Source organism: Lysinibacillus fusiformis (assembly GCF_003049525.1).
GTDB lineage: Bacteria > Bacillota > Bacilli > Bacillales_A > Planococcaceae > Lysinibacillus > Lysinibacillus fusiformis.
Window position 1 is genome coordinate 115344 of the sequence record NZ_PYWL01000001.1, and the last position, 230686, is coordinate 346029.

General features: G+C 38.2%; 217 protein-coding genes, 1 pseudogene and 1 riboswitch (2 of these 219 only partly in view). Of the genes and pseudogenes, 17 read left to right on the forward strand and 201 right to left on the reverse strand.

What is annotated here, in order from left to right; all coding sequences use genetic code 11:
* From glnA to C9J29_RS00640, 3 genes are all read right to left on the reverse strand, one after another.
* Nucleotides 1-214, reverse strand: the start of a protein-coding gene (glnA, locus tag C9J29_RS00630) for a type I glutamate--ammonia ligase (RefSeq protein WP_008174724.1). 1121 nt of this gene lie to the left of the window's left edge; 214 of the gene's 1335 nt are visible here — the first part of the coding sequence; it begins with the start codon at nt 212-214; its stop codon lies beyond the left edge, outside the window.
* A gap of 54 nt (nt 215-268) precedes the next feature.
* Nucleotides 269-646 (reverse strand): MerR family transcriptional regulator, encoded by a 378-nt coding sequence (locus tag C9J29_RS00635; RefSeq protein WP_008174727.1) that lies wholly within the window; start codon nt 644-646, stop codon nt 269-271.
* A gap of 157 nt (nt 647-803) precedes the next feature.
* Nucleotides 804-2054 carry a methionine gamma-lyase family protein gene (locus tag C9J29_RS00640; RefSeq protein WP_107921496.1) on the reverse strand — a complete coding sequence of 417 codons (1251 nt, stop codon included), beginning with the start codon at nt 2052-2054 and terminating at the stop codon, nt 804-806.
* 339 nt (nt 2055-2393) lie between these two features.
* Here C9J29_RS00640 and C9J29_RS00645 point away from each other — a divergent pair, with 339 nt between their 5' ends.
* The gene (locus C9J29_RS00645; protein ID WP_043989801.1) at nt 2394-2999 is read left to right on the forward strand and encodes a trimeric intracellular cation channel family protein; all 606 of its coding nucleotides are present in this window, start codon (nt 2394-2396) and stop codon (nt 2997-2999) included.
* 67 nt (nt 3000-3066) lie between these two features.
* On the opposite strand, the gene cobT is transcribed toward C9J29_RS00645, so the two are convergent.
* On the reverse strand, nt 3067-4122 hold the full coding sequence (cobT, locus tag C9J29_RS00650) for a nicotinate-nucleotide--dimethylbenzimidazole phosphoribosyltransferase (RefSeq protein ID WP_043989802.1): 1056 nt from the start codon (nt 4120-4122) through the stop codon (nt 3067-3069).
* Between the two features lie 94 nt (nt 4123-4216).
* Nucleotides 4217-4393, reverse strand: a riboswitch (cobalamin riboswitch).
* A gap of 185 nt (nt 4394-4578) precedes the next feature.
* Entirely contained in the window at nt 4579-5307 is a 729-nt protein-coding gene (locus C9J29_RS00655; protein ID WP_237068722.1) for a DMT family transporter, read from the reverse strand.
* Between the two features lie 270 nt (nt 5308-5577).
* Here C9J29_RS00655 and C9J29_RS00660 point away from each other — a divergent pair, with 270 nt between their 5' ends.
* Entirely contained in the window at nt 5578-5973 is a 396-nt protein-coding gene (locus C9J29_RS00660; RefSeq protein ID WP_089985387.1) for a hypothetical protein, read from the forward strand.
* 49 nt (nt 5974-6022) lie between these two features.
* On the opposite strand, the gene C9J29_RS00665 is transcribed toward C9J29_RS00660, so the two are convergent.
* The 54 genes from C9J29_RS00665 to C9J29_RS00930 form a co-directional block, all read right to left on the reverse strand.
* Nucleotides 6023-6325 carry a rhodanese-like domain-containing protein gene (locus tag C9J29_RS00665; protein WP_025114024.1) on the reverse strand — a complete coding sequence of 101 codons (303 nt, stop codon included), beginning with the start codon at nt 6323-6325 and terminating at the stop codon, nt 6023-6025.
* A 97-nt stretch (nt 6326-6422) separates the two neighbouring features.
* Complete coding sequence (gene hfq / locus C9J29_RS00670) at nt 6423-6653, reverse strand: RNA chaperone Hfq (RefSeq protein WP_025114023.1); 231 nt, start codon at nt 6651-6653, stop codon at nt 6423-6425.
* A gap of 97 nt (nt 6654-6750) precedes the next feature.
* Complete coding sequence (gene miaA, locus C9J29_RS00675) at nt 6751-7653, reverse strand: tRNA (adenosine(37)-N6)-dimethylallyltransferase MiaA (RefSeq protein WP_107921497.1); 903 nt, start codon at nt 7651-7653, stop codon at nt 6751-6753.
* Nucleotides 7640-8557 carry an alpha/beta fold hydrolase gene (locus C9J29_RS00680; protein WP_107921498.1) on the reverse strand — a complete coding sequence of 306 codons (918 nt, stop codon included), beginning with the start codon at nt 8555-8557 and terminating at the stop codon, nt 7640-7642. Before C9J29_RS00680 ends, miaA begins: the two co-directional genes overlap by 14 nt.
* Nucleotides 8558-8560: 3 nt before the next feature.
* Nucleotides 8561-10207 carry a glycerol-3-phosphate dehydrogenase/oxidase gene (locus C9J29_RS00685; RefSeq protein WP_043990821.1) on the reverse strand — a complete coding sequence of 549 codons (1647 nt, stop codon included), beginning with the start codon at nt 10205-10207 and terminating at the stop codon, nt 8561-8563.
* Nucleotides 10208-10225: 18 nt separating this feature from the next.
* Complete coding sequence (gene glpK / locus C9J29_RS00690) at nt 10226-11719, reverse strand: glycerol kinase GlpK (RefSeq protein ID WP_107921499.1); 1494 nt, start codon at nt 11717-11719, stop codon at nt 10226-10228.
* Nucleotides 11720-11736: 17 nt separating this feature from the next.
* The gene (gene mutL, locus C9J29_RS00695) at nt 11737-13599 is read right to left on the reverse strand and encodes a DNA mismatch repair endonuclease MutL (RefSeq protein WP_107921500.1); all 1863 of its coding nucleotides are present in this window, start codon (nt 13597-13599) and stop codon (nt 11737-11739) included.
* A gap of 15 nt (nt 13600-13614) precedes the next feature.
* Nucleotides 13615-16197, reverse strand: coding sequence for a DNA mismatch repair protein MutS (mutS, locus tag C9J29_RS00700; protein ID WP_107921501.1), 2583 nt, complete (start codon nt 16195-16197; stop codon nt 13615-13617).
* A 127-nt stretch (nt 16198-16324) separates the two neighbouring features.
* Nucleotides 16325-16981, reverse strand: coding sequence for an outer spore coat protein CotE (cotE, locus tag C9J29_RS00705; RefSeq protein WP_225316246.1), 657 nt, complete (start codon nt 16979-16981; stop codon nt 16325-16327).
* A 132-nt stretch (nt 16982-17113) separates the two neighbouring features.
* Nucleotides 17114-17551 (reverse strand): YlbF/YmcA family competence regulator, encoded by a 438-nt coding sequence (locus C9J29_RS00710; protein ID WP_008178888.1) that lies wholly within the window; start codon nt 17549-17551, stop codon nt 17114-17116.
* A complete protein-coding gene (miaB, locus tag C9J29_RS00715) occupies nt 17552-19096 on the reverse strand; it encodes a tRNA (N6-isopentenyl adenosine(37)-C2)-methylthiotransferase MiaB (protein ID WP_008178889.1) in 1545 nt (514 codons plus the stop codon).
* Between the two features lie 182 nt (nt 19097-19278).
* Nucleotides 19279-20583: a carboxylate--amine ligase gene (locus C9J29_RS00720; protein WP_107921731.1), complete on the reverse strand. Its 1305-nt coding sequence runs from the start codon at nt 20581-20583 to the stop codon at nt 19279-19281.
* A gap of 78 nt (nt 20584-20661) precedes the next feature.
* Nucleotides 20662-21672: a histidinol phosphate phosphatase domain-containing protein gene (locus C9J29_RS00725; RefSeq protein WP_089985377.1), complete on the reverse strand. Its 1011-nt coding sequence runs from the start codon at nt 21670-21672 to the stop codon at nt 20662-20664.
* Nucleotides 21672-22454, reverse strand: a complete 783-nt coding sequence (locus C9J29_RS00730) for a DeoR/GlpR family DNA-binding transcription regulator (protein WP_008178893.1) — start codon at nt 22452-22454, stop codon at nt 21672-21674. The genes C9J29_RS00725 and C9J29_RS00730 overlap by 1 nt, the downstream gene beginning before the upstream one ends.
* Nucleotides 22451-23452 (reverse strand): ABC transporter ATP-binding protein, encoded by a 1002-nt coding sequence (locus C9J29_RS00735; RefSeq protein ID WP_008178894.1) that lies wholly within the window; start codon nt 23450-23452, stop codon nt 22451-22453. The genes C9J29_RS00730 and C9J29_RS00735 overlap by 4 nt, the downstream gene beginning before the upstream one ends.
* Entirely contained in the window at nt 23449-24234 is a 786-nt protein-coding gene (locus C9J29_RS00740) for an ABC transporter permease (protein WP_043990538.1), read from the reverse strand. Before C9J29_RS00740 ends, C9J29_RS00735 begins: the two co-directional genes overlap by 4 nt.
* A complete protein-coding gene (locus C9J29_RS00745; protein WP_008178897.1) occupies nt 24231-25076 on the reverse strand; it encodes an ABC transporter permease in 846 nt (281 codons plus the stop codon). The genes C9J29_RS00740 and C9J29_RS00745 overlap by 4 nt, the downstream gene beginning before the upstream one ends.
* 74 nt (nt 25077-25150) lie before the next feature.
* On the reverse strand, nt 25151-25987 hold the full coding sequence (locus C9J29_RS00750) for an alkaline phosphatase family protein (RefSeq protein WP_008178898.1): 837 nt from the start codon (nt 25985-25987) through the stop codon (nt 25151-25153).
* Entirely contained in the window at nt 25977-27065 is a 1089-nt protein-coding gene (locus C9J29_RS00755; protein ID WP_107921502.1) for an ABC transporter substrate-binding protein, read from the reverse strand. Before C9J29_RS00755 ends, C9J29_RS00750 begins: the two co-directional genes overlap by 11 nt.
* 231 nt (nt 27066-27296) lie before the next feature.
* Nucleotides 27297-27674 carry a hypothetical protein gene (locus C9J29_RS00760; protein WP_008178900.1) on the reverse strand — a complete coding sequence of 126 codons (378 nt, stop codon included), beginning with the start codon at nt 27672-27674 and terminating at the stop codon, nt 27297-27299.
* A gap of 206 nt (nt 27675-27880) precedes the next feature.
* Entirely contained in the window at nt 27881-28747 is an 867-nt protein-coding gene (locus C9J29_RS00765; RefSeq protein ID WP_008178901.1) for a 2-oxoacid:ferredoxin oxidoreductase subunit beta, read from the reverse strand.
* Nucleotides 28747-30486: a 2-oxoacid:acceptor oxidoreductase subunit alpha gene (locus C9J29_RS00770; protein WP_008178902.1), complete on the reverse strand. Its 1740-nt coding sequence runs from the start codon at nt 30484-30486 to the stop codon at nt 28747-28749. The genes C9J29_RS00765 and C9J29_RS00770 overlap by 1 nt, the downstream gene beginning before the upstream one ends.
* Nucleotides 30487-30748: 262 nt before the next feature.
* On the reverse strand, nt 30749-31015 hold the full coding sequence (locus tag C9J29_RS00775; protein WP_008178903.1) for a stage V sporulation protein S: 267 nt from the start codon (nt 31013-31015) through the stop codon (nt 30749-30751).
* 178 nt (nt 31016-31193) lie between these two features.
* Nucleotides 31194-31991: a TIGR00282 family metallophosphoesterase gene (locus C9J29_RS00780; RefSeq protein WP_008178904.1), complete on the reverse strand. Its 798-nt coding sequence runs from the start codon at nt 31989-31991 to the stop codon at nt 31194-31196.
* Between the two features lie 126 nt (nt 31992-32117).
* The gene (locus tag C9J29_RS00785) at nt 32118-33107 is read right to left on the reverse strand and encodes a glycosyltransferase family 2 protein (RefSeq protein WP_008178905.1); all 990 of its coding nucleotides are present in this window, start codon (nt 33105-33107) and stop codon (nt 32118-32120) included.
* The gene (locus C9J29_RS00790; protein WP_107921503.1) at nt 33098-34618 is read right to left on the reverse strand and encodes an oligosaccharide flippase family protein; all 1521 of its coding nucleotides are present in this window, start codon (nt 34616-34618) and stop codon (nt 33098-33100) included. Before C9J29_RS00790 ends, C9J29_RS00785 begins: the two co-directional genes overlap by 10 nt.
* A 15-nt stretch (nt 34619-34633) precedes the next feature.
* Nucleotides 34634-35791 carry a glycosyltransferase gene (locus C9J29_RS00795; RefSeq protein ID WP_307723773.1) on the reverse strand — a complete coding sequence of 386 codons (1158 nt, stop codon included), beginning with the start codon at nt 35789-35791 and terminating at the stop codon, nt 34634-34636.
* A 7-nt stretch (nt 35792-35798) separates the two neighbouring features.
* Nucleotides 35799-36884 carry a glycosyltransferase gene (locus tag C9J29_RS00800; protein ID WP_008178908.1) on the reverse strand — a complete coding sequence of 362 codons (1086 nt, stop codon included), beginning with the start codon at nt 36882-36884 and terminating at the stop codon, nt 35799-35801.
* 8 nt (nt 36885-36892) lie between these two features.
* Nucleotides 36893-37591, reverse strand: a complete 699-nt coding sequence (locus tag C9J29_RS00805; protein ID WP_008178910.1) for a CpsD/CapB family tyrosine-protein kinase — start codon at nt 37589-37591, stop codon at nt 36893-36895.
* The gene (locus tag C9J29_RS00810) at nt 37591-38307 is read right to left on the reverse strand and encodes a YveK family protein (RefSeq protein ID WP_008178912.1); all 717 of its coding nucleotides are present in this window, start codon (nt 38305-38307) and stop codon (nt 37591-37593) included. Before C9J29_RS00810 ends, C9J29_RS00805 begins: the two co-directional genes overlap by 1 nt.
* A 69-nt stretch (nt 38308-38376) precedes the next feature.
* Nucleotides 38377-39534, reverse strand: a complete 1158-nt coding sequence (locus tag C9J29_RS00815; RefSeq protein ID WP_090001039.1) for an O-antigen ligase family protein — start codon at nt 39532-39534, stop codon at nt 38377-38379.
* A 31-nt stretch (nt 39535-39565) separates the two neighbouring features.
* Nucleotides 39566-40330, reverse strand: coding sequence for a tyrosine-protein phosphatase (locus tag C9J29_RS00820; protein WP_008178916.1), 765 nt, complete (start codon nt 40328-40330; stop codon nt 39566-39568).
* Between the two features lie 146 nt (nt 40331-40476).
* Nucleotides 40477-42036, reverse strand: coding sequence for a ribonuclease Y (gene rny, locus C9J29_RS00825; protein WP_008178918.1), 1560 nt, complete (start codon nt 42034-42036; stop codon nt 40477-40479).
* A gap of 523 nt (nt 42037-42559) precedes the next feature.
* The gene (gene recA / locus C9J29_RS00830) at nt 42560-43621 is read right to left on the reverse strand and encodes a recombinase RecA (protein WP_008178923.1); all 1062 of its coding nucleotides are present in this window, start codon (nt 43619-43621) and stop codon (nt 42560-42562) included.
* A gap of 161 nt (nt 43622-43782) precedes the next feature.
* Complete coding sequence (locus tag C9J29_RS00835) at nt 43783-45042, reverse strand: competence/damage-inducible protein A (RefSeq protein ID WP_008178924.1); 1260 nt, start codon at nt 45040-45042, stop codon at nt 43783-43785.
* Nucleotides 45043-45059: 17 nt separating this feature from the next.
* Nucleotides 45060-45638 (reverse strand): CDP-diacylglycerol--glycerol-3-phosphate 3-phosphatidyltransferase, encoded by a 579-nt coding sequence (gene pgsA / locus C9J29_RS00840; RefSeq protein WP_008178927.1) that lies wholly within the window; start codon nt 45636-45638, stop codon nt 45060-45062.
* 47 nt (nt 45639-45685) lie between these two features.
* Nucleotides 45686-46615 carry a helix-turn-helix domain-containing protein gene (locus C9J29_RS00845; RefSeq protein WP_008178929.1) on the reverse strand — a complete coding sequence of 310 codons (930 nt, stop codon included), beginning with the start codon at nt 46613-46615 and terminating at the stop codon, nt 45686-45688.
* Nucleotides 46616-46631: 16 nt separating this feature from the next.
* Nucleotides 46632-47417 (reverse strand): DUF3388 domain-containing protein, encoded by a 786-nt coding sequence (locus C9J29_RS00850; RefSeq protein ID WP_008178931.1) that lies wholly within the window; start codon nt 47415-47417, stop codon nt 46632-46634.
* A 226-nt stretch (nt 47418-47643) separates the two neighbouring features.
* Entirely contained in the window at nt 47644-47901 is a 258-nt protein-coding gene (locus C9J29_RS00855; protein ID WP_008178933.1) for a DUF3243 domain-containing protein, read from the reverse strand.
* A 44-nt stretch (nt 47902-47945) separates the two neighbouring features.
* Nucleotides 47946-48674 carry an elongation factor P 5-aminopentanone reductase gene (gene ymfI, locus C9J29_RS00860; protein WP_107921504.1) on the reverse strand — a complete coding sequence of 243 codons (729 nt, stop codon included), beginning with the start codon at nt 48672-48674 and terminating at the stop codon, nt 47946-47948.
* Nucleotides 48674-49972, reverse strand: a complete 1299-nt coding sequence (gene yfmH, locus C9J29_RS00865) for an EF-P 5-aminopentanol modification-associated protein YfmH (protein ID WP_008178936.1) — start codon at nt 49970-49972, stop codon at nt 48674-48676. Before yfmH ends, ymfI begins: the two co-directional genes overlap by 1 nt.
* Complete coding sequence (gene yfmF / locus C9J29_RS00870) at nt 49969-51240, reverse strand: EF-P 5-aminopentanol modification-associated protein YfmF (RefSeq protein ID WP_008178938.1); 1272 nt, start codon at nt 51238-51240, stop codon at nt 49969-49971. Before yfmF ends, yfmH begins: the two co-directional genes overlap by 4 nt.
* 176 nt (nt 51241-51416) lie before the next feature.
* Complete coding sequence (locus tag C9J29_RS00875) at nt 51417-52376, reverse strand: ABC transporter permease (protein ID WP_008178940.1); 960 nt, start codon at nt 52374-52376, stop codon at nt 51417-51419.
* A 1-nt stretch (nt 52377) separates the two neighbouring features.
* Entirely contained in the window at nt 52378-53424 is a 1047-nt protein-coding gene (locus C9J29_RS00880) for an ABC transporter permease (protein ID WP_008178943.1), read from the reverse strand.
* Complete coding sequence (locus C9J29_RS00885) at nt 53424-54971, reverse strand: ABC transporter ATP-binding protein (RefSeq protein WP_043990541.1); 1548 nt, start codon at nt 54969-54971, stop codon at nt 53424-53426. The genes C9J29_RS00880 and C9J29_RS00885 overlap by 1 nt, the downstream gene beginning before the upstream one ends.
* 441 nt (nt 54972-55412) lie before the next feature.
* Nucleotides 55413-56495: a BMP family lipoprotein gene (locus C9J29_RS00890; protein ID WP_008178948.1), complete on the reverse strand. Its 1083-nt coding sequence runs from the start codon at nt 56493-56495 to the stop codon at nt 55413-55415.
* Nucleotides 56496-56549: 54 nt separating this feature from the next.
* Nucleotides 56550-57278, reverse strand: a complete 729-nt coding sequence (locus C9J29_RS00895) for a GntR family transcriptional regulator (RefSeq protein ID WP_008178950.1) — start codon at nt 57276-57278, stop codon at nt 56550-56552.
* Between the two features lie 188 nt (nt 57279-57466).
* A complete protein-coding gene (locus C9J29_RS00900) occupies nt 57467-59761 on the reverse strand; it encodes an FtsK/SpoIIIE family DNA translocase (protein WP_090001035.1) in 2295 nt (764 codons plus the stop codon).
* A 153-nt stretch (nt 59762-59914) separates the two neighbouring features.
* Entirely contained in the window at nt 59915-61582 is a 1668-nt protein-coding gene (locus C9J29_RS00905) for a ribonuclease J (protein WP_012293318.1), read from the reverse strand.
* Nucleotides 61583-62477: 895 nt separating this feature from the next.
* A complete protein-coding gene (dapA, locus tag C9J29_RS00910; RefSeq protein WP_008178954.1) occupies nt 62478-63377 on the reverse strand; it encodes a 4-hydroxy-tetrahydrodipicolinate synthase in 900 nt (299 codons plus the stop codon).
* Nucleotides 63378-63390: 13 nt separating this feature from the next.
* Complete coding sequence (locus C9J29_RS00915; protein WP_036124081.1) at nt 63391-64428, reverse strand: aspartate-semialdehyde dehydrogenase; 1038 nt, start codon at nt 64426-64428, stop codon at nt 63391-63393.
* Between the two features lie 82 nt (nt 64429-64510).
* Nucleotides 64511-65101 carry a dipicolinate synthase subunit B gene (locus tag C9J29_RS00920; RefSeq protein ID WP_008178956.1) on the reverse strand — a complete coding sequence of 197 codons (591 nt, stop codon included), beginning with the start codon at nt 65099-65101 and terminating at the stop codon, nt 64511-64513.
* Complete coding sequence (locus tag C9J29_RS00925) at nt 65095-65874, reverse strand: NAD(P)-dependent oxidoreductase (RefSeq protein ID WP_008178957.1); 780 nt, start codon at nt 65872-65874, stop codon at nt 65095-65097. Before C9J29_RS00925 ends, C9J29_RS00920 begins: the two co-directional genes overlap by 7 nt.
* 9 nt (nt 65875-65883) lie before the next feature.
* Nucleotides 65884-66147, reverse strand: coding sequence for a YlmC/YmxH family sporulation protein (locus tag C9J29_RS00930; RefSeq protein ID WP_004224966.1), 264 nt, complete (start codon nt 66145-66147; stop codon nt 65884-65886).
* A gap of 141 nt (nt 66148-66288) precedes the next feature.
* Between C9J29_RS00930 and C9J29_RS00935 the strand changes: the two genes are divergently transcribed.
* Genes C9J29_RS00935 through C9J29_RS00950 form a run of 4 tightly spaced genes read left to right on the forward strand, consistent with a single transcriptional unit; the run spans nt 66289 to nt 68764 of the window.
* Nucleotides 66289-66666, forward strand: a complete 378-nt coding sequence (locus C9J29_RS00935; protein WP_008178959.1) for a GntR family transcriptional regulator — start codon at nt 66289-66291, stop codon at nt 66664-66666.
* 1 nt (nt 66667) lies between these two features.
* Nucleotides 66668-67510: an ABC transporter ATP-binding protein gene (locus tag C9J29_RS00940; protein ID WP_107921505.1), complete on the forward strand. Its 843-nt coding sequence runs from the start codon at nt 66668-66670 to the stop codon at nt 67508-67510.
* Nucleotides 67511-67512: 2 nt separating this feature from the next.
* Nucleotides 67513-68139, forward strand: a complete 627-nt coding sequence (locus tag C9J29_RS00945) for an ABC-2 transporter permease (protein WP_090001031.1) — start codon at nt 67513-67515, stop codon at nt 68137-68139.
* Nucleotides 68140-68149: 10 nt separating this feature from the next.
* Complete coding sequence (locus C9J29_RS00950; RefSeq protein ID WP_090001029.1) at nt 68150-68764, forward strand: ABC-2 transporter permease; 615 nt, start codon at nt 68150-68152, stop codon at nt 68762-68764.
* A 32-nt stretch (nt 68765-68796) separates the two neighbouring features.
* Here the strand turns inward: C9J29_RS00950 and C9J29_RS00955 are convergent, their stop codons facing one another.
* From C9J29_RS00955 to C9J29_RS01485, 107 genes and pseudogenes are all read right to left on the reverse strand, one after another.
* Nucleotides 68797-69291, reverse strand: coding sequence for a pyridoxamine 5'-phosphate oxidase family protein (locus C9J29_RS00955; protein WP_107921506.1), 495 nt, complete (start codon nt 69289-69291; stop codon nt 68797-68799).
* An 11-nt stretch (nt 69292-69302) separates the two neighbouring features.
* On the reverse strand, nt 69303-70085 hold the full coding sequence (locus C9J29_RS00960) for an ABC transporter ATP-binding protein (protein WP_089985355.1): 783 nt from the start codon (nt 70083-70085) through the stop codon (nt 69303-69305).
* Nucleotides 70085-71077, reverse strand: a complete 993-nt coding sequence (locus C9J29_RS00965) for a FecCD family ABC transporter permease (protein ID WP_008178967.1) — start codon at nt 71075-71077, stop codon at nt 70085-70087. The genes C9J29_RS00960 and C9J29_RS00965 overlap by 1 nt, the downstream gene beginning before the upstream one ends.
* A gap of 17 nt (nt 71078-71094) precedes the next feature.
* A complete protein-coding gene (locus tag C9J29_RS00970) occupies nt 71095-72093 on the reverse strand; it encodes an ABC transporter substrate-binding protein (RefSeq protein ID WP_090001024.1) in 999 nt (332 codons plus the stop codon).
* Between the two features lie 159 nt (nt 72094-72252).
* Entirely contained in the window at nt 72253-73476 is a 1224-nt protein-coding gene (locus C9J29_RS00975) for a M16 family metallopeptidase (protein WP_090001022.1), read from the reverse strand.
* A gap of 82 nt (nt 73477-73558) precedes the next feature.
* Nucleotides 73559-75673 (reverse strand): polyribonucleotide nucleotidyltransferase, encoded by a 2115-nt coding sequence (gene pnp, locus C9J29_RS00980; RefSeq protein WP_008178973.1) that lies wholly within the window; start codon nt 75671-75673, stop codon nt 73559-73561.
* Nucleotides 75674-76122: 449 nt separating this feature from the next.
* Nucleotides 76123-76647 (reverse strand): DoxX family protein, encoded by a 525-nt coding sequence (locus C9J29_RS00985; RefSeq protein ID WP_008178975.1) that lies wholly within the window; start codon nt 76645-76647, stop codon nt 76123-76125.
* A 373-nt stretch (nt 76648-77020) separates the two neighbouring features.
* Nucleotides 77021-77290, reverse strand: coding sequence for a 30S ribosomal protein S15 (gene rpsO / locus C9J29_RS00990; RefSeq protein WP_008178982.1), 270 nt, complete (start codon nt 77288-77290; stop codon nt 77021-77023).
* 153 nt (nt 77291-77443) lie between these two features.
* Nucleotides 77444-78394, reverse strand: coding sequence for a riboflavin biosynthesis protein RibF (gene ribF / locus C9J29_RS00995; RefSeq protein ID WP_008178983.1), 951 nt, complete (start codon nt 78392-78394; stop codon nt 77444-77446).
* A 12-nt stretch (nt 78395-78406) separates the two neighbouring features.
* Nucleotides 78407-79318 (reverse strand): tRNA pseudouridine(55) synthase TruB, encoded by a 912-nt coding sequence (truB, locus tag C9J29_RS01000; RefSeq protein WP_043990545.1) that lies wholly within the window; start codon nt 79316-79318, stop codon nt 78407-78409.
* Nucleotides 79319-79440: 122 nt separating this feature from the next.
* A complete protein-coding gene (rbfA, locus tag C9J29_RS01005; protein WP_008178985.1) occupies nt 79441-79782 on the reverse strand; it encodes a 30S ribosome-binding factor RbfA in 342 nt (113 codons plus the stop codon).
* Between the two features lie 77 nt (nt 79783-79859).
* A complete protein-coding gene (locus tag C9J29_RS01010; protein ID WP_008178987.1) occupies nt 79860-80138 on the reverse strand; it encodes a DUF503 domain-containing protein in 279 nt (92 codons plus the stop codon).
* Nucleotides 80138-82420 carry a translation initiation factor IF-2 gene (infB, locus tag C9J29_RS01015; RefSeq protein ID WP_008178989.1) on the reverse strand — a complete coding sequence of 761 codons (2283 nt, stop codon included), beginning with the start codon at nt 82418-82420 and terminating at the stop codon, nt 80138-80140. The genes C9J29_RS01010 and infB overlap by 1 nt, the downstream gene beginning before the upstream one ends.
* Before the next feature lie 14 nt (nt 82421-82434).
* A complete protein-coding gene (locus C9J29_RS01020) occupies nt 82435-82743 on the reverse strand; it encodes a YlxQ family RNA-binding protein (RefSeq protein WP_008178997.1) in 309 nt (102 codons plus the stop codon).
* Entirely contained in the window at nt 82740-83018 is a 279-nt protein-coding gene (gene rnpM / locus C9J29_RS01025; protein WP_025113966.1) for an RNase P modulator RnpM, read from the reverse strand. Before rnpM ends, C9J29_RS01020 begins: the two co-directional genes overlap by 4 nt.
* A 136-nt stretch (nt 83019-83154) precedes the next feature.
* Nucleotides 83155-84294 carry a transcription termination factor NusA gene (gene nusA / locus C9J29_RS01030; RefSeq protein ID WP_008179001.1) on the reverse strand — a complete coding sequence of 380 codons (1140 nt, stop codon included), beginning with the start codon at nt 84292-84294 and terminating at the stop codon, nt 83155-83157.
* Nucleotides 84295-84324: 30 nt separating this feature from the next.
* Complete coding sequence (gene rimP, locus C9J29_RS01035; protein WP_025113965.1) at nt 84325-84795, reverse strand: ribosome maturation factor RimP; 471 nt, start codon at nt 84793-84795, stop codon at nt 84325-84327.
* Nucleotides 84796-85135: 340 nt separating this feature from the next.
* Nucleotides 85136-89467 (reverse strand): PolC-type DNA polymerase III, encoded by a 4332-nt coding sequence (locus C9J29_RS01040; protein WP_008181390.1) that lies wholly within the window; start codon nt 89465-89467, stop codon nt 85136-85138.
* Between the two features lie 272 nt (nt 89468-89739).
* The gene (locus tag C9J29_RS01045) at nt 89740-91446 is read right to left on the reverse strand and encodes a proline--tRNA ligase (protein WP_089985346.1); all 1707 of its coding nucleotides are present in this window, start codon (nt 91444-91446) and stop codon (nt 89740-89742) included.
* Nucleotides 91447-91594: 148 nt separating this feature from the next.
* A complete protein-coding gene (rseP, locus tag C9J29_RS01050; protein WP_008181395.1) occupies nt 91595-92857 on the reverse strand; it encodes an RIP metalloprotease RseP in 1263 nt (420 codons plus the stop codon).
* 46 nt (nt 92858-92903) lie between these two features.
* Nucleotides 92904-94049: a 1-deoxy-D-xylulose-5-phosphate reductoisomerase gene (gene dxr / locus C9J29_RS01055; protein ID WP_089985343.1), complete on the reverse strand. Its 1146-nt coding sequence runs from the start codon at nt 94047-94049 to the stop codon at nt 92904-92906.
* A 62-nt stretch (nt 94050-94111) separates the two neighbouring features.
* Nucleotides 94112-94912 (reverse strand): phosphatidate cytidylyltransferase, encoded by an 801-nt coding sequence (locus tag C9J29_RS01060; RefSeq protein ID WP_089985341.1) that lies wholly within the window; start codon nt 94910-94912, stop codon nt 94112-94114.
* On the reverse strand, nt 94909-95703 hold the full coding sequence (locus C9J29_RS01065; protein WP_008181400.1) for an isoprenyl transferase: 795 nt from the start codon (nt 95701-95703) through the stop codon (nt 94909-94911). Before C9J29_RS01065 ends, C9J29_RS01060 begins: the two co-directional genes overlap by 4 nt.
* Before the next feature lie 315 nt (nt 95704-96018).
* Nucleotides 96019-96576, reverse strand: coding sequence for a ribosome recycling factor (gene frr, locus C9J29_RS01070; RefSeq protein ID WP_089985339.1), 558 nt, complete (start codon nt 96574-96576; stop codon nt 96019-96021).
* Nucleotides 96576-97301 (reverse strand): UMP kinase, encoded by a 726-nt coding sequence (gene pyrH, locus C9J29_RS01075; RefSeq protein ID WP_107921507.1) that lies wholly within the window; start codon nt 97299-97301, stop codon nt 96576-96578. Before pyrH ends, frr begins: the two co-directional genes overlap by 1 nt.
* A gap of 214 nt (nt 97302-97515) precedes the next feature.
* On the reverse strand, nt 97516-98403 hold the full coding sequence (tsf, locus tag C9J29_RS01080; RefSeq protein WP_008181406.1) for a translation elongation factor Ts: 888 nt from the start codon (nt 98401-98403) through the stop codon (nt 97516-97518).
* Between the two features lie 102 nt (nt 98404-98505).
* Nucleotides 98506-99225, reverse strand: a complete 720-nt coding sequence (rpsB, locus tag C9J29_RS01085; protein ID WP_004269262.1) for a 30S ribosomal protein S2 — start codon at nt 99223-99225, stop codon at nt 98506-98508.
* A gap of 156 nt (nt 99226-99381) precedes the next feature.
* Nucleotides 99382-99957 (reverse strand): hypothetical protein, encoded by a 576-nt coding sequence (locus tag C9J29_RS01090; protein ID WP_008180716.1) that lies wholly within the window; start codon nt 99955-99957, stop codon nt 99382-99384.
* A gap of 9 nt (nt 99958-99966) precedes the next feature.
* Nucleotides 99967-100275: a hypothetical protein gene (locus tag C9J29_RS01095; protein ID WP_008180718.1), complete on the reverse strand. Its 309-nt coding sequence runs from the start codon at nt 100273-100275 to the stop codon at nt 99967-99969.
* Nucleotides 100276-100298: 23 nt separating this feature from the next.
* Nucleotides 100299-101069, reverse strand: a complete 771-nt coding sequence (locus C9J29_RS01100; RefSeq protein ID WP_008180720.1) for a FliA/WhiG family RNA polymerase sigma factor — start codon at nt 101067-101069, stop codon at nt 100299-100301.
* 581 nt (nt 101070-101650) lie between these two features.
* Nucleotides 101651-102871, reverse strand: a complete 1221-nt coding sequence (locus C9J29_RS01105) for an amidohydrolase (RefSeq protein WP_043990756.1) — start codon at nt 102869-102871, stop codon at nt 101651-101653.
* A gap of 28 nt (nt 102872-102899) precedes the next feature.
* Nucleotides 102900-104123: an amidohydrolase gene (locus tag C9J29_RS01110; protein WP_107921508.1), complete on the reverse strand. Its 1224-nt coding sequence runs from the start codon at nt 104121-104123 to the stop codon at nt 102900-102902.
* A 14-nt stretch (nt 104124-104137) separates the two neighbouring features.
* Nucleotides 104138-104536, reverse strand: a complete 399-nt coding sequence (locus C9J29_RS01115; protein WP_089985336.1) for a nucleoside deaminase — start codon at nt 104534-104536, stop codon at nt 104138-104140.
* Nucleotides 104537-104966: 430 nt separating this feature from the next.
* Nucleotides 104967-105338 (reverse strand): hypothetical protein, encoded by a 372-nt coding sequence (locus tag C9J29_RS01120; protein ID WP_089985334.1) that lies wholly within the window; start codon nt 105336-105338, stop codon nt 104967-104969.
* Nucleotides 105338-105844: a chemotaxis protein CheD gene (locus C9J29_RS01125; RefSeq protein WP_008180730.1), complete on the reverse strand. Its 507-nt coding sequence runs from the start codon at nt 105842-105844 to the stop codon at nt 105338-105340. The genes C9J29_RS01120 and C9J29_RS01125 overlap by 1 nt, the downstream gene beginning before the upstream one ends.
* On the reverse strand, nt 105844-106476 hold the full coding sequence (locus C9J29_RS01130) for a chemotaxis protein CheC (RefSeq protein WP_008180732.1): 633 nt from the start codon (nt 106474-106476) through the stop codon (nt 105844-105846). Before C9J29_RS01130 ends, C9J29_RS01125 begins: the two co-directional genes overlap by 1 nt.
* A 9-nt stretch (nt 106477-106485) precedes the next feature.
* On the reverse strand, nt 106486-106932 hold the full coding sequence (locus C9J29_RS01135; RefSeq protein ID WP_008180734.1) for a chemotaxis protein CheW: 447 nt from the start codon (nt 106930-106932) through the stop codon (nt 106486-106488).
* A gap of 27 nt (nt 106933-106959) precedes the next feature.
* Complete coding sequence (locus C9J29_RS01140; RefSeq protein WP_008180736.1) at nt 106960-109032, reverse strand: chemotaxis protein CheA; 2073 nt, start codon at nt 109030-109032, stop codon at nt 106960-106962.
* Nucleotides 109033-109047: 15 nt separating this feature from the next.
* On the reverse strand, nt 109048-110202 hold the full coding sequence (locus C9J29_RS01145) for a protein-glutamate methylesterase/protein-glutamine glutaminase (RefSeq protein WP_008180738.1): 1155 nt from the start codon (nt 110200-110202) through the stop codon (nt 109048-109050).
* Nucleotides 110203-111078, reverse strand: a complete 876-nt coding sequence (locus C9J29_RS01150) for a MinD/ParA family protein (RefSeq protein ID WP_008180739.1) — start codon at nt 111076-111078, stop codon at nt 110203-110205.
* Nucleotides 111075-112272: pseudogene (gene flhF, locus C9J29_RS01155) on the reverse strand (flagellar biosynthesis protein FlhF). Before flhF ends, C9J29_RS01150 begins: the two are co-directional and overlap by 4 nt.
* Nucleotides 112272-114302 (reverse strand): flagellar biosynthesis protein FlhA, encoded by a 2031-nt coding sequence (gene flhA, locus C9J29_RS01160; protein WP_008180742.1) that lies wholly within the window; start codon nt 114300-114302, stop codon nt 112272-112274. Before flhA ends, flhF begins: the two are co-directional and overlap by 1 nt.
* A gap of 24 nt (nt 114303-114326) precedes the next feature.
* Entirely contained in the window at nt 114327-115415 is a 1089-nt protein-coding gene (flhB, locus tag C9J29_RS01165) for a flagellar biosynthesis protein FlhB (RefSeq protein ID WP_036123995.1), read from the reverse strand.
* A gap of 1 nt (nt 115416) precedes the next feature.
* Nucleotides 115417-116190 carry a flagellar biosynthetic protein FliR gene (gene fliR, locus C9J29_RS01170; protein WP_008180748.1) on the reverse strand — a complete coding sequence of 258 codons (774 nt, stop codon included), beginning with the start codon at nt 116188-116190 and terminating at the stop codon, nt 115417-115419.
* 4 nt (nt 116191-116194) lie between these two features.
* Entirely contained in the window at nt 116195-116464 is a 270-nt protein-coding gene (fliQ, locus tag C9J29_RS01175) for a flagellar biosynthesis protein FliQ (protein WP_008180750.1), read from the reverse strand.
* A gap of 13 nt (nt 116465-116477) precedes the next feature.
* Complete coding sequence (gene fliP / locus C9J29_RS01180; protein WP_008180752.1) at nt 116478-117143, reverse strand: flagellar type III secretion system pore protein FliP; 666 nt, start codon at nt 117141-117143, stop codon at nt 116478-116480.
* The gene (locus tag C9J29_RS01185; RefSeq protein ID WP_237068723.1) at nt 117140-117814 is read right to left on the reverse strand and encodes a flagellar biosynthetic protein FliO; all 675 of its coding nucleotides are present in this window, start codon (nt 117812-117814) and stop codon (nt 117140-117142) included. The genes fliP and C9J29_RS01185 overlap by 4 nt, the downstream gene beginning before the upstream one ends.
* 10 nt (nt 117815-117824) lie before the next feature.
* On the reverse strand, nt 117825-118187 hold the full coding sequence (locus C9J29_RS01190) for a response regulator (protein WP_008180756.1): 363 nt from the start codon (nt 118185-118187) through the stop codon (nt 117825-117827).
* A gap of 21 nt (nt 118188-118208) precedes the next feature.
* Nucleotides 118209-119432 carry a flagellar motor switch phosphatase FliY gene (fliY, locus tag C9J29_RS01195; protein ID WP_107921509.1) on the reverse strand — a complete coding sequence of 408 codons (1224 nt, stop codon included), beginning with the start codon at nt 119430-119432 and terminating at the stop codon, nt 118209-118211.
* A complete protein-coding gene (gene fliM / locus C9J29_RS01200) occupies nt 119425-120420 on the reverse strand; it encodes a flagellar motor switch protein FliM (RefSeq protein ID WP_008180759.1) in 996 nt (331 codons plus the stop codon). Before fliM ends, fliY begins: the two co-directional genes overlap by 8 nt.
* 31 nt (nt 120421-120451) lie before the next feature.
* Nucleotides 120452-120880 carry a flagellar basal body-associated protein FliL gene (gene fliL / locus C9J29_RS01205; protein WP_008180761.1) on the reverse strand — a complete coding sequence of 143 codons (429 nt, stop codon included), beginning with the start codon at nt 120878-120880 and terminating at the stop codon, nt 120452-120454.
* Nucleotides 120870-121091, reverse strand: a complete 222-nt coding sequence (locus C9J29_RS01210) for a flagellar FlbD family protein (protein WP_008180764.1) — start codon at nt 121089-121091, stop codon at nt 120870-120872. Before C9J29_RS01210 ends, fliL begins: the two co-directional genes overlap by 11 nt.
* 101 nt (nt 121092-121192) lie before the next feature.
* Complete coding sequence (gene flgG, locus C9J29_RS01215) at nt 121193-122161, reverse strand: flagellar basal body rod protein FlgG (RefSeq protein WP_043990752.1); 969 nt, start codon at nt 122159-122161, stop codon at nt 121193-121195.
* Between the two features lie 86 nt (nt 122162-122247).
* On the reverse strand, nt 122248-122616 hold the full coding sequence (locus C9J29_RS01220) for a TIGR02530 family flagellar biosynthesis protein (RefSeq protein WP_008180768.1): 369 nt from the start codon (nt 122614-122616) through the stop codon (nt 122248-122250).
* A 15-nt stretch (nt 122617-122631) separates the two neighbouring features.
* Nucleotides 122632-123318, reverse strand: a complete 687-nt coding sequence (gene flgD, locus C9J29_RS01225) for a flagellar hook assembly protein FlgD (RefSeq protein WP_043990753.1) — start codon at nt 123316-123318, stop codon at nt 122632-122634.
* 3 nt (nt 123319-123321) lie between these two features.
* Entirely contained in the window at nt 123322-124584 is a 1263-nt protein-coding gene (locus C9J29_RS01230) for a flagellar hook-length control protein FliK (protein WP_089985329.1), read from the reverse strand.
* A 24-nt stretch (nt 124585-124608) separates the two neighbouring features.
* Nucleotides 124609-125217 carry a MotE family protein gene (locus C9J29_RS01235; RefSeq protein ID WP_008180774.1) on the reverse strand — a complete coding sequence of 203 codons (609 nt, stop codon included), beginning with the start codon at nt 125215-125217 and terminating at the stop codon, nt 124609-124611.
* 4 nt (nt 125218-125221) lie between these two features.
* Nucleotides 125222-125671, reverse strand: coding sequence for a flagellar export protein FliJ (gene fliJ / locus C9J29_RS01240; protein WP_089985328.1), 450 nt, complete (start codon nt 125669-125671; stop codon nt 125222-125224).
* On the reverse strand, nt 125672-126997 hold the full coding sequence (gene fliI, locus C9J29_RS01245; RefSeq protein WP_008180778.1) for a flagellar protein export ATPase FliI: 1326 nt from the start codon (nt 126995-126997) through the stop codon (nt 125672-125674).
* A gap of 5 nt (nt 126998-127002) precedes the next feature.
* Entirely contained in the window at nt 127003-127794 is a 792-nt protein-coding gene (gene fliH / locus C9J29_RS01250) for a flagellar assembly protein FliH (RefSeq protein ID WP_043990755.1), read from the reverse strand.
* The gene (gene fliG, locus C9J29_RS01255; protein WP_008180783.1) at nt 127787-128800 is read right to left on the reverse strand and encodes a flagellar motor switch protein FliG; all 1014 of its coding nucleotides are present in this window, start codon (nt 128798-128800) and stop codon (nt 127787-127789) included. Before fliG ends, fliH begins: the two co-directional genes overlap by 8 nt.
* Nucleotides 128801-128815: 15 nt before the next feature.
* The gene (gene fliF / locus C9J29_RS01260; protein ID WP_036123974.1) at nt 128816-130411 is read right to left on the reverse strand and encodes a flagellar basal-body MS-ring/collar protein FliF; all 1596 of its coding nucleotides are present in this window, start codon (nt 130409-130411) and stop codon (nt 128816-128818) included.
* A 119-nt stretch (nt 130412-130530) separates the two neighbouring features.
* Nucleotides 130531-130836, reverse strand: a complete 306-nt coding sequence (gene fliE, locus C9J29_RS01265) for a flagellar hook-basal body complex protein FliE (protein WP_025113930.1) — start codon at nt 130834-130836, stop codon at nt 130531-130533.
* A gap of 23 nt (nt 130837-130859) precedes the next feature.
* Nucleotides 130860-131321: a flagellar basal body rod protein FlgC gene (flgC, locus tag C9J29_RS01270; protein ID WP_008180788.1), complete on the reverse strand. Its 462-nt coding sequence runs from the start codon at nt 131319-131321 to the stop codon at nt 130860-130862.
* A gap of 3 nt (nt 131322-131324) precedes the next feature.
* Nucleotides 131325-131717 carry a flagellar basal body rod protein FlgB gene (gene flgB, locus C9J29_RS01275; RefSeq protein ID WP_008180790.1) on the reverse strand — a complete coding sequence of 131 codons (393 nt, stop codon included), beginning with the start codon at nt 131715-131717 and terminating at the stop codon, nt 131325-131327.
* A 580-nt stretch (nt 131718-132297) separates the two neighbouring features.
* Nucleotides 132298-133077 carry a GTP-sensing pleiotropic transcriptional regulator CodY gene (gene codY, locus C9J29_RS01280; RefSeq protein WP_025113928.1) on the reverse strand — a complete coding sequence of 260 codons (780 nt, stop codon included), beginning with the start codon at nt 133075-133077 and terminating at the stop codon, nt 132298-132300.
* An 87-nt stretch (nt 133078-133164) separates the two neighbouring features.
* On the reverse strand, nt 133165-134565 hold the full coding sequence (gene hslU, locus C9J29_RS01285; protein WP_008181269.1) for an ATP-dependent protease ATPase subunit HslU: 1401 nt from the start codon (nt 134563-134565) through the stop codon (nt 133165-133167).
* A complete protein-coding gene (hslV, locus tag C9J29_RS01290; RefSeq protein ID WP_008181271.1) occupies nt 134565-135110 on the reverse strand; it encodes an ATP-dependent protease subunit HslV in 546 nt (181 codons plus the stop codon). Before hslV ends, hslU begins: the two co-directional genes overlap by 1 nt.
* A gap of 21 nt (nt 135111-135131) precedes the next feature.
* Nucleotides 135132-136031: a tyrosine recombinase XerC gene (gene xerC, locus C9J29_RS01295; protein WP_008181273.1), complete on the reverse strand. Its 900-nt coding sequence runs from the start codon at nt 136029-136031 to the stop codon at nt 135132-135134.
* Nucleotides 136032-136316: 285 nt separating this feature from the next.
* Nucleotides 136317-137630 (reverse strand): FADH(2)-oxidizing methylenetetrahydrofolate--tRNA-(uracil(54)-C(5))-methyltransferase TrmFO, encoded by a 1314-nt coding sequence (gene trmFO, locus C9J29_RS01300; protein WP_008181275.1) that lies wholly within the window; start codon nt 137628-137630, stop codon nt 136317-136319.
* Between the two features lie 18 nt (nt 137631-137648).
* On the reverse strand, nt 137649-139727 hold the full coding sequence (gene topA, locus C9J29_RS01305) for a type I DNA topoisomerase (RefSeq protein ID WP_008181277.1): 2079 nt from the start codon (nt 139725-139727) through the stop codon (nt 137649-137651).
* A 91-nt stretch (nt 139728-139818) separates the two neighbouring features.
* Nucleotides 139819-140715 carry a DNA-processing protein DprA gene (gene dprA / locus C9J29_RS01310; RefSeq protein WP_089985325.1) on the reverse strand — a complete coding sequence of 299 codons (897 nt, stop codon included), beginning with the start codon at nt 140713-140715 and terminating at the stop codon, nt 139819-139821.
* A gap of 169 nt (nt 140716-140884) precedes the next feature.
* Nucleotides 140885-141787 (reverse strand): succinate--CoA ligase subunit alpha, encoded by a 903-nt coding sequence (sucD, locus tag C9J29_RS01315; RefSeq protein WP_008181281.1) that lies wholly within the window; start codon nt 141785-141787, stop codon nt 140885-140887.
* A gap of 17 nt (nt 141788-141804) precedes the next feature.
* Entirely contained in the window at nt 141805-142965 is a 1161-nt protein-coding gene (gene sucC, locus C9J29_RS01320; RefSeq protein ID WP_008181283.1) for an ADP-forming succinate--CoA ligase subunit beta, read from the reverse strand.
* A gap of 162 nt (nt 142966-143127) precedes the next feature.
* A complete protein-coding gene (locus C9J29_RS01325) occupies nt 143128-143430 on the reverse strand; it encodes an EscU/YscU/HrcU family type III secretion system export apparatus switch protein (protein ID WP_008181284.1) in 303 nt (100 codons plus the stop codon).
* Nucleotides 143427-145316, reverse strand: a complete 1890-nt coding sequence (locus C9J29_RS01330) for a hypothetical protein (protein WP_089985322.1) — start codon at nt 145314-145316, stop codon at nt 143427-143429. Before C9J29_RS01330 ends, C9J29_RS01325 begins: the two co-directional genes overlap by 4 nt.
* Nucleotides 145317-145365: 49 nt before the next feature.
* Nucleotides 145366-146127: a ribonuclease HII gene (locus C9J29_RS01335; protein ID WP_008181288.1), complete on the reverse strand. Its 762-nt coding sequence runs from the start codon at nt 146125-146127 to the stop codon at nt 145366-145368.
* A gap of 156 nt (nt 146128-146283) precedes the next feature.
* On the reverse strand, nt 146284-147156 hold the full coding sequence (gene ylqF, locus C9J29_RS01340) for a ribosome biogenesis GTPase YlqF (protein WP_025113918.1): 873 nt from the start codon (nt 147154-147156) through the stop codon (nt 146284-146286).
* A gap of 57 nt (nt 147157-147213) precedes the next feature.
* The gene (lepB, locus tag C9J29_RS01345) at nt 147214-147777 is read right to left on the reverse strand and encodes a signal peptidase I (RefSeq protein ID WP_008181292.1); all 564 of its coding nucleotides are present in this window, start codon (nt 147775-147777) and stop codon (nt 147214-147216) included.
* A gap of 105 nt (nt 147778-147882) precedes the next feature.
* A complete protein-coding gene (gene rplS, locus C9J29_RS01350) occupies nt 147883-148227 on the reverse strand; it encodes a 50S ribosomal protein L19 (RefSeq protein WP_008181294.1) in 345 nt (114 codons plus the stop codon).
* 116 nt (nt 148228-148343) lie between these two features.
* On the reverse strand, nt 148344-149081 hold the full coding sequence (trmD, locus tag C9J29_RS01355; protein WP_089985545.1) for a tRNA (guanosine(37)-N1)-methyltransferase TrmD: 738 nt from the start codon (nt 149079-149081) through the stop codon (nt 148344-148346).
* Nucleotides 149081-149596, reverse strand: coding sequence for a ribosome maturation factor RimM (gene rimM, locus C9J29_RS01360; RefSeq protein WP_089985320.1), 516 nt, complete (start codon nt 149594-149596; stop codon nt 149081-149083). The genes trmD and rimM overlap by 1 nt, the downstream gene beginning before the upstream one ends.
* Nucleotides 149597-149942: 346 nt before the next feature.
* Nucleotides 149943-150176: a KH domain-containing protein gene (locus tag C9J29_RS01365; protein WP_004269410.1), complete on the reverse strand. Its 234-nt coding sequence runs from the start codon at nt 150174-150176 to the stop codon at nt 149943-149945.
* 15 nt (nt 150177-150191) lie between these two features.
* Nucleotides 150192-150464 carry a 30S ribosomal protein S16 gene (rpsP, locus tag C9J29_RS01370; protein WP_004269411.1) on the reverse strand — a complete coding sequence of 91 codons (273 nt, stop codon included), beginning with the start codon at nt 150462-150464 and terminating at the stop codon, nt 150192-150194.
* A gap of 94 nt (nt 150465-150558) precedes the next feature.
* Nucleotides 150559-151917, reverse strand: a complete 1359-nt coding sequence (ffh, locus tag C9J29_RS01375; protein ID WP_089985319.1) for a signal recognition particle protein — start codon at nt 151915-151917, stop codon at nt 150559-150561.
* 12 nt (nt 151918-151929) lie between these two features.
* On the reverse strand, nt 151930-152265 hold the full coding sequence (locus C9J29_RS01380) for a putative DNA-binding protein (RefSeq protein WP_012293242.1): 336 nt from the start codon (nt 152263-152265) through the stop codon (nt 151930-151932).
* A gap of 341 nt (nt 152266-152606) precedes the next feature.
* Complete coding sequence (gene ftsY, locus C9J29_RS01385; protein WP_089985317.1) at nt 152607-153881, reverse strand: signal recognition particle-docking protein FtsY; 1275 nt, start codon at nt 153879-153881, stop codon at nt 152607-152609.
* Nucleotides 153882-153883: 2 nt separating this feature from the next.
* A complete protein-coding gene (gene smc / locus C9J29_RS01390; RefSeq protein WP_107921510.1) occupies nt 153884-157459 on the reverse strand; it encodes a chromosome segregation protein SMC in 3576 nt (1191 codons plus the stop codon).
* A 3-nt stretch (nt 157460-157462) separates the two neighbouring features.
* Nucleotides 157463-158227 carry a ribonuclease III gene (gene rnc, locus C9J29_RS01395; RefSeq protein ID WP_008181680.1) on the reverse strand — a complete coding sequence of 255 codons (765 nt, stop codon included), beginning with the start codon at nt 158225-158227 and terminating at the stop codon, nt 157463-157465.
* A 395-nt stretch (nt 158228-158622) separates the two neighbouring features.
* Nucleotides 158623-158859 carry an acyl carrier protein gene (gene acpP / locus C9J29_RS01400; protein WP_008181678.1) on the reverse strand — a complete coding sequence of 79 codons (237 nt, stop codon included), beginning with the start codon at nt 158857-158859 and terminating at the stop codon, nt 158623-158625.
* A gap of 58 nt (nt 158860-158917) precedes the next feature.
* A complete protein-coding gene (fabG, locus tag C9J29_RS01405) occupies nt 158918-159664 on the reverse strand; it encodes a 3-oxoacyl-[acyl-carrier-protein] reductase (RefSeq protein WP_008181677.1) in 747 nt (248 codons plus the stop codon).
* The gene (gene fabD / locus C9J29_RS01410) at nt 159657-160610 is read right to left on the reverse strand and encodes an ACP S-malonyltransferase (RefSeq protein WP_107921511.1); all 954 of its coding nucleotides are present in this window, start codon (nt 160608-160610) and stop codon (nt 159657-159659) included. Before fabD ends, fabG begins: the two co-directional genes overlap by 8 nt.
* A gap of 18 nt (nt 160611-160628) precedes the next feature.
* The gene (gene plsX, locus C9J29_RS01415) at nt 160629-161621 is read right to left on the reverse strand and encodes a phosphate acyltransferase PlsX (protein ID WP_089985313.1); all 993 of its coding nucleotides are present in this window, start codon (nt 161619-161621) and stop codon (nt 160629-160631) included.
* A 2-nt stretch (nt 161622-161623) separates the two neighbouring features.
* Nucleotides 161624-162196 (reverse strand): transcription factor FapR, encoded by a 573-nt coding sequence (gene fapR, locus C9J29_RS01420; protein ID WP_025113910.1) that lies wholly within the window; start codon nt 162194-162196, stop codon nt 161624-161626.
* Between the two features lie 130 nt (nt 162197-162326).
* Complete coding sequence (recG, locus tag C9J29_RS01425; protein ID WP_107921732.1) at nt 162327-164393, reverse strand: ATP-dependent DNA helicase RecG; 2067 nt, start codon at nt 164391-164393, stop codon at nt 162327-162329.
* Nucleotides 164394-164504: 111 nt separating this feature from the next.
* Nucleotides 164505-165608 carry a mandelate racemase/muconate lactonizing enzyme family protein gene (locus C9J29_RS01430; RefSeq protein ID WP_008173727.1) on the reverse strand — a complete coding sequence of 368 codons (1104 nt, stop codon included), beginning with the start codon at nt 165606-165608 and terminating at the stop codon, nt 164505-164507.
* Between the two features lie 33 nt (nt 165609-165641).
* Nucleotides 165642-166793 carry a M20 metallopeptidase family protein gene (locus C9J29_RS01435; protein WP_089985311.1) on the reverse strand — a complete coding sequence of 384 codons (1152 nt, stop codon included), beginning with the start codon at nt 166791-166793 and terminating at the stop codon, nt 165642-165644.
* 12 nt (nt 166794-166805) lie between these two features.
* Entirely contained in the window at nt 166806-168209 is a 1404-nt protein-coding gene (locus C9J29_RS01440; RefSeq protein ID WP_107921512.1) for a YfcC family protein, read from the reverse strand.
* Nucleotides 168210-168495: 286 nt separating this feature from the next.
* Nucleotides 168496-169356 (reverse strand): LysR family transcriptional regulator, encoded by an 861-nt coding sequence (locus C9J29_RS01445; RefSeq protein ID WP_089985308.1) that lies wholly within the window; start codon nt 169354-169356, stop codon nt 168496-168498.
* 160 nt (nt 169357-169516) lie between these two features.
* A complete protein-coding gene (gene sdaAA, locus C9J29_RS01450) occupies nt 169517-170425 on the reverse strand; it encodes an L-serine ammonia-lyase, iron-sulfur-dependent, subunit alpha (protein WP_008173736.1) in 909 nt (302 codons plus the stop codon).
* 14 nt (nt 170426-170439) lie between these two features.
* Complete coding sequence (gene sdaAB, locus C9J29_RS01455) at nt 170440-171102, reverse strand: L-serine ammonia-lyase, iron-sulfur-dependent subunit beta (RefSeq protein ID WP_008173738.1); 663 nt, start codon at nt 171100-171102, stop codon at nt 170440-170442.
* A gap of 353 nt (nt 171103-171455) precedes the next feature.
* Nucleotides 171456-173105 carry a DAK2 domain-containing protein gene (locus C9J29_RS01460; protein ID WP_107921513.1) on the reverse strand — a complete coding sequence of 550 codons (1650 nt, stop codon included), beginning with the start codon at nt 173103-173105 and terminating at the stop codon, nt 171456-171458.
* Nucleotides 173106-173123: 18 nt separating this feature from the next.
* Entirely contained in the window at nt 173124-173483 is a 360-nt protein-coding gene (locus C9J29_RS01465; protein WP_008173742.1) for an Asp23/Gls24 family envelope stress response protein, read from the reverse strand.
* Nucleotides 173484-173833: 350 nt separating this feature from the next.
* A complete protein-coding gene (locus C9J29_RS01470) occupies nt 173834-175438 on the reverse strand; it encodes a M20/M25/M40 family metallo-hydrolase (RefSeq protein WP_107921514.1) in 1605 nt (534 codons plus the stop codon).
* Nucleotides 175439-175474: 36 nt separating this feature from the next.
* Complete coding sequence (locus C9J29_RS01475; protein WP_008173745.1) at nt 175475-176902, reverse strand: amino acid permease; 1428 nt, start codon at nt 176900-176902, stop codon at nt 175475-175477.
* Between the two features lie 111 nt (nt 176903-177013).
* Nucleotides 177014-177775 carry a dimethylarginine dimethylaminohydrolase family protein gene (locus tag C9J29_RS01480; protein ID WP_008173746.1) on the reverse strand — a complete coding sequence of 254 codons (762 nt, stop codon included), beginning with the start codon at nt 177773-177775 and terminating at the stop codon, nt 177014-177016.
* Between the two features lie 15 nt (nt 177776-177790).
* The gene (locus C9J29_RS01485) at nt 177791-178663 is read right to left on the reverse strand and encodes a dimethylarginine dimethylaminohydrolase family protein (protein WP_089985303.1); all 873 of its coding nucleotides are present in this window, start codon (nt 178661-178663) and stop codon (nt 177791-177793) included.
* Between the two features lie 284 nt (nt 178664-178947).
* Here C9J29_RS01485 and C9J29_RS01490 point away from each other — a divergent pair, with 284 nt between their 5' ends.
* Together C9J29_RS01490 and rpmB are read left to right on the forward strand one after the other, a co-directional pair.
* Nucleotides 178948-179691: an IclR family transcriptional regulator gene (locus tag C9J29_RS01490; RefSeq protein ID WP_043989654.1), complete on the forward strand. Its 744-nt coding sequence runs from the start codon at nt 178948-178950 to the stop codon at nt 179689-179691.
* 187 nt (nt 179692-179878) lie between these two features.
* Nucleotides 179879-180067 (forward strand): 50S ribosomal protein L28, encoded by a 189-nt coding sequence (gene rpmB, locus C9J29_RS01495; RefSeq protein WP_004227417.1) that lies wholly within the window; start codon nt 179879-179881, stop codon nt 180065-180067.
* Nucleotides 180068-180186: 119 nt separating this feature from the next.
* Here the strand turns inward: rpmB and spoVM are convergent, their stop codons facing one another.
* From spoVM to C9J29_RS01570, 15 genes are all read right to left on the reverse strand, one after another.
* Nucleotides 180187-180288: a stage V sporulation protein SpoVM gene (gene spoVM, locus C9J29_RS25105; protein ID WP_099805045.1), complete on the reverse strand. Its 102-nt coding sequence runs from the start codon at nt 180286-180288 to the stop codon at nt 180187-180189.
* Nucleotides 180289-180306: 18 nt separating this feature from the next.
* Complete coding sequence (locus C9J29_RS01505; RefSeq protein ID WP_008173760.1) at nt 180307-180960, reverse strand: thiamine diphosphokinase; 654 nt, start codon at nt 180958-180960, stop codon at nt 180307-180309.
* A complete protein-coding gene (gene rpe, locus C9J29_RS01510) occupies nt 180957-181625 on the reverse strand; it encodes a ribulose-phosphate 3-epimerase (protein WP_043989656.1) in 669 nt (222 codons plus the stop codon). Before rpe ends, C9J29_RS01505 begins: the two co-directional genes overlap by 4 nt.
* Before the next feature lie 2 nt (nt 181626-181627).
* Complete coding sequence (gene rsgA / locus C9J29_RS01515; protein WP_008173764.1) at nt 181628-182512, reverse strand: ribosome small subunit-dependent GTPase A; 885 nt, start codon at nt 182510-182512, stop codon at nt 181628-181630.
* A gap of 11 nt (nt 182513-182523) precedes the next feature.
* Nucleotides 182524-184512, reverse strand: a complete 1989-nt coding sequence (gene pknB / locus C9J29_RS01520) for a Stk1 family PASTA domain-containing Ser/Thr kinase (protein WP_008173766.1) — start codon at nt 184510-184512, stop codon at nt 182524-182526.
* 2 nt (nt 184513-184514) lie between these two features.
* A complete protein-coding gene (locus C9J29_RS01525; RefSeq protein ID WP_008173768.1) occupies nt 184515-185264 on the reverse strand; it encodes a Stp1/IreP family PP2C-type Ser/Thr phosphatase in 750 nt (249 codons plus the stop codon).
* Between the two features lie 6 nt (nt 185265-185270).
* Complete coding sequence (gene rlmN, locus C9J29_RS01530; protein ID WP_008173770.1) at nt 185271-186413, reverse strand: dual-specificity RNA methyltransferase RlmN; 1143 nt, start codon at nt 186411-186413, stop codon at nt 185271-185273.
* Nucleotides 186413-187774, reverse strand: a complete 1362-nt coding sequence (rsmB, locus tag C9J29_RS01535; RefSeq protein WP_008173773.1) for a 16S rRNA (cytosine(967)-C(5))-methyltransferase RsmB — start codon at nt 187772-187774, stop codon at nt 186413-186415. Before rsmB ends, rlmN begins: the two co-directional genes overlap by 1 nt.
* On the reverse strand, nt 187771-188712 hold the full coding sequence (gene fmt / locus C9J29_RS01540) for a methionyl-tRNA formyltransferase (protein ID WP_089985301.1): 942 nt from the start codon (nt 188710-188712) through the stop codon (nt 187771-187773). Before fmt ends, rsmB begins: the two co-directional genes overlap by 4 nt.
* 1 nt (nt 188713) lies before the next feature.
* Nucleotides 188714-189208, reverse strand: a complete 495-nt coding sequence (gene def, locus C9J29_RS01545; RefSeq protein WP_043989715.1) for a peptide deformylase — start codon at nt 189206-189208, stop codon at nt 188714-188716.
* Nucleotides 189209-189298: 90 nt separating this feature from the next.
* The gene (gene priA, locus C9J29_RS01550) at nt 189299-191710 is read right to left on the reverse strand and encodes a primosomal protein N' (RefSeq protein ID WP_089985300.1); all 2412 of its coding nucleotides are present in this window, start codon (nt 191708-191710) and stop codon (nt 189299-189301) included.
* Nucleotides 191707-192717 (reverse strand): bifunctional phosphopantothenoylcysteine decarboxylase/phosphopantothenate--cysteine ligase CoaBC, encoded by a 1011-nt coding sequence (gene coaBC / locus C9J29_RS01555; protein WP_043989657.1) that lies wholly within the window; start codon nt 192715-192717, stop codon nt 191707-191709. Before coaBC ends, priA begins: the two co-directional genes overlap by 4 nt.
* A 99-nt stretch (nt 192718-192816) precedes the next feature.
* A complete protein-coding gene (rpoZ, locus tag C9J29_RS01560; RefSeq protein ID WP_008173785.1) occupies nt 192817-193044 on the reverse strand; it encodes a DNA-directed RNA polymerase subunit omega in 228 nt (75 codons plus the stop codon).
* 3 nt (nt 193045-193047) lie between these two features.
* Nucleotides 193048-193665 (reverse strand): guanylate kinase, encoded by a 618-nt coding sequence (gmk, locus tag C9J29_RS01565; protein WP_008173787.1) that lies wholly within the window; start codon nt 193663-193665, stop codon nt 193048-193050.
* Nucleotides 193666-193708: 43 nt separating this feature from the next.
* Complete coding sequence (locus C9J29_RS01570; RefSeq protein ID WP_043989658.1) at nt 193709-194584, reverse strand: YicC/YloC family endoribonuclease; 876 nt, start codon at nt 194582-194584, stop codon at nt 193709-193711.
* 259 nt (nt 194585-194843) lie between these two features.
* Between C9J29_RS01570 and C9J29_RS01575 the strand changes: the two genes are divergently transcribed.
* The 7 genes from C9J29_RS01575 to C9J29_RS01605 all read left to right on the forward strand — a co-directional run bounded on the left by C9J29_RS01575 (nt 194844) and on the right by C9J29_RS01605 (nt 205020).
* Nucleotides 194844-196538 (forward strand): Rqc2 family fibronectin-binding protein, encoded by a 1695-nt coding sequence (locus tag C9J29_RS01575; RefSeq protein ID WP_107921515.1) that lies wholly within the window; start codon nt 194844-194846, stop codon nt 196536-196538.
* 252 nt (nt 196539-196790) lie between these two features.
* Nucleotides 196791-198476 (forward strand): methyl-accepting chemotaxis protein, encoded by a 1686-nt coding sequence (locus C9J29_RS01580; RefSeq protein ID WP_107921516.1) that lies wholly within the window; start codon nt 196791-196793, stop codon nt 198474-198476.
* Between the two features lie 912 nt (nt 198477-199388).
* Nucleotides 199389-201050: a peptide ABC transporter substrate-binding protein gene (locus C9J29_RS01585; protein ID WP_008173795.1), complete on the forward strand. Its 1662-nt coding sequence runs from the start codon at nt 199389-199391 to the stop codon at nt 201048-201050.
* 132 nt (nt 201051-201182) lie between these two features.
* Nucleotides 201183-202112 (forward strand): ABC transporter permease, encoded by a 930-nt coding sequence (locus tag C9J29_RS01590; RefSeq protein WP_043989660.1) that lies wholly within the window; start codon nt 201183-201185, stop codon nt 202110-202112.
* The gene (locus C9J29_RS01595) at nt 202112-203032 is read left to right on the forward strand and encodes an ABC transporter permease (RefSeq protein ID WP_008173799.1); all 921 of its coding nucleotides are present in this window, start codon (nt 202112-202114) and stop codon (nt 203030-203032) included. The genes C9J29_RS01590 and C9J29_RS01595 overlap by 1 nt, the downstream gene beginning before the upstream one ends.
* Nucleotides 203033-203045: 13 nt before the next feature.
* The gene (locus C9J29_RS01600) at nt 203046-204101 is read left to right on the forward strand and encodes an ABC transporter ATP-binding protein (protein WP_090001915.1); all 1056 of its coding nucleotides are present in this window, start codon (nt 203046-203048) and stop codon (nt 204099-204101) included.
* The gene (locus tag C9J29_RS01605; protein ID WP_089985295.1) at nt 204094-205020 is read left to right on the forward strand and encodes an ABC transporter ATP-binding protein; all 927 of its coding nucleotides are present in this window, start codon (nt 204094-204096) and stop codon (nt 205018-205020) included. Before C9J29_RS01600 ends, C9J29_RS01605 begins: the two co-directional genes overlap by 8 nt.
* A 161-nt stretch (nt 205021-205181) precedes the next feature.
* On the opposite strand, the gene C9J29_RS01610 is transcribed toward C9J29_RS01605, so the two are convergent.
* From C9J29_RS01610 to C9J29_RS01630, 5 genes are read right to left on the reverse strand one after another with little or no spacing between them, the layout of a single operon-like run.
* Entirely contained in the window at nt 205182-207005 is a 1824-nt protein-coding gene (locus C9J29_RS01610; RefSeq protein WP_089985293.1) for an oligopeptide ABC transporter substrate-binding protein, read from the reverse strand.
* Nucleotides 207006-207021: 16 nt separating this feature from the next.
* On the reverse strand, nt 207022-207921 hold the full coding sequence (locus C9J29_RS01615; protein ID WP_008173808.1) for an ABC transporter permease: 900 nt from the start codon (nt 207919-207921) through the stop codon (nt 207022-207024).
* Between the two features lie 35 nt (nt 207922-207956).
* The gene (gene opp4B, locus C9J29_RS01620) at nt 207957-208919 is read right to left on the reverse strand and encodes an oligopeptide ABC transporter permease (protein ID WP_008173810.1); all 963 of its coding nucleotides are present in this window, start codon (nt 208917-208919) and stop codon (nt 207957-207959) included.
* A gap of 1 nt (nt 208920) precedes the next feature.
* The gene (locus tag C9J29_RS01625; protein WP_008173813.1) at nt 208921-209856 is read right to left on the reverse strand and encodes an ATP-binding cassette domain-containing protein; all 936 of its coding nucleotides are present in this window, start codon (nt 209854-209856) and stop codon (nt 208921-208923) included.
* Nucleotides 209853-210866 (reverse strand): ABC transporter ATP-binding protein, encoded by a 1014-nt coding sequence (locus C9J29_RS01630; protein WP_036226357.1) that lies wholly within the window; start codon nt 210864-210866, stop codon nt 209853-209855. Before C9J29_RS01630 ends, C9J29_RS01625 begins: the two co-directional genes overlap by 4 nt.
* 745 nt (nt 210867-211611) lie before the next feature.
* On the opposite strand from C9J29_RS01630, the gene C9J29_RS01635 reads away from it, so the two are divergent.
* On the forward strand, nt 211612-212400 hold the full coding sequence (locus C9J29_RS01635) for an MBL fold metallo-hydrolase (RefSeq protein ID WP_107921517.1): 789 nt from the start codon (nt 211612-211614) through the stop codon (nt 212398-212400).
* Between the two features lie 73 nt (nt 212401-212473).
* Here C9J29_RS01635 and pyrE read toward each other — a convergent pair whose 3' ends face one another.
* The 14 genes from pyrE to C9J29_RS01705 form a co-directional block, all read right to left on the reverse strand.
* Nucleotides 212474-213103 (reverse strand): orotate phosphoribosyltransferase, encoded by a 630-nt coding sequence (pyrE, locus tag C9J29_RS01640; RefSeq protein ID WP_008173819.1) that lies wholly within the window; start codon nt 213101-213103, stop codon nt 212474-212476.
* Nucleotides 213104-213106: 3 nt separating this feature from the next.
* Entirely contained in the window at nt 213107-213811 is a 705-nt protein-coding gene (pyrF, locus tag C9J29_RS01645) for an orotidine-5'-phosphate decarboxylase (protein ID WP_107921518.1), read from the reverse strand.
* Nucleotides 213811-214722 carry a dihydroorotate dehydrogenase gene (locus C9J29_RS01650; protein ID WP_107921519.1) on the reverse strand — a complete coding sequence of 304 codons (912 nt, stop codon included), beginning with the start codon at nt 214720-214722 and terminating at the stop codon, nt 213811-213813. The genes pyrF and C9J29_RS01650 overlap by 1 nt, the downstream gene beginning before the upstream one ends.
* Entirely contained in the window at nt 214719-215492 is a 774-nt protein-coding gene (locus C9J29_RS01655) for a dihydroorotate dehydrogenase electron transfer subunit (RefSeq protein WP_008173824.1), read from the reverse strand. The genes C9J29_RS01650 and C9J29_RS01655 overlap by 4 nt, the downstream gene beginning before the upstream one ends.
* A gap of 1 nt (nt 215493) precedes the next feature.
* The gene (gene carB, locus C9J29_RS01660; RefSeq protein ID WP_008173826.1) at nt 215494-218691 is read right to left on the reverse strand and encodes a carbamoyl-phosphate synthase large subunit; all 3198 of its coding nucleotides are present in this window, start codon (nt 218689-218691) and stop codon (nt 215494-215496) included.
* Nucleotides 218684-219784 (reverse strand): carbamoyl phosphate synthase small subunit, encoded by a 1101-nt coding sequence (locus tag C9J29_RS01665; protein WP_008173828.1) that lies wholly within the window; start codon nt 219782-219784, stop codon nt 218684-218686. Before C9J29_RS01665 ends, carB begins: the two co-directional genes overlap by 8 nt.
* A complete protein-coding gene (locus C9J29_RS01670; RefSeq protein WP_107921520.1) occupies nt 219784-221061 on the reverse strand; it encodes a dihydroorotase in 1278 nt (425 codons plus the stop codon). Before C9J29_RS01670 ends, C9J29_RS01665 begins: the two co-directional genes overlap by 1 nt.
* A gap of 1 nt (nt 221062) precedes the next feature.
* Nucleotides 221063-221941 carry an aspartate carbamoyltransferase catalytic subunit gene (locus C9J29_RS01675; protein WP_107921521.1) on the reverse strand — a complete coding sequence of 293 codons (879 nt, stop codon included), beginning with the start codon at nt 221939-221941 and terminating at the stop codon, nt 221063-221065.
* Nucleotides 221942-222133: 192 nt separating this feature from the next.
* Complete coding sequence (locus tag C9J29_RS01680; RefSeq protein ID WP_089985285.1) at nt 222134-223444, reverse strand: uracil-xanthine permease family protein; 1311 nt, start codon at nt 223442-223444, stop codon at nt 222134-222136.
* Nucleotides 223445-223458: 14 nt separating this feature from the next.
* Complete coding sequence (pyrR, locus tag C9J29_RS01685; protein WP_025113865.1) at nt 223459-224007, reverse strand: bifunctional pyr operon transcriptional regulator/uracil phosphoribosyltransferase PyrR; 549 nt, start codon at nt 224005-224007, stop codon at nt 223459-223461.
* Between the two features lie 239 nt (nt 224008-224246).
* Complete coding sequence (locus C9J29_RS01690; RefSeq protein ID WP_008173836.1) at nt 224247-225158, reverse strand: RluA family pseudouridine synthase; 912 nt, start codon at nt 225156-225158, stop codon at nt 224247-224249.
* A complete protein-coding gene (gene lspA / locus C9J29_RS01695; protein WP_025113863.1) occupies nt 225155-225634 on the reverse strand; it encodes a signal peptidase II in 480 nt (159 codons plus the stop codon). The genes C9J29_RS01690 and lspA overlap by 4 nt, the downstream gene beginning before the upstream one ends.
* 163 nt (nt 225635-225797) lie before the next feature.
* A complete protein-coding gene (locus C9J29_RS01700) occupies nt 225798-227366 on the reverse strand; it encodes a sodium/solute symporter (RefSeq protein ID WP_107921522.1) in 1569 nt (522 codons plus the stop codon).
* Nucleotides 227367-227389: 23 nt separating this feature from the next.
* Nucleotides 227390-227725 (reverse strand): hypothetical protein, encoded by a 336-nt coding sequence (locus C9J29_RS01705; protein WP_036123805.1) that lies wholly within the window; start codon nt 227723-227725, stop codon nt 227390-227392.
* 203 nt (nt 227726-227928) lie between these two features.
* On the opposite strand from C9J29_RS01705, the gene C9J29_RS01710 reads away from it, so the two are divergent.
* Nucleotides 227929-229134: an AraC family transcriptional regulator gene (locus C9J29_RS01710; RefSeq protein ID WP_043989666.1), complete on the forward strand. Its 1206-nt coding sequence runs from the start codon at nt 227929-227931 to the stop codon at nt 229132-229134.
* Nucleotides 229135-229245: 111 nt separating this feature from the next.
* Here the strand turns inward: C9J29_RS01710 and ileS are convergent, their stop codons facing one another.
* A protein-coding gene (gene ileS, locus C9J29_RS01715; RefSeq protein ID WP_107921523.1) for an isoleucine--tRNA ligase crosses the window boundary here: on the reverse strand, nt 229246-230686 show its 3' portion. 1328 nt of this gene lie beyond the right edge of the window; 1441 of the gene's 2769 nt are visible here — the last part of the coding sequence; the start codon falls outside the window, past its right edge; its stop codon occupies nt 229246-229248.

The following is a 230686-nucleotide window of genomic DNA, read 5'->3' on the forward strand; positions in this document are numbered from 1 at the left end:
GATATAAATACATATCTGATTCTTCGATTCGAACGAAGCCTTCAATAGATGAGCCATCAAACATCATTTTATTTTCCATTGCTTTGTCTAATTGACTTACAGGAATCTCAACGTTTTTGATTGTGCCAAGAATATCTGTAAATTGTAAACGAATAAAGCTTACGTTCTTTTCTTCGATGAGACGTTTAATGTCCTCTTTTGTGTATTTACCCACAGTTTTCCACACTCCTATAATTTGTCTAGCTTTTATGTTTACCCTACCCTATTTTTAATAGAATCGAGATAAATCCCCTCGTCGGATGGATGATTTTTGCATGCGCTGTGCTTGTCGCATTTCTTCGCGCATAATTTGACGTAATTCAGAATCACTTAAATCTTGTTCTTCAATTGTAGCAACAGGATCTTTCCTTTTAGCAAATATTTTTTTAATCTTCGCCATATTCATACCCTGTTCTAAGTAGTCTTTAATTTCAAGCAATGTGTCGACGTCATTTAATGAAAACATTCGACGGTTGCCTTCTGTTCGGTGCGGCTCAATTAAATGGTGTTCTTCATAATAACGAATTTGTCGTGCCGAGAGCTCAGTTAATTGCATTACAATACTCATTGATAATAACGGCATAGTTCGTCTAATTTCACGACTCATTTAAGTCCTCCTCCAATACCCGCTTATCATATAACGAAATTTTTTCACTGTCAACCAACCATGTTAGGTTTCCTAACATGGTTGGCACTATTTTTTTCAATCCGAGAGAAAATTGTAAAAAACTATTCAAATTTACGGTTTGTCCATTTCCTCCTCTCTATTTTTGAATAGCTTGTACCGCACTACAAATGGCAAATTTTACATGCTCATATGTTAGTCCACCCTGTATAAAGGCTGTAAAAGGCGGACGTATTGGACCATCTGCTGTAAGCTCTATGCTAGAGCCTTGAATAAATGTTCCCGCTGCCATAATGACATCATCTTCATAGCCTGGCATATAGGCTGGTTCTGGTGCGTAATGAGCATTAATTGGCGAGTTGGCTTGTATTTCCCTACAAAAGGCGATCATTTGCTGTGCGGTTTGGAAAGAAACCGATTGTATTAAATCTGTCCGATGTGCCTGGTAACTTGGAGATGTATTCATCCCGATTTCCTCCAGCATAGCAGCCGTAAAAATGGCACCCTTTAACGCTTGTGATACAACATGTGGAGCTAGGAAAAATCCTTGATAAAAATCACCTAATGTATTTAATGTCGCTCCTGCTTCTGCACCAATCCCTGGTGATGTCATCCGGTACGCACATTTCTCCACTAACTCTGCTCTGCCTGCAATATAGCCTCCAATTTTCGCTAATCCTCCACCAGGATTTTTAATGAGGGAGCCTGCCATTAAATCAGCACCAATCTCTGTAGGCTCTTGCTTTTCTACAAATTCACCATAGCAATTATCAACAAAAATAATGGCCTCCGGTGCTAACTCACGAATGTTTGCACACATATCAGCAATTTCTGCAATAGAAAAGGATGGACGTGTTGCATAGCCTTTTGATCGTTGAATGGCAATCATTTTCGTCTTTGCTGTTATGGCCCCTTTCACACCGGCCCAATCGATGGTTTGATTATCCAGTAAATCAACATGTGAATAACCGATTTGATAATCTTTCAGGGAACCTGTATCTTTGTCACCACCATCGACAATGGATTGTAACGTATCATATGGCTGACCAGAAATATACAGCAGCTCATCACCAGGACGTAGCACACCGAATAGACTAAGCGTAATTGCATGTGTCCCTGAAATAATCTGCGGTCGAACAATGGCAGCCTCAGCCCCAAACACCTCGGCATAGACACGCTCTAAATTATCGCGTCCCTCATCGTCATAGCCATAGCCATTGGATGGGTGTAAATGATAATCACTAACTTGATGTTTTCGAAATGCCGCTAGCACTTTTTGCTGGTTATAAAACGCCATCTCTTCCACCTTAGCATGAAAAGGTCTCACTCTCTCTTCTATTGTTGCCGCTAAAGATAGCGTCGATGCTGATAAATTAGATGTAAACGTCATTCTTTTTCTTCTCCATTTCACAATTGTCATGCATATCATTCCGTAAACTTGAATCTAAATGGACCTCGATTATGCTAGAATTCCCTAATCGTCTACTTGTAATGAACGCTTATAACAGATGTTTTTCTTTATTTCATTAACATCTTATCAATTTGTATAGGTACCTGTAAAACTTGCCTATTGTTTCTCAGCGAAATTTACGCTAAGCTAATGTGCGGACTTATTTCAAGAAGAGTATTTAATGATGGATTTTGGCTATTAAATTCATAGATTTTGTTACTTACAGGATCTTTCTGCTTTAGGAATGAGATTCATTTATTTATAGAAGGGGTGAAAGGGATGGCTTGGGAAGTTTTTAGTATTATTGGTACAATTGCCTTTGCTATTTCTGGGGCAATTATTGCAATGGAAGAGGAATACGATTTATTCGGTGTTTATATACTCGGTATCGTCACTGCTTTTGGTGGAGGGGCTATCCGAAATTTACTTATCGGGCTACCTGTCACAACATTATGGGGACAGGATATGATGTTTCAAATTGCACTTGCAGCAATTACCATATTTTTCATTTTCCCTCATCATTTGATTCAACACTGGCATCGTTGGGGCAATTTCACAGATGCAATTGGCTTATCAGCATTTGCTATTCAAGGCGCACTCTACGCTGTAAAGCTGGATATGCCGATTAGTGCTGTCATTGTAGCTGCGGTCTTAACAGGGTCAGGTGGTGGAATCGTGCGTGACTTATTAGCTAGACGAAAACCACTTGTTCTTCGTGACGAAGTCTATGGTGTTTGGGCTGCTCTCGCAGGGCTTGTTATTGGATTTGATATTTTTACAGGAGACATTTTCCTTTATATGTTATTTGCGGTAATTACAGCATTACGTATTCTTTCCTATATGATGAAATGGCGTTTACCTTTGCGAAGGTTGAATCGGGCATAGAGTCTATCATTGATTAAATAAGCGCAATTAGTTCCTTAACTATTTGCGCTTAATTGTTTTTCGGTAACTATTTAGCCAAAAGATTCATTGCTTCTTCCAGTGTCACCATATTTTTCATCATTGAGCAAGCAGCATCTAATAGAGGAAAGGCTAGTGCTGCACCGGAACCTTCTCCTAGCCGCATATTCATGTTTAGCATGGGTTCCACTCCTAGTAATTCAGCGGCAATTTTAGCCCCTGGCTCCTCCGATGCATGAGAAGGTATAATAAAGTCCTTGACTTTTGGTTCAATTTGATAAGCAATAAGCGCAGCAATAGTTGAAATAAATCCATCAATCACAACAGGTTTTCGGTAACTTGCGGCTGCAAGGATGATACCAGCCATAGCCCCAATCTCTAGCCCTCCAACTTTAGCTAGAACATCAATGATATCGTTAGGATTGGGCTTGTTGAGCGTAATTGCTTTTTCAATGACCTCTGCTTTATGAGCAATTCCTCCTTGACCAACACCTGCTCCAAACCCTGTTATTTCAATTGGGTCATAGCCAGTCAAAACAGCTAAAATCGCAGTACTCGGCGTTGTATTACCGATGCCCATCTCTCCTGTTCCAAGTAGATTGGCTCCTTTTATAATTTCATCTGTTGCCACACGAATCCCCACTTCAATAGATTGAATGGCCTCCTCTCTAGACATAGCAGGGCCTTGTGCCATGTTATCTGTACCATATTTTACTTTATGAACGATTACGCCCGCATTGAGTGGAAGATCATCCTTTACTCCAACATCTACCGTTACAACCTTCGTATTCGTCACACTTGCAATCGCACAAACACCCGTACCTCCTTTTGGAAAATTTAATGTTTGAAATAAAGTAACATCTTGTGGGTTCGTCGTCACACCTTCCTTACAAACTCCATGATCTGCTGCACAGACAATCATCACCTTTTGATCAATCACCGGATATAATTGTCCTGTAATCCCAGAAAGTTGCACAGCAATGGATTCTAATTTACCTAGGCTACCTGGCGGCTTACATAGAATATCTATTCGCTTCCTTGCTTGCTCCCTACTATTTTTATTAGCGCCTTGAATGTTTTGAATTGTGTCATGTAATAATTGCATTGTCATTTCTCCTCTCGTTCTTCATGAAGACAAAATAAAAAGCCTGTAGTTTATTGTCATGACAAATAAACTACAGACTTTTCCATCATCTATATCCTCTTAAAGCAAATAGGCAGGTCTCCTGGCTTAAGTTCAACATTTCATAGTACCTTCCCAGCAATGAGCTAGTGGTCTTCACTATTAAACTCCCTTTTACAGTGGCGGGTCCGCTAAAGCTTTTCACTTTATTCCCTATTCTCCCTTAATGGGCACCTAATGCTTGTATTAAACTACTTTTAATCTACGACAGCATATTTCTTCTGTCAATATTTAAATGCGATACTCGTATGCCTATTCTTTTTCTAGCTCGCTTAGCAATGTTGACCCTAATAATAGGACCGCTCCTATTATTTGTAGAAGCGTCATTTTTTCTCCAATAATCATCGTTGAAATGACTAATGATGTTAGTGGATCTATCTAGCTAAGTATGGCTATACTTTGCCCTTTCAGCTTTGACATGCCCCAAAAGAACAATAAAAATCCAACCCCTGCATGGACAATACCTAATGTCATTAATAATAGGACTGACTTAAAACTGAGTGTCATAACCTGAAACCCTGTTGTCCCAAGTATATAAAAACAAAGGAAAAAAGCTGCTAAAGATAGTTGAATAATTGTACTTTCCGGTTCTTTTAAGCCACATATACATTTATTTGTAAATGTTAGAGCTGTATAAAAGCATGCGGCGATAAGACCGTAGACAATGCCAATAAAATGTTTACTGTCTCCAGTGCCTTGACTTTGGACAATCAAAAATAGGCCAAAAATGGCCACACAGACATACAGTATTTTTCTGCTAACTAGCTTCTCTTTTAAGACTATTGGAGATAAACAGATTACTAGTACTGGTGCAAAATAATAGCTGAGTGCAGCATTAGCAATTGTTGTTTCTTTATAAGCCTGAAATAAGAAAATCCAATTCCCACATAAGGCAACACTAGAAAGTATTAATCTCCACTTATTTTTGAGAATACTTCTTTTCGTTAAACTTTCCTTTATATAAATAAAAATCACTATCAAAAAACAAGCACCAATCAAACTCATCCAAAAAGCGATTTCACTTGAAAACAAAGGGATATACTTGGCAAAAACACCAACTGCGCCAAAAATAATCATGGATAATACAAACGCTAATTTTCCGCTCATTACAATTCCTACTTTCTACGTATAAGCATTAACCTACACAGTAGAATCTATTGAAAATGAGCAAACTGTTATTGTATGCCTTGACAGTAGATTCTACTGTCAAGACATTGTTGGGGGTGCTATTGAACGAAACATACAAAATCCCTCCTTCACCGATATAATTGTAACATATTTCTGAAAATTATAGAGTACGATTTATAGATAAAGGGAAAAGGAATCGCTAATTACTTCATAGGTATGGATAAAATTTTCTTTTAAGGAGGAGTTAGAATGAATGCAAGAGAATTAAGAAACGCTATTGCAGAGACTTGTGAAAATTATGATAGTCATTACGCTCAGTTAGTGAAACCGATTAATCAGTTATTAATGAATGTTGATGCTTCCATCAGTGAAGAAACAGCGTATGTCATTATGGAAAATTTGAAATTATTTTATAATGGAGATAAATACATGGCGGAATGTCATTTCGATGAGAGTGAAAATTTCTTAAAGGATGGCATTGAGCTTTTACAAAAGGGAGATCTTGCGAATGGCGCTTTACAAATATACGGTGCTGGTTTAAATTTTGCCAGCTATGCTTCAAAGGTTCGCGGGCAAAAAAATGTGAACCCGTACAAGAACTTTGAAAAAAACTTTAGCCTTATCATGGACTCACTCCAAAAATAAACATATGAAAAAAGAAAGAGTATACACTCTTTCTTTTTTCATTATGTCATTATTTAAATTCTAATTCACCATCGTAAGCTAACATGCCGCCTTCTAGGTTTGTCACATCAAATCCTTGTGCCTCTAAATAAGAACAAGCATTAGCTGAACGACCACCAGCCTTACAAACGATAATATATGGCTTAGTTTCATCTAATTCCTCTAGACGTTCTGGGATTGTCCCAAGAGCAATATGCTGAGCACCAGGAATCATGCCATGTGCAACTTCATCCTCTTCACGTACATCAATAATATATAGGTCTTCATTTGCATCTAATAGTTCTAATAATTGTGTTGTTTCCATTGATTTCATCAAACTCGTCCTCCAAATATCTATTTCCTCTATCATTATAGCCTGTAGCAAAAAAAACAGCCAGTGTGGAGAACACACTAACTGTTTAACAATTTTTTTAAGCTTCTGTCTCTAAAAATTCTATTTGTTTAGCTGGAACGAATGTAGAAATGGCGTGCTTGTAAATTAGGTGCTGCTTATTTTCAGCATCCAATAATAAAACTGTAAAATTATCATATGATTTCACAGTCCCTTTTAACTGAAATCCGTTTAATAGAAATACAGTTACAAAAACACTGTTTTTACGTAGTTGGTTCAAGAACGTATCTTGCAAGTTGATTGATTTCATCAAATAGCCTCCCTACTAACTTTCTACCTCTTCATTCCTATAGTAGCACGTTCTACCAATTTATCAATTAGTAATTTTTAGAAATTTTTCTTTAATTTTATAATTGCTCATCTGTCATCACAAAATGGACATCCATTTTATTGCGGAAATAAGTAAGTTGCCTTTTCGCATAGCGGCGAGAGTTTTGTTTTAAGCTGTCAAGAGCGCCTTCTAGCGAACATTTACCATCTAAATAATCATATAATTCCTTATAACCAATGGCTTGTATAGACTGCACACCTCGGATATTTTGTTGCCATAGCCCACTGACCTCTTCTAAAAGCCCATTCTCCATCATCAAATCGACACGGCGGTTAATACGGTCATAAAGCACGTCTCGTGACATATTTTGACCTAGACCTAAGATCAAGTGATTATAGAGAGGCACTTCACCTCGATTTTGAGCTTCAGCTGCCTTCGATACACCGCTTAATTCTAGCATCTCTAATGCGCGAATGACACGACGTGTATTATTTGGATGAATGGCCTCTGCAGTTTGAGGGTCTAGTTGTTTTAATTTACCGTGCATGGCCTCAGGACCAAGCTTCGCTAATTCATCATAATAGGCTTGACGTGCTGCCTCATCCACTTTTTCATCAGTAAATTGAAAATCAAACAGAACAGCTTGTACATATAAGCCTGAGCCACCTACTATAATCGGTAGCTTATGACGAGCTTGTATGTCAGCAATTTTCGCTCTGACTAGCTTTTGATAATCGGCCACTGAAAATGATTCTGTCGGCTCCAGAAAACTTAATAAATGATGAGGGACTCCCTCCATCTCTTCTTCCGTAATTTTCGCCGTACCTATATCTAACCCTTTATAAACTTGCATGGAATCACCGTTAATGATCTCTCCATTATACTTTTTGGCAAGTTCAATACTTAATGCTGTTTTTCCAGAAGCAGTTGGTCCCACTATTGCTACAACCTCTGCCTGCTGTAATTTATTTTCTATCATATTTTTCTAACCACCGTAATAATAGTTGAAAGACTGCTTCTTGATTGTCTTCATTTAAAATTTCATGTCTCTTATCTTCAAATAAATAAACAGTGACATCCTCCACACCAGCAGTTGCTAATTGTTCTGCCACTGCGTACACGCCTAGTCCCTGTTCACCGACTGGATCTTGACTGCCACTTATCAAAAGTATTGGAAGATCCTTTCTTACTTTGGCAATCTCCTTTTTGCGATTCAATATTGAAAAGCCTGTAGTCAAATCTACAAAAAATTGATTGGTTGGAATAAAGCCACAATATGGATCATCTATATACTTTTGAACTTCTCCCTGTACGGAGCATAGCCAATCATAGGCAGTCTTCGGATTTGGAAACTGCTTATTAAAACTACCAAAACTTAATTGATTGAGGAGCCTGCTTTCTGTCTCTTTACCAAGACCTTTTGCTAAAGCCTTGGATACAATATTACCAATTGCATGTAAAGCTGTAACATTGCCAGTTCCACAGAGCACAACATTGTCTACCTGTCCCCCATACCGTTGGATATAGCGTCTCGTAATGAATGAGCCCATACTATGACCAAAAATAATGAGCGGTTTGTCAGCAACCTGTGCATGTAATTGAGTAATGACTTCATGTGCATCTTCTACAACACGTTCAAAGCCGTTATTTTCAGCAAAAAATCCTAAAGTTCCATTATAAGCAGCTGTTTCACCATGTCCACGATGATCGTGCATCGTCACTACATAGCCGGCATTTTGAAGCGTGTGAGCAAATGTTAAATAACGACCACTATGCTCTGCCATGCCGTGTAAAATATGGATATGTCCAATACATGTCCTTTTAGATTCTAGTGTTCGTGTGAATACAAAATGTCCATCCGACATTTGAATATAACGCTCCATCGCTTATTCCCCTTCTTTCACGAAAATAGTGGCATCCATGATGGCTTGATCTAATTCAGCCATATAAGCATTTCGTTGTTCCTCCGTATAATTCAAGTGTTGTTGCATCACTTGAAGCACTTGTTGCTTATAGAGCTTGACTGCTTCAATGTCAAAATATAGCATGCCAGTACGACGAATAAAGAAGTCACTTGGAGTATAGACCATTTCAGCTTCTAAGCCATATAATAGCATCGCATGTAAAGTAAGTGGCATTGTACTACCATGCTCATGTAAGTATTTTACACGATCAAATAAAGCATCCACATTCGTGCCATATTTTTGGACAAGTTGCTTGGCTTCATCATAATTTAAACCATACTGAACACCCTCTCGAGCTTTATAGGCAATATAATCTGGGAAATTGATGGCGTTAATACCCTTTGCTCCTGACAATGATAATTCTCGAGTGATGGATGCACTCGCATGCTTATAACGACGGGTTTTTACGATTTTATCTACAATCGATTCTGCCATTTGGCGGTAGCCTGTTAGCTTGCCACCTGCTATCGTCATTAAACCACTCGGAGCCGTCCAAATTTCATCTTTCCTTGAAATTTCTGAAGGATTCTTTCCTTTTTCATAAATTAATGGACGAACGCCTGCCCACGATGATTCAATTGTAGCTCTTGTAATATTGGCGGTAGGGAAAACTTTCTTTGCCGCCTCAACTAAATAGTCCACATCTTGCTGTGTTGCAACAGGATGTACTGGATTGCCCTCAAAGACAGTATCCGTTGTACCTACATAGGTTTTACCATCACGCGGGATTGCAAATGCCATACGTCCATCAGCAATATCGAAATAAACTGCTTGCTTTAATGGAAAATCTTTTTGATTCAGGACAATATGAACACCCTTCGTCAATCTTAATTGCTTATTATCAGCTACTTTATCCCTTTGTCGTACATCATCCACCCAAGGACCTGTAGCATTGACAATTTGAGCAGCATGTACATTCAACATGCGTCCTGTTAAATGATCTTCTACTTTAATTCCAACAAGCTTTTTCTTGTCGTAGATGAACTCCTTCATCTCCGCATAATTAAGACAAAGTGCCCCATATTCAACAGCTTTTTTTAATACTTCAATTGTAAGACGTGCATCATCTGTACGATATTCAACATAATAGCCTCCACCCACAAGTCCTTCTTGATTGAGTAAAGGTTCTAATGCTAATGTTTCTTGCACATTTAGCATCGTTCTACGTTCCTGTTTTTTGACACCTGCTAAACGGTCATAAACTCTTAAGGCTAGAGATGTTGTCATTGGGCTAAGGGAACCCTTTTTATATAAAGGCAAAAGCATTTTTTCTGGTGTTGTCACATGAACAGCATTGTCATAGACGATTTCACGTTCACGTCCCACCTCTGCTACAACTCCTACATCAAATTGCTTTAAATATCGTAGTCCACCATGGATGAGTTTAGTCGATCGACTCGATGTTCCAGCAGAGAAATCCTGCATGTCGATACATGCGACGGACAATCCCCTTGAGGCAGCATCCAAGGCAATACCTGCACCCGTAATGCCTCCACCAATGACTAAAACGTCAAAACTATAGTGCTCTAAATAATATAAAATTTTTGGACGATGCTCATATGAAAACATACCTTTTTCCCCCAATAGCTAAGATTTAAAAATTCGTGTTGCCTCTACAGCTCTTTGCCAGCCAGCATAAAGAGCTGTCGCTTGGTCTTTTTCCATTTTTGGCTGGTAGGTTTGACCATTTACCCACAGTGCTGATAAAACCTCTTGATTTGGCCAAAAATTTGTAGCAAGTCCTGCTAAATAAGCTGCACCTAGTGCTGTTGATTCATTGAGTTTTGCCAGTTCTACATGCAACTGTGAAACATCACTTTGGAATTGCATTAATAACTCATTTTTTACAGCACCACCATCTACACGGAGTACTTCAATAGGTGCACCGGCTGCTTCCTCCATCGCATCGAGTACATCCTTCGTTTGATAGGCTAATGATTCAAGTGTCGCACGGATGAAATGTTCTTTAGACGTGCCACGCGTTAAACCAAAAATGGCACCACGAGCATCTGTATCCCAATAAGGTGTACCTAGTCCAACGAAGGCAGGTACAACATAGACACCATCCGTATTGGCTACTTTTTTAGCATAGGTTTCTGAATCCTCAGCAGTCCGAATCATACGTAGTCCGTCTCGTAGCCATTGGATCGCTGAGCCTGCTACGAAAACACTTCCCTCTAATGCATAGGTCACCTTACCATCTATTCCCCAAGCAATTGTCGTCAATAACCCATTTTCCGACTTTACTGCCTGTTGCCCTGTATTCAATAACATAAAGCAGCCAGTACCATAAGTGTTTTTAGCCATTCCTTTTGTAAAACAAGTTTGACCAAAAAGTGCTGCCTGCTGATCACCCGCAATACCGGCAATCGGAATTTTTTCGCCAAAGAAAATACTTGCTGCCGTTTCAGTGTAAATTTCTGATGAATTTTTCACTTCAGGAAGCATCGACATCGGAATATCTAATAGCTGACAAAGTTCCGTATCCCATTGTAATTCATGAATATTGTATAGTAACGTTCGAGCCGCATTTGAATAATCGGTAACATGGGCCTTTCCCTTTGATAATCGCCAAACAATCCAAGAATCAATCGTGCCAAATAATAAATCTCCATTGTCAGCCATTTCACGGGCGCCCTCTACATGATCTAACATCCATTTAATTTTTGTGGCTGAAAAATAAGCATCTAGTCGTAATCCCGTTTTTTGCTGAAAAAGCTCCTCATGCCCTTGTTCTTTCAGGTCATTCACGATTTCCTGCGTTTGACGCGACTGCCAGACAATGGCGTTGTAAATAGGCTTTCCTGTATGTTTATCCCACACTACGGTTGTTTCTCGCTGATTCGTTATTCCAATAGCATGGACCTCACTAGCATCATGCCCACTTTCTGTTAAGACAGTTGCAATTACTGAAAGGACCGAACCCCAAATTTCATTGGCATTATGTTCTACCCAGCCAGCCTTCGGAAAAATTTGCTGAAACTCCTTTTGTGCTACATGAACAATTTCACCTTTTTTATTGAATAAGATAGCTCTTGAGCTTGTTGTGCCTTGATCAATTGCTAAAATAAATTCGCCCATTATTTTCCCCCTTTTCACTACATGACCCGTTTGAACATTTTCTCCACTTCATACGATGTAAAATGAATGAGCACTGGACGTCCATGTGGACATGTAAATGGATTATCAGCTTTGCGTAAATCTCTCAGCAATATTTCCATTTGTTCTTTCGTTAAATAATAGTTGGCCTTAATAGATTTTTTACAGCTCATCATAATCGCAGCGGCTTCACGTAATTTCTTTACATCTGCCTTTTTAGTCGTCAGCACCTGTTCAATTAAATCTTCAATAATTTCCTGTTCCTCACCTTTAGGGAACCAGCTAGGATGCTCGCGTACAACAAAGGAAGATTGTCCAAATTCCTCTAAGAATACGCCTATTGCTTCTAATTCATGTTTGTGTTCTCGTAATAAAAGTGCCTCATCGGCCGCATAATGGAATGTTAGTGGAAGCAGTAATGCCTGACGCTCATGTGGATTAACTTGTCCGACCTTTTCCCGGAAAAATTCATATTTAATGCGCTCTTGTGCAGCATGTTGATCAATTAAATAAAAACCATCCTCCATTTGGGCGACAATGTATGTGCCATGGATTTGCCCGACTACTTCTAGCTCAGGGAACGGTTCCTTAGCCGTCTCATTTACTAATTCCTCATGTTGCTCCACAACAGTTACTTCTTCTATTTCTTCAGCCTGTAATGGCTGAATAGGCTGCGCGTAATCCTCCACAATAGTAGAAACAGGCTCTGGCTCTACTGTAGTTTCTCGATTGTTTTCTTGAACGGTTTGCACATCATATAACTTCTCTACAATTGCATTCATCTTCTCCACATCTATCTGAGGTGCAGGCTTCCAAATATTTAATTGCTCTGTAGCCGGCTTGACGATTTTTTCTTTTTTCTCCATTTGTGGTACGCGAATAACGCTACGTATTCTTTCACGGATAGTGTCTTCGATTAATTTTAAAAGCTCTGGCTCCTTACTTAAACGAATTTGATGTTTCGCAGGATGCACATTAACATCTGTCAAAAATGGATCTCCCTCTATATAAAGAACCACAATAGGAAAACGTTCAATCGGTAAATACGTATGGTAGGCATCAACAATAGCTTTCTGTACTAAATAATGCTTAACCCAGCGACCATTGACGAATAGAGACATATAATTTTTTGAAGCCCGCGTCACCTCTGGTAGGGTCACATAGCCAGAAATGCGATAATCGTGTGACTCCCCTTGGAATGACACCATTTTCTTAGCATTATGTACCCCATAAATGGCAGCAAGCACTTGTTGCACATCTCCTCGTCCATTTGTTTGGAGTAATATTTGACCATTATGCAATAATCGAAAAGCAATTTGAGGGTTACTAAGCGCAAGACGATTCATTAAGTCTATAGTGTGCCCAAGTTCAGTTTGAATAGTTTTCATATATTTTAAGCGAGCAGGTGTGTTAAAGAATAATTGTGATACCGTCAGATCTGTCCCTTTACGTAAAGGGCCGGGCTTATGCGTCAACATATGACCACCCTCCAGCTCTAAATGTGTACCGGATTCACCGTTCGATGTAATTAAAGTCATTTTTGAAACAGAAGCTATAGATGCTAATGCCTCACCACGGAAGCCCAATGTCCGAATACGAAATAAATCATGTTCTTGATGGATTTTACTTGTTGCATGGCGAGAGAATGACATGATGGCATCCTCTTCATCCATACCGCTACCATTATCAATTACTTGAATGGAAGTGAGACCCGCTTCTAGTAAAAAAACATCAATGGACGTACTTCCCGCATCAATCGCATTTTCTACAAGCTCTTTGACAACTGAAGCTGGTCTTTCAACTACTTCTCCTGCTGCAATTTTATTGGAGAGCCATTCGTCCATAATTTGTATGTTTCCCACTAACGAATCACTCCTTTATTTTTTCATGTTTAATAACTCTTGCTGTAACTCATATAAAATATTCATTGCCTGCATCGGTGAAGTTCCTAAAATATTAACTTTCTCTAATTTTTTTAACACCTCTGCCCCAGCTTCTGCCCCAGCTGGTGCAATTGGCTCTTCTTCAGTAAATAAGGACATTTGCAGTGGCGGTTCTACTATTTTCTGTGTTTCAGCCACTACTTCGTTCCCAGCCTCAAAGTTTTCCAATAGCACACGTGCTCTTGCCAAAATTTCTTCTGGTAATTGCGCTAATTGTGCCACATGAATACCATATGATTTATCAGCAGCACCTTTTTTCACCTTATGCAGGAACACAACCATGCCATTTTTTTCGGTCGCTGCGACATGTACATTTTGTAAGCGTGGTAAATCCTTTTCAAGAGCTGTTAATTCATGATAATGCGTAGAAAACAACGTATTAGCACCGATTTTGTCATGAATATATTCCATCATGGATTGAGCTAAACTCATCCCATCATAAGTAGAGGTACCACGACCTATTTCATCAAATAACATTAAACTGTTTTTTGTAGCATGCATAATGGCGTGTTGAGATTCAAGCATTTCTACCATAAATGTAGATTGCCCTGCTGCTAAATCATCAGCTGCACCGATGCGAGTGAAAATTTGGTCAGTAATAGGTAGCTTCGCCTTTTCAGCAGGTACATAGCAGCCCATTTGTGCCATGACAACAATTAATGCTACCTGACGCATATAGGTACTTTTACCAGACATATTCGGCCCAGTAATAAGCATCATATTATTCTGTTCTTCTAGCACACAATCGTTTGGTACATACATTTGCTTATTCAACATTTTTTCTACAACAGGATGGCGACCTTCAATGATTTCAAGCGCTCGTCCATTATGGAATTGTGGTTTTGTAAAACGATATTTTTCTGAGATGCTCGCAAAGCTTAGCAAAACATCTAACTCACTTATACTTGCTGCCAGTGCTTGTACACGTGGAATAAATTCCTTTAATGCATCTCGAATTTCTACAAATAGGTTGTACTCTAGTGTAAGGCTTTCTTCTTCAGCATTTAAAATCAATGCTTCTTTTTCTTTTAATTCCTGTGTAATATAGCGCTCTGCATTAGCTAGCGTCTGTTTGCGCTCATAACGAGTTAAATCCGCTAAATGGATATTCGATTTTGTAATTTCAATATAATAACCAAAGATGCGATTATAGCCAATTTTTAAGTTTTTAATGCCTGTTTTCAAACGCTCTTCTTGCTCGAGCTGAGCAATCCAATCCTTACCATTGCGAGCGGCATATCGAAGCTCGTCTAATCGTTCATGATAGCCATCTCGAATCACATCCCCTTCTTTAATGGTAATTGGCGGATTATCCGTTATAGCATTTGCTAAAAGCTCCTCAACAGCTGTACATGTATCGAGAGCTGCCCCTAGTTGTTGAAGTGTCTCCTTACCCGCACCTAATAACTGCTGCTGAATAGCTGGCACTTGGCGCAACGAATCACGTAATTGCGCTAAATCACGGCCACCTACATTGCCAAAAGCAACGCGACCAGCTAGCCGCTCTAAATCATATACCTGTTTTAAGGCAGTTTGTAACTCTGTTCGAACAAAATATTCTTCTAATAAATCAGTCACAATCGCTAGTCTAGACTCAATAGCTGAGCGTGTGGCAAGCGGCTGATGGAGCCATTGTTTTAATTTACGGCCACCCATTGCTGTGACGGTATCATCGAGCAACCATAACAGTGTCCCTTTTTGATCTCCACCGCGAATGGATTGAATGAGCTCTAAATTTCGCTTTGAGCTAGAATCAATGCGTAAATAATGTTTCATTTCATTAAACGTAAATGCTTGAATATGTGATAACGAACGCATTTGTGTTTTATCTATATAGGCCAATAATCGAAGGCATGAAATTTGTAGGGCTGATGGAACAGCTTCTACATAGCTAGCTGCTTTATCCACCGTCATTTCATCGGTTTCCACTGACAGTACAATGGCGGCATTTGCAGCATGTTCTGCTAACAATAACTGTAAACCATCCGTTACAATAAGTTCCCGAATACCATAGGCCTGCATTTGCATTAATAATGCTTTGCCATCGCCTTCAATGGACGAAGCCACGGCTTCACCTGTTGATAAATCTAGATATGCATAGCCAAATGTTGTGTCATCCAGTTGTTCGGCTGCTCCAATAAAATGATTGGATTTCCCTTCAAGTGTCTTACCTTCCATAATTGTACCGGGTGTGATGAGTTGAACGACTTCACGTTTGACCACGCCTTTTGCTTGCTTTGGATCTTCTGTTTGTTCACAAATAGCCACTTTATAGCCTTTTTGCACAAGTGTTTCAATATAATTTTTAGCCGAATGATGCGGCACACCACACATTGGAATTCGTTCTTTTGCGCCAGCATCCCGGCTCGTTAACGTAATTTCTAGAATTTGTGAGGCATTAATGGCATCCTCAAAAAACATTTCATAAAAGTCACCTAATCTAAAAAATAAAAAGGCATCCTTGTAATCTTCTTTAACCTGTAGATACTGTTGCATCATTGGTGTATATGTTGTCATATAAATATTTACCTCGCTCTTACCTATAGATAGTTTTATTATAACAAAAGATACATGCGAAACGCTTCATTCACCTTTTTTAAGATGCTAGCGTTTCGCATGTATCGAAAAATAATGGTTTCTAAAATTATCTTGGTCGTTCATCAGGAAACGATGATGACTCTAATACATACCTACCTTCTCCATCAGAGCTTGACGATGAGCTTGAGCTTGAGCTAGATGAGGACGATGATGATGAACTCTCATCATTAAGGCTCCAGTCTTCTTCATAATCTAGCGGATGTACACTAATACAAATTGTTGTTTCACCCATTACTTCCACAACCACTTCACGTTCTACTACAATTTCAAATTTCGTCCCACATGAAGAAATTACTGCTTCAATACAATTCGGTTCTTGTATTACCCGTACACGAACATCATCACCAACGCTAATTTCCCCTTCTCGATAGTGAAGCTTCACTTTGTCTTTATAGTGAATTGTTTCCGAAAACACAGCTGTCTTTGAATGATTACTATAGGCATACCATACATTGACATCAAATTTCCCTGTTACTTCTACAAATTTCCCGACTCTTTTAGCAGAGCAAGTATGGTTAATTACCCAGCATCCTAAAATACTTGTCGGTTTATTTGTTGGTGATAATGTTACACGCTCTTCCGTTCTCTTCTTCCCTTTGGCAACTACTGCTTTCGTCACGATTTGTCGTAAACGTTTCAGCGCAATTCCTCCTTCGACTCTTTTCACTCCATCATATGCAGGTAGCGCCCATTGGGTGAACATATATTTTAGAGAATTAAATGATTCCTCCACAACTCTTTTCGAAAGATGACTGCTATAGCGAGAGCATTCCCCCATAGAAATAAACATAAAAAAGCTCGAATGCTGTCATTCGAGCTTTACTTCTATAATCTGTTAAGAACAGCTACCTGGTTGAGAATTGTCTACATATGAACCCGTTTCACCACGTAGCACATCGCCACCTGTTGAGCGGATAATTTCATTTGTTACATTATTAGCGATCGTATTTGATACTAATTGCAATAAATCATTTACATCGCCTTGCGATTCTTTAAATTGTTGAACAACTGGAATGTCATTAATTTCTTCTTCGATTTTAGCAATTTTATCTTCTATCATTTTTAGCGCTTTTTCTTTTCCTAAGTGTTGGAAATTAACCGCTTGTTTTTGTAAACTTTTTAAACTTGCGATTCGTTCACGTACTTGTTGATTTTCATTGATTTGAGCTTCTGCCTTTTTGAAAAATTCAACCTCTGGTGTATTTGCAATCATATGTGCAATTTCATGTGATTTTTTAATTAAATCTTCTTTTGTGAATAAGATTTGTGTCATTTACGCTTCCACCTTTTCATTTTTTACGACTTCCAAAAACTCACCAGTAAGTGAATAAGATGTAGTCTCTATAATTTTAACTTTTACTAATTGACCAATTACTTCTGCTGGTGCTTTAAAGTTAACCAGACGATTTTTTCGCGTATAGCCTGCTAGCACATCATCTCGTCGTTTACTTGTTCCTTCAACTAATACTTCGACAACCTCACCATTTAAACGCTCTAAGGCTTTGCGTGAATACTCACCCACCACTTCATTTAAACGTTGAAGTCGTTCCTTTTTCACCTCTTCAGGTACATTATCGACCATTTTTGCAGCCGGAGTCCCTTCACGAGGAGAATAGATATACGTAAATGCTGCCTCAAAGCCAACTTCACGGTATAGGGAAAGCGTTTCCTCAAATTGTTCCTCCGTTTCGTTTGGGTAGCCAACGATAATATCTGTCGTTAATGTTACTTCAGGAATTGCAGCTTTAATTTTTTCTACTAATGTCAGGAAATGCTCACGTGTATATTTACGAGCCATAATTTTTAAAATGTCATTAGAGCCAGATTGTACTGGCAAATGAATATGTTCTACTAAATTACCACGTTTTGCAAGTACTTCGATTAGTTGATCATCGAAATCTCGAGGGTGACTCGTTGTAAAACGAATTCGTGGAATATCAATTTTTCTTAAAGCATCCATTAAATCCCCAAGACGATATTCGATATCCTCAAAGTCTTTTCCGTAAGCGTTGACATTTTGACCAAGCAACATAATCTCCTGATAGCCCGCTGCCGCTAGCTCTCGGACCTCAGCAATGATCTCCTCTGGACGACGACTACGCTCTTTTCCACGTGTATACGGTACGATACAATACGTACAGAATTTATCGCAACCATACATAATATTAACCCATGCTTTAATGGAACCAAGACGTTTCTTCGGCAGATTTTCAATCACATCGCCTTCTTTAGACCAAACTTCTACGACCATTTCTTTCGACATATACGCTTCTTTAAGAATGTTTGGAAGGCGGTGAATATTATGCGTTCCAAAAACCATATCGACATGTGGATAGCTTCTTAAAATTTTATTTACAACCGATTCCTCTTGCGACATACAGCCACAAACCCCGATTAGCATCTCTGGGTTTTTTCGTTTATATTTCAACAGGAAACCAAGTTCTCCAAATACTTTGTTTTCTGCATTTTCTCGAATGGCACATGTATTCAGCAAGACGACGTCAGCCTCTTCAATTATTTCAGTTGGTGTGTAACCCAACTGCATAAAAATACCAGCCATTACTTCTGTGTCATGCTCATTCATTTGGCAGCCATAAGTACGAATGTAGAAAGTACGATCTTTACCCATTCCTGCAAATTGATCATCAATGCTAAAATCCTTATGGTATTTCACATCTTCTTTACCACGTTTTTTAGCATCTTTTAAGGAAGGTGCCGTAAAGACCTTCTCAAAATATTTACTGTAATCCTTTTCAGGCTTGTCTTCTTTTTTTGGTTGATTGACCTGTTGATTAGCTAAGCGTTGTTCCTCATTCATCGCAATCAGGTAACTCCTTTCAAACGAAATCCATGCACTTGAATTTCCATCTTACTATTATACTGAATAGTTGATACTTCCTACAAGGCTTGCGCTTCAAATGTCGTGGTTTCGACTTAATTACAAGTAGCTGAAAGGATAAATCCGTCCAATTTCAAGTTTTATCTTATCTAATAAGAGAGCTAAACGTTACGATCAATAAAATACTTCCTATGCTTTATATATAAGTATCCATTGTATAATTTCAGCTTGACCCAACGCTTCATACTCATATCCTCTTTATAAAATAAAGCATTTGTATATCGGCCTTGTTTCACTAATCGTTTGGCTTCAATTTTTAATTTTTCATTTCCCATACATTTATATAAAGTTTTTGGAGGCAGTAGTGACCACAAATGCTTAGTTTGGACATATGTTCGTTCAAGCGGGATGTGTAATAAATAATCATCCACTACATATTGCATGAAGTTATGGCCGCTCGCTGTTACATAATAGCTGGAAGAACCGGCTCGTAAATTGAGCTCAAATAACTTATACTCCCCATCACGCGGATCATATTTCATATCAAAATTGGCAAAACCCGTATAACCGATGTCCTCTAACAGATGCCGGATTGTATCCATCAATTGCTCATCATAATCGATCATGACAGCTAAAGAGATACCTTTGTTTTGCGGGGAGGGGTCCTCAAAAAGCTTATTGCTTAAACACATCAATTTCACTTTTTTATCTCTCCCTACATAGACGTCTAATACGCGAATGAACGAATCATCACCGGGGATAAACTCTTGTAAAATTAAAGTGTCCTGATAGCTTGAGCTATAAATACTGCGAACAATCTGTTGCATCTCACTGTCATTATGGACTAGATAAATTTTTTTCTTCTCAGGAAAGGAGCAGCTAGAGTACGCCACAGAATTGGAAGGTTTAATAATGATTGGGTATTGGAATGGTATGAAGCAGTTTGTCTGTTGTTCCTTTGTTACAGTCACTGTTTGGGGGTATTTTAACTTATACAAGTCACAAAGTTGATAAAATTTTTCCTTTGTTTGAACCTTCTTGAGCAAAACTTGGTCGATATAGGGTAAAATAAAATATTTTTTTAGCTGCTCTTTATTTTTAATGATCAGCTCTGCGTAGAAGCAGTCGCAAACTAATAATATCAATCGTTGATGCTGAAACTGCTTTGCCAGCGTCAACAGCGCTTGTACAAAATGGTTAGGGTCATCTAAATTCTCTACATATCGAAAGTCAAGGATACGACTATTTTGCGTAGCGATTCCCCGCGTACCACTGGAGAAAAATGATTGGAAATTCCCCCGCTTTCTAGCTGGCTCGATGACAAGGCTCTTAATAGTATAGGCCTCATAAAATGAACGAGCTACCCCGTAGGCATGCTGTCCTGATTGTATAACAATAGGCAAAAATGGTTGTACATGTAGGTATGACAATTGGATCACCTCTCTAGTAAAAATGAATTTATTCATTTGTATGCGAACTAGATTGGACATATGTAGCACAAATAAAAGACACTAATATAAAAACTTTAGTGCCTTCTCCCGTATCTATATTTCTATAAATTTTTTAATGCGTTGTTCAAAAGAGACGATGGATTGAACCCCATGGCTCTTTAGCAAGTCTGTATTGGCAAATGTATGCTTTCCTAAATCATCAGGGAAATGGGCATCTGAGGAAACTGTAAAAATAACCCCATAGTCAAGTAAGGTTTGTAAAAAGCGAGGGCCAGGGCACATTTCTTTTACAGGATAACGATAATACAACCCGGCATTGATCTCCGTGGCAGTTTCAGTTGACGTTAAAGCTTGTGCGATACGTTCATACCAAACTTTTAGAAATGCCTGATCCTCTACCTGATAATTAAATACTTTAAAGTTGTCAAGATGGGCCACAAAATCAAATAGTTTGGACTGAATCATGTTTTCAACAGTCATAAAAAATCGCTCATAGTTTTCTTGTAATGCTTGCGGACTCATTTGCTTAAATAGATATTCTGTTTGGGGATTATCAAAGCCCCAGCCATCTACAAAATGGACTGAACCGATTACATAATCCCACGGATGTTCGGCTAATAATGAAGTTAGCTCCATTTCCCCACCTATAAAATAATCTGCCTCTATACCTAGCTTCAAGGCAATGCCTTCTCGGTGCCATTTTTCCTTCGCCTGCTGAATGGTAGAGACAAAAGTATCGATATTTTCTGTCATGACACGATCTAGCCAATATCGCTGTAATTGACCAATCTTACTATCGTCCAATTTCATAAAGCGCTCGAAATAAGCACGCGTCTCCTTAAAACGATATAAGTGATCAACAATGCCAATCTCTCGTAAACCAAGCTGCTTTGCTTGCTGAAGATATAAATCCAACCATTCCTCACTATAGCAGCCATTTTGAACCCTCTTTGTTAACCTCTGTAGTTGAAAGGTCATCTGCTCCTTTGAACCCTGTGCAGTAGCATCCACATGTTGAAAGAACTCAAGCGCCTGTGATGTACGCTCTAGCCAGCGCGATGAATAAGGCCCCTCTTCTAAATGTACATGATAATCAATTGTCATCAACTTTTCCCTCCATTACATACCGTCCATTTTTCTTCATAAGCCTGCCATTCTAATGGACAGGTATTTTCACAAAAAATTTCCGTACATTCTTCAAGATGACAAATTTGAAAAAATGATTTTCCATTAATTTTCGATGCATCCGCTAATAAATAATTGACCTTACTATGCTTTTGCATTTTTTTTGAAATGAGAGATTCATCTAAATCATAATCGTAAACAACACCATCACTAATGCCACCACATGAAATAAATGCTTTATCAAAATTCATATTATCTAACATTTCCAAAGTCATAGCTCCTGCGACAGAGGATTGTCGCGGATTCGCGGTACCACCTAGTAAAATAACCTTCCCAGTCATGCGTCTTTCCTCTATAGCTAAATTAAACTGGACAGCTGCTGCAATCGAGTTTGTAACAACTGTTATATCGTCAACAGCTAGTAGAAAATCTGCAATATGAACCGTTGTCGTCCCCGTATCAATTGCTATCGTATCTCCATCGCTAATCCGTTTTGCGGCCATACGAGCAATTTGACGCTTAGCCTCTTTCTGCATTTGTAGCTTACGCAAAAAGGCAGGCTCATTGCGTACGTTCGTATATTTAATAGCCCCACCATGCACTCTTGTTAACAAACGCTGTTGCTCTAATTCATCAAAGTCTCTTCGTATTGTTTCAGGAGCTACTTGAAGCGCATCAGCAATATTCGCAACAATAATTTTCCCTTCCCACTCTAATTGTTTTAATATGAATTCGAATCTTTCTAGTTTTGCGTAAGTCATGATAATGCAATCACATCTTCTTTTGCGACATAACACTTATAGGTTGCTCCCATTTCAATTGAATAGCCCTGTTGATGCAGCTGCTCGATTGTAAATAAGACCTCCCCCTCAAACATTGTTCGAATGATATTGCCACTCATTAACGATTGTTTCGCTATTCCTGTTAAACACAGATCACCATTTCTTTTATCGAAATGCAAAGCTTCAGGACGAATCGCAAATTTACGGTGTGGCTCTGGTAAAGGTTCTCCGAGCATTTGCTGTAAAACCTGTCGAGAAAAAACATTATAATGCCCAATAAAATTAGCAATAAATTCATTATCAGGTCTTGTATAAATCTCAGTTGGTGTCCCACTTTGCGCAATACTGCCATTATTCATTACAAATATTCTATCTGAAACAGCCATGGCCTCTTCCTGATCATGCGTTACTAAAATCATCGTCATATTGAGCTTCCGTTGAATGGCCCGTAAATCTGCCTGAAGCTTCTTACGTATTTGAGCATCTAGCGCACTAAGTGGCTCGTCTAATAACAATACTTTAGGTCGGACAATTAACGCTCGCGCTAGTGCAACACGTTGTTGTTGACCTCCCGATAGTTCTTTCGGATAAGCGTGCGCTTTTTCGCTTAAATGAACAAGCTCCAACATGTCTTGAACGCGCTGTTCTAGCTCAACTGAATTCTCTTTTTGCATACGCAAACCAAAGGCGACATTTTCTTGAACGGTCATATTCGGGAAAAGTGCATAGGATTGAAAAACCATCCCCACTTGACGATCCTTCGGCTGTACACCATTCATATCTTTACCTTCAATGGAAATTTTGCCTGCCGTTGCATCCGTTAAGCCTGCAACAATACGAAGAATCGTACTTTTTCCACAGCCACTCGGTCCTAATAAAGTAATAAATTCACCTTTGTCAATTTTCATATTAATATTCGATAAAACAGTTGATGACCCATAGTTTTTATGAAGCCCTTCAATAACAAGATAACTCATAGATTTGTAGCACCTTTCGATCGTTTCGTTACTATTGCAATGACAAATGTTAATAAACCCATCAGCACGATATAAATGAAAACTACTGCACTAGCAATATGTCCACTTGTACTTAGTTTTTTCATTAAATAAATTTGAACGGTTTCAAAGCGAGAGCCCACAACAAGATTAATTAAGACAAATTCGCCAAATAAAACAGAGAAAGATAACAGCGCACCTGCAAATAAGCCGGGATAAACTGTAGGCAGTAAAATTTTTGTGAATGCTTGCCTTTTAGAGGCGCCAAGCAATTGAGCTGCATCAAGAAGTTGCCTTGCATCTATATTTCGCAAACTATTTCGTGTGCCCTGATAGATATAAGGTAGAATGCCAACAACATAGGCCCCTAAAACAACGAAAATCATCGGTATCCCTATTTGACTATAAACGCGGATAAGTCCTACCGCTAAAATGATTCCTGGAAAAGAATAAACCATGACAACAGCCATCTGTATCCACTTTTCATACGTAGGAAAGTACAAGACAATAACGAAGATGGCTGGCACAATAACAAGGAGCGCAATACTAACAGCACCTCCTGCTAATAATACTGAACGTCCAAATGCTTGAATAAAATCACTATCCTGAAACAATGCGGTAAACCATTTTAATGTAAATCCTTCTGGTAATATCGTTTTATTCCATTTTGATGCAAAAGCATAGAGCATCGTTGCTAGAACGGGCAATATAAGATACCCAACTAATAGGAGGAAAAATAAATCGGCCAAGCCCCTCTTCTTCATTTAAGTTTCCTCCTTGTTTTTGAGATGCTCCACTCACTAATTAACATAGCCGTTACCATGGATACGGCTAAAATGACCGCTATCGCACTTGCTAGCTCTGGTTGGGCAAAGATATCACCCTTAATTAATGAGCCAATACGAATCGCCACTAAGTTATAATTACTGCTCGTCAGCGCATAGGCAGAGGCATACGCCCCCATAGCATTAGCAAATAACACACTAAAAGTTCCGACAATCCCTGGTAGCATAACTGGTAAACCAATTTTCATCCAAAACTGCCAACTGGATGCCCCTAAAAGTGCAGCTGCCTCCTTCCACTGCTGCTGGATTCCATCATAAATCGGATATAATAGCATAAGCGATAGCGGAAGCTGAAAGTAAATATAAATTAATAAAAGACCACCCCAACTATAAAGTGAAAATGATGACAGTGCATCAATATCCCATTTTTCAAATAACAGTGTAAATAAACCACTGTTGCCAAGTAACACGATAAAAGCAAACGCTAACGGAATACCCGAAAAATTAGATGTTAAATTTGTTAGTATTAAAATTTTCTCCCTTACTGGCTCAGAAAACTTCATCATGGCATAGACCGCGAACAATGTAACCATTAACGCGATAATAGCTGAAATGACGGATAAGGTAATACTATTTTTAAACCCCTGTAGAATATAGCCGTTTGTAAAAACCGCCTTGTATTGTGCCAGCGTAAAGCCATCACTATTTTGAAAGCTAGTTATGAGCATATACAATAAAGGGACAAGGAAAAATAATAATAGTAATACTAGAAAAGGAGAAAGCCAAGCAATGGATTGCCGCTTCGATATCAACACAATCACTTCTTTCTATAATTACTGCTGCTCAAGGGGATAATAGTCGCTCCAGTCAGTCTAATAGGAGCGACTATTATTAGTTAAACCTCTTTTGCTGCATACACACCTTCAAGCAAAAGTGGCACCATCTCATCAGTAGGCTCCATATTCAATAAATGACAGCATAGTGGTGCAATTTGTAATTGTGAAACGACACCCTCATTTATCCCTGCCTTGATAGAATCGGCTATCACAAACAGTGGAACATATCGATCCTCATCCGTTGTTCCTCCATGATTGCCATCACTCGTCATGCCATGATCCGCTGTAACAATGACCTCATACCCTTGCGCCATACATTTTGGGATGAATAATGATAATAAGGCATCCATCGCTAAAACACGATTGCGATATTGTGCGGAATCCGCAGTGAATTTATGACCATCATCATCAACATTCATCGGATGAATATAAAGGAAATCAGGCTGCTTTTCATCCATTAGCCACGCTGCATCTGCAAATACATGACTATCCGGATAATGATCCTCAAAATAGAACAATCCATTGTCAATTGGTAAGGATGTATCCAATTGAATTCTGTCAGCCATATGGTTAAATGGTGCTCTGTTATAAAGTTCGCTTACCCAATAATAGGCTGAGGCTGCAGTAGTCAATCCGTGTTCCTTCGCAACATGAAAGACACTTTTTTGAGTCGATAAACGGACGGTCATATTGCTTGTGACACCATGAACGATGGGGGGTGTCCCTGTTAAAATAGTTTCATACAATGGTCGGGATAACGCTGGAACCTCCGAACAAATTTTATAGCGCGCTGCTACCTTTCGCTCTACTAAATGGTGTAAAAATCCCATATGGCTACAAGCAGTATCAAAGCGTAGTGCATCAACGACAATAAGAACTAGTTTCTTATTTTGCATGGATTAACACCTGCTCCTGATATAATTGTGGAATTTGCTTCGTTGTTTCTTCCCATTGCTTTTGATCGTTTACTGGCTGAGCATTGTTATACATATCAGCTGGTAATAATAAATCTTTAACATCCTGTGGTAGGTCTACTTTGTCTCGAATTGGTCTTGCATAGCCTTTTGCTAAATTTTCTTGACCTGCATCAGATAAAATATATTCACGTGCTAGCATGGCCGCATGTGGGTTTTTCGCATACTTGTTAATGATCGTTGCATAGCCTGAAGTAACAGATCCCTCATTTGGTATCACTACCTCAAAACGGTCCTCATCAATTTGGTGACGATAGCCTAAGGCATTGAAATCCCATAAGATCGCGACATCAATTTCTCCTTTTTCTAAGTTTGCGACCGATGGATCACCCTGTAATCTACCTTGCTTCGCTAACTCAGCAAAAAAATCAATCCCAGGTTGAATATTGGATTCATCCCCACCAAATGCCATAGCAGCTGCTAAAATAGCAAACTGTGCTTGGTTAGCTGTTAATGCATCCCCAATGCTGACTGTATAATCGCCATTTTTTAAATCCTCCCACGATTTAGGGGCAACTTTTACATTATTTTTATCTGTTAAAAATGAAATAGTTCCAGTATAGCCTACGATCCAATGGCCTTCATCGTCTTTAGCCCAATTAGGTATCTCATCCCAGTAAGAAGTTTTGTATGGTAACGTTAGACCCTTGTCCTTGGCAATTGGACCAAAAGCAATCCCTACATCACCGATATCTGCTGTAGCATCATCTTTCTCCGCTTCAAACTTCGCTAGCTCTTCAGCACTCGACATATCTGTATCTTTGTGTTTAATGCTATATTCAGTTCCTAGCTCCTCCCAAGTTTCCACCCAGTTCGCCCATGTATCAGGCATACCAACAGAATTGACAGTTCCCTCTTCCTTTGCTTTTGTCGTAATTTCTTCAAGCGTTACATCTTCATTTACCTCGTTTGCACCTGATGAACTGTCTGAACAAGCTGCCAACATGGAAATAGCTAGTGCACCAATTAAGCCTTTTTTCCACAACTTTTGAATTGCCATGTGTTGGACCCTCCATTTGTTTTTGTTTATTTTTATTTGCTTACACCTGTAATGGTATAAAACAAACATTAAGCAAGTATGGAGGTCGTTAAAATATTTAGTAAAAATTATTGAGAAATTATAAATATCTATGAATGAATAGAATGATCTATAGAGAATTAAAAATTAATTGAAGAACATAGGGGGTGTTGTATGTGTACGTGTGATTGACCAGACGTACACATACTTAGATTATTTGGAGAGACCTAAAAAATCAGCATATGTATGCGGCTCATTCTCCTTTAAAATTGTTAAAAATGTAAACGCTAGTTGAACAACAGACCACCATCTCATATTGTAAGACATTTCAAAACGAGCGGGTTCTAAAGTGAAGACATCCTGAAATATAGTCATCGGCTCTATTTGCTCATCCTTTAAAATGGACAGAAAGCCCAGAAATAACGAGTGGTCTTTGACTTCTATCAGTTTGCCCTCAACGAGTGCATCAATATTTTCTGGTTGTTCGAAATTGCAGTGTGTCGCCACATAACGCTCTAAATCCTGCGCACGCTGCCTTTCTTCACGTTCTTTTTTCTTTGCAATAAAATCAATGACGTTATTCACGTGCATCGCCTCTTTTTTTCTTTTATTGTAGCATTTTCGGGGAGATTTTTACCTCTACTAGCCCCTTGTATTTGTTTTAGTTTCACAACTTGAATATGAATTCACATATTTTTGTATCATTACTGCTGTTTTCTAACTCTACATGCAATACATTCATACAACAAAAAAAGCATTTGGACTATTACCAGTCCAAATGCTTTGACTCTATCATTTTACATAAATTCTTTTACTAGCTCATTGAAATCATTTTCACTCATTTTAATATCGATATCTGTTAATGGTAACTCGGAGTAGCCAGGTACTTTCTCTTGATAAGATGCTGTTTCTGTATCATGATAAATAATTCCTGTTACTAAGCCCTCATTTTCCATCACTGTACGCATCGCCATACCACGATCTGAGTGATCATAACCTTCAACATCCGCTAATTTTGTTAAATTCTCTTTAAACCAATCGTATGTGTTCACTTTGTTATATGTGACACAAGGTGAAAAGACATTGATGAATGAGAAGCCTTTATGGTTGATCCCTGCTTCAATTAAAGCCGTCAATTCTTTAATATCTGTTGAGAAGCCTTGTGCCACAAATGTAGCACCACTTGTTAATGCAACTTCTAAAGGTTTTAACGATGGCTCAATTGCTCCACCTGGTGTGGATTTAGTGATGAATCCAGCAGCAGAACGTGGAGATGTTTGGCCCTTTGTTAAGCCGTAAATTTGGTTATCCATGACAATATACGTAATATCAATATTTCGACGGATTGCATGAATCGTATGCCCCATACCGATCGCAAATCCATCGCCGTCGCCACCAGAAGCAATAACATGTAAATCACGATTGGCCATTTTTAATCCTTGTGCAATGGGAAGTGCACGACCATGAATACCATGGAATCCATAAGAATTGATATAACCTGAAATACGACCTGAACAACCGATTCCAGAAATTACTGCAAGTTCATTTGGTTCAATTCCAACATTGGCAGCAGCACGTTGAATAGCTGCCTGTACAGAGAAGTCTCCACAACCTGGGCACCAGTTTGGCTTTACTGCATTACGAAAATCCTTAAATGTTGCCATTAGCGAGTCAACTCCTTCACACGATTTTCTAATTCACCTGGCAAGAATGGTGTACCATTATATTTAGTGATTGTCGCGATTTTATCGTGACCACCTATGTTCATTTTCATAATATTAGCTAATTGACCTGTATAGTTATTTTCTACAACGATCACTTTTTTCGCCTGTGCTACAAGAGGTGCCATTTCCGCAGATGGGAATGGGTGAACTAAACGAATATGTGCATGATTCACTTTCATACCTTGAGCATTTAGTCGTTCTTGCACTTCTTCGATAGCTCCTCTTGTTGAGTTAAAGCCTACTAATAAAATCTCGGCTTCCTCATGTGGTGCATTTACAAATACAGGGTTATCAAATTTCAAACTTTCTAATTTACGGAAACGTTTATCCATTTGTGCTTGACGATTACCTGTTGCTTCAGATGGCTTTCCTGTTTCATCATGCTCAACACCAGTAACGTGATGAATACCATGTAATGTACCAGGTAATACTCGAGGTGAAACCCCATCTTCAGTATCTTCATAACGTTTGAAGTAGGCTTTATCAGTGGCTTCTTCAAGATCATCAATCACAATTTTACCGCGACGAATTTCAATCTTACTGTAATCAAATGGTTCTACAGATTGTTTCCCTAGCGATAATTGTAAATCTGTCATTAAGATAACTGGTAATTGCAATTCCTCTGCAATATTAAATGCTTGGATTGTATCAAAGAATGCTTCCTCCATTGTAGAAGGTGCAATAACTACTTTAGGGATTTCTCCATGTGTTCCGTAAAGCATTGCCATTAAGTCCGATTGTTCTTGCTTTGTTGGTAGCCCAGTTGAAGGACCTCCACGTTGTGTATCAACGACCACTAATGGCTGCTCTGTCATACCTGAAAGACCAATTGCTTCCATCATCAGTGAAAGACCAGGTCCAGCTGATGCTGTAAAGGAACGAACACCACCAAAGTTAGCGCCAATCGCCATTGTTGCTGCGGCAATCTCATCCTCTGTTTGAATAACTGTCCCACCAAATTTCGGTAACTTTTTAATTAAGTATTCCATAATTTCTGAAGCAGGCGTAATTGGGTAGGCTGCCATAAAGCGTGTCCCAGCAGCTAATGCACCAAGCGCCACTGCATCGTTACCAATCATAAACATACGACGCTTGCCATCTGCAGGAGAAATTTCCCATGCACCTACACGATCACCTAACAGCTCGTTCATGATTTGACGACCACGAGTAATGGCTTCCATATTTTTTTGAACGACCTCTTCGCCCTTTTTCCCAAAAATATCATCGACAACATTTTGGAACACGGCATCTTCTAGATTTAGCAATGACGCTGTTGCTCCGATTGCTACCATGTTTTTCATCAAAGACGTCCCAAGCTCTGCTGCTATTTCCGTAAACGGTACAACAAATAATGGTGCCTTTGAATCTTCTGGTTTAACAGGATCAAATTTGGCATCCGCTAAAATAATACCATTTTCTGTAAGTTCTTTATAATTGACATCGATTGTTTCCTGATCGAACGCCACTAAAATATCTAAATCATCCGCAATTGCACGTACTTCTGTTGGACGAACTGTAATTTTATTATTCGTATGGCCACCTTTAATTCGAGAAGAGAAGTGACGATAACCGTATAGGAAATACCCTAAACGATTCATTGCCATTGAGAAGATTTCACCTGTACTCTCAATCCCTTCACCCTGTTGCCCACCGACTTTCCATGAAAGCTGATGTAACATGTCAACAACTCCTTAAATCCAATGTGTACTATTATTTTTCCTTCATAAGTTTAACACGAAGAAACCTTCTGCACTATTGTTTCTCAACGATTTAGGCGAAAATCAGACCTTTGACTGAAAATCCTGTTCATAAAGTTGTAATTTTCAAATCCAAGCAAAATAACGCGCCTATTTCAAGTGACATCTATCATATGTAAACAGGAAAACGAAAAAATGCCCGTCACTTTATTATGTGACTAGGCATTTTACTTATTACACTTTTTTATCGATTACGTTTTTCCACTAGCAGCTTCAAGGCTGTACGTTCTTCACCAGCAATTAAAATATCGGCAAACGCCGGCGCGCAAATTAAATCTGTGCCACTTGGCGCTACAAATCCGCGTGCGATGGCCACTGCTTTCACGGCTTGGTTAAGTGCACCTGCCCCAACTGCTTGCATTTCTGCTTGCCCTTTTTCTCTGATTACCGCGACTAATGCACCTGCAACTGAATTTGGATTAGAGCGTGATGATACTTTTAATGAATCCACAATTATTCCTCCCCGTTTCGCGAATAGTGTTTACGCTCAACAACTCATGTCCCCCTTTTTGGACCTCAAGTTATTGTCCGTAGCACATTTTATGCTCCGCAAAACGGAAATAGACTAGTTTCACAAAGAATCCTGTTTCCTCGGTAAAAGCGCTGTAAATCAACATTCTTCGACTTTTTTATCCTTGGAATGGATAATCTTCATTTATATAAATGCGTTCACAGGTTTTAGCCTTCCCTGTTTGATTATCAATCTCTACAAAGAAACCACTCAATACTTCTCGGCCTTTTTTCGGTACTTCAAAACGAGATGGCATATTTGTTTGGAATTTATAAATAACACTTTCCTTCGTCATCCCTAAAATCTCATCATATGGACCTGTCATACCTACATCCGTAATATAAGCTGTTCCATTAGGATAAATGCGTGCATCTGCTGTTTGCACATGTGTATGCGTCCCAACAACTGCAGAAGCCTTTCCATCTAAGTGCCAGCCAAGAGCGATCTTTTCACTAGTTGCCTCCGCATGGAAATCTACAAATACAAGCGGTGATGTTTGACGAGCTTCTTCAATCAATTTTTCTGCCATCGCAAATGGGTCCTCATGAGGTGGTAAAAATACACGACCATGTAAATTAATGACAGATAATGTCACACCATTTTTAGAAATTTGCACCATGCCTTTACCTGGTGCTTCTTCTGAAAAATTTGCTGGACGTATTAAATAATCAGCATCATCAATAAAATCAAATATATCTTTATTATCCCATGTATGATTACCCATCGTAATAACGTCTACACCCATTTGTAGCAGGTCATTATAAATATTATGTGTAATTCCGCGTCCTGCCGCAGCATTTTCACCGTTGGCAATGACAACATCAACATTATATTTCTTTTTTAAGCGAGGTAAATATTTCTCTACTGCATCCCGACCAATTGAACCAACAATATCGCCAATAAATAAAACTTTCATTTTTTCAACCACTCTTTCTTTCCATTACGTCTCTAAAAAACAGACTTTACGTACCTTGAATAACATCATTAATTGTAACGCTAGGTGGAGGATTAAGCAAAATAAAATAAATATCTGGGCATTATATCACTTTGCTCTTTTCACCTTCATGTAAATTAATGTTGAGGATAAAGTAAGCCAATTCATTTTTATGAGCTTTAAAAAAATAAATTGTTGTAGTTTACGGTTCATTAGCTTCACCTTCAATACTTCTGGATACGCTTGTAAAAAGGATTGAAGGGCATTTTTAATGGCCTGTGGTTTAGCTGGGCATTGATGAAGAATAACAAGGAGCCCTTCAAATTGGTAATTTAAAAAGCTATTTTTTACTTTCTCATAAACCTCTCCACTCTGTAATTCCTCAGAAAGCTTTTTATACAACAAATCATAATTATTTCTTACATTGCTCATAGCTCTACTTGTGAGGGAATTTTGATTGCCTACATTATAGTAATAAAGCTGTTTTGGGACATAGCAGATGGATTGATTCTTTATAACAGCTCTCGTTAGAAACACTGTGTCTTCTGCAAAATTCATCGTTTCATCAAATTTTAGTTTATGCAAATCTATAAAGGATTTTTTATATAGTTTACAGCTGGCAAAACCAAAATGCTTTTCGCCTATTTCTGTAAATAATTTATTTAAACAAGCGGTTGCGCTATAAGTAAAGTATGTCTTTGAGGGATAATATAGCTGCCTACTTCCTATTTCCTCCTGCCAAAATAAATCGCATTTAACAATATTGCTACCTGTCAGTCTACAGGCGAGAAATAGTTCTTCCAGCATAGTTAGCTCTAGCCAATCATCCGCATCAACAAAAGTAATATATTGTCCCTTGGCTTGTTCCATCCCTAAATTTCTTGCCTTACTCACACCACCATTGTCAGTATCTAAAACAGTTATTCGAGCATCCACCTGTGCGAAATTTTGTAAAACCGTCAATGATTGATCTTCGCTACCATCATTAATCGTAATAATTTCAATGTCCTTTAAACTTTGATGACAAATACTCGTAAGACATTTGTTCAAATAATTCTCGGCATTATAAACAGGGACAATCACACTTACTAAGACCAAAATTTTGCCCCTCCTTTACGTAATAACTCTATCCACTTTCTTCTGTGCTCTTTTGTCATGCCAATAAAGAAAAGGCTCCCACCAGCCAGAACAGTATAATAACAAATATAAATGATGATAGAGACCCAAGTAATGGGAGGTTTCGTTAAATCCCATAAAAGCTGACTACAGCAAATAGCCATTATAAATGCTAAAACGAGCCTGCTAATTGTTCGCCAAAAACCCAAAATATCTAAACCAATTTTTTTATAGTAATAAATATTCATGATTACTACATTTCCAATAAATAAAGAACATGCTGTAATAATTGCTGTGCCCATTTTTCCATAAAAATAGATAGCCGGTATGGATACAATGATATTGACGACCGCCACTATCATTAACAAAATGGTTCTAAATTTAAAAAGATTCTTCGCCTTCAACACATTAATACCTAAATTTTGTATGAGATCAATACTGAATGGCACCATAATAATAAGAACAATTGCATAGATGGCCATAAAATCCTTGCCTAACCACAGTAATAAAAATTCTTTTCCAAACAGAAAAAAACCGCCTAGTATATAGCCAACTACTAAAAACTGAATGGCGCCCACTTTAATGAATAATTGGTTAATTTCTAATAAGCCATCTTCTTTTGTGACAAGCATAGAAATACGAGGTAGATATAAACCGCTTATGGCTAACGCAAGTGACATAAATATGAGCACTATTTGCATAGCTACCGCATAAACTGCCACATCCTCAGTCCCTTTGAATATGCCTAATAGTACTTGATCCGTTTGCCAATAGATTTTATCGACAATGACTGTAATGAAAATGAAAAAAGAATAGATAAAAATTTCCTTTATAAGCTTTATGTTTTTTAAAGTAAATGTAAATCGGATGGATAAGACTTTCATACAATAAACGGCATCCAACACTAAAAAGAGAATATTATAAATAGCAATAATATAGATTAATGTTACCGCATCGGTTCCCTGTAACAGAAAAAACAACATTGTCAAAGGCTGTACAATCACCTGTAGTAATGTTGTTAATTTAATAAAAATAAATTTTTCATATGCTTGTAAGATGGAAGTAAAAACACCTAGTGGAAATTGCACCGCTACACTAATCGTCATGATATAGCCCATTACTTTGGCTTTGGCTAATTGGTCTCCAGATAAGCTTTGTCCAAAAATAATATGTACTTGTGAAAATAGGAAAAAGCCTATCAATAATGTAAGAAAGCCAATACCCATAAATAATTTCAAAAAAAATCCATTTAATGATGCTTCTAATGCCTTATCTGCTATTGCTCTATTTCTAGCAATATAGCGTACAATCGCATTGCCCAACCCTAAATCTAAAATAGAAAGATAGCCAACAAGGACAATCATTAAGGAATATAATCCAAATTCTTCCTGTCCAAGAAGCGAAATCATAAAAGGGGTAAAAAGAAGGGAAGAAATCATCGTGCAACCGATTGTCAGATACGAAAGAATGGCTCCCATCTTAATTTCTTTCATGAGCACACCTTTCTGTTAGTAAGGATTGTCTTTCCTATCAATAATAGCTGGATATAGAGATTGATATTGCGCCACAACATGCTTAATTTCAAAATTTGCTAAAACATGTGCACGACCAAGACTAGCTTTTTGTTCATATTGCTTTGAATCGTAATTTAATGCCCTATTGATGGCCTGCGATAAAGCTATTGCATCTTTGGGTGGTACAACCTCCCCGTAACCCCCAACTAAATATTCACAATCCCCCACATTTGTAGTCACACAGCAAGTGCCACTGGCAAGTGCCTCTACCAACACATTCGGTAGCCCCTCCCCTGAGGAGGATAAAATGAATAGATCTGCTGCTGCCATTAATTGTGGAATATCGTCTCTACTACCTAATAGGAAAGTGAATGGCTCTAATTGCGCGTTCTCAATCATTTGCCGCAATACCTCATTGGAGCCATCTATTTCATAGCCTACTAAAAATATATAAAAATCTTGTCGTTTCTGCCTTAATCGCTTCAAACTTGCCAGCAAATTTTCATAATCCTTTAAAGGGTCCCATCTACCAACATGCAATAAAATAGGTTGGTTCAGGATGTTGAAACGTTCCATATAATATTCGCGCTTTTTACTAGGCTTATAAAAATCAGTATTTACACCATTCACAATAATTCGGTGTTGCTTATTTTTGTACCCAATCGCTTCATGGATTTCTTTCACCTTTGGACCACAAGAAATAATAGCATCTACATGTTTAGACAATTTAGCACAAAGCTTTGCAATAAAAATTGTCCTTCGTTTATTGTCATACTTATTTAAATTACTATGATGGATACCCCAAATTAATTTCTTTTTCAGTAATTTTGAAAGAATGTATCCAAGAAAATTAGCATGATACATCCAAGTTTGAATAATATCACTCTCTCGACATCGTTTATAACATTGAATAAAGGCACTACCCATACTCCTTCGCATATCACATATAGTTACGTTGATGTTTAATTGCTGTTCGATAAACTCACCATAAGTTCCCATCTCTGTTAGACAAATAACCTCTATCTCATATAAGTCCCTATCGACGTTTTGTAAGAGACGATACAGCATCGCTTCTGCTCCACCAAGACCTATCGTAGTGATGATATGAGTAATTTTAATTTTCTTTTGGATAGTCTCATCCTTTGAATTAATTTGCTAGCTAAGTGTAAAGAGCACATAATCTAGTTGCTATTTCTTGTGCATCAAGACCTTTATTTTTAAGACTCTTTCTAATAATTTGCGGATCTATCTTTTCATTATTTTCCGAAATAGCTTGCAGCCAATGATCGACCTCTCCCTGTAGATCTAAATATTGTAGTAATCCAACATTCAGATCGACCTCTTTTGGCAGTGTGGAAGAAACGATGGCTGGTGTACCACAAATTTGAGCTTCTAATAATACAATGCCAAAGCCCTCAAAATGAGAAGGTAAAATAAACTTATCCATGAGCTGAAGGAGCTTAATAATATCCGCACGTGGGCCTAAAAATCGAACACAATCCTCTACGTTTCGTTGCTTGACGAGATGACGAACTTCCTGCTCTAAAGGGCCATCCCCTATCAAAAGTAATTTGAATGGAATTCCTTTTTGCTTTAATGTAGCAGCAAGCTCAATTAAAAACGGATGATTTTTCACAGGTACAAAACGACCAATATGCCCTATGACTAAATCTCCATCTTGAATCCCTAGACCTACTGCTAAACTCTTTTTCTCCGCTGACGATAAACGCTCTATCTTCTGCATATCGATTGGATTAGCGACAACCTCATAGGATTTTTTATCAAAGCAAAACTCACCCGCTTTTTGACTACACGCTACCAGTCTTGTTGCATTTCCAACACTCAGTCTTTTCAGCAAGGCTAACAGAGCTTTATTGTTCCATTCTTCAGCAACATTCGTATGGCTATGTAATACACGGCATGATACACCAGCCAAACGAGCTGCTAGCATGGTAAAAACTGCACGGTAGCCTGTATGATCATGAACGGCATCATATTGATATTGTTTGATGATCCGGTAAATGTTCCGCATATATGAAAGTGGGCCTTGCTCCGTAATATACGTTTCGTAAAATATTTTCGAACCTTGCTGTAAGAGAATATCATGGTAAGTACCTTTATTAAATGACACAAAATCAAAATGATACAACGATTTATTAACATTCAACCAAGTATCTACGATCATGGTCGTTATACCACCAAAATCAGTGGTGGGGATAATATGCAAAATCTTTTTCACTGTCATTCTCCATTTTATTCCTTTCCATAATACTGTTCGTACGTACTGCCCTTCATTTTATAATTATTCAAGATGACACCTAATATATTGGCCTTGGAAATGGTTAAGATGGATTTTGACTTTACGACAGCTGCTTTTCCTACAGTCCCCGTATTAACAACTAAAAGAGTACCATCACATTTATTCGATAAAATTTGTGCATCCGATAAAAAAAGCAGTGGTGGGGCATCAATCATCACAATATCGTATTGTTCTTTCACTTCGTGCAGCAAGAAGGTCATTGTTTCAGAGGCTAATAATTCTGTTGGATTAGGAGGAATAGCACCACTCGAAATAATATCCACACCTTCTACAAAGGTTTCTTGAATCACCTCTTGTAAGGTTGCTTGGCGTGATAACACAGATGATAAGCCAAATATATTATCAAGATAAAATGTATGATGAAGTGTAGGCTTACGCATATCAGCATCAATAATGAGGACACGTTTCCCTTCCTGTGAAAATACAACTCCGATATTCGCGGCATTTGTCGATTTTCCTTCACCAGCGATAGAGGAGGTTACTAGAATAGTTTTGACATCTTGATTGGGTTGTGAAAATTTAATATTCGCGCGAATGGTACGATATTGCTCTGAGGGAATGGACATTATATCAGAAACGGTAATCAGCTTGCGAGCCATTGGGATTCGTTTTGTTTTTCTTTTGAACAGCATTAGGAGGACCCCCTAGCTCTTGATTTTTTACTATGGAGTAATTCTATATTACTGACTACCCCAATTACTGGTAATGATAATATTTCCTCGATATCCTGCTCTGTTTTAATAGTCCTATCAAGCGTTTCTAAAAAATAGGCGAGTACGAGTGCTAAACTGAAACCACTAATAGCTGCTATTAGGAGGTTCAGCAATTTATTTGGTTTCACCGGTACTGGATGTTCACTGGATTGGGCAATAAAGAGAATATTAATATTGTCCACATGCATTAAAACAGGAATTTCCTCTTTAAAAATCTCTGCAATCGTATTGGCTATCTTCACAGCCCTTGCTTCATTCTCATCCTGTACTCGAATATTAACTACTTGGGAATTATTGGCGCTTGAAACCTCAATTTGCTTCATTAAAGTTTCTGGAGATGTATCTAGTGCCAGGACATCGATGACCTTTGTTAAAATAACAGGACTTTTAATAATGACATTGTACGTATTTATTAAACGAAGGTCCGTATCCACATTCTGTGCCCCTATTAGTTGCTGATTCTCGTAGCTTTTTTGATTGACCAATAATTGAGTTTCTGCCTCATAAATAGGCGTTTGAAGAAAATAGCTAATGAACACGGCAATGCCGATCGACAGCATCATCAGTATTAGGATGAGGAACCAGCGCTTTTGCAATACTTTTACTAGACTTTGGATTGTCATTTCTTCATTCACAAAATGGATCCCTCCTAATATAGGCAGATAACGGCAATGCTAATTAAGTATATTAAACAAGCCTAGCGCTTATTCGGTCAATATTGTCTTTTTGCCCGTATCTCTCAAGCTACCACTGACAACAAACGCAAGAATATGGAGCACGTTAAAATAAAGAATTTCAAATGTGGAAACCCCTAGCATCGCAACTATAATTAACGCCATCAAAACGGCAAGCTGGTCATTCATGTGACGATAGCCTTTGGCAATGGCTAGCAAAAAGCAGCAATAGCTAACCAATGCCAATAAACCTGCCTCCTGTAAAATATTAATCAATGTATTATGAGCATGAGATACTCCTATAGACCATAATGATTCCACACCATGTCCCCAAAATTGAACATGCTCAAAAACATATTGCCAAATTTCAAGACGACCATCTGTTATGTTCGTAGATTTTTTTTCCATTTTCAATACAATACTTTGTATGGCATCTTGCATCCTATCCATTTTCATAAAGGCTATGAATGCAACTAAAACGGTGGCCGCAAAAAGAGCACTAAACTTTAGGAATGGCACAAAGGTTTTATTCAAGTTTTTAATACTGGAAACAATCACTACAATCGTCACTAGTGCAGCGGTTAACAATGAAGTACGAGCATTTGAAAGTAGTATAATATATAAGCAAATTAAATAAATGGTCGCATAAAAAACAAATAATAAAATTAATTTTGGCTGTTGTCGCTCATGTAAAATTTTCATGGTTAGCTGATATAGCCTTATAAGTACGGCAACCATTAATCCAATCATAGAAAACCCCATTGTATTGGGATTTTCAAATACACCTGCAAAGCCCCCAAACATATAGCGTGCTTGTAGGAAACATAAACAAATAAATGGGACGTAGGCTAGTAAAACACTATTCACAACAATCTGCATAACATGCTCTTTCACAAGATCATTAAAGAAAATAGAAACGGCTAAAAACATGCAAAATAATTGAAGACTATTCTTTAATAAATTCATATCTTGGTTTACCCCAGCTGCAATGACACAAAAAAACGTATACATACTAAAAAAAACACTAGCTTGTACATTTTGAATACTAATTTTTTTATGCTGAAGTATAGAGATTATAATAATGAAAAGGCTAATAATTAAAGATACTTTATGGTAAATGCCATCGACGGGCTGCATAAGGCTCATAAAAATAAGTGCGCTAAACACTAATGTGATGAATAGTTTCATATTATACTCACACTCATTTCTACATAGGAGATTAAAATATAAGCCATCGCTTCTTCACGACAAGATCCTCTAGTTCAAATCGCATGATAGGCTTGTTAGCTAAAACATTTGCATTATTCATGAGGAGCCGCTCAACCATCTCTATTTCATTCTTTTTCTCTAGATATTGGAGTGCCTCTTGGTAGCAGAATTTTCTTGTACTTACATTATGGGTGTCAGAGCCTATCGTATGAATGTAATTTGCTCTTACTAAAGCTAATGATAAACGCTGTACCTCCTTACCAAACAAACCTGTTAAACTACCTGTCGTTATTTGTGTAAACGCACCTTCTTGGATAAGGACATCGAGTCTTTTTGGATTTTCTCTAATGGCAAGATTTCGTTCAGGGTGTGCCAAAATTGGTGTATATCCAGCACATTTTAAATGTCTAATCATCTCTTTCGTATAGGCAGGAATCGTATTTGAAGGAAGTTCTAATAGAATATAGTTAGTGTGGGCTAATGTATGGAGGTGCTTCTGCTGAAGATGTGCCAAAAGCTCATCATTTAAACGAACTTCGTGTCCTGTGTGGAGGGTGATTGGAATTTGGTTTTGTAGCAGTAGCTGTTGTAAATCATGTACTAGCGCTTGAACCTTGCTGTATTGGACATGATATTGTGGATGCATAGCATGTGAGGTACAGACAATATCTGTTATCCCCTCACGTGCAGCTTGCTCCAACATGTTTAAGGATTCTGTTTTGTCTTTTGGCCCATCATCCACATCAAATAATATATGGGCATGAAGATCTATCATTTTGATCACAACTTTCCTCTTTAATCCATCTGCAGAAAATCTAGCCTTTTTCTTTTTTATGATGGATGCTCCTCAAACATGACTCTGGCTAAATTAAAAAAGAGGCTCTCTAGAAATGAATCTAGAGAAACCTCTAACTTTCAATATTATTTCGCGTACTCAACGGCACGAGTTTCGCGAATGACTGTTACTTTTATATGACCTGGATAATCTAATTCTTCCTCAATACGTTTGCGAATATCACGAGCAAGACGATGAGAAGCTAAATCATCAATTTTTTCAGGTTGTACGATTATTCGGATTTCACGTCCAGCTTGAATTGCATAAGATTTCTCTACGCCATCATAGCTTTCTGAAATTTCCTCTAATTTTTCAAGTCTGCGGATATAGTTTTCAAGTGTTTCACTTCGTGCACCTGGACGAGCTGCTGACAAAGCGTCAGCTGCCGCGACTAATACCGCGATCACAGACGTTGCTTCTGTATCACCATGATGCGAAGCAATACTATTAATAACGACTGGATGTTCTTTGTATTTTGTTGCTAATTCCACGCCAATCTCAACATGGCTACCTTCTACTTCATGGTCAATGGCTTTACCAATATCATGTAATAGGCCTGCGCGACGAGCTAACGCCACATCTTCACCTAATTCAGCTGCCAGTAAACCTGCCAAATGCGCGACTTCAATTGAATGTTTTAGGACGTTTTGTCCATAGCTTGTACGATATTTCATGCGGCCTAAAATTTTCATTAAATCTGGATGTAAGTTATGAATGCCAATTTCAAATGTAGTTTGCTCACCAGTTTCGCGGATTTGTTCGTCCACTTCACGGCGAGATTTTTCCACCATTTCTTCAATACGTGCTGGGTGAATGCGGCCATCCTGTACAAGTTTTTCAAGTGCAAGTCGAGCCGTTTCACGACGGATTGGATCAAAGCCTGATAAAATAACCGCTTCTGGAGTATCATCAATAATTAAATCAATGCCTGTTAACGTTTCCAATGTACGAATATTACGGCCCTCACGACCAATGATTCGACCTTTCATTTCATCATTTGGCAAGTTTACAACAGATACGGTTGTTTCAGCTACATGATCTGCTGCAAATCGTTGTAGTGCCAATGATAAGATTTCACGCGCCTTTTTATCTGAGTCTTCTTTTGCACGTGTTTCAGCTTCCTTTGTCATCACAGCTATATCAGTTGCTAGCTCTTTTTCTACTTCATTTAAGATAATTGATTTTGCTTCTTCTCTAGTTAAAGCAGAAATACGTTCTAGCTCTGTTTTTTGTGATGCAACGAGCTCGTCCACTTTGCTCTCCATCTGTTCAATATGCTGTTGTCTTTCAGCTAGAGCTTGTTCTTTACGCTCTAAGCTTGCTTCTCTCTTATTTAGAGCATCATCCTTGCGATCAAGATTCTCTTCTCTTTGCAATAAACGGTTCTCTTGTTTTTGAAGTTCTAAACGACGTTCACGAATGTCATTTTCGGCTTCAGTACGAAATTTGTGAGTTTCATCTTTGGCTTCAAGTAGTGCTTCTTTCTTTAATGCCTCCGCTTCTCGTTTTCCTTCTTCAACGATTGTTTCAGCGACATGTTTAGCACCAGTGATTTTTGAGTCATTCACTTTTTTCATGTAGATATAGCTAACAGCGGCACCAACGATGAGTCCAAGCAAAGCGGAGATGATAGTAATTCCATCCATATGAACACCTCCTCTTGCTATTTGGGTATTACAGTTTCAGTCGGCGCATACATCTATGTCGCCTTGGCAAATTGCGCAATAATTTGTTAGTCTTCATACAAAACTTGTTTAATTGGCCAAAGGTATTATCTGCATTCAGTAGGCGTTTTGACATCCTTCGAAAAGGACATGTAACTATAAAACTTTTGCTAAATGAAGATAAAATGTACTGCCTATTTAAAGTCATAATTCAGAAATTATACATATTTAATTGTATAGCTAGCCATCAGCTCTGTCAAGGATAGTCGGGCACCTGTTCGCCCTTTGAGAAGAAAAAAAGTAAGTCCTATCCATTCAGTGAATTTTTTCCCTGTTACTTTTATACTAGAAAAAAATTCTCCTTTTACACCTTTTACATTAACCCAGTACATAAGAAATAATTTCTGAGGCATATAGCTTCTATCTTATTATGTGTAAAAATTTTAGATTATAGACAAAAAAAGCATTGTTCCCGTAATAAATTGGGAACAATGCAATCGTTTGATTATTCTTCATCAAGAAGTGACATTAATTCTTCATCCATCTCGTCTTCTTCATGTGCAGCAATTGTATAAGAATTAGCAGCAATACCATAAGAAGATCGAATTTTGTTTGAGATTTCTTCCAAAACAGCAGTGTTTTCTTTTAAATATTGTTTTGCATTTTCTCGTCCTTGACCTAGACGCTCATCGCCATATGCATACCAAGATCCACTTTTTTGCACGATGTCTAATTCTACACCTAAATCAACTGTTTCGCCTTCTTTAGAAATTCCTTCTCCATACATAATATCAACTTCAGCTGTACGGAAAGGCGGCGCTACTTTATTTTTCACAATTTTAATTTTCGTACGGTTACCAACAATATCATTACCTTGCTTAATAGCTTCTGCACGGCGAACTTCTAAACGTACAGAACTGTAGAATTTAAGGGCACGACCACCTGGTGTTGTTTCCGGATTTCCGAACATTACCCCGATTTTTTCACGAATTTGGTTAATGAAAATAGCAATCGTTTTTGATTTGTTAATAGAACCTGAAAGTTTACGTAATGCCTGTGACATTAAGCGGGCTTGTAAGCCGACATGAGAATCACCCATATCCCCTTCAATTTCAGCTTTTGGCACTAAGGCAGCAACGGAGTCAATAACAATGATATCAATTGCACCACTACGAACTAGTGCTTCTGCGATTTCAAGTGCTTGTTCCCCTGTATCTGGCTGTGATAATAATAACTCATCAATGTTGACACCCAATTTTTGAGCATAGATTGGGTCCAATGCATGTTCTGCATCGATAAATGCTGCTTGTCCACCTCTTGCTTGTACTTCAGCAATAGCATGTAAAGCAACTGTTGTTTTACCTGATGATTCAGGACCATATACTTCAATAATACGTCCACGTGGATAGCCACCTACGCCTAATGCCGCGTCAAGTGCTAATGATCCACTTGAGGATGTCGCAATTTCTAAGTCGGTTTTTTCACCGAGTTTCATGATTGAACCTTTACCAAAATTCTTTTCAATTTGTTTTAAAGCCTGTTCTAAGGCTGCTTTACGATCACTCATTCATTTTCCTCCTTCGAAAACTGTTCACTGTTTTTGTCTATCTCTACTATACTTGTTTTTGAGAAAACACGCAAGAAAAAAGCGAACATTTATTCGTTTTTTCTACAAAATAAAAATTTGGATAGTTTTCCTCTACCCAAATTCCTATTTTTCACTCTATATTAATATCGTTTTGTATAGCCGCGTTCTTCCAAACGCTGCATTAAATAATGGCATGTAAATTTCACTGCACGGAGTCGATTTGTATTACGCATACCAGATAAATGAAGTAAGTATGTAAGTGGCTCCTCATCATTGATGGCAATACCAATCCAAACCGTTCCTACTGGCTGATGGTCATGTGCTGTAGGCCCTGCTTCTCCTGTTAACCCAATGCCGATATTTGTCCCAAATTGTTTTCGAATTGCACTTGCCATTGCAGCAGCACATTCACCGCTCACAACGCCGTGTGTATCTATTAATTCTTGTGAAATACCAAGATGCTTTACTTTTGCTTCTGCCGCATAGGTCACTACACCACCAATGAGTGCGTTCCCTACCCCTGGAATTTCCGCAAGCTCTGATTGAAACAACCCTGCCGTTAAACTTTCCGCAGCAGAAATAGTTAGATTATTGTCTACTAGCATTTCAACTGTCTTTGAAACAAGTGAGTCATCATCCACACCATATTGATAGTCACCAACAAGGGCTTGTATCTCTGCTACTTTGGCGGCAATAAGTTGTTGGGCTTGCTGTTCGGTTTCTGCTTTAGCTGTTACGCGTAATGTTACCTCACCATCCGACGCAAGTGGAGCGACAGTTGGATTTGTTTGGGCATCTAAAATATCCTGTACCTGGACTTCAAGTTCGGCCTCACCAATCCCATAAAAACGCATCACATGAGAGGCAATGATCCCTCCATCATTAAGCATCGCAGCAAGCTTAGGTTTCGCCTCAAATTGAAACATAGGCTCAAGCTCTTTTGGTGGCCCTGGGAGTAAAATATACGTACGATTATTATTTTTAAAAATCATACCAGGTGCCATTCCGTGATAATTGGCTAATATTTCGCTTCCAGCTAGAATTAAAGCCTGTTTCCGGTTATTCTCCGTCATAGGACGTCCTCGCTTGGCAAAAAACTGCTCAATATATGTTAATGCAACTTCATCAAATTCTAGAGAAACACCGAGATGGCGTGCAATTGTTTCTTTTGTTAAATCATCTTTCGTAGGTCCTAGTCCTCCCGAAAATATAATTAAATCTGCACGAGATTCTGCCACTTCAATAGCTTGTTCTAAACGTTTTGCATTATCACCAACTACTGTATGGTAAAAAACATTAATGCCTAGCTCGGATAACTGGTTCGAGATAAATCTCGCATTCGTATTCGTAATTTGACCTAATAATAGCTCTGAGCCAACCGCAAGAATTTCAGCATTCATGATTCACAAGACCTTTCTTATTTAGACTCAAGTAAAACACGTCGATTAAGGTAGAAGTAATCCCACCCAGACCATAGCGTAAAGAACAATGCTACATATAGCATAATCATATCAAAAGGAATACCAATGAGTATAAAAATTGTGTTGTGTAAAAGAGCCGCAGCGATTGCTACAATTTGTGCCCAAGTTTTAATTTTGCCAAGCTGATTGGCGGCAACGACCTCTCCGCCACCTGCTAAAATAAGGCGTAAACCCGTAACAGCGAATTCACGGCTAATAATAATGATGATCACCCAGGCTGGTGCCATATCAAGCTCTACCATTAAAATGAAGGCTGCTGACACAAGTAATTTATCAGCTAAGGGATCTAAAAATTTCCCAAATGTAGTCACAAGATTATACTTACGTGCATAATAACCATCTACCCAATCAGTTGTCGAAGCTAAAATAAAAATAAGTGCACCTATAAAATGATGGATTGGCATCTCTGCCCCAAATAGAGTCAATGTTCCCCAGCCAAAATCAAACATCATAACAATGACAAAAAATGGAATAAGTAAGATTCGTGAGATGGTAATTTTATTTGGTATGTTCATTTTTCTAACACCTTTCATGATGAAAGAAAGTAGTCATCACATGATGACTACTGTTCTTTATTGAAATTGATGACGATATTTTGAGTTACAACTTGCTGTGCATACGTGAGAAGCTCGTCATTAATATAGATTTTAGCTTGCGTAGAATTACCAAGACGGATACGAACATAATTTTCAGTCGTCGCGTCGAATTCTACCACTTCACCAGCATTATAAACACGAGTATCCGTTAATAATTCTTGTTGCTGCTGATTACGAATACCAACAAATGTAGGACCTGAAACTTCGATTTTAAGTTTCAATGTATCTGTACCTGTTAACGTGTAAGAAGTTGTTTCTCCATCTGCTTCAACAGTACCTGCGGAAATGGTTTGCTTGATCTCTTCAGTTTGATCAGTTTGATCTTCATCAGTTGGTGTTTCTTCTTTAGAGTCTGTATCTTTTTGGTCATTTTTCAGAGCATCTTTTTCTTCTTTTTCTTTCTTATCTTTGGCACTATCGATAGGCTTGGCATTTGTATCATATTCAATTTCAGGGGATGTTGTGTTGCCCTCGCTTGTCCCTGGACTGTTTTTGGATTGCCATAGCACCCATATTACCACGATGATCACAACAATAAATAACCCAACAATGATTTTTGGCATTGCCTCCATCATTTTATTGGAAGGGCCTTTTGTGACCTTTCTTCTGCTTGGACTATTCGTTATGGATTGACTTACTTGATCATTTGGAGTACTCGGTAGTTCTTTTTTATAAGTCTCTAAAATTTCTTCCGCATTTAAACCAACAGCATCTGCATATTGTTTAATAAAAGCTCGTACATAAAACGAGCCAGGCATAATGGAATAATTGCCCTCTTCAATTCCTACTAAATAACGCTTTTGAATTTTCGTTATTTCTTGTAAATCGTCTAAGCTGTAGCCTTTAGACAGTCTCGCCTCTTTCAGTCGAGTCCCTAATTCTGCCACTAATAACACCTACTTTAACATCAAATTAAAAATTAAATCCACCAAATGAATCGGATTCGGACATATGATTTTTTTCCATTATTTCATAAGTAATTTCTTCATCTGTGTGATGACGTAATTCAATAATATAATCAAAATCCTCTATTTTATATTCGGAATGCTGAACAAACATATCAGGATGCTCTACAACTTTAATGCATGGCATATTCATCATTTCACGCACTAATTGTAGATGTCGCTCATCAGAAGAGCGACGAGTCACAATACCATCTAAAATAAAAATATTATTACGACTAAATTCATCCCCCACTAGTTTATTACGAACGGTTTGTTTTATCATTGTGGATGATAGAAAAATCCACTTTTTATTGGCACAAACACTTGCTGCTACTATAGACTCCGTTTTACCAACGCGTGGCATGCCACGAATACCAATCAGCTTATGTCCCTCTTTTTTAAAGAGTTCGGCCATAAAATCGACTAAAATACCAAGTTCATCTCTTACAAAGTGGAAAGTGTTTTTTTCATCTGCATCTCGAGGAATATAACGACCGTGTCTAATAGCTAAGCGGTCTCGAAGTTTCGGTTGTCGAAATTTGGTCACGTTAATATGTTCCATTGTCGAAACAATTGTACGAAAACGTTCAATTGCCTCATCATTGTCTGTATGCACTAACATACCACGTCGATCCTCATCGACACCATTAATTGAAATAATATTGACACGTAGCATCCCTAAAAGTGAAGCAATATCTCCTAATAATCCAGGGCGATTCACCTGAATCTCATATTCAAAGTACCAATCGCTCAACACACTCGTTCCCTTCCTATTAGTTAACGTAAAAAATCCTTTATAAGTTCCATCATAGCTGATTTTTTATGTAATGGAAAGTTAGAATACATGGAATTACGGCGTTATTTTTAAAAACTTACTAATTTTTTTGAATGCATAGAAATAAGGCTTACATACGTTCCCGTTTTCACTAAAAAATAAATTTTTTATATAGAAAAAAGAGGAGATAAGCTCTCCTCTTTTTTTATTGCACGTGCTTATTTTGGACAAGCTTAACGACACAATTCGCCAAAGCATGCTTTTCATCTTCAGAGGCAACGCCCCATAAATCTGATAGCACTCGCTCTTGCTCGTTTTTAGGATCTACATTTGAAGCTAAATATTCACCAATTTGGACAGCAGCTGCTTGAATCATTTTCTTAGGCATACCACTTGATTCAGCTTGCATAACGTTTTGTCCTAAAAACGATGTCCATTTTTGCCAGTTTTCTAAAATGGTCATATGTTCCTCCTCCTTTACACATGTAGTATGTGTAAAAAAGAATATTATATGTACCAGCCACCATTTAATCGAATGATTTGTCCAGTTACATAATCGGCTTTCCCAGATAAATAAAAGCGAACCATCTCAGCTACGTCTTTTGTTTGCCCAATTGACCCTAAAGGAATATCCTCCAATATATAATTAAGCTCCTCTTTACTTAAATGACTGTTCATGGATGTATTAATGAAGCCAGGAGCAATGGCATTTACTCGAATACGAGATAATGCCGCTTCCTTTGCATAGGATTTAACAAATGCATGTTGTGCTCCTTTTACCGTTGCGTACAGCGCCTCACCAGCTGACCCAGCTTCGCCCCATATAGAGCCTATAAATAAAACATAGCTGACATCATGCTGACGAAGCTTTTCAGATAGTAAAGCGGTCAGCCTCATCGGATTTTGAACATGGACTCGCCATAGTGCGTCCATATCTTTTACTGTTGTATCCTCTAGCAGCGAATAATGCGCTTGTCCATTTGCGAAAATAATAGCCTGCACATTAAAAATCTGTGCGGCTACCATTTCTGCTCCTGTTTCAATTGAAAAATCCCCCTGTACAAGCATAAATTCTTGCGCAGGGAAAGTTTTAGAAAGTGTATGACATAAAGTTTCTGCAGCATTTTTATTAGTTGAATAATGTAAATAGATGGACCAGCCTTCTTCTGCTAAGCAATGACAAATAGCGTGACCAATCTCACCTGAAGCACCTAGTACAAGAGCAAACTTTTTCACTAGGCATCCTGCTTACTTGGTAAAATTTTAAACACGGTTTGTTGAGATTCACCTTGTACTGAGGCAAATGCTTTATATAAATCATCAACTGTTAATTCCTCAAGAACCGGGACAACATCAAATAAATTCATGTCATTAAAGGAGTAACGAGTAAATTGATTGGCGATAAACTCAATAGAATTCAAAGCGCGTAAGAAGAAACCAATTTTTTTACGTTTAATACGTTCTAAATCAGCACCTTCAAAGTGTGAATTCCCTTCAAATTTAGCCAATTCTTCTTTTATTACAGAAGTTAATTTATCAGGCTCTGATGAATCAGAACCGATCATAGCAAATCCAAAACCATTTTCTAATGTAAAATCAAATGCATACGTTTCATCAATTAAACCTTCCTCGTAAACACGTTCATAAAAATTAGATGTACGTCCAAAAATAAGTTCTAGTGCAATTTGAACAGATAGCTCATGCTTTAACATTTCTCGCCCTGACAAATTGGTTTCTTTTGCCTTCAATCCAACATAAACTTTAGGCTTTTGTACATCCATGTTTAATGTCCGTTCATTTATCGCTACCTCTGTTGGTTCTTCATCAAAGAAACGTTGAATGGATACCGGTTCTGAGAACTCTTTTTTTCCTTGATTATCACGAATAAAAGTCATCATTTCCTCAGGGTCCACTGCACCAATCACAAATAATAGCATATTAGATGGGTGATAAAATGTATTGTAGCACGTATATAAATGATCGGCCGTAATGCCATCAATCGATTCAATTGTACCAGCAATATCAATTTTTACTGGGTGATGATGATACATATTTTCAATCGTGCCAAAATATAGGCGCCAATCTGGTTGATCATCATACATGGTAATTTCTTGCCCAATAATTCCTTTTTCTTTGTTGACAGTCGCTTCCGTAAAGTAAGGCTCTTGCACAAAATTCAATAATGTTTCGGTACTTTTGTAAATATTATCAGTTGAAGAGAATAAGTATGCCGTACGCGTAAATGATGTAAAGGCGTTAGCGGAAGCTCCATATTCACTGAACTTTTGGAAGACGTCGCCATCTTCTTTTTCGAACATTTTATGCTCTAAGAAGTGAGCAATTCCATCTGGCACAGTAATGCTTTCTGTTTGACCTATTGGTACAAAAGTGCGATCAATAGAACCGTACTTCGTTGTAAATGTAACAAATGTTTTAGAAAAACCTTTTTTCGGCAAGATATATACATCTAATCCATTTTCAAGCTTTTCATAATAAAGAGTTTCATCTAATTGCTTAAATTCAATTGTTTTCATTGTGCGGCTTGCTCCTTTCCACATAAGAAATAGACCGCTTCAAGCTGCACTTGCTTCGCCATATCCATAACATCTTCCTTCGTCACAGCTTTCCACTTATTAGCCCAAGATTCCACAGAGAATTCCTCTGGTAAATCTTTATATTGATCAAAAATTTCAATTTGTCCACGGGCAGAATCCAAGGACTCTTTTAATTGATTCGTGAGCATTGCTTTTGTTTGTTCTAGCTCTAAATCAGTAATGTTGCCAGATTGCAATGTCGCAAGCTGTTCTTTAATTAGTGATAACGCCTTTTCCTCATTTTTAGCCTCGATACCAGAAACTACAAATACGAGACCATAATGAGAAGCATAGGAGCTAGAAGCATAATAAGCCAAACTTTCTTTTTCACGAACATTCATAAACAATTTAGCGTGTGGATAGCCGCCGAAAATACCATTAAAAATCTGCATTTTAGCAAAGTCCGGACTACCAAATCTTACTGGCGTACTAAAGCCAATGTGAAGCTTCCCTTGCTTCATCTCATGCTGTTCTCGAACATAATCGTTTTGAGGATGTTGTTGCGGAAGAACAGCTGGTACTTCCTCAGGTGTACGATCATTAAATGGTAGCGCTTTTTTTAATTTCGCTACAATTTCCTCTTCATTAATATCCCCAGCAACATAAATATCTATTTTATCGTTAGCTAGCATCGATTGATAAGCCTCAAATAAGGAGGAAGGGGTAATTTTTTGAATTTCCTCAACACTACCATTTGCCGAAATAGATGCTGGTTCGTTTGGTCTTAGGATTTGTTGTAAGCGGAATTGTGCAAAGCGAGATTTATCATCAAAAATAGATTCAATACGTTGTATAACTGTCTTCTTTTCACGTTCCACAATGGATTCCTTAAAAACTCCATTTTCTAAATTTGGCTCAAAAATAGCCGTGTGCAATAAACCAAGCATGTCATTTAACACACTTGTATTTGCTAAATAATGATCATTTACCGTCTCCACATTCATAAGCACTGTATGTTCATTACCTCGTTTAGACGTATCAAAATATAAAACAGTGCCATATAGATCATCTAAGAAGCTTCTGAAAGCAGCAGTTGTTTTATATTTAGCATTACTATGCTGCAGTACATTGGTTAACACAGTACGTTCCGATGCACTTTTAGCTGTTAATGCTCTTCTCCATTTAATTGAAAAATTTACGGTTTTAAATTGGGTCGTTTGTCGGATATGCAAATTGACACCTTTGGCAAAAGGTATAGTTTTAAACATATGAAACCCTCCTATCCTTCTTAATATAACGATGTACTACACATACTATACATGTCTACTGTCTATAATTGCAAAAAGAATCCAAAGTATGTATGGGAAAAATTATAAATTATATGAATTCAACATGAAAAAAAAAGACTGAGCATATTTCACTCAGTCTTTGATCATGACTTATTTTAACGCTTACCTTTAATATATGGTTGACCACTTGCCTTAGGAGCATTCGCTTTACCAATAAAGCCTGCTAAAGCAAGGATTGTTAATACATACGGTAAGATTTGTAGATAAACGGCTGGAACATTTTCAATGAATGGAATTTGGTTCCCTGCAATACTTAATGTTTGTGCTAAACCGAAGAATAGGGCTGCACCTAGCGCGCCAATTGGATGCCATTTCCCGAAAATCATGGCAGCAATCGCCATGAAACCTTGACCAGCAATTGTCGCATGTGAGAAGTCGTGCGTAATTGTTTGTGCATAGACAGCACCACCAAGTCCACCTAGAGCTCCAGAAATCATAACAGCAATATAACGCATTTTATTGACGTTAATTCCCATTGTATCTGCCGCCATTGGGTGTTCACCTACAGCGCGAAGGCGTAAGCCAAATGGTGTTTTATAAATAATAAACCAAGCACCAAATGCTACCACAAACGCCAGAATAGACGTACTGTAAACATCATGGAACAATAAACGGCCAAAGAATGGAATGTCCTCTAAATAAGGAATACCAAAACGGCGAATCGGTTGGTCAATCATATCTGTTTGACCTTTATCATAAATCATTTTTACTAAGAATACAGTAGCAGCTAAGCCTAATAAGTTAATAGCTACCCCTGATACTGTTTGATCGGCACGGAATGAAATAGAAGCAACGGCATGGAAAAGTGAGAAAATCGCACCAATTACAACAGCCGCTAGCATTGCTACCCAAACAGTTGCCGCACCTAATGATGAAGCAAATTCTAAATTGATAAATATACCAACAAAAGCACCAACAATCATTAAGCCCTCTAGCCCGATGTTGACAACACCAGAGCGTTCAGAGAATACCCCACCGATGGCTGTAAAAATCAAGGGTGTTGCATATAGAATCGCTGAAGGGATGATGAAATATAACATTTCTAAAAAGCTCATGTTATTGTCCCTCCTTTTTCTTGCTCAGCTTCTGTAAGCCTACTCGAATAATATAGCCTGATGCTACGAAGAAGATAATTAACGCGATGATAATCGATACAATTTCTTCCGGTATACCAGCAGCATTTGGCATATTTAAAGCACCATATTTTAATGAACCAAAGAGTGATGCCCCGAATACTACGCCAAGCGGTGTATTTGCACCAAGTAAGGCTACGGCGATACCATCGAAACCAATTCCAGTGAAGCCAGGTTTAATGGATGCGTTTTGGAATGTACCTAGAGCTTCCATCGCTCCGCCAAGACCTGCAAACATACCTGAAATAGTCATGGCTAAAATAATGTTTTTGTTAACGCTCATACCAGCATAATCTGCAGCGTTTTTGTTGAACCCTACAGCTTTCAGCTCATATCCACGCGTTGTTTTTTCTAAAATGAACCACATAACAACAACCATTAATAGTGCAACAATGATCCCATAGTGAAGACTTGAGTTGTCTGTAAGCTCTCTTAAAAACGGAGAACGTAATGAAGCTGATTCATGGATACGTTCTGTTTTAAAGCTACCATCTGACAATTTTTTAATGACCGCGTTTGCAATATATAACGCAGTATAGTTAAGCATAATTGTCGCAATTACTTCATGCACTTTAAATTTCGCTTTTAAGAAACCTGCAATAAAGGCCCAAAATGCACCTGCTGCTGCTGCTGCAAGTAACGCCAAAGGTAAGTGTATAACTTTAGGTAGCTCAAATGCATAACCTACCCAAGCTGCTGCTAACCAACCTAAAATAAGCTGACCTTCAACACCAATATTAAACAGCCCTGTACGGAAGGCGAATGCTACTGCAAGTCCTGCTAATATATATGGTGTAATTTGACGAATTGTGTTCCCTATTGAATATGAATCTCCAAAAATACCTGTCCAAAGAGCGATATAACCTTGTACTGGGTCATAGCCACTGACTATCATGACGATAGCCCCTACAATTAAACCGATAATGATAGAGATGATAGGAACGAGTATATTAATGACACGATTTGACATTAGTCGTTCCCCTCCTTCGCATCATGCTTGTTATTTTTTTTACTTTGACCTGCCATTAATAATCCAAGCTCTTGTTCTGTTGTTTCTTTAGGATTTAATTCGTCCACAATTTGACCATCATAAATAACGGCAATGCGATCCGATACATTCATAACCTCATCTAATTCAAAGGAAATTAACAGAACAGCTTTCCCTTTATCACGTTGCTCAATAAGACGCGAGTGAATAAATTCAATCGCCCCTACGTCAAGACCTCGTGTTGGTAGAGCGGCAATTAATAAATCTGGATTACGATCAATTTCACGACCAATAATAGCCTTTTGTTGGTTACCACCAGATAATGCACGAGCAGGTGTCATTTCACCATTACCTGTACGTACGTCGTATTCTTTAATAATTTGATTGGCTTTCTCCGACACTTTTTTATAGTCCATTACAAAGCCTTTAGCTATAGGAGATTGGTAATACGTTTGTAGCGCAATATTATGACCAATCGGGAAATCTAGTACTAAACCATGCTTATGACGGTCTTGCGGAATATGCCCAACGCCTTCTTCTGTTATACTACGAGGCTTCAAATTTGTAATATTTTTACCATTCAGTTCAACAGTACCACTTTTAATTTTACGAAGACCTGTAATCGCCTCGATCAATTCTGATTGACCATTTCCATCTATACCTGCTATACCGACGATTTCACCCTTGCGAACCTTTAAGTTCAGACCTTTTACCTTATCAATATTACGGTAATCCGTTACGACTAAGTCATGGATAGCAAGTACTTCATCAGTTGGATTTGCATCCGTTTTTTCTGTTTTAAATTCAACTTGTCGGCCAACCATCATTTCAGCTAGCTGATCAGGATTTGTGTCAGCGGTTACAACAGTGCCAATTCCTTCACCTTTACGGATAATTGTTACACGATCGGACACTTCCATAATTTCTTTTAGCTTGTGGGTAATCAAAATAATAGATTTCCCCTCAGCAATAAGACGACGCATAATTTGAATTAATTCCGTAATCTCTTGTGGTGTTAAAGAGGCTGTTGGTTCATCAAAAATTAAAATTTCTGCACCACGGTATAATGTTTTTAATATTTCAACACGTTGTTGCATACCAACAGTGATATCTTCAATTTTGGCATTAGGATCTACATCCAAGCCATATTTCTCAGAAAGGGCTTGTACTTTTTTAGATGCATCTTTTATATTGACAATACCCATTTTAGTTGGCTCGGAGCCTAAAATAATATTTTCTGTTACTGTAAAATTCTCTACCAACATAAAGTGCTGATGCACCATACCAATCCCTAAATCATTGGCAACATTTGGGTTTGTAATTTTTACAGCATTCCCACGAACGCGAATTTCGCCACCCTCTGGTTGATACAAACCAAAAAGGACGTTCATCAAAGTCGATTTACCCGCACCATTCTCTCCAAGCAATGCATGGATTTCGCCTTGTTTCAGTTGGAGGGTGATATTATTATTCGCCACGAAATTACCGAATTCTTTCCGGATTCCTAGCATTTCAATCACATATTCCAATATTGTCACTCCCTTAATAGGCACTTTTATAAAGTAATTTCGCCTTAGCGTTTAGTATCTGCCTCTACTATGACTGATGGCACAGATTAGCAATACATCCAGTATTCGAAATATACATAAACTAGATGACCGTTAGAGCTTTTTTGCTACAGTTCTCTAATTCTTTAGACCGCTTTCGTTACCAAAGGCTATCTTTTATTTACTGATATAATCCCACCTATAGAGGTAGGTGTTTTGCTAAATTAATACAGGAAAGGTCATCGTTAGAAACCTTTCTTCTATTAACTTGTTACCATCATTATCAAAATCTTAATACTACCTCTAAAAGGTTCATATAAATCTAGTTAAATAGAGAATTGCGAATAATCTAAATATAACGATAGATTGAAAAATCATCATAAGGTCCTTCTTAAAAGTCCCTTATGATGATCAAAAGATGAATTATTTTTCCACTTTTTCTGGAACTTCGATTTCACCCTTAGCAATTTTTTCTTTATATTCATCGATTACTTTTTGTACATCTTCTGGAATTGCACCGCGAGAATCCGCAAGTTTAACTCCATCTTCAGCTAAACCATAAACAAGTGTTTCTCCACCAGGGAAGTCACCTTTTTTCGCTCTGTTTGAAATATCTACTACTGCTGTGTTAACTCCTTTTAACATAGAAGTTAAAGTTACGTTTGTTTTATCGTCTACTTTACCTTCTTCGTATTGGTCAGCATCTACACCGATAACCCATACATCTGCATTCGGATCTTTTGCTTTACGTTCTTTTGCTTCAGAGAATACACCATTACCAGTTGCACCAGCAGCGTGGAAGATGACATCTACACCTGAAGAGTACATGCTGTTAGCAGTGATTTTTCCTAGATCTGCTTTATCAAATGCACCAGTGTATTTTACTTGGATGTCGATATCTGGATTTACTGCTTTAGCGCCTTCAACAAAACCAGCGTGGAAGCGGTTAATAACTGGAATATCTACGCCACCTACGAAGCCGATTTTACCTGATTTAGACATTTTAGCTGCAGCAACACCAGCTAAGAAAGCACCTTCTTGCTCTTTGAACAGTACGTTTACTACGTTGTCTGCTTTCACTTCAGCATCAATCAACGCAAAGTGATTGTCTGGATTTTCAGCTGCTACTGCATCGATTGCATCAGCCATCATGAAACCGATACCATAAACTAAGTTAAAGTCACGACGCACTAAGTTGTTTAAGTTTGTTTCATAGTCAGCATCTGAAGCTGATTGTAGGTAGTCGAAACCACCATCACCTTTTTTAAGACCGTGTTCTTTTCCGTAAGCTTGAACACCTTCCCATGCAGATTGGTTGAATGATTTGTCATCAACGCCACCTACGTCAGTAACCATTGCTACTGAAAATGATTCTTCTGATGTTTCTCCACCTGAAGCGTTATCATTTTCTTTTGCAGGCTTTTCGTCTTTTGTACCACAAGCACCTAAAATTGCACTTGCCGCTAATACTGATGTTAATACTAAACCAAATTTACGTTTTTTCATTTAATTAACCCCCCAAAGGTATTGTAATTAGCAGGAAAAAAATTTAGAAATGTTCTACACCCGTTTACGAACTACATGGAAGCTGAATTTATCAGCTCGGAAATAATTTTTTGAATAGAGCACTACTTGATCATGGTCATCGTAATGCAACTGCTTTAACACTAAAAGAGCTGTTTCACGTCCACAGTTTAAAATCGGTGAAGCTTGTTCATGATACCCAACTGGATCAATGTACGTAACCGCATAGGCCACATGGATTTTTCCAGATTGCTCAAGAGCAGAGAACAGTGAAACTTCTTTTTTTTCGACAAAGTCAGTAGGCAGGAAGCTTGCGGGTAGCTTGTCTATACAGTAAACTACGGGCTCACCGTCCGCTGTTCTGACACGTTCAATTGTGAGTATTTTATCGTCGCCATCACATTGGAAGCGTTTTAAATCTTCCTCAGAAGGGATGTGCTCGGCCGCTTTTAAAAAACGCGAACCAGGCTCCATACCCGCTGCCTCGATCATAGAAGAAATGCTCGATAAATGCTCGATGCCTGATGTAAACAACGGCTTAGGGTTGACAAAAGTCCCAACCCCGTGTCGGCGCACAATCACATTTTCCTCTTCCAACAGTCGAAGTGCCTCTCTAAGTGTTGCTCGACTGACTCCGAGTGATTTCGATAATTCAAATTCTGAAGGCAGCTTTTCATTTTCTTTAAAAATGCCAGCCTCAATGTCAGATTTTAAACGATCGATTACTTGAAGATAGAGATGACGATGATCTGCTTTAATAGTCACATATATCACCACCAAAATCAGAGATCAGACATCTGATGTACAACATTCCTACTAATCGTTCATAAATATAACATTTTTGCAGAATGAAATAAACAGTTTTAAATAAAATCTGTTATAGAATTCATTCTTTCTTCAAATTCGTTGCAAATAAATGGACAAATATACAGAAAGGACCATCCACTTAATGTTTAATTGTCGTATTGATGAATAAGCACCTGACGAGGTTTACTGCCCTCAGGAGGCCCGACAATACCGCGTTGTTCCATCTGATCAACAATACGTGCTGCCCTTGAATATCCTATTCGGAAGCGACGCTGAAGCATGGAGACAGATGCTGTTTGCATACTTACCACTAATTGTACAGCTTCGTCATATAATTCATCGGTTTCCTCTAAAATCGTTTCTTCTTCAGTAGGAATCATCTCCTCTTGATACTGAGCCTTTTGCTGTTCTATAACAAAATTCACAACAGCCTCAACCTCTTGATCCGATAAAAAGGCTCCTTGTACCCGTTTTGGTTTCGATGCACCGGCTGGTAAAAATAACATATCTCCGCGACCAAGTAATCGTTCTGCTCCACCCATATCTAAAATCGTTCTCGAATCAATAGCTGAAGAAACTGCAAAAGCAATTCGGGATGGAATATTAGCTTTAATGACACCTGTTAAAACATCTACACTTGGTCTTTGCGTTGCAATAATCAAATGGATTCCCGCTGCACGTGCCATTTGGGCTAAACGGGTAATTGAATCCTCCACATCACTAGATGCGACCATCATCAAATCTGCTAACTCATCTACAATGACTACAATATAAGGTAGCTTAGGATGCTTTTCATCTGTCTGTTCATTGACCTTTTGTACATGATTATTATAGCCTTCAATATTTCGTGTTCCAGTATGTGAAAACAGGTCATATCGACGTTCCATTTCAGAAACAACTTTTTTCAAGGCTTGAGAAGCTTTTCGTGCATCGGTCACAACAGGCGCCAATAAATGGGGAATACCGTTATAAACGTTTAACTCCACCATTTTCGGGTCAATCATCATAAGCTTTACTTCATGTGGTTTTGTACGCATTAGTATGGATACTACTATGCCATTTATACAGACACTTTTCCCACTACCCGTTGAACCCGCTACTAGTAAATGCGGCATTTTATTGAGCTCTGCTAGCACTGCTTGTCCCGTAATATCTCGTCCAAATGCTACCTGCAACAATGCTTCTGGCTTAGCGCCATCCTTCGATTCTAATACCTCTCGTAAAGTAACAATGGCTACCTCACTATTTGGCACTTCAATACCAATGGCGGATTTCCCAGGGATTGGTGCCTCCATACGAATATCCTTGGCAGCCAGCGCTAATGCTAGATCATCTTGCAGATTGACAATTTTACTTACCTTGACACCAATATCAGGTAAAATTTCATATTTTGTAACGGCTGGTCCTAAATGAACTTGTGTGACCTTTGCCTTTACGCCAAAGCTTTGCAATGTTTGTTCAAGCTTTTTGGCGTTCGCCTGGATGACGGAATATTCTCCACTTTGGTCATGTTGTGGTGGTAATTGTAATAGATTATAAGATGGAAGCTGGTAGTCTGCATTTTCTACAGTATCTGTCCCTTGAATATGGACCTCATCCATAGCTTCATCGTGTTCATTGTCCACTATTTCTGTCTGATCAAATATAGTTCTTTCCTGAGATACATTTTGGGTAAATGCAGAAATAATAGGCTCATGATGTATTTCTTCTTCTTCTTGCTCAGGCATATCCGTAGTTTGATTGACCGCTGCAATCTCGTCCACACTTTCTGCTCTAGAACGACGATTGCTTGGCTTTTTAGGTGCATTTTTTTTCTTATCTCGATGTTTCTTTTTCCATTTACCAAATAAATCTGGCATTTTCTCTGCCAAATATGGCACTAATGCTTTTCCAGTAACCAAAATCAAGCCGATAAAGAAAATAACCCAAGCAACGACTCTTGCCCCTGATGCTTCAAATAGAACGTGAAGACCACTAAATAAAAGAGCACCAATCATTCCACCACCTAGTGCATTACTGCGATGAATAATCCCCTCGGTATTGATGAGAATTCGCCATGATTCACGGAGAACCGAATCAGATAATAAGCCACCTGATTTTGATAATTGTTCAAATAATATGCCATGACTAAAGATGGTTAAGCTCATAATAATGAGGAGCATACCTAGAATTAAGCGGTCTTTCATACCGACTTTTTTTCGACCAATCATCATTAATAACGCAACAAATATTAGCATAAATGGAACCGCAAAATGTAAATTTCCTAATAGAAACATTGCGAATGTTTGTAGCGTACGCCCGATCATACCATATTCAAAAATCATGATGACCGCAAGCGCAATTAAGAGCAGTCCTAGAATTTCATACATAAGTGGAGACATTTCTTTTTTTTCTGTTGTTGCTTTGCTTTTAGTAGCCTTTTTTCTTTTACTAACCGCCATTTCTATCACCTTCTTCTGCAATCCATTTTATATATGTAGCGAATCATACCATGTAGAACTCGAACATTTCAAAAAAAGGATTTTCCACCGCAATTGGGAGAAAATCCTTTTCCATTTACTTTTCCTCAAAGCCTTGACGATGAGTCATTTGTATTAATATTCCATAATAATTGGGATAATCATTGGACGACGCTTTGTTTTCTGGAATAGGTACGTATTTAAAGTGTCACGAATTTCTTGCTTAATATTCGTCCATTCAAATGTATCTTTCCCTACATATTTTTCAATGACAGTCCTTGCGATGTCCGATGCCTCAACCATTAACTCTTCTGATTCACGAACATATACAAAACCGCGTGATAAAATTTCTGGACCAGACGCAATTTTCTTTTGGGCACGATTTAAGGTCACGACCACAATGAAAATACCATCCTGTGATAATAATTTACGATCACGAAGAACAATATTCCCCACATCGCCAACACCGATCCCATCAATTAAGACGTTACCAGCTTGTACACGTCCACTCATGCGCATCTTATTATTTTTATATTCAACAATATCCCCTTTATCAGCGATAAATATTTGGGATTTTTGCATGCCTAGCTGTTGAGCTAATTTAGAGTGGGCAATCAGCATACGATATTCCCCTTGAACAGGAATAAAATACTTTGGCTGCATTAAATTTAACATAAGCTTTAAATCTTCTTGACTACCATGACCTGATACGTGCACATTTTTGCTAGAAGTTAGAATTTCAGCCCCTGCTTTAGAAATGGAGTTCATCGTATTAGCCATTTGCACTTCCATACCAGGAGAAGGTGTAAATGTAATTAAAACTGTATCACCTTGCTTAATTTTAATGTCACGGTGATGCTTACGTACGATTTTTTCTAGAGCATCTAAAGGCTCCCCTTTATTGCCTGTTGTAATAATGATAATTTCATCGTCTTGATATTTTTGCATTTCTGAAATTGGAATAATCGTATCTTCTTCGACTGTTAAATAGCCAAGCTGTACACCTAAATCTACAGCCTTCTCTAATGGCTTCCCGACAATCACTACTTTACGGAATGATTTTTGAGCTTGAGCAAATACTTGTTGAATTCGGATAAAATTCGATGCATAAACAGCTACTAAAATACGACCTGGTGCTGAATGGAATGTTTTTGATAATTGTTCTTCAATGACAATTTCCGATGTTGTATAACCTGGTCGTTCAGCTTCGCAAGACTCAGATAATAGAATAAAGACGCCGTCTTCCCCTAACTGGGCCATTTTTGCTAAATCAGGTTTAAATTTACCTGTCGCTGATTGATCGAATTTGAACTCTCCTGTATGAACAATCGCGCCTTCAGATGTATGGAACACTACCCCTAACGAATCGGGAATACTATGTGTTGTGTGGAAGAATGTTACATACGTTGAGTTGAAATTCATACGACTACGGTTTGTTACTTCAAAAAACTTTACCTGATGTGGTGCAGGTAATTCTTTCAAATGTTCCTTTGCTAGAGCAATTGTTAATTTTGAGCCGTACACTGGTGCCTTTATTTTTTGCAATACATAGGCAATCGAGCCAATTGCATCTTCATGTCCGTGTGTTAAGAATATACCTTTCACACGCTCTTTATTTTCTTCTAAGTACGTAATGTCAGGGATCACGATATCGATGCCTAGCATCTCGTCCTCTGGGAACATTAAGCCGCTATCTACTACAAATAGCTCTTCATCAATTTCTACTACGTACATTGCTTTTCCAATTTCGCCCACACCCCCAAGAGGGATGATTCGAATCAGTTCATTTTTCTTTTTTGTCAATTTATTTCCTCCTAAAAAATATCCCGAACAGCAACCACTTAACATTTATTATACGGTTTGCTAAGCTTTTGCACAAATTAAAAATACATGTTTCACAACAGAAATATATTTTCTTATCTTTTCCTTATTGCTAGCAGATGGAAAGACAGATATTGGAATCCTTATCGAAATAGAGTCATTAAAGTATTTTTGAGGATGAGAAGTTATGGATTTCTGAAATAAAAAGGAAGCCGATTTGAATGATCAGCCTCGCAGGCTGTTGAAAAAGTCCATCGAGAAGTTCACTCTCTATACTTTTCTTCCTCTTGCACCTTCAATATTTGGTAAATCACTGCCTATATCCACATACGCTTCGAGCAAAGTTGCTCTATTAAGTTACTTGCCATGTCCAAATAGCCAGTTTCTTTAAATTCATGGCAGCCAAAGCAAGCATCGCCTGCATGGACAATTTTTTAGAGGATATCTAAATAAAAAATCTATAGCAGCTTTTAGTTTTCGCACGAAATGATCTTTGGGAATTCATTGATCAATCGAAGGGGCATATTCCTAGCGTACAAGCAATTAAGCTAGTTCAAATTGTTCACGTTCATTGATTTGATTTTCCGTCATCATGGTTGACCACCTCATAACTTTAAATGAATAAGAAGTTCTTTATGTAGAAATTGAGTGGAGTGAATTGCGGGAAAGTCGAGATTCTGGACTGAGCGGATATTTTCTGTGCGAAAGCAAAGCAGCTACAAAGTGAGGGAAGCAGATCGACCCCGCACATAGTGGAAATCAACGGCTTTACTTTTTTTATCTTATGGTAAAAGAAAAAAGACTGTAGCCAACTCAAAATTCATTGAGTTCGTCTACAGTCCGCGAGACTGATTTGAATGATCTGCCTCGTTTTTATTTATCTAAAACTTCTCGCTTTTTCTTGATACGTATCCCAAATGTTATCAAAGTTAGCCTTCTCTTCATCGGTCATTTCCATCATTGGCAAGCGAACATTGAGTGTATCAAAGCCTAGTTTTGTCATTGCATATTTAATAGGTGAAGGGTTTGGTTGAGCGAACAGCGCGCGTACAAGAGGTAATAATGCTCGGTGAATTTTAGCTGCTAGCTTATGATTTCCTTCTTCAAACGCTTTAATCATTAATTGCATATCATTGCCTACTACATGAGCAGCGACGGAAATAATGCCTGCCCCGCCAATCGCCATTAGTGGCAATGTTAGGCCATCATCTCCGCTATACACTAAGAAATCATCATCTGGATCAACATTTTCAATAACATCACCCATCTGATCCAAATTGCCGCTTGCTTCTTTAATCCAAGCAATGTTAGGAATCTTACTTAATGCAACAGAAGTTTCATAGGCCACATTCACACCAGTACGCCCAGGGACATTATAGAGCATAACTGGTAGACTCGTTTGTTTAGCAATCGTTTCAAAGTGAGCAAAGATCCCACGTTGATTTGGTTTATTGTAGTAAGGAGCTACAAGCATGATGCCATCTGCTCCATTTTCTTCTGCTTTATGGGTCATGGCTATAGAGTATGCTGTTTCATTGTCCCCTGTACCAGCAATAACTGGCACACGACCAGCTACCTTTTCTACTGTAAAACGAACAACCTCTATTTTTTCTTCAGTAGACATTGTAGGATTTTCAGAAGTCGTACCACAAGCAACAATACAATCTGTACCATTGTCGATCAAATGATTAATAATACGTTCTAATTCTGGATAATTTATCGTGCCATCATCTTTAAACGGCGTAATCATAGCCGTTCCAATTCGACCTAAATTCATCCTTACACCCCTCTTATAGTAAGTTATCCTCAAGCATTGCTTCTGCAATTTGGATAGAGTTTAATGCAGCGCCTTTTAATAGATTGTCAGAAACGATCCATAGATGGAATCCTTTTTTGTTGTCTAAATCTTGACGGATACGTCCTACAAAAGTAGCGTCTTCCCCTTCTGCATAAATAGGCATTGGGTAAGTTTGTGTTGCAATATCATCTTGTAATACTATACCTGGTGCATTGCGTAATACGTCAAAAATCTCTTGGATTGATGTTTCTTTCTCTACCTCAATATAAACAGACTCTGAGTGACCTGAAACGACCGGCACACGAACGCAAGTAGCAGCAACTTTTAGCTCTGGTGCATGCATAATTTTTTTCGTCTCATTAATCATTTTCATTTCTTCGTATGTAAATCCGTTATCTGTGAATTTATCAATTTGTGGAATGACATTACGAGCGATTGGGTAATGGCGTTTATCACTACCAGATGGTAAAATATTTGCTTCTACATCCCTACCGGCTTCCCAGTTTGCGCTTTGTGTTTTTAATTCTTCAATAGCAGAAATACCTGCACCTGAAACCGCCTGATACGTTGAAACAAGCACTTTTGTTAATCCAAATGCTTTACGAATTGGCTCAAGTGCAGCTACCATTTGAATTGTCGAGCAGTTTGGATTTGCAATAATCCCTTTATGCTTCGCCAGATCGCCTCGATTCACTTCAGGTACAACAAGTGGTACCTCTGGATCCATTCGGAAATGGCTCGTATTGTCAATAACTACCGCACCACGCTTTGCTGCTTCGGGTGCAAGCACAGCTGATACTGAACCACCAGCTGAGAATAAAGCGACATTGACGCCTTCAAAAGCTTCAGGTGTCGCTTCTTCAATTGTATATGTTTGACCATTAAACTCGATTGATTTTCCTGCTGAACGTGCAGATGCTAGAAATTTAATGTTCCCTATTGGAAATTTACGTTTGATTAATTGCTCCATCATTTTTGATCCTACTGCTCCTGTTGCTCCAACAACCGCAACTGTTAACTGCTTTGTCATCTGTCATCTCTCCTTGAATACAAGTTCCATAATGTGTGCTATTGTATCACAAAAATACTGAAAATTGTGTGTAATCTATGATTTATTTGAAATATTGTATCAACAGCGGTTGTAATTGCTTTTTCTGCGTAATTGCTGCATGAACAGTATCTACCATTTGGTCAAAATCAGCAATTAGAGAATTTGGTTTGGAGTGAGGAGAGTCCTGACCAAATGGGATAAAATAAATATTTTTGGCATTTAACAACTTCATTATATTTATTCCATTTAAGCCCAGTGCATCATTTGTTGAAATTCCTAACACTACAGGTGATCCATTACGTAAAGTTGCCTTTGCTGCCATAAGAACAGGGCTATCTGTGGCCGCATTGGCAAACTTACTAATACTATTACCTGTCATTGGAGCGATTACCATTGCATCCAGTGGATTGGATGGACCAAATGGCTCCGCTTCTTTTATAGAAGAAATAACTTTTTCTCCAGTTAAAGCTTCTATTTTTGCAATCCATTCCTCCCCTGTACCAAAGCGTGTAGCTGCATGTAAAACGGAATGGGTAATGATTGGTATAACTGTTGCACCAACATCCATAAAATTTTGAATTTTAGGTATGACATCTTCATACGTACAATGAGAGGCTGTAATACCTAGGCCAATTCGTTTCCCCGTTAACAATTTTCTTCCTCCTCTATGGCCTTGCACAGAATTTCAGCAGCATCATGTGCAAAGTATTTCCCAGGCAATGATGGCAACAGTACATATGTTTGCAGTTGCTCAGCATCTATATCCAAACAGCCTGGCTCTGAGGCTAAATCATATAAAACTGCTGGAACATGATCTTTAAACGATTCTGTAATCCATTTAGCTGGAATGGTATTAATAAATGTACCTTCATTAATTGACCATAAACGATCATCTAAGTCCGTAGCTTTATAGCCATATGCTTTAGCTTCACTCACTTGTACAACCGAACGTGCAACAATATGAACATTTGCCCCCATTTTAACTAGTAAAGAAGCGAGCATTTTTGCGATACGTCCGAAACCTGCGATTGTAAAGTTTTGTCCGTAAATACATTTTTGCTCGAGTCCGTAAAACGTGGCGATAAACCCCTCTGCTGTTAATCTAGCATTTTGCCAAATAAACGATTCTTGTTGCAAATAGCAAAGGGATTCATTTTTTTCTAGCAGATGCTTCCAGTGCATCGTTAAACGACCTGTATAGAATTTAACCTGTGATATACCATATAGCTGTTCTACTTCTATTTTTAAAGGCAGGATAGGTAGAATAATTTTATTTGGTTGAAATTCTAAAACAAGTTTATTTAACTCCTCGTTCCAAACTGTCGTTCTTTTATAAAACACTGTTCTCGATGGACTTCTTAACATTGTTGCTAGTTCTTTTAATCTGGAGTCCTCACCGATAACGAGCCATTTTTCGTTTTCCAAAAGCTCACCTCACTGTAAATATTCTGACTGTACTGTAGATGTCTTGTTAAATAAAATTCGATCTTCACCAATTAATATAATTTCGTGCCAAGGTATCATTTCACTAACCTTCATTTTCTTTTTTTGGAAAGGTAATTTATCTTTGACAATCTCAAAACCATGTATTTTTCCTGTTTGCACATCTAATAGGCATTCTGTATGAGCCAGGATGCCAAAATGTACACCACCCTCAATTTGAATTAACTCTTTATCCACCATCTCAGATAGTAGCATTCCTCATCTCCCTCCTTGAGCCGTTACCTCAATATATGCCGAGTTTTTGTAAATCGTGCCCCCTACCAAAAGTAGGAATATATTGCATTTCCGCTCCAAACTGTGTATTGTGTATATATACAGTTATAAGAGGTGAGGATTTTGCATATCCATTTAAGCAATGCCAGTGATAAGCCCATATATGAGCAAATCACCATCCAGCTCAAAGAAGCCATTCTAGCTAATAAATTGCAAGCAGGTGATGCCCTACCATCCATTCGTGCTTTAGCTAAAGATTTAAAAATAAGCGTAATGACTACTAAACGAGCCTATGCCGATTTAGAACGGGATGGCTTTATTGAAACAGTCGCTGGGAAGGGAAGCTTTGTAACGGAACGTAACCAGGATTTCCTGCGTGAGGAGCTCTTGCGACAAGTAGAGGAACATGTACTGAAAGCCGTAAAATTAGCGAAAACAGCTGGTCTATCAAATGAAGAATTACAAGATTTAGTCACTTTAATGTTAGAGGGGGATCATTAAGATGAATGCTATTGAAATTCATGACTTACATAAAGGATTTGAAGGTTTTTCACTAAAAGATGTAAGTTTTTCAGTACCTCAAGGAACAGTAATGGGCTTTGTTGGAGAAAATGGAGCTGGAAAATCGACAACGATTAAATGCATGCTTAATTTAGTAAAAAAAGAATACGGCGATATATTACTTTTTAATAAAGATCATGTCGAACATGAGCAATCGATAAAAAAGGACATTGGCGTGGTTTTTGACGAATTACACGTATCCGAAACGCTGACTGCTACTCAGCTCGACAAAATTATGAAAAAGGTATTTAAAACATGGGATACAGACTATTACTTCGAACGATTAGCTCAATTTAACGTACCAAAGAAGAAAAAAATCAAGGAACTATCGCGAGGCATGAGGATGAAGCTATCAATTGCATTAGCATTGTCCCATCATCCGAAGCTCTTAATTTTAGATGAACCAACAAGTGGTTTGGACCCCATTATTCGCGATGAAATTTTAGATTTATTTTTAGCATTTATGCAGGATGAAACACACAGTATTCTTTTTTCTTCCCATATTACAAGTGATTTAGAAAAAATAGCCGACCATATCACCCTTATTCATAATGGAGAAATTTTATTGAGTGAAAGTAAAGATGCCCTTTTATATGAGTATGGCATTTTCAAAGGAAGTCTTGAGGAGGTAAACGAATTACCTGAGCATGCGATTATAAGAAAGCGCAATGGCGTATTTGGAATCGAGGCATTAGTACTTAAAAAGGAAGTAAATGAGATTTTTAAACTTGAAAGACCCTCTATCGAAGATATTATGCTATTTTTCGTGAAAGGGTGTGTTTGATTATGATTGGTTTACTAGTAAAAGATTTTATGACCATTCAGCGTCAAATGAAGTCACAATTATTTGTCATACTTTTTCTCCTTATTATGGCTATTCTTATGCGAGAAACTTCTATGCTTTTAGCTGTTATTGTTTTTATTGTTACCATTCAAGCCATTACTGCCCTTGCGTATGATGAACAATGCAACTGGGATAAGTACGCTAATACCTTTCCAATTACGAAAGCTGATATTGTGCTTAGTAAATACTTACTAAGCGTGTTATTAATGCTAATCGGTCTTGTCATTGCTCTACCAATCATTTTTCTTATTCATCAATTGAGCAGTAATGAGATGACTGCTCAATTTTTCCTCACGTTTATGATGATTGTAACATCGGCCCTTTGTCTTTTAGCCGTTTTTTTACCTATTTATATTAAATATGGCTCTCTAAAAGGAAGAATGGTTCTGATTGCACTTTGTCTTATCCCTGGCTTTTTAATGGGGATGTTTAAAGGGGATATACCCACAATGATTATGACATTTTTAGATTTAAAGCAATTAATCTATTTTACACCTTTCGCTGGACTTCTGTTACTGTGGCTATCCTCACTCATTTCTACAGAAATCTATAAACGAAAAGAATTCTAGGGGTGATTCCATGCGTGCCTTATTAGTACAAAGATTTATCGTACAAAGATGGACTATCCTTTTTGCAATCACTATCTGTTTCGTTCTTTATTTCATACGCTTGCCTTATTTAGATAGCCCATCCATTTGTCTATTTGTTGTAGTTGTTTCCGCTAACCTCGTTGAAAATTTATATAAAGGGGATCGTCAAGTAAAATGGGAAGTTTATGTTAATAGCTTGCCTCTTTCAAAGAAAGTCCAATTACAGTCGGATTTCCTTTTTTGCTATGCCTTTGTTGCAAGTCTCTTTATCTTAATTGCACCATTGTACTTTTCACAGACTGAAGCGTCTACAAATTTTATTGGGCATTTTGCCATGTATTTTGGTTTTATCAGTAGCTCTTTTTTTCTTCTTTCTAGTCAATTTTATATTCAACAGCTCGAGGAAACGGAGAAAATGCGATCTTTACGGATGCTTACAGCTACAGTGCTAATTATAGCTCTTAATTCAGTTGTTCATTTTTATTTATCACTAGTAGCAGGGAATCTTTTCATCTTGTTAATCCCTACGCTTATAAGTATCTTTAGTAGCTGGTTAGTTTTTCAAAAATGTCTTCATTTATTGATGACACGAGAAATATTTTAACAGTCAAAAAAATAGGCTGCCCTTAAGGCAACCTATTTTTTATCTACAACTACATGAATTAATGTATCATTGGCAATATCAATCGTAAAGGCTTTCCCAAATCCAACAACATAACGCCCCTCTATTGGCGTTAGTTCGAATAAATAAAAATCAAGTGAGCGCAACAACTCCATCATTTTTGCATTAAACAGTTGATCGAATGTCGCAAATATATCCTCATGACCTTCATTACCTAATTTTTTCGGCATACATTGCCAACGTGCTCGCTCTGGAGCAAATGGATTGGCTGTTACAGCCTCATCTGCTACACATATTAAATCAACCACTTCGGATTGATCCATGAGTTGGTAATGCTCTGCTACTTGGCTAATATAAACATAAAACTTTCCGTTGAGTCGCACAAAAGGCGTAGTACTACTAAAAGGCTTACCTTCCCCATTCACGAAGCTTAACACACAGTTTTTTTTACTTTGTATAAAGTTTTCATAATCTTGTTTTACTTGTTCAATATCAATTGCTTTTGGCATATTATTTCCCCCTATACTCTTACCGTATTTTTTAATTGAATTCTCGGAGCATTATCCCAAGATACATATTGAATTTCAGCTTCCATACGATATATTTGTTGGATCATTTGTTCAGTCATAACTTCATCCGGTGTCCCTATTTGTGCTCGGTTACCATCCTTTACAACGACGATTTTATCGCTGTAACTAGAGGCTTGGTTCAAATCATGAAGCACCATCACAACTGTCATACCCATATCACGATTAAGCTCCCGTACTAATTCTAGCACTTCATGCTGATGAGCAATATCTAAAAAGGTCGTGGGCTCATCCAATAATAAGACTTGTGGCCGTTGTGCCAAAGCCATCGCAATCCATGCTCGCTGTGCCTCACCACCAGACAAAGCGGCTATTGGTTTTTCTTTATATTGGGAGAGATAGGTTTTTTCCAATGCCCAATCAATAATTGCCTCATCCTCTGCATTCAGGCGTTCAAACCACTTTTTATGCGGATATCGACCATAGGCCACTAAACTTTTGACAGAAATATCGCTCGGTGCTTGGTTTTGCTGACTCAGCATACACATTTTGCGTGCAATTTCCTTTGAGGATAGTCGACGCATATTTTCTCCTTCAAACAGGATATTCCCATCACTGTACGGCTGCATCCGTGCAATCGCCTTTAATATCGTTGATTTACCAGAGCCATTCGGTCCAATAATCGATAGAATCTCGCCTTGTTCCACTTCAAATGAAAAATTATGGACAACTTCCTTTTGTTCATAGCTGATGGATAGCTGTTCAATTTTTAACATTAAAACGCCCTCTTTCTCATTAAGTATAAGAAGTAAGGTCCACCGATTACCGCCATTAAAATACCCGCCGGAATATCAAGTGGTGCAAATAATGTACGTCCGCCCGTATCGGCAACCAATAAAACAATCGCCCCCAAGGCCATACTCATAGGCAACATGTATTTATAATCAGAACCAACTAATAATCTCGCCATATGAGGTACAATTAATCCAACAAAGCTGATCATTCCCACTGCAGCAACAGATATCGCTGCTAAAAAGACAGCTAATATTGATAGCATAATACGAATACGTGTTACACTTTCCCCTAAATTAGTAGCGACCTGATCGCCCAAACGGATAATGTTAGCTTTGCGAATCGCAAATATGGATAGTATCCAGCCTATAATGGCGTACAAATAAATCATATGCAGCGATGCATTTCCTTTTGCAGCGAGACTACCATTCATCCATTGTACTGCCGATGGTAGACGATCACTATATAAAATCGACAAAAATCCAATGACGCCCCCACATAAAGCATTTACTGCAACCCCTGATAAAATAATGGTGATTGGGGTAATGCCTGTCCGTCTCCAGGCGAGTGCATAGACAATTGCTGCGGCAATTAAACCACCAACAAAGGCGGCGATAGGAATTAAATGAGTTAATTCTGGATTTGCTAAAAGGATTATCAATACAAATGCTGCAGCACCACTTGTTACCCCTGTTAAACCCGGATCTGCTAATGGATTTCCCATGACTGCCTGTAGTAAAGCCCCTGATATAGCTATACTTGCGCCAATAATTAAAGCTAGTAACACGCGGGGAAGGCGGATATCCCATATAATCGTTGTATACACACCCTCTTGACCACGACCATTGATAAGGGTCGATAAAATATCAGGTATAGAAATATGGACACTACCTAATCCTATTGCTATTACTGCGGCTAATATGGTTACCACAAATGTCGTGATAATAATCATGCGACTTCTTGCTGTAAGAATCATACCTCTACCTCACGAACTTATTTATAGAAATAATCTGCAATTGTTGTTAGTGCTGTCTCAGCATTTGTAATAGATGTGACACCGAAAATACTGTAATCAAGCATATAGATTTTGTCATTTTTGTATGCTGATAATTGTTGCCAAGCACTATTTTTTTCAATTTCTTGTTTAAATTTATCTTCATTCGCTCCATGATCGCCAGACGCTAAGACAAACACAATATCTGGATCTGCTACAACAATATCTTCTAAATTCATTGGTGAATAAGTAGATTCTGCTTTTAATACTGATTTCGCAATATTATCTGCTCCCAATCTTTCGACTAAGCTTCCTAAATAGGATTTGTCGTTCATTACCATAAAGGAATCAGATGTTCCGATAACCAGCATAACAGATGGTAGTTCTTTTCCTTGTGCTTGCTCTTCCAGCTCTTTTTCTTTTGCTATAAGATTTTGCAAGATTTCATTTACTTTGTCTTCCTTATCAAAGTATGTACCTAGCACCTTAAAACTTAATTTTAAGTCATCATACGAATCTGTTGGTAAATAAGCTGTTGGAAGATTCATTCCCTGTAGTGCTTGATCTAATGAGCTTTGTAGAGAAGAAGCGCCAAGAATCAAATCTGTTTGTAAACTCGAAATAACTTCTAAATCTGGTGACATAGGTGAACCAATTTTTGTAATCGAATCAAAGTCTGATGGTATCGGATTTGTCGATGTTGGTACTCCCACTGGTGTGATCTCCAAAAGATGTAGCATTTCTGTTAAAGGAACTGATGTCGTCACAATTTTTTCTGGAACGGTTGTAGGAAAGCTTGCTAATGCCTTCTGAAAGGCTTCTTCATCAACACCATCTTGAAATTCCTCTTTTTTGACTGTCGAAGTATCAGCAGCTTCATCTTGCTTTGCTACTTCTTCCTTTTGAATTTCTTTGTCTGCAACTTTCTCTTCTTGGTCTGCACAGCCAACCAGTGCTAATGATAATGCGAATGTACTAACATATAGCCATTTTTTCATATCTACTATTTCCTCCGTGTAAATGAAAATGATTTTCAATATCAATTATACTATCAAAGTTAATTGATAATTACAATGCCTAATTGATAATATAAATAAAAAGGAGGTGTCTCAATAATCATTTGAGACACCTCCTTTAAGACTATACGATGAGGTATTTTATTCGCTTGGTCCAATAATTGAAATGGCCGGCTCTGCTTTCAAAATTTTAGCAATCAATCGATCCACTGAGTCCATGGATACAGCCTCTATAGACGCCAGTACCTCGTCTACTGTACGATGTTTACGATGAACAAGCTCACTCGTACCATTTCGATTCATACGTGCGCCAGTTCCCTCCAACCCTAGAACAAAGCTACCTTTCAGCTGCTCTTTTGCATTATCAAGCTCTTCTTCTGTGACACCACCTGCGACAATATCGAGTAAAGTAGCATCAATAGTATGTTGTAGCTGTGATAATTGCTGACGGCTAGTACTGCCATAAATGGTGAATGCCCCAACATCTGCATAACAGGATTGGTAAGAGAAAATAGAATAAGCTAGACCTCTTTCTTCACGCACCTCTTGAAACAATCGTGAGCTCATATTACCACCAATAATATTATTTAACGCAATAAAGCTATACATATCAGGGTCCTTTACACCAATAGCCGGATAGGATATAGCTAAATGTGCTTGCTCAGTATCTCGGATTTTCGAAATTTCTCCAGGATGAAATGAAGGATTTGTCAGCACAGGCGCAATCGCAACTGCGGAAGGCTGATATTGTCCAAATAATTGTTCAATCGTTGCCATGAGTTGAGGTGAAATATTGCCCGCAATGGAAATCACCACTGACTCTGGACCGTAATGTTTGGCCATATAATGGCGAATCGCCTCTGCAGTAAATGTCTTTAATGTAGCTGCACTGCCCAATATCGGACGGCCCAGTGCATCATTGGGATACATAACACTCCACAGCTTTTCATGCACATCATCATCCGGAGCATCTTCGCTCATTAAAATTTCCTCTAATACGACTTGTCGTTCTTTTTCTAGTTCTTCTTCTGCAAATGTAGAATTAAAAAACATATCAGCCAAAATAGAGACTGCTAGCTCTGCATGATGATCTAAAACTTTTGCATAATAACACGTATTTTCCTTAGATGTGAAAGCATTTAATTCTCCACCTATCCGATCAAATTCTTCCGCAATTTGACGAGCTGAACGACTTGGTGTTCCTTTAAACAACATATGCTCTATAAAATGTGTAATACCGTTCTCTTCAGGTAGTTCATAGCGTGAACCCGCATTTACAAAAATACCTAAAGCAACAGATCTTACATGGTTAATTTGCTCCGACACAATACGAACACCATTCTGACATGTATGTACTTGAACCAAAAAATCTCCCCCAACTATATATTTCTTTATGATGATAAACTATTTAAAAAGGCTGCGCATTAGACGCAGCCTTTTATCTTTATTATTTTTGTTGTTCAGCGCGTTCTTTTTCCTCTTGTAGTACTACTTTACGAGATAAATTCACACGACCTTGTTTGTCAATTTCAATTACTTTTACTAGTAATTGATCGCCAAGTTTTAAGACGTCTTCCACTTGCTTTGTACGTTCCTCCTGAATTTCAGAAATGTGAAGCAAGCCATCTTTACCTGGGAAGATTTCACAAAACGCACCGAATTTTTCAATACGCTTCACTGTCGATAAGTAGTATTCCCCTACTTTAGCTTCACGTACGATATCTTCAATAATTTGTTTTGCGCGTGCATTCATTTCTTCATTAGCAGAAGAAATATAGATTGTACCATCTTGTTCTGTATCAATCTTAACGCCCGTTTCTTCAATAATTTTATTAATTTGTTTTCCGCCAGGTCCAATAACATCGCGAATTTTATCTGGATTGATTTTAACAATCACGATTTTTGGTGCAAATTCAGATAATTGTGTACGTGGCTCTGCAAGTGTCGCAAGCATTGATTCTAAAATATGCATACGACCTACTTTAGCTTGTGTCAATGCTTCTTCTAAAATATTGCGTGATAGGCCATCGATTTTAATGTCCATTTGTAGAGCTGTTACACCTTTAGCTGTACCAGCCACTTTAAAGTCCATATCACCTAGATGATCTTCCATACCTTGAATATCTGTTAAAATAGAATAATGTTCACCTTTTTTAATAAGGCCCATTGCAATACCTGCAACTGGTGCTTTTAAAGGAACACCAGCATCCATCATAGCTAATGTAGATGCACAAATAGAGGCTTGAGATGTTGAACCATTTGATTCAAGTACTTCTGATACACAACGAATTGTATATGGGAAAACAGACTCATCAGGAATAACTGCTTCCAGTGCACGTTCTCCTAAAGCTCCATGACCAATTTCACGACGACCTGGTCCACGAATTGGTCCTGTCTCACCAACCGAGAATTGAGGGAAATTATAGTGGTGCATGAAGCGTTTTGATTCTTCGACACCTAAACCGTCAATAATTTGTACATCACCAAGCGCACCTAACGTACAGATAGAAAGTGCTTGAGTTTGTCCACGTGTAAATAGACCTGAACCGTGAGTACGTTGTAATATTCCTGTTTCAGAGGAAAGTTGTCGAATCTCGTCTAGTTTACGACCATCTGGACGAATTTTATCTTCAGTGATCTGACGACGTACTTCATCTTTTACCATCTTATCAAGTATTGTATAAACCTGCTTCATCGTATCATCATCTGCTTCTTGCTCTTCATAGGAAGCAATAATACGATCTTTTACAGCTTGAATCGCTTCGTCACGAGCATGTTTCTCAGCAGTTTGAATAGCATCATGCATATCCGTCTCACAAGCAGCCTTTATATCCGCTTGGATTGCTTCATCAATTTCAAATAATGTAACTGGTTTCTTTTCTTTTCCTACCTCAGCCACAATTTGCTCTTGGAATGCGATAATTTTTTTAATTTCTTCATGTCCAAACATAATCGCTTCTAACATCACTTCTTCTGGAACTTCAAGTGCGCCAGCTTCAACCATGTTGATAGCGTCCTTGTTCCCTGCTACAGATAAATGAATTGTCGATTGGTTCGATTGTTCCACTGTTGGATTCACAATGAACTCCCCGTTAATATAACCAACTTGTACACCTGCGATCGGTCCATCAAATGGAATGTCAGAAATAGCCAAAGCTAATGAAGAACCAACCATTGCTGCCATTTCAGACGTACAGTCAGAATCATTTGACATAACCATAGAGATCACTTGAACTTCGTTACGGAAACCATCTGGGAACATCGGACGGATTGGACGGTCGATTAAACGGCTCGCCAATATAGCTTTCTCAGATGGACGCCCTTCACGCTTAATAAAGCCGCCAGGAATTTTACCTGCAGCATATAGACGTTCTTCATAGTTTACTGTTAATGGGAAGAAATCAAGTGGTTTTGGTGATTTTGACATTGTGGCTGTAGATAATACGGAAGTATCGCCATAGCGTACTAATACAGCTCCGTTTGCTTGTTTTGCTAACTGTCCTACTTCAATTACAAGTGGACGGCCAGCCCATTCGTAGGAATAGACTTTCTTTTCGTTCATTCAATGAACCCCTCTCTATTATAAAAACACTTACTTCGTCTGTATGTACTAATTGTAAGTGTACCAAAAATGCTTGTTCTATGCTCAAAAATATTTCTTGAAATAATCATACATTTAAATTCAGTTATTGCCAATTTATTTAAGATTTATTTCTATATTTTATTGAAAAAACATTTTTATACTTTTGTTATATGGAATTGACTTAAATTGATCCTTCCTGACGAAAAGTAATGTATGTAAATAGATATAAATGCTTCTTCACATTATTATTTCAAGTGCAGGCTATACACAATAGATTTATTATACCACGGTACTTGTCATACAACATCCTACTAGTATAAAGAAAGTTAAGTATGTAGTAAAGTTTAAGTGTGTCAAGAGAGAAAAATTAAAATAAATGCCCCGTCAAACTAGCATTCACGGGGCATTTCATGTCTCTTTTATGTAAATTATGTAGTTTTAGACAGCGGTCTAGCTATTTTATCTTTGTTTTTTGCTGTTTGAATCTTATTGCTGATAGCTGGAATGACGAAACGATCCAATCCAAACTTACCGGCATTGAAACCAGCTGCTGCTATAAAGATAGCGAGTAAAATATCCCAAGGATTACTTGATATAGTACCTGCCATTAAAAATGCAAAGTTCATAACCATCCCAAAAAATGCAGCATACGTTGTTAAACATCCAAGTATTAATCCTAGGCCAACTAAAAACTCTCCCCAAGGAATAAGGAAATTAATAATTTCAGCATTGGGTAAAGCAAATGTTTCAATAAACTTTACATATAGTGGATATGCTAACTCCTCGCCGCCAGTTACTGGATTTGCTATTGCATTTGCTAAAAAACCGGATGCATCAAATCCATTCATCAATTTTCCCCAACCGGCTGTTAGCCAATGCCAACCTAGATAGATGCGAATAATTGTCAAAATCCCTGCAACAATATTATTCTCTCTTAATATTTTGTTAAACATCCAACTGCACCTTCTCACCATAAAATTTTGTTTTCACATTTCACAAGCTGAAGTAATCTGTTAAAGGCCATTCATGGCTAAATAAAAACGATTACTATTCAATTCGTTCTTGATTCAACTCGATTGGACAATAAAGCTAGATTCACATAGGACTGGTTGAATTTGGTTGCGAAATGTGATTAGAATATATCACCCTTTTATTGGTTAGAACATGTTTTTTCTAGCTCGTTCACCGGAGCGTAAAAAAGTTATGGCTTATTATCGAACAAAATAAAAATGGAGATGAGAAGTGAGCTACCCTAAAAGGTCATTTCCATTTTTCAATAAAAAAAGACTGTAGACAAAACATAAGTTTGTCTACAGCCCGCTGTAATTAGCGACGTAAGCCTAAACGGTTGATTAGTTCACGGTAACGTTGTACGTCAGTTTCACGAAGATATTTTAATAAGTGACGACGACGACCTACCATTTTAAGAAGACCACGCTCAGAGTGGAAATCTTTTTTGTGTGTACGTAAGTGAGTATTTAGAGCATTGATTTCTGCTGTTAATACTGCAACTTGTACTTCTGGTGAACCAGTGTCACTTTCGTGAGTACGGTACTCAGCGATAATTTCGTTTTTACGTTCTTTTGTAATAGCCATTTGTATGGACCTCCTAAGAAAAATTATTTATCCCCACTAGCACAGTAAACGTTGGAGTCTTCGATATACCGAGCTAAGGTTGAGCATTATGCACTTATGAATGTTACCATAAATGATTGGGTCAAGCAAGTATAAACCATTACTTAGTTGACTCTATTGTAGATCGTTAAAATATTGTATAGCTTCTTGTTTATCTTTTTCGATTTGCGTTTTTAAAGCATCAATACCGTCAAATTTTCTTTCGCTTCGAATACGTTTATACCAAGCTACATGTACTTCTTCGCCATAAATATTCTTATCAAAATTTAAAATATGAACCTCAATGGACAATTGCTTATCGTTTGGATCTTTAAACGTTGGTTTGTAGCCTACATTGCAGACACCATCATACCAAGCATTTTGGACTAGCAGACGAACAGCATAGACCCCACTTGCTGGAATAAAAGTACCTTCTAAAGCTTGGACATTTGCAGTTGGGAAGCCAATTGTTCGACCACGTTTATCACCATGTACAACCATTCCGTTAATTTCAAATGGTCGTCCTAATAATGTTCTCGCTGCTTCCATATCACCCTCTTGTAAAAGTTGGCGAATACGGGTTGAGCTGATTTTCTCCACATCATCCGTTCTCTTCTCAACAATTGTCACACCATAATCACCATTGCTTAATGCACGCATATCTTCCATTGTCCCTTTACCAAATGCCCCAAATGAATAATCGAAGCCAGCTGTCACATGTTGAATATTTAATCCACGAATAAATGTATCAATAAATGCGGCTGGAGATAGCTTAGCAAAATCAGATGTGAAATGAACAACAAATACTGTATCCACGCCTTGTTCTTCAAAAAGCTGCAATTTCTGCTGTAAGAGGGTAATATAAAAAACCTTTTCGTTACGCCCTCCAAGGACTAATGATGGATGCGGGTCAAATGTCATTACTGCGCTTGGAATTTGACGCTTCTCTCCCTCTTCCTTTGCCGCCTTGATAACAGCCTGATGCCCTCTATGTACACCATCGAAAAAGCCAAGCGCTAATGAATAGGGTTGCATGCTTTCTCTTTGCTGTAATTGATGTGGGTATTTTAAATGAATGACCTCCATTGAAAAATCCTCCTACTCTATCGTCGGAAACATCTTGTGTGGTTTCATCAAACCTGCCTTTGTAGGGTGAGCTTGATAAACCGCAACTGCCTTTCCATTGATTCCAAAGACAATTTTATCATGTATCTTTAACAATGTATCTGCTGGAAGCACCTGTCCATTGAAAATTTCTTTTTCAATGGCAGAGGTAATCTCAATATATGGATAGTCTGTTAATGCATACTCGACAGGTAAAATACAAGTAGTCACCTGCTCTGCATCCATAAGCTCCGCAACCTGTGCTAGCGTAAAACAGTTATCGCGCGTAAAGGTACCTGAAGCAGTACGTACGAGCTCTTTCATATGCGCTGGATAACCAAGAGCCTCCCCAATTTGGACAGCTAATGTACGAATATAAGTCCCTTTACTACAATCGATACGAACTGGGAATGTTATCTCCTGCCCCTCGTAGGATTCATGGTCATCGAGAAGCTCTAAAGCATAAATGGTAACTTGACGAGTAGGTCTTTCAACTGTTTCACCTTTTCGAGCATATTCATAGAGACGTTTACCATTTACCTTGACCGCTGAAAACATTGGTGGAGTTTGCTCAATAACACCTGTTAATGAAGCTAAAACCTCTTGCAACTGCTCACGAGAAACCTTCTTAACTGAATGATCCTCTGCAACCGTTTCGCCCTCTGCATCCTCCGTTGTCGTTGTGCGACCAATGGAAATAATAGCTTCATAGGTTTTCCCTGCATCTGTTAAATATTCTGCAATTCGAGTGGCTTGGCCAATACAAATTGGTAGTACACCTTCCACACCTGGATCCAAAGTTCCTGTATGCCCAACCTTTTTTGTACGTAAAATTTTACGCAGCTTAAAGACACAATCATGGCTTGTCATGCCTCTTTCTTTCCAAAGCGGTAAAATACCGTTCATATACATCCTCCCAAATTGCCTTTAAAATAAAATTTACCTTGCATTATTACCAGATCAAAAATCTTCTTTATGAAGATAAAAAGCCTGCCTGCATGAACATGCAAGTGGCAGACTTTTTCAGCTTATTCTTTGTGTAAACCTCTTAGCAATGTATCAATACGGTTTCCGTACTCAATCGATGAATCGAATTCAAAGATTAATTCTGGTGTGCGTCGTAAACGAATACGTGAACCAATTTCTGATCGAATGAAACCGGAAGCTTTTACTAAAGCTTTAATCGTTTCCTCGCGTTCACGTTCATTGCCTAAAGATGTAATATAAATAGTCGCTTGCTGTAAATCACCCGTTACCTCAACACCTGTAACAGTAACAAAACCAACACGCGGATCTTTAATTTTACGGCCAAGAATATCACCAAGCTCTTTTTTCATTTGCTCAGCAACACGGTTTGAACGTAGAGACATAATTTGTCACCTCTATTTCGATGTACAGATAGTTGATCTTTTTATGCTACTTAGCTATCTCAACTACCTACTATTCCTTATAAATAGTCTCGCCACACATTAAGCTGTTCCCATGACGGATTTGACTCTAAATAGTGGAGCGCGTGATTAATTTCCCGTTCAGCTGCCTCTTTCGATGAAGAAACAGCTACAAGTGCTAATTTGGTGCGCTGCCATACGTTTTGATGGTCAATTTCCGCAATAGAAACATTAAACTTCTGCTTAGTGCGGGTAATCATACGCTGTAAGACAGCACGTTTTTCTTTTAACGAATGGGCAGTTTGAATGATAAATTCAACCTCTGCGTATACAATCATTATACTCGTTTAACTTCTTCCATAATGTAGGCTTCAATAATGTCGCCTTCTCTAATATCGTTGAAGTTTGTAATCGTAATACCACATTCGTATCCTCTTGCTACTTCTTTTACTTCGTCTTTGAAACGCTTAAGCGTATCTAATTCACCTTCAAAAATAACTACGTTATCGCGAATTACACGAACGCCTGAATCACGTGTTACTTTTCCTTCAATTATATACGAACCAGCAATTGTACCAACTTTTGATACTTTAATTGTTTGGCGAACTTCTGCTTGACCAATAATTTTTTCTTCAAATTCAGGATCAAGCATACCTTTCATTGCTTGCTCAATCTCTTCAATTACTTTGTAAATGATACGGTGTAAACGAATATCTACGCCTTCTTCTTCTGCAGCACGTTTTGCATTGACATCTGGACGTACATTGAAACCAATAACAATAGCATTGGAAGCGGCAGCAAGAGAAATATCAGATTCCGTAATGGCACCTGCACCAGTGTGAATAATTTTCACATTTACGCCTTCTACATCAATTTTCATTAATGAAGCAGCCATTGCTTCTACAGTACCTTGTACGTCTGCCTTAACGATTAAGTTCAGCTCTTTCATTTCGCCTTGGCTCATTTGCTCAAATAAGTTATCAAGCGTTACACGTTGTTTTTCAGAACGTTGTGCTTGGATAGCTGACATTGCACGAGTTTCCCCAACTTGACGAGCTGTTTTTTCATCTTCAAAGACAACAAAACGGTCCCCTGCTTGAGGTACATCATTTAAACCTGTAATTTCTACTGGTGTTGATGGTCCAGCTTCTTTCACACGACGGCCTTTATCATTCACCATTGCACGAACTCGACCAAATGTATGACCGACAACGATTGGGTCACCCACTTTTAATGTACCGTCTTGCACTAACAGCGTAGCAACTGAACCGCGTCCTTTGTCTAGCTGAGCTTCAATTACTGTTCCAAGAGCTAAACGGTCAGGATTTGCTTTTAGCTCACCTACTTCTGCAACAAGTAAAATCATTTCTAGTAATGTGTCAATGCCTTCACCTTTTAATGCTGAAATTGGTACGAAAATCGTTTCGCCACCCCATGCTTCAGGAACTAAGCCATGTTCAGTTAATTCTTGCATCACACGATCTGGATTTGCAGATGGTTTATCCATTTTATTCACAGCTACAATAATTGGTACTTCTGCTGCTTTTGCGTGATTGATTGCTTCTACCGTTTGTGGCATTACACCATCATCAGCAGCTACTACTAAAATTGTTAAATCCGTTATTTTTGCACCACGTGCACGCATTGTTGTGAAAGCAGCGTGTCCTGGTGTATCAAGGAAAGTGATTTTCTTGTCACCTTCTGTTACTTGGTAGGCACCGATATGCTGCGTAATACCCCCAGCTTCACCTGCAGTCACTTTAGTATTACGAATAGAATCTAATAATGTTGTTTTACCGTGGTCAACGTGACCCATGATTGTCACAACTGGCGGACGCTCTGATAATTCAGCTTCATTTACTTCTTCTGTTTGCTCGAAGTGTGTTTCTAAGTCCGTAATATCTACACGAATCTCTTCTTCCACTTCTACACCATAGTCTGCGCAAATTAATTCAATTGCATCCTTATCTAATTCTTGGTTAATTGTTGCCATTACCCCAAGCATGAATAATTTTTTGATAATTTCAGATGGCTCACGGTGTAATTTTTTTGCTAATTCTGCTACTGATAATGATTCAACAAAAGTAATTTTTTCTGGAAGTTCCTTTTGTTTAAGCGGTATTGATGGTTGATGCGTTTTTGGATGGCGACGTTTGCCTCCATGAATCCCTGGTTTTGGACGTTGGTTGTAACCACCGCCACCTCTACGATTATTATTATTATTGTTATTATTATTATTTTGTGTCATATTTCTGTTTTGATTACCTTTTGCATTCTTAGATTTTTCGTTAGACGAATTTGAGTGTTGCTGTGTGTGTTGCTGATTATTTGCTTTAGGCTTAGAAGTAGCAGATTGCTGCCTTTGACCTTCTTGCTTTTTCACCGAATGGTTTTGTTGACCATTCGATTGAGGTTTTTGTGATATGTTTTGAGTTGCTTGTTTTCCTACATTTTTCTCAGGTGTTGCTTTAAATGTTTGGTTTAACTTTGACACGATGTCTTTCTCTAACATAGACATATGATTAGTTACACTCACATTTAATTTACTAAGTGCTTCAATAACCTCTTTACTCGTTTTATTCACTTGTTTCGCATATTCATGAACTCTGATTTTGGTCATCTGCTCACCCCCGATTATTTTTCGTTGAGTAGACTAGACAATTTACTTGCAAAACCTTTATCGGTAATCGCTAAAGCCACTCGGGCCTCCTTACCTGTAGCATGTCCTAGATCGTAACGATCTCCAATTACATGATACTCAACGTTGTAGTACGTGCACTTATCTTGAATTTTCTTACTTGAGTTTTTAGAAGCATCGTTTGCAAGCAGTACTAACTTAGCATTGCCATTCCGGACTTCCTTTACTACTAACTCTTCTCCTGAAATCACTTTACGGGCTCTTGCCGCAATTCCAAGCAAATTAAATATTGCTTGATTAATCATAAAATTGACTCCCTACGAATTAGCAAAATAAGCTCCTCGTAAATTTCTTCAGGAATTTTCACATCAAGTTGGTGCCCCAATACATTTTTCTTACGAGCGATATCAATTGCCTTCTCTGATTTAGAGACATAGGCACCACGCCCAGGTTTTTTCCCGGAGATATCTACACTTACTTCGCCCTCTTTTGAACGAACAACACGTATCATTTCTTTCTTTGCCAGCATTTCTCCAGTTGCTACGCATTTACGAAGAGGTATTTTTTTGTTAACAGCCATAAGAATCACCATTCCTCTCTGAAGCTTGTCGTAAGAGGTGGACAAGTCGTGCTCTACTTGACGCTCTGACAGTATTCAGTCGGCGTAGGGGGCCCACTGAATACTGTCAGGTAACTCGTCACACGGGCTTTCTTACTTATTCTTCGTCGTCTTGATATAAATCTACTGCCACTTCATCAAAATCACTTTCTTCATCTTCAGCAGGTACGAAAGTGCTTGTAGCAGATGGATAGATACCTAATTCACGAGCATCTGTCTCACTCTTAATATCAATTTTCCAGCCAGTAAGTTTCGCAGCTAAACGTGCATTTTGGCCACGTTTACCAATAGCTAGCGATAATTGATAGTCTGGTACAACAACCGTTGTGGATTTTTCTTCTTCGTTTACTTGAACATCTAAAACTTTCGATGGGCTAAGTGCATTGGCAACGAATACAACAGGATCTTCTGACCATTCTACGATATCGATTTTTTCGCCGTTTAATTCGTTAACAATTGTTTGTACACGTGCACCTTTTGCACCAACACAAGAACCTACTGGATCTACTTCTTCGTTATGTGCATAGACAGAAATTTTTGAGCGATCTCCTGCTTCACGAGCAATCGATTTAATCTCTACAATTCCTTCATAAATTTCAGGTACTTCCATCTCAAATAATCGGCGTAATAATCCTGGATGTGTTCGAGATACAATCACTTGTGGACCGCGTGTTGTACGTTCAACTTTTGTAATATATACTTTGATGCGATCATGCGGACGATAGGTTTCGCCCTGGATTTGCTCATTGACTGGCAATGCAGCCTCTACTTTACCTAAACCTACATAAATATTTCGCGCATCTAAACGTTCCACAACACCTGTTACGATATCATCTTCACGATCGACATATTGCTCGTAGATTAAACCACGTTCCGCTTCACGTACGCGTTGTGTTACTACCTGTTTAGCTGTTTGAGCAGCAATACGGCCGAAGTTACGTGGCGTTACTTCTTGTTCCACGATATCTTCTAATTGATAAGCTGGGTTAATAACCTTTGCGTCCTCTAAAGAAATTTGTAGACGATCGTCTTCTACTTCTTCCACAACATCTTTACGTGAAAACACGCGGATAGAGCCCTTATCTAAATTTAAGTCCACTCGAACATTTTGTGCTTGGTTGAAGTTGCGTTTGTAAGCTGTGACTAATGCCGCCTCAATTGCTTCAATTAACACATCTCTTGAAATTCCTTTTTGTTCTTCTAGCGCATTCAGCGCATCTAACAAATCACTACTCATTTTGTTTTCACTCCTAAATATGCATTATGCTTAAAAATCGATGGCTAATCGTGCCAATGCGATTTTTTCTTGTTCTATTGTTACTGTAATTTTACGCGTTTTAATGCGCACTTCCATCACTAATGTATGTTCATCGTAGGATGTTAAGTAGCCTTGGAATTCCTTCATGTCGTTTATGGGCTTATAGGTTTTTACATAAATAAACTTACCAATTGCCTTTTCAAAATCAGCATCCTTTTTTAAGGGACGCTCCGCTCCAGGTGATGAAACTTCTAAATAATAGTTTTGTGTAATTGGATCTTTTTCATCCAATAACAAACTTAGTCGTTCGCTTACTTGAGCACATTGGTCAATGTCGATGCTACCTTCTGGTGTATCAACATAGACGCGTAAAAACCAGTTACGCCCTTCTTTTACGAACTCAATATCCACTAACTCCAGATTTAACTCATCTACTATTGGTTTAGCGAGCTCTTCAATTAAAGATGGTACTTTGCTCATTATTTCCTCCTGTATCTATTCTAGCGTGTCAACCATTCATTACAGTATTCGTAGTGGAATGAACCATAATAAAACAGAAATTCCACCAGTTGCTTTGGTGAAATTTTACGGTCTTACCTGCTGTTAGTCAAAATTTGTTTGCTACGGTATAACAACAGAAAAGAGCGGGTAAGCCCCACTCTTTTGCTGGAAAAATATCAACAAATTATTACCATTAGAATAGCATAGTTCTTGGTATAATGCAAATTTCCTTCATTAAAGATAACCATATTGTGACAGGATTTTGAAATTGGCAATGGTTTTACAGATTAAACTTTGAATGAATCCAGCTCATTCCATTTTAAAAGAGAGATAACTGATTAGCATCAGGCATGCCTTCTAAACAGCCCAGCTGATCCATGTATTCGATTAGTGTCTTCGAAACACGGCCTCGTTGCTGTAAATCCTCCTTTGATAAAAACTCTCCATCTTCTCGAGCAGCCACTATCGTTTTGGCTACGTTCGTACCAAGTCCTGGGATTGCATCAAAAGGTGGAATTAATGTATTGCCTTCAATGACAAATTCACTTGCCTGCGAACGGTACAAGTCAACTTTCTGGAAGCTCATTCCTCGTTCACACATTTCTAGTGCTAGCTCCATTACCGTTAATAAGTTCTTCTCTTTTGTAGAGGCATCTAGACCTTTTAAATTGATTTCGTCAATACGGGCACGAATCATTTGTGAACCTTGAACCATAGCAATTAAATCAAAGTCATCTGCACGTACCGTGAAATATGCTGCATAGTATAGGATTGGAAAATGGACCTTAAACCAAGCAATACGAACCGCCATTAATACGTATGCGGCAGCATGGGCTTTCGGGAACATATATTTTATCTTTTTACATGACTCGATATACCATCCTGGTACTTTATTGGCGAGCATCTCTGCTTCAAATTCCTCTGATAAGCCTTTCCCTTTACGTACAGACTCCATGATTTTAAATGCTAACGATGGCTCTAGACCTTGGTAAATTAAATACACCATAATATCGTCACGACAACCAATTACTTCTTTCAAGACACATGTCCCGTTATGAATTAATTCTTGTGCGTTACCTAGCCATACGTCTGTTCCATGAGATAATCCGGAAATTTGCACAAGCTCTGAGAATGTAGAAGGCTTTGTATCCTCTAACATTTGTCGTACGAAGCGAGTACCGAATTCAGGAATACCTAATGTTCCCGTCTTACAGCCAATTTGTTTTTCAGTGACACCTAACGTTTCAGGTGAACTAAAAATTTGCATGACGACAGGATCATCAGTAGGAATCGTTTTTGGATCTATTCCTGATAAATCCTGTAGCATTCTAATAACCGTCGGATCATCGTGTCCAAGTATATCTAGTTTCAAAATATTATCATGAATCGAGTGGAAGTCGAAATGGGTTGTACGCCATTCTGCATCCTGAGCATCTGCTGGGAACTGTACTGGAGAGAAATCAAAAATATCCATATAATCAGGTACTACGATAATTCCCCCTGGGTGTTGCCCACTAGTTCGCTTGACCCCTGTACATCCTTGCACTAAACGATCCACTTCAGCTCCGCGGAAATGCAAGTTGTGATCATTCGCATAGCCTTTGACATAACCATATGCTGTTTTCTCCGCCACCGTACCGATTGTTCCTGCACGGTACACATAATCCTCACCAAATAATACCTTGGTATAATTATGGGCCTTCGGCTGGTATTCACCAGAAAAGTTTAAATCGATATCGGGTACCTTATCCCCTTTAAAGCCAAGGAAGGTTTCGAATGGAATATCTTGTCCATCTTTTTTATAAGGTGTTCCACATTCTGAGCAGTCTTTATTCGGTAAGTCAAAGCCTGAGCTAACCGAACCATCATCAAAAAACTCAGAATGCTTACAATTTGGGCAAACATAATGCGGAGGCAATGGGTTAACCTCCGTAATTTCCATAAAGGTTGCGACTAATGAAGAGCCCACGGAACCACGAGAACCTACTAAATAACCGTCAGCTAAAGATTTCTTCACCAGCTTCGCAGAAATTAAATAAATTACACCAAAACCATGTCCTAATATAGATTTTAGTTCTTTTTCAATTCGAGCTTTTACAATTTCGGGTAGCTCCTCACCGTAAATATGATGAGCCATTTCATACGTTAAATTGGTTACTTCATCATCAGAGCCTTCAATTTTGGGCGTATATAAATCATCCTTAATCGGCTTAACATCTCCAATGCTGTCAGCTACTTTTTGTGCATTCGTCACAACAACTTCTTTAGCCAGATCTGGTCCTAAGAAATCAAATTCTTTTAGCATTTCATCCGTTGTTCTAAAATGCACCTCAGGTAGTTTGGATCGATTTAAGATGTTTGCACCACCTTGAGAACCAACGAGTATTTGTCTAAACATAGCATCTGTCGGATCCAAATAATGAACATTTCCCGTTGCCACAACTGGTTTATCGAGCTTCTTCCCTAACTTAACAAGCTTTCTTATGATATCCTCTAATGTCCATTCATCACGCACGACATTACGTTCAATTAATGGTGCATATACTGCTTTCGGTTGCACCTCAATATAATCATAGAATTTAGCCACTTGTTCAGCTTCCTCAGGTGATTTATTCATCATCGTTTCAAATAATTCACCATTACTACAACCAGAACCGACTAGTAAACCTTCTCGATATTGCTCTAGAACAGCTCTTGTCACACGAGGAACTCGATAGAATGTTTTTGTATGGGCATGTGAAACAATTTTAAATAAATTCTTTAAGCCCGCATTATCAACAGCTAAAATAGTACAATGCATGGGTCGACCTTTTTTATAGGCGTCCCCACCACCAATATGCTTATTAAAATCATCATGGTATTTAATGACTAATTCATCGGCATCTTTTAATAATTGTAATAGTAAATAGCCTGTCGCCTCTGTATCGTATATCGCTCGGTGATGTTGTGTTAATTCAATATTGAATTTTTTACAAAGTGTATTTAAACGGTGATTTTTCATTGTTGGGTACAGCAATCTAGCTAGCTCTAATGTATCAATGACTGGATGTGTTGTTCCTTCAAGACCAAATTTTTTATAGCCCGTATACAAGAAACCAATATCAAATGACGCATTATGAGCAACAACAATCCCATCACCAATAAATGCATGAAACTCTTTTATAACTTGCTCTACTTCTGGTGCATGACGAACCATATCATCCGTAATACCTGTTAATTCAATAGTCGTTGCTGAAAGCGGATGATGTGGGTTTGCAAAGCTTTCATATTTATCAATGACTTGGCCATCTTTAATTTTTACTGCCGCCAGCTCAATAATTGTATCGTAAGCAGTTGATAACCCTGTCGTTTCCACGTCAAAGACAACATAAGTGGCTTCTTCTAATAAGCGGTGCTCTGGTGCATAAGCTATAGGGACACCATCATCAACTAAATTAGCCTCCAAGCCATAAATTACTTTAATACCATGCTTTTTCCCTGCTGCATATGCTTCAGGGAAGGATTGTACAACAGCATGATCTGTAATAGCTACTGCTGGATGACCCCATTTTGCTGCCTGTGCAACTAGGCGATCAACGGGCGTCACAGCGTCCATTTGGCTCATTGGTGTATGCAAATGTAGCTCTACTCGCTTTTCACCCTCTGGTGCTAGATCCTGACGTGTTTCTTTTTTTATTTCATTAATATCATTAGCCATGACGATTAAATCACGAATAAATGTATCTGTTTGGACGGAGCCTCGAACTTTAACCCACATTCCCTTTTTTAGGTGCTGCATCAGTTCAGCATCGTCATTATCACGTGAGAACATTTTGACGATGATAGAGTCCGTATAGTCGGTAATTTTAATTTGTAATAAAGAGCGTCCACTTTTCAGTACTTTAATTTCTGCATCAAAGACAAAGCCCTCAACAATTACACGGCGTTCCTCTTCAACAATGCGTTTTATTTCCATAATTTCATCGTCTTTAATAAGCATACCAAGCTGGAATGGACGATCACCAAGGTTCGCAATAGCTGGATTGTCCTTCTTCTCTTGCTCTCGTTTTTGGAAATCCTGCATCGCTTGCTGAGATAGAGCTGCTTCTTCCATGCGCTTTTGTTCCATAAACGCTTCCTGAGCAGCAATCATTTCTTCCGTTTGTTCTTGAAGCACAAAATCTATCGCCATTTTTGGAAAACCGAATTGACAATAGCTTTCTGCTAGCTTGTCGGAATACTTCGTTTTTAACATCATGAATTCCATTTCCTGCATACAGGCTAATGTGATTTTCTGACCATTCCACATCGGCACTTGAGAGATAAGGCAATTTTTCAATGTTGGTGCCATCTCATCAATTTGCTCAACAACATTTAGCCAATAAGCTTGGACAAGTTCCTCTGTTACACTTTTCTCTTGTGTCTCAATGGTTGTATAAACCTGTGCGATTGCTGAAAATTTATCTGTTAAATGGGTACGGAAAAGCTGGTAAAGCGGAAATGGCAGTATATCACGTAATTGAATAGTAAAATGCCATAGTCTATCCTTTTTATGGACTGTTAGCCGTGATAACTCACCTTCTTCAAAAAATGACATGTACACATCATCTGTTAACTCTAGTTGCTGCAAAAGCATCCGAAATCTCGTTCTTGCCTCTTGTTGCTGTTCCAATCTATCGACACCTACTTTCAGAAGGAGGCATTCCGTATAAGCCTCTTTTCTAATTCATCTTCAACATAGGACAAGAATGCCAGAAAAAAATTCGCTCCCTCACTGCGGGCGCTCTTCAAGCTTAACAGATAGTCTAGACTATCTGTTTTTCTTTGCTTGGCTCACCGTCCCGCAGAATTGTCGCGAATTTATTTATTCCTATTTTATCAAAATTACATGAAAGCCTCTATTAGAAGCATTCACTTCCATTTAAAACCAACCATAAGAGGTTATTAATTTTTACGGAAAAATTCATTTAAGTGGTCAATCACTTCTTCTTTTTTCCATTCAAATGTTTCCCCAGTTTGTCGGAACTTCACTTCCACAATACCTTCTATTGCTTTTTTACCAACCGTTACGCGAACAGGTAAACCAATTAAATCAGCGTCCGCAAACTTAACGCCGGCACGCTCGGCACGGTCATCTAGTAGTACATCATAGCGATATGATTTTAATAAGCCGTAAAGCTCATCTGCTAAAGCTACTTGCGCTTCATCTTTAGTATTCACAGGAACAACATGGATATCGTACGGTGCTAATTGCGTTGGCCATGTGAAGCCATTTTCATCTTGGAAATGCTCAGCTACCGCAGCTAGAATACGAGAAACACCAATACCATAGCAACCCATAATAAATGGTTGGGATTTCCCTTGCTCGTCTAAGAAAGTACCATTCATTTTAGCAGAATATGTAGTACCTAGTTTGAAAATATGACCAACCTCGATGCCTTCCGCGAATTTAATCGTACCTTGTCCATCTGGAGAAGGATCACCCTCTTGAATAAAACGAATATCTAAGTAGTCATTCACAGCAAAATCACGCTCAGGATTAACATTTACTAGATGGAATCCATCTTCATTCGCACCTGCAATACCATTACGAATAGATTTAATCGCATGATCAGCTACTACTTTTACGTCTACCGGTAACTTCACTGGTCCAATGGAGCCAACACCACAACCTAATAGCTCACGAATCGCTACTTCACTTGCAAGCTCTACAGAACCCGCTTCAAGAGCATTTTTCAATTTAATATCATTGATTTCATGATCTCCACGCGCAAGAACAACTACAAGCTCTCCATCTACATCAAAGACAAGAGACTTTATAACATTAGCAGGTTTTACTTGTAGGAATGCTGAAACTTCCTCAATTGTTTTTTGATCTGGTGTCGCTACTTTTTCAACTTCTTTTAATGCTTCATCAGATGTCTGGTAATCTGCAATGACTTCAGCCATTTCAATATTTGCTGCATAGTCAGATGTATCTGAGTAGGCAATTGTATCTTCTCCAATTTCAGAAAGTACCATGAACTCATGTGTACCTTTTCCGCCGATAGAACCTGCATCAGCGATAACAGCGCGATAGTTTAAGCCAAGACGTGAGAAAATATTAGAATAAGCACGGTACATATCATCATATGTTTCATCTAAGCTTTCACGAGATGCATGGAAGGAATACGCATCTTTCATAATAAATTCTCTTCCTCGTAGTAAACCAAAGCGTGGACGTTTTTCATCACGGAATTTCGTTTGAATTTGATAAAGTGTTAACGGTAATTTTTTATAAGATTTAATTTCATCACGTACTAAAGTTGTAATTACTTCTTCATGTGTTGGCCCCAATGCAAAATCACGGTCATGACGGTCTTTCAAGCGCATTAATTCTGGACCGTATTTTTCCCAGCGACCTGACTCTTGCCAAAGCTCAGCAGATTGTAGAGATGGCATTAATAGCTCAATCGAATTGATGGCCTCCATCTCTTCTCGAATAATTGTTTCAATTTTTGATAACACACGTTTTGCAAGCGGTAAATACGAGTATACCCCACTTGTATTTTGACGAATAAACCCTGCACGTAGTAATTGCTTATGTGACTTTACCTCAGCATCAGCAGGTACTTCACGTAACGTTGGGATAAATGTTTTACTTTGCTTCATTCAGTGTTCCACCTTTTTTAATAGATAAATTTATACTCTCAATAGCATAAACAAATTTAGCTTTGAGCGCAATGTTTCGTAGAAATTGCGCCCAAAGCTATAAATAAAATTCCTTTTAATTGTAAAGCTAGAATTTGCTAGTCATTTATTAAAAGAAAAATCTCTGTATATCATTCCATGTGACAACTACCATTAAAATCATTAGTAGAACAATTCCTACAAAATGAACAATTCCTTCTTTTTGACGGTCAATTGGTTTCCCTCGTAAAGCTTCAAAACCAAAGAATAATAAGCGACCACCATCTAAAGCAGGTAATGGAAGTAAGTTCATAATTCCTAGATTTATACTTAACATTGCAGCCCAATTCATTAGGTTCATAATACCGTACTGAGCTACTTGCTCGGTTGCTTTATAAATACCTACAGGACCAGATAAAGCGTCTATTGTAAACTTACCAGTAATCAACATACCTAGAAGCTCAAATATTTTGACAGTCATATTATAGGTTTCTTGTGCCCCATAGACAACAGCCTTTAGTGGATTAAATTCTCTCGGGCTATCGTAAAGCACACCAATTTGACCATACTTTTCTCCATCCTGCTGGACTTCCTTAACAGTCATATTTAAGTTGATAGATTGTCCATCTCGATCTACGGTCACCATAATCTCTTCGTTTGGATGATCCTGAATAATTGCAGCTAAATCCTGCCACTTTTCAACAGCTTGTCCATCAATGGCTGTAACTCTATCACCTGCAAGCATCCCAGCCTCCGCAGCTGGATTATTTTCTACTACTTCAGAGATAACTGGCTCATATGTTGGAACTCCGTGAATTAATCCAATAACTAAATAAATCACGAAAGCTAGAATAAAGTTAAAAAATGGTCCTGCAAAAATAGTCATCGCTCGTTGGCCAACCGTTTTAGAATTAAATTGACGATCATGAGGTGCAATGACAAGCTCTCGTCCATTTTCCACAAGGACACAATCTCTCGCTACTTGATAACGAACTAATCGTTCTTCTTCATCATAGCCCTCTACAAACAAATCTTTTTCTAAATCAGCACGTTCAACTTCTAAAAATAATAAATCTGGTAATTGCTTATTATTTTGATTGAAAATGATTTTTTTAACAACATTATCTTCATTGACAACAAGCCCTATTCGATATCCTGGCTGTAATTCAGTGCCATCCATATCTTCGCCAGCCATTCGTACATATCCCCCGATAGGCAATAAACGAACAGTATACATTGTTTCTCCATGCGTTCTCCCATATATTTTGGGTCCCATTCCAATGGCAAATTCACGTACTAGAATACCTGCTCGTTTGGCGAATAAGAAGTGTCCAAGTTCATGGAAGAAGACGAGCAAACCAAATATTAAAATAAATGCAATGGCTGTTTGCATAATACCCCACCTTTAAAAGCGATTAGTTAACGATACATTGCTCTCGTTATTTTACCATGTCTAACACTATTTTTCTTGTTTCACTGTCCACCTGTAAAATCGTTTGTAAATCTGGTATTGCAATGTTTTGGTGTGCTTGCATCACACGTTCAATTGTCTCATCGATTTGAAGGAATGTTATTTTCCCTTGTAAAAAAGCTGCAACTGCTGCTTCGTTCGCTGCATTCATTGCTGTTAAAATGGTACCACCAGTACGGCCAGCCTCATATGCTAATCGCAATGCTGGATAACGTTCAAAGTCCATTTCTTGAAAATGTAACTGACCAATTTGCGCTAAATTCAGTCGCTGACCATTATGTAACGGGATTCGATCAGGATAACTTAAAGCATATTGGATAGGAACGCGCATATCTGGTGTACCTAATTGAGCAATCACACTAGTATCATGATACTCAACTAGAGAGTGAATAATACTTTCTCTATGCAAAAGTACATCAATTTTTTCGTATGGCATATCAAATAAAACATGCGCTTCAATCACTTCTAAACCTTTATTCATCATTGTTGCAGAATCTATTGTAATCTTTGCGCCCATCGACCAATTCGGGTGATTCAGTGCGTCAGCGACAGTCACATGTTTTAATTGGTCCCTTGTTTTATCACGGAAGCTGCCACCTGAAGCAGTAATAATTAAACGTTCAATATATTTTGGGTCTTCACCATTCATCGATTGGAAGATAGCTGAATGCTCACTATCAACAGGCAGAATAGTTGCGTTATATTTTTTCGCTTCAGCCATCACTAAATGCCCGGCTGTCACAAGTGTTTCTTTATTAGCAATAGCAATTGTTTTGCCCATTCGAATGGCTGCTAAAGTAGATTCCAGCCCAACACTTCCGAGCACTGCATTGACAAGAATCGTCGAATCTGGATGTGTAGCAACCTCCACTAAGCCTTTTGCGCCAAATGTAAAGTGAATTGTCGGATACTCCTTAGCAAGCAGCAGCGCATCTTCTTCTAGCTGCACAGAAACCAATTCGGGCTTTAAGTTATCAATCATCTCTCGTGTTTTCTTTATATTTTTCCCTGAAGAGAAAGCTACTAATTGAAAAGCTTCACGTTGTTCTTTTAAAATATCGTAGGTTTGCCAACCGATTGAACCAGTTGCACCTAATAAACTAATCTTTTTCACAACACATTGTCCCCTTTTTCTATCTAAGCAAATGTATGAATAGATGTCCTTAAAAGTTCGGATTAACTACCAAACAAATTTAAAAAATGAAGCAAAGGCACGACGAACAATAGACTATCGAAACGATCTAATATCCCGCCATGCCCTGGTAAAATATTACCTGAATCCTTTACATCAAAATGACGCTTAATAGCAGATTCTACTAAGTCGCCCATCTGACCAATAATGGAGGCGAAAATTGTTACGACTACAAGTGATATATAACCATCTTCGAATGGGTAAATGAGTTGCATACAGACAGCGAAAATGACGGCAATGACAATTCCACCGATGAAGCCTTCAATCGTTTTCTTAGGTGAGATTTCAGGCCATAACTTATTCTTACCAAATTTTCTTCCGACAAAATAAGCACCTGAATCCGTTGTCCAAACGACTAATAAACAATAGACAACGTACTCTAAGCCTACGTTCCTTGTTTCAATTAGGTAATGGAACCCTAAGCCCACATAAAATGCACCTAATAAAATAAAACCAACTTCATCAAAAGTTATTTTATTTTTTACTAAAACGACGTAAATCAGGAGTAACATCATTAGACCATAGACTACCATTAGATTAGACGAATAGCCTATTAAATCTACAACCTTTTCACTCCAGTCGTTCGGTATGACAAGTAAAATTAAAGTGACAAGCCCTAAGAAGCCAGGCACAGAAAAAATCGAAATACCTTTCATCTTTAGTATTTCATAAAAACCGACAATAGCCATTGCTAGCACAAGTATGGCAAATGGTACTTTTCCATAAATAACGAATGGAATGAAAAGTGCTGCTGCAATTATTGCGGTAATAATTCGTTGTTTCAAGTTGTTTCTTCTCCCTTCAACCCACCATAACGGCGATTACGCTTTTGATAGTTTTCCACCGCTTCCAGTAAGGTTTCCTCACTAAAATCTGGCCATAATGTATCTGTAAACCAAAATTCCGTATAGGCAAGCTGCCAAAGCATAAAGTTACTTAAGCGTACTTCACCACTTGTACGAATTAATAAATCCGGTTCAGGCAAATGGGCCGTCATTAAATGAGACGTTAAGCATTCTTCTGTTAGGTCTTGCATTGTTAATTGACCGTCCTGCACTTTTTGAAGCATCATTTTCATGGCATTAACCATCTCAGAACGACTTCCATAATTCAGCGCAAAATTTAAAATAAGGCCTGTATTATGCTTCGTTTCTTCCATTGCCTCATACAACGCTTTTTGTGTATGGGCAGGTAATAAAGATGGATCTCCAATCATTTCGACACGTACATTACGTTCCATCATCTCGGGTAAAAAGGAACCTAAAAACTCGACTGGTAGCCGCATGAGAAAATCTACTTCAGGTTTTGGGCGTTTCCAGTTTTCAGTGGAAAATGCATATACGGTTAATACCTTTATGCCTAAATCAGACGCAAATCTCGTGACCTTACGTACTGTCTTCATTCCCTCATGATGACCAGCAACACGTGGCATAGCTCGTTTTTTTGCCCAACGTCCATTTCCGTCCATAATAATCGCTACATGGGCAGGAATCGGCTCGCTTTTAGTTAGGGCCACACGCTCCTCCAATGATAGTGTATCCATATTTATTTGTTTACCTAATAGCTTTTTAAACATGCTAACTCCCCCACTACAACTAATCGGACGTATACTAACCTATCATAACAAACAAAAGCGCTTTTTGTCTTTTTTTTCCCCTCTAAATTGACTATGTATGTACTAGCGTATTTTAGAACTATACACATTCTTAAAGAATAAGTTTGTTAAAAAATTAATCAATATTTATGTGATGCATAACATTGTATATTTCATCTATGCTTTTCTCTATGATTCAGCTCATATTCGAACGGTAAAGAGAAAAGACGTCCTGTAAAGTATAGGACGCCTTCATCTCATCAAAAAGTTCCATCATAAACATGTAAAACCTTTGTTTTACACCTCTAAAATTTCTTTTTCTTTATCTTTCGTTACTTGATCCACTTTGACAATGAATTCATCTGTTAATTTTTGAATATCATCACCATAGCCACGTAGATCGTCTTCTGTGATTTCGCCAGCTTTTTCAAGTTTTTTCAAATCATCATTCGCATCACGACGTACATTACGTACAGCAATTTTTGCGTCTTCTGCTTCTTTTTTCACTTGCTTCACTAAATCTTTACGACGCTCTTCAGTAAGAGCAGGGATCATTAAGCGAATGATAGAGCCATCATTTGTTGGTGTAATACCGATATCAGATCTCATAATTGCTTTTTCAATTTCACCTAAAATTGTTTTATCGTAAGGTGTAATCACTAATAAACGAGCTTCTGGTACAGAAACACCTGCAAGTTGATTGATTGGTGTTGGAGCTCCATAATAATCAACCATAATACGATCTAGTAATGATGCGTTTGCACGACCTGCACGAATTGAAGATAGTTCACGTGTGAAAGCTGCAATTGTTTTGTTCATTTTATCTTTTGCTTGTTCTAATACTTGTTTTGCCATTATGCATTCCTCCTAACAACTGTTCCGATTTTTTCACCTAGTACAGCACGTTTAATGTTGCCTTGTTCCGTAATTGAGAAAACAATTAGTGGAATATCGTTATCCATACATAGGGTAGAAGCTGTTGAATCCATTACTTGTAAGCCTTGTTGAATAACGTCTAAGTATGTGAGTGTATCATATTTAACGGCTGTTTGATCCACTTTTGGATCTGCTGAATAAACGCCATCAACATTGTTTTTAGCCATTAAAATCGCATCTGCATCAATTTCTGCTGCACGTAATGCCGCCGTCGTATCAGTTGAGAAGAACGGATTACCTGTCCCTGTTGCAAAGATAACGACACGCTTTTTCTCAAGATGTCTAACTGCTTTACGACGAATGTATGGCTCCGCTACTTGAGTCATCACGATAGAAGATTGAACACGTGTTTCAATGCCTAATTTTTCAAGAGCATCTTGTAACGCTAGGGAGTTCATGACTGTTGCAAGCATGCCCATATAGTCAGCTGCAGCACGATCCATCCCCATTTCACTACCTATTTTTCCACGCCATATATTACCGCCACCTACAACAACAGCAACTTCTACATCAAGATCCACTACTTCTTTTACTTCTTCTGCAACAGACTTGATTATTTTTGGTGATAAACCGAAGCCCGCTTCTCCAGCTAACGCTTCACCACTTAGTTTAATAACTACTCGTTTATATTGCGGTACACTCATTGTAAACCTCCGTAAGACTTTATTTAAAAAATCTCTATTCCCTTTTCCATTATAGTATATCTAACAATAATTGCTAGTTGTGAATAAGGCAGAATAGAAAATTCTATTACTATTTTCTTTATTTCGGAAAAATAGGGAACACGCTATGTTGTGTTCCCCATTTTTTGTCTAGAAAATCTAGATATTATTTGATTAGGATCAAATGCCCGCTAAATTAGTTACCTTTAACTTGGCTCATTACTTCTTCTGCAAAGTTATCTTCACGTTTTTCGATACCTTCACCAACAGCGTAACGTACAAAGCCGTTTACTGAACCACCAGTAGAAGCTACGAAATCACGTACTTTTTGATCAGAGTTTTTAACGAATGATTGATCAAGTAGGCAAACATCTTCGAAATATTTACCAAGACGACCTTCAACCATTTTAGCAACGATGTTTTCTGGTTTACCTTCGTTAAGAGCTTGCTCAGTTAATACTTTACGCTCACGTTCAACTTCTTCAGCAGAAACTTCATCGCGAGAAACGTAAGTTGGGTTGATAGCAGCAATGTGCATTGCAACATCTTTAGCTGCTGATGCATCAGTAGAACCTTCTAAAGTTACTAATACTCCAATGCGGCCGCCCATGTGTAAGTAAGCGCCGAATGAATCTGCATCAGTTTTTGTTTTGATTTCAAAACGACGAAGTGTGATTTTTTCACCAATTGTTGCTACAGCTGTAGAAATTTGATCTTCAATTTTTACGCCATCAGCATTTGTAAGCTCTAATGCAGCTTCAACTGATGCTGGTTTAGCAGTAAGTAATTGCTCTGCTAAAGATGAAACTAATACTTGGAATTTGTCGTTTTTTGCAACGAAGTCAGTTTCAGCGTTAACTTCAATGATGATTGCTTCGTTACCTTGTTCTAAAATATAAGTTGTACCTTCTGCCGCGATACGGTCAGCTTTTTTAGCAGCTGAAGAAAGACCTTTTTCACGTAGGAAATCGATTGCAGCTTCTAGATTACCATCAGTTTGTACTAGCGCTTTTTTACAATCCATCATACCAGCGCCAGTTTTTTCACGTAATTCTTTTACTAATTGTGCAGTAATGTTTGCCATTTAGTGTTTCCTCCTCAAATTGTTTGAACATAGTTTTAATGATAGGTTCTAAAAAAGGTGATAAGGGTTTTGAGCCACTTATCACCTTTTTGTAAACGTGAATTACTCAGCAGCAGCTTCTACAGCTGGAGCTTCTTCTTCACCTTGTTTTGACTCGATTAAAGCGTCAGCCATTTTAGCAGTTAAAAGTTTAACAGCGCGAATAGCATCATCATTAGCAGGGATTACGTAGTCGATTTCATCTGGATCACAGTTTGTATCAACGATACCTACTAGAGGGATGTTTAATTTACGAGCTTCAGCAACCGCAATACGTTCTTTACGTGGGTCAACCACGAACATTACGTCTGGAAGATCGTGCATATCACGGATACCGCCTAAGAATTTGATTAGACGTTCGTGTTCTTTTTTAAGTTGGATTACTTCTTTTTTAGGAAGAACTTCGAATGTACCTTCTTCTTCCATTTTTTCGATTTGTTTCATACGTGCAACACGTTTTTGAATTGTACCGAAGTTAGTAAGAGTACCACCTAACCAACGTTGGTTGATGTAGTAGTTGCCTGAACGTTCAGCTTCATCTTTGATCGCTTCTTGTGCTTGTTTTTTCGTACCAACGAAAAGAACTTTACCACCGTCTTGACCAACTTGACGCATGAAGTCATAAGCTTCCTCTAATTTTTTAACAGTTTTTTGTAAGTCGATGATGTAGATCCCGTTACGTTCTACGAAGATATATTTCTTCATTTTTGGGTTCCAACGACGAGTTTGGTGACCGAAATGTACACCAGCTTCAAGTAATTGTTTCATAGAAATTACTGACATGTGAATTTCCTCCTAGTATGTTTGGTTTTTATCCTCCGCATTTATCTTTTGCAACAAGCTACCCTAATCTTAGAGCACCACTTACTACATCAAAATGCGTGTGTAGTAATAACACCATTTGCAACTATATCATAGCTTTTGCCGGTTAGCAACAATTTAGTGATGAAATTTCAGTAAAAGCTCGATTTCTGTTTTTCCCTTTTGCAGCTGTTTCGCTATTTCTTCTGTTGATTTACCCTGCTTTGCTAAATTTAATGCCTGTTGCTCTATTGTAAGCTCTTTAACCTGCTCCTTTTGCTCTACTTTCAAAGGCGTTGGTGAGGATGCTGCTGTTGCCGTTGTCTGTTGCTGACGCGAATAAGCATTGGCTACTATATTTTTAGGTACATAGATACGAGCATCTTTATCTAAGCTTAATGGACTGTCATTTTTCAGCACTTGCTCTGAGGGCGAAGTAGCCTGCTCCTGTTGAGGCTCATTGCTTACGGTTTGTTGAACGCGAGTCGCCGCTATGTCTGATGATGAGACATTTTGTAGCTCCTTAATAAGACGGTCGTTTTCATCTTTCATTTCTGTTAAATAGACACTAATGGTATCGTCCATTTCGCTCATTAAGCGTTCTTGCTTCTTTTCTAAATCCTTAAATTTTGCTAACTTAGTATTTAAAATAATAAGGAAGTAAAATGTAAGTAGCTGTAAAAAGAATAGTACCGCTATTAGTATGGTTGTCATTATAAGCTCCTATCCACTAAAATCCACGAAATTGCCTTTAAACGGATGTTGTGCCTGTTTTTCTTGTTGATCCTGTTGCTTTTTCTTCTTTTTGTAAGGATCCGTTAAGTATTCGCCACCTGCATCTTCATCCTCACTTATTTCATCCATACCTTCTGATGTATTTACAATTTTTTGCTTGCGCTCTATTTCCTTTTTTAACGCTTCATTAGCATGTGCTTGTTGAGCTAAAGCTTGTTGCTGTACTTGATCAGCCATTTTCCCAGCTTCAAATGTTTTAGGAATCGCAATTTGCAATTCAACCCCTTTTAAACTCATCGGAATCTCTCCCTCAAGGATATTTACGCATTCATCATTTCGCTAGATAATAATTTACGTAATTTTAAAAGCGCTTTGGAATGGATTTGCGAAATACGTGATGTCGATAATTCAAGCATTTCACCAATTTCAGTCAGCGTCAGTTCCTCCGTGTAAAATAAACTTAGAACCAACTGTTCCTTTTCATTTAGCTTCTGAATATTTTCTGCTAAATCATCTAGTAATTCAGATTTAACCACCGATTGTTCAGGAGTTTTTGTCGTATCATCTCGAATGACAAACGACTTTCCATCTACCTCTTCTTGGTCTTGTTGTTCATTAATGGAAAGAACATTGGAAAAAAAATGCTCTTGTACTGTCTGATAAACGTCTTCCACAGGTACTTCCATATGCTTCGCAAGTTCCTCAGGTGTCACATGACGCATATATTTTTGCTCTAATTGCTCAATCTGAGCATCTAATTTTTTGGCTTTTTCTCGCGCTGAGCGTGGTAGCCAATCTTCCTTACGAAGCCCATCTATAATGGCTCCCCTTACTCTAAATGAAGCATATGTATCGAATTTCAAATCTCTATTAATATCAAATTTATTTAATGCATCAAAAAGTCCTATCATACCTAAGCTCGTTAAATCGTCTCGCGATACACTCTTTGGTAATCCCGCACTAATACGTTGAACATGGTAAGATACTAAAGAAATATATTTTTTTATGAGTAAATCACCAGCATCTGGATCACGCTCATGTATCCAGCGATTCCACAGTTTTTGCTCATCGTTCAGAATTGGTTGTGTCATGAAATCCACCTCTCTAAAAAACGCCTTTACGCGCCCGTTTGCTACTGACTACTTGCGCTCATAAAACTTTTCTTTCATCAGGATTTCTCCATAGTTTTTTTAAAAATCTATATCCGGGTTACTCTTACTAGTACCTAACAGAGTAAAAAAATGGATAAACTATTGCCATCTTTCCTACTATTATAACAAAAATCGACTATAATTTCATTTGTTTCTGTTCGTCTCTCTTTATTTTGTACAAACAAATTAAAACTGTACCCTAGCTATACATTAACCTAGGATACAGTTTTAAAATATGTCTAAATTATTAAGCTTTTACTTTTTAATTTTGTTAGGTTTTTTTGTAGGAATTATGAATCTTATATAGCGCCCTTTTGCTCTTTCTTCACCGAGGTTACTAGGTATAAATACACCCAACAAAGTAGCATTCTCACCATTTGTCCACAGAAATTCAAATCATCTCCTATCGAACTAAATGATACTAGTTCAAATCTGGCCTTATTTTCTCCACCTTTTTTAGCCTAAAAAAGGATGGCTATTTGACCGAAGTCAAACAGTACCACCCTCTTGAAGATATTGCTTTAAATCGAACTAAAAACCATTTTACCATTAAAGATGGTTGCCTTACGTTGACCTTTGCGGGCGATTGCTTCAGCAGCGCAAGAAGCATCCACTAAAACTAGATTGGCACTATCTCCAACCTTTGGCCAGATTTGTTCACCTGCTTGATTCAACGGCGTTTTCCCACCTGTAATAAACTGCAAGGTTTGCGCTAATGAATATTCATCTCTCCACCCTGAACTATTAGCTAAACGGCCTGCTCTTTCTAACAGATCTCCGTTCCCAAATGGTGACCAAACATCAAAAATATTATCACAACCAATTGCAACCGGTACCCCTTTGCTATGTAATAATCCAACTGGAGGAAATTTTCTGCGAATAGGTACACTAGTCACTATCGTAATCCCTGCATCTCTTAATATGTCAGCCATTTCTTCTGCTTCAGCTCGTGAAACATCACCAAGTCCGAATGCATGGCTTATCGCCACTTTACCTTGCAGACCAGCCTCCTTCGTTAATTGAGCTAATCTTCTCATTGTAAAGGTACCTAATTGATCCGGGTCATGTAAATGCAAATCAACCCCAGCATTTCCCTCCACAGCGAGCTCCACCATTTGTTGTAAGGATGCCTCAATATCGCCATCCACAGTAGCTGGATCAACACCACCTACTAAGCCTACGCCCATGCGAAGGGCTTCTCTTATTATATTTGTCGCCTTCGTTCGCAATAGTCCGTGCTGCGGAAAGGCTACGATTTCATATGACAACCTTCCTTCAAAAGTTTGTAAAGCCATTTGAACTTCCTCTAAATTTTTTAAGCCCACCTCGGGATACAAATCCACATGGGTACGAACATGGGTAACCCCAGACTGTACATAACGTGAAAGCAACTCTTCTGCGCGTTGTTGTGTAGTGGTATGTAAAGTAGGAAGAACCTTTTTTTCTATTTCCAGACGTTCAAAAATATTGTTCACAGGTGTGACAGCAAGCCACTGATCGCCTAAAAGTGTTTTATCCAAATGACAATGTTTTTCGATGAAAGACGGTAGCGCTAATAGTTGCTTCATATCTTTTTTAGGGAAATGATCATTCAATTGCATTTCTGCCGAAACAATATCTGAAATTTTCCCATCCTTAATGAGGAGATGTGAGCAGGCGGTTCTTGTCTGTGCAACCATACCATTTTCAACATGATAGCCTGTTTCAAGTCGTACATTGGTTAACCAAAAAGTAGCATGCATTTTAAATGTATCCTTTCTATTTTCAATTTTAAAGTTCACCAGAAACTATTTTTCCTTTAAAGAGCACTGCCACTCTTTTCGCCCTTCTAGCCACAGCTTCTGCCGAACAAGTTGCTTCAACAAAAACAATATTTGCTTCATCTCCAACATTCGGCCATATTTGATGACCATCCTTATTTAGAGGTGTAATACCACCTGTAATGTATTTTAGGCTTTGACCAAGTGAACGCTCATCACTTAAACCAAATCGTTCTGCAAGTGTTCCTGCTTTTTCTAGACTATCCCCTTTCCCGAATGGTGACCAATGGTCCGTAATACTATCATCGCCAAGTGATATGTTTACCCCTTTATGATCTAAGAGAGGAATAGGGATAGTGTGCTCAATTGGCACAGTAGAAGTAATAGCTATGCCAAGATGTGCAAGTAATTCTGCTACTTCACTCGCTTCACTAGTAGGAATATCTGCAAAAGCCATGGCATGACTAATTGTCACTCTCCCTTGCCAACCAGCTGCCTCTGTTAACGCTGCTAGTCGTTTAAACGTAAAAATGCCGAGATGGCCAGGATCATGAATATGAAGATCTACATCTGCATTTGCGTCTACCGCTAATTCCATCACGGTTTGTAATGATTTCTCAATATTTTCATCGATTGTTGCAGGATCAACACCTCCTACGAGAGATGCCCCGTTACGCAATGCTTCTCTTACTAAAGAAACCGAATCACTACGTAATAGCCCATGCTGCGGGAATGCTACAATCTCCATAGCAACTTTATCTTTGTAAGCCTCTTTTACTCTTAAGACCGCCTCTAAATTTTTCAAACCGATAAACGGGTCAATATTACAATGCGTACGAATATGTGTGGAGCCTGCATTTAATAGTAGATCTATTAGTTTTTTTGCTCTTTCCTCTGTTACAGGTAATAAACTAGGAAGGAGTAATTCTTCCTCTTTTAATCTAGTTATAAGACCCTCTGTTGGAATGGTAGGTGCCTTCCATGGCCCACCAAAATATGTTTTATCAAGATGAATATGCATATCCCTAAAAGATGGTAGCATGAGGTAGCCTTGAGCATCCAATTGAGGTAAATCCATCTCTAGTGGTTGATTTCCACGTTTAATTTGCTGTATTATCCCCTTTTCAATTTGTACATTAAAAAGCTCGGTTTGTGTTCCAATTACAGTAGTATGATTGTAATGTAAACCTGTTTCTAGTCGTACGTTAATGAGCCAATATGCTAATGGTGTCATTATATGAACCTCCTTTATTTTTCTTCAAGCTGAACCATCTGAATATCCCTCTCTATATGTGGTAAGGACAGTTGATGATAGACATAGTCTTGGCAAGTATTGCTAGCATGAAAATAATAGACTGTTGTTAATTTGGCATAATAGATGGCACTTAAACACATCGGACAAGGTTCTGTACTTGCATACATTTCACAGCCTTCGAGATTAATTGTTTGCAAAGTATGGCAAGCTTGGCGAATCGCTTGCATTTCTGCGTGATTCGTCAAATCATTTGTTTTGGCTACCTCATTAACACCCGAACTAATAATTTGCCCATTTTTTACTACAAGCGCTCCGAATGGTGCTCCATGTTCTGATAGTGCATTTTCATTTGCTAAATCAAGCGCTTTTCTCATAAATTCGTGTTGATTCATATTCTATTCCTCCTAGTAAAAGCAGATATATCACGTTAATAGCTGTAATATAAACTGAATGATGTCCAGTAGCCAAATGCTTTTAACCTCCTTATCCTGAGTTGTGCCTATACTAACTTTTGCTCTTATAGACTAGTCATTTCAGCAATCATTACGAGCCTTCTAGACTTAGCGTTGTGGCATCACCGTATCATAGCCAGAAGATTCAGTCTTTTTAACCAATTCTATGAGACATTAATAATGAATCTAGGTTTCCCACTTTAATTTCACATAAAAGAGTTCCTTCTTTACTTTTCCTTTATACAAATATGCTAACATGAAGACTATTATATGAATAATATAAAAAAAGTAAATTTCACTTAAGTTTTCCCTATACTAAAGTTTCTTGAATGGCAAAATAAAAAAGAGCCGCTCCTAGCGACTCTCTGTTTTAAGCATTCACTTGTTGTTCCTGTTCTCGATTCATCATCGTTCGAACCACTTGTGCAATCTCCTCTGAGTTCTCATCTTGAAATTCAACGGTTGAATGAGCCGAAGCTGCTTCTTGATTCGTGCCTTCAGGAGTAGTTTGTTCATTTTCTGCTAGTTCACCTTCAACTGCTTCCTCATCTACCTCTGGCGTATACAAAATGTATGCTATTAAAAAACGTACAATATACATGACAAGGAATACAATGATTGCTGTAACAAAAGATCCGATAATGATACGAAGGGGCGTGTAGGGCTTTAGAAATGTACTAAAAAAATAAATAGTAAAAGCCATTAATGCTCCCCATAGATTATAAAATATGGAACCAAACATTAGATTTCGCTCACTCCTTGGTTAACTGTTCGAATATGTAATGACGATGTGGCAGGATTAAATTCTATCGTTCTACCACTGTTTCCACCAGTATCCTCGGCTACTAAAGGAATTCCATGCCTTTTCAATTCATTTTTGACAGCTTCTACATTACGAGGACCGATGCGCATCGAATCTTTATCCGAAGTAAATTGAAACATCTGTGCGCCCCCAGCAATTTTTGCCTTTAGTTTAAACTTTTGAACGCCCTCTAATTTTAATAGATCAATCATTGCTGCTATTCCAGAATCCGCAAATTTTGCTACATTGATTGACTCAGATCTTCCCAAGCTTGAATCTGGTAACATCACATGGATTAAACCAGCAATTTTTTTTGACTCATCATATAAAATAACGCCAACACAAGAACCCAGACCAGAAGTTCGAATCGTGTTAGGTAGCTTTACTACATCCATTTGTGCAATTCCTACTTTAACCACTTGCCCACTACTACTGCTTAGCATCATTAGGAAACCCCTAATGCTTTAAAAATAGCATCAAATGAGTCGGGATCTGGTAATAGGAAGAAATGACCTCTCACAGTTTCATGGTCTTCTACACCTTCTTCAAAAATGGATGTATTTATAACAATGACATTATCACTTACATGTGATAATTCTATTAAACCAATACTTATGATTGCACCAAACATATCAACGCTTAGCCCCGGTACAGTTGGATAAATTTTCAAATTAGTAAAGTCCGATAAGGCAGATAAATAGGAACCTGATAAAATATTTCCCATTTCTTGCATAGCTGATAATCCTAGTTCAGAAACAGGTCGTTTTTTAAAATCAAATGTTTCATCATAAATGAGACGACGGATAAAACGGTTTGCCTGTTCAATAGGTAGTATAAAGAACATACTTCCTTCTGCATCACCCTCAATGCGAAGGTAAATACCAACAACTACATTTTCTGATCCCCCAGCCAATTCCATCATATCGTTAAAGGACACCATTTCTACCTTTGGGACACGCATATCAATTTTTTTCCCAAGTAAATTGGAAAGTGCTGTCGCGGCATGCGCAGCACCAATATTGCCAATTTCCTTTAATACATCTAAATGTAGCGAGGTAATCTTTTGATTAAATGTCATGATCGATCCCTACTTTAGTGGATTTAATACTTTTTCTAAATGTAATAAGATTAATAATCGTTTTTCTACTTTAGCAACACCTGAAATAAATTCTTCCTCAAGGGAGCCAACAACTTCTGGTTGTGGTTCAATCGCACTTGCAGGAATATCAATTACATCGTTTGCTGAATCAACAACAAAGCCTACTTCCATATCTTCTAGTGAGATAATGATAATGCGAGTTGTTTCCTCATGTTCTGAAATAGGTAATTCAAAACGTTCACGTAAATCCACAATTGGCGTTACGACACCACGAAGATTGATAACACCTTTTACATATTTTGCCGTTTTCGGTACGCGCGTAATATGCATTAGCTTTTCTATACCTTGAACATGGGACACCGGAATAGCATATTCTTTATTCGCTAGTTGAAATACAATTACTTTAATACTTTCTTGTTCCACTGCGTTTGTCATCTTTTACACCTCTCTTATTCATTCACCTTATTTTATTAATGCGTTACAATCTACAATTAAGGCTACTTTACCATTTCCTAAAATAGTTGCACCTGAAATAGCAAAAATATTTGTTAAGTAATTTCCTAAAGACTTCAAGACAATTTCTTGTTGTCCGATGAAGGAATCTACCACTAAACCAGCAAGTTTTTCACCTTTACGAACAATCACTACTGAATGGAATTCTTCATCTTGCGACTCTTTACGAGGTACTTCAAAGATTTCCTCTAAGAATACCAATGGTACAACCTTGCCACGGAAGTCGATTACTTTTTGATTATGCGCATTCATAATCTCCGATGAACGGATAATAGATGTTTCAATAATAGATGATAATGGAATTGCATAAATTTCCTTTTCAATTTCCACGAGCATCACAGAAATAATCGATAATGTTAGTGGTAATTGGATAGAGAAGATGGAACCAACATCTTGTGTGGATTCAATTGAAATATTACCACCAAGTGATTCAATTGTTGTTTTAACAACATCTAACCCTACTCCACGGCCAGATACATCCGAAATGACATCTGCAGTCGAGAAGCCTGAAGCTAAAATAAGCTCATTGATTTGATTATCAGACATTGAATAAGACTGTTCTTGTGTCACAATGCCTTTTGCAATAGCTTTCGCTAGTACTTTATCACGATTAATTCCTGCACCATCGTCTTCTATTTCAATAAAGACATAGTTTCCACTATGGTAAGCACGTAGGACAACCGTTCCTTCTTCTGGTTTGCCTTTTGCACGACGAGATGTTGGATTTTCAATGCCATGGTCCACAGAATTTCGGATTAAGTGAACAAGTGGATCACCAATTTCATCGATAACTGTACGATCTAGTTCTGTTTCAGCACCAATGATTTCAAGATTAATTTTCTTATTTAAATCTCGTGATAGCTGACGAATCATTTTTGGGAAGCGGTTGAACACTGTTTCAACTGGCACCATGCGCATTGTTAAAATGATAGTTTGCAGGTCACCCATTACACGGCTCATTCGCTCCACAGTTTCGTTTAGCTCACCATGATTTACTTCTGTGGCAATAGATTGTAAACGACCACGGTCAATAACAAGTTCTTCAAACAAGTTCATTAAAATATCAAGACGTTCAATATTGACACGAATCGTTTTATTCCCAACAGGCGCATGATTTTTTTCAGCCTTTGCAGGTGCGGCTGTTTTTGCAGGCTGTGCGGCTGGTTCAGGCTTAGAAGGTACAGTAGCAGGTGTAGACTCTACTTCCGCTACAGCCGATGCAGTTGCAGCTACTTCTTGCTGTGATTCATACTCTCTTTCACTAAATTTCTTTTGGTCTATTGTTGTGACAACAACTTCTTCAACCTCAGAAACTTTCATGATCTTTTTCTGCATATCTTCTGCTGATTCTTTTGTCACATAGGCTACATAAAACTGTTGATCAAATTGTTCGTCTTCTAGCTTTTCAACAGATGGGCTCGATTTAATAACTTCGCCGTCTTTTTCTAAAATCTCGAAGACCATAAATACACGTGCAGCCTTTAAAAGACAATCTTCTCGTAATTTCACTGAAATTTCATAGGCCTGGAAACCTTGTTCAGATGATTGTGCGATAACTGTTTGTTCAAAGCTATCATATTCTAAAACACTTTCCACAGCTGCTGGTTCTGCAACGGTTGCAGCCACCTGAGGTACTGCTTCCTCACCTAATTCTATGCGCTTAAGTTGAGCGACTGTTGCTGACACATCACGCTTGCCATCTCCACCATTCGCAATATCCATAACCATTTCTTCCAGATGGTCAACAGATTCAAAGACCACATCTAAAATTTCTGGTGTTACGTGGATTTTTTCATTACGAATCGCATCTAACACATTTTCCATTTTATGTGTTAAATCGGCTAAATCTTCAAAACCCATTGTGGCAGACATACCTTTTAAAGTATGGGCAGATCGGAATATTTCCCCAACAATTGCCAAATCATCTGGATTTTTTTCTAATTCTAATAAATGTTCACTACATGCTTGTAAATGCTCTTTACTTTCTTCGATAAACATCTCTAAATATTGATTGACTTCCATAAGAGGACACCCCTTTTAAGGCAAATATTTCATTATTGTTAGTGCTATATCATCTACATCGGCAACTTCATCAATTAGTTGCGTTTCTACCGCTGCTTTTGGCATACCATATACAATGCAAGTTTCTGCTGACTCAGCTATGGCCATGACATTACCGGTCTTTTTCAGTGCTTTTAGTCCATTTGAACCATCATGCCCCATACCTGTCATAATCACTGCTACTTTATCAAAATCCTTATATTGACTAACATCTTCAAACATCACATCTACAGATGGTCTATGGCCTGACCTTGGTGCTTCTTGATTATCAAGAACAATACCAAAAGTTGTCCCTACTTTCCTAAGCTTTAAGTGATAGCCACCTGGGGCAATATAGGCTACCCCATTTTGTAAAATATCGCCTTGTTCAGCCTCCTTCACAACAATTTCACTTAGCTGATCTAGACGAGTAGCGAGTGATTTCGTAAATCCAGCAGGCATATGCTGAACAATGAGAATAGGGGCTTGAATAGACTTAGGAATTTTTGTAATGACCTCCTGAAGCGCACGAGGTCCTCCTGTAGATGTACCTATTAGCACAATCTTTTTACCTGCTTTATTCCATTCTGTTTGCGCCTTTGTTACAGCTACTTTAGTAGCAGTAGCAGTCACAGGAATCGGTATTTGACCATGTTGTTGTAAATCCTTTATTACGGTACTCACTTTTGTCACTGAATCTTGTTGTCGTTTACTACCAGAAGGTTTTTTCAATTTGGATATTGGCACCATTGCAGCTTGCTCTACTTTATGGACAAGCTCACTTTGGATTTTATGTAAATCAAGAGATATTGTTCCGCTTGGCTTTGCGACAAAATCTACAGCGCCACTTTCAATAGCTGCTATAGCATTTTCTGTTCCACGCTGAGTGGTACTAGAGAGCATGATTACAGGAACTGGACATTGTATCATTATTTCTTTTAATGCATCTAGCCCATTCATTTCAGGCATCTCAATATCCATTGTCACAACTGATGGCTTCAATGATTGTATCTTTTTGATTGCATCTTTTCCATTACGTGCAGTTCCAACTACTTCCACCTTCGAGTTGCCAACAAAAAAGTCACTAATTAGCTTTCTCATAAAAGCAGAATCATCCACAACTAATAGCTTGCTTTTATGTAAAAAGTCCAATTAATCACGCCCTTTCGAAAAAATACTTCTTAGTTTCGTTAAAAATTTCTTTGCTGTCTGATCATGTGCATGTATTTCCTCCACACGATGCTCCATAAAACGAATCACTATGAGTTGTAATGTTTTAGAAATCAGTGCGTCTGGATAAGCAAGTGAAAATGGGACTTGCTCACGCACAGCCTTCCGCACAATCGAATCTTCGGGTAATGAACCGAGTATCGTGACTTCTTTGTCTAAAAAACGTTTCATGGCTAACTTTAAACGCTCGTTTGTTTCGATGCCTTCTTCTTTACTAAATGCACGGTTACAAAGGACATAAAATTGCTTATCAGCATCCCGCATATGAATATATTTCATCATCGAATAGGCATCCGTAATTGCGGTCGGCTCTGCCGTTGAAATAACGATAATTTCGTCTACTGATGTGAGTAAATCTAGCGACCAATTTGTCGCACCCGCCCCCATATCAAATAAAATATAATCATAGTTTTTCTGAAGCTGTTCAAATGCATGAATAAGCTGTTCAAACATCATCTCTGACCAATTAAAAATATTTGTCATACCCGACCCACCTGATATATACCTTAAACCATGGGGTCCCTCAAATATTACCTCATCTAGTAGTTTATTTCCTTCTAGGTAATCTTTCAAACTATTGGAAGCATTTTTCCCAATTAAAATATGGATATTTCCCATCCCAATATCCATATCTACAATGACAACTTTTTTTCCCTTTTGGGCCAAAGACAAGGCAAAATTCATCGTGAAGTTACTTTTTCCAACCCCGCCTTTGCCACTGACCACCGCAATTGCTCGACCTAAATCGCCTTGCTGTCTCATCATTTTCAAGCGTAATGTTTCAGCTTGGTCTCTCATTTCTCTTCACCTTGAAAAAACAAATTAAGCACTGCTTCTAAATCAGCTTCTTCAATATCTTCTGGTACTTCTTGACCATTCGTATAGTAAGCAAGTCCTTTATTATATTTAATCATTAAATTGAGCATTGTGCCAATAGAATTTGTTTCATCAATTTTCGTGAAGATAAATTTTTCAATTGGTAGCTGATTAAATTGGTCGATAATGTTCGCCATATCCTTTTCTTTTGTAGTCATCGCGAGTACTAAATAGGATTCTGCTTGATCATCAAATTTTATGAGACGTTGGAGATCATCTACATACTTGACCTCTTTATAATTTCGACCAGCTGTATCGATAAATACTAAGTCTAAATGCGATAATCTTTGGATAGCTTGTTCGAAATCTGTTGCGTTGTAAGCAATTTCAACAGGTGCCTGTAAAAGGCCCGCATACGTTTTTAGCTGTTCAATGGCTGCGATTCGGTACGTATCTGTCGTAATAAATCCGATCTTCTTCTTCTTTTCTAAAACTGCCCTAGCTGCCATTTTGGCGATCGTCGTTGTTTTACCCACGCCTGTAGGACCTAATACGTTGATATATTTTCTTTCATAGGACAATCCTCCGATAGGTAGGCTTTCTAGTCTCTTACGTAGTAAATTTTTCGTGACCATTTTACATTGTGAGAAATTGATTTCTGTCGCTTCTTTGAAATGCATAAAAAGCTCATCACCTATCGTTGTGATGAGCTCTTCATTTAGCTCTTGCTGTCTTAAGTATTCAATGAAGGGGAAGAGTTCATCGGGATATTGAGCTTGGGTAGTCTTTTTATGCATCGATTGCATTAAAGATTTTAAATCTGCAATTTCCTTCCTCAATTCTTCAGAAATGCCAGTGTCCTCATGTTTAACTACATCATGTGATGATTGATCTTGGTGAAATTTTCACTTGAATCGCATTTGTAATATCTTGTAGTCTCGCATTTTCCTTAGTCGCGTTAGGTAATGCTACGGGCGTTGGTACTGGAGCCACTTGATTTGGCTCCACTCCATCTACTCCTGCAACTACCTCAAATCTTTTCTGTTTAATCATACCGAAAAATTTCTTCGTGATGACTACTTTAGAATTCAAAATAACAGCGTCCTCACCTAGTTCTGCACGCACTTGCTTCATAGCCTCTGGTATGGAGGATGCATAATATTTTTTCATTTTCATTAAACATTCACCACCCCAACACTTTGAATTTCAATAGAAGCATCCAATTCATTATATGAAAGAACTGGAATCTGCGGGAAATAACGCTCCGTCAGTTGTCGTAAATACATACGCACAGCCGGAGAACATAAAATAATAGCGGATTGTTCCATAAAGGACACACGCTCTATTTCTGCTGCAATCGTCTCTAGTACCGTTTGAGAATCTTGAGGATCCATTGCTAAATAATTTCCGTGATCTGTTTGCTGAATACTATCAGCAACCATTTTTTCTACTTTACCTGAAACTGTAATAACTTTTAATGCCGAACTATCCCCCACATATTGGGCAGTAATTTGACGAGCCAATGATTGACGAACATACTCCGTTAAAATATCTGTATCGCTAGTTACCTTCGCATAGTCTGCTAACGTTTCAAAAATAATGGGTAAATTACGAACAGAAACATTTTCTCGTAGTAGTTTACCAAGAACCTTTTGGATTTCTCCAGTTGATAAAGGTGCCGGTGTCAGCTCTTCTACTAAAATAGGATGGGTTTCACGTAAGTGATCTATTAACTGCTTCGTCTCTTGACGACCTAATAATTCGTGAGCATTCGCACGGATTATTTCAGTTAAATGCGTGGATACCACGCTTGGTGGGTCTACAACCGTGTAGCCATAAATTTCAGCATCCTCTTTCACTTGCTCAGTAATCCATTTAGCTGGTAATCCAAATGATGGCTCCACTGTATCAATTCCTTCAATAGAATCATCATCACCTGGGCTCATCGCTAAATAATGATCTAGTAAAAGCTCGCCTCTTGCCATTTCGTTCCCTTTTATTTTTATTCGATACTCATTTGGTTGAAGCTGAATATTATCTCGAATACGAACAACTGGGATGACAATTCCTAATTCTAGTGCTAACTGTCGACGAATCATAATGACACGATCTAATAAGTCCCCACCTTGAGCAGCATCGACTAACGGAATTAATCCATAACCAAATTCAAATTCGATTGGGTCCACATTTAATAAATTCACAACATTTTCAGGGCTCTTCATGCCATCTGTTGCCACTTCTTCTTCAATTTCAAGTAATTCCTCTTCATCCTCTGGTTTCTTACGTTCCATCATATAAGCCCCAACAATTAGGGAAAGACCTATTGGAAGTGTTACCCAGTTAGGGATTGGTGTAAATAGCCCTAGTAATACTATGGTACCTCCAGCTACATAGAGTAACTTTGCTTGAGCAAATAATTGTCCTGTTATATCTTGACCAAGACTTCCTTTAGAAGAGGCGCGAGTTACCACAATCCCTGTTGCTGTTGAAATAAGCAAGGCAGGAATTTGCGAAACTATACCATCCCCAACGGTTAGCTTAGAAAAATGAGTTGCTGCTTCAGCAAATGGGAGTCCCATTTGTACTACCCCGATGATGATTCCGAATAATAAGTTGATAATAACCATGACCATTGAGGCAATGGCATCCCCTTTTACGAATTTCGTGGCACCATCCATCGCTCCGTAGAAGTCCGCTTCACCGGCTACTTTTTCACGTCGTTCGCGTGCTTCCTTTTCGGAAATTACTCCTGCATTTAAATCAGCATCAATACTCATTTGTTTACCTGGCATCGCATCAAGTGTGAAACGAGCTGCTACTTCAGCTACCCGCTCTGCACCCTTTGTAATAACAATAAACTGAATTAATACTAGAATTAAAAAGACAACTAAACCTACGAGAATATTTCCCCCGACTACGAAATCACCAAATGTTTCTACGACAGAGCCCGCATCCCCAGTTGCTAAGATCGCACGGGTTGTGGAAACACTCAGTCCTAATCGGAATAAGGTTAACAGTAAAATAACCGAAGGAAAAATAGAAAAGTCTAATGCTTCCTTCATACTCATTGCTGTTAGCAGTACAATTAATCCTAATGTAATATTAATGACAATTAAGAAACTTAACATCCACGGAGGAAGAGGGATGATGAGCATCGCAACGATTAAAATAACCGCACCTAAAACCCCAATATCGCGAACTTTCATTTGTGTCCCTCCTACTAAAAAGCTTTAAATTTTACGTTTAATACGGTAAACATAAGCGAGTATTTCTGCTACTGCTTTGAAAAATTCTTCTGGTACGGGATCACCAATTTCAACTTGATCATACATGGCGCGAGCTAAAGGTCTATTTTCCACCATAATGACGTCATGCTCTTTGGCAATCAGCTTTATTTTTTGAGCGATAAAGTCTGTACCCTTTGCAATTACGCGAGGTGCATCCATATTTTCCTCGTCATATTTGAGCGCAATCGCATAGTGAGTAGGGTTGGTAATTACCACATCTGCACTTGGAATCTCTGACATCATACGACGCATCGCCATTTCGCGCTGACGTTGTTTGATTTTCGATTTTATGAGCGGGTCACCCTCACTATTTTTATATTCATCTTTAATATCTTGCTTAGACATTTTAAGATTTTTTTCATAATCAAATTTTTGATACATCCAATCCAAAATGGATACACAAAGTAAAACTAAAGATGCTGCTATGCCCATAATGCCGACTAGCTTTCCGACAGTAATGAGCGTCATCCATGGACTTTTAAAGGATAAAGCTAAAACTTCTGGCAAGTTTGTCCAGATAATAATTGTCGTTACACTACCGATAAAGCCAATCTTTAACACCGATTTCAGCAACTCAACAATTGCCTTAACCGAAAAAATCCTTTTCAACCCTTTGATAGGGTCCATCTTTTTCAAATCAAACTTCATTGGCTCCAAAGTAAATAAAAAGCCAAACTGCAAAAAGTTACCTGCAAGTGCTCCAACAACTGCTATCGCCATAATCGGTACAATAATGAAAGCCATTTGTATTAATGTTTCTATAAATAAGTGCATCACACTATCAATCGTTAGTGTTTCGATGCGTATGTTATGGATAAAGGTTTGTCTAAAAAACGCTAATAGCTCATCCCGTAAAGAACCTGCAAAGAAAATTAAGAAGATAAAGACCATCAGCATAACGATGGCACTAGTTACATCTTGACTCTTAATAACTTGTCCCTTTTTTCGAGCATCTTGACGTTTCTTTGGCGTCGCCTTCTCAGTCTTTTCACCTGAAAAAAACTGGATATCTAAATTCAGTAGTAGTTTCATATTATCCACCACCTAAAATGGCCATTAAATCACGCATGCCGTAAATCATAATAGTGATTAACTTTTGAATGACTTGAATCATTACAGCCATCATTGTAAATAACACTAAAAAACTAACGGCTATTTTAATAGGAAAACCAACAACAAATATATTTAATTGTGGTACTGTTTTCGCAGTTATTCCTAAAGCTAAATCGACTAAAAATAAGGTAGCCACAACAGGTGCAGCCATCTGAAATGCAATAGCAAAAACAGCTGTAAATGTTGTGATGATAAATTGGGGAAAGCCCTCATTTGTAAAACTAGGGAATTGATCCATAGGCAAAAACTGATAACTATAGTAAATTCCATCAAGAATCATATGATGGCCATTAATTGCTAACAATAAAAGGAATGCTAACATATTAAAAAACTGACCGATTAATGGACTTTGAGCTCCTGTTTGCGGATCAATAATATTGGCAATGGCAAAACCCATTTGAAAATCAATAAAGCTCCCTGCAATTTGAATGGCAGACATGATTATATAACCTACTAGACCGAGTAACAGCCCAACAAGTGCTTCTTTCATCACTAATAATATGTATTCATCATTGAATGCAAACGGCTCAACATCAATTGTATAATACATCATCCAAGCTAAAACCAGTGCGAGAGTAATTTTGACTTGTGGTGGTATGGTTCTATAGGAAAAAAAAGGAACCGTAACAAAAAATGCTGAAACACGCACAAGCACCAATAAGAAAACCGTTAAATGCGGAATTAATTCATTCATGGACTCACCCTATATAACGTGTTAAATTCTCAAAAATGTCTCTCGCATAGCTAGTAACTTGAGATAACATCCATGGGCCAAAGAACACTATGGCCACAAAGACGGCGATAATTTTCGGTACAAATGCCAAAGTTTGCTCTTGAATCGAAGTGGTAGCTTGAAAAATACTTACAGCCAAACCAGTGATTAAAGCTACTAATAATAACGGACCGCTTGTTAGAAGGATAATCATAATGGCACGTTCTGCAACGGAAATAACCAATTCACCTGTCATACTGTATCATCCCCTAAAAACTTTGTAGTAGCGATTTCATGACGAGATACCAGCCATCGACCAGAACAAACAATAAGATTTTGAATGGCAATGAAATCATTACTGGCGGTAACATCATCATCCCCATCGACATTAATGTACTCGCAACAATCATATCGATCACTAGGAATGGAATAAAAATCATAAAACCTATTTGAAATGCTGTTTTAATTTCACTTAAAGCAAATGCTGGCACAAGCATTGTCAGTGGGATTTCTTCCACTGATGCTGGTTTTTCTGCTTGATTGTACGATAAAAACAAGTCAAGATCTTTTTGTCTTGTATGCTTACTCATAAATTCTTTAAATGGCAAGCTTGCCCGATCATAAGCTTCATCTAAACCAATTTCTTCAGAAAATAGTGGTTGCAAAGCCTCTTTATTGACCTCTTGAAAGGTTGGTGCCATGATAAAGAACGTTAAAAATAAGGCTAAACCAACAATCACCTGATTAGGTGGCATTTGTTGTGTAGCCAGTGCTGTACGCACAAAGGATAAAACAATGACAATTCGAGCAAAGGATGTCATTAAAATTAAAATACTTGGTGCCAGTGATAAAACGGTTAATAGTAGTAAGAGCTTAACGGATGTTGAGACGTTGGTTGGATCGCTATTGGAAAAAATATTGACTAAATCATTCATTTATCATCCTTCTCCTTTTGCTTCCATCGCTCAATCTCTTCACTGCGCTCCTGTTTAATTTCGGAAATCTTTTTTTCAAAGAGTTTGCCAAATGTCTCTTGCTTTTGTTCATTTTGCAAATTCACTCTATCTTTTTTCTTAAACTTAGAAAATACTTCTGCGATATACGGTGATGTTGCTGCAAGTTCTTGCCTTTCGTTATAAAGTGCTAACAGTGCTTCTATTTCTTCAGGATCAGTAATTTCACGTAATAGCTGAACGTCTTCACCGACCCCCACTAAATACATGGTTTTCCCTACTTGTAAAAGCTGTACTGATTTTTGTGCACCTAACGATAAACCGCCTAAATTTTGTATCAGTTGATTACGTTGAAAGTTTAAATTTCGTTTATTTAAAAACTTCATTAAACCATAAAACAAAGCTACAACAAAAATAAGCGCTAAAACCATTTTTATGTATTCCCATGCAGATATATCTCCAGCTGCTGATACACTTGGTTCTTGTTTAGCAGCTGGATCGGTAGTATCTCCATAACAAGCTTCTGGGTCTTTAATGCAATCTGTCACACTATTCGTATCAGAGTCTGCATAGACCGAAGTTGGTGTCGGGTACAAAAACAGGAAGGATACAAGAAATGCAAAAATCATCGTGAAACGAAATGATTTTAACATTTTCATGCAATCATCCTAGCGCTTTTTGGATCGCTTCAATTACTCGATCTGCTTGGAAAGGCTTAACAATAAAGTCTTTCGCACCAGCTTGAATTGCATCGATGACCATTGCTTGTTGTCCCATTGCTGAACACATAATTACAGTTGCACTTGGATCTGATCCCTTAATTGCTTTAAGAGCCGCAATACCATCCATTTCTGGCATTGTGATATCCATTGTTACTAAATCTGGTTTTAATTCATTGTACTTTTCAACAGCCTGTAATCCATCTGCCGCTTCTCCAACAACCTCAAATCCATTTTTCGACAAAATATCCTTGATCATCATACGCATAAATGCAGCGTCGTCTACAATCAAAATTCTTTTAGACATGGTTAACTCCTCCAATTGAAACTATCTTAAATTATTTAAACGCTCTGCTTGACTTAAAACATCTGTAATACGTACACCAAAGTTTTCATCAATAACAACGACTTCACCTTTAGCGATTAAACGACTATTAACTAATATATCAACAGGCTCCCCTGCTAATTTATCTAACTCAATAATCGAACCACTTGATAGTTCTAAAATCTCTTTAACAGAACGTTTCGTACGTCCTAACTCTACAGTAACTTGCAATGGAATATCAAGTAGCATATTTAAATTTCTAGCTTCAGATTGAGAGATTACATTTGAATCAAAGCTAGCAAATTGTGCTTGTTGAACATTCACTGGCTGTGCAGGTCTCGCTGGTTGCGCAAACTGCTGTGGTTCCTGATAAACCGGTTGCTGCATAGTTGCTTCCGGCTGCTGATAAACAGGCTGTGCAGGCGGTGGCATAACAGGCGCTTGTTGTTGAACAGGTGGTGCTGCAATTGGCGGTGCCTCAGGTGCAATCGTTGCAGCCACAGGTTCTTCTATTGATTCAGTTTCACCTAATAGAGATTTTACGATGTTTTGACTAAATTTAAGCGGTAATAATTGCATTAAATTCGAATCAATTAAATTACCAATTCTTAATCTAAAAGATACTTTGACTAGCAAATCATCTTCAGGGATGTTTTCTCGACCTTCATTTTGAGAAATATTCATTAAATCAATTGTCGGAGGCGAAATATCCACTTTTTTGTTGAACACTGTCGACATAGATGTAGCCGCTGAGCGCATCATTTGATTCATGGCCTCTTGAACAGCACTTAACTGAATTTCTCCTAAGTCAGGTTTCGGATTTAATCCATCGCCACCTAACATAAGGTCTGCAATAATTGCAGCATCAGATTGTTTAATAACAAGTAAATTCATACCTGTTAAGCCAATCGTATATTCCACTTGTACAGCTACATAAGGATGTGGAAACTCCTCTTCTAATTTATTTCGATTAATCATTGATATACTTGGGGTAGTAATATCTACTTTTTGTCCTAATAATGCCGAAAGTGCAGTGGCAGAGCTCCCAAAGGAAATATTGCCTACCTCACCTAGTGCATCTTGTGCAAACGAATCAAGGTAATCCTCTACTCGTATATCATTTGTTTCATCAATTGAAGAAGCTTCAGTGCCGCTGTTTTTATCTTCCAACGTCTCGCCCCTTAATAGCGCTTCAATTTCTTCTTGGGAGAGCATTTCATCACTCATCTTCGTCTCCTCCTTTCAAAGGGTCGATAATCTGGATTGCTAATTTTTTGCCTTGCTTACCTGGTTGAACAGTGAATTTTGGTAATGTCCCTACCTTTAATAGAAGTGGATCATTAATTTTTTGCTCTAGCTGTATAACATCACCAACTTGCATTGTAAGGAAATCCTCGATCGTGATATCCGTTAGCCCTAATTCAACCGAAAGCGGTAATTTTGCTTGTTTTACGCGTGTTTCAAGCATTTTTGTTTGCTCTGGAGACATTTCTTTTGTATTTGTTTGCATCCAATAGCGAACAGAAAGATTGGGAACAATCGGCTCCAATACAACATGCGGAATACAAATATTGATCATACCGCTTGTTTCACCAATGATCGTATTTAATGAAATGACAACTACTGTTTCATTAGGTGAAATCATTTGTAAAAATTGTGGATTAACTTCAAGCTCCACTAAAATCGGATCAATTTCCGCTACATTTTCCCACGCCTCGCGTAAATTGTCGAATGAGCGTTCAAAAAGGTTTGTCATAATTTTTGTTTCAATTTCTGTTAGATTATCTACATTACTATGACTCGCCCCACTACCGCCCATTAAACGATCTAGCATGGAATAGGCAATGTTCGGATTTATTTCCATCAATATATTACCATCTAATGGTGGCACTTCAAACACATTAATGAGCGTCATATTCGGAATCGAACGAACGAACTCTTCAAATGGTATTTGGTCTACTGATGCAACTGTAATTTGCACATAGCTTCTAAGCTGTGCAGAGAAAAAGGTTGTCAATAGTCGTGCAAAATTTTCGTGTATTCGGGTCAAACTTCGGATTTGATCTTTTGAGAATCGAAGCGCTCGTTTAAAGTCATAAACTTTAACCTTGCGTCCCTCATCCTCCTTTTTTATGTCATCTGCTGACATTTCCCCAGTCGATATAGCGGAAAGCAGCGCATCTATCTCGGATTGAGATAACACATCTCCTGCCATTTGCCCACCTCCATTTCAAGCAGTTTCTATTTTATTGAGTGATGAAGGAGGTAAAATATACTTCCTGGACTTCTCCCTCTTGCATCAATTCATTTACTCTAGTTTTTAATGATTTTTGGAAAATTTGCTTTCCTTGCTTACCTTCTAAATCTTTTTGCTCCATTTCAGAAAGTTCTTGTATAGCAATGTTTTGCACTTGGAAAACACGCTTTGTTAATTCTGCAGCAGCATCTTTGCTTGTCGTTTGAACTTTTAATGACAAGCGTACTACTCTTTTATCTGCAAGATTCGTTGTGATTTCCGGAATCTCCACTGTTGCCTCTACAATTTCATCAATGGTTGGTTCAATAGCTCCTGTCGGTTTATTAAATTGTGTAAGCAATACAAACAAAATAACCCCGATCAGTATGACTGCTACTAGCAAAATAATAATCATTGTTAACATTTTATTATTCTTCATCTTTTTCACCTCTTAGATGCGGGTTGGATAGTATTTGTATATTGTTATAAAAGGCAGTTACCTTTTGTCGCACCTCATCTTCACTCTCTAAAACAATTAATTTTGTTCCAGTTGTTAAAGTAATAGTCGTATCTGGAAATGATTCGACTGTTTCTATGTATAAAGCATTTAATGTAAATGCTTTGCCATTAAGACGTGTTAGTTCAATCATTGAATTAGGGCCGGGTCTAGCATGAGAGCCGGCCCGACCCTCCCTCATATGAAAATATGTTTGTTAAAACGTCCGTTATGAATGAAAGGACTATTCAATCATTAACGTTTTAAGTTTACTAGCTCTTGTAACACTTCATCTGATGTTGTAATAATACGAGTATTCGCTTGGAAACCACGTTGAGCAACAATCATCTCTGTAAACTCTTCAGATAAGTCAACATTCGACATTTCTACAGCTCCAGGCACTACTTTCCCCATCCCTGCTACAGTTGCTACTTGTCCATATGCAGCACCAGAGTTCGCTGTTTGTTGATAGTAGTTCCCACCACTCTTAGCAAGACCACCAGCGTTCGGGAATTTAGCCATAATCAGCTGTCCAGCCCATTTGCGCTCACCATTTAGGTCTACATATTCAATCGTGCCATTAGCTCCGATGCTAATCTCTTTAGCAGTCGTAGGGATACGAATTGGACCTACAGTTCCATCATCAGGTGTTAGTACACCATCATCATCAAATAAGTTTGCGCCTTCATCCCCTGAAGCAACTGGTGCATCATCTGGATTGATACCATCATCATCAGCTTCCATTACGATATCCTCTCCAGCAGATACACCTACTAAATATTTACCGTCAGCATTCACTAAATAGCCATTGCTATCCATATAGAAAACACCATTACGAGTAAATAGAGTATTGTTGAAGCCTTCTTCGTCTATGAAACCACTATCTGGATCAGGAGCACCATTTGCATCAGCTACCATGAAAAAGCCATCACCCTCAATTGCTAAGTCAAGACCACGTCCTGTACTTTGTAAGGAACCGCCCCCATGAATCGTATCAATGGCAGCTAATTGTGTACCCAAACCAACTTGTTGTGGATTCACACCACCTCGTGTAGCTGTTGCTGCAGATGCACCAGCTTGTGTTTGAGACATTAAATCTTTAAAAAGAACACGTCCTTTTTTAAAGCCAACAGTATTAACATTTGCAATATTGTTACCAATAACATCTAGCTTTGTTTGGAAATTTTTAAGACCTGAAATACCTGAATACATAGAACGTAACATAAGTTTTCGTTCTCCCTTCATTTTTTATTTGTGTGCTTCTATCAATCAGCATCACGAAGGCTTCCTTTCATAAGAAGGTCCAGCCTTTAAAGAACGATTGTGCCATCAATATTTGTAAATAATTGTTGTTTTGCTTCCGTGCGATCCATTGCTGTAATGACAGTAGCGTTTTTAGCACTGACAATTAAAGCTGCTTGATCCATCAAGACTAATGGCTGTTTAACACCTTTTGAGTGAGCTTCAAATACCTTATCCGAGACAACCTGCCATTCTTGTTCAGAGATGTCAATTTTACGCTCCATAATACGTTCATGCGCATGTTTGCTCACCTTCAGCTCTTGCTTTGATGCTTCCTGTAAATGGGCTTTAAAGGATTGCTGTGAATGAATGGACGTAGGTTGAGTTGCACGAATAGATGGATGCAAGGGTACACGATGAATTGAAAATTTATCCATCACTTTTCCCTACCTTTATTCGCTAATAACTGTAAAATCTTTATCCGTAAGTTTTTTATCATTATCTAATACGTAGTAAATAACGCCATCTTTATTGGAAACAGAGACGATTCTCCCTTGTAGTTCCTGCTCGCCATCTTGATATGTAACTTTTTTACCTATCAATTTACTCGCCTGAACAAGTGGCGTTTCTTGCACAGGATTATTTCCATTTGAACTTGTTCCAGAGCCAAGAATTCCAGAAATATTACCAGGCGTTATTTCCTTCCCATCTGCTAATTTGAAGACAACACTACCATCTACAAATTTCAAGGATTCAATCACACCTGATCCTTCATTTACAACTGGATCTCCTTTTTCATCTGTTTTATCTGTAATTTCATGCCATTTGACTTCTTTACCAACAAAGGTTGCATAGTTCATCATTTGTGTTTGTTGCTGTGATGCTAATAATGATTCTACTGCCTTTGTCATGTTCTGCATTTGTTCTAAAGAAGAAAACTGCGCCATTTGAGAAATGAATTCTCGGTCATTCATAGGATTTGTTGGGTCCTGATGCTGTAATTGGGTAATTAACAGTTGAAGAAAGGCATCCTTACCAAGTTCACTATTCCCAGTTTGTTTGGTTGGTTTTCTATAATTAGAATAGTAAAGATCGTCCGTTATGGATGTATTGGTTGCTTTAGATGTTGCATCCGCCATCAATTACACCTCCTCGTTTAATAAATAGTCACTAAATGACATCTCTTCATCGTCATCCTCAGTTTTTTGTTGCTGTTCTTCATCCTGTTGTTGTCTAAAGAAATTATTAAAGAAGTTTTGATCACGTTGCTGACGATCTGCATCCTGTAATGATTGGGCAATATCAAGACGGTCTACTTGAATGTTCTGCTGCACAAACGCCTGCTTTAGCTGATGTGCTTGACTATCAAGCATTTCACGTCCATGAGCTGTAGAAGCTAGTAGACGAGCTGTCAGTACACCATCATTTTGCACAAGCTCTATACGAATGGTTCCTAAATTTTCTGGATACAACTTAATCGTTAATCGTGTAATCCCCTGTGCATTAGAAATTTGAGCTCTATTGATAATGGCTTGCATTTCTTTTAATAAAGCCTCTGACTGTGCAGGTTTAGCAGTCGGTAATGTTACTTGGAACGTATCCGGTTTGGTTTGCACCGTTTGTGGTGTTACCATTTCATTAGAACTTGTCTCACTTTGCTTCGTCATTTGGACTTGCTGGAAGCCTTGTAATGACAATGTTCCTGTTGATTTGGTTGTTGTTACTTGTATTGTTTCTACTTGGGTTTGTAATGTCGTTAAAAGACTTTTAACGGTTGTTAACAAATTTTCTTGTGGAGCTGTTAAGTCCGATTTCTGTCCTACTAATTGTGCTAGCTTTAACACTTGAAGTAATTGCGTTGCTTCTTTTGGTGTTACTTGACCTTCTCCTTGTAATGCAGCACCTATTTGCGCTTGAAGAATTGGCGCTTGGGCATCTACTAAGGATAATAGCTCCCAAATATCACTAGCTTCTTTTTCTTCTCCTAATAGCTGCTGGACTATTTTTTGAAGCTGTTCATCATCAATACCTAATGCATTTAATATATTGTCCAGATCCAGCATTTCGTCCATAGACACTGCTTTACCGTCTTCTCCCAGTTGAAGGATTAACAAACCATCATCGTGGGGGATTCCTAATAAATCGAGTACCTCTTCCAATGAATCAGCGTTTAAAACCTGCTGTAAATCAGCTAGCTCATTATTTGGCGTAGTTTGAGCAGTTTGATTTGATTGAGCTGAGGAAGATAGGACTTGTCCAAAAACAGAGCCGAATTTCGATAAATTATCCTGTTTCGAAGTTCCGTTGATCTTCCCATCAGCACTACTAGCTGCTGTTGTTGGCTTTGTTGCCGCATTTTTAGTCGGTACTGATTGAGTGATCATTTTCATCATCGCTATATCCACTATTTTCACCTCCTTTCATGAACTCTATTGTTTAGCCATGAGCTCCGTATATTTTGCTGCATCTTTAGCGTCCATTTTCTCTAAAATTGCTGCTAGTTTATCAGGTTTTAAATTGGTTAAAATGCGCAGTGCTTCTGTATCACTCATATTGATTAATACAGGTGCTGCAGATTTCGGAGACATTTTATCGAAAGTCGATAGAATATCGTTGAAATCGCGCTTCACATCATCTTGCTGTCGATTTAATTTTTCAATTTCAAATTGAAGCTGCTCTTTTTCTATCGTGAGCTTCTCTTTTTCAGTTGTTGTCGTATCTAACTTTTTTTGCAGCTGTGTAATTTCTGCTTCTTTTTCTTGAATCTCTGCCTGTAAATTAACTATTTTCGAGTCATTGTTTACGACAGCATCTTTCGCTTGCTGTTCTTCTGACGGAACAAAAGGTAAACTGCCAATTGCCTTTTTACCTAAATCAAAAACATTTGTATTCATTAATGTAGCCACAACAAGTAAAACTGCTACGACAAACATAAGTGGCAGTACGATCCAAGTAAAAAACTTTAGAAAGCCTCCCGTTTTTTTCTTAGGCGGCTGTTCTACTAATTCCGCTTTCAATCGATTGTCTTTTCTCACCATGAAATCACCTGATTTCTCTCTTGTTATACGTTAATAATGAAATTTCATCTAAAAAAAGGCTTTCTATACGATCCTGCTCTTGTTTGAAAAGCTTAAAATCCTTTTCTCTCATTTTTTCAAATTTACGTACTTCCAAGTTTTTTTCTAATAATTTATCTTCGTGCCAATTCATTTTTGCACGAGCTTGTATCACTTTCTGCTGAACATCTGCAATTGTTTTTTCAAGACTATCAATAAAACGTGCGTAGTGATGAATTTCATCAATAGATGAACCAACCGTTAAACGATCCTGCTGGAAGGCAATTAAATCTTCTTTCTTTTTAAGCAAGTCATATAACTTCGTAGCCACTTCCTCAAAAGATCGGACAGATTCTTTATAGGCCATTTCAGTTTCGTTTTTTTCTTGCTCACGAATTGTTAATACTTTTTCAAAACGATACACATAGCTGACCATCTAGTTCACACCACCGTTCGATAAGGATATTAGCTCATTTACACTTTCTTCCAAGGTCACTTTGTCCAAATAGCCCTGTTTAAGATAAGTAGTAATAAGCGGTTCATAATGAATAGCTTCATCAATTTCTCTAGACGTCCCTCGTTTATAAGCGCCAATATTGATTAAATCCTCAGATTTGTCGTATGTATAATAAAGTTCTCTTAATCGTTCTGCAGCTTTTTTATGCTCTGGCTCTGCTACATGATTCATTAAACGACTAACACTTTTTAAAACGTTTATAGCAGGGTATTGACCTTTATTAGCTAAATTTCGATCAAGCACAATATGACCATCTAATATCCCTCGCACCGTATCAGCGATTGGTTCATTCATATCATCACCATCTACTAGGACCGTATAAAACGCCGTGATAGAGCCCTTTTCATTAGTACCTGTACGTTCTAATAATTTAGGTAAAATCGCAAATACAGATGGTGTATACCCCTTCTGTGCTGGTGGTTCACCTGTAGCCAGTCCAATTTCACGTTGAGCCATGGCAACACGTGTTACAGAGTCCATCATCAACATGACATTTAATCCACGATTTCTAAAATACTCGGCAATTGCTGTTGCAGTAAACGCCCCTTTTATCCTCATTAATGCTGGTTGGTCAGAAGTAGCAGCAACAACAATAGAGCGACTTAGACCTTCAGGACCTAAATCACGTTCAATAAATTCACGAACCTCACGCCCACGTTCTCCAATCAGCGCAATTACATTCAAATCTGCCTGCGTATTTCTCGCAATCATTCCAAGAAGCGTACTTTTTCCGACCCCTGAACCAGCGAATATCCCGACCCGTTGGCCATTACCAACCGTTAACATTCCATCGATAGCTTTAACGCCGACCTCAAGTCTTTCATTAATTGGCGGACGTGTTAGTGGATTTGGCGGATCTTGCTCTGTCGGAACCGTCATTAGTCCTTTTGGTAATAAGGTGCCATCAATAGGATTTCCCATTGAATCCAACACTTTTCCTATTAGCTCTGGGCCCACTTTTACTTCTAGTGGAGCCCCCGTCCCTTCAACAAGACAGCCAATAGATATTTCTCTTAAAGAAGTGAAAGGCATTAAAACAACAATTTCATCTTTAAAGCCCACCACTTCAGCTAAAATGATTTGGTGACCATTGTTTACAGTTTCCACATGAATTTTACAAACATCACCTATGGAACTATCTGGACCTTGCGACTCAATCATCAAGCCGACAACTCTAGTGACTCTACCAAACTTTTTAAAAGTTGGCATATGAGGAATATGTTCGATTAATTGAGCCGTCTTCATCTAGATCATTCCCTACTTTCTAATATTTCATGAAGCTTTAATCTTAGTTCGTTCAATTGCTCATCGATGCTCACAACTATACGTCCATGATTTGTTTCGATATAGCAATCTGTTTCATTGTTCAAATCTTCATTAACAAAAATCATGAATGGTACATCAACCGGGAACATTTCCGCTAATTCATCACGATTAGCAGTAATTAAAGCGTGATAGGTTGGCGACACATAAATTTTAATTTCTTTCATCTCTCTAGCTTCTTTTAAGCCTCTACGAACAATCGACACAAATAGATCGGGATCACGTTCTAAAGATGTGCCAATTATTCGTTCTGCTGTCGTTAGACCAAGCTCTAGCACCACAGCTTCTTGATCATCAATATATTTTTTTGCGTTTTCTTTTGCTTGATTAATGACCTCATTCGCAGTTTGAAGTGACTCGGCCATTGCTTCAGTGGATTTGTTCACACCGTCTTCATAGCCTTGGCCAAAGCCTTCATCATAGGCTTCTTGAACTCGATTCGGTCTTTCTTCTTCCCAACTTAACTTCAAATGCTCAATCTCTTGATAGTGCATGTGCTTTTCTTGCTCAAATGCTTCACGTTCTGCTTGTAAAGAAGCTCTAGCCTCTGCAAGCAAACGATCTCGCTCAGCCATTATTTCTTCTATTGTTAATTGATGTTGGGATGAAGCATCATCACCATCTTCCAAATCAAATCCTTCAAACATATCGCGAATTTGTATCTCTTTTACATTATCGCTATCGGATTGAGTGTAAATTGAACGGATGATTCTAGACAATGACGTCATCTCCTCCACCACGTGCAATAATGATTTCACCAGCATCCTCTAGGCGGCGAATAACAGCAACAATTCGAGATTGGGCCTCCTCTACGTCACGTAAACGTACAGGCCCCATAATTTCCATTTCTTCTTTAAATGTTTCAGCCATACGTTGAGACATATTGCGGAAAATAATATCTTTTACTTCTTCGCTTGACACTTTCATTGAAAGCAGTAAGTCTTCGTTCTCACAATCACGAATAACACGTTGAATGGAACGATTGTCGAGTGTAACGATATCTTCGAATACAAACATGCGTTTTTTGATTTCTTCTGCAAGCTCTGGATCTTGAATTTCAAGTGCATCAAGGATCGTTTTCTCAGTTTGTCGATCAACACCATTCAGTACTTCAACGACTGCATCAATACCACCAGTTTCAGTGTAATCTTGGGTAACTGTAGATGATAATTTACGCTCTAACACCGATTCAATTTCACTAATTACTTCTGGTGAAGTCGATTCCATAACAGCTATACGTTTTGCAATGTCAGCCTGTACTTCCTGTGGTAATGAAGATAAAATCACTCCCGCTTGCCCTGCTTCTAAATAAGAAAGAATGAGGGCAATTGTTTGTGGATGTTCATTTTGAATAAAGTTAAAAATTTGTGCCGGATCAGCTCTCCGTGCAAAATCAAACGGTCGCACTTGTAACGAAGATGTCAGACGATTAATGATCGTCTGAGCTTGTTCTACACCTAGCGCTTTTTCTAATACTGTTTTCGCATAACCAATACCACCTTGCGTGATATAGTCTTGAGCTAGCGCAATATTGTGGAATTCTTCTATAATCTCTTCCTTGACGTTTGATTCTACTTTTTTAACACTTGAAATTTCTAATGTTAAACGTTCGATTTCTTCCTCTGTTAAATGTTTATAGACTGAAGCTGAAACTTCAGGTCCTAATGAAATTAACAAGAGAGCGGCCTTTTGTTTTCCGGTTAATTCCTTATCTTTCTTGGACACAGCCGAACCTCCTAGTTAGTCTTCAGCAATCCAACTACGCAGTAACTTCGCAAAATCGTCTGGCTTATCTTTTGCCATTTTTTCTAGCTGCTTACGACGCATTGTAGCTTCCGTTTCAATTTCTTCATTAATATCGTCAATCATTAAATCTTCTTGTTCTTCTAGGATACTTAGCTCTTCTTCTTCCTGCGCACGTTTACGAGAACGGATAATGAAGAATGCTAACAATACAATAACAGCTAATAAGATACCGCCAATAACCCAAACCCACCAAGGAATCATTGGTTTTTCATCAGCAACCTGTGTGGCCTTACCATATAGAGGCTGTACAGATACGGCTACTTTCTCATCAATTTGCTCTTGAGTAAGCTCAGCTGCTACGTCTTTAGAAATCGTTGTACGAACGATCGTGCTTAAAATTTTCTCAATATCTTCGCGAACACCGTCTGGTAATGACGCTGCATCTGTTGCTGTTGGTGGTTCAACAATCACTTGAATTCCAATATCTTGCACCTTATAAGGTGCTTCTTGAATATCTTTACGTATACGATTCACGTCATTGTTAATAGTTTCTTCTGTACGTTCATAATCACCGTTACCCGATGTACCTTCATTATAGGTAGTAAAGTTATCAGTAGTTGTTTCAGCTTCAGGTGTTCCAGTAGCGGCTGCCGCCCCTGTTCCAGAATATTGCTCAGTAATTCTTTGAGCACTAATGGCAATTCCTTCCATATTCTCTTCATCAACAGGTGTCACAAGATTTTCTTCGCGATTTTCCTTCTTGAAGTCAATATCCGTAGTGACAGAAACCATTACTTTATCTTGGCCCATCAACGTACCAAGCATATTTTGCACTTGACGTTGTAGATCACGTTCGACTAACTTTTTCATTTGTAATTGACCTTCAGCCGTTGCTGTAGATGTTCCATCTGTTGTGGCTGCATTCAAGTCAAAGTACTCTGAGAATTGGTTAGAGATTACGATGTTCTCAGTTTTTAAATTCGGAATACTTTTTGACACCAAATTATACATAGTTGTAATTTGCTGCTCTGTAAATTTATATCCTGGATCTGTATTTAATACGATAGATGCAGTTGCATCCTCTTTCACATCTGTTACGAAGACCCCTTCTTCAGGGACAGTAATCATTACCTTTGCATCTTTAACGCCTTCAAGGTTTCTAAAAAGCTTAGCAATTTCAGTTTCAGTGGCTGCTTTTTTTAATAGATTAAATTCGTTATCTGTCATCCCAAACCCTGAACTGTTTGCAAATGAGTAATCAATCGTACCCGTTTGTGGATATCCTTCTGATGCTAATTGCACTAATAAGGAGTCAACTTGCTCCTCAGGCACTAAAATAGATGTTCCGCCTGGCGCAATTTGATATGTTACACCTTGTGAATCCAGTGCTTCCTTTACTTGTCCAATTTCTCTTGTAGATAAATCTTTATAAAGTGGAACATATGTAGTTTTTGAAGCGAAAAACGTTACAATTGCAGCAAGAGCGATGACGCCTACCAAGGAGCCAATCATAACTATTTTTTGCTTTTTACTTCGACTTTTCCAAAATTGACTGGTGTCGTTTTTTATTTTCGTCAATCGTTCATTCATTATGAATCCTCCGGTTATAGTGAATAACCTAGCCATCAATAATTTGCGAACTTCAAGAGCCCACCATTTAGGTAGTCATTAATCTGCATTGAGAGGGGCTCTCCCCCCTCAATAAAAGATTAAACGCTCATTCGCATTATTTCTTGGTAAGCTTCAATCACCTTATTGCGAACTTCAATTGTTGCGTTTAATGTAATGCTCGCCTTTTGTGAAGCAATCATTACCTCATGCAATTCCACATTTTCACCTTTAATTAGCTTTTGAGTAAAATTATCGGATGTGATTTGCTGGTCATTAACTTTGGCTATTGCCTCTTTTAACGAGTTCGCGAAGCTTTGTTGGGCTTCATAAGGTGTCGTATTAAGTTTATTTGTTTCATTTACAACCTGAGTAGGTGTCATTAGCGAAACGGACGAAATTGTCATTATGTATCTTCCTTTCTTCTTATTTATTTACCAATCTCTAATGCCTTTGTAAGCATAGATTTATTTGCGTTAAATACTGTTACGTTTGCCTCGTAAGAACGAGTGGCTGACATTAAATCTACCATTTCTTTTAATGGGTCGACATTCGGCAAATTGACATAACCATCTGCATTTGCATCTGGATGAGTTGGGTCATAAACAAGTTTGAAAGGTGTTTCTCGGTCTTCTGCAATACGAGTTACTTTCACACCATTACCAACACCGCTTTTGGCGTCTTTCCCAAGTGCTACATTCATAAACTTTGAAAATTGTCCTTCTTGTGCTGTAAACGTTACGGACTTCCGTCGATATGGCTCCCACTCCCCATTAACTTGACGAGCTCGAGTTGTATCCATGTTTGCCATATTAGAAGAAATAACATCCATGCGTAAGCGTTGTGCAGTTAAAGCTGAGGCAGTGGTATTCATCCCATGGAAAATAGACATCTATTACTTACCTCCTTTAATAACTGTGTTTAATGTGTTTAATTTCCCGTTTACACGATCAATTAAAGCATTGTAGTAAATTTGATTTTCTGCTAATTTTGCCTGTTCAGCATCCATATCTACTGCGTTGCCATTATTTCGGTATCGTAGATTTTCTATATTATTGACACCAGGTGTAGATTGTCGAATTGTGAAATCATAATGTCTATTGTCAGTTCGATAGGCAGAAATAGAGATATCCTTTTGTTCCGCCAACATATCCTTAAAACTAACATTTTTCGCCTTATAATTAGGTGTATCGACATTCGCAATATTGTTTGCGATTGTTTTATGATTCAAAGTCGCATAGGAAAGTCCATTTTCCAAGCTACTAATAGTTCCTCCAAATAAATTCAAAACTGTTCACCTCAATTTATTAAATTCTATGTACTTGTTAATATATTCAATAATACAATTGTAATTAAGATGCTACCTAGTGTCTATTGTCTTTTGTCACTTTTTAATAGTATATACGCCCTATTTTTTTAACGTCTCAACCGGGACAATACTCCTGCATCCCTTGTAGCTCTAGGCTTCATGAAAGGTTGGTTAACATCTAGTTATTTTACACTATTTCGACAGTGTTTACGATTTTAGTATTAAATTTGCCTTTTTATGAGCTTTATCGCCTTTTAAAATGAAATTAATTTAAGGTTCCATTTTACTAGTTCGACAAATGGCTGAATATTCTAATATAGACAATTAACAGTTTATTCACCATTATTCTAAAGTATCACATATTTCATTTTTATATGCTAATTGTAGTGACAATTTTATGAACGACATTAGGATAAAAGAAACAAAAAACATCAATATTCTCCAAATTTGTATTTATACAAAAAATAACAATCAATTACATCGCTAAATATCTAGTGAAATGCATACAAAAAGGCGCCTAGTTTTACCTAGACGCCTTCATTATCTTCTTCAAGAAGAATTATTTCATTTTAATTTCAGCTAATGCATTTAAGAACTTATCATTTAACACTTTAATATAAGTTCCTTTCATACCTAGAGAGCGAGACTCAATAACACCCGCTGACTCCAGTTTACGTAATGCATTGACGATCACTGAGCGTGTAATTCCCACTCGGTCTGCAATTTTAGAGGCAACCAGTAAACCTTCGTTACCATCAAGCTCTTCAAAGATATGCTCAATAGCTTCTAATTCACTGTAAGAAAGTGAGTTTATGGCCATTTGCACAACCGCTTTGCTACGAGCTTCCTCTTCGATTTCTTCAGACTTTTCACGTAAAATCTCCATGCCAACTACTGTTGCGCCATACTCTGCAAGAATTAAATCATCATCTTCAAATTGAGAAGATAAACGTGCAAGGATTAATGTTCCTAAACGTTCACCACCACCAACGATTGGTACAATTGTTGTTAATGCGTTTTGGAAAAGATCTTTGTTTTCCACAGGGAAAGCAGTATGTTCGTTATGGATATCTAAATTAGAAGATGTTTCTGAGATTGTAAATAAGCTATGTGTGTATTCTTCAGGGAATTGTCTCTCTTCAAACATTTTTTTCATACGCTCATTTTCAATTTGTTGGTGAATTGAAATACCTAATAATTTACCTTTACGGCTTAAAATATAGACATTACTATCAATAATATCTCCTAGTGTATCAGCCATTTCCTTAAAGTTTACAGGCTTACCAGCAGAAGCTTGTAGCATTGAGTTAATTTTACGTGTTTTTCCTAATAAATTCATTATATGTTCCTCCTATAAATAATCCGAAGAGTATTCACTTAATATTCTAAAGTTTTTTACTACTGAATGATACTGATCAGCTTTATCTTACAATATAAACTGTGACAAATCTTTGTTTTTTACAATACCTGCGAGTTTTTGATCTACATAAGCTGCGTTGATCGGTATACTCGCTGGTGCAATTTCAGCTGCTTCAAACGACAGCTCTTCTAGTAAACGTTCTAAAATCGTGTGCAAACGGCGAGCTCCGATATTATCTGTTTCCTGATTAACCTCTGTGGCTATTTCCGCAATACGTTCAATGGCATCAGATGTGAAATTGATTTCCACACCTTCCGTTTCTAGCAATGCCTTATACTGCAAAATGAGCGATTGATCTGGTTCTTGTAAAATACGGACAAAATCTTGTTTTGTTAATTTTTCAAGCTCTACACGAATTGGGAAACGACCTTGCAATTCCGGAATCAAATCTGAAGGCTTCGACATATGGAACGCTCCTGCAGCTATAAATAGCATGTAATCCGTTTTCACAGCACCATACTTCGTAGTTACAGTTGAACCTTCTACTATTGGTAATATGTCTCGTTGTACACCCTCACGAGATACATTGGCAGAAGAATTTCCTTCTTTACTAGCTATTTTATCGATTTCATCAATAAAAATAATACCAGTTTGCTCCGCTCTAACAATTGACTCCTGTGCCACTTCATCTGCATCTATCAACTTATTTGCTTCTTCTATTGTTAAAATACGACGTGCATCCTTTACCTGCACACGGCGTTTTTTCTGTTTTTTAGGCATTAAGCTAGATAGCATATCTTGCATACCATTATTGGCGGACATATCCATTCCCGTGCCTTGTAATGCATCAAAAATGGATGGAGTTTGTTCTGTTACCTCAACCGTAATCCATTCATTTTCCAATTTACCATTTCGTAAATCAATAGCAATTTGTGCACGTTTAGAGCGTACTTCTGTTTCCTCAGACGACGTATCGTCCGTTGAAGTTTGTTCTTTCCCACCAAATAACATTTCGAATGGATTTTGCATGCTCTGTTTCTTACGCAATGACGGGACTAAAAGTTTCACAATCGCTTCATTTGCTAATTGCTCTGCTTGTTCCTTAACAGATTCCATCATTTCTTCTTTTACAAGACGGTGAGAAGCTTCTACTAAGTCACGGACCATTGATTCAACATCACGACCTACATAACCTACTTCAGTAAATTTTGTCGCTTCCACTTTTACAAAAGGTGCATTTGTAAGCTTCGCAATTCTTCTGGCAATTTCCGTTTTTCCGACACCAGTTGGCCCAATCATTAAGATATTTTTAGGAATAACTTCTGCCTTCATATCTTCATTTAGCAATGAACGACGATAGCGGTTTCGCAACGCAATGGCTACAGCTCGCTTAGCTTCATTTTGCCCAACAATATAACGATCTAAATGCTCAGTAATTTGTCTTGGCGTTAAATTTTTTTGCGTCATTAGCTCAGCGCCTCCACGATAATATTATGATTCGTAAATACACAGATTTCAGCAGCTGTTTCTAATGCTGCTTCAGCAATTTCACGAGCAGTCATCGTTTCACCTGCATATTTTTTTAATGCTCTACCCGCTGATAAAGCATAATTCCCACCAGAACCAATGGCTAAAATTCCATCATCAGGTTCAATGACTTCACCAGTACCAGAAACAAGTAGCAAAGTTGTTTTATCCATGACTAATAGCATCGCTTCTAATTGGCGCAGCATTTTATCTCCGCGCCATTGCTTGGCAACCTCTACTGCAGCACGTTGTAAATTACCGTTATATTCATTCAATTTGCCTTCGAACATCTCAAATAGTGTAAATGCATCTGCAACAGAGCCTGCAAAGCCTGCCAGAACCTGCCCATTAAACAGACGTCTGACCTTCTTCGCTGTACCTTTCATCACAACTGCATTTCCTAAAGTTACTTGACCATCACCAGCCATGGCACAGCCTCCGTTATGATGAACTGCAAATATCGTAGTCGCATGAATTTGTCCCATCTGCTTTCCTCCTTAACTCTATTATGCCCTTGGATGAGCATTCATATATGTTTGACGTAGGTGCTCTTTTGTTACATGTGTGTAAACCTGTGTAGAAGATAAATGCGAATGGCCTAATAACTCCTGCACCGTTCGCAAATCCGCGCCATTGTTTAATAAATGTGTTGCAAAAGTATGGCGAAGCATGTGTGGGTAAATTTTCGTATGGAGTGAGGCCTTGTCAATCATTTCGTTTAAAACATGACGTACCCCTCGTGGAGTAAGTTCCCCACCTCGCATATTGACAAACAATTGCTGATGATTAGTCTTTTTCATCAATCTAGGACGAGCCTGCTCTATGTAGTCCAGCATTGCTAAACTCGCAAATTGACCGAATGGGATAATTCGTTCTTTCCGACCTTTTCCCATAACTCGTATGATGGAATAATGAAAATCTACATCCTTAACTTGAATGGAAGTCAGCTCACTTACACGAATACCTGTCGCATATAACAGCTCTAATATAGCCATATTTCTCAATGATTTCAAATCATCCCCGGTATTCGCATCAAATAACTGCATCAATTCTTCTTCATAGAAGAAATTTGGTAAACGAGATTCTTTTTTTGGATGATAAAGAGAACGAAATGCCCCATCATCAAATCCATACTGTCTATTTAGAAAGCGGAAGAAGGAGCGTATTGAGGATATTTTTCTAGAAATAGAAGCCCTTGCTCTTTTTTCGTCGTACAACTTTGTTACATAAAGACGTGCATGTATATATTCAACACTCGCTAAATCATGAATTCCTTCCCCTTGTAAGAAGGCCAAAAAATCCAGCAGGTCTGATTCATATTCTCGCACTGTATGAACAGAGAAGTTCTTTTCAACTTGGATATAAAGCATGAACTGTTCGAGTGCATCTTGGGACGAAACTAACATAGAAAGATTCACCACCAATAATTTATTAATAATTTTCTCAAATGACTGACACTTGTAATATAACGGATAAATAATTCTTTGTCATCTCTTACAAGTTTGTATCGTAAACCATCATTAATAAACATACATATTGACACTATACCTATCTTTGTAAGATAGCAAGTGTAATTAGTTATATTTTGAGAAAATCTCCATACAAAATAATAAAACATGTCTAAGCAAGCATTTTATCTACAAAAAGAAAAAGCCTCTAAGAGTATAACAACTTTTAGAGGCTTTTGGCAATTAAATTGTTTGTGAATTCACAAAATTGTGAATTGTGCTTATTGCGCGTGTTGCATGCATTTCAGCGCGCTCTGGTTTTGAACGGCGACCAGGTGGTAATTCAGGGAAAATACCAAAGTTAACGTTCATTGGCTGGAAGTTTTTCGATTGCGCTTCTGTTATATAACGCGCCATACTTCCTAACGCCGTTTCGAATGGGAAAATGATTGGCTCATGTCCCAATGCTAAACGAGCTGCATTTATTCCAGCTATTAATCCACTTCCAGCTGATTCAACATACCCTTCAACACCTGTCATTTGACCGGCAAAGAAAATATTCTTTTGTTCACGAAGTTGGTATGTTTTTTCTAACACTTTTGGTGAATTAATAAAGGTATTTCGGTGCATAACACCATAACGTACAATTTCCACGTTCTCTAATCCTGGAATTAGCTGCAATACTTCTTTTTGAGGACCCCATTTTAGATGTGTTTGGAAGCCAACAATATTATAAAGAGTACCAGCAGCGTCATCCTGGCGAAGTTGTACTACGGCATATGGACGTTTCCCTGTTTTCGGATCTTCTAGTCCGACTGGCTTCATTGGGCCAAATAGCATTGTTTTCTCTCCACGAGCTGCCATAACTTCGATTGGCATGCAGCCCTCAAAGTAGATTTCTTTCTCGAATTCTTTTAAAGGCACTACTTCTGCTTCGATTAATGCTTGACGGAAACGATCAAACTCCTCTTTCGTCATTGGGCAGTTTAAATAAGCTGCTTCTCCCTTATCATAACGAGATTTTAAATAAACCTTATCCATATCTATACTATCTTTTTCAATAATTGGTGCAGCAGCATCATAAAAGTATAAATAATCCAGACCTGTTAAACCTTGAATTTTTTCAGCCAAAGCTTTCGAAGTTAAAGGACCTGTAGCAATAACTGTTATACCTTCAGGAATTTCTGTCACTTCTCCGTGAATAACCTCCACCAATGGATGATTTTTCACTGCCTCTGTCACATAACCTGCAAACTCATGACGGTCTACTGCTAATGCTCCTCCAGCTGGTACAGAACATTGGTCTGCTGCCTTTAAAATGACAGAATCAAAAATACGCATTTCTTCCTTAATAACACCTACAGCATTTGTTAAGCCATTTGCACGTAGCGAGTTAGAACAAACAAGCTCTGCAAATTTATCTGTATGGTGTGCAGGCGTTTGCTTTACGGGACGCATTTCATACAGTCTTACTTTCACACCGCGTTTTGCTATTTGCCAAGCTGCTTCACTACCTGCCAGGCCCGCTCCTATTACATTTACTACTTGTTCAGTCATGATTTTACCATCTTCCTATCATTGTGTTGGTGCTTCTTCATAGTCACATTTTGTACATTGAATTTGGACACCTTTTTTAATCTTTTTCTCTACTAATAATGCACTACATTTCGGACATGGTCTACTAATTGGTTTGTCCCAAGACACAAATTCACATTCCGGATATTGATTACAACCGTAGAATAGACGCTTCGTTTTACTTTTACGCTCCACAATTTCGCCTGTTTCACACGATGGACATTTTACACCAATAGGTTTCATAATAGCTTTTGTATTTCTGCAATCCGGGAAATTCGAGCAAGCCATAAATTTACCATATCGCCCTAGCTTATAGACCATTGGTGATCCACAAAGCTCACAATCTTCTCCAGCTGGCTCATCTTTTATTACTACTTTCTCCATTGCCTCGTCTGCATGTTTAACATGGACTTCAAAGTCTTTATAAAACTCTTCCACAATATTCTTCCATTGACGACTACCTTCTTCAATATCATCTAAATCTTGTTCCATTTGTGCAGTGAATTCGATATTGATGATATCAGGGAAAAATTCTAGTACGAGTTGGTGTACGATTTCGCCTAGCTCTGTTGGCATAAAGCGTTTTGCATCTAACACAACATAGCCACGGCGCTGAATTGTATCGAGGGTCGGTGCATATGTGGATGGGCGACCTATACCTAATTCTTCCATCGTTTTAACAAGTCGCGCCTCTGAATAGCGTGGTGGTGGCTGTGTAAAATGCTGCTTAGGTTCAATTTCAAGCGATTTTACTTGATCACCAATTTCCATCTCAGGTAAAAGCTTTGTCGTTTCCTCTGTTTGATCGTCGGTACCTTCGATATAAAGCTTCATAAAACCTGCAAATTTAACTTGTGAGCCGTTCGCACGGAATAAAACATCACCATTTTGAAGATCTACCGCCACAGTATCAAGTATAGCCGGAGCCATTTGACTTGCAATAAAGCGCTCCCAAATCAAGCGATATAAACGTAACTGATCACGACTAAGGACTGCCTTTAATTCCTCTGGTGATCTCATCGTACTTGTTGGACGAATTGCCTCATGGGCGTCCTGCGCATTTGAAGCCTTTTTCGTCTGCTTTATTTCTGTTGCAATATACTCTTTTCCATACTTTGACTCGATGAAAGAAACCGCTTCTGTTTTTGCCGTTTCAGAAATACGTGTGGAATCGGTACGCATATAAGTGATTAAACCGACTGTTCCCTCTTTTTTACCAATATCAATACCTTCATATAATTGCTGTGCAAGCATCATCGTCTTCTTTGCTCGGAAATTTAATTTTCGCGCTGCTTCTTGTTGTAACGAAGAAGTTGTAAAGGCTGGTGCAGCATTTCGTTTACGCTCTTTTTTAGAAACATTAACAACATTAAAGTTTGTCCCTTTAACACCTTTTAAAACGGTCTTTACTTGTTCCTCATTTGTTAGCTTAATTTTTTCTTTGCCATTTCCATAGTAAAGTGCATCAAACGATTTTTTTCCTTTTTCAAAAGTACCTTCAATCGTCCAATATTCTTCTGGTTGGAAGTTTTTAATTTCATTTTCTCGATCAATAATCATGCGCAGCGCTACTGATTGTACACGGCCTGCTGATAAACCCTTCTTCACCTTTTTCCAAAGAATTGGGCTAATGTTATAGCCAACAAGTCTATCTAATATACGTCTTGTTTGCTGTGCATCTACTAAATCCATGTTAATAGGACGTGGGTTTTTAAAAGACTCAATAATCGCATCTTTCGTAATTTCGTTAAATACAACTCGACAATCCGAGTTAATATCGATATTTAATGCAGTCGCAAGGTGCCAAGCAATCGCTTCTCCCTCGCGGTCTGGATCGGCCGCTAGATAGACTTTCTTCACTTTTTTAGCCGCAGATTTTAATTCCTGTAAAACAGGTCCTTTACCACGAATCGTAATGTATTTAGGTTCAAAGTTATTTTCCGCACTCACACCCATTTGGCTACGTGGAAGATCTCGTACATGTCCAACTGATGCTTTCACCTTATATTTTTTGCCTAAATAACGTTCAATTGTTTTTGCTTTTGCTGGTGATTCTACAATCACTAAATAATCCGCCATCTATGTCTCCCCCTTAGCGAGGTCTTTTACTAAATTTTTAAGTTACCTGTTGCAAAATGTATAACAGATTTTAAGATAATGCAACTTTTTTTCAATTTTTGTTAGAAAACAGGTCCAGTGTTTCAACGATTTGATGACCATTTATTACTGGAATTGCTCCATCCACAAGTAATTGATTGGTCCCCTTGGACTGTGTTGCATCAATAGGTCCCGGTACTACAAATACATCCTTCCCTTGCTCTAATGCAAGTTCTGTTGTAATAAGCGTACCACTTTTTAACGCTGCTTCTGTCACAACTAACGCTTGAGCTAAACCACTAATGATTCGATTACGCATTGGGAAATGCCATTTTTCGGGTTTCATATATGGAGGATACTCAGTTATTAATAACTGTTGATTAGCCATTTCCTTCGCCAATATTTGGTTTTCTTTTGGATAGAGATAATTAAAACCATGCCCAAGCACAGCCATTGTGTGCCCACCCATATCGATTGTTGCCCTATGTGCCATTGTATCAGCGCCTCTAGCTAGCCCGCTTACGACCGTATACCCCCATTGAACTAGTGATGGGACAATTAGGTCTAATGCTCTTTTCGAATACGCTGTAGCCTTCCTAGAGCCTATAATAGCTATCTGTTTCTTGTTTGTTAACAGGGAATACTGACCTTTCACATACAATACAGTAGGAGGACTGGATATTTCAAATAATTGCGCCGGGAAATAAGGATGATAAAAAGGTATGGGGAAAATATTGGCCCGTGCATAGGCCTCTTCAAATGGGATTGTCATAATTTGTCGAAAGCTTCGAGAAATTTGCAATGCTTTATGTGACGATATTTGTAAAAAATTTGCGATTTCATCATAATGAGCTTCTTCAAAAGTGTTTAAAACGTTCACTGGGGACAATAATCGTTGAAGTTTTTGAAGAGGTAAAGGATATACATAATGCAAAGCTAGTAATCTCTGTGTATCAACTGCAAGGATCATTCTATAAACCTCCTTTATAATAGAAGAAAGTAAATGACCGCATGATGATTTGAACACAACTTCGTGATGTAATTTTCAATACAGTAAATAGGAAATTGTTTAATGAAGGGAGATAAACAGTGTATAAATAAGGAAAAAGATGTAGCAACTATGTGCTACATCTTCCATTTTAATGGGTTTTACACTTTTCGTATAGCCCTTTTTCTTTAATTACTTTAATCAGTGTTTCACCAATAACAGATGGTGTTTCTGCTACTTCAATGCCTGCCGCATTCATAGCTTTAATTTTCTCTGCAGCTGTTCCTTTACCACCAGAAATGATAGCACCTGCGTGCCCCATACGTTTGCCTGGAGGTGCAGTTTGTCCACCAATAAAGCCAACGACAGGTTTCGTCATATTCGCTTGAATCCATGCAGCTGCTTCTTCCTCAGCTGTACCACCGATTTCACCAATCATAACTACTGCATACGTTTCTGGGTCATTATTAAACGCTTCAAGAACATCGATGAAGTTAGTACCATTTACAGGGTCTCCACCGATCCCAACAGCTGTTGTTTGACCAATGCCAGCTTGTGTTAATTGATGTACTGCTTCATAAGTTAATGTACCAGAACGAGATACAACTCCTACATGGCCTTTTGTATGGATATAACCAGGCATAATACCGATTTTACATTCATCAGCTGTAATAACACCTGGACAGTTTGGACCTACTAGGCGAGTCTTTTTGCCTTCCATGTAACGTTTAACCTTCACCATATCAAGAACAGGAATATGTTCAGTAATACAGATTGTTAATTCTAATTCAGCATCAACAGCTTCTAAAATAGCATCTGCTGCAAATGGAGCAGGAACGTAGATAACTGAAGTTGTCGCGCCTGTTGCAGCTACAGCTTCTGCCACTGTATTGAAAACAGGAACTCCTTCGATTTCAAGTCCACCTTTACCTGGTGTTACACCTGCTACGATTTTAGTACCATACTCAAGCATTTGCTTCGTATGGAAAAGAGCTGTTTCGCCCGTAATCCCTTGTACAATTACCTTCGTATCTTTGTTAATAAATACAGCCATTGTTCTCCCTGCCTTCCTTAGCCTACTAGTCCCACAATTTTTTGTGCACCGTCAGCCATTGAATCAGCTGCAACGATGTTTAAACCAGATGCATTTAAAATTTCTTTTCCAAGTTCTACATTTGTACCTTCTAAACGTACAACTAGTGGCACAGCTAAACCGATTTCTTTAGCAGCTGTCACAACGCCTTCAGCGATAATGTTACATTTCATAATTCCGCCAAAAATGTTTACAAAAATGCCTTTTACATGTGGATCAGAAAGGATAATTTTGAAAGCTTCTGTTACTTTTTCAGCTGTTGCACCGCCCCCTACATCAAGGAAGTTGGCCGGGCTACCGCCGTAGTAGCTAATTGTGTCCATAGTCGCCATAGCAAGACCAGCACCATTAACCATACAGCCAATGTTACCATCTAAAGAAATATAGCTTAAATCATATTTTGACGCTTCAATTTCTTTTGGATCTTCTTCATCGAAATCGCGTAATTCGACAATATCTTTATGTCGGTATAATGCATTCGCATCAAAATTGAACTTAGCATCTAGTGCCACTACATCGCCTTGTCCAGTTACTACAAGTGGATTAATTTCAACAATTGATGCATCTTTGTCGATAAATGCTTGATATAAACCTAACATTAATTTAACAGCTTTCCCTACAAGGTTTGCTGGAATATTCATATTAAACGCCATACGACGTGCTTGGAAACTTGTTAATCCAACAACTGGATCAACTACTTCTTTGAAGATTTTTTCCGGATTTGTTTCCGCTACTTCTTCAATATCCATACCGCCTTCTTCAGATCCCATCATTGTTACGCGGGAAGTTGCACGGTCTAAAACTAAACTTAAATAGTATTCTTTTTGGATATCAGAACCTTCTTCAATGTACAAGCGTTTTACTTCTTTTCCCTCAGGACCTGTTTGATGAGTCACTAAAATTTTCCCTAATAATTCTTTTGCGTACGTACGTACCTCGTCAAGGTTTTTAGCGATTTTTACACCACCGGCTTTACCGCGTCCACCTGCATGAATTTGCGCCTTGACTACAGTTACATTAGAGCCAAGTTCCTTCGCTACTTTCACTGCTTCATCAGGGGAAAAAGCAACTTTTCCGTTTGGTACAGCTACACCATATTTTCTCAGAATCTCTTTCCCTTGATATTCATGGATATTCATAATACATCCTCCCATCAAACATTTGCATAAAATTGTTTTACTAACATAGTCTATTCTAACGAAACATTCTGATAAAGTCTACACTTTGTCTTTTGTTCGAATTTTCTCTATTATTATGACGCATTCTTCTAATTTGTGTACTAAAACAGCTTGTAAAAATAATCAGAATACTTCATTTTTTCTATATTTTCGCGCATGCTCTTGATCTAAACGATATATAAAAGCAAATACCTCTGCCACAGCCTGATATAATTCCTCAGGAATGGACTCATTTAAATCTAATTGACCAAGCAGATGTACAAGGTTAGGATCCTCATAAATCGGCACATTATGCTCATTTGCTCTTGCCAAAATGTTCTCGGCAATTTTCCCTTTTCCCTTTGCTACAACAGTCGGACTATCGAATTGACCGAGTTTATAAGTTAGCGCAATTGCCTCTTTACGGGTAAATTTTTCTTCGCTCATACGCGGATATCCACCCCACTCTGTTCCTCTTGCTGTTCTACTACAGGACTATTTTTGACCGCCTGGCCCTTGTCAAATTGTTTCATAAAAACGCCTGATAGTTGATAATTTTTTTCTGCCAACCCTACTTTTAATGCTGCCTTTAGTGGTTCTGCAATCGATTGAATCTCCAAATGTTCATTAAAGACCGTTACTGTAACTACTCGATTTTGAACCTGCATATCAATGACCGTTTCTTGCATGGATGCCATTTGTAAATAAAATAATACCCTCGCATAGTTGGCATCAATTTTACCATCATCTTTCATGCGACCATTCCATTGCAATGTAGCATCCATTCTCTTACCGAAAAATTCTAGCGGAACTTGCATAATCAGTTGATGTTGGTGTCCATTTTCGCCTGATGATAGCTGCATCCCATTCATTCGTGTCATTAACATTTCTGCCGCTTCCTTCAATTGCGGTGTCATATTAGTTTCCTGCAATAATGTATGAAGCTGCGGTTTTAATTGATGTGCAATCATTTGTAAATCCGCTGATTTGTTTCCGAGTGTCGCCTCATAGCTAATCCCTAAATTTTTTAACACTGTTTTCATCGCATGCTCCATTGCCTTACTATCCATCGAATTTTGTACAAGAGCGTCTGCTTGTGTCACTATTTGTTGAATGAAGGGCTGTGAAGAAGCGATGCTATTTTTTACAAGATTACGCATAAAGGCTTCATTTTGTAAGGGAGAAGCTACCTCTTGCTTCAATAAAGACAGTAGATGATCTTTTACTGACAGTCCTTTTATGTCCTGTGTAAATAAATGATTGGACGTATTTTGAGAAAAGGCTTTTAATAATTGATCCTGCATTTGTTTAGCAAAAATATCTACTGTTTGCTTTGTGACAGGTAACTGATTAAAACGATCAATTAGCTGATTAATCTGTTGCTTTTGATCATTTGTTAAAAATTGTTGATTTGTTGTCCAAGATTTAAGTTGCTCGATCAGCTGAGCGGCATTTTCAGGCTTCGTTGTTAGGATAGTCTGAACGACTTGACCCGCTTGCTGCATTTGCTGAGAAGCTTTTCCCTCGTTCATACTTGACCAATTTTGCAATGTTGCCTGATTCGGAATTATCCCCGACTCCTTTAAGATCGACAAGGCTTGCATTTTTTCACTAGTTGTAGCAGCATTATTTGTTAAACTTTCTAGAACTTTTGCAAGAACCACGCTACCTGTTTCTACTTCAAATGGCTTTGTAATTGCTTGTACTTGCTGCATTAAATTTTGTTTAAGCTGTTCAGGCAAGGCTGTATCTTTTGCTAGAAGCTGTGCAAAGTTTTCCATAATAGCCGCCATACCAGAAGTCTTTTGTCCACTCATTAGCGCTTGAAACACTTCATTAGTCATTGGCATTTTAAGCTCTATCATTTTTTGAATCGTTTGCAAAGCATCCATTTTAGATATACCCTCTGGTAATGCCTTTAACCACATTTCAGCTTGTAAAAGTTGATCTTTTGAAATTGGTAGCTCTGCCTTCATAAAATGTCCTAATAATTGCTGCATCTCTGCTGACTTAGGTAAATTCATAGACTCTAATAGCTGATTAATTTGTTGGCTTGGTGAAGTGGTTGGCGTCATCGGTCCTGACACCACTTTCAATTCTGCTTGTGGATCTGTTCCTGTTACCTGAAAAAAATGGGCATCTCCAGCTTTTAATGGAACTTCAAGTTTAGCGATAAATTTTTGATTTCCTACTTGTATCTCCGCCATTTGATCTGGGTATAATTTCTTAATCGTTCCATGAAATACTTGTCCCTGTTTTAAGGCCAGTGGCTGATTATTTGCAGTTATTGGGTTTTGTTGCATCTGGATCGGATTAAATGATGTGGCTGTCATATATATACTCCTTTCATCAATTACTCCTTCGGTAATTGGTGTTAACGTATTATTCAAACATGGATTTAACCGGCTCAAACGATTTACGATGGTGAATCGTTGGTCCGTATTCTTCTAGTGCTTTTAAATGCTGCTTTGTACCGTAGCCAGCATGTTGTGCAAAACCATACATAGGAAAATCTTTATCTAATTGTTCCATATAATCATCTCGGGCTGTTTTAGCTAGAATGGAGGCTGCTGCTATTGCTAAGCTTTTGGCATCTCCTTTAATGATGGAATCCTGAGGGATAGCCATAGGTAATGTCATGGCATCTACTAAAACATAATCTGGTTTTCTCGATAACGATTCCACACTTGCCTTCATAGATTGTTTGGTCGCCTCATAAATATTAAGCTCGTCTATTTGTTGAGCCGGTTGGAAGTGAATAAAATAACTAATTGCATGTTCTTTAATTAAAGCGGCAAAGGCATTTCGTTTATCCTTCGATAATTGCTTAGAATCATTCAAACCAACTAGAGCCTCACTATTTGTTGGCAAAATTACAGCCGCTGTAACGACTGGCCCAGCAAGAGGACCACGCCCCGCTTCATCGACACCTGCAATTAAAGCATCTATTCCCCCATAACTTAAATCAAATGCCACTTTTGCTTGATGTTCCTGAAGTAATTGGCGCCTTTTTTCTTGTTTCTTTTGCCAAGAAACCCAAGCCTTTTGTACACCTACTCGTTCATCTTCTGCAATACCTGACATCCACTCTTGCCATTCTTCCGCATCTTTTAATGCTACTGTAATTTCTTTAATACTTCTCATTTCTTACTCCTTCTTGCCTCTACTTATTAAACCTATATATCCATTTCAGTCATTATGTAGCTTCATTTTTTTCCTCTATATAATTATTATCGGTAGGAAAATTCATTCCTAAAAGAAAAACTGTCACAAAGAGGGTGTGACAGTTTCCAATACTTTTTATTGTTCTGATTCTTTTTCTAGTTGTTCATCCACAAAATCAAATGTTAATTTGCCTAATTGCAAGCCTCGAATATCTCGAACGATTAGTTGAGCTACTTGATCATAATCAATTTCTCCACCTGCACCAAACACGCGACGAAGTTTCCCAATATGGTCAAAGGTTTCAACCAAATCTTCATGGACGAATTCAAAGCCGTAACGCTCCTCCATACGCTTTGGATAATGAACGGATAAGAAACGTAAGCCGTATACTGCTAAGTCTTCCATGTTTGTGATGGTGTCTTTAATAGCTCCTGTTAAAGCTAATTTAAAGCCCACTTCTTGATCTTCAAATTTTGGCCATAAAATCCCTGGCGTATCTAATAGCTCAAGTTCTTTCCCGACCTTAATCCATTGCTGTGCCTTTGTTACACCCGGTGTATTTCCCGTTTTAGCAATATTTTTTTTCGCCAAGCGATTAATCAGTGTTGATTTCCCAACATTTGGAATACCAACAATCATTGCACGAATAGCTCGAGGCTTCATCCCTTTTGCTTTCATGCGATCAAACTTTTCTTTTAATATTTCCTGCGCTGCCTTTGTTACTTGTTGTAAGCCTTTACCCTCAAGGGAGTTAATGGCTACTGCTTTATGACCACGCTGTGCAAAATAATCTACCCATTTGCGTGTTTCTTGCTCGTCTGCCATATCCGCCTTATTCAAAATTAAAAGACGTGGTTTTTGATTAATGACTTCATCTATCATTGGATTACGAGACGATAAAGGTAAACGGGCGTCTATTAACTCAAATATAATATCAACAAGCTTTAATTTTTCTGTTACTTCACGTCGGGCCTTTGCCATATGCCCGGGAAACCATTGAATTGTCACTGCTGTGCCTCCTAAATTAAAAGAAAAAGGGAGTTCATAAACGCTCCCTTTCTTGCATTACTTTACAATTTTTATGTCATTAAACGGCCAGAAAATCAAACTTGTATTGCCGATGATTTCCTTTTGATCTACAAGACCAATATGTCGACTGTCTTTACTATTTCGTCGATTATCCCCCATGACAAAAACATACCCCTTTGGAATCTCATCTAATGAAACATCGATGTCTTTTAAGGTAAAGTCTTCTGTTAATGTTCCCCCTGCGATTTGAGCTTTATAAGCATCTAAATAGGGCTCATCAATTGGCTCACCGTTGATATATAATTGATCGTCTTTATATTCCAGTGAATCCCCTGGCAATCCAATTACACGTTTAATGTAATTTTTTTGTTCAGGCGCATGAAACACAACAATATCAAAGCGTTTCGGTTCACCTATTTTATAACCAATTTTATTCACAATCATGCGGTCGCCATCTTCAAGGGTTGGCATCATGGACTCACCATCAACTGCAATTGGTGTAAATAAAAAATATCGTATGATTGCAGCAATCGCAAATGCAATTAATAGCGCTTTTGTCCATTCCCATAATTCATTCTTTTCTTTCACCTGTTTTTCCATTGAGAAATGCCCCCTTGTCTAACACTATTTTAGTTGATAGGGAATTAAGATGACAAGCAAAAAGAAAAGGAGCTTGCGTACAAGCCCCTCACTTTTAAGTCATAATTATCGAATTTCTTTAATACGAGCAGCTTTACCACGTAGGTTACGTAGGTAGTAAAGTTTAGCACGACGTACTTTACCACGACGTACAACTTCTAAGTTAGCGATTTTTGGTGTGTGTACAGGGAATGTACGCTCAACACCTACACCGTAAGAAATTTTACGAACTGTGAAAGTTTCGCTAATACCGCCACCACGACGTTTAATTACTACACCTTCGAAAAGCTGGATACGTTCACGAGTACCCTCTACTACTTTCACGTGTACCTTAACAGTATCACCAGGACGGAAAGCAGGTAGATCAGTGCGAAGTTGAGATTTTGTAATTTCTGTAATAATGTTTGACATTGTTTTCTCTCCTTAGACAGATGCTCTTGCACGCAATCTATGCCACAGCGGAACACCGTAATTCAGTACTTCACATAGAAGTACAGATTAAATGTTATCATAAATATACTAGGCAATCAAGCATCTTGTTGATTGTTTTTAAGTTTTTCTAAATACAATTTTTGCTTGTCAGTTAAAGGATAATCATCGAGTAAATCAGGACGACGTTCAAAGGTTCTTTTCAACGATTGCTCCTCACGCCATTGCTCAATTTTTGCGTGATTGCCCGATAATAAAACATCCGGCACCTTCATTCCTCGAAATTCTGCTGGTCGAGTATAATGAGGATGCTCTAAGAGACCCGTTGAAAAGGAATCTTGTATATGTGAATCTTCTTGGCCTAATACACCTGGTAATAGGCGTACAACACTATCGATAACCGTCATTGCTCCTAGTTCTCCACCTGTTAAAACGAAATCTCCAATAGAAATTTCATCTGTTACAAGGTGCTGGCGTATACGTTCATCATAGCCTTCATAGTGACCACATAAAAAGACTAATTCCTTCTCCTGTGATAATTCTTCTGCTTTTTTTTGGGTAAATCGTTCTCCCTGAGGGCACATTAAAATGATGCGTGGTTGTTTTCCTGCACAAATTGCTTCTACAGCGCTAAACATCGGCTCAGGCTTTAAAACCATGCCTGCTCCGCCGCCATATGGATAGTCGTCCACTTGATTGTGCTTATTCCCCGAAAATGTACGGATGTCGGTTACCTCTAGCTTGACCGCATTTTTTTCTTGAGCTTTCTTTAAAATAGAAGCCCCGAAAACACCTGAAAACATATCGGGAAAAAGACTCAGCACATGAATATTCATCATAATAAACCTTCCATTACGTGAATGACAATTTTCTTCTCTACCACATCAATATCTTTCACGATATCTTCTATATAAGGGATATAATGCTCTTTCTTCGAGCCTTTAACCACCCATACATCATTAGCACCTGTTTGTAGAATATCGTTCACAACGCCAATTGTTTCGCCTTCTTCAGAAACAACTGTACAACCTATAATCTCATGGAAAAAGAATTCATTTTCTTGAAGGAGATCGTCAGTCATTTGATCTTTTGTCACTTTTAACAAACCTTCTTTAAACGGCTCGACCAAATTGATGTTATTCATACCTTCAAATGTTAATAAAATAAAGTTTTTATGACGACGCACTGATTGAATCGTTACCCAAGTTGGTTTTTTATCGTCCTTTTTAAAGGCAGCAAGCTTATTCCCTACCGCAAAACGTTCTTTTTCAAAGTCTGTTGTCGATAATATACGCACCTCTCCTCGAATACCGTGTGTATTGACAATTCGACCTACATTAAACCATTCCATTCAACTATCACCTCATTAAAAACGTACTACTCTCTCCCATTGCATTCATTCTCTTACTCAAATTCACTTTGGAAGAATGTAGGTTCAGCTAAGACAATCAATTGTCTCGTCCATATTAATATAATCAATTGTCTCTAGCTGTAATCTTTGTTGCCCTGTTTGTCCAAAATAAAAAGAACAACTCTAGGCGAAATAAAGAAAAAAAGGAAGGAACCTACAAGCTCCCTCCTTCTTAGTCCAGATATTACGCTTCATGCTAAAGTCCACTTCGAACTCCTAAGCGACATGTAAACACACCTATCAGGACTCAATTGTACTCGTTGCAAGAGCGCGAAAATCTTTTCTATTAATCCAATATATCGACGTAGGTCTTCTTTTGATGGTGACTACCTGCCGCTGAATAAACAATTGTACGAATCGCTTTCGCTACTCGCCCTTGCTTGCCTATGACTTTCCCTCGATCCTCTGGATGAACAAAAAGTTTATAAACAATTCGATTTGCATTTTCATCCGTCTCAATACGAACTTCTTCTGGATAATCGACTAACGGTAAAACGATTGCTTCAATCAGCTGCTTCAAAGACGTCGCCCCCGATTATTTACTGAATTTTTGGTTATGGAATTTCTCCATGATACCTTGTTCTGAGAACAGGTTACGTACTGTATCTGATGGTTTTGCACCGTCAGCTAACCATTTAAGAGCTTTCTCTTCATCAATGTTTACAGTAGCTGGTTGAGTTAGTGGGTTGTAAGTACCAACTGTTTCGATTTGACGGCCGTCACGTGGTGAACGAGCGTCTGCAACTACGATACGATAGAAAGGAGATTTTTTAGCTCCCATACGTTTTAAGCGAATTTTAACTGCCATTTTAATAGCACCTCCGAATAAGTTTCACACAAGATAGTATATTATCAATGTTTAGGTTGTTTGTAAAGTGTTTTTTCTTAACACCTAAAAATTATTATTTAAACAATGAATCAAAGCCTGGTAATTTCATTTTTTTCTTGCCCTTACCACTAGCCATTCCAGTCATTTGCTTCATCATTTTTTTCATTTCATCAAATTGCTTGATCAGACGATTCACCTCTTGAATAGAAGTCCCTGAACCTTTAGAAATACGCTTTTTACGGCTACCATTAATTAATTCAGGATTCGTCTTTTCTGCAGGCGTCATCGAGTAAATAATCGCCTCTACACGTCCCATTTGCTTATCGTCAACTTTAACATTATCTAAGCCTTTGATTTTGTTTGCACCAGGGAGCATTTTTAAAATTTCATCTATAGGTCCCATTTTTTTAACTTGCTGCAATTGCTCCACGAAATCATCAAGTGTAAAGGTTTGAGTCTTGAATTTTTCTTCTAACTCTTTGGCTTTTGCTTCATCTACATTGGCTTGGGCCTTTTCGATCAGCGATAGAACGTCTCCCATACCTAAAATACGAGACGCCATACGCTCAGGATGGAAAGGTTCTAGCGCATCCATTTTCTCACCCATACCGACAAACTTAATTGGTTTCTGCGTTACAGAACGAATAGATAATGCTGCACCACCACGAGTATCACCATCAAGTTTTGTTAAGACAACCCCTGTAATACCAATAGCCTCATTAAAGCTTTCTGCTACGTTTACAGCATCTTGACCTGTCATTGCATCGACAACAAGGAAGACCTCATCTGGCTCTTTTAATGCGCGAATATCTTTTAATTCTTGCATCAAATCCTCATCGATATGCAAACGACCAGCCGTATCGATAATTACGACATCATGATGCTCTTCTTTCGCCTTTTCAATTGCCTGACGTGCAATCTCTACAGGGGAAATATCAGTGCCTAACGAAAAAACTGGTAATGAAAGTTGTTTACCTAATGTTTCTAATTGTTGAACAGCTGCTGGACGATAAACGTCGGCTGCTACTAACAATGGTTTACGATTATATTTTTTCCTTAGAACATTTGCCAATTTACCTGAAGTTGTCGTTTTCCCTGCCCCTTGGAGGCCGACCATCATAATAACAGTTGGAGGCTTCGTATTAAATTTAATTGGACTTTGCTCGCCACCCATTAATTCTGTTAATTCGTCTTGTACAATTTTAATAACTTGTTGACCGGGTGTTAAGCTTTGCATAACATCGACGCCAACAGCGCGTTCACTAACCTTTTTTACAAATTCCTTGACTACTTTTAAGTTAACATCCGCCTCAATTAAAGCAAATCGGACTTCACGCATCATTTCTTTGACGTCTTGCTCCGATACTTTCCCTTTGCCCTTAATTTTTTGGATCGTTCCTTGGAGTCGTTCCGCTAATCCTTCAAAAGCCATTGCTTTCGCCTCCTAATCCCATTCTTTCAGCTGTTCGATAAGCGCTAGCTGCTCTTCAGCCGTCATACTTTGTTCTGTTATCCCCATTGTTAGCTGTGAAAGCATTTGGGTACGTTGTTGAAATTTTTCAAGTAAACATAATTTTTCTTCATATTCCTCAAGCATTGCTTCTGTTCGACGAATATTATCGTAGACAGCTTGGCGTGATACACCATACGATTCAGCGATTTCACCTAGTGAGTGATCATCCAAATAGTATAGTTCCATATAACTTCTTTGCTTATCTGTTAATAATGCTTGATAAAAGTCGAAGAGAAAGTTCATGCGTGTTGTTTTTTCAAGTAGCATCGAATGTTTCTCCTCCCGCTATTTAGTCATTTGTATCATAACGAAAAGCGCCCGTCTGTGTCAAGGTAATCTCCTTGTCTAAAAGCCTAATTTACTTACTTTCGGGCAATTCTTGCCTGTAGCTAGTATGACTCTTTCCAACAAGTCAATTCAACTGATCACAGTCGAGCGTTTCTACTTCACTACACTCAGTGGATTGGTGCCACATTTCTTAAGTTAAACATCGAGAGGTTAACCTAAAATGAATGACTCATAAAAAAACAAAACAAACATTCATCCCCTCCGATACATGAAGGAGATGAATGCTAGATCAAGATAAAATGACACTGCCCATTTTACTGTTATTCTTCATTATTTTGTAATTCTTTATCTAAACCATCAGCAAATAATCCATAGACATATCGCTCTGCATCAAATGGCTGTAAATCGTCCATTTTCTCCCCAAGACCTACAAATTTCACAGGAATGTGTAATTTGTTACGGATTGCAAGTACAATACCGCCTTTAGCTGTACCGTCCAGCTTTGTTAAAACGATACCTGTCACATTCGTTGCTTCTTTAAATGTTTGTGCTTGAACAAGGGCATTTTGACCAGTTGTTGCATCTAACGCTAATAATACTTCATGTGGAGCACTTGGAATTTCACGGGAAATGACACGATGTACCTTTTCAAGCTCGTTCATTAAATTCACTTTGTTTTGTAAGCGTCCTGCTGTATCACAAATTAACACATCTGCTTTTCTGTTTTTCGCAGCACGAATTGCATCATACATAACTGCCGCTGGATCAGAGCCCTCAGATTGTTTAATAACCTCACAGCCTACACGATCTCCCCACACTTGTAATTGATCGATAGCACCTGCACGGAATGTATCACCCGCAGCTAAAACAACTGTTTTGCCTTGGGACTTGAGACGACGAGCGAGTTTACCAATTGTCGTTGTTTTCCCTACACCATTCACCCCAACAAATAGAATGACTGTCAGTTCACCATCAGGCTGCATATTTAATTCAATTAAATCATCTTCACCTTGCTCATAAATTTCTACAAGCTTTTCAGAAATTAAAGTTTGGATACCATTTGTATCTTTTATGTTTTTACGTTGTACCTCGAAACGTAATTTATCCATCAGTTCCATGACCGTTTCAAAACCAACATCGGCCTGTAATAAAAGATCCTCTAATTCCTCAAAGAAATCCTCATCCACTTTACGATAACGTGCAACAAGGTCGTTCACTTTTGATGTAAAGGAATTACGTGTTTTTTCAAGGCCCGCTTTAAATTTTTGCGTAATAGACCAAGCAGAAGGTTTTTTCTCCTCTGTTGGTTGTTCCTCAATAATTTGTACTTCTAGCTGCTCTTCTTCCTCTATTGGAGAAGGCGGCTCTAAATCCTTTGTACCTTCGATGTCCGAAGATTGTTCGGATTCTGTAGTATCTTCAATTGGTGAGAATTGCTCAGAAGGTTCTTCAACAACAGTCTCAGTAGTGGCAGGTTCACCGCCTTCTTCTAATTCCTGTGGATGAGAATCTAAATCATGTTCAATGGCTTCTAGTTTTTCTTCGTCCGCTGGATTCCCCATCAATTTATCTTTTATACGTTTAAAAAAGCTCATCCTTATTTGCTCCTTTGCTCCGCAAGTACGGGTTCGTCTTCTAATTTTACTGATACAAGTTTTGATACGCCTGACTCCTGCATAGTTATACCATACAGGACATCCGCTCCCTCCATCGTTCCTTTACGATGTGTAATGACAATGAATTGTGTTTCACCACTAAACTTCTTCAAATATTGGCTGTAGCGCACAACATTTGCTTCATCAAGGGCAGCCTCTACTTCATCGAGAATACAGAATGGGACAGGTCTTATATTTAAGATGGAGAATAATAAAGCGATCGCCGTTAGCGCACGTTCACCACCAGAAAGCAAACTTAAGTTTTGTAACTTTTTCCCTGGAGGCTGAGCAACAATGTCAATGCCTGTTTCCAGTAAATTTTGCGGATCAATTAGCACTAAATCGGCTTGCCCTCCACCAAACAATTCACGGAATACATGTTTAAATTGTTCGCGAATCGCATAGAACGTTTCGCTAAAGCGCATTGTCATTTCTTCATCCATTTCTTTAATGGCTTCATGCAATGTTTCTTGCGCCGCAAGTAGATCCTCTCGCTGTTCAGTTAAGAAAGTATGTCGTTCAAGCACTCTTTCATATTCTTCAATCGCGCCTAAATTAACAGGGCCTAGCTCTTCAATTGATTTTTTAAGCAATTTAACACGTCGACGTACAAATTCCTCATCTTCTATAGCCTGTGCTTCTTCTTCTGCCTCTTCAAATGTTAACTGATAATTCTCCTCGAGCTGAGCTGTGAAATTGTCCATTTCAAATTCAACACGATTTCGTTTCAACTCATTTGCACGTATCGCTTCAAGATACCCCTTATGGATACGTTGTAATTCCTTCAGCTGAGCCTCTAACGATGAAAGTTCATTCTGTTGCCCTACTTTTTCCTCTTTTTTCTGAGAAATTGTCTCTTGTAGCGCATCTCTTCTGTTCTTCCATGTCAACACCTGTTCATCGACCTCTTCATCACTTAAATAATTTGTCGATTCATCAGATTGAAGCCACGATATTTCCTGAGAAATATTTTCAACTTTTTGTTGAGCTTTGTTTAATTGTAGGGCTAAGTCAGCTGTAGCTATTTGAACTTGTGACATTTGTTCTTGCATAACAGCTAATTGTGAGCGTTTTTCTGCCAATTGCTCACGTAATACATCTTTCTCTGTCTCACTTTGTAGCTTAACCTTACTTAATTGCTCAACGGTTTCATTGATTTCGATTAATTCTCCTGCAAGCGCACTTAAACGTTCCTCTGCTTCTTGCTTTTGAGCCAATAATGACTCTTCACGTGTTTTAACATCCTGTGTTTCAGTCGAAGCAAAGGTTACTCTAGCCGATAAGCTTTTTTCTACAGCCTCTAGCTCACGTAAACGACCCGCCTGCTGCATCTCATCTTTTCGTAATTGCTCCCCTTCAATCTTCAATAGCTCTACTTGATCTCGAAGTGTTGCTAGCTTTTCTTTTTCCGCTGCAACAGCCTGTTCTGCACCATAAATGGAAGCTTGCAATGTCTCTAACTTAAGAATTAAACCATCTAATTCTGCTTTTCTTGTAAAGAGTGAAGATTGCTGTTTAAGGGCACCACCCGTTAACGAGCCCCCTGCATTAACAATATCTCCATCAAGTGTAACCACTCGATAACGGAATCCACATAATCTAGCAATTTGACTTGCCCCTTCAAGATTTGCTGCAACAATGACATTGCCTAGAAGATTTTCAACAATCGTTCGATTATCTTCATTAAAAGTCACTAACGCATCCGCCATCCGAATGAATGCTGGGTGCTCAGTTGCTAATTGGATAGTCGCTAAATTAATTTTACGTGATTTCATTACGGTTTTTGGTAAAAAAGTAGCACGCCCAGCTCGCTTTTGCTTTAGCCAATGAATAGCCTGTTGGGCATGGCGTTCATTAGTTGTAACAATATGCTGAGAGGCGGCTCCTAAAGCCGTTTCTATCGCTTGTGAGTATTTCCCCTCAACCTGGATTAATTCAGCTACAGCACCCTCAATACCTTGTAATTCACCTTTATCTCGTGCAAGCAGCACTTCTTTAACCCCTTGGAAAAACCCTGAAAAGTCAGCTTCAAGCTCCGCTAACGTATCTTTTCTAGCTTTTAGTTGCTGTTGATGCTGATAAGCCTTATAAAGCATATCTTGCTTTTCAGTAAAGGTAGAATTAACATTTTTCAACTGTATTTGTAAAGCTTCATATTGTTCTAGCTTTTCTTGTAAGTCATTTGTTGTTGAAGTATGTGCAGCTATTAGCTGTTCTTTTTCAGCAACAATTTGCATAAGCTCTTGCCCAATTTCATCAGTTTGGTCGGACATTCGTGTTGCCATAGCTTTTTGTTGAGCCAACTGCTGATCGATATTTTTTAACTCATTTTTGATGGTCGCTTCTTCATTCAACGAATCGATATATCGGTTTTTTTGCTCCTCAATTTCTTGTTCGATTTCCGTTACGGAGCGATTTAAAGATTGCTCTAACTGTTTAATGCTTTGTTTGAGCACCAACACGGCTTGTTGTTTTTCAGAAAATACGTCTTTTTTCTCCTGCTCCTGCATAAACAGTGCCTCTACTTCTGCTTTGGCCTCTTGTAATGACGTATTCAGCTGCTGTAATTGATTGGACGCATTTTGACGCTTTTCAGCCATTAGCGCCTTTCGTCCATCCCAACGTTCTACCTCCATTGTGGCATTGACTAGGTCAGCTTGAGAAACATCCAAATATTCATCAAGTTCTTTTAATAGCTTGCGAATATTAGTTGTCTGTTTATCGAAAGTAGCAATATCTTGAGCTTGCTTTTGCTCTATCTCAGATAGGTTTGTGTACTCTTCTTTAAGCGCACGCAAAGATTGTGCACAATTTTTAAAATCATGCACAAGAATGGCAATATCAAAATCTTTTAGCTCAGTAGACATTTGTACATAGTCTCTTGCACTAGATGCTTGCATTTCAAGCGGTCCAAGTCGACTGTCTAATTCATGAAGAATATCTAATACACGATATAAATTCTCATCTGTCTCAACAAGCTTATGCTCTGCTTTTTTCTTTCTTATTTTATACTTTAATACGCCAGCTGCCTCTTCAAAAATCGAACGACGGTCATCAGGTCGGCTATTTAAAATTTCATCGACACGACCTTGTGAAATTATAGAAAATGCCTCTTTTCCAAGCCCTGAATCCATAAACAAGTCCGTAATATCCTTCAGGCGACACTGCTGGTTATTTAATAAATATTCACTATCACCTGAACGGTATACGCGTCTTGTTACGCTGACCTCTGTATAGGAAAAAGCAAGTTGCTCGTCGGTATTATCTAATATTAGTGTTACCTCTGCAAAGTTGAGTGGCTTCCGAGAGTCACTCCCTGCAAAAATTACATCTTCCATCTTTGATCCACGTAACGACTTTGCCGATTGCTCACCAAGTACCCAACGTATTGCATCTGTGACATTACTTTTTCCACTGCCATTTGGTCCCACAACTGCTGTAACACCGGGTACAAAATCAATACCAATGCGCTCCGCAAATGATTTAAAGCCAATCACTTCTAGTCGTTTTAGGAACATCTTTTAAGCCTCCTCTTTCGCAGCTTCTTCTCGCATCATTCGCATCGCACATTGTGCAGCTTGCTGCTCGGCTTCTTTTTTCGATTTTCCCCGACCTATACCAAGCTCTTGTCCGTTCAGTAAGACGCTTGACACAAAGGTACGATTATGTGCAGGACCTTTTTCATCAATGATTTCATAATGAAGAAGTCCATTATTCGTTTGCTGTACCATTTCTTGCAATTGGCTTTTAAAATCCATCACATGCGAAAAAGCACCGACTTCTACTTTTGGGAACACGATACGTTCTAAAAAAGACACGACCGTTTGTAAATCCTGATCTAAATATAGGGCACCTACAAATGACTCAAACACATCTGCAAGTAGTGCTGGGCGTTCCCGTCCACCTGTTAATTCTTCACCTTTTCCAAGTAAAACAAAGCGACCAAAGCCTAGTTCATTCGCAAAAATAACTAGAGATGGTTCACAAACAATGGATGCTCGTAACTTTGTTAACTCACCCTCGCTCATATTCGGGTATTTCTCAAAAAGATATTTAGAAACAGACAGTTCAAGTACTGCGTCTCCTAAAAATTCAAGACGCTCATTATCCGTAAATAACTTACGGCGATGCTCATTCACATAAGATGAATGCGTGAATGCTTGATACAATAAATTTTTATTAACAAATGTGATATTTAATTCATGCTGTAACAGCTCGAATTGATTGCGTACTTTTTCAGGAAGTACGCCAGATTTCTGCATAGTTCCTTTTCTTTTCATAGCCATTGAACAAATCTGCCTTCCTAATAGTTTCTACCGTTTTAGTGTACCTTTTTCAAAGCGTTTATGCAAAAGTATTTCGGCTTAAACACAATATTTTGGAAAATTTTTAGAAAATTTATTTCAAATTCAATAAAGCCTTGGCACATTTGCGTCCGAATCGATCTTCGGAATATAAATCCACTGTATAATTGACACAAAAAAGGGACGTCCATAGATCGTAAACCGATCTATTTCGTCCCCTTTGAATACATCTTTGTCTATTAGATCTGCTTCTTTGTAAAGAAAAGCAGTAAACTATTTCTCTTTATTCAACCAATCATAAATACGATTTGTATAATTACGATAACCATTACACCTATAAGGGTGATAAATTTCTGCTAAATAAAGTATAAACGAAATTAGTTAATTTTACTTTCGATGTATGAAATTGCAGAACCTACTGTTGAGATTTTTTCAGCATCTTCATCAGAAATTTCCATATCGAATTCGTCTTCAAGCTCCATTACAAGCTCAACTACGTCTAATGAGTCAGCACCTAAATCATCACGGAAAGAAGCTTCAAGTGTTACTTCGCTTTCTTCAACACCTAAACGGTCCACGATTACTTTTGTTACGCGTTCTAATACTGTAGACAAATGATTCACCTCCCCTCAAATGATTATACAGAAAATTAGCGCCTATGCCTAATTCAAATTACATGACCATACCACCGTCTATATGAAGTGTTTGTCCTGTCATATAGTTAGCGTCTTCAGATGCAAGGAAAACAACTGCCTTAGCAATATCTTCCGGCTGCCCTAGTTTCGCAAGTGGGATTTGTGTTAACATCCCTTGTTTAATATCTTCTGGTAACTGATCAGTCATTTCTGTTTCAATAAAGCCAGGTGCAATAGCGTTGACTAAAATATTACGTGACGCTAATTCCTTCGCAGTTGTTTTAGTTAACCCAATAACACCTGCTTTAGCTGCAACATAGTTTGCTTGGCCCGCATTTCCAGCTACGCCAACAATCGATGAAATATTGATAATACGACCGGCACGCTGCTTCATCATTTGGCGTGTTACCGCTTTGGTACATAGGAAAACACCCTTAAGATTCGTATCTAATACATCATCCCATTCATCTTCCTTCATGCGCATAAGTAAATTATCTCTTGTAATACCAGCATTATTCACTAAAATATCAAGGGAGCCAAATGTTTTCACAGCAGTATCCATTAAGGCTGTCACTTCTTCTGTTTGAGAAACGCTAGCTTGTACAGCAATTGCCTCGCCACCGCCCTCTTGAATCATAGCAACTACTTCTTCAGCTTTTGCTTGCGAGCCGCTATAGTTCACGACAACTTTTGCACCCTCGTCAGCAAGCTTTAATGCAATAGCACGACCAATTCCTCGTGAAGCTCCTGTTACAACAACTACTTTTCCTTCAAGTTTACGCATTGATTGACCACTCCTTTGACGCTTCTAAAACCGCTTCTAGTGATGCCTCATCATAGACACAATAGGCAGTAACAGAGCGATCGATTTTTTTCAAGAGACCACTTAATACTTTACCTGGGCCACATTCAATAAAGACATCCACACCTTGTGCAATCATTTCGCGCATAGAGGCCTCCCATTGTACAGCACTATAAACCTGTTCAACAAGCTCTTGTTGAATGGCTGGAACATCCGTTAACTCCTTCGCCATAACGTTCCCTACAACAGGAATTTGCGGAGCAGCTAAAGTAACATCCGCCAACACCGCTTTCAACTTCTCTGACGATGGTCGCATTAGCTCAGAATGGAATGGACCACTTACAACTAATGATATAGCACGCTTAGCCCCTGCTTCTTTTGCAGCGCTTGATGCCTTCTCAACACCCTCTTTTGTACCTGAAATAACGATTTGACCCGGACAATTAACATTGGCTACCTGCACAGGTTCCCCTGCTGCTGACACTTGCTCAGTTACTTCATTTAACGCTTCTAATTCCATGCCTAAAATGGCTGCCATAGCACCTTGTCCAGCAGGTACAGCTTCATTCATATATAGACCACGTTTATGCACAATCTTCACTGCATCTTCAAAGGACATGACACCCGCTATGACCAATGCGCCATATTCTCCAAGAGAGTGACCTGCTGCATAATGAGGTTGAATTCCTGCTGCACGTAGCTTCTCTGCTACCATTACCCCAGTAGTAAGTAGTGCTGGCTGAGCATGATATGTTAATGTTAATTCCTCTACTGGACCTTCTAACATAAGCTTAGATAGCTCCAATTCAAGAGCTTGATCTGCACGATCATAGAAGGCTCTACTTTCCGCAGCATTTTCAACAAACTCTTGCCCCATTCCTACTACTTGCGAACCTTGTCCTGGAAAAATAAATGCAATTTTCGTCATTTGAATAGTCCCCTTTGTCTAATCAATTTCTATGTGGCGTACTGTCTCTGTAATTGTCGAAATAACAGTATGTTCTACCATTGTGTTTGCTTGGCGGATAGCACTAAAAATCGCTTTCGCATTAGATGATCCATGCGCCTTTATAACGGGTGCTTGTAAGCCAAACAATCCAGCACCACCATATTCTGTATAGTCCATTTTATGTTTTAAGTCACGTAAATTATTTTTCATAAGGACAGCTGAGATCTTCGTTTTTGTTGAAGACATAAACGCCTCTTTTAACATTGAAAATAAAGCACCTGCAGTACCTTCAATTGACTTCAGCACCATATTTCCTGTAAAGCCATCCGTAACAACGACATCAGCTACTCCTTCAAGTAAATCACGTGCCTCTACATTACCAATAAAATTCAAATCCGCTTCCTTTAATAAATCAAAGGCTGCTTTTGTTAATTCATTTCCTTTTTTATCTTCTGTACCGATATTTAATAGGCCGATTCTAGGTTTTTGTAGGCCGCCAACTTTCTTCGCATAAATATCGCCCATAATAGCATATTGCACTAAATGTTCTGGACGGGCATCTGCATTTGCACCTAAATCAAGCATTAAAAAGCCCTTACCATCAAGTGTTGGTAATGTCGTAGCTAAAGCTGGTCGAGCAATTCCCTCAATACGACCTACTTTAAATAAACCGCCTGCCATTAAAGCACCTGTATTTCCTGCTGACAGGCAAGCCTCTGCTCTACCCTCATCCACTGCGTCCATCATGCGCGCCATGGAAGAATCCTTTTTTCTACGAACAGCACGTGCTGGATCGTCCGTTCCTTCAACGACTTCCTCACAATGTACGATCGTTAATCGATCATGTTGTTTTAAAAATGGCTCGAGCTTCTCTTGCTGTCCATATAATTGAATTTCTAAATTTGGAATTTGCTCTAATGCTAAGAGTGCACCTTCAATTACTGATTTTGGTGCATTGTCTCCACCCATTCCATCAAGCGCTAATTTCATTATTACTCACCCTTACCTTTCGTACGGTACATATCAAATTCACCAACAAAAACGGTTTCACCATTCACAGTAGATGTTACCTCGACTTTTGTCCGATGATTTTTATCATCTCGTCCGACAACAATCGCTTTTGTAATAACACGATTTCCAGCACGAACAGGTTTCACAAACGTAATAGTAGAATGTACTGTCAATGCTAGTTCATCGTTAATAACGGCTACCGCTAAGGAGTTTGCTTGCGCGAACAAATGATGTCCTCGTGCGATGCCGTTGCGCTGGAAAACATGTTCTTCTTTCACATCAAAAATCGAAAGTGCTCGATTATCTAATTCAATATCAACAATTTCTCCGATGATCTCATCAATCGGTAGAGATTTTACTTCATTTTCATAGTTTTTTGAAGCGACATCTTTAATACGCTCTCGTAATTCTGGTATGGATAATTCCATACGATCTAAACGAATTGTTTGAACACTTACCTGAAACTGTGTTGCTAGCTGTTCATCTGTGACGAATGGATTTTCAGCTATCGTTTCAGATAGTAGTCGCTGTCGTTCTTTTTTTGTTCGTCTCAACATCATTCGCCACCTTTTGAGTTGTTATTAGCACTTGGTACTAATATCAGTATATAGAGGTTAAAAAAAGAATGCAAGACTTGTTTTGAAATCAAGTCCTGCATTCTCCGCATGAATCATCATACAATTATTAATCGAAGCGCTCCCCTTGCAAAACGCCAGAATTTTCTAACATTTCTCTCAAGTACCGATAGTCGTCACCATGCCAAAAATCATCGGTTTCAAGCATCGTAGTAGCATCCTTTCGAGCAGTCTCAAGAATCCGGTAATCATGTACTAAATCAGCTACTTTGAAATCTGGTAGACCACTTTGCTTACGTCCAAAGAAATCCCCTGGTCCTCGCAACTCTAAGTCTTTCTCAGCTAAGCGGAAACCATCATTTGTTTCTGTCATAGACTGCATCCTCTCTTTCCCCTCGTCAGACTTAGGATCAGCCAGTAAAATACAATAGGATTGATGTTCACCTCGTCCAACACGCCCTCGTAGCTGGTGCAATTGTGCTAAACCAAAGCGTTCAGCGTCATAGACAATCATAAATGTAGCATTCGGTACATTCACCCCTACTTCAACGACTGTCGTAGAAACTAAAACCTGTATGGACCCATCACTAAAAGCACGCATAACAGCATCCTTCTCATCTGCAGATAAACGTCCATGCATTAGACCAACTTGATAGCGGCCTGTAAAATAAGTTGCTAGCTGTTCATAGATTTCAACTGCATTTTGAACATCCAGTTTATCTGATTCCTCAATAAGAGGACAAATGGCATAGGCCTGCCTTCCAGCGGCTAGCTCTCCTTCTAGTTTTGATATAACCGATCCGAATTGTTCTTTTTTCATCCAATGGGTTTCAATCTGCTTACGCCCTGCCGGCATTTCATCAATTATCGACACATCCATTTCTCCAAACGCTGTAATGGCAAGTGTTCTGGGAATTGGAGTGGCTGTCATAAAGAGCACATCCGGGTTTTCCCCTTTATCTCTCAATATGCGACGTTGTTCAACACCAAAACGATGTTGTTCATCGGTAATAACAAAACCTAGATTTTTAAAAATAACATCAGGTTGGATTAAGGCATGTGTACCAATTACAATATCGAGCTCTCCATTTGCCAAATCTGCAAGTATAACACGGCGCTCCTTCGTTTTGGTTGAACCAGATAATAAAGCCACACGAACGCCAAATGGTTGGAACCATTCTAGCAAGTTCTCCAAGTGTTGCTCTGCTAAAATTTCTGTTGGTGCCATTAACGCACCTTGATAACCTGCTGAAACTGCAGCGTATAGGCCTATAGCTGCCACCACGGTTTTCCCCGAACCTACATCACCTTGTAATAAGCGATTCATTCGATGTGGCTCCTTCAAATCTTTACAAATTTCATTGACAACACGTTTTTGAGCATTGGTTAATTCGTATGGTAATGCCGCGATAAATTCACGTAGCATATGCACATCATATTGAATGACAGTTCCTTGTTCATTTTCCTTCCGTACCTTACGTAACGCCTGCATACGTAGTTGAAAATTTAATAGCTCTTCATAAGCAAAACGTCTTCTCGCTTGTTTAGCATGTTGTGCATCTAGCGGAAAATGAATACCCTCCAAGCCTTCCTGTATAGGCACAAGCTTATAGGAATCCTGCAAATCTTGTGGAATTGCATCAGGCAAATTAGCACCATAATCGTCCAATACTTGTCTCATATATTTTCGAAATCTTTTTTGTTGAATCAAACCTTTCAGACTGTAGACAGGCTCAAAGTCTACTTGATCCGTTTTAGGACCAAATATAACAGAAGTGCCATTGATTACTTGTCTACCACGATCCCATTTACCAGTCACCGTAATAATAGAACCAGGTACAAGCTTTTGCTTTAAATAGCCCTGATTGAAAAATACGACTTTCACTAAATGTCTTCCTGCTAAAACGGTTACTTGGAGTCTTGATTTATTGCGACCTAAAAATAAAACCGTAGGCTCCCGCTCCACCTTACACTCAACTGTAACCCGTTCGTTATGTGGTGTTTGCGCTAAATCTTTTAAACGAAAATCTTCATGTCGATGTGGGAACGTCCATAATAAATCAGCTATTGTATTGATTCCTAGTGATTCAAGATGTGCTGCTGTTTCTTTCCCGACGCCTTTTAATTCATTGACGGGTCCATATAATTCAGTCATCTTATCCCACACTCCCTTCATTGCTTGTTTATGTAGTGTTATAGCCTCTCTCTCTAATGTACCATAATTTTTTTCCCTAACCCTACACATAAGCAAAAACCCTACCAATGAATGATAGGGTTAAATTTTTGATTATTTAATTTCACAAGAGAAACATGTAATTTCTTTCACATATTGCTCATCAACTTCTATACCTAATCCAGCTTTATGGCTTAACTGCAGGATGTCTTTATAGTATGTAACATTTGCCACATCTTTTACAAACATTAAAGGCCCAACCATCTCGTTTGTATGGATAATAGACTTACTGATCGCTAGGTGCGCTCCAGCCATTGTTCCGATTGCTGATTCCACCATAGAGCCTACTTGACAAGGCATCTCTGCAGCCTCAGCCAGACTTGCAAGAGCTAGAGCTGGATATATTCCACCTGATTTCATTAATTTTATATTTAGCATATCCGCAGCACGCATTTCTATGACATCGACTAAATCATAAATATTATGAACACCCTCGTCTACCATAATACTACAAGGTGAAAGGGCTCTGATTTCTTTTAACGCTCTTAAATCATGTGCTTTTACAGGTTGCTCGTACCAGTCTACATGACAAGCTGTAGTTTCTCTTATTACTTTTAGTGTCTCCATCCTATTCCAGCCTTGATTGGCATCTACCCGCAGTTGCACCTCGTCACCTATTGCTTCTCTTACCGCACGAATACGAGCAATATCTGATTCAGCATTTGTACCAACCTTAATTTTAATATTACGGAAGCCCGATTTTACAAATTCACTTGCATCTTTAGCCATTTCCTCAGGACTCTTAATACTAATCACTCTTGGCACCTGTAATTCCTCATGTGCTTTTCCACCAATTAATTGATAAACAGGTTGTCCAGTCATTTTTCCCATCAAATCATAGAGCGCAATGTCCAATGCTGCTTTTGCTGAAGGGACTCCATCAATTTTTTCATTAAACTTTTTATGAATACGCTCTACAGCAAATGGATCTTCATTAATCAATAATGGGGCTAATTCATGTTTAATAACATGATACGTACTCTCCCAAGTTTCACCAGTCACATTTTGATCAGGCACAGCTTCGCCCCAGCCAACTACACCCTCATCCGTCTCTATTCTGGTAAGAATAGTTGGCATATCATCTAAATGAACATACGAAATAACGAATGGTTCCTTTAATTGTAAACGTGCTGCAAACACTTCAATCTTTTTTATCACGACGTATAACTCCTTTTTGTATAAATAGTCTAATTATTTATGTTGCAAGATAATGTTTATAAATAGTTGAATAGCATTAGGGAAAACATCTTCATCTACATCAAATCGTGGATGATGATGTGGATATTGGCTTTTTTCACCACCCATACCTACAAAAACAAATGCTCCAGGCTTATGTTGTAAATAATAAGAAAAATCTTCTCCACCCATGACTGGTTCGACTACTTTAAATGCGGTATCTCCAAATTGTTCCCGTACAATCGATTCAATATTTCGTGATTGTGTCGGATCATTTATGAGCGGAGGTGTTCCTAAAATAAAATCGATTTTTCCCTCTGCTCCAAATGCTCGACAAATTCCTTCTGTTAAACTTACCATTTTCGTTTTAATGATTTTTATAGTGTTCGGTGTCAAAGCTCTGATCGTTCCAGTTAATTTTGCCGTATCAGGAATAATATTATAAGTGGTTCCAGCTTGAATATTACCTACTGTAATGACACCCGCATCAATAGGATTGACATTTCTACTTATAATACTTTGAAAAGCTTGCATTAAATGGCTCGCTATATAAATAGGATCAATTGTTTCATGTGGCATTGATCCATGGCCACCATATCCTTGAATTATAATTTCAAAATCATCAATAGAAGCCATCATTGGTCCATGTGTTAGACCAATCATCCCTTTCTCTAAACCTTGCCATAAGTGAATGCCAAAAATAGCCTCTACATCTTCCAACACACCTTTTTGAATTAATAAATCAGCTCCACTTGGGGTGATTTCCTCTGCCGATTGAAATATAAACTTGATATTCGGCTCGATTTTCTCTCTATTTAAGCTTATCCATGCAGCAACTGCTAATAAAATCGCAGTATGACCATCATGGCCACACATATGAGCAACACCTTGCTTGTGAGAAATATATGGTTTGTCTCCCTCTTCTTCTATAGGTAATGCATCTATATCGGCACGTAATGCAATAGTTTTTGTTCCCTTTGTCCCTTTTATAAATGCCACTACACCTGGAGGTTCGTAATCTAGAATTTCTATGTCTAACTCCTCTAGTCTTTGGCGAATAAACTCACTTGTTTCGTATTCCTGACCAGAAAGCTCTGGATATTGGTGCAGATGACGGCGATCCTCTATTGCCTTTTCTGCTAATCTTTTTATATTCATTATTTCCATTGTTAAACTCCTTTAGAAAGGTCCGTATTGTATGACTTGTGCAATAATAAGCGATATTACAGCAACTGTTACTTGAATAAGCATAAACGGAAAAATCCATTTTATCCATTTACCCCAAGGAATACCCGCAATTGATAATCCCGCCATTAAAAAACCTACAGTTGGGAAAATAATATTCGACATACCATCTCCAAATTGATAGGCAAGTACTGCTGTTTGTCTTGTAACGCCAATCATATCTGATAAAGGCGCCATAATCGGCATTGTTAAGGCAGCCTGTCCACTTCCTGATGGTACTAAAAAATTTAAAAATAACTGGAAGATAAACATCCCTACTGCATTTAGTACAGGTGGAACTGAATCAAGCAATACAGACGTGTAAAATAGGATTGTATCAATCAATCCTGAGTTATTGAAAATCACTAAAATAGACTGTGCTAATCCAATGATAAGAGCGCCACCAACTAAATCACCTGCACCCTTCATAAATGAATTAGCAATATGCGAAGGTGATAGTTTGCCAATAAGTCCCATTAAAATACCAAACAATAAAAATAAACCGGCTATTTCGGTAATGTACCAACCTAGTTTTACAACCCCGTACATCAATACGATAAAATTCAAAAGAAATGTAGCCATAACAAGCTTATGTCTTATTTCCATTTTCGAATTCGCCTGTACAATACCACCTTCATTATTAAGAAAATTTCCATAAAAGCCAATTTTAGGATTATTTTTCACTTTTCTTGCATAGCGATAAACATATATTGTTGCTACTGTGTATAAGACAATAAATATTACAATTCGAAAAGCAATTCCTGAAAATAATGGCAAGCCCGCAATTTCTTGCGCTATTCCTACTGTAAACGGATTCATAACAGCTGCCGAAAATCCTACAGATGCACCTAGAATAACGATAGCAAAACCCGTAATTGCATCAAAACCTAGGGCAACAGCAAGCGGTGCAAGAATCCCTACATACACAATCGTTTCATCAGACATCCCCATTAATGACCCAGCACAGGCGAAAAACAACATCAATACTGGTATTATTAACATTTCACGTTTAGCCATTTTTACAGATAGCATGGCGATAAAGGATTCCAATGCCCCTGTGGCTGATAGTATTCCAAAGGTACCTCCTACAATCAATACGAAGAAAATAATACTTGCTCCTTGCATCATGCCAGAATGTACGCTGCTAAAAATATCTAAAAATCCAATAGGGTTCATATCTGTAAAACTAAATGTTCCTGGTTGAATTACTTGACGTCCATTAACTTCTTCTCGTTGAAATGAACCAGCTGGGATAAAATACGTTAAAATGGATGATACAACAATAAGGCAAAAGATTAACACATAAACATTAATTCCTTTTGGTTGCTCTATTTCTTTATTAGCTATAAATTTACTCATCCGTCATCCTCCTTAGTTGAATCATTGATCAAAAACAAATTTTTATTACCACTATCAATGCATATCGCATCTCTCCAACATAAAAAGCCATCCCCTTTTTTTGAAATTTCCGTCTTCTTCATTGTAATTGATTAAAAAAAAAATAAAAAATTACTATTTCGAATAGTTACTATTGATAAATTTACATATAAATTCATCGGGATACATCAAAAAAATTACAAATAAAAAGAACATTACATTCCTGCGATTTCACCAGGCTGCAACATTCTTTTCATATACAAACCATTTAAATTGTTTTCCATGTATCTTTAACTAAATCAATAAAAGTACTTACATTACTAAATGTTTTAGCATTTTGAGGAAAGATTAAATAAGTAGGTAACTTTTTAGGAAATCGGTAAAGAACTTGAAGACTCCCTTTGCTTACCTCTTTTTGAATAATAATATCACTCAGCAAGGCTAGACCTACTTGTTCCATTACTGCTCGCTTAATTGCTTCCTCGCTTCCAAATTCCACTATCGTTTGGGGCTTACACTGAATTTCTTGAAGGCAACTGACAATACAGTCATCCATACCATAGGTTATAAAGGGATAATCATCGAATATTTCCTGCACAGTACGATCCTTTATAATAAGCGGATTTCCAACCAATACCAAATCCTCTTCCTCCAATAAAATCCCCTCTACACCAGCGTAACTAGGGTATCCAGCTATAAAACCTATATCTGCTTGATTTGAACTCACAAGTTTGGCTGTTTCTTTACTATTGGCACAAAGAAGTTTTAGGTTTACCTGAGGGTACTGTTTTAAAAACGAGCCAATAATATGGGATAAATAATAGCCACAATAAAATTCTGGTGCAGCGATTGTCAAATGGCCAAATGGCTTTTCAAAATTCTTCAAATCCTGTTCCATTTCTTCAATAATCCCAAATAATTGATCTGTATGTTCCTTTACTATTTTTCCTACTTGAGAAAGAAACATTTTCTTGCCTATTCGATTAATTAAGATATGCCCTAATTCTTCTTCTAACGCTTTAATCTGTTGGCTAATTGTAGGCTGGCTATAATTTAAAATTTGAGCCGCTTTTGTAAAGTTGAGGTAAGTTGAAACAACATGAAACGTTTTCAAATTACGTAAATCCATCTCTATTCACATCCTGCTATAAATTAAGATAAATATTTTTTCCTTATTAAAATTTAATTATACTTAAATCGACTATGTACGTAAGAGGGTTTTTCTTTTTATTAAGATATCAATCAACATAAAAACATGCTACCTATTCAGATAGCATGTTTCTTCATTTTTATTGAATTGCCTTAATACTTTGTAATCCACCATTTTCGAGAATGGCTTTACTAATTGCCTTACCTGTTGGCGTTGCTGCTAAACCACCGCGTGCCGTCTCTTTCAGGTTTGGACTCATAGATTGTCCTATGCGATACATCGCTCCAATTACTTCATCACATGGAATTCGGCTTGTCACACCTGCAAGCGCCATATCTGCTGCTACAAGAGAGTTAGCAGCGCCCATAGCATTCCGTTTAACACATGGTACTTCCACTAAGCCTGCTACTGGATCACAAACAAGGCCAAGCATATTTTTTAACGTAATCGCAAATGCTTCTGAACATTGTTGCGGTGTTCCACCAGCCATCTCAACGATAGCTGCCGCTGCCATACCTGCCGCTGAACCAACCTCTGCTTGGCAGCCACCTTCAGCACCTGAGATGGAAGCATTATTAGCCACAACAAAGCCAAATGCACCTGATGTAAATAAATAACGAATCATTTGCTCACGAGTTGGATTTAATTTATTTTTTACCGCAAAAAGTGTTCCAGGTACAACCCCAGCTGAACCTGCTGTTGGCGTTGCACAAATTGTTCCCATTGCTGCATTGACTTCATTGGTTGCAACCGCTTTACTTACTGCATCTAATAATAAATCACCTGATAGTGATTTTCCTTGTGCAATGTAATTTTGAAGTAATACGGCGTCCCCACCTGTTAAACCTGTAACAGATTGTACACCTTGTAAGCCGCGTTCTACCGCTTCTTCCATCACCGTTAGGTTTCGATCCATTTGTTGAATGATTTCTTCTCGTGTTCTGCCAGTTATCAACATTTCCTGTTCAATCATAATTTCTGATATTAATTTATCTTCCTGTTCTGCTCGTTCCACAAGCTCGCGAACATTATGAAATAAAACGTCCATCTTGGGACACCCCCTTAGTTATTAATCTTTGATACTTTTGTAATATATGGGATTAATGAAATCTGCTGTAGTACTTTGTCTTCTATATTTTGATCGACTTCAATAACCATTAAAGCCGTTAAACCTCGTTCTATACGTGATACTTCCATATGTCCAATATTAACTTCGTGCATCGCTAAGCAATTGGCTACGTTCGCTATGCAGCCAGCACGGTCATCATGTACGACAAGAATCGCTGGCATGCCACCTGTTAAACGCAATTTAAAGCCATTTACTTCACTTACTTCTATTTTACCGCCACCAATAGAAATACCGACGACAGACATTTCTCCTTCATCGTCTCCAATAACTAGACGTGCCGTATTTGGATGCTCCGTATTAGCTGTTTCTGGAATAAATTCATATTCCAACCCTGCTTTTTCTGCATCTTCAAATGCCGTTTTAATACGATCATCAAATGTATCGTAGTTCAATAAGCCCCCAATGATTGCAACATCTGTCCCATGCCCTCTATACGTTTCTGCGAACGAACCATATAAATGAATTTTCGCCCATTTAGGTTGTCTACCAAATAAATCCCTTGCAACTCGTCCGATACGAGCTGCCCCTGCCGTATGAGAGGAGGAAGGCCCAATCATGACTGGCCCAATAATATCAAAAACCGAAGTAAATTTCATACAAACACCCCTCTATTCTATTCCTATAATAATATTTATATTTACTTATATCATGCTTGATAGTTACCACAAAAGTAAAGTATTTAATTTGTCAGCTTTCAGAAAATTACCACTACTATAATTTGTAGCCAATCGTGATATGTTTTACATTGTCCATACCCTGTGCACACATAATGAAAATCATTGATATTCCAATATTTCCAATTTTTTATATCCTCTACATACGTACATTCAACTATGAATAGTACGTATGTTTCCGACTAAATATAGATAATACTCTCTTTGTAGCATAAACAAAAGCAGTACACATTTTGTGCACTGCTTTCTTTACGGAATAGCAAAGTAGCATGTAATTATTCTACCGAAATAATATATGGGTATAACCCTTGTTTTCCATTAAATAATTCAACTTCTACGTCTGGATAGTTCTTCTCAATGAATGCTACTAACTCTGTAGCATCTTGTTCAGTTGTATCCTCTCCATAAATGACTGTTACAATTTCAGCATCCTCATCAACTAAATCAACGATTACTTTTTCAGCTGCATCTTTTAAAGCTGGTGTAGAAAGGACAATTTTTCCTTCTGCTAACGCCATAAAATCATCTTTATGGATTTCAACACCATCAATAGATGTATCACGCACAGCATAAGTTACCTGACCTGTTTTTACATTTGCAAATGCATCCATCATTGTCTTTTTATTTAAGTCTACAGCCGCTTCAGGATTAAACGCTAAAATCGCAGCCATCCCTTGCGGAATTGTCTTCGTTGGGACAACTGCTGCTTCAATTTCTAAAAGCTCAACAGCTTGCTCTGCAGCCATCACTATATTTTTATTATTAGGTAGAATTAAAACTTTTTCTGCACCAATTTCTTGTACTGCTTTAACGATATCTTCTGTTGAAGGGTTCATCGTTTGGCCACCTTCAATGACATAAGATGCACCGATCGAACGCAATAAACCTGCAACACCCTCCCCCATCGCAATTGTTACAATAGCATAGGGATGTTTTTCTAATTTTTTCGTTGTCGTAGGTGCCTTATGTTCTTCACCGACGATAGCTGAATGTTGTTCACGCATATTATCGACTTTTATTTTCATAAGACTACCATATTTTTGTCCAATTGATAAAACAGAGCCTGGTTGCTCAGAATGGATATGAACCTTGGCAATTTCTTCATCTGAAATAACAAGTAACGAATCACCTAAAGGACTTAATTCTTGACGGAATTGCTCCTCATTAAATGGCTCTTTCCCATCTTCTAAACGCACCATTATTTCTGTACAATAGCCGAATTCAATATCTTCAGTATTCATAAAGTCTTGAGCTCTATGATGCTCTGCATTGATTAAATCATCTAATGTCGCATCATTTTTTTCTGGGAGAGGCTCTCCTTTTAAAGAAGCTAAAAACCCTTCATATACAAACAATAATCCTTGGCCACCACTATCGACAACCCCTACCTCTTTTAAAACAGGTAGTAAATCCGGTGTTCGATCTAGCGATGCCTTTGCCTCTGCAGTAAAAGCTTCCATAACCGCAATGATATCGGTTTCAGTTTCTGCCACTTCTACGCCTTTTTTCGCCGCTTCTCGAGCAACCGTTAAAATAGTTCCTTCGACAGGTTTCATAACGGCTTTATATGCTGTATCTACCCCAGCTTGGAAGGCACCTGCAAAACCTTTTGCATCAATTGTTGCTTCTTTTTCAATGAATTTCCCAAATCCACGGAATAATTGTGATAGAATTACACCTGAATTTCCACGCGCACCCATTAATAAACCTTTTGATAAGGCCTGTGCCGTTTTACCAATATGCTCTGAAGCATAAAGCTCCGTTTCCTTTGCACCAGATGTCATCGATAAGTTCATATTTGTCCCTGTGTCACCATCCGGTACCGGGAAAACATTTAATGAATCTACATAATTTGCATTTTGGAATAGGTGATGCGCACCCATTTGTACCATTTCTGCAAACTTTATACCGTCTAAAGACTGCATTCGATTTAGTTCCTCCTCTTAATTCGCTACACGAACGCCCTGTACAAAGATATTGACAGATTTTACGCTCATACCCAATGTTTTATCTACTGTATATTTCACTTTCGACTGTACTTGGTAAGCAACTTCCGAAATTTTTGTCCCGTAACTAACAATAATGTACATATCAATATGTAAATCGTCGTCTTGTTGTCGAATCACAACACCTTTTGCGAAGTTTTCTTTACGTAAAATATCAGTTAGACCATCACGAATTTGATGTTTAGATGCCATGCCAACAATCCCGTAGCATTCTACAGCAGCACCACCAGCAATTTGTGCAAGTACATCTGTTGAAATATCAATTTGGCCGAATTCACTGTTTAATTCAATTGACATAGAAATGCCCCCTTGGCTCTTTTTGACTAAACTATATTGTAACACTTTCGTTGTAATTTAAGCAACCTAAGGGGGTAAAGAAAGGCTATGTAGCAACGTTTTGTGACTTTAAATCGACGTATTTATGAATTCATCAAAAATGGCGTTCTTACAATAAAATTTATTTCCGCCTAATTGTGTTATGACGTATAACGCTCGGTTAGCAAGCTCATAGCCTAATTATATATGCCCTTACATCAAAATCTTATTAGGACACATGCCTATATGGCCTCTCTTTATTAATCTTAAACATCACAGTCAATTCTAGATAAAAAAAGTTGATACTATGAAAGCATCAACTTTATATTGCATTAAATTAAACTTTTTATAAGGGTATCGATCATAACTGGCATTTCTTTAAAGGCACTATCCACATGTAATCTTTCTGTTTTTTGATGCGCATCCTTACCAAATGGTCCTACATTTAAGACCGGCCCTTGTAAAGCGGTCATTTCTTTAAATGGGATACTATACGTTTCCCCCCATACAGGTGTATTGCGTTCGAAGGCTAACCATTCATCTGATTCATCTGTATAGTTCACATAGCTTAAATCACAAATTCCATTAAAATAATGGATTTGCTCCACCTCAACATCGAATGTTTGCGCCGTTTTCTTCATTAATTCAATCGATTTTATAATAAGTGGATGATTGGATGAATTAATAGCCGGGTAATAAGGTGGAGCATATAACAGGACAGTAGCTGGTGCTAATTCCTGACAACGTATCATAAGCTGATCAACAATGCGTATTGACTTTTCACGGTCATCCCACGTACTATGCTGAAGAACTTGAGATTTGATAGAATCGACTTCGGCAGCTCCCAGTTTCCGGATGGCATGTTCTAAGAGAGCTTCATATCGCAATACTTCGACTGTCCCAACACCTTGTACTTTTTCTCGTTTACAAATTTGCACATACTGTTGATTACAAGCCGTCATTGCTTCGAATGCGACCTGTTCAAATATATCCATCACTTCTGCTGCTGTACGTTTTAATAAAAATACATTGTAAAGAGCCGCAGCACGATATGGCGTTTGTGTAGAGTATTCCATTTTTAAATCTTTTAGCTGTAAAGAGACTGGTAGTGGTGTACTCTCTCCTAAATCTGTTTCACGGAAAAGAGGATTCCACTCCATATGCTGTGTCATATAAGAAGCAATGAAATTAGCTGTCATTCCTTTTAAAGGTTCACCGACATGTGTTTCCTTCCCATAAAACAGTGCGGCGGGCATTATCTTACCAATGGTGCCTGAATAAATATATTCATTCGTATCAGATGGTCCTTGTGAAAAAGACGGTTCACTATTTAAAAATAATTGATACGTTAAATCATACTGTTCTCGTATTCTTACAAGCTCCACTACAGCAGCTCTCATTCCCGCTGAATTTACTTCTTCATCGGGAACCGCTGTTAAAATCAGATTAATTGGCCATTGCTCGAAGCTTGCTTTTTCAATTAGCTGCATGTGTAATGCCAGTCCCATTTTCATATCCATTGTGCCACGACCAAACAAATAATTGCCTGATTCCAAATCCAATCTAGCAGCTTCTGGTAAATCCTTTTTGTACTTAGGCTCCATAAGCTTTTTAGTCAATTCCTCAGGGAAAACAGCTAGAGGCTCTAATTCTCCATATTCTTCAGTATGCACTGTATCAAAGTGACTAATTAGCACTACTGTGTTGGTTGCTGTAGGATGTTTATATAATGCTGTTACAGCGTTTCTTCCTAGACCTGCTTCATGCAATTCGATCAACTCAGGATGCTTATTAAAATATGGAAGCGCCATCAATTTATTTTTCAATTTATAGGCAAATTCATTTTCACCCTCAGTCAATGTTCTACTGTCCCAGCTGACAATTTCACATAGTAGTGCTCGCAGTTTTTCTGGTGTATTCCACATATAATTATCCATAAAAATTCTCCTTTAAATCTCATTCGTTAAAGGTTCTTAACGAATATCTAGTGACTCTTCATTTTTGGTATCTGTAGTTGCCATAGGTGCTTTTTTTAATTTCAAGCGATAAAAAATCATACAAGCAATAAAGAAGCCAATGCCATACAATAGGCCAATTCTTTGGGTTGGATCAAATGCTAAAAAAATCAAAATCACTAAACAAAAGAAAATACAAAATATAGGTATTAATGGAAATAAAGGTGTCTTAAACTTTAAATCTGCTAAATTTCCACCCGACTTAATATAACGATAGCGGAACATTAATTGAGAAGCACAAATCCCCATCCATGAAATCGTGACAGATATTCCTGCAACCGACATTAATAAAACAAATACCGCATCTGCTTCCATCACACTTGTTAGTAATGATAAAAGTGAGAAAACCATCGTAAAGATCAGTGCATTTAGAGGCACTTTATTTTTAGTAAGACGACCAAATAATTTTGGTGCCATTCCCTCATGAGACATCGAGAACAATAAACGAGTTGACGCATACAAACATGAATTACCAACGGATAGAATCGCGGTTAAAATAACAAAATTCATGATACCAGCTGCATAGGGAACACCCGCTAAATTCATCAACGTCACAAATGGACTCTCCATTAGACCAAGCTCTGATGATGGGAAGATGGCTGATAATACAATAATAGAAGCAATATAAAAAACAATAATTCTAAAAAGTATTGTCCGGATAGCTCTTGGAATATTTTTTTCTGGATTTTCGGTTTCACCGGCTGCAATTCCCACAAGCTCTGACCCCTGATAAGAGAAAATAACATTCATCATCGTCACAAAAATAATGGTAATACCTGCTGGGAATAAGCCAGAAGGTGCTAAATTTGTGAGATGAGGTGTTGGACGATCTGCTAACGGTATCATACCAAAAATAGCAGCCCCACCTATTATAATAAAGGCAATAACTGCGACTACTTTAATACTCGCAAACCAAAATTCTGCTTCAGCAAACCCCTTTGTAGTTAAAGCATTTAAGACAAATAAAAGAACCATAAATACAGCACACCATATCCAAATAGGGATATCTGGAAACCAATGCTGCATTAAAATTCCGGCAGCTGTGAACTCAACACCCGCTGTCGCTGCTGAACCGACAAAGTACATCCAGCCTAATGAAAATCCGGCTGAGGGGCTAATGAAACGTGTAGCATATGTTTGAAAGGAACCAGTAACAGGCATGTAAACAGCTAATTCCCCTAGACAGTTCATTACCATAAATAAAATTAACCCACCAAATAAATAACCAATAAGTGCTCCACCTGGACCCGCTTGATTAATGGTATAGCCTACATTTAAAAATAACCCTGTTCCGATAACCCCCCCAAGTGAAAGCATTAATAAGTGACGACTTTTCATTGAACGGTTTAATTGTTGATTGTGAACTTGATCCCCTTTATCCAACATTCATCCATCCCTCCCATATAATGTGAATATATTGAATATTCTGATATACAAATAACGAAAGCACCCAACCAATTTATTTTTTTAAAATTGATTGGGTTCAAGTAGTATTACTTAAAAACGTAATGATAAGCAGCTTAAGCCACCATCATGTTTTCTAAATTCGGACATTTCAAGTTCAATCGTTTGATAACCTAGATCGAGTAATTTACGATTTGTGTCCGGGTATCCTGCTGGAATAATAATATAATCATTGACTTGAATACAGTTAGCAGAATATTCATCTTCCTTTGGAATAATAATTTTTTCATAGGATTCAAATGCCGGATGATCTACGAACTCACCAGCTAGCACCATACGATTGTCTCCTACATAAGCAATACCCGTTTTTAAATGGAAGAATTCTTTTAATGGGATAATCGTCGCCTCATACCCCTCTTGTTCAACGATTTCCTTAAATTGTTGTGCCCCTTCTTCATTTGTACGATCTGAAATTCCTACATAAAATTTCTTTTCAGCCTGTAATATGTCCCCTCCATCAAGCGTTCCAGATCCTTTTATATAATAAATTTTATCGTAGAATTGCTTTACAGCAGGTTCGATATCTTCAATTTCCCGGTTACGGGCAGCAGCTCCTGGATTTGAAATGATAGCAAATTCTGGTGTTAAAACTGCCGTATCCTCTACAAATGTTGAGTCAGGAAATGCCTCATTCGCTGGTAATTGTGTTACTTCAACCTCACATTTTTTTAAAGCTTCTACATACTTGTCATGCTGCTCGTATAATTTCTCTAAAATCGGTTTTCCTAAATCACTAGTTGTTAAACCGTTTACAAAACTATTTCCTGGATTTTTAACAATAACATTTTTAAACATTTCTTTTCTCTCCTTTTATGCTCTTATTACAGGACAAGTCAGACATGTAGGCCCGCCTGTTCCTAACACAGAAATTTGTTGACCTTTATATTCAAATACCGTTGCACCAGCTTCGATTAGTTGCTGTTTTGTGACCGTGTTTCCTTCAGGAAGAACACAAACTCTAGGTGCAAGCGCTAACACATTACAGCCAAGTGTATCGTATTCATCCTTTGGCACTTCCACTAACTGAATACCTCTTTCCACTAGTAATTGGCGGAAAAATACAGGCATTAAACGGGAATGTACAACTGCTAAATCTTTATCAACCATACTAATGAAAGACATAAGATGTAAGCATTCAGCTTCACCTAAATCATGTGGTAGCTGTACCACTATAAATTCATCTACCATTTCAGCTGTCATTTCTTTTAGCTGACGAATGGCCTCATCATTTGTTCGATAACCTCTCCCAACAGCAAGTGTTCGATCATCTAACCAAACAATGTCTCCACCATCTGCTACTGCATCTCCAGTGAGTTCTCCGATTATGGAAATACCCTTGTCCTTTAAAAATTCTTTGTAGATGGAAGCTTCTGGCTGTCTTAATTTTTTTCCAGACTTTAATAAAATGGCACCCTTCGGCGTAAATTTGACTGGATCATGGGCATAAAGCGAGTCCAACCCTACCTCATCTGAAAGTGGTAGATAATCAATTGTGTCAACATACTTCTTAAGAATCTCAACAAATTCTGCATATTCCTTTAATGCTTCTTCAAAGTTGGGCTCAGATAAGTAGTTAAAAGTTTTCCATTCATCACTAAGATGTTTCTGACTTCGAAAAGCATCTTTTGGATGTTTTACTATTACGTGTTTTAAAGGTGTATACATCGACGAGCAATAATGCATTCCCTTCACTCCTTTTCCGTGTAGTGGAAAACGTTTCCGTTTAGAGGAAAGTTTATATGAAAAATATATGCGTTTTATGTTATACTGTCAATATATTTAGAAAACTTTTTATTTTTCATTTTCTTCTCAAACCACTCTCAGTAAGCCCTGTTGAATTAAGTCTGAATTTTTCTAAAAGGGTATTCTCTTTCTTTTTGTATTCAATGAACTCATGGTCTCAGTAAGATTGGAACTAGACGTAGATGGAGAATAAAAATAAAATAGGAGAAAAGGAGGTAGGACAAATGCAATTATTAGAGCGGGCTATGACTATTGCGAAGGTTTTAGCTTCTGAAGCAAATGACAGTAGCTTGTCCATTTCGGAGCTTTCTACAAAATGTGATTTACCTCTAAGTACTTTACATAGAATTTTAAAAGCGATGATTAATCAAGGAATGATTGAGCAAGATGAACAAACTAAACATTATCGACTCGGGACCATTTGGATGGAACTCGGCTTGCAAGTCTATGATACGATGGATTATATTAGCAAAATCCGACCAGAGCTAGAGCGATTAGCAAGAGATGTTGAGGAAAGTGTCTATTTAAGTAAGCCAGCAGGTTTAGACACGATTATTATTGAAAGAATAGATAGCGCTGCCAATCCAATTCGTATTTATGACCAGCTGGGCATTCGTATACCTCTACATATTGGAGCAGCCAATAAGGCCATTCTCGCCTCTATGTCTGACGCACAATCGAAAGAAATATTAGAACAACTAGTAACGCAAGATGAAATGCCTGAACTGGAGGAGCAACTTCGTCAAATTCGACAACAAGGTTATGCGATTAGTCACGGAGAACGAACGGCTGGTACTTCCTCCATTGCCGTTTCCGTTTTAGATGGTTTTGGTGAAGTAATAGGAGCAGTAAGCATCGGTTTTGTCAGCTTTAATGTTTCTCAAGAGCACATTCTAACACTCATTGAACGTTTGGTTAATACCGGCAAACGCGTCTCACTGAAACTCGGTTATCGAGGAAAATATTAGAAGAACTGATTCCTTCAAAGAAAATCTATTTTTGTTCATCAATTTTGCCTGTAAAGGTTTTTTTCTTGAAAGGTTATGTGAAAACTGTTGCACTGAACGCCATCGTATGTTAAATTATTATGGTATGTGAAATACCGAACTGAAATATAATAATCTTTCAGCATCAACAGTAAGGAGGGAATACAACATGCCAAAACAATGTGTAATCACTGGACGTAAAGCTCGTACTGGTAACAACCGTTCCCACGCTATGAACGCTAACAAACGTACTTGGGGTGCTAACCTTCAAAAAGTTCGTATCTTAGTTGACGGTAAACCAAAACGTGTATGGGTTTCTGCTCGTGCATTAAAATCAGGTAAAATCGAGCGCGTTTAATCGACGCTTCTAAAAAATCGATTTCGCTTTGAGCGTAAATCGATTTTTTTCTTTGGTTATAGAATGATTACTGCAGTAAAAATCTACATATAGCAAAGAATGAAAAAATCCGACTACTATTAGTCGGATTTTTTTACTTTCTTATCTTTTTTAAATAGGTTAATACACGTGCGCGTAATACTACTAACGAATTTCGGCAATTGGAACGTATATACTTTCAGGACTCTCTCCCCCTTACGCTAATCTATGCTTCTTATCATTAAACATATGCCTCTTGAGAAAGATATAGACCCTGAAGTTCCTATTATTTCATTACTTGTAAATCGGGATGTTCCTAAAGAAATTTCTTCTTTCGTCGTTTCATATTTCACTTGCCTTAATGTCACATCTTTTATCGGCTCTTCATGAGCAAAGAAGGATAAGTACCGATATCGGTTATCTGCATAAATAGGATGTGTACCCGGCAATAAAAATTGTAACATATTTGTATGATTAATAATCTTCAATACAATGTGTGGATGCTCTTTTTGTAAACGATATATAGAACGAACAGCTGCCTCATAATGATCTAGACGCCCTCCCGTAACACCTGTCAAAATAATTTCTTCTGGTGCATACGTAAATGCTTTAAGCAAGGCCAAATCCGTATCTGTTTCATTTTTCTCTTCTTGAAAACGTTGTTGATCATTTGTCCGCGCCATCACCCGCTGATATTCTTCTTCTGATAAAGAATCAAAATCTCCAACAATTGCATGTGGCGTAATCCCCTGCTCTATTAAATATAAAGCACCACGATCTGCGCCAATAAACACTACATCCTGTTGTAATTGAAACGATGTGAATGAACACAGCTCTTGTTTTGGACCACCTGCACAAACAACGACTGTCGTCATCCGTTAATCGCTGCCTCACCAGCCGCTAAAATTTCTTGAAGCGCAGCTGTTCGATCCTCTTTACTATAGATGGCTGATCCTGCCACAAAAATCGTCGCTCCTGCCTGTGCACATGGAACAATCGTTTCGGCTGTAATGCCACCGTCAATTTCAATGGCGATGTCCAATCCACGCTCTTTAATCAGTGAAGATAAAGCCTCGATTTTAGGCACAACCGAATGAATGAATTTTTGTCCGCCGAACCCTGGATTGACAGTCATTAATAAAACCATATCGATATCTTCAAGAACATGCTGGATAGATTCTATCGGTGTATGTGGATTTAAAACGACACCCGCCTTTATACCATACGAACGGATTAATTGAATTGTACGATGTAGGTGACGACAAGCTTCAACATGTACGGTAATATAGTCTGCTCCAGCTTGAGCAAACTGTTCAATATACTGATCTGGGTTTTCAATCATTAAATGTACATCTAATGGTAAATCTGTTAATGGACGGATAGCATCCAATACGATTGAGCCAAATGAAATATTCGGCACAAAATGACCATCCATCACATCTATATGAATTAGTTTTGCACCCGCTTGCTCTACTTCTTTTACTTCTTCTCCTAATTTTGCAAAATTCGCTGCTAAAATTGATGGTGCTATTTGTATCATCATTAATACCTCGGCTTTCGATCCATAATTTCTTGCATAAATTGTTCATAATGCTTGTAGCGGTAGTCACGAATTTCCCCTGTCTCTACGGACGCCTTGACTGCACATTTGGGCTCTTTCATATGTAAACAGCCTCTGAATTTACAATGATCCGCTACTCTAATCATTTCTGGAAAACATGCGCCTAATTCTTCTTTCTCAATTTCATCAAAATCAAACGAACTGAAACCAGGCGTATCTGCCAATAAACCATCACAGACCTCAATTAGCTCAACGTGACGCGTCGTATGTTTTCCACGTCCTAGGCTCTGTGAGATAATTCCTGTTTTTAAATTCAATTCAGGAATTAATGTATTTAGTAATGTTGATTTTCCAACACCAGATTGGCCTGCTAGCACAGTTGTTTTTCCCTTTAATATAGGCTGTAATCTTTCCACTAATTCTTCTTCATCTTTATAAGTTTGAAGAACGGTATAGCCCATATTTTCGTAATCAGCGATATAACGCTGTAATTCCTCATGTTCGTTATTTTCTAGTAAATCCATTTTTGTTAGACAAATAATAGGGTGTACATGGAATGATTCTAAAACAACTAAAAAGCGATCGAGTAATATCGTATTGAAATTAGGCTCTTTTACAGAAAAAACCAAGATACCCTGATCAATATTGGCAATTGGCGGCCTAACTAATTCATTTTGACGTTCTAAAATCTTTTGAATAGTGCCATCCGATCCTTCTGTTTCCAATGAATATTCTACAATATCACCGACAAGCGGGGATTCTCCACGATTGCGAAAGACCCCACGTCCTCGGCATTGAATAAGCTGATGACCATCATAAACATAATAATAACCGCTTAACGCTTTTCTTATTTGGCCTTGCGCCATCCAATTCCTCCTTAATTGACATCGTTATAATTAACTTTTTCTTCTAAGATGATTTCTGAGTCACGGATAATTCTATAACTCGCATCTTTGCCTTCTTCAATAACAAGCTGTATATTGTAAGGCGTATCATTTAAAATTTCCAGCTCCGTAACTGGTTCAGAAAATGTATGATTTTTATCTTGAATTTCAATTCGAACTTTTTGAGGTACACCCTCTTCTTTAGGTTTATACTCAATGACTACGGGCTTAAGCAGAAGTTTCTCAGGCTTTTTAGCTGGTCCCTTACTAATTATAACCGAAATAGCAGAACCTTCCTCCACCATAGTACCTGCTTTTGTCAATTGCGAAATTACACTACCAGCAGGGATCGATTCATGATAGTCTTCACGAGATACTCGCCAGCTGAGACCTACTCTATTCACATAGTTATCCATATCCGCTTTCGAATAATTCACAACATTTTCTACTCTGACCATACGAACACCTTGACTTACTTTAAAGGTAATCGTTTCCTCTTTCGCTACCACTTCCGTATCTGCCGCAATACTTTGCTCAATAATTCTACCTTCAGGTTCACGAGAAGGAACTTCCTCTTTCCTTACTTCTTTATACTTTCCTTTTATTAAAGCCTCTACTTGACTATAATTTTGTCCGACATAATTATCAACGGTCGTCGTCTCCACACCTAAACTAACAATTAGGTCAATCTCTGAGCCTTTTGCGCGCATCGAGTTTTTCTCTGGATCGGTTTCTATAACATGACCCTTTTCAATGTCCTCATGATTTCGTTCCTGATGCTCCTCACCAACAACAAATCCCTCGGCTTCTAATTTTTTTGTAGCTTCCTCTACAGTCAAATTTATTACATCTGGGACTGCCACTTTTTTCGGGCTAAATAAATCTGCTGCAAATATGAAGAATAAGAAGATGATAATTACCGCTATTAATAATCCCGCCACAATCTTAGGCCATTTTTTCTTCTTTGCTTTAACAGGAGTAGGTTTTTCTACAGGTTTTTTAGGTGGTGCCTGAGCTGGAGATTTATATTCCACAATGGGTTCAATAACCCTTGTTTTAGTTAAATCTTCATCTTTCTTTAGAGCTTCCTCTTTAATAATTGGAATGGCCTTTGTCGCATCATTATCCACTGGAATAACAAACTTTGGTTCATTTATTCGGGAAGATGATAAGACGGTTTCCAAATCATCATACATTTCTTCCACTGTATTATAGCGATGAGATGCATCTTTTGCTGTAGCCTTGAGCACCACATTTTCCAAGCTTTGCGGAATAGTTCCATCAAAAGCGCGAACTGAAGGTGTTTCCGCTTGTAAATGCTTAAGGGCAATAGAAACAGCTGACTCCCCTGAAAAAGGTAATTCACCTGTTAATAATTCATACAATACAATACCCAATGCATAGATGTCCGATTGACTTGTAGCCGTCCCACCCCGAGCCTGCTCTGGTGATAAGTAATGCACTGTCCCTAGCACAGAATTCGTTTGAGTAAAGGATGTAGCGCTTAACGTCATGGCAATGCCAAAATCAGTTACTTTGACATTTCCCTCTGCATCCATCAAAATATTTTGTGGTTTAATATCACGGTGAATAATATGATTTTCATGGGCATTAGCAATAGCAGACGTTAATTGCTTCATAATATGCACACTTCTAGACGGAGAAATTGGTGCAAATTCTTGTATGTACTGCTTTAACGTTTTTCCTTGAACAAATTCCATTACAATATAGTGTAGATCCCCATCGTCACCTACATCATAAACACTAACAATATTAGGATGTGTAAGACTTGTGGCAGACAGTGCCTCACGTTGAAAACGTCGATGTAACTCATCCTCATTGGAAAAATCATAGCGTAATATTTTTATGGCTACATCACGATTTAATATCATATCATGAGCTAAATAAACATTGGACATACCTCCGCCACCAATGAGGTCTAATATCTTATAACGGTCACTAATTCTTTTACCTACCAGCATTCTTACACCTCCTCATCCTTTTTAGTTAGTAGCACGAGGGAGATATTATCTTCTCCCCCGCTAGCATTTGCTAATTCTACAAGTTTACGTCCTTTTTCCAATATAGGATCGGGATACGTAATGATCGAAGCCATTTCATAGACAGTTAGTTTATTGCTTAATCCATCTGAACAAATGAGTAAATACGATTTTGGTGCCAACTCTACTTCATAAAAATCTGGTTCTATTGCTTCCTCTGTACCTACAGCTTTTAAGATGAAATTTTTCTTTGGATGCGTCAATGCTTCCTCTTCACTAATTTCTCCATTTTCAACCAGTACATTCACATAAGAATGATCTTTTGTGATTTGTTGTGCACCATCTTCAAAGAAATAATACACACGACTATCTCCAACATGTGCAATGAAACAATGATGTCCTTCTATTAACACTGCAATAAACGTCGTGCCCATTCCTTTACAGTCTTCGTGTGATAAAGAATAGTCATAAATATTTTTATTCAATTGCTTTACTGTTTGTAATAACCATTCTTTCTTTGATGTTGTTGATACAAAATGATGTGCGTCTGCCTGTAAAAAAAAGGTCTCCATCTGTTTTATTGCCATATCACTTGCCACATCTCCAGCATTATGACCACCCATGCCGTCCGCCACAAGTGCTAGCGCAAGCCCGTCAGGACGTTTAAATAATGCAGCACGGTCTTCATTAATTGATCGTTTTAAACCAATATCACTTTCGACTGTGTATTCCAACACTGGTCACCTCGTTTCTTCAGATCTCTCTTGCGCACGTAATTGACCACACGCAGCCGCAATATCAGAACCCTGCTCTCGGCGGATCGTTACGTTTATCCCATTTTTCTTTAATGTTTTTTCAAACGCAAAAATTTGGCTACGAGACGTACGAACATAATCACGTTCTGGTACGTAGTTAACAGGAATTAAGTTAACGTGACATTTAATTCCTTTAATTAAAGCAGAAAGCTCTTCTGCAATTTCTACTGAATCATTTTCACCAGACATTAATCCATATTCAAAACTTACACGTCTGCCAGTCTTTTTAGTATAGTAACGAACGGCTTCCATTAACTCTTCTAATTTATAGGCACGCGCAATTGGCATAAGCTTTTGACGAGCCTCTTGATTTGGTGCATGTAAAGATACAGCAAAGTTAATTTGTAGTTGTTCATCAGCGAATTGATAAATTTTTGGAACGATACCTGATGTGGATACAGTAATGTGACGCGCTCCAATGTTTAATCCCTTTTCATGATTAATCACTTTTAAGAAGTTCATCATTGCATCATAATTATCGAAAGGTTCTCCAATACCCATAATAACAATATGTGATACTCGCTCACTTACTTCATCTAAAGTTTGCTGCACTTTTACAACTTGTTCTACAATTTCCCCAGCCAATAAATGTCGTTTCAAGCCACCTAAGGTTGAGGCACAAAATGTACATCCAATGCGGCAGCCCACCTGTGTTGTCACACAGACAGAGTTTCCATATTCATGGCGCATTAATACCGTTTCTATAGAGTAACCATCTTGCAATTGGAATAAAAACTTAATGGTACCGTCTTTAGACTCTTGCTTGATAATTGTTGACAAGGTAGATAAGGCAAAATTTGCAGCTAGCTTGTCCCGTAATCCCTTTGAAAGGTTTGACATTTCTTCAAACGTCTTAACACGTTTATTATATAACCAATCAAAAATCTGTGCTGCACGGAAAGGCTTTTCTCCGTTTTCCTTTAACCATTCTTCTAATTGATGTGGCTGGAATGAATAAATCGATTCCTTTAAATTTGGTTTTTCCTTTTTCACACGTCGAACTGGCTTTTCTTCTGCCTCTTCAACTAAATCGTTGATACGTTCATTAAATTCCTTTTGATCCAGCATTAGTTGGATTCTCCTTTTTTACGAAAGGCGGCAACGAAGAAACCGTCACTGCCAAAGTCTTGTGGAAAGACTTGAAGCATGCCATTAGCTTGCTTTTCCGCTAATTTTGTTGGTAAAGATTCTAGTTGTATCGCTTCCATTTCTGGATGCGTTGCTAAAAAGGCTTTTACTGTGCCTTCATTTTCTTGTTTATCGACGGTACAAGTACTATACACAAGCTTACCCTCTATCTTCAATACTTTTGTCGCTGCATCTAATAATGCTAGTTGGATTGTTTGAAGATTTTCTAAATCTTCTTCTCGCTTCGTATATTTAATATCTGGCTTACGTCGCATAACTCCTAGTCCACTACATGGTGCATCCACTAAAACGGCATCATAAGACTCTGCTTGTAAAAATTCAGGTGCTTTGCGACCGTCAATTGGGGCTGTTTCAATAATATCTAGCCCTAGACGTTCTGTATTATGGTCGATTAAATCTAATTTATGTGGATGAAGATCTGTTGCTAAAATAGAACCTTCATTTTTCATGATTTCAGCTAAATGCGTTGTTTTACCACCTGGTGCTGCACACATATCCAAGACACGCATACCAGGAGATGGGTTTAGAACATTGGCTGGTATCATTGAACTCTCGTCTTGAATAGTAATATGCCCCTCTTTAAATGCATGAGTACGAGCGGGTTGACCATTTGTTAAGTGTAGACATTCTGGGATGACCTCACTTTGCTTCGCTGTTAAACCTTCCGCTTCGAGTTCCGCTATCGCTTGCTCAACAGTTACCTTCGTTGTGTTGACACGAACAGTTTGCATAGGTGGTACATTATTTTCATGTAACATTCCTGTAGCTACTTCTAGACCGTAATTATCAACAAAACGTTGTACTAGCCAAATCGGATGACTTGTTTCAATAGCAAGACGCTCTATTGGATTTTCAATATCAGTTATAGCAGGTACACCTTGACGCAAGACAGATCTTAAAATACCATTGACCGTCGAAGCAATACCACGATGCCCTCGGCGCTTCGCAATTTCTACTGCCTCATTAACGGCTGCATGCGCTGGGATACGCGTTAAATACTGCATTTGATACAAAGATATACGCAATAACCAACGAACCCAATGATCTATAGAGCCACGGATAAAAGGCTCTAAATAATAATCAAGGGTCATTTTATGTTGCAATGTGCCATAGGTTAATTCTGTTAATAAAGCACGGTCCTTCGCCTCTATTTTATGTCGTTTAATGGTTTCATTGAGAAGTAAATTGCTATAGGCTTGATTTTTATCAACTGCTAACAGAATAGACAATGCGGCGTCTCGCACATTTCCATCCCAAATTACTACACTTTTTTTACTCATTTAAATTGGTCCCCAATCTGTAATTTAGAACCTGTACCACGTAAATATTCCTCAGCTGTCATGCGCTTTTTACCTGCAGGTTGTACATCAAATAATGCTAAGGTTGTCCCATTGCCTGCCGCTACTTCAAAATGATCTTTTGCAATCGCTACTACAGTACCAGGAATCGTATCATGCTTGCTATTGCCAATAATTGCCCACCATACTTTAAAATTCCCATCCTCAAAAGTTGTATATGCTACAGGCCACGGATGAAGTCCGCGTACTTGATTGTAAAGAGTTGTGGCATCCTTTGTCCAATCAATACGTTCCTGTTCTCTCGAAATATTGCTCGCAAAAGTAACTTGCGTTTCATCTTGAACTGTACGGCTATTTGTTCCATTAATAATAGATGGAAGTGTGTCCTTTAATAAATCACGACCAACTATACTTAGCTTATCAAAAAATCCACCTGTATGATCATCTTGTTCAATTGGAATAGCTCTTTGAGAAATAATATCACCTGCATCAAGTTTTTCTGCCATATACATAATTGTGACGCCAGTTTCCTTTTCACCATCCATAATAGCTTGGTGAATAGGGGCGCCTCCACGATATTTTGGTAATAACGAGGCATGGACATTAATACAGCCGAGTGCAGGAGCATCCAATAGTTCTTTCGGTAATATTTGTCCAAATGCAGCGGTAATGACTATATCTGGTTGTAACGCAAGAATCTGTTGTAGCTCATTTGATCCACGTAGCTTTTCTGGTTGGATAATAGGTAATCCTAGCTCTAATGCTGCTGCCTTGACAGGTGGTGGTGTCAATACACGTTTACGGCCTACTGGTCGATCAGGTTGCGTCACTACTGCTTTAATATCGTACCCTTCTTCATGTAGCATACGCAAAATGGGTGCAGAGAAGTCAGGTGTCCCCATAAAAATAATCGAAGTCATTTTATTCCTCCTCGTTTGCATACATTTCTTCAAGTTCTTCTGCAGTTATAACACGTTTAATTTTTGAATCAAATAGCACGCCATCTAAATGATCAATTTCATGTAAAATTGCTCTAGCATCAAAGCCCCCTGCTTCTAATTCATAAACACGTCCTTCACGGTCACATGCTTCAATTTTTACATAGCTAGGGCGTTCTACCTCACCATATAATCCTGGGAAACTCAAACAACCTTCAATATCTATTTCCGCCCCATCCGTTTCAATAACAGTTGGATTAACCATTTCTAAAATATCGCGTTCTTCACCTAGTTCTACAATCGCTACTCGTAACCCTATATCAATTTGTGGGGCTGCAATGCCAACACCATCATATTCCACCATTGTGTCATATAAATCATCCAGTAATGTAATGAGTTCATCGTTAATTTCTGTTACTTCAGCACATGGTGTTGAAAGTACTTGTGCTGGGTGTTCGATTACTTTTTTTATTGCCATTTTTATTTCCTCATTTCCGCTTTTAGCTTGAGCCATACCACTTTATTTATTTTTATGGTCTTATGCTCGTAAAACTGTGTTTATACTCTCTTATATAGTAGACGGATCTAAATCTACCGTCATTAATATTCCTTGTTTGATCCAATCTGCTCGATACATAGCGAGCAGACGCTGTAATACTGGAATAAGATTTGGTTCAATTTTATATTTTATCAAACATTGATAACGATATCTATTTTGGAGTCGAGCAATACTTGCCGTCGTTGGGCCAATAATAGCTACTTGATTCGATAAATTTCCACGGAGCCAATCTGCCATACGTCCTGCATATTCAGCAGCCATCATAACATCCTCATGAGAAATCTGAACAAGCGCCACATAGTAATATGGAGGGTAACTGGAACGACGGCGTAAAAACATCTCTCGCTCATAAAATGGCTCATAATCCTGCGTTTTAGCTAATTCAATAGCATAATGCTCAGGTGTATAGGTCTGAATAATTACCTCTCCGGGTTTATCATGTCTTCCTGCCCTCCCACTTACCTGTGTTAAAAGCTGAAATGTACGTTCTGCTGCACGATAATCTGGTAAATGTAAGGAGGTGTCGGCGCTCAGTACACCTACAAGTGTAATATTTGGAAAGTCAAGCCCTTTTGCAATCATCTGCGTGCCCAATAAAATATCTGCTTGCCCTTCACCAAAAGCAGCTAATATTTCTTCATGTGCACCTTTATGCTTTGTCGTATCTACATCCATACGTAATACCCTTGCTTCTGGGAACAGCTTATATATTTCTTCCTCCACCTTTTGTGTACCAGTACCAAAATAACGAATATGATCACTTTGACATTGTGGACATATTTGAGGAACATGTTCCTCATAACCACAGTAATGACATTTCAATTTTTCAGTTGTACGATGATAGGTTAATGAAATATCACAGTTGGGACATTGTACAACGGTCCCACAATCCCGACAGAGCACAAAAGACGAGTAGCCACGTCGATTTAAAAACAACACCATTTGCTCTTTTTTCTCTAATCTAACACGGATTGCTTCTATAAGGGATTGCGAAAACATGGATCGATTTCCTTGTCGAAGCTCCTCACGCATATCTGAAATAAAAACGGTTGGTAATGACTGATGTAAGGCTCTCAGCTTTAATGAAAGTAAGGTATAAACACCCTTTTTGGCTCTTGCAAAAGATTCTAACCCTGGTGTAGCACTACCCAAAATAACAGGGCAATTATAATATTCACTACGCCAGATAGCTACATCTCTTGCATGGTAACGTGGTGAATCTTCTTGCTTATATGTTGACTCATGCTCTTCATCCAAAATAATAAGACCTATATTTGTAAAGGGGGCAAATATTGCTGAACGAGCACCAACAACTACTCTTACTTTCCCTTGCTGGATTTTACGCCATTCATCATACTTCTCGCCCACAGACAATCCGCTATGCATAACTGCAACCATCTCTCCAAAACGACTACGAAATCGCTCCGTCATTTGAGGTGTTAAAGAGATTTCAGGTACAAGCATAATAGCTTCTTTGCCTTCGTTCAACACTTTTTGTATCGCCTGCAAATAGACCTCTGTCTTACCACTCCCTGTTACACCATGCAATAAAAATGTTTGCGCTTGTTGCTTCTCCATAGCCACGGTAATGGCTTGTAAAGCAATTTGCTGCTCATCTGTTAATTGTAAGGCTTGCGTACGTGAAACTTCTTTCGTAAACGGGTCTCGGTATACTTCTTCTTGAATAAATTGCGCCGCACCTTTGTCAATAACGCTCTCTAAAACTGAAGAAGAGACTCCTGCTTCCTCACAAATTTGCTGAGGTGACAAAACTTCTCCTAAATGCTGCCTCATCCATTCTAGTAATAGACGTTGCTTCACAGCTCTAGCTGATTGCTCAATCGCTTTTTCAATAATGCTTGGCTTTTCTATAATTTTCACCATTCGTATTTCTTTTACATGACCCTGTTGTTTCACAACATGATCAATAGTCACCATATTTTGGGCAACTAATTGCTTTAATAAAGGCAGTAAACCTGCACGTTCAAATTCTTTAAAATTAGCCTTTTGTCGTTTACCAAAAATCACTTGTACTTCACTCGGGATATTTGGATCTTCATGTAGCTTTACAATTTTTTCATATTTTGCACGTAATGCTGAAGGTAACATTACTTGTAAAGCATCTATTTCATAGCAAATCGTTTGATTCTTCAACCACTTTGCCATTTGTAGCATTTCATCAGTTAGTACCGGCTCCATATCTAAAATTTGAGCAATTGATTTTAATTTATTGAGGGGCACGTCTGTTTCAGTTTTTATGCCCACGACAAAGCCTAAAACATTTCTAGGACCAAATGGCACTTTTACACGACAGCCCATTTCTATTACATTTACCCATTCAGGTGGTACTTGATAATCGAAGGGACGATCCACATGGTAGGTCGAGACATCTACAATGACTTCCGCTATTAAAAAGCTCATTGCTCCTCACCCTTTAGTATTTGAGCCCATAACGTTCGGGCAAAGTGCTGTGGATTAGTTGTAGCAATAATCTGCCCATTTATTTGAGCTTCCTCACTGAAGTCAATCCAACGCTCCGATTGAATGCTTAGCAGAGGTTCGCCAAGCACTTCTTGTCCAAATGTGACAGCCTTGATACCCTCTACTGAAATAAGTGGTGTTTTCTCTATTGTCGGTACATTAGCTGCATGTATGAAGAGAACCTCTGGGTCCTGATTTTTATAGTTTTCCAGCTGTTGCATCAAATCATTCAAACTACTATCTTCTATTTGAATCACATGTGCTCCTAAGGTCCTGGCTTCATTAGCCAAAGCCTGTCCAATGACACCATTCGCTGGTGGTTTAATCATATGCTTTTCATCGAACGGTACATACAAAGCACCAGCTGTCACTACTACCGTTTTATTAGTAAGTGGTTTTGGTGTAGCCGTCGCTGAAAAAAAATCCTGTACAATAGTTGTTATTTTTTCAGGTTCCTCTAAGCGCCCCTTCCCAACATAGCCACATGCTAAAAATCCTTCTGAAGGCTCGATAAATTGGTAGCCATCTGCTGCTAACCTATCTAAGTTACGCTTTACTGCTGGATGGTCATACATATGTACATTCATAGCTGGAGCTATCCACACAGGCGCAGTAGTAGCAAGTAAGGTTGTTGATACCATATCATCTGCAATTCCATTGGCCAATTTCCCAATTATATTGGCAGTTGCCGGCGCAACTAAAATCAAATCAGCCCAATCCGCTAAATCAATATGGGCAATCACATTTGAATCTTTTTCATCAAATGTGTCAAAATAAACATCATTTTTGGACATCACTTGAAAGCTTAATGGATTCACAAACTGTCTAGCTGAGGCAGTCATTATCACTTTTACGTTCGCCCCTGCTTGTGATAGCTTGCTAACTAGGGCAACAGCTTTATATACGGCAATCCCGCCTGAAACACAAAGTAAAATATTTTTATTCATGCTAGGTGTCTTCCCTTCAAATGATAAGCTCCCAAAGGAGGATTCCCTGGGAGCTCTCGGCATTCTGTATAATCAAATCAACTGCTGACTAACTTGAAGTTAAATTTCGTCTTCGTACACAGTTGACTCATCCTGTGATACTTTCGTAAGTACACCTGCCGCTACTTCTTCAAGTGCTTTTCCTACGTATTTATGAGATACGTACTTGTGTAAACGTTCTGTATTTTGCTCTTCCTGCATTTGACGAGCACGTTTTGAAGCAAGGCTCACTAGTGAATATTTTGAATCGATTTCTTTTTTTAAAGCATCTACTGATGGGTATAACATTGTTTATTCTCCTCTCAACATTGACAAATATCTTTTTTCAACACGTTCTCTACGGCAATGCTCTGCTTTAATAATCGCATTAATACGATCACAGGCATTTGTCACTTCATCATTCTCTACAACATAATCGTATAAGCTCATCATTTCAAGCTCTTCACTTGCTGTAGCAATACGTTTTGCTATGATGTCCTCTGTTTCCGTCCCACGTCCAACTAAACGATCTTTTAATTCAGTTAAACTTGGAGGGGCTAAGAAAATAAATAAGGCATCTGGTGCTTTTTTACGAATCTGCGCTGCACCCTGCACTTCTATTTCTAAAAACACATCGCGACCTGCATCCAGTGTTTCATTCACGTAGGCTAATGGTGTACCATAGTAGTTTCCTACAAATTCAGCATGCTCTAATAAGCCACCCTGTTCAATTAACGTTTCAAAGTCTTCACGTTTCTTGAAAAAATAGTCTACACCATCGATTTCACCTTCGCGAGGATTTCGTGTCGTCATCGAGATGGAATACTCATAATTCGTATTCGGCTGAGAAAATAATTCTTTTCGCACTGTCCCTTTACCTACACCAGATGGGCCAGACAGAACAATTAATAATCCACGTTCTTTTATCATTTATTCTCTATATCTCCCTTAATTTATAACAGACACGTGCAAGTTATTCGATATTTTGAACTTGCTCACGCATCTTTTCTAAAATTGTTTTCGCCTGAACAACAGCAACCGCTGCTTCTGTAGATTGATTTTTCGAGCCAATCGTATTGATTTCACGATGAATCTCCTGCATTAAAAAGTCTAATTTTCGTCCAACTGAAATCGTTTCATGTAACGTTTCTTCCAATTGATTAAAATGACTATCCAATCTGTCTAATTCCTCAGAAATGTCAACGCGTTCTGCAAAAATCGCTACTTCTGCTAGTAAACGGTCATCTAACAAAGTTCCATCTGCAACCTCTGCAATCCGTTCTACTAATCGTGTACGATATTTTTCAACAGCAAGAGATGAACATGAACGTATTTGGTTCACTTGTTCTTTTAACTGTTCCTTATATTGTACAACAACTTCCTGCAATTCTTGCCCCTCACGCTCACGCATAAGTACGAGCTGTTTTATCGCTTGTGAAATCGCATGTTCAACAGCACTAAGTAAATCCTCAGGTGTTAATTGTGGTTTTTGCTGTACGAGTGCTTGCTCTAACGATAAAAGCTCCTGCATCGTCCATTTTTCCTCTAGTGGTACTTTACTTGCTAATTGCTCTTTTGCCTTACGATACGCTTCAATTAATGACCAATTAATCTCTATAGATTGCTCTACATTTTCTAAGTCCTTCACATATACCATCACATCAATTTTGCCGCGTGACAAAGCTTGAGAAATAAATTTCTTTGCAAAAATTTCAGCTTCAAGCCATTCTTTCGGAAATTTAGCGTTAATTTCTAAAAAGCGATGGTTGACCGAGCGCATTTCTACGGTTAATTGAAAGTCTCTAGTTGTTGTGACACCTCTGCCAAAACCAGTCATACTACGCACCAAGGTTCGTCACACCTTTCTTTGCATACTGGGAATATTATAACATAAGCTCTATCGAATATGACGAATCTCCAAAAAAAATTGGATCGAATAAGAGCTAATTCTACCACAATTGAAGCTATATTTTAATATTCGCCTAAAAAATGCTATGATAAACATACAATTAGTGCTCTGCTGAAGCTTGGAAATAGCGAAAGCAAGTGCAAAAAGAAAAAATACGAAAGTACCAAGATGCTTGCTATCATTGGAAAGAGGAATTCATATGGCATTTGACGGCTTATTTACTTATTCAATAACAGCCGACCTACAACAGCTTGTGACAGGTCGAATTACTAAAATACATCAACCTAACGCTCAAGAGGTTATTTTACATGTTCGTGCAAACGGGAAAAATCATAAATTGCTTTTTTCTATTCATTCTTCTTATGCACGAGTGCATCTTACGGAACAATCGATTGAAAATCCAGCAGAACCACCTATGTTTTGTATGCTGCTGCGCAAGCATTTAGAGGGTGGTTTTATTTCCTCCGTTAAACAGCTTGGATTTGACCGTATTATAATAGTAGAAATCGAAAGTAAAAATGAAATTGGCGACCCTATTGTTAGACAACTACATGCTGAAATTATGGGTAGACATAGTAATCTACTTTTAATTGATAAAGAGCAAAATAAAATTGTTGATAGTTTAAAGCACTTACCTCCATCTGTAAACAGTTTTCGTACCGTATTACCTGGCCAGCCTTACTTGGCTCCACCAACACAAAATAAATGGAATCCTCTATTAGTTACAGAGGAAGAGCTAGCAACATTTTTTGTGGAAACTAAAAATGCCAAAGATGTTGTGACACAATTTACTGGCTTTTCACCTCTTCATGCTGAGGAATTATTGTACCGCATGACATCAGCATCCAATCGAGTACAATGCTTTAAGGAAGTTATAGCCAGCTTTGCTAATGGTGGAACGAGCCCTATGTATGTATTGGCTGATCATAAAACTTACTTCTCACCAATTGAATTAACTCACTTACATGGAGATATGACAGCATATCCGAATGTTCACGAGCTTCTTGATCGAGTATTCTTTGCACGTGCGGAGCGGGACCGTGTCAAGCAGCAAGCGGGTGATTTAGAAAGATGGCTACAAAATGAAATTGATAAACTGGCTTTAAAAACGAAAAAGCTAACAAAGGACTATGTGCGTGCCTCAAAGCTCGATCAATTTCAGTTATATGGTGAACTGTTAATGGCTAATATTTACTCCTTTGAAAAGGGTGTCAAGGAAGTAACGGTCATTAATTACTACAGTGAAAATAGCGAGGAGATTACGATCCCCGTCAGTGAGCGTAAAACACCTATAGAAAATGCTCAAGGCTATTATACAAAATATACTAAGGCCAAAAATGCATTAATCATGGTGCAACAACAACTTGAAAAAACAAAAGAAGAAATTACTTACTTTGAAATGCTGGCACAACAAGTGCAGCAAGCATCACCAGGAGATATTGAAGAAATTCGTGAAGAACTAGCCGAACAGGGCTACTTAAAGCTACGTCATTCTAAGAAAAAGAAAAAGCCTGTGAAACCTGAACCCGAGCGCTATATTTCTTCCACAGGTATAGCCATCTCTGTCGGCAAGAACAACAAGCAAAATGATATGTTGACATTTAAAATTGCAAAACGCACAGATATATGGTTACACACGAAGGATATTCCAGGCTCTCATGTTGTCATTCATTCTAGTGAACCCGATGAAACAACTCTACGGGAAGCAGCCACATTAGCTGCTTATTTTTCAAAGGCAAGAGAGTCTTCTTCTGTTCCAGTCGATTACACTGACATTCGTCAGGTCAAAAAACCAAATGGGGCTAAACCCGGTTTTGTGATTTACTTCGAACAAAAAACTTTGTATATCGATCCAGATGAGGCACTCATATTACAATTAAAAAAGCAGTCGTAAAGATAGAGACCGAGATAAATTTTCTCGGTTTTTTCTTTTTTTCAATTTATAGCACGTAATCCGTACTATAAATCAATGAAAACAGCCACACCTTGATTGATTCTTACAGACAATCTTCCTTATTATAATAACAATAAAAAAACATATGAATCATCTGAACTGTTTCTTACAACAGTTATTGACTTCTACCTTTTAGCAAAGCAAAATCAAAATATAAAAGATTGAATAGCATTTCGGAAAGGGCGTATCAATATGTCTGTAGGCAAAAAATTAAGTTTCGGTTTCTTTACCATTATTCTCACGTTAATCATTTCATTAATGATTATGTTCATGCTATTTTCAAACATAGAAAAAAAGATTGAAAATGCATTAGAAGTTCACGTAGCCCTTGTGGAATTAGCAGATGATATTCAATTTGAAATGGCCATGCAAGGTCTATTTATCCGCGCCATTATTATCGAAGACAATCCTGCGAATAAAGAAAGTTTTACAGAACATGCAAATTTACTCGATCAGCTAGTAGCTGAAATCAACGAAAAATCAAATTCCTCTGAAATGCATACATATGCAAACGAATTAAATACGTTTAATGATGCTTTTAATAAATCAGCTACTGAGGCACTCGCACTTTTTGAAGCAGGCAACCTAGAAGGAGCTTTACAAAAGGTTAATGGTGAAGTGCAGCAAGCTAATAAAGGCATCCAAGATATATCCAATAAAATTGCGAACTATCAAAAGGGACAACTCGAAACGGTTACACAAGAATCTAAACAAGCTGTGTTCAACTCTCAAATCATTTCAATTATTGCCATCATTATTGGTGTTGTCCTTGGCATTATTCTGATGGTTTATATACAGCGAACTATTTCTCGCCCTTTAAAATCGGTAGTCCATTCAGCAAACCAAATTGCAAACGGAGAATTATTCCATCAAGATGTCACTCACCATTCTAAAGATGAAATCGGTCAACTTTCAACGGCCTTTAATTCAATGAAAGGCAATCTGAAAAATTTATTAACCCATATTCAAGACAATGCTGAGCATTTAACAGCATCAGTAGAAGAACTTTCTGCTTCTACCGAGGAAATTACTTCCTCAGCTGATGAAATAACGGTGCGTATTAATGAAACAGCCAATGTTGCTAAAGCAGCCACAGTTGCTGCCAATGAAAGTGCTCATGCAATGGATGAAACAGCCGTAGGTGTTCAACGTATAGCAGAAGCAACGCAACAACTTCATCACAGTGCTGTAACAACGAATGAATTAGCTACAAACGGGAACAGTACCGTAGAGAATGCTCAACAACAAATGAATGTAATCAATGATTCAACACAAATAATAAATAATCTTGTTCAAAAATTAAGTAAACAATCAGAAGAGATTAGCCAAATCACTACAGTTATTACAGCCATTACCGATCAAACTAATTTATTAGCACTCAACGCTGCCATTGAAGCAGCCCGTGCTGGGGAGCATGGAAAAGGATTCGCGGTTGTCGCTGATGAGGTTCGTAAGTTAGCTGAGGAATCTAAACAATCGGCTAATCAAATTGTTGCCTTAACGCAGGAGATTCAAGAAGATACGCAAAATGTAGAGAAAGCTGTTTTAGATGGCCTCCATTCGGTTACAGATGGCGTCAAAATTATTGGACATGCAGGACAAGCATTTGAGGCAATCGTGAAAGCCATCAATGGAATGACAGATCAAATAGAAGATATATCAGCAACTTCTGAGGAAATTTCAGCTAGCGCAGAACAGGTAGCTGCTTCTGTCGCAGAAATTGCTCACGGCGCTTCAACTAGCTCAGATAGTACACAAATAGTGGCCGCTGCTAGCAAAGAACAAACAATCACGATGCAACAAATCAATCAAGTTGCCGCACATCTAAGTGAAAAGTCCTTAGATTTACAGCATCAAATTAATCAGTTTAAACTTTAATGAAGCAAATGGTGCATTCTTTATATTGGAATGCACTATTTTTTATTCATTATGTTATGTAAATCTTCTGAAGGACAAAGCACAATACCTCAAACAGGAGATTTAGCAAAGAACTTGAACGTTAAAAAAATCAGATTTTTAGTAATTATTTGCATAATCAATCCTCGCCAGTAAGACAAATGACAGCCTCAAAAAAACACTACAAATAAAATGGATTAAATTAGCAAAGGGCGTACAGAATTCAAGGTATTTATATACTTCATCTTTAATGAATAAAACTTAACCTGATTGCATATATACATAGCTAACCTCATTCCAAGGAAATTATTTCAATAGAATATATTTAACATAATCAATCTTTCATTAAATCCATTTTTTTCTTAGTATGGGTACATTTTTTCATAGATTAACTCTATTATTTCTTTTCACACTTCATAATTGGATAATCCTAGAAAATTACAAAATAAGTTTCTTATATATCATTAATAGATAGAAATATTCATATTTCGAGATCATAAATTACAAGAAATTACCTACAAATGAATGTAATTCACTTAGTTTTGCTTAGATTTTCTACAAATCTATACAATATCCTCAAAGTATTACATCTATGACTTTTGTATCATTTTTCAAATATTGATATTATTATCGAAAAAATAGGAATTTTCTATATAGTAAATCATTTTTTTATTTTTATTCTATTTTTGATATTCAGAATAGGTAAATATCAAATTTTTATTACATAAGCACTCTATTTCATTAGCGTGGTAAATCGGAAAAATTTATTATTCTCTTAACTGTCAGATAATACTATATAAATTTGAATCTTTTTTATTTTGTGCACAATGATTTTTTTGGTATATTAAATAGGAGCTTCACAAAAGGCTTAAAAATTGTATAAGGGGGATTCACATGAATAAAAACAAAAAGTTTTTATTACTAACAGTTCTTGCAGTATTTTCTTTAGTACTTGCTGCATGTGGCTTCGGTGGAGATTCGTCTGAAAAATCAAAAGACGATGGAAAAGATTCTGGTTCATCAGAAACAGCTTCTTCAGGCGGCGAATTAAATGTAGTAGTAGCTTCTGAACCACCATCACTTCATCCTGCATTAGCAACAGATACAACTTCTGGAGTTATTCTTACAAATACTTTTGAAGGATTAACAACGCTTGATGCAGACGCTCGTCCAGTTGCAGCTGCGGCTGAAAGCTGGGAAGTTAGCGAAGATCTAAAAACATACACGTTCAAATTACGTGATGCGAAATGGTCAAACGGAGATCCAGTAGTTGCTGGTGACTTCGAATATGCTTGGAAATGGGCATTAAACCCAGACAATCTTTCTGAATATGCTTCAATCCTTTACTCTATTAAAGGTGCTGCAGCATACAACAATGGTGAAGGTTCTGCTGATGACGTAGGCGTTAAAGCTGAAGATGACAAAACATTAGTAGTAACTTTAGAAAACCCAACACCTTACTTCTTAGAATTAACAGCATTCAAAACATACGCACCATTAAACCAAAAAGTAGTTGAAGGTAATGATGAGTGGTACACAGATGCTGGTGAAAACTTTGTAACAAACGGTCCATTCACATTAGGTGAGTGGAGACACAACGATACAATCGTATTAAAGAAAAACCCAGAATACTGGGATGCTGATAAAGTGGCTTTAGATACTGTTAATATCGGTATGGTTGAATCTGAAGCAACAGCAGTAACAATGTTCAAAGGTGGCGAAATTGATTACCTTGGAGCACCTTTCCAATCTGTAGCACTTGATGCTATCGATGGATTTAAAGCTGACAAATCTTTAAATATCAATGACCAAGCTTCTGTATACTGGTACAAGCTAAATACAAAAGATAAAATCACTGGAAACGCTAACATCCGTAAAGCGTTAGCATTAGCAGTTGATCGACAAGGATTAATTGATAATGTTACTAAAGGTGAACAAAAACCTGCATTAGGTATGGTTCCTACTGCGGTTCATGGCTTTGAGGAAGACCGTGGTTACTACAAAGATAATGATATCGAAGGTGCAAAAGCTGCACTTGAAGCTGGTATGAAAGAACTTGGTATTACAAACCCAGCAGATGTAAAAATTAACCTTTCTTACAACACAAGTGAAGCACACGCTGCTATCGCACAATTCGTTCAAGAGAACTGGACTAAAAACCTTGGTATCACTGTAGGTCTTGATAACTCTGAATGGCAAGTTTATTTAGAAAAGCTTAACCAATTAGACTACCAAGTTGGCCGTATGGGCTGGGTTGGTGACTACAATGATGCTTATACTTTCTTAGAAATGTATGACACTGCTGCAAACGGTAACAATGATACAGGTTGGGAAAATGCAGAATACAAAAAATTATTAGATCAATCTAATACTGAAGCAGATCCAGCGAAACGTCTTGAGCTTTTAAAACAAGCTGAAGCAATTGCTGTTTCTGAGTTCCCAGTTGTTCCAATTTACTACTACACGAACCTTTCTGTAGTACAAGATTATGTGAAAGACATGAAGGCAGACATCCTTGGTAACATCTCTCTTAAAGAGGTTAAAGTAGAGAAATAATCAACAACATTTCGCTTATTTAGCTCTACAGCGAAGAGCTGCCTCGTAGCCCCTACGGCGCGAGTCAGCTCTTTTTAAAATACGAAGGCATATATTTGTCAGACAATTGACAAATAGAAGGAGGAGTTTTATGTGATTAAATATATTTTGAAAAGGCTGATGTATATACTTCTCGCGCTTTTCGTCATCGTAACTGTTACGTTTTTCTTAATGCGTCTCGCTCCTGGTAGTCCTTTTGCGAGTGAACGTAATTTCCCACCTCAAATCGAGGAGAAGTTAAACGAAACGTATGGATTAAATAACCCTTGGTATATACAATATAAAGATTATTTAATCGATACGGCCACTTTCAATTTCGGTGAGTCAATGAAATATAAAGCGCGTTCTACAAATGATATGATTTCTGAAAGTTTCCCTGTTTCTTTAACATTAGGGATTGAGGCTATGCTATTAGCAATTGGATTCGGTGTTTTAATTGGCGTAGTTTCCGCGCTATATCATAATAAGTTCCCGGATTATTTGGCAACGTCCTTTGCGGTGCTCGGTATATCAGTACCTTCATTTATCTTAGCAGGTTTAATGCAGTATTTCTTAGCCTTTAAGCTAGGTTGGTTCCCAATCAGTGGATGGAAAGGCTTTGTTTATAGTATATTGCCAGCCCTTGCAATCGCTTTCTCACACATGGGCTTTATTGCAAAGTTAACTCGTTCAAGTATGCTAGAACAAAACAATAGTGAATATGTAAAAATGGCTCGTGCGAAAGGTATTGGTAAATGGACAATCGTATTCCGCCATACATTACGAAATGCCCTATTACCAGTTGTAACGTACATTGGTCCTTTAACAGCTGGGGTTGTTACAGGTAGTTTCATTGTAGAGCAAATTTTCGCTATTCCTGGACTTGGTAAACACTTCGTTCAAAGTATTACAAACCGTGACTATACGGTAATTATGGGTACGACAGTGTTCTATTCCATCATCCTTTTATTTGCGGTATTAATCGTTGATATTCTATATAGCGTAATTGATCCGCGTATCAAGCTGAAAGGAGCGAAAAAATAATGACACAGCAACAAATTGAAAAAGATAAGTTTAAAATTGTTGGTGGCAATCATGAAGCAACGGAAAAATTAGCTGATAAATCAGTCTCCTTTTGGAAAGAAGTATTTCTCCGTTTCTCTCATAATAAATTGGCCATTATCGGTATAATTATTTTAATCGTTGTCATTTTAATGGCAATTTTTGTACCAATTTTATCTCAATATAAAGCAAGTGATCAGCTTGGTGTATACAATGCACCACCATCTGCACAATTTTGGTTTGGAACAGATGATCTAGGTCGTGACATTTTCGTTCGTATTTGGGAAGGAGCTCGTATTTCCCTATTTATCGGAATTGCTGCGGCGGTTATTGACTTAATTATCGGTGTTATTTGGGGAAGTATTTCAGGTTTATCAGGCGGTCGCGTTGATAATATTATGATGCGTATTGCTGACGTTTTAACAGCTGTACCCTACCTTTTAGTAGTAATCGTACTTTTAGTTGTTATGCAACCAGGTTTATTCCCTATGATTATTGCCTTATCTATCACTGGATGGATTAATATGGCACGTATCGTTCGTGGTGAAGTATTATCTATTAAAAATCAAGAATACGTTCTTGCTGCCCGTACATTAGGTGCAAGTACAGGACATTTAATTATTAAACACTTAGTTCCGAATGCTCTTGGTGCCATTTTAGTAACGATGACTTTAACAATCCCATCGGCTATCTTCACTGAGTCATTCTTAAGTTATCTTGGTCTTGGGGTTCCTGCTCCAACTGCTTCATGGGGTACAATGGCTTCTGACGGTAATAAGGCTATAGCTAATGCACCATGGCGCTTGATTTTCCCAGCAGTATTTATCTCACTAACAATCTTTGCGTTTAACGCAGTTGGTGACGGCTTACGTGATGCTCTAGATCCAAAACTACGTAAATAAGGAGGTGGCCGAAATGAGTAAAACAATTCTTGAAGTAAAAGATTTAAAAATTAACTTTAAAACTTATGCTGGGCTTGTTCATGCTGTACGTGGTGTTAACTTTGATTTAAAGGAAGGTGAAACACTAGCTATAGTTGGTGAATCAGGTTCGGGTAAGAGTGTTACGAGTAATGCATTAATGAAACTAATTCCGCAGCCACCTGGTATTTATGAGTCAGGACAAATTTTATTTAATGGCCGTGATTTAGTTCCGTTAACTGATAAAGAAATGTCTAAAGTACGCGGAAATGAAATTGCGATGATTTTCCAAGATCCAATGACAAGTTTGAATCCAACTATGAAGGTCGGACGTCAAATAACTGAAGTAATTTTGCAACATAGAAAAGTTTCTAAAGTAGATGCAAAAAACCGTGCCATCGAGCTTTTAACACAGGTAGGTATCCCCTTCCCTGAGAAACGCTATAATCAATATCCACATGAGTTTTCAGGTGGTATGCGTCAACGTGTGGTTATTGCGATCGCCCTGGCGGCTGATCCTAAGCTATTGATTGCCGATGAGCCAACAACAGCTCTAGATGTTACCATTCAAGCACAAATTTTAGAGCTAATGAAGGAAATTCAAAAGAACTCGAAAACATCTATCATTTTCATTACACACGATTTAGGTGTTGTGGCGAACATTGCAGATCGTGTAGCCGTAATGTACGCTGGACAAATCGTGGAGTATGGTACTGTTAATGATATTTTCTATAATCCAAAGCACCCATACACATGGGGTCTACTAGGTTCTATGCCTGATCTAGATAATGATACGGATGAGTTATTGCGCACGATTCCTGGTTCACCACCAGATCTTACGAACCCACCTAAAGGGGATGCATTTGCAGCACGTAACGAGTTCGCAATGGCCATTGATTATGAACAAGAACCACCAATGTTCCAAGTGAGTGAAACGCATTTTGCAAAAACGTGGTTATTGCATCCTGATGCACCAAAGATTCCTCTTCCTGAAGCAGTTGCTAAACGTATTGAAGGGTATTTAGCAAAGGAGGCACAAGAAAATGACTAAAACTGGTGCTAAAAAAATTCTTGAAATTAAAAACTTAAAGCAGCATTTTGGATCACCAAGTAATCCAATCAAAGCCGTAGATGGTATTAGCTTCGATGTTTATGAAGGTGAAACACTTGGTCTTGTAGGCGAATCAGGTTGCGGAAAGTCAACAACGGGTCGTTCAATCATTCGTTTATATGATATTACAGGTGGCGAGATTATTTTCGATGGGGAAAATGTTCATGGAAAAAAATCTAAAAATGAGTTAAAGAATTTTAACCGCCAAATGCAAATGATTTTCCAAGATCCTTACGCTTCTTTAAATCCTCGTATGACAGCTGGTGAAATCATTGGTGAAGCCTTTGATATCCATGGCCTTTACAAGGAGAAAAATGAACGTCGTGCAAAAATTCAAGAGCTACTTGAAGCTGTTGGTTTAAACAAAGAGCACGCGAATCGTTACGCACATGAATTCTCTGGTGGTCAACGCCAACGTATTGGGATTGCACGTGCGCTAAGCTTAGATCCTAAATTTATCATTGCCGATGAGCCAATTTCTGCGCTTGACGTATCGATCCAGGCTCAGGTTGTTAACTTACTAAAACAACTTCAAAAAGAACGTGGCTTAACATATCTTTTCATTGCCCATGACCTTTCGATGGTAAAATACATCAGTGACCGTATTGCTGTTATGTACCGCGGTAAAATCATGGAAATAGGTAAAGCAGATGATATTTACAATCATCCTGTTCACCCGTATACAAAATCTTTATTATCAGCAATCCCACTTCCTGACCCAATGTCAGAGAAACGTCGTCAACGTATTCCGTACAAGCATACTGAAGTTGACGAAACTGCATCGTATCATGAAGTAGGCGACCAACACTATGTATATGGCACTGCTGATTTAGTTAAAACTTGGGTTAATAATCGATAAAACTAACTGTATATCCATCCATTGGTGATTTCCAATGGATGGATTTTTAATTGGGATATTAATGCCTTTTCCCCTTTTAACTTATTTTAAGCCAGATACACTTCTTTTTTTGAAAAAAACAGCCTTTCTTCTATCAAGAAAGACTGCTTCTTCGATACCAATTATTTTATTGGAGCATCTGCTGTTAATTCAATATCTTGCAGTTCTGTAGAATTTCCATATTCCACATTATAGTTTTTCACGCGTTTATTAACAGGTATAACTTCTGTACGGAAGAAAGTCGGCACTACCATTGCTTTTTCGCTCATATATTCTTGCCATGCTCTAAATGCTTTTGTACGTGTATCTTGATCCATAGCCTCTTCTGAGTCAATGGCGTCTAATAATTTTGTTAATTCAGGAGATACATAACGGCTAAAGTTAAATTCAGCACCTTCACCATATAATCCTTTTGGAGATGGATTTGTTCCAGTTCCCCATGCAGCTTGATACATATCGATTTCAGGATCATCTGCTTGAACTTTATCATAGAATGCGTTGAACTCGATAAGACGACCAGTAGTTAATTGTACGTCTAATCCTACTTCTTTCCAGTTTTGACGGAAATATTCAACAATTGCTTCATCTGTTTCTGAACCAGCCATTGAAGCTAAGCGAATAGAGAATTTCTTCCCATCTTTATCTTCACGAATGCCATCACCGTCAACATCTTTAAAGCCAGCTTTATCTAATAATTCTTTGGCTTTTTCAGGATCATAATTATAGCCTTCTAATGTTGCATCGTAGAATGATGTAAATACTGGTGGGATTAAAGAATTTCCACGCTCACGTAAGCCTTGATAGAATTTTTCTGCAACACCTTCAACATCCATTGCAAACGCAACAGCCTGACGTAATTCAATACTATTCATTTTTGATTTTTCATCAAATACGTTTACTTTATTTGTTGTATCATATTTTCCTAATTTAAACCCGATATAAGAATATGATAATTCTGGTCGACCTAATAACGCTAAGTTTTGTAGATCCTTAATACTATCGTACTGATTAGTTGGATATGATGTTGCAAGATCATATTTCCCTGTTCTTAGTGCTTCACCAATTGAAGTTGGTGGAACAACCTCAAGTACTACTTTATCAACTTTCGGTTTACCTTTAAAATAATGTTCGTTTGCTACAAACTGTACAGACTCACCATTTACGACTTTATCAATTTTAAATGCACCAAGTGTTACTGGATTTTTACGCACTGCATCTGATGCAAGTAAGTCTTTCACTGGAATAGATTCTAATTGATGTTTAGGTTCTGCATACGCCCATAAACCGTCACCAATGGAGTAAATAGCTGGTGACACTTTTTTAAGTTGGATTTTAATACTCTTGTCATCAACTTTTGTAATACCAGAAATTGTATCTGCTTTACCACTATGGTATTCTTCTGCACCTACAATGTTTTTAAAATCATCATCATAACGAACACCTGTATAATCTGGATGACCAATTAGCTCATATGGGAAAATTAGATCATCAGCTGTTAAAGGTGTACCATCTGACCATTTATAATCACCTTGAATTGTAACAGTTGCTGTTTTTGCATCAGCATCAACGTCTAATTTTGCAATACCTTTGTCTGTAACAAGGAAGTTCCCATCTTGTTCAAAAAGCACATTTGAAGCAAATGCTAAAATTTCTGAATCATAAGCATCCTCATATAGCTCCCAGTTAAAAATACCTTGGAATGGAGAGCTTGTTACAAGTCCTACGCGTAATGTACCACCTTGGATTGCGTCTCCTTCATTTGTTACCTCCATTGGTAATAATGAATCTTTCGTTTCTTCTGATTCGCCTGCTTTTTCTGTTTCACCTGATTTTTCTGTGTTACCAGTTTCCGTGCCTTTTTCAGACCCATTGCCTCCACCACTGCAGGCTGCTAAAACTAGCATGAATGCAAATAGAATGGACAAAAATAACCAATTCTTCTTCATGTGTAAATCCTCCCCTTTATCCTAATCGTTGTTTTGCGTCAGCTGCACGTCTTAACGCTTGACCGACATAATTTATACCAAGCATCAAAACTAGAATTAATAATGATGCGGGCAACCAAATCCACCATTTTGAAGATAATACTATCGGGTTTGTTGCATAGCTTACTAGCGTCCCTAAGCTAGGTGTAGATGGCGGTAAACCAAAGCCTAAGAATGATAGACCCGTTTCAATGCCCACATTTCCTGCAAAGTTTAACGTTAATTCTACTATTAGCAACGAACTTAAATTTGGTAGTATCCCTTTAAACATAATGGCAAAATCACTAGTCCCCATTGTTTTCGAGGCACTAACATAATCTCTACGCCCTTCAGATAAAGCTTTACTTCTGACGAGACGTGCAGTCCCTATCCATTGAAAGGCACTTAAAATCAAAATCAACTCAAAAACACCATATTTCGGAATAATTGTAACTAACACAATGATAATCATTAATGTCGGTAAGGTCATAAGGAAATCAATGATACGCATAAATAAATTATCGATAAAGCCGCCATAATAGCCCATTATAATGCCAAGGGCGATCCCTAAGGCATTCGCAATAAGGGTAATAGCAACTGCAATTAATATAGAATTTTTCGCACCGATAATTAGCTGTCCATACATATCACGACCAGCCTCATCAGCCCCAAGGATATATCCATTAACACCAGGCTCTGTAAAACGCTCTAATAATTTAATCCGTAATATTTCATCCTGATTCATAAAGGCGGACATAATCAATATTACAATTATAAGCAATGTTATTCCAATAAATGACAATAACGCTAATTTATCTTTTCTGAATTCACGGATCACGACTTGAATTCCTGTTGGTGGCATACTTTCAACTTTCACTACATCATTTTTTTGCTCCATTTTATTCACCTCTCCTTATGCGTTCAATGTAACTGTTAGTCTATGCGGATACGTGGATCAACAATGCTCATAATGATATCTGACAATAGACTACCTAATAACGCTAAGAAGCCATAAAGCATAACAAGAGCTGTAATAACACTATAATCGCGACTTGTTACGGAATGGATGAATAATTGACCCATGCCCGGGAAGCCAAAAATTGTCTCTATGAAAATCGAGCCGCCTAATAAACCTGTAATTGTAAAGCCAAGGAAGGCCGCAATTGGTAATAAAGAGTTACGGAAAATATGTCTTCTATAGATTTTTTTCATCGGTACGCCTTTACTACGAGCTGTCTTAACATAATCCTGTGTTTTGGCATCAATAATCTCTGAACGTAAGTATTGAATAATCGTCGTTGTCGCTAAAATGGCATACGTCATTGCAGGTAGTATTAAATGATACAAGCGATTCCAATAATACTCGAGCGTTCCAGGCTCTACACCTACATCGACTGTTCCACTCGTCGGAAACCACATTAAACGATAGCCAAAAATATATAAGAAAATTAAGCCCAATACAAAGGTTGGTATTGCATAGCTTATAAAGCTATACAGAGTAATCGACTTATCATACAAAGTATCCTGCTTACGTCCTGCTATCATTCCTAATGGGATAGCTATTAAATAAACAAGGATGGTACTAAGTAGGGCAAGCCAAAATGTGTTTAATGCACGCTCGCCAATCAATGAGGACACTGCAAGTTTATATGTATAGCTTTGTCCAAAATCACCCTGAAAGGCATTGATCACCCAATGATAATATTGTACATACCATGGATCATAATAACCCGCTTGAATTCTAAGTTCTTCTATACGTGCAGGATCTGTTTCTGGTGTAATTAACCCTGTAAAAGGATCACCTGGCATTTGTTTTGCTAAAATAAAAATAATTAAGCTTAAGACAAACATTTGAGGAATCATTAAAATTACTCTTCTAGCTATTGTTTTCCACATTTCACATTCCTCCTGACATTGCAACCATATGTGTGTCTGAAATGGATTTCAGTGGATAGACTTTTCCATGCTCATCATAATATTTATGTTGCTCTTGTTGATAATTTCCTTCTACTTGTTGTCGAACTAATTTACGTTCATTCCTAGTCTCTGGTTCGATATTTGGAATGGCTGATAAAAGTCGGTTCGTGTATATATGCTGCGGATTTTTATAAATATCATGTCTTGTGCCAGTTTCCACAAAGCGTCCTTTATACATAATAGAAATGTGATCGCACATATGTTTAACAACGCCTAAATCATGGGAAATGAATAAGTACGTTAGACCATACTCATTTTGAATATCTTTCATAAAATTCAACACTTGTGCCTGTACAGATAAATCAAGCGCTGAAACAGGTTCATCCGCAATAATCATTTTAGGGTTACAAGCAACCGCTCGCGCAATGCCCAGGCGTTGCTTTTGACCACCTGAAAATTCATGGGGATACTTTAGTAAAACATCTTCTGACATCCCAACAATAGCAAGCAACTCTTTAATGCGCTTGCGTTCCTCTTGGTCACTAAGCTTCATAAAATTACGAATAGGCTCGGCTAGTATATCGAGAACGCGTTTTCTAGGGTTCATACTGGAATGAGAGTCTTGGAAAATCATTTGAATGTCTCTGTTATAAGCAGAATCCCTTTTTCTCTGCTGATTTGTCACATTTTCACCCTCATAAAAAATTTGACCTGAGGTGATTTTTTCTAAGCCAATGATCGCTTTTCCTGTTGTTGATTTACCTGATCCTGATTCTCCGACTAACCCATATGTCTTGCCCTTTTCGAACTCCATTGTTACGCCATCCACTGCATATACTCGATCAACAACGGTATTAAAAAATCCACCACGTATTGGATAGTGAACACTTAAATCTTTAATTTGCATAAAGCTCATACAGTCCCGCCCCCTTCTTCACCTTCAAAATGAAAGTGTTTCCAGCAGGTACATCTCACAAAATGTCCTGGTGCAATTTCATGTAATTGTGGTTTTGCTTCGTGTGAAGATGTATCAATCCACGGAATACGTCCTGAAAAACGACAACCTTCTCGAGGTAAATTAATTAAGGATGGTACCATCCCTTGAATAACCTCGAGTCTTTCATTTTCGCTATGTGTTTGTGGAATTGAATTTAATAGTGAACGAGTGTAAGGGTGCCTTGGATTATTGAATAACTCCTGAACGGGCGCCTCTTCTACGACTTCACCTGCGTACATAACTACAACTCGGTCAGCCATCTCTGCTACAACACCTAAATCATGTGTAATGAGAATAATGCCTGTCTCAGTCTCAGTCTGTAATGCTTTTAACAGGTCCAGAATTTGGGCCTGTATTGTAACATCTAAAGCTGTTGTTGGTTCATCAGCAATTAAAATAGCAGGCTTACATGATAAGGCGATTGCAATCATGACACGCTGACGCATCCCCCCCGATAGCTGATGAGGAAATTGTCTAGCTACACGTTCTGGGTTTGCAATCCCAACTTGATTTAGTAATTCTAATACTCTTTCACTTCGCTGTTGTTTTGAAAGCTTTGTATGATAGATTAACCCCTCTTCAATTTGTTCGCTAATTCTCATTAAAGGGTTAAGTGCTGAAAGTGGGTCCTGAAAAATAAATCCTATATCATTACCACGTAAGTTATTAAATTGTTGGTCATTCAATTTAGCTAGATTTTGATTATTATAAAAAATATCACCAGTAACCTTTGTATTTACTTCGTTGTGCAAGCCTACAATTGTAGTCGCTAACGTACTTTTACCACAACCGGATTCTCCAACTATTGCTAATACCTCATTTTTTTGAAGCGAAAGTGAGACATCATCTACAGCAGCGTGGTATGTATCTTTTATGCGAAAACTTGTAGTCAAATTTGTTATTGTTAGTAATTCTTTTGCTGTATTCAAACAATCTCTCCTCTATAATTCAATATTCTGAAAATACAAACGGTACTTTATATCAGAATTATATATAGTTTTTCTCTCTTCTCCTCTCCTTTTTATCTTGGCAAGCGTGATTTTAATAATTTTTTTGCCTTCCACTTGTCATCCACTGATAGAATTATCTGAAAATTAAACCGTGCTATTATTTTAGCTAGAAAACATGTATAAACGCAAGTCCCTTTTTCAAATTTTTTCAATCCGGCATATAAATTTCCACCATACATCTCCCTTTTAAAAATAGTTTTTTTATATTTTGGTTGTAAGAAATATTTTACTTCTTCTTTACAAAGTTACAATTTCCACAAATAAAAATTATTTTAATATAACAAAAATAATCATGTCATATATTTATATTCACAAATAAAATGCTATTAATCTTAAAGAAACAAGTAATTCATAGCAAAAAATTAAAAGTTAACTTTTAGGGTAAAGTTATATTTCACACATTTTTACTTTCAATGAATAATTTCGGGCGTTGAAGTGCTAATATTTCAAATTACTTTGAGAAAACAATTTAAAGCTTTTAATTTTTGGCTATCTACCATACTTCTTAATTATTCCGAATTGACGAATTTTTATATAATATTCAATATAAAAATACTATTTAGAATATTTTTAAAGGAAATTACATGTTTTTATGTTAAAATTTCCAATGACAAAGTTTTATTATATTATTTTTTAATTTCAGCATATGGAAAGGTTGTCTGTGATGGCAAAAATTAATGATGAATGGTTTACAGTAGAAGAAATCAATAATGAAACGTATGCTATAAGTGAATATGGTCATTGGGAAAAAATACATTCTTTTTTATTAATTGGGGAAAAACGCGCTGTTCTCATTGATACAGGTCTTGGGATCGATAATATTCAAAGGATTAGTAAACAATTAACATCTCTCCCCATTACTGTGATTACAACACATGTCCATTGGGATCATATTGGTAGTCATGGGGCGTTTCATGATATTTATGTTCATAAAGAGGAAGTTGATTGGCTAATCCATGGTATCCCTAAATTATCTATCGAACAGATTAGAACGGATGTTGGCCGTAATATTACGTTACCCACACCCAAAACGTTTAATCCATCGCACTACAAGCCTTTTCAGGGACAGCCTTCAGGTGTATTAGAAGATGGAGATGTTATAAATATAGGGAACCGAAAATTATCTATTCTCCACACGCCAGGGCACTCTCCTGGCCATATTGCGCTTTTGGATCATAAATATGGTTATTTGTTTACAGGGGACTTACTATATGATCAAGCTCCTATTTATGCATTCTTTCCAACTACTAGCCCTGAGGATTTAGTCCAATCTTTAGAGAAGATAGCTAACTTACCTTCTCTTACTAAAATTTTTGGTTCACATCATACATTAGGTCTTGACCCTTCTATCTTATTAGAGGTAAAAAAGGCAGTTATTACACTTCGAGAGAATAATCTAGTACATTTTGGGACAGGTATACATCGTTTTAATGGTTTTAGTATTCAATTTTAAATACCCTCTCCCTATTTAAATAGGAAGAAAAAAGCTGTTCTACAGGTCAAATAACCTATAGAACAGCTTTTCATTATAGCTCTCCTGCCTTTAATTTTGCATGCCACTCTTTTAAGAATGGAATATCATCTTCTTTAATCGCACCTGATTCATTTGCTGCTTCAATCAGATAATCGAAGTTAGTTAATGAGACATATTGGATGCCTGCTTCATCAAATGCTTGTTCAGCTCGTGGGAGATTATATGTGTAGACACAAACAACTCCTAGTACTTCACAACCTGCTGCACGTAATGCTTCAACTGCCGTGATCGAAGAACCACCTGTTGAGACGATATCCTCTACTACAACTACTTTTTGACCCGCTGCGTATTTTCCTTCAATTTGATTGCCACGGCCATGTTCTTTCGCTTTAGAGCGTACATAAACCATTGGTAATTCTAAAATATCACTTACCCATGCTGCATGTGGAATACCTGCTGTTGCTGTACCTGCTACTATTTCCGTCGCACCAAAATTTTCTTTAATTACAGCTGCTAAGCCATTTGCAAGTTGTTTACGAATAATAGGGTCCGAGATTGTTAAACGTGTATCACAGTATATAGGTGATTTAATACCAGATGCCCATGTAAATAATTCAGTTGGATTTAATTCTACAGCACCCACCTTTAGCATAGCGTGTGCAATTTCATTTTGTAATGTCATTATTTATGCCTCCCATAATTCACTTACGATTTTATATGCCGCTACTGGATCCTGTGCACCTGTTACAGCACGTCCAACAACAATGAGTGAAGAACCATCACGCTTTGCCCCATCCGGTGTGGCAATACGTTTTTGATCGTGTGCAGCGCCACCTGCTAAACGAATCCCAGGTGTTACACGAAGAAAATCATCACCACACACTTCAGCTATTGCCTTCGCCTCGTGTACTGAACAAACGACACCTTGTAAGCCAGCTTGTTTTGTGAGACGTGCATAATGTAGAACAGACTCTTGTAAGGATAAAGTAATTCTTTGCTCTGCCTGCATTTGCTCCTCTGTTGTGGAAGTTAATTGTGTTACGGCAATTAATGCTGGACGTTCCTTGCCAGCAGATGTTCCGGCTTCTAGACCTTCTAGGGCAGCCTCCATCATTGGACGACCACCTGCCGCATGGACATTCACTAAATTTACTCCTAGTTTTGCTAAGCCCTTCATAGCAGAGCCTACTGTATTCGGGATATCATGCAGTTTTAAATCAAGAAAAATATCAAGACCTAATTCTTTTACTTTGCGAACAATATCAGGTCCTTCTTGCATATATAATTCCATACCAATTTTCACGAAAAGAGGCTCATGGAAGTGCTTTAAGAAATCGAATACTTCTTTTTCTCCTGGAAAATCTAATGCTAGTATAGGTTTAGTATTCATTAACGATGGCTCCTTCCAATAATATCTGTTATATGTTCTACTCCAAGTGCGTCAAGTTTTGCTGGTAATTCATCAATAATATTTGGGCAAACGAAGTGGTCTACAAAATTTGCTGTGCCTACTGCTACAGCCGAAGCACCTGCGGACATAAAATCAATGACATCCTGTGCTTCTGTCACACCTCCCATGCCAATAATCGGAATATTGACAGCCTTGTATACTTCATAAACCATTCGGATGGCTACGGGCTTTACAGCAGGGCCCGATAGGCCACCTGTGCCATTCGCGATGACTGGTTTCCCTGTCCGCTCATCTAAACGCATACCTACTAATGTGTTAATCATTGTTATACCATCTGCGCCACCCGCTTCCACAGCCAAAGCAATGTCTACGATATTCGTTACATTCGGTGATAGCTTCACATAAACAGGAACAGTGGATACAGCTTTAACCGCTTTAACAAGCTCTCGCGCTGTGGCAGGGTCAGTCCCAAATTGAATGCCACCACACTTAACATTTGGACAAGAAATATTCAGCTCTAGAGCTTGGACATTAGGTGCTGCCGAAATACGTCTTGCTACTTCTACATAATCCTCAGTCTCCGTTCCGGCCACATTGGCAATGATTGGCACATCATAGCCCTCTAAAAATTTTAATTCCTCATTCATCACTTTTTCAATGCCTGGATTTTGTAGGCCAATTGCATTTAACATCCCTGCTGCTGTTTCAGCTACACGCGGCGTTGGATTACCTGCACGAGTTTCAACTGTTGTTGCTTTAATCATGATTGCCCCTAGCTTAGATAGATCGTAAAGCTGTGCATATTCACGTCCAAAGCCAAAGCAGCCGGAAGCTGGCATAATAGGGTTTTTTAATTCTAAACCTGGTAATTGAATGTTTAAACGACTCATAATGCCACCGTACCTTTCGGGAAAACTGGACCATCAGAGCATACTTTGACATAATCTTTTGCTACTTGATCGGTTGTTTTGCAGACACATGCAAAACAAGCACCAATACCGCAGCCCATACGCTCTTCAAATGATAAAAATCCTTCTTTTTCTGGATAGAAGCCTTCAAGCGCTTTTAACATTGGTAGAGGACCACAAGAATAAAAGATATCGAATTCAGGTGCTCGGGACTCTAACACATTTGTCACAAAGCCTTTTGTCCCTTTAGAACCGTCAACCGTTACATAGTGCGTTTCTCCAAGGGCACTGAATTCTTCCTCGTAGAAGCATACATCTTCCGTTTGAAAGCCGAGCACATGTATTGTTTTAACACCACGTGCGTTTAATTGCTTGGAAAGCTCGTGTAGTGGAGGCACTCCGATTCCTCCACCAACTAGCAGGGCTGTTCCTCCCTCTTTTACTGCGTCTACTGGGAAACCATTGCCAATTGGACCAAGGACGTTGACCTGTTGACCTTCACGATTTGTCGCTAACACTTTGGTACCACGACCCTCAGCACGGTAGATCATTGTAAATTCATTGTTGTCTTTATCTATATTTGCAATACTAATCGGTCGACGTAAAAGCGGCTCCAATGAATCCGACACCTTTACATGGACAAACTGGCCAGGAGTCATATCCTGAACCAGTTGACCATGAAGTGTCAGTTCGAAAATGTTTGTCGCAATTTGCTTTTGAGAGACGACCGTCATTTTCTCTTGACGTATCATATTAGTGTACTACCTCCGCTTTTGGCATTTCCTCTGCTGTAAATGTCATAGATTCGATGACACGTACCATTGCTTCTGCTGTATCTAATGATGTGAGACAAGGTACGCCATTTTCTACAGACTCACGACGGATTCGGAAACCATCTCGAGCTGGTTGCTTACCTTTTGTTAATGTATTAACAACAAGCTGAGCTTCACCATTTTGGATCAGATCGATCAGTGTTTGTCCCTTCGCACCAATCTTGCCAACGACATCTGTGCGCACTCCAGCTTCTTCAAATGCTTTTGCTGTTCCTTCAGTCGCTACAATGCGATAGCCTACTGTTGAGAAACGTTTCGCTAATGCGATTGCTTCTTCTTTATCCTTATCAGATACTGTAAACAATACTGTTCCTTCTGTGCGAATTTCCATTCCAGCTGCAACTAAACCTTTATAAAGTGCTTTTTCTAAAGTTGCATCTTTGCCCATTACTTCCCCAGTAGATTTCATTTCAGGGCCTAATGTTATATCTACACGGCGTAATTTGGCAAATGAGAACACCGGAACTTTCACAAATACACCTTTTTGTTCAGGCGCTAACCCTGTTGGATAGCCCTGCTCGACAATTGATTTCCCTAAAATAGCTTTCGTTGCAATATTAGCCATAGGGATATTTGTAATTTTACTTAAGAATGGTACTGTACGTGATGAACGTGGATTCACCTCGATGACAAATACCTCACCTTGGGAAATTACATATTGAATGTTCATTAAGCCAACGATTCCAAGACCTTTTGCAAGACGTGTTGTATAGTCTACTAATGTATCCTTTTGATGCTGTGTTAATTTCTGTGGGGGGTAAACTGATATAGAGTCACCAGAGTGTACCCCTGCGCGCTCAATATGTTCCATAATACCTGGGATTAATACATTTTCTCCATCACAGATAGCATCTACTTCAATTTCCTGACCTGTTAGATAACGGTCCACTAAAACCGGATGATCTGGAGATGCTTCCACTGCGTTCTCCATGTAGTGCTTTAACTCTTCTTGATTGTAAACAATTTCCATCGCGCGGCCACCTAGCACATAGGAAGGACGAACAAGTACTGGGAAGCCTAGACGCTCACCAATGGCAAGTGCTTCCACTGTAGAAACCGCTGTTTCACCCTGTGGCTGTGGAATATCTAAGTCTCGTAAAGCTTGTTCGAATTTATCGCGGTTTTCTGCACGGTCGATATCCTCTAGAGAAGTTCCTAAGATTTTCACACCATTTGCAGCTAACTTATCAGCAAGATTAATCGCTGTTTGACCACCGAATTGAACAACAACTCCGATTGGCTGTTCTAAGTCGATAATATGCATAACATCCTCGATTGTTAATGGCTCGAAGTATAATTTATCAGAAATTGAGAAGTCCGTAGACACTGTTTCTGGATTTGAGTTGATAATGATTGCTTCATAGCCTGCCTCTTGAATGGCCCATACTGAATGGACAGTAGCATAGTCGAATTCTACCCCTTGCCCGATGCGAATCGGTCCTGAACCTAGTACTACTACAGACGGTTTTTCTGACTTAATCGATTCGTTTTCTTCCTCGTATGTGCCATAGAAGTAAGGTGTTTCAGATTCAAACTCTGCTGCACATGTATCAACCATTTTATAGACAGGAATAATTCCATGCTCTTTACGATATGCGTAGATTGCTTCTTCTGTCGTGTTCCAAAGCTCAGCAATTTTCTTATCGGCAAAGCCTAAGCGTTTTGCCGTACGTAGCACTTCTTGATCATCTTTATGGTCAACTAGTGTTTGTTCCATATCTACAATGTTTTTAAATTTATTTAAGAAGAATAAGTCAATGGCTGACCATTCATGGATTTGTTCAATTGTCACACCACGGCGTAATGCTTCCCCGATGAAGAATAAACGCTCATCCCCAGCCTTGCGGATACGTTTTTCGATCCAAGAATCAGAGTTGTCTTCAGGATGCTTTAGCTCTAAGTGAACTTGACCTGTTTCAAGTGAACGAACCGCTTTTAACATCGCTTCCTCGAATGTACGGCCTAGCGCCATCACTTCACCAGTAGCCTTCATTTGCGTGCCAAGATTACGCTTAGCTGATTCGAATTTATCGAATGGCCAGCGTGGGATTTTAGCGACAATATAGTCTAGAGCAGGCTCAAAGCAAGCATATGTTGATCCTGTTACAGGGTTTTTAATTTCATCTAATGTTAAACCAACTGCAATTTTTGCTGCTAGCTTGGCAATTGGATAGCCTGTTGCTTTAGAGGCTAAAGCAGAAGAACGTGATACACGTGGATTTACTTCAATTACATAGTAGTTGAAGCTATATGGATCTAGTGCTAACTGTACGTTACAGCCACCTTCGATTTTTAACGCTCGGATAATATCTAATGAAATATTACGTAGCATTTGATTTTCACGATCTGATAGTGTTTGAGTCGGTGCTACTACAATCGAATCACCTGTGTGAATTCCTACTGGGTCAACATTTTCCATATTACATACCACAATGGCATTATCTACTGCATCGCGCATTACTTCATATTCGATCTCTTTATAGCCTGCAATTGATTTTTCTAGTAAGCATTGTGTTACGGGTGAATATTTAAGGCCTGATGTTACGATTTCCTCTAAATCCTGATCATTGTAGCAAATACCGCCTCCTGTACCACCTAGCGTAAAGGCTGGACGAACAATAACAGGGTAACCAATTTTGACTACAAACTTTTTCGCTTCGTCTAAGGAATGGATAATATCAGACTCAGGTACTGGAGCACCCAATTCGTACATTAAGTTACGGAATAAATCTCGGTCCTCTGCTTTATGAATAGCATCTAGTTTTGTTCCAAGAATTTCTATACCAAGCTCATCTAAGATGCCTGATTGATCTAATTCAATCGCCATATTCAGACCAGTTTGACCACCAAGCGTTGGCAAAATAGCATCTGGGCGTTCTTTACGTAAAATGCGAGAGACAAAATCAAGAGAAATCGGTTCGATATAAACTTTATCCGCAATTTCTGTATCAGTCATAATTGTGGCAGGGTTTGAGTTGATTAAGATAACACGGTAGCCCTCTTCTTTTAATGACAAACAAGCTTGTGTTCCTGCGTAGTCAAATTCTGCTGCTTGTCCGATGACGATAGGGCCTGAGCCGATTACTAAAATTGTTTCAATATCTGTACGTTTAGGCATGTTGTTTCCCCTTCCCTGCTTCTACTTCCATCATTTCGATAAATTCATCAAATAAGTGGTTTGAATCTTCTGGTCCTGGTGATGCTTCTGGGTGGTATTGTACTGTGAAAATTGGATATTTTTTATGACGTACACCCTCACATGTACCGTCATTTAAGGCGATATGCGTTAATTCTAAATCAGTATCTTGTAATGATTCGATATCGATAGCGTAGCCGTGATTTTGAGATGTTAAATCTGTACGACCTGTGCGTAAATCTTTTACTGGATGATTGCCACCACGGTGTCCAAATGGTAGTTTAAAGGCTTTCGCTCCACTCGCTAACGAAAAAATTTGATGACCTAAGCAAATACCGAACATTGGCACTTTTCCGATTAAGTTACGTACTGTTTCGATACCTTCTTGGACATCTTCTGGATTTCCTGGTCCGTTTGATAGCATGATGCCATCTGGATGCCAAGCTAAAATTTCTTCAGCTGACGTATTGTAAGGAACGACTAGTACATCACAATCACGTTTATTTAATTCACGAAGAATGCCGTGTTTCATGCCGTAGTCAATTAAGACCACTCGTTTACCTCGTCCAGGTGATGGATAGGCAGCTTTTGGCGATACTTCACGTACATGGTGTGTTATAGCTGGTGTCGTTTGCAATTGCGCGATAACCTCACTCACATTTACTTCTTCATCGGCTGCTGTCAAAATCGCCTTTACTGATCCTTTACTACGAATAATACGTGTTAATTTACGCGTATCAATTCCCTCAATACCAGGAATATCTTTCGATGTTAAATAGTCATCTAATGTTAAATCGCAACGGAAGTTAGAAGGCGTTTTAGCTAGTTCGCGTACCACAAATCCACGTATAGCTGGCGTGATGGACTCAAAATCATCTCGGTTAATGCCGTAGTTTCCTACCATTGGATACGTCAATGTAACAATTTGACCGTAGAATGAAGGGTCTGAAATTGTTTCTTGATACCCTGTCATACCTGTCGTAAATACAACCTCACCCTGTGAAGCACGATCACTCCCAAATGCTGTACCTGTAAATACTGTGCCATCCTCTAAAACTAGTAAACGTTTTTTCATTACTCTGCCTCCTGATATACGATATTTCCTTCAAAAATGGTTAGTACCGGCCAACCTTTTGCAACCCAACCGTTAAATGGTGTATTACGTCCTTTTGATACAAAGCCTTCCGCATCAATTGTTTGTTCTTTTTGAATATCTATTAAAATCATATCCGCTGAAGCACCAACTGCTAATGTGCCATATGGTAGATCAAAAATTTCAGCTGCTTTCACGGACATCCAGTCGATTAATTGTTTTAAAGTCCATTTTCCTGTTTCAACAAATTGTGTATAGAGTAGTGGGAAGGCTGTTTCGAAACCTACAATGCCAAATGGTGCGCCCACCATACCACAGCATTTTTCTTCAACTGTATGTGGCGCATGATCTGTCGCGATACAATCGATAGTCCCATCAAGTAGTGCGGCATGTAGCGAATCTTTGTCATCAGCCCCACGCAATGGTGGATTCATTTTCCAGTTCGCATCATCAGATGGAATATCCATTTCTTCAAGTAATAAATGATGCGGACAAACCTCAGCTGTTACACGAATTCCGGCTGCCTTTGCATCTCTTACCGCACGAACAGATTCTTTTGTTGATACGTGACAAACATGATAGCGTGCACCTGCAGCCTCAGCAAGCAGTACATCTCGTGCAATTTGAACGGATTCGCAAATGGAAGGAATCCCTGGAAGATCAAGCTCCTTATTACGCTTTCCTTCATGCATAACCCCATCATAAATTAATGAATTGTCCTCGCAATGCGCTACAACTACCATATCGTGCTGGGCAGCATCCTTCATTTGCTCATACATGGTTGAAGCAAGCTGAATTCCTACGCCATCATCTGAGAACGCTACAGCTCCATGCGCCTTTAACTCCTCCACATTTGTTCGAACTTCCCCAGAAATATCCTTTGTTAGCGAACCGTATGGGAGTACTCGAATAACAGCACTTTCTTTGATCAGCCCATTAATAAGCTGCATGTTTTCCACTGAATCTGGTACCGGCTTTGTATTTGGCATGGCGCAAATTGTCGTAAAGCCACCTTTTGCTGCTGAGGCAGACCCTGTTGCGATTGTTTCTTTATGTTCAAAGCCTGGCTCTCGTAAATGTGTATGCACATCGACAAAGCCTGGCGCTACAATAAAGCCCTTACCCTCAATGACCTCCGCACCTACTACCGTTACATCTTGGCCAATTGCTGTAATTATTCCTTCTGCCATGGCGATATTGACTGTTTGCAGCTCACCTTGTTCATTTAACATTTGCACATTTTGAAGTACTTTTGTCATGTTATTCTCTCCCCCTTAAAATGGTTTCCACAATGGCCATCCGTGTGTAGACTCCATTTCGTACCTGCTCGAAAATTCGAGAACGTCCACACTCTACAAGCTCAGTAGCAATTTCTACATCACGATTCACTGGTGCTGGATGCATAATAATAGCTGATTCTTTCATTTGCTTTTCTCGTTCAATTGTTAAGCCGTATTCTTGATGGTAGCCTTCTTTCGAAAAGCTTTTATTTACTTTATGACGTTCATGTTGCACACGTAATAGCATAATGACATCGCTATTCTCGATTAAATCATCCCAAGAATGATGAGCTTCAAATCCTCCTGACCATTCTTCTGGACAAAGGAAGTGAACATTTGCCCCTAAACGTTGTAATGCATGGGCATTTGATTTTGCTACTCGACTATGTGAGATATCCCCAACAATCGTAATATTCAGCCCTTCAAAATAACCAAACTCTTTTTTTATCGTATATAGATCCAATAATGATTGGGATGGATGCTGCCCTGCGCCGTCTCCTGCATTGATGATAGCTACATTAATACCATTTAGTAGCTCATTATAATATTCATCTTCTGATGCTCGAATAATGACTGCATCTAAACCAATCATTTCTAAAGTTTTGACCGTATCGTACAATGTCTCCCCTTTAGTCACACTCGAAAATCCAGCGTCGAAAGGGATGATATGACAGCCAATTTTATGCTCAGCCATTTCGAAGCTTGATTTTGTCCGTGTACTTGGTTCGAAAAATAAGTTGGCAACGTTGTATATCCGAGATAACGATGATGTTTCACCATTTTCAAACGCTTGCGCAAGATCTAGGATGTGGTTAATCTCTTCTGTTGTTAAATGTTCCATCGATAATAAGTTCTTCATCATGTGACCCCCATAAGGTTGTATGTCATGAACGTCTATGTATGACGTTCTTTTCATAAAGTAAAAGCCCCGTTGATGTCATCAACGAGGCATAAGGAGGCGTGACAAACTACAGCAGGAAATCATCCTTACTTTAGTCTATCCACAACTTCCCTTTTTTTGCCTCTCTGGACAATTCATTAAAAGGTACTACTATGAATTTTTATTTTGATTGTATGGTACAGGTTTTTCGGCTTCTTTCTTACCTGGTAATATGGCATTCAATAGCACCCCGATGATAGCGGCTAGTGCCATTCCTTCAATACTTAATGATTCTGAAATGACGAACTTCGCTCCGCCAATCCCGATGACTAAAATCACTGAAGCAATTACTAGATTACGACTATTCCCGAAATCAATATGATTATCTACTAGCATACGTAAACCACTAGCTGCAATAATACCGAAGAGCAAGATGGACACCCCACCTAGTACTGCGGTTGGAATAGTTGCAATCACTGCCATTGCTTTCCCGAAGAATGATAGTAAGATGGCTACTATTGCAGCACCTGCGATAACGTACACACTATAAACACGAGTAATTGCTAGAACTCCAATATTTTCACCGTAAGTTGTTTTAGGTGGACCACCGATTAGCGCACTTACGAATGTGCCAAGTCCATCACCTAGTAGGGAGCGGTGTAAACCAGGTTCCTTAATGTAATCACGGTTAACTACTTTCCCTAATACAAGCTGATGACCAATATGTTCAGAAATCGTTACAATCACGATTGGTACCATGACAAGTAGAATTTTTGTTGTGATTTCAAATTCATAATGCACACCGGGTAGCAAGAAGTCTGGCATAGCAAAGAATTTTGCGTTGGCAATCGGTGTATAATCTACAATGTCGACAATCATGGAGTAAACATAGCCAACGATTAAGCCCATCAAAATTGGCATTGTACTTAAAATTCCTTTAAAGAAAATCGTGAAGATAATCGCTGTAAACACTGTGACTAAAGCTGCTGAGAAGTGTAAAAAGCTATACTCCCCATTGACATTCATCGCCATATTCACGGCCGTACCCGATAGGCCTAATCCAATAACCATGATTACTGGTCCAACTACAATCGGTGGTAAAATTTTCATGATCCACTTATAACCACTTTTCCAAATGATTAAGGATACGATTCCGTAGGTGATTCCGACAGCCATTGCGCCAATCATGGCATTTCCTGGGTTTACACTGGAGCCATCCTCGTTCAAACCGCCTGCCGCCAATAATATGGGAGCAATAAAGGCAAAGGAGGAGCCTAAGTAAGCCGGTACCTGAAATTTTGTAATTAATAGGAAGAATATTGTTGCAATCCCACTTGTTAAAAGGGCAATTGCAGGGCTAAGACCTACTAACTGTGGCACTAAGATTGTTGAACCAAACATCGCAAACATATGTTGGAAGCTTAATGTCACTAGCTGAAGTGGGGTTGGTTTATCCTTAATATCTAATACTGCATTTGACATTTTGTTTCCTCACTTTATTGTTCGTCTTCTTTATAAATAATAACGCAATCTTCTCCATCCACATCTTGTAAATTGACAATGATGCGCTCAGAGCCAGAAGTCGGAACATTTTTCCCTACATAATCTGCTCTGATTGGTAGCTCTCGATGACCTCTATCAACTAGAACAGCTAGTTGAATTTGTCCAGGTCTTCCTAAATCCATGACAGCGTCTAGTGCTGCGCGAACTGTTCGTCCTGTATAAAGAACATCATCGACTAAAATAATTTTTTGATTTTTCACTTCATGCTCAATGTCAACTTGCTCAACATGTGCTTGTTCATTTTCATGCTTCATTGTTAAATCATCGCGGTAAAGTGTAATATCAAGCTCGCCAGTACGAATCGGTTTACCTTCGATCTTTTCAATTCGTTGTGCCAAGCGTTTGGCTAGAAAGGCACCTCGTGTTTTAATGCCAACTAAAATACATTCATCAATTCCTTTGTTACGTTCAATAATTTCATGAGCAATACGTGTTAATGCTCGTGCCATTGAAGGACCATCTAACAATTCATTTTGAGCCAAATTCGTTTCCTCCTCTCTACCATCTAATGTGGCCATATGTCCATAAAAAAACCTCTCGAGGCGAATAGCCTGAGAGGGTTGTATACGTGTTAAAAAAGCATGTTGAAAAATTTGCAGCACAAATTTTTTGCAACACTATCACATGACCCTTCTCAGCCTCTCTGGACTGCTATTAAAGGTGAATATTTAGTTAGGTTGTTCATTCACTGTCGTTAGTATAGACTTTCTTTGCGTATACGTCAATGCTTATTTCGTAATTCATTTAATAATTGCTCATAATCAGCAGGAAGTGGTGTTTCAAACTCTAAGTATTCACCTGAAGAAGGATGATTGAAGCCTAGCGTTGCTGCATGAAGAACTTGTCCACCAAAATCAATTGTCTTTTTCGGTCCATACTTTGGATCTCCAACAAGCGGGAAGCCGATATAATTCATATGCACACGAATTTGATGTGTTCGTCCTGTTTCTAGACGACACTCTACAAGCGTATAATCACCAAAGCGCTCTACCACATGGAAATGAGTTACTGCATGTTTACCATTATCAACAATAGCCTGCTTCTGACGGTCCTTCTGATCACGACCGATTGGCGCATCAATAGTCCCTTTATCATGTGCAATATGCCCATGTACAAGAGCAATATATTTACGAGTAACAGTTTTATTGACTAGCTGATCCACTAATGATTCATGAGCTACATCGTTTTTGGCAACCATTAATAAGCCGGATGTATCTTTATCAATACGGTGGACTATACCTGGACGCATAATCCCATTGATCCCCGATAAATCTTTACATTGATACATTAACCCATTTACTAGCGTGCCTGTCAAATGCCCTGGTGCTGGATGAACGACCATACCCTTTGGTTTGTTCACAACAAGAACATCAGCATCCTCATAAACAATATCAAGTGCTAGATTTTCTGCGATTACATCAAGCGGTTCAGCTTCTGGTACATCAATAGCAATAACGTCCCCCGCTTTTACCTTATATTTTGGTTTCACAGCATCGCCATTTACTTTGATATTTCCGTCACTAACCCAGTTCCCAATCTGCGTGCGCGACCATTCAGATTGTAAGCTTGAAAGTGCTTTATCAATGCGCTCTCCTTGCTGTTGTTCTTCGATTGTATATGTTACTTGCGTCATTGTTTCACCTGTTTCTTCTCTTTTTTATCTTCCATAATTAAGCCAATCATAAGTATAACAACAGCAATCGTCAATGCAGCATCTGCCACATTAAAAATTGGGAAATCATACTTAATAATTGGAATTAAAACATCTACAAAATCGACCACTTCTCCTCTAAATATACGATCGATAAAGTTCCCTATTGCTCCACCAAGTAATAGCATTAAGCCCACTTGAAAAATTGGCTTCCCTTTTGCCTCTCTATGATAAAAATAGACAATGGCACAGATAACGGCAACTGTTACGATACTAAACAACCACATTTGCCCTTCTAGCATCCCCCATGCTGCACCTCTGTTACGATGAGACAAAATGCCAAACCATGGGTCTAATACAGCAATACGTTCACCATACTCCATATTTTTCACAATCAACCACTTTGTCCATTGGTCCAATAAGACGACAAAGGCAGCCAATCCATAATATTTATACACAAACATTCCTCCGTTCGCTCAACATCTAACCTATTCTACCATATCAGCACCATTGACAATAACTAATATCACATCAAAATATGGCGGATTCCAAATCTCTTGAAAATACAAAAAAGCTATCTCTATCACTTTTTGAGCAATAGAAATAGCCAAACTTCTAGTTTTATACTGTTTCAGATTCTTTTGAATGGACGCGCTTCATAAAATCATTGACATCAGCAGGTACCTTTCGATCTAATAGTGACACAATAATCACTGATAAGAAACCGACAGGAACCGTCACAATCCCTGGAATTTTAAACTGTAAGAAACTCGGTAAAGTTCCTGGTAAAAAAATCATCCACATGGACACAGCAAGTCCAATAAGTAATCCCGCAATGGCTCCTTTTTCTGTCATGCCTCTCCACCAAATACCTAAAATGAATATTGGCGTAAATGTACTTGCTGCGACTGTAAAGGCGAGCGCCACTAAATGACCGATAGATGCATCCTTAACAAGAAGCCCCAGTGCCCCATATAAAATACCCAATAGGACGATAGCAACTTTTCCAGCAATGACGCGCTGTTTTTGCGTAATGTCCTTTTTCATAATGTTAGCATACAAATCATGAGCAAGTGCCCCAGAGCTTGTAATAAAGAGCCCTGAAAGATTGGAGAATATAGCTGCAAATGCCCCCGCTATAACTAAGCCAAGCAACCATTTACCACCTAGAGCTAGCGCTGTAGTCGGTATCACCATGTTGTTTCCGCCCAGTACAAGATCACGCATAACCTCTTCACTCGCTGTTCCCGAGATGAAAATTGAACGACCAACAACACCCAAATAAACCGCTAATAAAAAGAATGTACTAGCAATCCCAATAGCCATCAGCGCGGATTTTCGAGCTGCTTTAGCACTTGGATTCGTATAAAAACGCAATAAAATATGAGGAAGTCCAATCGTTCCTAAAGCTAAACCAATCGTCATGCTAATCGTTTGCCAAAATGTTGGGAAATAAAAGCCTGTCCCTGTCCATGCGGCACCATCAAAATTAACATCATTCCCATCTAAAGCATATGGGGATGTGCCCGTAATAGGACCGCTAAAGGAATTAATAGCTGCAAGAATTTTATCGTAATGCAAGCCACTGTATACCGCTGCTACTAGCATCACAATAAATGCACCAAGACGAATCCACAGCTCCAAAGCTTGGTTAATGGTTGTTCCTTTCATACCACCAATACCTACATAAAAAATCATGACAACACATGTAAAGATAATACCAAATTCATAGGAAGTGCCGAAAAACATACTTAAAATTTGAGCAGCACCTAATAGTTGCGGAGCTGCATAAAAGCCTGAAATTGCTAATACTACCGCAACCGCTACTAGTCGTGCTCGTTTACTATGAAAACGATAGCCCAAAAAATCCGCTACCGTAAATGCACCAAATCGTCTCAAAGGGCCTGCTACAAATATAGCTAATAAGGTTAAACCAATTGAGAAACAAAAAGCATAATAAGCCCCGTCATATCCTAGTTGAAATGTTAAACCCGCAATACCGAGGAATGTGGCTGCACTTAAATAATCCCCACCGATTGCAGAACCATTTGTAAACCAGCCAAAGCTTCTTCCTCCTACAAAGAAATCCGATGCAGTTGCATTTCTTTTTGTTAAATACGTAATGTATACAATCGTTCCCATTAATGCAATGGTCATTAACATCTTTGGTTCTAAAAGAGCTCCCATCATTCAACTCATCCCCCTTGTTTCAACTACTTATTGGCTAAATCATATTTTTTCAGGCGTTTTTCGTACATGGCAGTATGCACATAAGCGATAATAAATGCCATCGCCATCATGACAACAGTTGTCACAAACCAGGTTACCGTCATACCACCCCACATTTTCTTAAAGGCAAATGCTGGTGCAAACCAATTCATAACAGGGATACTAAAAATTAATATAAAATAAAATACCGATAAGCCTAAACCCGTTGTAAATTCATCTTTCATAATTTTATTTGTCTCCGCATCTAGAGGTGGAAGATCCTTTACATCAATGGTGCCTGCCTCCACGTATTCATAATCATGACTCCCTACTTCTGCCATAGCCAACTCCCCCTTTATTTGTATCAGTAAATAATTATCTGAAATTTCAAATTATTATTTACTACAATTATTTTATTCTATTTCAACTTCAATATAGATATAAAATATTGCTGTATTAGTACAAAAAAATGCTATTTTAAGTTAAAATATTTCTAACATTTTTATTCTTGGGGGTTGGTAGCATTTTAAAGGTGGTATGGTTTATGGAAAGCTCATTGGATAAGCAACAAATGAGAGATTGGTTAGAAGAAGTTTTACCAAACGCTTTAATGGAGTGTAAAGAGCCAAAACCAGAAGATGACACCCTTATTGTCTATGAAGTCAATCGGTTATTTGATTGGGTGAAGATTAAGCGACTAAAAAGAAATTATCCTAATAGTATAATTGTCCCAATTGTTACAGAACACCTCACCTACTCGACTGGTATAGCAATTGAATTAGTTTTACCTGCACTTCTCATCAAACCATTACAAAAATCAAAATTTTTACGAATTGTAAAAAAGTTACACACTTCCTATCAGGAGAAAAAGGGTAGCACACTTACCATGCTCGAACTGACACAACAAATTTCCCAACATCAAACTTCTCCTTTCCGAGAAGCTTTTTTAAAACGTCTGATACGCGGTGAGATCGATAATGAACAGGAAATCATACAATCTGCATCCTTTTTATCGACTAACTGTATTCCTAATATGGTGTTCTTAATACAAGGCTATATTGATGTAAATGAACAGAGAGCTCATCCACAAGATGCGTGTAGCATTATCACAACTGTTATTCAGCAGAAATTTGCCGATAAAGCGCCGTTGTCCTTTTTACATTTTGAACGCTATTTACTTCTTCTTTTGCGAATTCCAAAAGACTATAACTCATTCAAGCATTGGTCAGAGGGCAAAGCATCTTTATTAGAGGTCATCGAGACACTAAAAAAGGACCATTGTATCCACCTTTTCATGGGGGTTGGGGGAGTATTTCAGGATGCTATGCAAGTGAAGGAATCCTATACTCAGGCACGAAAAGCTCGAAGAAAACCGCCTATTGATAACATTCATATACGGTATTACGAAGATTTAACGAAGCACCCACAGCTTCAAAAAGCCATTCAATTTATAGAGGAGCATTTTGACGAACAGCTTTCTATAAGTGAAGTTGCGAAATATATAAGCTTTAGCCCAACACATTTTAGCAGGCTATTTAAAAGAGAAACGGGTCGCAATTTTGTTGACTATGTTGCCTTTACACGTATTATCAAAACTTTACCCTTTTTACGAAAGTTTGATTATACGGTTGATAAAATCTCCTCTACCTGTGGGTTCAATACACCGAATTATTACAGTCTAACCTTTAAAAAATATGTTGGAATATCGCCAACAGACTACCGCAATACGAAAGAAATTTTGTTTAAATAGGATGTAGTTTTTCGAGAATCTGCAAAAACCACATGAAAAAAGCAAGCCCCTTAAAGGAGACTTGCCTATAAGCTACATAGAAAGCAGATTCTTATTATTCACTGATTCCACTTACGCGTAATATTTTTCTACTACTTCTGCACAGCGTGCACAAACTGTCGGATGTGCCTCATTCGCACCAACTGTTTCCGTAATAGACCAGCAACGTTCACACTTCTCACCTGTAGCCTTTTCAACAACAATGGATACATGTTCAAGTACCAAAGCATCTGCTGGTGCTTCTTCAATTGTAGCTACCTCAAAAGCAGAAACGATAGATAGTTGTGCAAAATCAATGTTTGCATCGTTCAATAATGATACTATATCTTCTTTTGCATATACTGTTACTTTTGCTTCAAGAGACTTACCAATCGTTTTAGCATTACGAGCTTCTTCCAATGCTTTTAAAATATCATCACGTACATCAATGATTTTTTCCCATTTTGCACGAAGATTTTCAAAATTAGCTTGTACATTTTCCATTGGGAAGTCCGTTAATTGAACAGAAGCTTCCTCTACAATACCTTGAGCATGTAAGTATGACCACATTTCATCTGTAGTATGAGGGATGATTGGTGTCATAATTTTAACTAAAGTCATTAATGTATCATAAATAACTGTTTGCATTGCTCGTCGATCTTTGTTGTCAGAACCTTCGATGTAAACTACATCTTTTGCAATATCTAAATAGAATGAAGATAACTCTACTGCTACAAAATTATTCACAACATGATAAACAGCAGCGAAATCATAACGATTATATGCAGCACGTACAGTTTTTAGGACATCCTGTAAACGCATATACACATATTGATCCATTTCACGAAGCTCTGCGTAGGCTACACGATCTTTTGTTGGATCGAAATCAGCAATATTGCCGTGTAGGAAACGGAAAGTGTTACGAATTTTACGATATACTTCTGATACTTGCTTCAACATATCCATAGAAATTCGCACGTCAGCAGTATAGTCTACAGAAGCAACCCATAGACGAAGAATATCTGCTCCATATTGATCCATTACCTTTTGTGGAATGATGACATTCCCTAATGATTTACTCATTTTACGACCTTCACCATCAAGAACGAAACCATGCGTTAAAAGTCCTTTATATGGTGCTAAGCCATTAATAGCTACTGATGTAATAAGTGAAGAGTTAAACCATCCACGGTGTTGGTCAGAGCCTTCTAAATATAGATCAGCAGGGTATTTCATGCCACGTTCTACAAGTACACCTTGGTGTGAAGAACCTGAGTCGAACCATACGTCCATAATATCATTTTCTTTTGTAAATTCACCGTTCGGGCTACCCGGATGTGTAAAGCCTTCTGGTAACAACTCTTTTGCTGTTTTTTGGAACCAAATATTTGAGCCATGTTCACGGAATAGTGCTGAGATATGGCTAATTGTTTCAGGTGTAATAATTGGTTCACCATTTTCAGCGTAGAAAATTGGAATTGGTACACCCCAAGCACGCTGACGAGAAATTACCCAATCTCCACGGTCACGAATC

Excerpts from the sequence above, each read along its gene's own strand:
- C9J29_RS01120 (WP_089985334.1), bottom strand. The coding sequence starts at position 105,338 with ATGTTTGGTTCCATATTTTATAATCTATGGGGAGCATTAATGGCTTTT.
- C9J29_RS00640 (WP_107921496.1), bottom strand. The coding sequence starts at position 2,054 with ATGACGTTTACATCTAATTTATCAGCATCGACGCTATCTTTAGCGGCA.
- C9J29_RS00765 (WP_008178901.1), bottom strand. The coding sequence starts at position 28,747 with ATGGCAACATTTAAGGATTTTCGTAATGCAGTAAAGCCAAACTGGTGC.
- C9J29_RS01020 (WP_008178997.1), bottom strand. The coding sequence starts at position 82,743 with ATGATTAATCAAGCAATATTTAATTTGCTTGGAATTGCGGCAAGAGCC.
- C9J29_RS01100 (WP_008180720.1), bottom strand. The coding sequence starts at position 101,069 with ATGACACAACCAATTCTGAACGATGAGCAAAAACTGTGGAATCGCTGG.
- C9J29_RS00970 (WP_090001024.1), bottom strand. The coding sequence starts at position 72,093 with ATGAAAAAATGGCTATATGTTAGTACATTCGCATTATCATTAGCACTG.
- C9J29_RS00770 (WP_008178902.1), bottom strand. The coding sequence starts at position 30,486 with ATGTTACATCAGCTTTCATGGAAAGTCGGTGGGCAACAGGGTGAAGGG.
- fliR (WP_008180748.1), bottom strand. The coding sequence starts at position 116,190 with ATGAATGAATTAATTCCGCATTTAACGGTTTTCTTATTGGTGCTTGTG.
- C9J29_RS01115 (WP_089985336.1), bottom strand. The coding sequence starts at position 104,536 with ATGAATCAACACGAATTTATGAGAAAAGCGCTTGATTTAGCAAATGAA.
- rseP (WP_008181395.1), bottom strand. The coding sequence starts at position 92,857 with ATGCAAACAGCCATTGCATTTATTTTAATATTTGGTTTGCTCGTCTTC.
- fabG (WP_008181677.1), bottom strand. The coding sequence starts at position 159,664 with ATGCGTAAACTTGAAGGAAAAGTAGTTGTTGTAACAGGAGCTTCACGA.
- fliP (WP_008180752.1), bottom strand. The coding sequence starts at position 117,143 with ATGAATGATTTAGTCAATATTTTTTCCAATAGCGATCCAACCAACGTC.
- C9J29_RS00855 (WP_008178933.1), bottom strand. The coding sequence starts at position 47,901 with ATGACCATTTTAGAAAACTGGCAAAAATGGACATCGTTTTTAGGACAA.
- codY (WP_025113928.1), bottom strand. The coding sequence starts at position 133,077 with ATGAATTTATTAGGAAAAACACGTAAAATTAACTCAATGCTACAAGCT.
- rimM (WP_089985320.1), bottom strand. The coding sequence starts at position 149,596 with ATGGAATGGTTTAATGTAGGTCGAATTGTCAATACACACGGTATTCGA.
- C9J29_RS00945 (WP_090001031.1), top strand. The coding sequence starts at position 67,513 with ATGATTGGTTTACTAGTAAAAGATTTTATGACCATTCAGCGTCAAATG.
- C9J29_RS00880 (WP_008178943.1), bottom strand. The coding sequence starts at position 53,424 with ATGTCAAATCGTGTCATTAATATACTCGTTCCTATCATCTCTATCATT.
- fliQ (WP_008180750.1), bottom strand. The coding sequence starts at position 116,464 with ATGACAGGTGAATTGGTTATTTCCGTTGCAGAACGTGCCATTATGATT.
- recG (WP_107921732.1), bottom strand. The coding sequence starts at position 164,393 with ATGAAGGGAGTGTGGGATAAGATGACTGAATTATATGGACCCGTCAAT.
- C9J29_RS01470 (WP_107921514.1), bottom strand. The coding sequence starts at position 175,438 with ATGGATAATTATATGTGGAATACACCAGAAAAACTGCGAGCACTACTA.
- C9J29_RS00915 (WP_036124081.1), bottom strand. The coding sequence starts at position 64,428 with ATGACAAAGCAGTTAACAGTTGCGGTTGTTGGAGCAACAGGAGCAGTA.
- C9J29_RS01595 (WP_008173799.1), top strand. The coding sequence starts at position 202,112 with ATGACACAGCAACAAATTGAAAAAGATAAGTTTAAAATTGTTGGTGGC.
- flgD (WP_043990753.1), bottom strand. The coding sequence starts at position 123,318 with ATGGCGGATGCAACATCTAAAGCAACCAATACATCCATAACGGACGAT.
- sdaAA (WP_008173736.1), bottom strand. The coding sequence starts at position 170,425 with ATGGACGTTTTATTTCATAATGTTCGCGAGCTTGTGGAACGAGCAGAA.
- C9J29_RS01010 (WP_008178987.1), bottom strand. The coding sequence starts at position 80,138 with ATGATTGTATACGCAGAGGTTGAATTTATCATTCAAACTGCCCATTCG.
- trmFO (WP_008181275.1), bottom strand. The coding sequence starts at position 137,630 with ATGACTGAACAAGTAGTAAATGTAATAGGAGCGGGCCTGGCAGGTAGT.
- sucC (WP_008181283.1), bottom strand. The coding sequence starts at position 142,965 with ATGAATATCCATGAATATCAAGGGAAAGAGATTCTGAGAAAATATGGT.
- C9J29_RS00710 (WP_008178888.1), bottom strand. The coding sequence starts at position 17,551 with ATGACACAAATCTTATTCACAAAAGAAGATTTAATTAAAAAATCACAT.
- C9J29_RS01105 (WP_043990756.1), bottom strand. The coding sequence starts at position 102,871 with ATGCATGCTACTTTTTGGTTAACCAATGTACGACTTGAAACAGGCTAT.
- C9J29_RS01690 (WP_008173836.1), bottom strand. The coding sequence starts at position 225,158 with ATGACGCAAGTAACATATACAATCGAAGAACAACAGCAAGGAGAGCGC.
- lepB (WP_008181292.1), bottom strand. The coding sequence starts at position 147,777 with ATGGAAAAACAGGTGAAAGAAAAGAATGAATTATGGGAATGGACAAAA.
- C9J29_RS00890 (WP_008178948.1), bottom strand. The coding sequence starts at position 56,495 with ATGAAAAAACGTAAATTTGGTTTAGTATTAACATCAGTATTAGCGGCA.
- C9J29_RS01045 (WP_089985346.1), bottom strand. The coding sequence starts at position 91,446 with ATGAAGCAAAGTAAAACATTTATCCCAACGTTACGTGAAGTACCTGCT.
- opp4B (WP_008173810.1), bottom strand. The coding sequence starts at position 208,919 with ATGTGGAAAACAATAGCTAGAAGAGTAATTTTAATGATTCCTCAAATG.
- rnpM (WP_025113966.1), bottom strand. The coding sequence starts at position 83,018 with ATGGCTGTTAACAAAAAAATACCTCTTCGTAAATGCGTAGCAACTGGA.
- C9J29_RS00660 (WP_089985387.1), top strand. The coding sequence starts at position 5,578 with ATGAATGCAAGAGAATTAAGAAACGCTATTGCAGAGACTTGTGAAAAT.
- C9J29_RS01325 (WP_008181284.1), bottom strand. The coding sequence starts at position 143,430 with ATGAGCGAAGAAAAATTTACCCGTAAAGAGGCAATTGCGCTAACTTAT.
- C9J29_RS00655 (WP_237068722.1), bottom strand. The coding sequence starts at position 5,307 with ATGAGCGGAAAATTAGCGTTTGTATTATCCATGATTATTTTTGGCGCA.
- fliY (WP_107921509.1), bottom strand. The coding sequence starts at position 119,432 with ATGAGTGATGAAATGCTCTCCCAAGAAGAAATTGAAGCGCTATTAAGG.
- C9J29_RS01190 (WP_008180756.1), bottom strand. The coding sequence starts at position 118,187 with ATGTCTAAAAGAATTTTGATTGTAGACGACGCTGCATTTATGCGTATG.
- C9J29_RS00820 (WP_008178916.1), bottom strand. The coding sequence starts at position 40,330 with ATGATAGATCTTCATGCCCATATATTATTTGATGTGGATGATGGGCCA.
- rpe (WP_043989656.1), bottom strand. The coding sequence starts at position 181,625 with ATGATACAAATAGCACCATCAATTTTAGCAGCGAATTTTGCAAAATTA.
- C9J29_RS01625 (WP_008173813.1), bottom strand. The coding sequence starts at position 209,856 with ATGAGCTTTATGCAAATTAAAGATTTAAGTGTTCACTATCCAATACGT.
- rsmB (WP_008173773.1), bottom strand. The coding sequence starts at position 187,774 with ATGAGTAAAAAAAGTGTAGTAATTTGGGATGGAAATGTGCGAGACGCC.
- C9J29_RS01440 (WP_107921512.1), bottom strand. The coding sequence starts at position 168,209 with ATGAGTAAATTTATAGCTAATAAAGAAATAGAGCAACCAAAAGGAATT.
- C9J29_RS00875 (WP_008178940.1), bottom strand. The coding sequence starts at position 52,376 with ATGAGCTTTTTAGAAATGTTATATTTCATCATCCCTTCAGCGATTCTA.
- C9J29_RS01065 (WP_008181400.1), bottom strand. The coding sequence starts at position 95,703 with ATGTTTAAAAAGCTATTAGGTAAACAAATAAATATGGATACACTATCA.
- fabD (WP_107921511.1), bottom strand. The coding sequence starts at position 160,610 with ATGACGAAAATTGCATTTATTTTTCCAGGACAAGGTTCGCAAGTAGTA.
- xerC (WP_008181273.1), bottom strand. The coding sequence starts at position 136,031 with ATGTTAGTTTCGTCCCAAGATGCACTCGAACAGTTCATGCTTTATATC.
- C9J29_RS01650 (WP_107921519.1), bottom strand. The coding sequence starts at position 214,722 with ATGAGTCGTTTAAACATTCAATTACCAGGTTTAGAATTAAAAAACCCT.
- infB (WP_008178989.1), bottom strand. The coding sequence starts at position 82,420 with ATGACCAAAATCAGAGTTCATGAATATGCGAAACAAGTGAATAAAACG.
- miaB (WP_008178889.1), bottom strand. The coding sequence starts at position 19,096 with ATGAATGAGGAACAACGCTTAGCTAATCAACAGGTCAATCAACCAAAA.
- C9J29_RS01490 (WP_043989654.1), top strand. The coding sequence starts at position 178,948 with ATGCAATTATTAGAGCGGGCTATGACTATTGCGAAGGTTTTAGCTTCT.
- nusA (WP_008179001.1), bottom strand. The coding sequence starts at position 84,294 with ATGAGTAGTGATTTGTTAGATGCGCTGAATGCGCTAGAAGAACAAAAA.
- C9J29_RS01445 (WP_089985308.1), bottom strand. The coding sequence starts at position 169,356 with ATGGATTTACGTAATTTGAAAACGTTTCATGTTGTTTCAACTTACCTC.
- dprA (WP_089985325.1), bottom strand. The coding sequence starts at position 140,715 with ATGATCCTTGCAGTTGATACACAGAGATTACTAGCTTTGCATTATGTA.
- C9J29_RS01465 (WP_008173742.1), bottom strand. The coding sequence starts at position 173,483 with ATGTCAATTGAATTAAACAGTGAATTCGGCCAAATTGATATTTCAACA.
- C9J29_RS01665 (WP_008173828.1), bottom strand. The coding sequence starts at position 219,784 with ATGAAAAAACGTTTACTAGTTTTAGAGGATGGCACAGTATTTACAGGT.
- pgsA (WP_008178927.1), bottom strand. The coding sequence starts at position 45,638 with ATGAACATACCAAATAAAATTACCATCTCACGAATCTTACTTATTCCA.
- C9J29_RS00960 (WP_089985355.1), bottom strand. The coding sequence starts at position 70,085 with ATGTTAAAAATTGAACAGCTATCCATCAGCTATGAACAAAAGGAAGTT.
- pyrE (WP_008173819.1), bottom strand. The coding sequence starts at position 213,103 with ATGACATTACAAAATGAAATTGCACACGCTATGCTAAAGGTGGGTGCT.
- C9J29_RS01475 (WP_008173745.1), bottom strand. The coding sequence starts at position 176,902 with ATGTTGGATAAAGGGGATCAAGTTCACAATCAACAATTAAACCGTTCA.
- C9J29_RS00730 (WP_008178893.1), bottom strand. The coding sequence starts at position 22,454 with ATGACTTACGCAAAACTAGAAAGATTCGAATTCATATTAAAACAATTA.
- plsX (WP_089985313.1), bottom strand. The coding sequence starts at position 161,621 with ATGAAATTAGCGCTTGATGGAATGGGTGGAGACAATGCACCAAAATCA.
- sucD (WP_008181281.1), bottom strand. The coding sequence starts at position 141,787 with ATGGCTGTATTTATTAACAAAGATACGAAGGTAATTGTACAAGGGATT.
- rpsB (WP_004269262.1), bottom strand. The coding sequence starts at position 99,225 with ATGTCAGTAATTTCTATGAAACAATTACTTGAAGCTGGTGTACATTTC.
- rny (WP_008178918.1), bottom strand. The coding sequence starts at position 42,036 with ATGGATGGAATTACTATCATCTCCGCTTTGCTTGGACTCATCGTTGGT.
- C9J29_RS00965 (WP_008178967.1), bottom strand. The coding sequence starts at position 71,077 with ATGATTCTTACAGCAAGAAGTCGCATGATTATTATCACGACATTTGTG.
- C9J29_RS01585 (WP_008173795.1), top strand. The coding sequence starts at position 199,389 with ATGAATAAAAACAAAAAGTTTTTATTACTAACAGTTCTTGCAGTATTT.
- C9J29_RS01435 (WP_089985311.1), bottom strand. The coding sequence starts at position 166,793 with ATGGAAATAATGAATATAAAAAGATTAGCAGAAAAGGCAATAGAGGAT.
- C9J29_RS01335 (WP_008181288.1), bottom strand. The coding sequence starts at position 146,127 with ATGAGAAGTATTAAAGAAATTACAGTAGCATTAAAAGATGCGGAAGAA.
- flgC (WP_008180788.1), bottom strand. The coding sequence starts at position 131,321 with ATGTCTATTTTCCATGGGATGAATACCACTGCCTCAGCTTTAACTGCA.
- pyrF (WP_107921518.1), bottom strand. The coding sequence starts at position 213,811 with ATGAATACTAAACCTATACTAGCATTAGATTTTCCAGGAGAAAAAGAA.
- trmD (WP_089985545.1), bottom strand. The coding sequence starts at position 149,081 with ATGAATATTCATGTGCTGAGTCTTTTTCCCGATATGTTTTCAGGTGTT.
- flhA (WP_008180742.1), bottom strand. The coding sequence starts at position 114,302 with ATGAAAGTTCGCGATATTGGGGTTTTAGGTGCGGTTATTTTAATCGTT.
- fliF (WP_036123974.1), bottom strand. The coding sequence starts at position 130,411 with ATGAATGAACGATTGACGAAAATAAAAAACGACACCAGTCAATTTTGG.
- rsgA (WP_008173764.1), bottom strand. The coding sequence starts at position 182,512 with ATGGCGCAAGGCCAAATAAGAAAAGCGTTAAGCGGTTATTATTATGTT.
- hslV (WP_008181271.1), bottom strand. The coding sequence starts at position 135,110 with ATGGGACAAATTCATGCGACTACGATATTTGCAGTTCATCATAACGGA.
- C9J29_RS00720 (WP_107921731.1), bottom strand. The coding sequence starts at position 20,583 with ATGAATAAATTCATTTTTACTAGAGAGGTGATCCAATTGTCATACCTA.
- C9J29_RS00985 (WP_008178975.1), bottom strand. The coding sequence starts at position 76,647 with ATGTTTAACAAAATATTAAGAGAGAATAATATTGTTGCAGGGATTTTG.
- C9J29_RS00735 (WP_008178894.1), bottom strand. The coding sequence starts at position 23,452 with ATGAGTTATCTTGTTATTGAAGGGCTTCATAAAAACTATGGGTCATCA.
- C9J29_RS01220 (WP_008180768.1), bottom strand. The coding sequence starts at position 122,616 with ATGGATAAATTTTCAATTCATCGTGTACCCTTGCATCCATCTATTCGT.
- rnc (WP_008181680.1), bottom strand. The coding sequence starts at position 158,227 with ATGGCTATGAAAAGAAAAGGAACTATGCAGAAATCTGGCGTACTTCCT.
- C9J29_RS01710 (WP_043989666.1), top strand. The coding sequence starts at position 227,929 with ATGGAAAGCTCATTGGATAAGCAACAAATGAGAGATTGGTTAGAAGAA.
- yfmF (WP_008178938.1), bottom strand. The coding sequence starts at position 51,240 with ATGTTTAAAACTATACCTTTTGCCAAAGGTGTCAATTTGCATATCCGA.
- flgG (WP_043990752.1), bottom strand. The coding sequence starts at position 122,161 with ATGTTACGTTCTATGTATTCAGGTATTTCAGGTCTTAAAAATTTCCAA.
- fliE (WP_025113930.1), bottom strand. The coding sequence starts at position 130,836 with ATGACAATTTCGTCCGTTTCGCTAATGACACCTACTCAGGTTGTAAAT.
- gmk (WP_008173787.1), bottom strand. The coding sequence starts at position 193,665 with ATGATAAAAGAACGTGGATTATTAATTGTTCTGTCTGGCCCATCTGGT.
- coaBC (WP_043989657.1), bottom strand. The coding sequence starts at position 192,717 with ATGAATAAAAATATTTTACTTTGTGTTTCAGGCGGGATTGCCGTATAT.
- cobT (WP_043989802.1), bottom strand. The coding sequence starts at position 4,122 with ATGCAATTATTACATGACACAATTCAAAACATTCAAGGCGCTAATAAA.
- fliI (WP_008180778.1), bottom strand. The coding sequence starts at position 126,997 with ATGAAGACGGCTCAATTAATCGAACATATTCCTCATATGCCAACTTTT.
- mutS (WP_107921501.1), bottom strand. The coding sequence starts at position 16,197 with ATGACAACATATACACCAATGATGCAACAGTATCTACAGGTTAAAGAA.
- C9J29_RS01125 (WP_008180730.1), bottom strand. The coding sequence starts at position 105,844 with ATGATGCTAAGCAGTAGTAGTGGGCAAGTGGTTAAAGTAGGAATTGCA.
- fliJ (WP_089985328.1), bottom strand. The coding sequence starts at position 125,671 with ATGGTCAGCTATGTGTATCGTTTTGAAAAAGTATTAACAATTCGTGAG.
- priA (WP_089985300.1), bottom strand. The coding sequence starts at position 191,710 with ATGAGCTTTTTAATAGCGGAAGTCATTGTAGATGTCTCGACCTACCAT.
- rpsP (WP_004269411.1), bottom strand. The coding sequence starts at position 150,464 with ATGGCAGTTAAAATTCGCTTAAAACGTATGGGAGCTAAAAAATCTCCT.
- C9J29_RS01505 (WP_008173760.1), bottom strand. The coding sequence starts at position 180,960 with ATGACGACAGTCGTTGTTTGTGCAGGTGGTCCAAAACAAGAGCTGTGT.
- C9J29_RS01235 (WP_008180774.1), bottom strand. The coding sequence starts at position 125,217 with ATGGTGAGAAAAGACAATCGATTGAAAGCGGAATTAGTAGAACAGCCG.
- C9J29_RS00680 (WP_107921498.1), bottom strand. The coding sequence starts at position 8,557 with ATGGAGCGTTATATTCAAATGTCGGATGGACATTTTGTATTCACACGA.
- C9J29_RS01130 (WP_008180732.1), bottom strand. The coding sequence starts at position 106,476 with ATGACATTTAATCAAAAGATTACCTCGCTACATTTAGATGTATTAAAG.
- C9J29_RS01095 (WP_008180718.1), bottom strand. The coding sequence starts at position 100,275 with ATGAGTTTAAAAGGGGTTGAATTGCAAATTGCGATTCCTAAAACATTT.
- yfmH (WP_008178936.1), bottom strand. The coding sequence starts at position 49,972 with ATGAAAACAATTGAATTTAAGCAATTAGATGAAACTCTTTATTATGAA.
- C9J29_RS00955 (WP_107921506.1), bottom strand. The coding sequence starts at position 69,291 with ATGCCAAAAGCAATTGATATTGAACAAGTAAAACAAGATTATGAAAAC.
- rpmB (WP_004227417.1), top strand. The coding sequence starts at position 179,879 with ATGCCAAAACAATGTGTAATCACTGGACGTAAAGCTCGTACTGGTAAC.
- C9J29_RS00800 (WP_008178908.1), bottom strand. The coding sequence starts at position 36,884 with ATGACAGTGAAAAAGATTTTGCATATTATCCCCACCACTGATTTTGGT.
- C9J29_RS00760 (WP_008178900.1), bottom strand. The coding sequence starts at position 27,674 with ATGCACGTGAATAACGTCATTGATTTTATTGCAAAGAAAAAAGAACGT.
- C9J29_RS01090 (WP_008180716.1), bottom strand. The coding sequence starts at position 99,957 with ATGACAACCATACTAATAGCGGTACTATTCTTTTTACAGCTACTTACA.
- dapA (WP_008178954.1), bottom strand. The coding sequence starts at position 63,377 with ATGAATTTAGGTCGAATTGGAACGGCTATGATTACGCCGTTTAAAGAT.
- C9J29_RS00835 (WP_008178924.1), bottom strand. The coding sequence starts at position 45,042 with ATGAATGCTGAAATTCTTGCGGTTGGCTCAGAGCTATTATTAGGTCAA.
- C9J29_RS00645 (WP_043989801.1), top strand. The coding sequence starts at position 2,394 with ATGGCTTGGGAAGTTTTTAGTATTATTGGTACAATTGCCTTTGCTATT.
- C9J29_RS00930 (WP_004224966.1), bottom strand. The coding sequence starts at position 66,147 with ATGCTACTATCTGAGATGGTGGATAAAGAGTTAATTCAAATTGAGGGT.
- rpsO (WP_008178982.1), bottom strand. The coding sequence starts at position 77,290 with ATGGCTATTACAAAAGAACGTAAAAACGAAATTATCGCTGAGTACCGT.
- C9J29_RS00725 (WP_089985377.1), bottom strand. The coding sequence starts at position 21,672 with ATGACAATTGATTATCATGTACATTTAGAAGAGGGGCCTTATTCATCG.
- sdaAB (WP_008173738.1), bottom strand. The coding sequence starts at position 171,102 with ATGAAATTTACTTCGGTTTTTGATATTATTGGGCCAGTCATGATTGGG.
- rlmN (WP_008173770.1), bottom strand. The coding sequence starts at position 186,413 with ATGCTGGATCAAAAGGAATTTAATGAACGTATCAACGATTTAGTTGAA.
- ftsY (WP_089985317.1), bottom strand. The coding sequence starts at position 153,881 with ATGAGCTTTTTTAAACGTATAAAAGATAAATTGATGGGGAATCCAGCG.
- glpK (WP_107921499.1), bottom strand. The coding sequence starts at position 11,719 with ATGGGCGAATTTATTTTAGCAATTGATCAAGGCACAACAAGCTCAAGA.
- C9J29_RS01575 (WP_107921515.1), top strand. The coding sequence starts at position 194,844 with ATGGCATTTGACGGCTTATTTACTTATTCAATAACAGCCGACCTACAA.
- C9J29_RS01605 (WP_089985295.1), top strand. The coding sequence starts at position 204,094 with ATGACTAAAACTGGTGCTAAAAAAATTCTTGAAATTAAAAACTTAAAG.
- C9J29_RS01135 (WP_008180734.1), bottom strand. The coding sequence starts at position 106,932 with ATGACAAACGCAGTGGAACAAGAAAGTATTAAAGTAATTGTATTTCAA.
- C9J29_RS00750 (WP_008178898.1), bottom strand. The coding sequence starts at position 25,987 with ATGCAAAATAAGAAACTAGTTCTTATTGTCGTTGATGCACTACGCTTT.
- C9J29_RS00790 (WP_107921503.1), bottom strand. The coding sequence starts at position 34,618 with ATGAAAGAAATTAAGATGGGAGCCATTCTTTCGTATCTGACAATCGGT.
- C9J29_RS01185 (WP_237068723.1), bottom strand. The coding sequence starts at position 117,814 with ATGTTAAAATCATTTCGTTTCACGATGATTTTTGCATTTCTTGTATCC.
- C9J29_RS01680 (WP_089985285.1), bottom strand. The coding sequence starts at position 223,444 with ATGTCAAATGCAGTATTAGATATTAAGGATAAACCAACCCCACTTCAG.
- topA (WP_008181277.1), bottom strand. The coding sequence starts at position 139,727 with ATGGCGGATTATTTAGTGATTGTAGAATCACCAGCAAAAGCAAAAACA.
- def (WP_043989715.1), bottom strand. The coding sequence starts at position 189,208 with ATGGCAATAAAAAAAGTAATCGAACACCCAGCACAAGTACTTTCAACA.
- frr (WP_089985339.1), bottom strand. The coding sequence starts at position 96,576 with ATGGCAAAACAAGTATTAGAACAAGCAAAAGATAAAATGAACAAAACA.
- C9J29_RS00740 (WP_043990538.1), bottom strand. The coding sequence starts at position 24,234 with ATGAAGAAGAGGGGCTTGGCCGATTTATTTTTCCTCCTATTAGTTGGG.
- C9J29_RS01380 (WP_012293242.1), bottom strand. The coding sequence starts at position 152,265 with ATGCTACTTGAAAAAACAACACGCATGAACTTTCTCTTCGACTTTTAT.
- C9J29_RS01705 (WP_036123805.1), bottom strand. The coding sequence starts at position 227,725 with ATGGCAGAAGTAGGGAGTCATGATTATGAATACGTGGAGGCAGGCACC.
- hfq (WP_025114023.1), bottom strand. The coding sequence starts at position 6,653 with ATGAAATCAATCAACTTGCAAGATACGTTCTTGAACCAACTACGTAAA.
- C9J29_RS01580 (WP_107921516.1), top strand. The coding sequence starts at position 196,791 with ATGTCTGTAGGCAAAAAATTAAGTTTCGGTTTCTTTACCATTATTCTC.
- pknB (WP_008173766.1), bottom strand. The coding sequence starts at position 184,512 with ATGCTGGTAGGTAAAAGAATTAGTGACCGTTATAAGATATTAGACCTC.
- C9J29_RS01480 (WP_008173746.1), bottom strand. The coding sequence starts at position 177,775 with ATGTTTAAAAATGTTATTGTTAAAAATCCAGGAAATAGTTTTGTAAAC.
- rimP (WP_025113965.1), bottom strand. The coding sequence starts at position 84,795 with ATGAGCAAAGTACCATCTTTAATTGAAGAGCTCGCTAAACCAATAGTA.
- C9J29_RS01615 (WP_008173808.1), bottom strand. The coding sequence starts at position 207,921 with ATGGAGCAAAAAAATGATGTAGTGAAAGTTGAAAGTATGCCACCAACA.
- flhB (WP_036123995.1), bottom strand. The coding sequence starts at position 115,415 with ATGAAACTACTACTGAATTTAGATATCCAGTTTTTTTCAGGTGAAAAG.
- fmt (WP_089985301.1), bottom strand. The coding sequence starts at position 188,712 with ATGACTTCGATTATTTTTATGGGGACACCTGACTTCTCTGCACCCATT.
- ribF (WP_008178983.1), bottom strand. The coding sequence starts at position 78,394 with ATGGAGGTCATTCATTTAAAATACCCACATCAATTACAGCAAAGAGAA.
- miaA (WP_107921497.1), bottom strand. The coding sequence starts at position 7,653 with ATGATAGAAAATAAATTACAGCAGGCAGAGGTTGTAGCAATAGTGGGA.
- recA (WP_008178923.1), bottom strand. The coding sequence starts at position 43,621 with ATGAGTGATCGTAAAGCAGCCTTAGAACAGGCTTTAAAACAAATTGAA.
- tsf (WP_008181406.1), bottom strand. The coding sequence starts at position 98,403 with ATGGCAAACATTACTGCACAATTAGTAAAAGAATTACGTGAAAAAACT.
- C9J29_RS01330 (WP_089985322.1), bottom strand. The coding sequence starts at position 145,316 with ATGACAGCCACATCATTTAATCCGATCCAGATGCAACAAAACCCAATA.
- C9J29_RS01610 (WP_089985293.1), bottom strand. The coding sequence starts at position 207,005 with ATGAAGAAGAATTGGTTATTTTTGTCCATTCTATTTGCATTCATGCTA.
- C9J29_RS01600 (WP_090001915.1), top strand. The coding sequence starts at position 203,046 with ATGAGTAAAACAATTCTTGAAGTAAAAGATTTAAAAATTAACTTTAAA.
- C9J29_RS00950 (WP_090001029.1), top strand. The coding sequence starts at position 68,150 with ATGCGTGCCTTATTAGTACAAAGATTTATCGTACAAAGATGGACTATC.
- pnp (WP_008178973.1), bottom strand. The coding sequence starts at position 75,673 with ATGAACGAAAAGAAAGTCTATTCCTACGAATGGGCTGGCCGTCCACTT.
- smc (WP_107921510.1), bottom strand. The coding sequence starts at position 157,459 with ATGTTCCTAAAACGACTAGAAGTGATTGGCTTTAAATCATTTGCGGAG.
- C9J29_RS00755 (WP_107921502.1), bottom strand. The coding sequence starts at position 27,065 with ATGGCAATTCAAAAGTTGTGGAAAAAAGGCTTAATTGGTGCACTAGCT.
- C9J29_RS01210 (WP_008180764.1), bottom strand. The coding sequence starts at position 121,091 with ATGATTGAACTAACACGTCTTAATGGCAAAGCATTTACATTAAATGCT.
- C9J29_RS01485 (WP_089985303.1), bottom strand. The coding sequence starts at position 178,663 with ATGCATTATTGCTCGTCGATGTATACACCTTTAAAACACGTAATAGTA.
- C9J29_RS00815 (WP_090001039.1), bottom strand. The coding sequence starts at position 39,534 with ATGAAACTATTCATCACATTAGTGTTTAGCGCACTTATTTTTATGAGC.
- C9J29_RS00940 (WP_107921505.1), top strand. The coding sequence starts at position 66,668 with ATGAATGCTATTGAAATTCATGACTTACATAAAGGATTTGAAGGTTTT.
- pyrH (WP_107921507.1), bottom strand. The coding sequence starts at position 97,301 with ATGAGTGTACCGCAATATAAACGAGTAGTTATTAAACTAAGTGGTGAA.
- ffh (WP_089985319.1), bottom strand. The coding sequence starts at position 151,917 with ATGGCTTTTGAAGGATTAGCGGAACGACTCCAAGGAACGATCCAAAAA.
- C9J29_RS00685 (WP_043990821.1), bottom strand. The coding sequence starts at position 10,207 with ATGTTTTCATATGAGCATCGTCCAAAAATTTTATATTATTTAGAGCAC.
- C9J29_RS01655 (WP_008173824.1), bottom strand. The coding sequence starts at position 215,492 with ATGATACGTCAAGAGAAAATGACGGTCGTCTCTCAAAAGCAAATTGCG.
- C9J29_RS00635 (WP_008174727.1), bottom strand. The coding sequence starts at position 646 with ATGAGTCGTGAAATTAGACGAACTATGCCGTTATTATCAATGAGTATT.
- hslU (WP_008181269.1), bottom strand. The coding sequence starts at position 134,565 with ATGACGCAAAAAAATTTAACGCCAAGACAAATTACTGAGCATTTAGAT.
- rplS (WP_008181294.1), bottom strand. The coding sequence starts at position 148,227 with ATGTCAAACATTATTACAGAAATTACAAAATCTCAACTTCGCACTGAT.
- fliL (WP_008180761.1), bottom strand. The coding sequence starts at position 120,880 with ATGAAGAATAATAAAATGTTAACAATGATTATTATTTTGCTAGTAGCA.
- C9J29_RS00665 (WP_025114024.1), bottom strand. The coding sequence starts at position 6,325 with ATGAAATCAATGGAAACAACACAATTATTAGAACTATTAGATGCAAAT.
- C9J29_RS01460 (WP_107921513.1), bottom strand. The coding sequence starts at position 173,105 with ATGCAGTCTTTAGACGGTATAAAGTTTGCAGAAATGGTACAAATGGGT.
- carB (WP_008173826.1), bottom strand. The coding sequence starts at position 218,691 with ATGCCTAAACGTACAGATATTGAAACAATTTTAGTAATCGGCTCAGGC.
- C9J29_RS01635 (WP_107921517.1), top strand. The coding sequence starts at position 211,612 with ATGGCAAAAATTAATGATGAATGGTTTACAGTAGAAGAAATCAATAAT.
- C9J29_RS01140 (WP_008180736.1), bottom strand. The coding sequence starts at position 109,032 with ATGGAAGTCAATCAATATTTAGAGATGTTTATCGAAGAAAGTAAAGAG.
- C9J29_RS01150 (WP_008180739.1), bottom strand. The coding sequence starts at position 111,078 with ATGAGAGACCAAGCTGAAACATTACGCTTGAAAATGATGAGACAGCAA.
- truB (WP_043990545.1), bottom strand. The coding sequence starts at position 79,318 with ATGAACGGTATTTTACCGCTTTGGAAAGAAAGAGGCATGACAAGCCAT.
- cotE (WP_225316246.1), bottom strand. The coding sequence starts at position 16,981 with ATGTTCACCCAATGGGCGCTACCTGCATATGATGGAGTGAAAAGAGTC.
- rpoZ (WP_008173785.1), bottom strand. The coding sequence starts at position 193,044 with ATGTTATACCCATCAGTAGATGCTTTAAAAAAAGAAATCGATTCAAAA.
- rbfA (WP_008178985.1), bottom strand. The coding sequence starts at position 79,782 with ATGTCTCTACGTTCAAACCGTGTTGCTGAGCAAATGAAAAAAGAGCTT.
- C9J29_RS01675 (WP_107921521.1), bottom strand. The coding sequence starts at position 221,941 with ATGAAGAACTTATTATCGATGGAACATTTAACAACAGAAGAGATTAAC.
- C9J29_RS00780 (WP_008178904.1), bottom strand. The coding sequence starts at position 31,991 with ATGAAAGTTTTATTTATTGGCGATATTGTTGGTTCAATTGGTCGGGAT.
- C9J29_RS00805 (WP_008178910.1), bottom strand. The coding sequence starts at position 37,591 with ATGCTGTTCAAAAGAAAAACAAAACGAATCCCAATGGCTCGCAAGCTG.
- C9J29_RS00900 (WP_090001035.1), bottom strand. The coding sequence starts at position 59,761 with ATGGCGGTTAGTAAAAGAAAAAAGGCTACTAAAAGCAAAGCAACAACA.
- C9J29_RS01110 (WP_107921508.1), bottom strand. The coding sequence starts at position 104,123 with ATGACACCATTAGCATATTGGCTCATTAACGTACGACTAGAAACAGGT.
- fliM (WP_008180759.1), bottom strand. The coding sequence starts at position 120,420 with ATGGCAGGAGATGTGTTATCTCAATCCGAGATAGATGCGCTGCTTTCC.
- C9J29_RS01700 (WP_107921522.1), bottom strand. The coding sequence starts at position 227,366 with ATGATGGGAGCTCTTTTAGAACCAAAGATGTTAATGACCATTGCATTA.
- C9J29_RS01670 (WP_107921520.1), bottom strand. The coding sequence starts at position 221,061 with ATGACAAAAGTACTTCAAAATGTGCAAATGTTAAATGAACAAGGTGAG.